Source organism: Paenibacillus sp. EZ-K15 (assembly GCF_002573715.1).
Lineage (GTDB): Bacteria > Bacillota > Bacilli > Paenibacillales > Paenibacillaceae > Paenibacillus_AQ.
On record NZ_PDHM01000012.1, the window covers coordinates 116,711 to 347,396 of the forward strand.

The 230,686-nt window shown below is 50.1% G+C and carries 203 protein-coding genes, 4 tRNA genes, 1 other RNA gene, 1 pseudogene and 2 other annotated features (2 of these 211 cut by a window edge); of the genes and pseudogenes, 183 read left to right on the forward strand and 26 right to left on the reverse strand.

Going from position 1 to position 230,686, the window contains the following annotated elements; genetic code table 11:
* The 7 genes from CRG97_RS08610 to CRG97_RS08640 form a co-directional block, all read left to right on the forward strand.
* On the forward strand, positions 1-119 hold the final stretch of the coding sequence (locus CRG97_RS08610; RefSeq protein WP_098742641.1) for an extracellular solute-binding protein. 1,441 nt of this gene lie to the left of the window's left edge; 119 of the gene's 1,560 nt are visible here — the last part of the coding sequence; its start codon lies off the left edge, out of view; it ends in the stop codon at positions 117-119.
* Between the two features lie 29 nt (positions 120-148).
* Complete coding sequence (locus CRG97_RS08615) at positions 149-1,939, forward strand: sensor histidine kinase (protein WP_098742642.1); 1,791 nt, start codon at positions 149-151, stop codon at positions 1,937-1,939.
* A gap of 37 nt (positions 1,940-1,976) precedes the next feature.
* The gene (locus CRG97_RS08620; RefSeq protein ID WP_098742643.1) at positions 1,977-3,587 is read left to right on the forward strand and encodes a response regulator transcription factor; all 1,611 of its coding nucleotides are present in this window, start codon (positions 1,977-1,979) and stop codon (positions 3,585-3,587) included.
* A gap of 936 nt (positions 3,588-4,523) precedes the next feature.
* Positions 4,524-5,492 carry an ABC transporter permease gene (locus CRG97_RS08625; protein ID WP_202618890.1) on the forward strand — a complete coding sequence of 323 codons (969 nt, stop codon included), beginning with the start codon at positions 4,524-4,526 and terminating at the stop codon, positions 5,490-5,492.
* Positions 5,493-5,508: 16 nt separating this feature from the next.
* Positions 5,509-6,426, forward strand: coding sequence for a carbohydrate ABC transporter permease (locus CRG97_RS08630; protein WP_098742644.1), 918 nt, complete (start codon positions 5,509-5,511; stop codon positions 6,424-6,426).
* Positions 6,427-6,715: 289 nt separating this feature from the next.
* A complete protein-coding gene (locus CRG97_RS08635; protein WP_098742645.1) occupies positions 6,716-8,254 on the forward strand; it encodes an extracellular solute-binding protein in 1,539 nt (512 codons plus the stop codon).
* Between the two features lie 126 nt (positions 8,255-8,380).
* Complete coding sequence (locus CRG97_RS08640) at positions 8,381-13,036, forward strand: S-layer homology domain-containing protein (protein ID WP_098742646.1); 4,656 nt, start codon at positions 8,381-8,383, stop codon at positions 13,034-13,036.
* 48 nt (positions 13,037-13,084) lie between these two features.
* On the opposite strand, the gene CRG97_RS08645 is transcribed toward CRG97_RS08640, so the two are convergent.
* Both CRG97_RS08645 and CRG97_RS34195 read right to left on the reverse strand, forming a co-directional pair.
* The gene (locus CRG97_RS08645; RefSeq protein ID WP_098742647.1) at positions 13,085-13,375 is read right to left on the reverse strand and encodes a phosphatidylinositol kinase; all 291 of its coding nucleotides are present in this window, start codon (positions 13,373-13,375) and stop codon (positions 13,085-13,087) included.
* A gap of 482 nt (positions 13,376-13,857) precedes the next feature.
* Positions 13,858-14,998 (reverse strand): annotated as a pseudogene (locus tag CRG97_RS34195) (site-specific DNA-methyltransferase).
* Between the two features lie 123 nt (positions 14,999-15,121).
* Here CRG97_RS34195 and CRG97_RS08655 point away from each other — a divergent pair.
* The gene (locus CRG97_RS08655) at positions 15,122-15,295 is read left to right on the forward strand and encodes a tryptophan RNA-binding attenuation protein (RefSeq protein ID WP_098742648.1); all 174 of its coding nucleotides are present in this window, start codon (positions 15,122-15,124) and stop codon (positions 15,293-15,295) included.
* A gap of 599 nt (positions 15,296-15,894) precedes the next feature.
* Here the strand turns inward: CRG97_RS08655 and CRG97_RS08665 are convergent.
* Positions 15,895-16,659 carry an aminoglycoside adenylyltransferase domain-containing protein gene (locus CRG97_RS08665; protein WP_098742649.1) on the reverse strand — a complete coding sequence of 255 codons (765 nt, stop codon included), beginning with the start codon at positions 16,657-16,659 and terminating at the stop codon, positions 15,895-15,897.
* A 192-nt stretch (positions 16,660-16,851) separates the two neighbouring features.
* Between CRG97_RS08665 and CRG97_RS08670 the strand changes: the two genes are divergently transcribed.
* Complete coding sequence (locus CRG97_RS08670) at positions 16,852-17,553, forward strand: 4'-phosphopantetheinyl transferase family protein (RefSeq protein ID WP_098742650.1); 702 nt, start codon at positions 16,852-16,854, stop codon at positions 17,551-17,553.
* A gap of 74 nt (positions 17,554-17,627) precedes the next feature.
* Here the strand turns inward: CRG97_RS08670 and CRG97_RS08675 are convergent, their stop codons facing one another.
* Both CRG97_RS08675 and CRG97_RS08680 read right to left on the reverse strand, forming a co-directional pair.
* On the reverse strand, positions 17,628-19,202 hold the full coding sequence (locus tag CRG97_RS08675; RefSeq protein ID WP_098742651.1) for an FAD-dependent oxidoreductase: 1,575 nt from the start codon (positions 19,200-19,202) through the stop codon (positions 17,628-17,630).
* 146 nt (positions 19,203-19,348) lie between these two features.
* Positions 19,349-21,661, reverse strand: a complete 2,313-nt coding sequence (locus CRG97_RS08680; RefSeq protein ID WP_202618891.1) for an AraC family transcriptional regulator — start codon at positions 21,659-21,661, stop codon at positions 19,349-19,351.
* A gap of 198 nt (positions 21,662-21,859) precedes the next feature.
* Here CRG97_RS08680 and CRG97_RS08685 point away from each other — a divergent pair, with 198 nt between their 5' ends.
* From CRG97_RS08685 to CRG97_RS08725, 9 genes are all read left to right on the forward strand, one after another.
* On the forward strand, positions 21,860-23,398 hold the full coding sequence (locus CRG97_RS08685) for an extracellular solute-binding protein (protein WP_098742652.1): 1,539 nt from the start codon (positions 21,860-21,862) through the stop codon (positions 23,396-23,398).
* Between the two features lie 211 nt (positions 23,399-23,609).
* Positions 23,610-25,145 (forward strand): extracellular solute-binding protein, encoded by a 1,536-nt coding sequence (locus CRG97_RS08690; protein WP_098742653.1) that lies wholly within the window; start codon positions 23,610-23,612, stop codon positions 25,143-25,145.
* A gap of 84 nt (positions 25,146-25,229) precedes the next feature.
* A complete protein-coding gene (locus CRG97_RS08695; protein ID WP_098742654.1) occupies positions 25,230-26,189 on the forward strand; it encodes an ABC transporter permease in 960 nt (319 codons plus the stop codon).
* Between the two features lie 20 nt (positions 26,190-26,209).
* Positions 26,210-27,088, forward strand: coding sequence for a carbohydrate ABC transporter permease (locus CRG97_RS08700; protein ID WP_071222846.1), 879 nt, complete (start codon positions 26,210-26,212; stop codon positions 27,086-27,088).
* A 19-nt stretch (positions 27,089-27,107) separates the two neighbouring features.
* The gene (locus tag CRG97_RS08705) at positions 27,108-28,547 is read left to right on the forward strand and encodes a family 43 glycosylhydrolase (RefSeq protein ID WP_098743087.1); all 1,440 of its coding nucleotides are present in this window, start codon (positions 27,108-27,110) and stop codon (positions 28,545-28,547) included.
* A 16-nt stretch (positions 28,548-28,563) separates the two neighbouring features.
* Positions 28,564-29,682, forward strand: a complete 1,119-nt coding sequence (locus CRG97_RS08710) for a hypothetical protein (RefSeq protein WP_098742655.1) — start codon at positions 28,564-28,566, stop codon at positions 29,680-29,682.
* A gap of 177 nt (positions 29,683-29,859) precedes the next feature.
* Positions 29,860-30,177, forward strand: a complete 318-nt coding sequence (locus CRG97_RS08715) for a cupin domain-containing protein (protein WP_098742656.1) — start codon at positions 29,860-29,862, stop codon at positions 30,175-30,177.
* 70 nt (positions 30,178-30,247) lie between these two features.
* Positions 30,248-31,057: an alpha/beta hydrolase gene (locus CRG97_RS08720; RefSeq protein ID WP_098743088.1), complete on the forward strand. Its 810-nt coding sequence runs from the start codon at positions 30,248-30,250 to the stop codon at positions 31,055-31,057.
* A gap of 193 nt (positions 31,058-31,250) precedes the next feature.
* Positions 31,251-32,276 (forward strand): dienelactone hydrolase family protein, encoded by a 1,026-nt coding sequence (locus CRG97_RS08725; protein WP_098742657.1) that lies wholly within the window; start codon positions 31,251-31,253, stop codon positions 32,274-32,276.
* A 180-nt stretch (positions 32,277-32,456) separates the two neighbouring features.
* On the opposite strand, the gene CRG97_RS08730 is transcribed toward CRG97_RS08725, so the two are convergent.
* From CRG97_RS08730 to CRG97_RS08750, 5 genes are all read right to left on the reverse strand, one after another.
* Positions 32,457-35,711: a carbohydrate-binding protein gene (locus tag CRG97_RS08730; RefSeq protein WP_098742658.1), complete on the reverse strand. Its 3,255-nt coding sequence runs from the start codon at positions 35,709-35,711 to the stop codon at positions 32,457-32,459.
* Between the two features lie 81 nt (positions 35,712-35,792).
* A complete protein-coding gene (locus CRG97_RS08735; protein WP_098742659.1) occupies positions 35,793-37,142 on the reverse strand; it encodes an ABC transporter substrate-binding protein in 1,350 nt (449 codons plus the stop codon).
* Positions 37,143-37,242: 100 nt separating this feature from the next.
* Positions 37,243-38,142, reverse strand: a complete 900-nt coding sequence (locus CRG97_RS08740) for a carbohydrate ABC transporter permease (protein ID WP_098742660.1) — start codon at positions 38,140-38,142, stop codon at positions 37,243-37,245.
* Between the two features lie 14 nt (positions 38,143-38,156).
* Positions 38,157-39,047 (reverse strand): carbohydrate ABC transporter permease, encoded by an 891-nt coding sequence (locus CRG97_RS08745; protein ID WP_098742661.1) that lies wholly within the window; start codon positions 39,045-39,047, stop codon positions 38,157-38,159.
* Positions 39,034-40,365 carry a glycoside hydrolase family 125 protein gene (locus tag CRG97_RS08750; protein ID WP_098742662.1) on the reverse strand — a complete coding sequence of 444 codons (1,332 nt, stop codon included), beginning with the start codon at positions 40,363-40,365 and terminating at the stop codon, positions 39,034-39,036. Before CRG97_RS08750 ends, CRG97_RS08745 begins: the two co-directional genes overlap by 14 nt.
* Positions 40,366-40,879: 514 nt before the next feature.
* On the opposite strand from CRG97_RS08750, the gene sigK reads away from it, so the two are divergent.
* Positions 40,880-41,581 (forward strand): RNA polymerase sporulation sigma factor SigK, encoded by a 702-nt coding sequence (gene sigK / locus CRG97_RS08755; RefSeq protein ID WP_006208952.1) that lies wholly within the window; start codon positions 40,880-40,882, stop codon positions 41,579-41,581.
* A 107-nt stretch (positions 41,582-41,688) separates the two neighbouring features.
* On the opposite strand, the gene CRG97_RS08760 is transcribed toward sigK, so the two are convergent.
* From CRG97_RS08760 to CRG97_RS08770, 3 genes are all read right to left on the reverse strand, one after another.
* Positions 41,689-41,961, reverse strand: a complete 273-nt coding sequence (locus tag CRG97_RS08760; protein WP_237566344.1) for a hypothetical protein — start codon at positions 41,959-41,961, stop codon at positions 41,689-41,691.
* Between the two features lie 313 nt (positions 41,962-42,274).
* The gene (locus CRG97_RS08765; protein WP_098742663.1) at positions 42,275-42,553 is read right to left on the reverse strand and encodes a hypothetical protein; all 279 of its coding nucleotides are present in this window, start codon (positions 42,551-42,553) and stop codon (positions 42,275-42,277) included.
* An 87-nt stretch (positions 42,554-42,640) separates the two neighbouring features.
* The gene (locus CRG97_RS08770; protein WP_098742664.1) at positions 42,641-43,477 is read right to left on the reverse strand and encodes a sugar phosphate isomerase/epimerase family protein; all 837 of its coding nucleotides are present in this window, start codon (positions 43,475-43,477) and stop codon (positions 42,641-42,643) included.
* Positions 43,478-43,783: 306 nt separating this feature from the next.
* Between CRG97_RS08770 and CRG97_RS08775 the strand changes: the two genes are divergently transcribed.
* From CRG97_RS08775 to CRG97_RS08805, 7 genes are all read left to right on the forward strand, one after another.
* Positions 43,784-44,749, forward strand: a complete 966-nt coding sequence (locus CRG97_RS08775) for an acetylxylan esterase (protein WP_098742665.1) — start codon at positions 43,784-43,786, stop codon at positions 44,747-44,749.
* 284 nt (positions 44,750-45,033) lie between these two features.
* Positions 45,034-45,408 (forward strand): Na-translocating system protein MpsC family protein, encoded by a 375-nt coding sequence (locus CRG97_RS08780; protein ID WP_098742666.1) that lies wholly within the window; start codon positions 45,034-45,036, stop codon positions 45,406-45,408.
* Between the two features lie 149 nt (positions 45,409-45,557).
* Complete coding sequence (locus CRG97_RS08785; RefSeq protein ID WP_098742667.1) at positions 45,558-46,337, forward strand: ABC transporter ATP-binding protein; 780 nt, start codon at positions 45,558-45,560, stop codon at positions 46,335-46,337.
* 30 nt (positions 46,338-46,367) lie between these two features.
* Positions 46,368-47,249: an ABC transporter permease gene (locus tag CRG97_RS08790; protein WP_098742668.1), complete on the forward strand. Its 882-nt coding sequence runs from the start codon at positions 46,368-46,370 to the stop codon at positions 47,247-47,249.
* A 44-nt stretch (positions 47,250-47,293) separates the two neighbouring features.
* Positions 47,294-48,328: an ABC transporter substrate-binding protein gene (locus tag CRG97_RS08795; RefSeq protein ID WP_098742669.1), complete on the forward strand. Its 1,035-nt coding sequence runs from the start codon at positions 47,294-47,296 to the stop codon at positions 48,326-48,328.
* A 50-nt stretch (positions 48,329-48,378) separates the two neighbouring features.
* Entirely contained in the window at positions 48,379-49,041 is a 663-nt protein-coding gene (locus CRG97_RS08800) for a cysteine hydrolase family protein (protein WP_098742670.1), read from the forward strand.
* A gap of 98 nt (positions 49,042-49,139) precedes the next feature.
* On the forward strand, positions 49,140-50,543 hold the full coding sequence (locus tag CRG97_RS08805; protein WP_098742671.1) for an MFS transporter: 1,404 nt from the start codon (positions 49,140-49,142) through the stop codon (positions 50,541-50,543).
* A gap of 66 nt (positions 50,544-50,609) precedes the next feature.
* Here the strand turns inward: CRG97_RS08805 and CRG97_RS08810 are convergent, their stop codons facing one another.
* Positions 50,610-51,683 (reverse strand): M42 family metallopeptidase, encoded by a 1,074-nt coding sequence (locus CRG97_RS08810; RefSeq protein ID WP_098742672.1) that lies wholly within the window; start codon positions 51,681-51,683, stop codon positions 50,610-50,612.
* A 555-nt stretch (positions 51,684-52,238) separates the two neighbouring features.
* On the opposite strand from CRG97_RS08810, the gene spoVAC reads away from it, so the two are divergent.
* From spoVAC to leuS, 20 genes are all read left to right on the forward strand, one after another.
* Positions 52,239-52,727 carry a stage V sporulation protein AC gene (gene spoVAC, locus CRG97_RS08815; RefSeq protein WP_098742673.1) on the forward strand — a complete coding sequence of 163 codons (489 nt, stop codon included), beginning with the start codon at positions 52,239-52,241 and terminating at the stop codon, positions 52,725-52,727.
* Between the two features lie 6 nt (positions 52,728-52,733).
* The gene (gene spoVAD, locus CRG97_RS08820) at positions 52,734-53,747 is read left to right on the forward strand and encodes a stage V sporulation protein AD (RefSeq protein ID WP_098742674.1); all 1,014 of its coding nucleotides are present in this window, start codon (positions 52,734-52,736) and stop codon (positions 53,745-53,747) included.
* Positions 53,748-53,751: 4 nt separating this feature from the next.
* Entirely contained in the window at positions 53,752-54,102 is a 351-nt protein-coding gene (gene spoVAE / locus CRG97_RS08825; RefSeq protein WP_015734153.1) for a stage V sporulation protein AE, read from the forward strand.
* A 175-nt stretch (positions 54,103-54,277) separates the two neighbouring features.
* Positions 54,278-55,234 carry an AAA family ATPase gene (locus CRG97_RS08830; protein WP_076320542.1) on the forward strand — a complete coding sequence of 319 codons (957 nt, stop codon included), beginning with the start codon at positions 54,278-54,280 and terminating at the stop codon, positions 55,232-55,234.
* A 2-nt stretch (positions 55,235-55,236) separates the two neighbouring features.
* The gene (locus tag CRG97_RS08835; protein WP_098742675.1) at positions 55,237-56,484 is read left to right on the forward strand and encodes a DUF58 domain-containing protein; all 1,248 of its coding nucleotides are present in this window, start codon (positions 55,237-55,239) and stop codon (positions 56,482-56,484) included.
* Complete coding sequence (locus tag CRG97_RS08840; RefSeq protein ID WP_098742676.1) at positions 56,481-58,721, forward strand: DUF4129 domain-containing transglutaminase family protein; 2,241 nt, start codon at positions 56,481-56,483, stop codon at positions 58,719-58,721. The genes CRG97_RS08835 and CRG97_RS08840 overlap by 4 nt, the downstream gene beginning before the upstream one ends.
* A 239-nt stretch (positions 58,722-58,960) precedes the next feature.
* A complete protein-coding gene (locus tag CRG97_RS08845; RefSeq protein WP_098742677.1) occupies positions 58,961-59,491 on the forward strand; it encodes a YqeG family HAD IIIA-type phosphatase in 531 nt (176 codons plus the stop codon).
* Positions 59,488-60,615, forward strand: a complete 1,128-nt coding sequence (gene yqeH / locus CRG97_RS08850; protein ID WP_076320546.1) for a ribosome biogenesis GTPase YqeH — start codon at positions 59,488-59,490, stop codon at positions 60,613-60,615. The genes CRG97_RS08845 and yqeH overlap by 4 nt, the downstream gene beginning before the upstream one ends.
* 55 nt (positions 60,616-60,670) lie before the next feature.
* Positions 60,671-61,525 (forward strand): shikimate dehydrogenase, encoded by an 855-nt coding sequence (locus CRG97_RS08855; RefSeq protein WP_098742678.1) that lies wholly within the window; start codon positions 60,671-60,673, stop codon positions 61,523-61,525.
* A 111-nt stretch (positions 61,526-61,636) separates the two neighbouring features.
* Positions 61,637-61,927, forward strand: coding sequence for a ribosome assembly RNA-binding protein YhbY (yhbY, locus tag CRG97_RS08860; RefSeq protein ID WP_076320548.1), 291 nt, complete (start codon positions 61,637-61,639; stop codon positions 61,925-61,927).
* A 66-nt stretch (positions 61,928-61,993) separates the two neighbouring features.
* Complete coding sequence (locus tag CRG97_RS08865; protein ID WP_098742679.1) at positions 61,994-62,584, forward strand: nicotinate-nucleotide adenylyltransferase; 591 nt, start codon at positions 61,994-61,996, stop codon at positions 62,582-62,584.
* Positions 62,568-63,146, forward strand: a complete 579-nt coding sequence (gene yqeK, locus CRG97_RS08870) for a bis(5'-nucleosyl)-tetraphosphatase (symmetrical) YqeK (protein WP_098742680.1) — start codon at positions 62,568-62,570, stop codon at positions 63,144-63,146. Before CRG97_RS08865 ends, yqeK begins: the two co-directional genes overlap by 17 nt.
* Entirely contained in the window at positions 63,143-63,490 is a 348-nt protein-coding gene (gene rsfS, locus CRG97_RS08875) for a ribosome silencing factor (RefSeq protein ID WP_071222884.1), read from the forward strand. The genes yqeK and rsfS overlap by 4 nt, the downstream gene beginning before the upstream one ends.
* Positions 63,487-64,389: a CvfB family protein gene (locus CRG97_RS08880; RefSeq protein ID WP_076320551.1), complete on the forward strand. Its 903-nt coding sequence runs from the start codon at positions 63,487-63,489 to the stop codon at positions 64,387-64,389. Before rsfS ends, CRG97_RS08880 begins: the two co-directional genes overlap by 4 nt.
* A gap of 42 nt (positions 64,390-64,431) precedes the next feature.
* Positions 64,432-65,202, forward strand: a complete 771-nt coding sequence (locus CRG97_RS08885) for a class I SAM-dependent DNA methyltransferase (protein ID WP_098742681.1) — start codon at positions 64,432-64,434, stop codon at positions 65,200-65,202.
* Positions 65,203-65,527: 325 nt separating this feature from the next.
* Positions 65,528-66,394: a sugar phosphate isomerase/epimerase family protein gene (locus tag CRG97_RS08890; protein ID WP_098742682.1), complete on the forward strand. Its 867-nt coding sequence runs from the start codon at positions 65,528-65,530 to the stop codon at positions 66,392-66,394.
* A gap of 25 nt (positions 66,395-66,419) precedes the next feature.
* Complete coding sequence (locus CRG97_RS08895) at positions 66,420-67,589, forward strand: Gfo/Idh/MocA family protein (RefSeq protein WP_098742683.1); 1,170 nt, start codon at positions 66,420-66,422, stop codon at positions 67,587-67,589.
* A gap of 20 nt (positions 67,590-67,609) precedes the next feature.
* On the forward strand, positions 67,610-68,683 hold the full coding sequence (locus CRG97_RS08900) for a Gfo/Idh/MocA family protein (protein ID WP_098742684.1): 1,074 nt from the start codon (positions 67,610-67,612) through the stop codon (positions 68,681-68,683).
* Positions 68,684-68,767: 84 nt separating this feature from the next.
* The gene (locus tag CRG97_RS08905; protein WP_098742685.1) at positions 68,768-69,649 is read left to right on the forward strand and encodes an AraC family transcriptional regulator; all 882 of its coding nucleotides are present in this window, start codon (positions 68,768-68,770) and stop codon (positions 69,647-69,649) included.
* Positions 69,650-69,689: 40 nt separating this feature from the next.
* Positions 69,690-69,950 (forward strand) — a binding site (T-box leader).
* An 89-nt stretch (positions 69,951-70,039) separates the two neighbouring features.
* On the forward strand, positions 70,040-72,481 hold the full coding sequence (gene leuS, locus CRG97_RS08910) for a leucine--tRNA ligase (RefSeq protein ID WP_098742686.1): 2,442 nt from the start codon (positions 70,040-70,042) through the stop codon (positions 72,479-72,481).
* On the opposite strand, the gene comER is transcribed toward leuS, so the two are convergent.
* Positions 72,462-73,304 (reverse strand): late competence protein ComER, encoded by an 843-nt coding sequence (gene comER / locus CRG97_RS08915; protein ID WP_098742687.1) that lies wholly within the window; start codon positions 73,302-73,304, stop codon positions 72,462-72,464. The two genes, leuS and comER, sit on opposite strands and share 20 nt — an antisense overlap.
* Positions 73,305-73,476: 172 nt before the next feature.
* Between comER and CRG97_RS08920 the strand changes: the two genes are divergently transcribed.
* The 6 genes from CRG97_RS08920 (at position 73,477) to holA (ending at position 80,864) form a co-directional block, all read left to right on the forward strand.
* Positions 73,477-74,145 carry a ComEA family DNA-binding protein gene (locus tag CRG97_RS08920; protein WP_098742688.1) on the forward strand — a complete coding sequence of 223 codons (669 nt, stop codon included), beginning with the start codon at positions 73,477-73,479 and terminating at the stop codon, positions 74,143-74,145.
* Between the two features lie 48 nt (positions 74,146-74,193).
* On the forward strand, positions 74,194-74,712 hold the full coding sequence (locus CRG97_RS08925; RefSeq protein WP_098742689.1) for a deoxycytidylate deaminase: 519 nt from the start codon (positions 74,194-74,196) through the stop codon (positions 74,710-74,712).
* A gap of 118 nt (positions 74,713-74,830) precedes the next feature.
* Entirely contained in the window at positions 74,831-77,554 is a 2,724-nt protein-coding gene (locus CRG97_RS08930; RefSeq protein WP_098742690.1) for a ComEC/Rec2 family competence protein, read from the forward strand.
* 187 nt (positions 77,555-77,741) lie between these two features.
* Positions 77,742-78,290, forward strand: coding sequence for an RNA polymerase sigma factor (locus CRG97_RS08935; RefSeq protein WP_036644490.1), 549 nt, complete (start codon positions 77,742-77,744; stop codon positions 78,288-78,290).
* Positions 78,287-79,558 carry a zf-HC2 domain-containing protein gene (locus CRG97_RS08940; RefSeq protein ID WP_098742691.1) on the forward strand — a complete coding sequence of 424 codons (1,272 nt, stop codon included), beginning with the start codon at positions 78,287-78,289 and terminating at the stop codon, positions 79,556-79,558. Before CRG97_RS08935 ends, CRG97_RS08940 begins: the two co-directional genes overlap by 4 nt.
* Before the next feature lie 286 nt (positions 79,559-79,844).
* Positions 79,845-80,864, forward strand: a complete 1,020-nt coding sequence (gene holA, locus CRG97_RS08945) for a DNA polymerase III subunit delta (protein WP_098742692.1) — start codon at positions 79,845-79,847, stop codon at positions 80,862-80,864.
* Positions 80,865-81,095: 231 nt separating this feature from the next.
* Here holA and rpsT read toward each other — a convergent pair whose 3' ends face one another.
* The gene (gene rpsT, locus CRG97_RS08950) at positions 81,096-81,368 is read right to left on the reverse strand and encodes a 30S ribosomal protein S20 (protein ID WP_009590780.1); all 273 of its coding nucleotides are present in this window, start codon (positions 81,366-81,368) and stop codon (positions 81,096-81,098) included.
* A gap of 162 nt (positions 81,369-81,530) precedes the next feature.
* Here rpsT and gpr point away from each other — a divergent pair, with 162 nt between their 5' ends.
* The 18 genes from gpr to CRG97_RS09040 all read left to right on the forward strand — a co-directional run bounded on the left by gpr (position 81,531) and on the right by CRG97_RS09040 (position 100,667).
* Complete coding sequence (gene gpr / locus CRG97_RS08955) at positions 81,531-82,532, forward strand: GPR endopeptidase (RefSeq protein WP_098742693.1); 1,002 nt, start codon at positions 81,531-81,533, stop codon at positions 82,530-82,532.
* Positions 82,533-82,698: 166 nt separating this feature from the next.
* Positions 82,699-84,075, forward strand: coding sequence for a stage II sporulation protein P (locus CRG97_RS08960; RefSeq protein ID WP_098742694.1), 1,377 nt, complete (start codon positions 82,699-82,701; stop codon positions 84,073-84,075).
* Between the two features lie 58 nt (positions 84,076-84,133).
* Positions 84,134-84,541: a hypothetical protein gene (locus CRG97_RS08965; protein WP_379415744.1), complete on the forward strand. Its 408-nt coding sequence runs from the start codon at positions 84,134-84,136 to the stop codon at positions 84,539-84,541.
* An 88-nt stretch (positions 84,542-84,629) separates the two neighbouring features.
* Entirely contained in the window at positions 84,630-86,447 is a 1,818-nt protein-coding gene (lepA, locus tag CRG97_RS08970) for a translation elongation factor 4 (RefSeq protein ID WP_076320566.1), read from the forward strand.
* A 458-nt stretch (positions 86,448-86,905) separates the two neighbouring features.
* Complete coding sequence (gene hemW / locus CRG97_RS08975; RefSeq protein WP_098742696.1) at positions 86,906-88,072, forward strand: radical SAM family heme chaperone HemW; 1,167 nt, start codon at positions 86,906-86,908, stop codon at positions 88,070-88,072.
* 76 nt (positions 88,073-88,148) lie between these two features.
* Positions 88,149-88,610 (forward strand): N-acetyltransferase, encoded by a 462-nt coding sequence (locus tag CRG97_RS08980; RefSeq protein ID WP_098742697.1) that lies wholly within the window; start codon positions 88,149-88,151, stop codon positions 88,608-88,610.
* 108 nt (positions 88,611-88,718) lie between these two features.
* Positions 88,719-89,753, forward strand: coding sequence for a heat-inducible transcriptional repressor HrcA (gene hrcA, locus CRG97_RS08985; protein ID WP_071222916.1), 1,035 nt, complete (start codon positions 88,719-88,721; stop codon positions 89,751-89,753).
* Between the two features lie 13 nt (positions 89,754-89,766).
* Positions 89,767-91,308 (forward strand): TCP-1/cpn60 chaperonin family protein, encoded by a 1,542-nt coding sequence (locus CRG97_RS08990; RefSeq protein ID WP_098742698.1) that lies wholly within the window; start codon positions 89,767-89,769, stop codon positions 91,306-91,308.
* Between the two features lie 63 nt (positions 91,309-91,371).
* Complete coding sequence (gene grpE, locus CRG97_RS08995; protein WP_098742699.1) at positions 91,372-91,983, forward strand: nucleotide exchange factor GrpE; 612 nt, start codon at positions 91,372-91,374, stop codon at positions 91,981-91,983.
* 85 nt (positions 91,984-92,068) lie between these two features.
* Entirely contained in the window at positions 92,069-93,907 is a 1,839-nt protein-coding gene (dnaK, locus tag CRG97_RS09000; protein ID WP_076320572.1) for a molecular chaperone DnaK, read from the forward strand.
* Positions 93,908-94,000: 93 nt separating this feature from the next.
* Positions 94,001-95,119 carry a molecular chaperone DnaJ gene (gene dnaJ, locus CRG97_RS09005; RefSeq protein WP_098742700.1) on the forward strand — a complete coding sequence of 373 codons (1,119 nt, stop codon included), beginning with the start codon at positions 94,001-94,003 and terminating at the stop codon, positions 95,117-95,119.
* A 224-nt stretch (positions 95,120-95,343) separates the two neighbouring features.
* Positions 95,344-95,715 carry a hypothetical protein gene (locus tag CRG97_RS09010; RefSeq protein WP_098742701.1) on the forward strand — a complete coding sequence of 124 codons (372 nt, stop codon included), beginning with the start codon at positions 95,344-95,346 and terminating at the stop codon, positions 95,713-95,715.
* Positions 95,716-95,764: 49 nt separating this feature from the next.
* The gene (locus CRG97_RS09015) at positions 95,765-95,965 is read left to right on the forward strand and encodes a YfhD family protein (RefSeq protein ID WP_009590798.1); all 201 of its coding nucleotides are present in this window, start codon (positions 95,765-95,767) and stop codon (positions 95,963-95,965) included.
* 299 nt (positions 95,966-96,264) lie between these two features.
* On the forward strand, positions 96,265-97,242 hold the full coding sequence (prmA, locus tag CRG97_RS09020; protein WP_098742702.1) for a 50S ribosomal protein L11 methyltransferase: 978 nt from the start codon (positions 96,265-96,267) through the stop codon (positions 97,240-97,242).
* A gap of 2 nt (positions 97,243-97,244) precedes the next feature.
* Complete coding sequence (locus tag CRG97_RS09025) at positions 97,245-97,928, forward strand: site-2 protease family protein (protein WP_076320576.1); 684 nt, start codon at positions 97,245-97,247, stop codon at positions 97,926-97,928.
* 80 nt (positions 97,929-98,008) lie between these two features.
* Positions 98,009-98,779 (forward strand): 16S rRNA (uracil(1498)-N(3))-methyltransferase, encoded by a 771-nt coding sequence (locus tag CRG97_RS09030; RefSeq protein WP_098742703.1) that lies wholly within the window; start codon positions 98,009-98,011, stop codon positions 98,777-98,779.
* 2 nt (positions 98,780-98,781) lie between these two features.
* A complete protein-coding gene (gene mtaB / locus CRG97_RS09035; protein ID WP_098742704.1) occupies positions 98,782-100,125 on the forward strand; it encodes a tRNA (N(6)-L-threonylcarbamoyladenosine(37)-C(2))-methylthiotransferase MtaB in 1,344 nt (447 codons plus the stop codon).
* 86 nt (positions 100,126-100,211) lie between these two features.
* Positions 100,212-100,667 (forward strand): NUDIX hydrolase, encoded by a 456-nt coding sequence (locus CRG97_RS09040; protein WP_098742705.1) that lies wholly within the window; start codon positions 100,212-100,214, stop codon positions 100,665-100,667.
* Here the strand turns inward: CRG97_RS09040 and CRG97_RS09045 are convergent.
* On the reverse strand, positions 100,664-101,635 hold the full coding sequence (locus CRG97_RS09045; RefSeq protein ID WP_098742706.1) for a Na/Pi cotransporter family protein: 972 nt from the start codon (positions 101,633-101,635) through the stop codon (positions 100,664-100,666). The genes CRG97_RS09040 and CRG97_RS09045 overlap by 4 nt on opposite strands.
* A 390-nt stretch (positions 101,636-102,025) precedes the next feature.
* On the opposite strand from CRG97_RS09045, the gene CRG97_RS09050 reads away from it, so the two are divergent.
* The 31 genes from CRG97_RS09050 to CRG97_RS09195 all read left to right on the forward strand — a co-directional run bounded on the left by CRG97_RS09050 (position 102,026) and on the right by CRG97_RS09195 (position 139,597).
* Positions 102,026-103,399, forward strand: a complete 1,374-nt coding sequence (locus CRG97_RS09050; RefSeq protein WP_098742707.1) for a class I SAM-dependent rRNA methyltransferase — start codon at positions 102,026-102,028, stop codon at positions 103,397-103,399.
* 266 nt (positions 103,400-103,665) lie between these two features.
* Complete coding sequence (locus tag CRG97_RS33990) at positions 103,666-103,794, forward strand: hypothetical protein (RefSeq protein WP_272914357.1); 129 nt, start codon at positions 103,666-103,668, stop codon at positions 103,792-103,794.
* Positions 103,795-103,894: 100 nt separating this feature from the next.
* Positions 103,895-107,425, forward strand: a complete 3,531-nt coding sequence (gene addB / locus CRG97_RS09055) for a helicase-exonuclease AddAB subunit AddB (protein WP_098742708.1) — start codon at positions 103,895-103,897, stop codon at positions 107,423-107,425.
* Positions 107,426-107,430: 5 nt separating this feature from the next.
* The gene (addA, locus tag CRG97_RS09060; RefSeq protein ID WP_098743089.1) at positions 107,431-111,546 is read left to right on the forward strand and encodes a helicase-exonuclease AddAB subunit AddA; all 4,116 of its coding nucleotides are present in this window, start codon (positions 107,431-107,433) and stop codon (positions 111,544-111,546) included.
* Between the two features lie 51 nt (positions 111,547-111,597).
* Positions 111,598-112,776, forward strand: a complete 1,179-nt coding sequence (locus tag CRG97_RS09065) for an exonuclease SbcCD subunit D (protein WP_076320583.1) — start codon at positions 111,598-111,600, stop codon at positions 112,774-112,776.
* 1 nt (position 112,777) lies between these two features.
* Positions 112,778-116,230: an AAA family ATPase gene (locus CRG97_RS09070; protein ID WP_098742709.1), complete on the forward strand. Its 3,453-nt coding sequence runs from the start codon at positions 112,778-112,780 to the stop codon at positions 116,228-116,230.
* Positions 116,231-116,514: 284 nt separating this feature from the next.
* Entirely contained in the window at positions 116,515-116,874 is a 360-nt protein-coding gene (locus CRG97_RS09075) for a histidine triad nucleotide-binding protein (protein ID WP_071222932.1), read from the forward strand.
* A gap of 185 nt (positions 116,875-117,059) precedes the next feature.
* Positions 117,060-117,233 carry a 30S ribosomal protein S21 gene (rpsU, locus tag CRG97_RS09080; RefSeq protein WP_005547957.1) on the forward strand — a complete coding sequence of 58 codons (174 nt, stop codon included), beginning with the start codon at positions 117,060-117,062 and terminating at the stop codon, positions 117,231-117,233.
* Positions 117,234-117,249: 16 nt separating this feature from the next.
* Entirely contained in the window at positions 117,250-117,690 is a 441-nt protein-coding gene (locus tag CRG97_RS09085; RefSeq protein ID WP_053489149.1) for a GatB/YqeY domain-containing protein, read from the forward strand.
* A 314-nt stretch (positions 117,691-118,004) separates the two neighbouring features.
* Positions 118,005-119,309, forward strand: a complete 1,305-nt coding sequence (locus tag CRG97_RS09090; protein ID WP_237566359.1) for an NfeD family protein — start codon at positions 118,005-118,007, stop codon at positions 119,307-119,309.
* A gap of 92 nt (positions 119,310-119,401) precedes the next feature.
* On the forward strand, positions 119,402-120,403 hold the full coding sequence (gene floA / locus CRG97_RS09095) for a flotillin-like protein FloA (RefSeq protein WP_076320586.1): 1,002 nt from the start codon (positions 119,402-119,404) through the stop codon (positions 120,401-120,403).
* An 18-nt stretch (positions 120,404-120,421) separates the two neighbouring features.
* Positions 120,422-121,000: a single stranded DNA-binding domain-containing protein gene (locus CRG97_RS09100; RefSeq protein ID WP_076320587.1), complete on the forward strand. Its 579-nt coding sequence runs from the start codon at positions 120,422-120,424 to the stop codon at positions 120,998-121,000.
* Positions 121,001-121,140: 140 nt separating this feature from the next.
* Positions 121,141-121,434: a sporulation protein YqfC gene (yqfC, locus tag CRG97_RS09105; protein ID WP_098742710.1), complete on the forward strand. Its 294-nt coding sequence runs from the start codon at positions 121,141-121,143 to the stop codon at positions 121,432-121,434.
* The gene (gene yqfD / locus CRG97_RS09110) at positions 121,431-122,624 is read left to right on the forward strand and encodes a sporulation protein YqfD (protein WP_098742711.1); all 1,194 of its coding nucleotides are present in this window, start codon (positions 121,431-121,433) and stop codon (positions 122,622-122,624) included. The genes yqfC and yqfD overlap by 4 nt, the downstream gene beginning before the upstream one ends.
* Before the next feature lie 6 nt (positions 122,625-122,630).
* Positions 122,631-123,602, forward strand: a complete 972-nt coding sequence (locus CRG97_RS09115; protein ID WP_076320589.1) for a PhoH family protein — start codon at positions 122,631-122,633, stop codon at positions 123,600-123,602.
* Between the two features lie 14 nt (positions 123,603-123,616).
* A complete protein-coding gene (locus tag CRG97_RS09120) occupies positions 123,617-125,917 on the forward strand; it encodes an HD family phosphohydrolase (protein ID WP_098742712.1) in 2,301 nt (766 codons plus the stop codon).
* A gap of 2 nt (positions 125,918-125,919) precedes the next feature.
* On the forward strand, positions 125,920-126,417 hold the full coding sequence (ybeY, locus tag CRG97_RS09125) for an rRNA maturation RNase YbeY (RefSeq protein WP_098742713.1): 498 nt from the start codon (positions 125,920-125,922) through the stop codon (positions 126,415-126,417).
* Complete coding sequence (locus CRG97_RS09130) at positions 126,417-126,800, forward strand: diacylglycerol kinase family protein (RefSeq protein ID WP_237566345.1); 384 nt, start codon at positions 126,417-126,419, stop codon at positions 126,798-126,800. Before ybeY ends, CRG97_RS09130 begins: the two co-directional genes overlap by 1 nt.
* 19 nt (positions 126,801-126,819) lie before the next feature.
* Entirely contained in the window at positions 126,820-127,227 is a 408-nt protein-coding gene (gene cdd / locus CRG97_RS09135) for a cytidine deaminase (protein WP_071222942.1), read from the forward strand.
* 72 nt (positions 127,228-127,299) lie between these two features.
* Entirely contained in the window at positions 127,300-128,202 is a 903-nt protein-coding gene (gene era, locus CRG97_RS09140; protein ID WP_076320594.1) for a GTPase Era, read from the forward strand.
* A gap of 134 nt (positions 128,203-128,336) precedes the next feature.
* Positions 128,337-128,477: a YqzL family protein gene (locus CRG97_RS09145; RefSeq protein WP_076320595.1), complete on the forward strand. Its 141-nt coding sequence runs from the start codon at positions 128,337-128,339 to the stop codon at positions 128,475-128,477.
* A 36-nt stretch (positions 128,478-128,513) separates the two neighbouring features.
* Positions 128,514-129,269 carry a DNA repair protein RecO gene (gene recO, locus CRG97_RS09150; protein ID WP_098742714.1) on the forward strand — a complete coding sequence of 252 codons (756 nt, stop codon included), beginning with the start codon at positions 128,514-128,516 and terminating at the stop codon, positions 129,267-129,269.
* Between the two features lie 370 nt (positions 129,270-129,639).
* Positions 129,640-130,527, forward strand: a complete 888-nt coding sequence (gene glyQ, locus CRG97_RS09155; protein WP_071223067.1) for a glycine--tRNA ligase subunit alpha — start codon at positions 129,640-129,642, stop codon at positions 130,525-130,527.
* Positions 130,520-132,595, forward strand: a complete 2,076-nt coding sequence (glyS, locus tag CRG97_RS09160; protein WP_098742715.1) for a glycine--tRNA ligase subunit beta — start codon at positions 130,520-130,522, stop codon at positions 132,593-132,595. Before glyQ ends, glyS begins: the two co-directional genes overlap by 8 nt.
* Positions 132,596-132,921: 326 nt before the next feature.
* A complete protein-coding gene (locus CRG97_RS09165) occupies positions 132,922-133,401 on the forward strand; it encodes a YaiI/YqxD family protein (protein ID WP_098742716.1) in 480 nt (159 codons plus the stop codon).
* Positions 133,402-133,442: 41 nt separating this feature from the next.
* On the forward strand, positions 133,443-135,260 hold the full coding sequence (gene dnaG / locus CRG97_RS09170; protein ID WP_098742717.1) for a DNA primase: 1,818 nt from the start codon (positions 133,443-133,445) through the stop codon (positions 135,258-135,260).
* 42 nt (positions 135,261-135,302) lie between these two features.
* Positions 135,303-136,433 carry an RNA polymerase sigma factor RpoD gene (rpoD, locus tag CRG97_RS09175; RefSeq protein ID WP_076321292.1) on the forward strand — a complete coding sequence of 377 codons (1,131 nt, stop codon included), beginning with the start codon at positions 135,303-135,305 and terminating at the stop codon, positions 136,431-136,433.
* A 266-nt stretch (positions 136,434-136,699) separates the two neighbouring features.
* Positions 136,700-137,458 (forward strand): tRNA (adenine(22)-N(1))-methyltransferase, encoded by a 759-nt coding sequence (locus tag CRG97_RS09180; protein WP_098742718.1) that lies wholly within the window; start codon positions 136,700-136,702, stop codon positions 137,456-137,458.
* Entirely contained in the window at positions 137,434-138,549 is a 1,116-nt protein-coding gene (locus CRG97_RS09185; RefSeq protein WP_098742719.1) for a Nif3-like dinuclear metal center hexameric protein, read from the forward strand. Before CRG97_RS09180 ends, CRG97_RS09185 begins: the two co-directional genes overlap by 25 nt.
* Before the next feature lie 153 nt (positions 138,550-138,702).
* Positions 138,703-139,109, forward strand: an RNA gene (gene rnpB, locus CRG97_RS09190) — RNase P RNA component class A.
* A 209-nt stretch (positions 139,110-139,318) separates the two neighbouring features.
* Entirely contained in the window at positions 139,319-139,597 is a 279-nt protein-coding gene (locus CRG97_RS09195) for a hypothetical protein (protein WP_098742720.1), read from the forward strand.
* Positions 139,598-139,675: 78 nt separating this feature from the next.
* On the opposite strand, the gene CRG97_RS09200 is transcribed toward CRG97_RS09195, so the two are convergent.
* On the reverse strand, positions 139,676-141,601 hold the full coding sequence (locus tag CRG97_RS09200) for a S8 family peptidase (RefSeq protein WP_098742721.1): 1,926 nt from the start codon (positions 141,599-141,601) through the stop codon (positions 139,676-139,678).
* A 253-nt stretch (positions 141,602-141,854) separates the two neighbouring features.
* Here CRG97_RS09200 and CRG97_RS09205 point away from each other — a divergent pair, with 253 nt between their 5' ends.
* From CRG97_RS09205 to thiI, 6 genes are all read left to right on the forward strand, one after another.
* Positions 141,855-142,361 carry a YpuI family protein gene (locus CRG97_RS09205; RefSeq protein WP_006209041.1) on the forward strand — a complete coding sequence of 169 codons (507 nt, stop codon included), beginning with the start codon at positions 141,855-141,857 and terminating at the stop codon, positions 142,359-142,361.
* Between the two features lie 136 nt (positions 142,362-142,497).
* Positions 142,498-142,722: a DUF1540 domain-containing protein gene (locus CRG97_RS09210; RefSeq protein WP_006209042.1), complete on the forward strand. Its 225-nt coding sequence runs from the start codon at positions 142,498-142,500 to the stop codon at positions 142,720-142,722.
* A gap of 68 nt (positions 142,723-142,790) precedes the next feature.
* On the forward strand, positions 142,791-143,153 hold the full coding sequence (locus CRG97_RS09215) for a hypothetical protein (RefSeq protein ID WP_098742722.1): 363 nt from the start codon (positions 142,791-142,793) through the stop codon (positions 143,151-143,153).
* Positions 143,154-143,303: 150 nt separating this feature from the next.
* Positions 143,304-143,990 (forward strand): lytic transglycosylase domain-containing protein, encoded by a 687-nt coding sequence (locus CRG97_RS09220; RefSeq protein ID WP_098742723.1) that lies wholly within the window; start codon positions 143,304-143,306, stop codon positions 143,988-143,990.
* A 170-nt stretch (positions 143,991-144,160) separates the two neighbouring features.
* On the forward strand, positions 144,161-145,321 hold the full coding sequence (locus CRG97_RS09225; RefSeq protein ID WP_098742724.1) for a cysteine desulfurase family protein: 1,161 nt from the start codon (positions 144,161-144,163) through the stop codon (positions 145,319-145,321).
* The gene (gene thiI / locus CRG97_RS09230; protein ID WP_098742725.1) at positions 145,318-146,556 is read left to right on the forward strand and encodes a tRNA uracil 4-sulfurtransferase ThiI; all 1,239 of its coding nucleotides are present in this window, start codon (positions 145,318-145,320) and stop codon (positions 146,554-146,556) included. Before CRG97_RS09225 ends, thiI begins: the two co-directional genes overlap by 4 nt.
* 91 nt (positions 146,557-146,647) lie before the next feature.
* Here the strand turns inward: thiI and CRG97_RS09235 are convergent, their stop codons facing one another.
* Positions 146,648-147,340, reverse strand: coding sequence for a TerC family protein (locus tag CRG97_RS09235; protein ID WP_076320608.1), 693 nt, complete (start codon positions 147,338-147,340; stop codon positions 146,648-146,650).
* Positions 147,341-147,469: 129 nt separating this feature from the next.
* Between CRG97_RS09235 and CRG97_RS09240 the strand changes: the two genes are divergently transcribed.
* The 5 genes from CRG97_RS09240 to CRG97_RS09260 all read left to right on the forward strand — a co-directional run bounded on the left by CRG97_RS09240 (position 147,470) and on the right by CRG97_RS09260 (position 152,493).
* Positions 147,470-148,132, forward strand: coding sequence for a TerC family protein (locus tag CRG97_RS09240; RefSeq protein WP_098742726.1), 663 nt, complete (start codon positions 147,470-147,472; stop codon positions 148,130-148,132).
* A gap of 248 nt (positions 148,133-148,380) precedes the next feature.
* Positions 148,381-148,893 carry a hypothetical protein gene (locus CRG97_RS09245; RefSeq protein ID WP_098742727.1) on the forward strand — a complete coding sequence of 171 codons (513 nt, stop codon included), beginning with the start codon at positions 148,381-148,383 and terminating at the stop codon, positions 148,891-148,893.
* Between the two features lie 152 nt (positions 148,894-149,045).
* Positions 149,046-150,887 (forward strand): translational GTPase TypA, encoded by a 1,842-nt coding sequence (gene typA, locus CRG97_RS09250; RefSeq protein ID WP_098742728.1) that lies wholly within the window; start codon positions 149,046-149,048, stop codon positions 150,885-150,887.
* Positions 150,888-150,926: 39 nt separating this feature from the next.
* Positions 150,927-151,220 carry a YlaH-like family protein gene (locus CRG97_RS09255; RefSeq protein WP_076320612.1) on the forward strand — a complete coding sequence of 98 codons (294 nt, stop codon included), beginning with the start codon at positions 150,927-150,929 and terminating at the stop codon, positions 151,218-151,220.
* Positions 151,221-151,383: 163 nt separating this feature from the next.
* A complete protein-coding gene (locus CRG97_RS09260; protein WP_098742729.1) occupies positions 151,384-152,493 on the forward strand; it encodes an LCP family protein in 1,110 nt (369 codons plus the stop codon).
* 459 nt (positions 152,494-152,952) lie between these two features.
* On the opposite strand, the gene CRG97_RS09270 is transcribed toward CRG97_RS09260, so the two are convergent.
* On the reverse strand, positions 152,953-153,615 hold the full coding sequence (locus CRG97_RS09270; protein WP_098742731.1) for a YhcN/YlaJ family sporulation lipoprotein: 663 nt from the start codon (positions 153,613-153,615) through the stop codon (positions 152,953-152,955).
* Positions 153,616-153,732: 117 nt separating this feature from the next.
* Here CRG97_RS09270 and CRG97_RS09275 point away from each other — a divergent pair, with 117 nt between their 5' ends.
* Both CRG97_RS09275 and CRG97_RS09280 read left to right on the forward strand, forming a co-directional pair.
* Positions 153,733-155,064 (forward strand): PhoH family protein, encoded by a 1,332-nt coding sequence (locus tag CRG97_RS09275; protein ID WP_098742732.1) that lies wholly within the window; start codon positions 153,733-153,735, stop codon positions 155,062-155,064.
* Between the two features lie 198 nt (positions 155,065-155,262).
* Positions 155,263-156,516: an ABC transporter substrate-binding protein gene (locus CRG97_RS09280; protein WP_098742733.1), complete on the forward strand. Its 1,254-nt coding sequence runs from the start codon at positions 155,263-155,265 to the stop codon at positions 156,514-156,516.
* Positions 156,517-156,548: 32 nt separating this feature from the next.
* Here CRG97_RS09280 and CRG97_RS09285 read toward each other — a convergent pair whose 3' ends face one another.
* Together CRG97_RS09285 and CRG97_RS09290 are read right to left on the reverse strand one after the other, a co-directional pair.
* Positions 156,549-157,661, reverse strand: a complete 1,113-nt coding sequence (locus tag CRG97_RS09285) for a coiled-coil domain-containing protein (protein ID WP_098742734.1) — start codon at positions 157,659-157,661, stop codon at positions 156,549-156,551.
* 255 nt (positions 157,662-157,916) lie between these two features.
* Entirely contained in the window at positions 157,917-158,153 is a 237-nt protein-coding gene (locus CRG97_RS09290; RefSeq protein ID WP_006209059.1) for a DUF2626 domain-containing protein, read from the reverse strand.
* Between the two features lie 341 nt (positions 158,154-158,494).
* Between CRG97_RS09290 and CRG97_RS09295 the strand changes: the two genes are divergently transcribed.
* The 38 genes from CRG97_RS09295 (at position 158,495) to CRG97_RS09480 (ending at position 201,127) form a co-directional block, all read left to right on the forward strand.
* Positions 158,495-159,145: an RsfA family transcriptional regulator gene (locus CRG97_RS09295; RefSeq protein ID WP_076320619.1), complete on the forward strand. Its 651-nt coding sequence runs from the start codon at positions 158,495-158,497 to the stop codon at positions 159,143-159,145.
* Between the two features lie 140 nt (positions 159,146-159,285).
* Positions 159,286-160,242 carry a ketopantoate reductase family protein gene (locus CRG97_RS09300; RefSeq protein WP_098742735.1) on the forward strand — a complete coding sequence of 319 codons (957 nt, stop codon included), beginning with the start codon at positions 159,286-159,288 and terminating at the stop codon, positions 160,240-160,242.
* Positions 160,243-160,253: 11 nt separating this feature from the next.
* Positions 160,254-160,640, forward strand: a complete 387-nt coding sequence (locus tag CRG97_RS09305; RefSeq protein ID WP_098742736.1) for a DUF3397 domain-containing protein — start codon at positions 160,254-160,256, stop codon at positions 160,638-160,640.
* Positions 160,641-160,789: 149 nt separating this feature from the next.
* Positions 160,790-162,451: a peptide ABC transporter substrate-binding protein gene (locus CRG97_RS09310; RefSeq protein WP_098742737.1), complete on the forward strand. Its 1,662-nt coding sequence runs from the start codon at positions 160,790-160,792 to the stop codon at positions 162,449-162,451.
* A 208-nt stretch (positions 162,452-162,659) separates the two neighbouring features.
* Positions 162,660-163,592, forward strand: a complete 933-nt coding sequence (locus tag CRG97_RS09315) for an ABC transporter permease (protein WP_098742738.1) — start codon at positions 162,660-162,662, stop codon at positions 163,590-163,592.
* A 2-nt stretch (positions 163,593-163,594) separates the two neighbouring features.
* Positions 163,595-164,545 carry an ABC transporter permease gene (locus tag CRG97_RS09320; protein WP_098742739.1) on the forward strand — a complete coding sequence of 317 codons (951 nt, stop codon included), beginning with the start codon at positions 163,595-163,597 and terminating at the stop codon, positions 164,543-164,545.
* Between the two features lie 13 nt (positions 164,546-164,558).
* Entirely contained in the window at positions 164,559-165,554 is a 996-nt protein-coding gene (locus tag CRG97_RS09325) for an ABC transporter ATP-binding protein (protein ID WP_076320625.1), read from the forward strand.
* Positions 165,551-166,489 carry an ABC transporter ATP-binding protein gene (locus CRG97_RS09330; RefSeq protein WP_098742740.1) on the forward strand — a complete coding sequence of 313 codons (939 nt, stop codon included), beginning with the start codon at positions 165,551-165,553 and terminating at the stop codon, positions 166,487-166,489. The genes CRG97_RS09325 and CRG97_RS09330 overlap by 4 nt, the downstream gene beginning before the upstream one ends.
* A 188-nt stretch (positions 166,490-166,677) precedes the next feature.
* The gene (gene bshC, locus CRG97_RS09335; RefSeq protein ID WP_098742741.1) at positions 166,678-168,309 is read left to right on the forward strand and encodes a bacillithiol biosynthesis cysteine-adding enzyme BshC; all 1,632 of its coding nucleotides are present in this window, start codon (positions 166,678-166,680) and stop codon (positions 168,307-168,309) included.
* Between the two features lie 40 nt (positions 168,310-168,349).
* The gene (locus tag CRG97_RS09340) at positions 168,350-169,618 is read left to right on the forward strand and encodes an adenosylhomocysteinase (protein WP_098742742.1); all 1,269 of its coding nucleotides are present in this window, start codon (positions 168,350-168,352) and stop codon (positions 169,616-169,618) included.
* A 207-nt stretch (positions 169,619-169,825) separates the two neighbouring features.
* Positions 169,826-170,263 carry a division/cell wall cluster transcriptional repressor MraZ gene (gene mraZ, locus CRG97_RS09345; RefSeq protein WP_009590832.1) on the forward strand — a complete coding sequence of 146 codons (438 nt, stop codon included), beginning with the start codon at positions 169,826-169,828 and terminating at the stop codon, positions 170,261-170,263.
* Between the two features lie 77 nt (positions 170,264-170,340).
* Complete coding sequence (gene rsmH / locus CRG97_RS09350; RefSeq protein ID WP_098742743.1) at positions 170,341-171,294, forward strand: 16S rRNA (cytosine(1402)-N(4))-methyltransferase RsmH; 954 nt, start codon at positions 170,341-170,343, stop codon at positions 171,292-171,294.
* Between the two features lie 33 nt (positions 171,295-171,327).
* The gene (locus CRG97_RS09355; protein ID WP_076320630.1) at positions 171,328-171,741 is read left to right on the forward strand and encodes a cell division protein FtsL; all 414 of its coding nucleotides are present in this window, start codon (positions 171,328-171,330) and stop codon (positions 171,739-171,741) included.
* 18 nt (positions 171,742-171,759) lie between these two features.
* Positions 171,760-174,030, forward strand: a complete 2,271-nt coding sequence (locus CRG97_RS09360; protein ID WP_098742744.1) for a penicillin-binding transpeptidase domain-containing protein — start codon at positions 171,760-171,762, stop codon at positions 174,028-174,030.
* An 87-nt stretch (positions 174,031-174,117) separates the two neighbouring features.
* The gene (locus CRG97_RS09365) at positions 174,118-176,061 is read left to right on the forward strand and encodes a stage V sporulation protein D (RefSeq protein WP_098742745.1); all 1,944 of its coding nucleotides are present in this window, start codon (positions 174,118-174,120) and stop codon (positions 176,059-176,061) included.
* A 59-nt stretch (positions 176,062-176,120) separates the two neighbouring features.
* Positions 176,121-177,605, forward strand: coding sequence for a UDP-N-acetylmuramoyl-L-alanyl-D-glutamate--2,6-diaminopimelate ligase (locus tag CRG97_RS09370; RefSeq protein ID WP_098742746.1), 1,485 nt, complete (start codon positions 176,121-176,123; stop codon positions 177,603-177,605).
* Positions 177,605-179,026 carry a UDP-N-acetylmuramoyl-tripeptide--D-alanyl-D-alanine ligase gene (locus CRG97_RS09375; RefSeq protein ID WP_098742747.1) on the forward strand — a complete coding sequence of 474 codons (1,422 nt, stop codon included), beginning with the start codon at positions 177,605-177,607 and terminating at the stop codon, positions 179,024-179,026. The genes CRG97_RS09370 and CRG97_RS09375 overlap by 1 nt, the downstream gene beginning before the upstream one ends.
* A 4-nt stretch (positions 179,027-179,030) precedes the next feature.
* Positions 179,031-179,996 carry a phospho-N-acetylmuramoyl-pentapeptide-transferase gene (mraY, locus tag CRG97_RS09380; protein WP_076320635.1) on the forward strand — a complete coding sequence of 322 codons (966 nt, stop codon included), beginning with the start codon at positions 179,031-179,033 and terminating at the stop codon, positions 179,994-179,996.
* A 3-nt stretch (positions 179,997-179,999) separates the two neighbouring features.
* A complete protein-coding gene (gene murD, locus CRG97_RS09385) occupies positions 180,000-181,433 on the forward strand; it encodes a UDP-N-acetylmuramoyl-L-alanine--D-glutamate ligase (protein ID WP_098742748.1) in 1,434 nt (477 codons plus the stop codon).
* A 49-nt stretch (positions 181,434-181,482) separates the two neighbouring features.
* Positions 181,483-182,580: a stage V sporulation protein E gene (gene spoVE, locus CRG97_RS09390; protein ID WP_076320637.1), complete on the forward strand. Its 1,098-nt coding sequence runs from the start codon at positions 181,483-181,485 to the stop codon at positions 182,578-182,580.
* Between the two features lie 5 nt (positions 182,581-182,585).
* A complete protein-coding gene (murG, locus tag CRG97_RS09395) occupies positions 182,586-183,695 on the forward strand; it encodes an undecaprenyldiphospho-muramoylpentapeptide beta-N-acetylglucosaminyltransferase (RefSeq protein WP_098742749.1) in 1,110 nt (369 codons plus the stop codon).
* A gap of 158 nt (positions 183,696-183,853) precedes the next feature.
* A complete protein-coding gene (murB, locus tag CRG97_RS09400; RefSeq protein WP_076320639.1) occupies positions 183,854-184,759 on the forward strand; it encodes a UDP-N-acetylmuramate dehydrogenase in 906 nt (301 codons plus the stop codon).
* Positions 184,760-184,775: 16 nt separating this feature from the next.
* Positions 184,776-186,059, forward strand: a complete 1,284-nt coding sequence (gene murA, locus CRG97_RS09405; RefSeq protein ID WP_071222989.1) for a UDP-N-acetylglucosamine 1-carboxyvinyltransferase — start codon at positions 184,776-184,778, stop codon at positions 186,057-186,059.
* Positions 186,060-186,119: 60 nt separating this feature from the next.
* On the forward strand, positions 186,120-186,875 hold the full coding sequence (locus CRG97_RS09410; protein WP_098743092.1) for a cell division protein FtsQ/DivIB: 756 nt from the start codon (positions 186,120-186,122) through the stop codon (positions 186,873-186,875).
* 215 nt (positions 186,876-187,090) lie between these two features.
* Positions 187,091-188,374 (forward strand): cell division protein FtsA, encoded by a 1,284-nt coding sequence (gene ftsA, locus CRG97_RS09415; protein WP_076320641.1) that lies wholly within the window; start codon positions 187,091-187,093, stop codon positions 188,372-188,374.
* 57 nt (positions 188,375-188,431) lie between these two features.
* Complete coding sequence (gene ftsZ, locus CRG97_RS09420; protein WP_098742750.1) at positions 188,432-189,565, forward strand: cell division protein FtsZ; 1,134 nt, start codon at positions 188,432-188,434, stop codon at positions 189,563-189,565.
* A 392-nt stretch (positions 189,566-189,957) separates the two neighbouring features.
* Positions 189,958-190,974, forward strand: coding sequence for a sigma-E processing peptidase SpoIIGA (gene spoIIGA, locus CRG97_RS09425; RefSeq protein ID WP_237566360.1), 1,017 nt, complete (start codon positions 189,958-189,960; stop codon positions 190,972-190,974).
* A gap of 171 nt (positions 190,975-191,145) precedes the next feature.
* Positions 191,146-191,868 (forward strand): RNA polymerase sporulation sigma factor SigE, encoded by a 723-nt coding sequence (gene sigE / locus CRG97_RS09430; RefSeq protein ID WP_071222992.1) that lies wholly within the window; start codon positions 191,146-191,148, stop codon positions 191,866-191,868.
* A gap of 77 nt (positions 191,869-191,945) precedes the next feature.
* Positions 191,946-192,728 carry an RNA polymerase sporulation sigma factor SigG gene (gene sigG / locus CRG97_RS09435; RefSeq protein WP_006209087.1) on the forward strand — a complete coding sequence of 261 codons (783 nt, stop codon included), beginning with the start codon at positions 191,946-191,948 and terminating at the stop codon, positions 192,726-192,728.
* Between the two features lie 195 nt (positions 192,729-192,923).
* Positions 192,924-193,223 (forward strand): YlmC/YmxH family sporulation protein, encoded by a 300-nt coding sequence (locus tag CRG97_RS09440; RefSeq protein ID WP_233354800.1) that lies wholly within the window; start codon positions 192,924-192,926, stop codon positions 193,221-193,223.
* Positions 193,224-193,292: 69 nt separating this feature from the next.
* Positions 193,293-194,150, forward strand: a complete 858-nt coding sequence (gene pgeF, locus CRG97_RS09445) for a peptidoglycan editing factor PgeF (protein WP_098742752.1) — start codon at positions 193,293-193,295, stop codon at positions 194,148-194,150.
* Between the two features lie 8 nt (positions 194,151-194,158).
* Positions 194,159-194,848: a YggS family pyridoxal phosphate-dependent enzyme gene (locus CRG97_RS09450; protein ID WP_098742753.1), complete on the forward strand. Its 690-nt coding sequence runs from the start codon at positions 194,159-194,161 to the stop codon at positions 194,846-194,848.
* A 2-nt stretch (positions 194,849-194,850) separates the two neighbouring features.
* Complete coding sequence (locus tag CRG97_RS09455; protein ID WP_009589651.1) at positions 194,851-195,297, forward strand: cell division protein SepF; 447 nt, start codon at positions 194,851-194,853, stop codon at positions 195,295-195,297.
* Positions 195,298-195,305: 8 nt separating this feature from the next.
* Entirely contained in the window at positions 195,306-195,575 is a 270-nt protein-coding gene (locus CRG97_RS09460; protein WP_076320646.1) for a YggT family protein, read from the forward strand.
* 15 nt (positions 195,576-195,590) lie between these two features.
* Positions 195,591-196,373, forward strand: a complete 783-nt coding sequence (locus CRG97_RS09465; RefSeq protein ID WP_098742754.1) for a YlmH family RNA-binding protein — start codon at positions 195,591-195,593, stop codon at positions 196,371-196,373.
* Positions 196,374-196,545: 172 nt separating this feature from the next.
* Positions 196,546-197,040: a DivIVA domain-containing protein gene (locus tag CRG97_RS09470; protein ID WP_076320648.1), complete on the forward strand. Its 495-nt coding sequence runs from the start codon at positions 196,546-196,548 to the stop codon at positions 197,038-197,040.
* 65 nt (positions 197,041-197,105) lie between these two features.
* Positions 197,106-197,387, forward strand: a binding site (T-box leader).
* Positions 197,388-197,447: 60 nt separating this feature from the next.
* Positions 197,448-200,537 carry an isoleucine--tRNA ligase gene (gene ileS / locus CRG97_RS09475; RefSeq protein ID WP_098742755.1) on the forward strand — a complete coding sequence of 1,030 codons (3,090 nt, stop codon included), beginning with the start codon at positions 197,448-197,450 and terminating at the stop codon, positions 200,535-200,537.
* A gap of 242 nt (positions 200,538-200,779) precedes the next feature.
* Positions 200,780-201,127, forward strand: a complete 348-nt coding sequence (locus CRG97_RS09480) for a DUF5665 domain-containing protein (protein WP_098742756.1) — start codon at positions 200,780-200,782, stop codon at positions 201,125-201,127.
* Positions 201,128-201,189: 62 nt separating this feature from the next.
* On the opposite strand, the gene CRG97_RS09485 is transcribed toward CRG97_RS09480, so the two are convergent.
* Positions 201,190-201,930, reverse strand: a complete 741-nt coding sequence (locus tag CRG97_RS09485; protein ID WP_076320651.1) for a TraR/DksA C4-type zinc finger protein — start codon at positions 201,928-201,930, stop codon at positions 201,190-201,192.
* Positions 201,931-202,139: 209 nt separating this feature from the next.
* On the opposite strand from CRG97_RS09485, the gene lspA reads away from it, so the two are divergent.
* The 29 genes from lspA to CRG97_RS09610 all read left to right on the forward strand — a co-directional run bounded on the left by lspA (position 202,140) and on the right by CRG97_RS09610 (position 226,663).
* A complete protein-coding gene (gene lspA / locus CRG97_RS09490) occupies positions 202,140-202,640 on the forward strand; it encodes a signal peptidase II (RefSeq protein WP_098742757.1) in 501 nt (166 codons plus the stop codon).
* Positions 202,640-203,611, forward strand: coding sequence for an RluA family pseudouridine synthase (locus CRG97_RS09495; RefSeq protein ID WP_098742758.1), 972 nt, complete (start codon positions 202,640-202,642; stop codon positions 203,609-203,611). Before lspA ends, CRG97_RS09495 begins: the two co-directional genes overlap by 1 nt.
* 154 nt (positions 203,612-203,765) lie before the next feature.
* Entirely contained in the window at positions 203,766-203,921 is a 156-nt protein-coding gene (locus CRG97_RS33225; RefSeq protein WP_202618892.1) for an RAxF-45 family protein, read from the forward strand.
* 142 nt (positions 203,922-204,063) lie between these two features.
* Positions 204,064-206,028, forward strand: a complete 1,965-nt coding sequence (gene abc-f / locus CRG97_RS09500; protein ID WP_098742759.1) for a ribosomal protection-like ABC-F family protein — start codon at positions 204,064-204,066, stop codon at positions 206,026-206,028.
* 116 nt (positions 206,029-206,144) lie between these two features.
* A complete protein-coding gene (locus tag CRG97_RS09505) occupies positions 206,145-207,398 on the forward strand; it encodes an LL-diaminopimelate aminotransferase (protein ID WP_098742760.1) in 1,254 nt (417 codons plus the stop codon).
* 317 nt (positions 207,399-207,715) lie between these two features.
* Positions 207,716-208,276: a bifunctional pyr operon transcriptional regulator/uracil phosphoribosyltransferase PyrR gene (pyrR, locus tag CRG97_RS09510; RefSeq protein WP_076320656.1), complete on the forward strand. Its 561-nt coding sequence runs from the start codon at positions 207,716-207,718 to the stop codon at positions 208,274-208,276.
* Positions 208,276-209,187, forward strand: a complete 912-nt coding sequence (locus tag CRG97_RS09515; RefSeq protein ID WP_202618902.1) for an aspartate carbamoyltransferase catalytic subunit — start codon at positions 208,276-208,278, stop codon at positions 209,185-209,187. The genes pyrR and CRG97_RS09515 overlap by 1 nt, the downstream gene beginning before the upstream one ends.
* 121 nt (positions 209,188-209,308) lie before the next feature.
* Complete coding sequence (locus CRG97_RS09520) at positions 209,309-210,610, forward strand: dihydroorotase (protein ID WP_098742762.1); 1,302 nt, start codon at positions 209,309-209,311, stop codon at positions 210,608-210,610.
* A 60-nt stretch (positions 210,611-210,670) separates the two neighbouring features.
* Entirely contained in the window at positions 210,671-211,807 is a 1,137-nt protein-coding gene (locus CRG97_RS09525; RefSeq protein WP_098742763.1) for a carbamoyl phosphate synthase small subunit, read from the forward strand.
* A 1-nt stretch (position 211,808) separates the two neighbouring features.
* The gene (gene carB / locus CRG97_RS09530) at positions 211,809-215,015 is read left to right on the forward strand and encodes a carbamoyl-phosphate synthase large subunit (RefSeq protein ID WP_098742764.1); all 3,207 of its coding nucleotides are present in this window, start codon (positions 211,809-211,811) and stop codon (positions 215,013-215,015) included.
* 19 nt (positions 215,016-215,034) lie between these two features.
* Positions 215,035-215,772 carry an orotidine-5'-phosphate decarboxylase gene (pyrF, locus tag CRG97_RS09535; RefSeq protein ID WP_098742765.1) on the forward strand — a complete coding sequence of 246 codons (738 nt, stop codon included), beginning with the start codon at positions 215,035-215,037 and terminating at the stop codon, positions 215,770-215,772.
* Entirely contained in the window at positions 215,769-216,410 is a 642-nt protein-coding gene (gene pyrE, locus CRG97_RS09540) for an orotate phosphoribosyltransferase (protein WP_098742766.1), read from the forward strand. The genes pyrF and pyrE overlap by 4 nt, the downstream gene beginning before the upstream one ends.
* Before the next feature lie 207 nt (positions 216,411-216,617).
* Entirely contained in the window at positions 216,618-217,202 is a 585-nt protein-coding gene (locus CRG97_RS09545) for a TetR/AcrR family transcriptional regulator (RefSeq protein WP_098742767.1), read from the forward strand.
* Positions 217,203-217,419: 217 nt separating this feature from the next.
* The gene (locus CRG97_RS09550; protein ID WP_098742768.1) at positions 217,420-218,205 is read left to right on the forward strand and encodes a hypothetical protein; all 786 of its coding nucleotides are present in this window, start codon (positions 217,420-217,422) and stop codon (positions 218,203-218,205) included.
* A gap of 71 nt (positions 218,206-218,276) precedes the next feature.
* Positions 218,277-219,350, forward strand: a complete 1,074-nt coding sequence (locus CRG97_RS09555; RefSeq protein WP_098742769.1) for a WXG100 family type VII secretion target — start codon at positions 218,277-218,279, stop codon at positions 219,348-219,350.
* Positions 219,351-219,363: 13 nt separating this feature from the next.
* Positions 219,364-220,128, forward strand: a complete 765-nt coding sequence (locus CRG97_RS09560; protein WP_098742770.1) for a hypothetical protein — start codon at positions 219,364-219,366, stop codon at positions 220,126-220,128.
* Between the two features lie 2 nt (positions 220,129-220,130).
* Positions 220,131-220,406: a DUF4176 domain-containing protein gene (locus CRG97_RS09565; protein WP_098742771.1), complete on the forward strand. Its 276-nt coding sequence runs from the start codon at positions 220,131-220,133 to the stop codon at positions 220,404-220,406.
* Positions 220,407-220,450: 44 nt separating this feature from the next.
* Positions 220,451-220,723 carry a WXG100 family type VII secretion target gene (locus tag CRG97_RS09570; protein WP_098742772.1) on the forward strand — a complete coding sequence of 91 codons (273 nt, stop codon included), beginning with the start codon at positions 220,451-220,453 and terminating at the stop codon, positions 220,721-220,723.
* A 180-nt stretch (positions 220,724-220,903) separates the two neighbouring features.
* A complete protein-coding gene (locus CRG97_RS33230; protein WP_164817394.1) occupies positions 220,904-221,068 on the forward strand; it encodes a hypothetical protein in 165 nt (54 codons plus the stop codon).
* 82 nt (positions 221,069-221,150) lie between these two features.
* Positions 221,151-221,227 (forward strand) — tRNA-Met (locus CRG97_RS09575).
* A 55-nt stretch (positions 221,228-221,282) separates the two neighbouring features.
* Positions 221,283-221,356 (forward strand) — tRNA-Ile (locus CRG97_RS09580).
* 587 nt (positions 221,357-221,943) lie between these two features.
* Positions 221,944-222,054, forward strand: a complete 111-nt coding sequence (locus tag CRG97_RS34200; protein WP_372238779.1) for a YjcZ family sporulation protein — start codon at positions 221,944-221,946, stop codon at positions 222,052-222,054.
* 649 nt (positions 222,055-222,703) lie between these two features.
* A complete protein-coding gene (locus CRG97_RS09585) occupies positions 222,704-223,291 on the forward strand; it encodes a hypothetical protein (protein ID WP_098742773.1) in 588 nt (195 codons plus the stop codon).
* A 289-nt stretch (positions 223,292-223,580) separates the two neighbouring features.
* On the forward strand, positions 223,581-223,718 hold the full coding sequence (locus CRG97_RS33235) for a hypothetical protein (RefSeq protein WP_202618910.1): 138 nt from the start codon (positions 223,581-223,583) through the stop codon (positions 223,716-223,718).
* Between the two features lie 97 nt (positions 223,719-223,815).
* On the forward strand, positions 223,816-224,199 hold the full coding sequence (locus CRG97_RS09590) for a YmaF family protein (protein WP_098742774.1): 384 nt from the start codon (positions 223,816-223,818) through the stop codon (positions 224,197-224,199).
* A gap of 141 nt (positions 224,200-224,340) precedes the next feature.
* Positions 224,341-224,409: transfer RNA gene (locus tag CRG97_RS09595), tRNA-Met, on the forward strand.
* 408 nt (positions 224,410-224,817) lie between these two features.
* The gene (locus tag CRG97_RS09600; protein ID WP_098742775.1) at positions 224,818-225,342 is read left to right on the forward strand and encodes a ferritin family protein; all 525 of its coding nucleotides are present in this window, start codon (positions 224,818-224,820) and stop codon (positions 225,340-225,342) included.
* Between the two features lie 169 nt (positions 225,343-225,511).
* On the forward strand, positions 225,512-226,222 hold the full coding sequence (locus CRG97_RS09605) for a DUF421 domain-containing protein (RefSeq protein WP_098742776.1): 711 nt from the start codon (positions 225,512-225,514) through the stop codon (positions 226,220-226,222).
* Positions 226,223-226,474: 252 nt separating this feature from the next.
* Positions 226,475-226,663 (forward strand): hypothetical protein, encoded by a 189-nt coding sequence (locus CRG97_RS09610; RefSeq protein WP_076321296.1) that lies wholly within the window; start codon positions 226,475-226,477, stop codon positions 226,661-226,663.
* 92 nt (positions 226,664-226,755) lie between these two features.
* Here CRG97_RS09610 and CRG97_RS09615 read toward each other — a convergent pair whose 3' ends face one another.
* The 3 genes from CRG97_RS09615 to CRG97_RS09625 all read right to left on the reverse strand — a co-directional run bounded on the left by CRG97_RS09615 (position 226,756) and on the right by CRG97_RS09625 (position 229,730).
* Positions 226,756-227,961, reverse strand: a complete 1,206-nt coding sequence (locus tag CRG97_RS09615) for an MFS transporter (protein ID WP_098742777.1) — start codon at positions 227,959-227,961, stop codon at positions 226,756-226,758.
* Positions 227,962-228,081: 120 nt separating this feature from the next.
* Positions 228,082-228,681, reverse strand: a complete 600-nt coding sequence (locus CRG97_RS09620; protein WP_098742778.1) for a TetR/AcrR family transcriptional regulator — start codon at positions 228,679-228,681, stop codon at positions 228,082-228,084.
* 284 nt (positions 228,682-228,965) lie between these two features.
* Positions 228,966-229,730, reverse strand: a complete 765-nt coding sequence (locus CRG97_RS09625; RefSeq protein WP_098742779.1) for a polysaccharide deacetylase family protein — start codon at positions 229,728-229,730, stop codon at positions 228,966-228,968.
* 344 nt (positions 229,731-230,074) lie between these two features.
* On the opposite strand from CRG97_RS09625, the gene CRG97_RS09630 reads away from it, so the two are divergent.
* Together CRG97_RS09630 and CRG97_RS09635 are read left to right on the forward strand one after the other, a co-directional pair.
* Positions 230,075-230,160, forward strand: a tRNA-Leu gene (locus tag CRG97_RS09630).
* A 207-nt stretch (positions 230,161-230,367) separates the two neighbouring features.
* A protein-coding gene (locus CRG97_RS09635; protein ID WP_098743093.1) for a uracil-DNA glycosylase crosses the window boundary here: on the forward strand, positions 230,368-230,686 show its beginning. 368 nt of this gene lie beyond the right edge of the window; only the first 319 of its 687 coding nucleotides appear in the window; the start codon lies at positions 230,368-230,370; the stop codon falls past the right edge of the window.

Here is a 230,686-nt window from a genome sequence, read left to right on the forward strand (position 1 = left end):
CGAAGATCATTATGGGGCTGGAACCGCTGGATGCCTTCGATGACTATGTGAAGAGGTGGAAGGAAGAAGGAGGAGATGAAATCACGAAGGAAGTGAATGAATGGTACTCCAAACAATGATGTCGGCCGCCAAGAGAGGGGGGACTCGAATGATGGCGTTGACTCGCTGGGTCCGGGATCGGTTTTCGCAAAATATTCAAACCCGCTTGACCGGTTATTTTCTGCTGATCCTGCTGCCATTGGTCATCATCAGCCTGTTTGCGGTGGAACGGTCCCGGGATATTCTATATGAACAGGCGGTTGAGCGGACAGAGATGGCGCTTTCGTCAGCAATGAACCATTTTGATCTGGCGCTGCAAAACGTGGAGGAGATATCCACCTTGATTGCAAGCGACCCTGGAATGAATGAGCTGCTGAACAAAAACAGCACCAACTTCTCCCCTCAATCGATCGTGGATTTCTCGGATATATTGGAACAGTTATTGAATTCCGTTTCGGTGAACCGGTTTGTATCCCAAATTTCGGTGTATCATCAGGCGTCCAATAGGATTATCTCTACCCATTACGGCGGCAAAAAGCTGACGGGCGAGACGCAGCAGGAATGGCTTGTCGAAGCTGCCCGGAGGAACGGAACGGGGATTTCCTACGTCATGTCGGAAGCCTCTGTAGCGGAGGGAATCACGTTTGGACAGATGACGAATACGGACAGCGTCTCCTTGATTCGGGCCATGGACCTGTACAACAGCGAACGGCAGTCGAACCTGCTGGTGGTGTCTATTAACAAGAGCAAGCTGTTAAACATCATCAAGACGCTGCTTCCCTCCGAGAACAGCCGTATCGCCCTGTTGAACGAAAAGGGAGAAGTGGTGGTGGAGACCGGCAGAGTGCATGAGGATAACATTTCTGACAAGGATATGACCGTAACCATTGACTCGGATTACTCCGCATGGCGCCTCGCGTTGGTACAGCCGAAAAGCGAGCTGTACAAAGAGACTGATCAGCTGCGCCTGTTCACGGTTGCGATCATCGGGTTAAGCATCCTGCTGGCCATCATTATTTCATGGGTGGTGTACAGTGGAATTGCCTCACCTGTGTTGAAATTGTCGCGCGGGATGAAGCGGCTCAGCAGCGGGGAGCTGAATATTCATGTCGATACCAAGCGGAAGGACGAGTTCGGTTTTCTCATTCAGTCGTTTAACAAGATGGCCGTCGTACAGAAGCATCTGATCGAGGATCATTACGAGCAGCAGCTGCGATTAACGACGACGGAGCTGAAGTTTCTGCAATCCCAGATCAATCCGCATTTTCTATACAATACACTCGATTCGATATACTGGACGGCCAAAAACTACGATGCGGATGAGATCAGCGAGATGGTAATGAATCTGTCGAAGTTTTTCCGGTTGAGCCTGAACAAGGGCAGGCAGGTGTTTACGATTGAGGAGAGCATCACCCATCTGCACTACTATTTACGAATTCAGCAGCTTCGTTTCATGGACAATTTCACCGTGGATTATCACATTTCGGAAGAGAGCAAGCATGTCCCGCTCCTCAAGCTCCTTCTCCAGCCTTTGGTGGAGAATGCCATCATTCATGGCATGGAGGGTAAATCCTCAGGAGGGAGCCTGGTCATATCCAGCCGGATCGAAAAGGGGCAGACCGTGGTCATCAGCGTACAAGATAACGGGCCGGGGATTAGGGAAGAACGGCTCTGTTATATTCAGCATGAGCTGGAGATGATGGGTTCCCGCAGCGTGCCGGCATCTTCCCAGGATGAGGAGCATGTGAAGGATCTGTTCGGCCTTCGGAACGTGCTGAGCCGAATGAAGCTGTATTATGGCAGGGAAGCCCAGCTCACGGTTCACAGTGTCTCAGGGGAAGGCACAACCGTCACCATTTCCATTCCGCTGGATCGCTGCAAGGAAGTTAGCTTGAAGTAGGTACTCATATATAGATCGTTCGAAAGGGGAAGACCGCATGAATCTCATGATTGTGGAAGACGAACCCCGGCTGCGTAATGCACTAGCTTACAATATCCCGTGGGACAAGTATGGAATTGAAGTGGTTGGTATGGCGTCCAACGGTGTCGAAGCCCTTGAGCTTGTAAGCCGGAAGAAACCGGATATTATGCTGATCGATGTGCAGATGCCTGAAATGGATGGATTGACACTCCTTGGCGAGCTGCGAAGCCGGCAGGACATTAGCCGATTGACGAAAATGATCATTCTGAGCGGACATGATAACTTCGAATTCGCGCAGCTTGCGCTGGAATACGGGGTGTCCAAATATTTATTGAAGCCCGCCGGCGAGGAGGATATCCTCGAAGCGGTGCTTGAAGCGAGGCAGCAGCTTCGGGAAGATCTGGAGCAGTGGCAGCGCAAGGCTGCGTTGGAACAGAAATGGAAAGACAATCTTCCGCACCTGCAAAATCTATTTTTTATCCAATGGGTGAGCGGCAAATATACAAAGCAGGATGTTCTTAGCAAGAGCAAGGAATTATATATTCCGTTGAAGGAGGACGACCGCATCGCGGTAGCCGTGGTGGACCTGGACCCGCTGCCGGAGCATGAGACCCGGTTTCAGCGGGGGGATGTCGAGCTGCTGCAGTTTACGATGCAGTGCCTGGCTAAGGAGCTGTTGTCCCATCCCTCTCTCTGGATCACGTCGGATTCCGGCAGTATGCTACTGATGGTGTTGTTCGTGAAGGAAAATCAAGACGCCAAGGAGGCCATGCTGCGGCTGAATGCGGATGTATCCAAGCTGCTCTCCCAGACGAAGGAAGTGCTGAAGTTGACGGCAAGTGCCGGCATCTGTGCTTCGATCGGGGCGATTGAAGATATGAGCCTGCTGTATACGCAGGCCTGCCGGGCACTTCAGGACCGCGTCGTGTATGGACACGATCTCGCGATCCCTTACCGGGAGCAGCACAAGCGAGATATCCAGGGCGTGATCGTGCAGCAGAATCTGGAGAAGACGCTGGAGATCGCGCTTGAAACCGCGGACGAGATGAAAGCTCTGGAGGCGCTGAAGGGGTTATGGGAAGAAGCCTTCTCCAGATCCGAATCCTCGGATGAATTCCATGAGGCGGTTCTATACATGAACAGCTTCTTTACCCGAATGATCCAGAAGCAGGGCTGGACGGTAAAAAAAGTCGTTGACGAGGATATCGATTTCTTCCAAAACGTCAAGCTGCTGAGCACCAAAATGCAAACCTGGTCGCTCTTGGAGCGCACGGTGAAGCATATCGTTTCCTTTATGAGCGAGCAGCGGAAAACGACAAGCCATCAGGTGGTGAAGGATATTCTGAACCTGCTTGAGGAGGAGATGGATCAGGAAATTACGCTGCATACGGTGGCAGACCGGCTCTATGTCAATTCTTCCTATCTCAGCCGGCTGTTCAAGCAGGAAATGGGGGTTGTCTTCTCGACCTATGTGCTGGAACGCAAAATGGAGCGGGCCAAGTCGCTGCTGCAGGAAGGACTTAAAGTGTACGATGCCGCCCGGCTGGTCGGGTACCGCGATGTCAGTTATTTCACCAAGGTGTTTCGGAAGTATTGGGGGGTGAATCCGGGGGAATTTAAAGGGTGAGCAGTGAGGTCGCCTGGGTTGTGAAGGCTTGAAAACCCATCGTTCTATGCCGCTGCGCGGTCGTATCGTTCCTTCAATCGCTGTTGTCGCCGAAATTCCTGGGAATTATGATTACAGCGGAAGAATTTCGGCTCCAAAGGCGCCCACTATCGTTTTTCCGGAATCGATACGCCCTCTCCGCTGGTCCGTGGGGGTCCAAACCATCCAAAAAGCTCCCCCCATGAGGGTGGGGGAGGGGTGAAAACGCAGCGCAGCATAGCATGCCGCTGTTACTTAAACAAGCAAACGAGCCGTTCGGGTCATACATCCCGAACGGCTCGTTTGCTTTTACCCCCAGCCCCAACCATCGGCAGGGCGGAAGTAATCACCCGCGCAGTGTGGTTAGGGAGTGTATGGAGGCCAAGCTAGGCAGAAAGCAGCGAGGCCTCCCATATGGCGACGAAACACGGCATTGCCGTGCTTCGAATGCCAACTTCATTCTTGAGTAAGCTTCAACGGAGCAGGCGGAAGTGTTCTGTAGAAGCGTGAGCGGTCCCCTTTATCCCCGGATTTCAACATTGTTTCATTCATTCAGAAGAAATTCGGGGGTAACAGGGATCGGAAGAACAATCCGCATGCGGAGTGATGAACAAATCCTCTTTTTTCGATGAAGGTTCAAATGGGGCTAGGGGTTCAAATGGTCCAAGGGGTTTTGAAAGCAAATGGTTTGAATCTCAGTTGTGAATTTCGGTTGGCAGCGATTAGCCGATCGTCACAAGTTAACACCCCATGAAACACCCATCACAGCCTCATGGCACAATTACTGACGTCCATGCCCCAACACAACATCATATTACCATAAATAGTAATGATCCTCGCCTACTCAGTCGCTTCGGCGGGAATTACAATTTGTAGTAACCAAGGAGATTGAATCAATAGAAAGGGGGAGACGAGTCGATGAAACCCACGATAGAACCATCGCCGGCACCGTATAGAGAGATGAAGAAAAAACGAGGGTACTGGGGCCGTTTAGGGTCGGACATATGGAAAGAGTGGGATCTTTATTTGCTGCTCGTACCGGGCATCCTGTTCATTTTACTGTTCAAATACACGCCGATGTACGGGATTACGATCGCATTTAAGGATTTCAACATATTCACCGGATTTGCCGACAGCCCGTGGGTAGGATGGAAGCATTTCGCGAAGCTGTTTACATCGCCGGACTTTGCTCAGGTATTCCAAAATACGGTCATCATCAGCTTCCTGAAAATCGTGATTTTGTTTCCGCTCCCTATCATTATCGCTCTGATGCTCAATGAGCTGAGGAATATGATGTTCAAGCGAACGGTGCAAACCGTCATCTATTTACCGCATTTCCTGTCCTGGGTTATTGTTGGCGGATTGTTTATCGATATCCTTTCAACGAACGGAGGAATCGTTAATAAAGTTTTGGTATCCCTAGGGATGGAGCAGATTGCGTTTTTCCTGGATAACAGCGTGTTCCGAAGCGTACTGATCACCTCGGCAGGCTGGAAGGAAACCGGATGGAGCACGATCGTATATTTGGCAGCGTTTACAATGATCGACCCGATGCTGTATGAAGCGGCGAAGATCGACGGGGCCGGACGATGGAAGCAGTTGTGGCACATCACACTGCCGGGGATCGCCCCGATTATAGTCCTGATGTTTATCCTGCGGCTCGGAAACGTTCTGGAAGCGGGAACGGAACAGATTCTCGTCATGTACAATCCGGTGGTGTACCAGGTATCGGATGTCATTGGAACCTATGTATACCGGCAGGGTCTCGGGAACCAGGATTATAGCTTCTCGACCGCGGTTGGCTTGTTCGAAGCCGTTATATCCTTCACATTGGTCATCATGGGCAATGCCATGAGCAGAAAATACTTACAGCGCGGGATCTGGTAAAGAAAGGGTGGCGCAAATGGATCACAAAAAAGCTTTGGAAGGAACAAACACCACCCGAGGTGTCATCCAAACGTCGTTTTCGGAAAAATGCTTCTCGGTATTTAATTATACGTTCTTCATCGTGATGGGTTTAACGACCCTGCTGCCTTTCATGAACCTGATCGCCAAATCCTTGAGCAGCGAGGGAGCCGTCATTTCGGGCCAGGTTGGACTGCTTCCGGTCGGGGTTCAATTCGATACCTACAAGTATGTGCTTCAGGATTCCATGTTCTTGAATTCGCTCAAGGTTTCCATTTTTCTGACGATCATCGGAACAGCTTGCAGCTTGTTTCTGACCACGCTGACGGCTTATCCGTTGTCCAAATACCGGCTTCGCGGACGGAAAGGACTGCTGTTGATCTTCGTATTCACGATGCTCTTCAGCGGCGGACTGATTCCGACTTACCTGCTCATGCAGAATTTGAATCTGGTGAACTCCTTCCCGGTGTTATTCCTCCCGGCGATGGTAAACGTGTACAACATGCTCATCATTAAAAACTATTTCGAGGGCCTTCCGGATGAGCTGGAGGAGTCCGCCAAGCTGGACGGCGCGGGGAATATCCGCATCCTGGTCTCGGTCATTGTGCCGCTATCGCTTCCGGTCATGGCAACGATTGGACTGTTCTTTGCGGTCGCTTTCTGGAATGACTATTTTGCGGCGATGATCTACATTACCGACCCGGCGATCAAACCGATGCAGCTGTACCTGAAGGAACTGCTGGTTTCGTCCAGCGGGGACTTCCTGAAGGATAATGTCGACGCCGCGATTAACGCGACGCCGCAGTCCATACAAGCATCTTCGATCCTGCTGGCAACGATCCCGATTTTGCTGGTGTATCCGTTCCTGCAAAAATATTTTGTCAAAGGCGTGCTGGTAGGTTCGGTTAAAGGCTAGGTTCATCAGGTTTTATGAAGATATCAGAAAGTATAAACTTTGGAGGATCTGCAGCCTGATATCGCAAGAAAAACTACCGTTAAACGCGGTATGTCTTCTTTGAGAGTACGTCGATAGACGTTTTTCTTAACATTATAGAAGCTATAATGTCCGGGGTCCCCGCAAAGTACCTGAATGGACTTCGGAGCAAGGCCCACTTTGTGGGGTTTTCTGATAAAGGTGGTGATGCGCTTCGTATTGCTCAGATGGCAGAATTCATTGAATTTCTCAATCACAAGGAGGGTTATCCATGATCAAGATTAAAAAATCCGCGGTATTGGCCGGGATTCTCGGATTCACGCTGGCGCTGTCCGGTTGCGGCGGCGGGGGAGGCGGCACGACGGACACGCCGGCTGCTCAACCATCGGATACACCGGCAAGCACCCCGAAAGATGAGGGGAACAAAGACACAACGGCTGAAAAACCGGGGCTGCGCATGATCATGCAATATGGATTGTTTGATCCGAAGACCGAATACGTGGCTAAGTACATCCAGGAAAGAACCGGATTCAATGTGGAGTACGAACTGCTGCCGGCCGAGAACGCGGATGAGAAGCTGAACCTGCTTGTATCCAGCAAAGATAACTATGATTTGGTGAAATTGAATGCACTCCAGTTCTACAATCTGGCCTCTGCGGGAGCGCTCGAGCCGATCGATGAGCTGCTGGAATCCCACGGCAATTATATTAAACAATCCATAAAACAAGAGTCCTTTGGCAGTGCAACGATCGATGGGAAAATCTTTGGTATTCCAGAGACGGGGGCAGGCGTAAGCATCGGCGAAGCGCTCGTCGTCAGACAAGACTGGATGGATGAGTTGGGATTGTCAACGCCTACGAACACTGATGAACTTTACAATGTACTTAAAACGATCAAGGAAAAGAAAAACGTCATTCCGCTCACCATGAGCAAAGAGTCTACTTCCCTTTATGGCGATATTGCCACAACATTTGGCGTTTTGACCGATTGGAAGGAAGTCGATGGCAAGCTGGTTCATCGGGCTGAACAGCCAGAGATGAAAGAATATGTTGCTTATATGAATAAACTGTATAAAGAAGGCTTGCTCGATACGGAAATGCCGATTAATACCGCACAGAAATCGATTGAGAAATTCTCGGGCGGTAAAGCAGCGATGTATAAGCTGGCCTGGTGGAATGCCGGGACGACGATTGCTGCGCTAGAGAAAAACTTTCCAGAAGCTAAGACCTCTGTCATCCCTTATCTGAAAGGCAAGGACGGTAAGGCTATGGTTGGAGTTAAAGCGAATACGACTTGGTATGTTGCTATTCTCAAATCCTCCAAGAATAAGGAAGCCTCTATGGATTTCCTCAACGCAAAAATGGAGCCTGAGACGTTTAAAGGCATCGCGCTGGGTAAAGAAGGCGTCCATCATGAAGTGAAGGACGGAAAGTACTATCCGATTCTGCCGATTTTCAATGACGAATTGAATAATGCGAGCAGTTTCCTTACCGGGGTAGATGAAGAGAAGTATCCGATCTACTGGCAAGCACGTGTACGTAAAGATCCTGTTCTTCAGGCGCACTTCGAAGAGTTCCAGAAAAATGCCGAAGGCATTATGGTTGTAGATCCTATGTCGACAGCTCCACCAATTGATGCCGTATCCAAACACCAGCTGAAATTGTCGTCCATGCTCGATGACAATGTGCTGCAATTCATTTCCGGAGCGAAGCCGATTGATGCTTACGATCAATTCCTGGCTCAGTGGAGAGCTGAAGGCGGAGCTGATATGGTGGCTGCAGCAAACGAATGGTTTCAATCCACGAAGTAAATGATTCAATTTGAAAAAGCAGTCTGCGCTGGCGGCTGCTTTTTTCAAAATTCGTAAAGGGGGTGACCGTTGAATTTATATTCATGTGATCGTTCATTCTGAATAAAAGAAGGGTGGTATTCCTTGATGTATCGTTTATTTCACAGGCGGATCGCACTGTTTCTCAGTCTGTCACTGATCGTTTCCCTCATCGTTCCGGTTGGTTCCTCCGCGTTCGCGGATAACGAAATTTCCCCGGTGCAAAGTACGGGCACAGATCCCGTTACCTTGGTCTCCCAAGGCGGAGAGATTCTGGAGTTCACGGATATCAACGTGGCAGGCGACACAGTGGAAGGGAAAAATGATTATTTGGCGCTGTACACCAGTGGTGCTACGGTTACGGGCTCCGTATATACCAATGAGGTATGGGTGCCTACGCTTCATGTCGCGGTCTCCGTGGATGCGGGCGGCATCGTGCAGAATGTGGTTGGACCGGACGCTGATCCTCCGACTTCTTGGCCTCCGGGCACGCTGCTGCCGATTCCGGCCGGTGGTTACGTTGTAGTGGCTGGCGGCACCAATGCGTGGGATCAATCCGTTTTTCAGAAACCGCTCTTTAATCATAACAAAACGGGAGATTCGGTGAAGCTGATGCGCGCGGGCGAAGAAGTGACTGCGGGTGATTTCCTGCCGGATTCGCCGGGACCGGGTCCGGGGCCCGATCCACTGCCACCCGAGCTGCATCTGATTACGCAAAATGATACGACCGTGGATATACCGGTCATTGAGATTGCGGGTTTTGTGGCGAACTATGCCGCGGATCAGGATTTAAGCGTAACCGTTAATGGCGATGAGACTGCGCTTACGGCGGATGGCGTGTTTCGCACGAATATTTATTTGGAACCGGGTCCGAACGAGGCTGAGGTAAAGCTGTTCAAGGGAGAAGGCGAATTGGCCGTTCAAACGCTGAACATCGTGTACGAACCAATTGAGAATCAGGACTATATTGAAGTCGAAGCGGCGCCGAAGGATATTACGATCGACATTGAAGGCCCGCGTAAGAAGCTGGACTATGTCGACAAGGATGTTACGGGCGTGCCGAACATCGTGGCGATTTTTACAAGGGATTACGGCAGCTCCATCACGATTCCCCAGACCAATGTCGCCGTGCAGGTGGATACCAACAACCGCGTATTACGGGTGATCAATCCTTCGATCAACGGGAAGCCTCCGGTATGGACCGGGCCCACCGAGCTTGAAATCCCCGAAGGCGGTTATGTGCTGATGGCACAGGACAACAGCTACGCAGGTAATAACATCAAGCGCTATTTGGCCGAGAATTTTAAGGTTGGGGACATGATCAAGCTGCGCAAGAACGGGGAAGTGGTACAGGTACGCGACATCATGAGCGGCAATGGCCTCATTGCACGGCTTACGCTGGATAATCAGACGATGTATACCGTAACGGAAGGCAGCACCACGATCACGGGGCGCATCGACAACATGGACGATATTACCGCGATCAAACTTCTTGTGAACGGTAACGAGATTCCTTTTGAAGCGGATGGTACCTTCACCCATAACTACACGTTAGCAAATGGCACCAATTATATCGAAGTCAAAGTGTTGAAAAATGACATTGAGCAGGATGTGCGTCATCTTGCGGTGTTTGCAAGACCTGATTTTTCCCCGGATAAAGAAGTCATTCTCTGGGTGGACCAGGCTTCCAATGCCAGAAAGTTTAAAACGAGCGATGATGTTTTGGCATTCTTGCAAAAAGCCAAGGAATCGGGTGTTACCTCGGTCGCGTTTGATGTGAAAGGCGTTGAAGGTTATGTCTCATATAAGAAGAACGATTTGACTGGCAGACCTTACGTCAGCGAGATCAAGGCACCCGAAAAAGCGGGCGCAAGTCCAGATCTGGACTTATTGCAGGAGTTCATTGACCATGGTCATGCACTGGGATTAGAGATTCATGCGGCGATCAACGTGTTTGCCGAAGGATCGATTGCCCATAACGAGTATGCGGTTCTGAACGATCATCTCGATTGGGAGGAACGTGTATATTTCGCGGAGAACAATGGTGAGATCAAACGTCTGCGTGAAAGCAAAAAGCAGGGCTTGGTAGCCTTCGTCAACCCGTCCAATGACGAGGTCCGGAATTATCAGCTCAGAACATTTGAGGAAATCATCAAGAATTATGATGTGGACGGCGTTGTCCATGACCGGAGCCGGTATGACAACGAAGGGGCTGATTTCAGCGACGAAACGCGCGTGAAGTTCGAGCAGTTTTTGCAGGCACGGAACAAACAGCTAGTCAATTGGCCGAACGATATCTTCTATTATGAAAATAATGTTAGGGTATACGGCCCGCTGATTCAGGACTGGTGGGAATTCCGCTCGGGCACGATTCAGAGCTTCTTTGGCGAAGTGAAGGCGTTGGTGGATTCCTATGAAGTTTCAACAGGCAGGAAGATCGAAGTATCCTCTTATGTTGGATCCTGGTATGAAACGTATTATTTGAACGGCGTGAACTGGGGCAGCAAGAACTTCCGGTTCGATCCCGCACTCAGCATGCCGGATGAATCGGTGTATACGCCGGAATATTATCAAACCGGGTATATCGAGTATTTGGATTTTCTGATGATCGGGGCTTATCAAACCACCAGCCAGGAAATCCAGAAATATATTACGCTAGGCAATATCGTAACGAACGGGGAAATCCCGCTGTATGCAGGCATTGCCATGAACAATGTGCAGGCGCCTGCCGTTCAGCGTGAAGTATTCCAGGCGGGGCTGAAGTCCACGAACGGACTGATGCTGTTTGACGCATCCCAGGTCAACTGGCCGATCGCGGCTGCCGCTCTCCAAGATAAGGAGTGGGTGAAGGATTACCAGCTCGGCATGAGCTTGCCGGGAAGCCCGGATTCGTTCCTTGAAGGCAATTTCTATAATATCAACAGAATCGAGGGCAACGTTAATGTGATGACGGAAGCCTTCGGATACTCTACGGGCACGAACCGCTTTGGAGTGGAAGTGGTGGTGGACAACACGGGTCACGTGACTCGCGTGGTCAACCGGAACCAAGCGATCAACTGGAGCTGGGGAGCGCCGGAAGAGAATAACAGCGTTATTCCGCAGGGAGGTTTTGTCATTTCCACCTTGGACCCGTCAGGCACGAGAACGCTGCGTCAGCTCGTTGCCAATGCCTACAATACCGGGGATCAGGTTCGCTCAGCCGTATTAAGCGGGCTGATGGACGACGAGGGCAAAGAGACACGCGACAGCCAGCTTGCGCTGAAAGGGCTTGTAGAAGTTCTCGGGCCCGGCAAAGCGACCATCAAGGTGAACGGCGCCGATGCGACTCTGTCGGCCAGCGGTGAATTTACAGTTAATGTTCCACTGCAAACAGGCGTCAATTCGATCACTGTGGACGTACTCGTTGGCGAATTTAAAACGAACAGTAAAACGTTCGAGGTTATCCGGACCTCTACCGGAGATGGCGGATCCAATCCGGGAACTCCGGGCGGCGGCTCCGGTTCATCCGGTGGAGGATCGACAACGCCACCTCCTAAACCATCGGAGCCCGAGCGGTTGAGCATCAAGAAAGAGACAGCACCTGGAGGCGGGACGGTCATCGTAGCGGATGCGAACGAGAAGCGTTTGCTCAATGACGTAGAACGGCTCAGCAAGCTGCCCGTGGCTTCACGCGTGCTTACGTATTCGGTGACCGACGCTTCGGATGCTGTCGTTCTTCACTTGCCGGTGCAGGGGCTAAGCGCTGCTGTGAAGGACCTGCCGGGGGGCTCCATCGTGTTGGAATCCTCCCTTGGCCGATTGGAAATTCCGCTGCATTCGCTGACAGAAGCTTTACAACAACGGGGTACAGCGGAAAGTTTGCATATTCGCGTCGGTTCTGCTTCAAAAGAAGAAGAGGATCGGGTGAAGACAGCGTTGGAGGCAGGAGCCTCCAAACTGGATACAGCGCTTGCCATTACCTTGGCCTGGAAACAGGGTGACAAGTTATCGGGACTGCCAGCACTGAAGGGAGCTTATGCGAAGTTTACCAGGTCCCTGTCCAGTATCGTCAGTCCATCCCAAACGACGGTGCTGCGATTGGATTCGGCATCCGGCAAGCTGGTCTTCGTACCGGCGCTCATTCGCACATCGAATGGTAAATCCCAAGCGGAGTTTAAATGGAGGGAGAGCGGGGTTTATTCCGTAGTTTCCCATGCGAAGACGTTTGAGGATTTAAGCAGCCATTGGGCCCGCGAGGACGTTTCGCTGCTGGCCTCGAAACAATTAATCGAGGGGTTAAGCGATACGCGTTTTGGTCCAAACGAGCCGATCACGAGAGCACAGTTCACAGCGATGCTCGTTCGCGCCCTCGGATTGAAGGATCCGGGAGAGCATTCGAGCTTCCAGGATGTGAAGGCAAATGATTGGTATGCAGCCGCTGTTGCTACGGCTGTGGAGCATGGGCTGATCGAAGGCTTCAGCAATGGTACGTTCCGTCCGAACGAGGAGATTACCCGTGAGCAGATGAGTGTCTTGCTGCTTCGTGCACTGAAGCTTGCCGGTACTGATCTGGAGACAGGAGATCCGGATTCCATCTTGGAAGGGTTCAAGGATCGCGACCGCATTGCATCCTGGTCCGAAGAGGCCGTGTCGGCCATCGTCAAATCAGAGTTGATGGAGGGACGTTCTTCTGACCAGTTCGTTCCGGAAGCTCAGTCCACCCGGGCGGAAGGAGCGGTCGTATTAACCAGAATGCTGCAGATGGCAGAATTCATTAACCGTTAAACCGAAAAAGACCCGTTCGTTATTAACGAACGGGTCTTTGCTATTGGATCATATGAAGAATGGAAGCAAGAATATAGCACTAATGGGAAAAGGGATACGGCGATGCAAGAAACGACGACGAGGGAAAAAGCCAGGATGGAAACCGAATTGTCTGTAGGTTGATTCCTGTGCGGGCATCCCACGCATTTCCTCAATCATTTCATCAGTTGGAACAGCAAGGGTGACATACTCATTATCGACATGAGTAATAAATCCATCATAAGAGTGACCATCAGTAGTATTAATTCCAACATATTGATTCATCAATCTCCAACATAATTGTTTATAATCAGTTTCCATAGTTACCTCCTTAGGTAAATGTAATACAACACCAGTCTATGGACTATAACCCGAACTGCTCACGACACTTGCCTAACATCAAATTTATGGGCAAATCCCTAATTGGTATATAAAGAATTGAAAAAAGCTCGTTCTACTAACTCACTAAAAAAATCGTTAACTTTGCAGCCAATCAATAACTCCTAATTGAACATGGTATAAAAAACCTATCTCTTGATGCTATAAGCGAATTAGCAGACGAGGTACTTGAAGAAATGTACTTTAAAAAAGAAGCTAAGTACTACTGTATAATCTTTCAGTTGTGCTAACTATGGGATAAGACGGTCCAGAAGTGTAATATTTAAACGTCTGGAAGCTTGCAAATGCATAGAAACGAGCAGAGGAGGGGCAACGCTTTGGCATATGCTCCTATTTGTCGTGCATCCATGTAGGGAAACCAACTCAACTCAATTATCATAACTTCTGGTATCAAGGTTCATTATTTACACTTCTCGGGTTGAAAATTGCTCATCACCAGGGCGATTACTATTCTTTATCGGAATGGCCAGCAGTGGGAGTGGTTTCTGTGTTGGGTGAACGTATTTCGTCACATCCCTCTTCGAAATTTCCCATACCGTATCAGGCAATGGATCCTCTACTAGCAGTCCAGCCTTCCAGACGGTTGTTTGTGTGCGGTCTCCGTACCAAACAGGCGCCTTCCCCTTTAAGTGAGTATAGAACACAGGTTCATGTTTGAATGAATCGATACTGAGCCCAGCCAAAGGTTGCCGCGTTCTTGACCCATATGCATTGTGTCCGGACTACAATCCCTGATGCGTTCATGGCGTCTTCAAAATCCCGTTGAAAGGAGGAATGATGGAACACATAGATAGCAGCAGTCTTTTCCATCATTGCTGCGTAGTTTTCAAAAATAGCATGCAAAAAACCCGCAAACTCCTCTGCGGACATATCGTCGTTCATTATACTGCTACGACCATCAGCGGCCAGCCGCTCTGAGTCACTCTCAACGGCCACGTTGTACGGTGGGTCAGTTACAACCAACGCCGCTTTAGCTCCATCCATCAACAGAGCAACGTCTTCCTGATCCGTGGCATCCCCGCATACCAAACGATGCTGGCCAAGCTGCCATACATCACCGCGCCGGGTTTCTGGCTCCTTAATATCATCCAAAGCTTGTTGCACATCGAAATCATCCTCAACAACCGGTATATTAATCTCTGGTACATCTAGTAATGAGCTAATCAGGTCCTCAATCTCCCCATCATCAAATCCGGACAGTGAGAGATCCGCACCGCTCTCCTGAAGCTCTTCCAATAACTAGGCAAGCGCTCCTTCATCCCAACGACCAGATACCTTGTTAAGGGCCAAGTTCAGCAACTTCTCTCGATCATCTACCGAGACCTCCAGCTCGGCCAGACCCAGCTCATGAACCATGATCTTATACCGCTGATGACCGCCGACCATGTTGCCGGTACGTTCGTTCCAAACGATCGGCTCCACATAGCCGAATTCTTCGATGCTATGCTTTAACTTTTCATATTCCGGATCTCCCGGCTGTAAATCCACTCTTGGGTTATAGGCTGCTGCATTGATTTGATCGATTGGCACGATTCTGATGTTCATGTTCTCTACCTGCATTGGTTTTATGGCAAGAATAAAAGTGCCCGAAGTTGAATAAGTAATTTACTTTTGATATGTTAAATCAAAACACGAAGAACCTCCTACAAAAATGAAAAGGGGATATTTATGTCAGTAATTATTGCAAAGGACGATTTGGAACTCCCTTGCCCTAACTGCAATGGAGAAAAATATGTTATCGCTAATGATGAAAAAGAACCTTGTTCAAAATGTGATGGAAAAGGTGTCATTCTAACTGCACTTGGGCAAACATTACTCCACTTTTTCAAAAAACATTCTTAGGAAACAGATCCTATAGACCCAGTGTCTGATGTTGTTTTGCAACAAAAAAAGACTGGCTAAACAGCCGGTCCTTTTTTGTTTGTTTTTTTATTTTTGAGTAAATTGTCGATTTCTTCGGGGGCAGCGGATCCACTCTTATGACTTGGATCAACTCTGGCGTATTTGCAGAACCTTAGAGTTGGATCCAGTAATCTGCGACGTCATTATACTGAGTTACCAAAAAGCTACCGGCATTGAGCCGATTCTCTTTTCCAGAGTCGACCTGTTTTTGTACCCGGGGCGACGTGTTCTTCTCTGGACAAGCGTGAAAGAAGGAGTAATGTGTCATTATTGTGGCCGACAGATGAGTGTCAAAAAGAAATTGAAGATATTATCATCCGTGGCGCCCGAACGGCAGCATCACTGAAGGAATTGCACTGTATCGAAAGGCGGCAAGGCTAAACGGTGATCATAGCTGTTATTGTAGACTCTGGCGGAGCGAAAAGTTATGACCACCAGCCATGTCGCTCAGTTATGTGCGCCGGGAGCTGAAGACGATATATTCAATGCAAGCAATGTAGCTTGCCCGATTAAGACGATCAGCCCGCAATTCCCGCCTCCTATTCCAGTTCCTTTCGGATCAACTCCAGCATATCGCCGGCAAATGCGATGAGTTCATCCGGTGCGGAATCCGCAGGATTCTGGGCCCCGCCGCTATATTGATGCAAGGCACGCTTGATAATCGGATGATACTTGGAAGGAAGCGTGCGCAGGCCCCATTCACCGCCTTCTTTTTTGGAAGAAACCACGCCATCCTTCAGATAGTACAGCACTCGGCACAGGTTTAACGTGTAGTACATAGGGGAGTCAGTGATGTCTTGTACCGCACCCTCCACGTCATGGAGGATGGCTTGTATGTAATGCTGCCGGTCAACGGATGTAAAGACCTCGCGAACTGGTTTGCCGTACAGGGCAATGCCCCGATGAAAGATTACGGTATAATGGGCGGCCAGGTCGGCGTCTTGGAATCCGCCGCATAGGTAATTCTCATCGGTCAGGTACTTCTCGCGATGAAAGGCGGAGTAATGGAACTCGAATGGAGGCGGATAGACGAGCTCCTGCAGACTGGATTCCAGGACAAGGCTCAGCTCCAACCCCTGTTGATTGGGCATACCATCGTGGAACGCTATGATTTTTTTGGCCAGTCGCCTCATATGATCCGATGTCAGCTTGTCCGTTACGACAAGCAGCAGATCGATATCGCTTGTGTCCGGATTGAAGCAGCCCATAGCTAACGAACCATGTAAATAAATGCCGACTAGATTGCCGCCAAGCTCTTCCTTAAACAAATCGACCGCTTGATCTAAAACCTTTTGCGTGTTCAATCGAAATCCCTACCTTCACCTGTATGATATTCATCCATTATGTTCGGGGATTCTTTTCTTTGTCAATTAATCGATCCGTTCGTCCGTTTATACTTGGAATTGGGACAGGGAGTCTAATAAAGCAAGCAGGGGATTCGAACGTACATATCGAAGTGAACACGTGACTATGTTTTTTGTTGAAAGGACGGAGTTATGAATACTTTTCATGATGACCAACCAAGCCATATCGAAGTATATGCAATCAAGAATTCGGACCAAATTCGCGATGAGACGTTCCGAGCCTTGTTCCAGACGTTATCACCGGAAAGACAGGACTATGTGTCCAAATTCAAAAGAGCGAGCGATTACCAGCGATCGGTGCTTGGTGATGCCATGGTTCATCGAATCCTTCAGGATAAGCTGGGGCTTGATCCGATGCATATAGAAATCATAAGGAACGCATATGGCAAGCCATCCTTAAAGCATCATGACAATCTGCATTTTAACGTCTCCCATTCCGGGCATTGGATCGTGTGCGCCGTTAGCCACGAGCCGGTTGGGATTGACGTGGAGAAAATGGAAGCCATCGATATGGATATCGCCAAGCGCTTTTTCCATAAAACCGAGTTTAACGCGCTGTTACACTGTGATCCTTCCGTCCGGCTTTCCCGCTTCTTCGATCTATGGACGTTAAAGGAAAGCTATATCAAGGCTGTCGGCAAAGGCCTGCATTTGCCGTTGGATTCTTTTGCATTGGAACTGCTGGGAGGGGAGTGGGCACCTGTGCTTGGCGAGAACGGAGAGACCTACTATTTTAAACAGTATACGGTGGAAGAAGGTTACAAGCTGTCGGTGTGCGGCATTAGCCGTCATTTCCCTAAGAACGTCCAATTCGTAACCGCTGAGGAGTTATGAACGGAACGAGGAAAAACCAGCCTGAGGACGATGCCCTTGAGCTGGTTTTTTGGCATTTCGATTGTAGCTGGTGATCAGACAGGCCGCAGTGCAGGCCATGCCAGCTCGATTCCTTCGCTGACGAGCTTTTGCTGGAAGCTGGCCAGTCTTTCTTCATCATTCCGCACATCCGTCGGCAGAATATCATGGTCCAGGCAATAGCTGACACAATATCCGGCGGCCTCGCCGATGTTCCATTCTACGGGATGCAGCCGGTAGCAGCCGTTGGTAATGTGGGTGACCCCGATGTTCTTGCTGGCTGCCAGCACATTCTTCATCCGTTTCGGAATTAAGCTGCCCAGCGGGATTTGGAACGGCAGGGACGAGATATCAATGTAGGGACGCTCGCCCGTGCTCGGGTGCAGATCGATCCGGTAACAGCCGATGCCGACAGAATCGTGGAACGTTTCGGCAACGCCGTCAGGGCGCGATTCGGTTGCCACATGCTGTTCCAGGACAGTGAACTCGGCCTGAATTCTTCTGGACTCACGGATGTAAGGGTACATGGCCATTCCGTCTTCCGTTCCGACCACATCGGGACGCAGACGCAGCCCGGGATAACCCTGCCCGCCATCCGGCCGGGGCACCTCGGTTTGAAGCCAGTACAGCAAGGACAAGCTGAGCTGTTTGGCCTGATAGATATGATGGTCGGCCTCTTCCTTCGGCACATCGATAATGGAGCCCAGCCAGTAGTCGTTTTGCGGCCAGTTCACAAGCGACACCGAGCTGTCGAACGTACCTTCGGCAAAATGCTTCGGGTCCAGGATTTGCCGGTATTGATAAAGCGCGAACTTGCCGTGTCCCGGAAAAATCCCATACTCGATCGGCTCATTGGTCGAAGGCTTGACGGCGGTCAGGCTTAACAGCTTATCCGGCCAGAAATCGGGTTTATACTCCCGCCAAAAATCGTAAAGCGCGGGCTTCTCAATCGTATGGTCTTCACCCTCCAGATAGTCCACGGCAAAACAATACGTAAAGCCCTGCATGTCCTGCGGCAGCGGATCGCCGTCGACGGCATGCGGTTCCCCTGTCTGGGATTTGGACTCGGCGCCGGTAACATATTCGATGCCCGCCAGCGGGAGCAAATCCCCGAGCTCGGTGGCATCCACGAAGAACGGGGCGTGGAGCGTGATTTGATCCTGCGTTTCAAGATGACGAACGGTTACGCTGTTCACGTTATCCCCTGAAACGTCGGCAGACTCTGCCGCATATTGATACAGGATCGTAAGCCGACCGCTGTGAATGTACGGGGCCAGCATTTGATGCAGCACGGCGAGGGCCGTACGTGGCTCATGGCACAGCCGACTGACGATGCCGCTGCCGGGGTTCAATTGCACATTGGATCTGGCCTTGGGAGTCATGGGGAAAAAATCGCGATAGTACTTACGGACACCTTCGCGGAACTGCCGGTAGTTGCGCGTGCAGCCAAAGGATTCAATCCACGGATGCTCGTCGGGCGGAACCGCCTGGCTGGTTAGCTGTCCCCCGATCCAAGTGGTCTCCTCGGTCATGATGACCGTCTTTCCTGATTTAGCGGCGGCAAGCGCAGCGGCTGTTCCCCCTGTCCCGCCGCCGAGAATGACGATATCGGCCTGCATTTCTCGTATCATTGACAGATTCTCCTTTTGGGATAGTTTCATAAATGATCCACAAGATCAGCACAACAAGTTACTATTCTAATTGTAGATTCTCTCCAGCAGGAATAGTACGGGACACAGGTGACCTTTTTTGGTAATCTGATGCCGTTTTACAAGGTTTATTGTCCGGTTTTGTATTTGCTGCGATATTGCCCAGGCGTCATCCCCTCCAGCTTGCGGAAGGACCGGATAAAGTTCTGCGAATTGTTGTAACTCAGCTTCTCCGCAATATCCTTAATGGGCATATCGGTTTCGACAAGCCATTTCTTGGACATTTTGAAGCGGTACTGGGACAGGTATTCGCTGAAGGACATATTGGTTTCTTTTTTGAACACGCTGCTTAGATAAAAATTGTTGTAATGGAGGCGCGAAGCACATTCCTCGAGCGTAATATTACGGTCAAACTCATTGCGGATGATCTCGATCATCTGCTCGGAGAGATTCTGGTATTGAGAGTCCTGGCGATCCCGGAATACACTGACCATCGGCCGGATGATGCGGGATTTAAACCAGCTTTCAATATCGTGATTGGTGTAGAGCCGAAGAAGCTCCTCCACGAGAGAGCTGTCCCGGATGTCGAGCTGCTCGAGCATGATTCCGTTCTCCTGCATCACGATCATCAGATCATTTAACAGCCGGATGAGCGAGATTTGATAATCATGCGGGGTCCGATCCTTCCGAAACACTTCGTGCAGCCACTGCTTTAGAAGCTCCACTGCCCGATCTTCATCAGCCAGCTTGATGGCATCAATCAGCTCGTTCTCCACCTGCATCGGGTAGAAATAGACCCGGGTGTGCTTGCCCGAGTTCAGGCTGAAATAAGGGATAATGACACCGGTCCCCAGCTTGATGCGGTGTTTAAGGGCTTCGAGCCCTTCCTGGTAAGCGCGTGCCGTTTTGGATAGGTTCTCGTAAGGCAAACTGATGCCGATGCTGACCTCCAGATCGAGAAAATTGCGCGTCGTCTTCTGGATCTCCTCCGATAACGTATAGATATAGTCGTTGAATGCTTCCAGCGTGATACCGCCTCGTCCGATGAGCGTAACCTGCGTGAGATCGATAATGACAGAGGGGAGACGATGGGAGGAGGGGATCATCTCCTCAATGATATTGTTGATGGCAAACAGCAGCAGATCACTATCCTTGCGTTCATAGCGGGTTTCGTCCAGCATATCGATCTGAAGGGTAAATACCGCCAGATGCTCCCAAGCGGATATTTGCTCCTTGAAGCCGAACAGCTCGATCTGCTCCATCACTTCGGGCGGACTGCTCTTGCCCAGAAACAGCTTATGGAGGAAAAAGGTGCGTACCTGCTGGCTGGTCTGCCGAAGCTCGCTGCGGAGCTTGGTGTTCGAATTGAACATGTCCCGGATATGTTCGTCGATGATTTGCAGCTCGCTCTTTTTGTTGGCTTGGATTTCCGGCAAACGCTCCACGATATTTTCAAAAATGTGCCGGATGGGCGTGTACATTTTCCGTGTTCCAAGCCACACCAGCAGAATGCTGAAACCGATCATCAGCATGCAGATATACAGGGTAAACCAGCCGATGGAGCGGGACTCCTTCGTAATGGCGGACATTTCGGTAAAGGAGGCATACAACCAGCCGTTAAAATCGGACCGGACGTACGTAACGGATACCGGCTTGTTGTCGATCCTCGTCTCGAACTGCCCCGATTTATTGTCAAAATGGCCCAGCTCCGCCTCCTCATACCCGGTATCGGTCAGATATTGCCCGAGCTTTCCTTGCTCGGGATGTACGACGATCCGGTAATTGTGGTCCAGAACCATTACCTCCCGGGATTCGGAAGGGGTATCCATCATAGCGGCGAGACTGCAGCTGGGAATGGTGGCGAGCGCGACACCCCGGGCGCTGGAGGAAGAGAGCGGCATTTTCTTCACAAGCGCAATCGTGTAGGGGCAGGCATAACTGAGTGTATCGCTGGACCCGAGGGATTCCGTTTCAAGCATCACCCAATTGGAGTTCCCATGAAGCTCCATGAGCGTCAGCAGCGCATCTCTGGAAGCGTATTCATTAAATTCGTACATGCCCCGGTTATTGATCAGCCAGTTGGTTGTCGTATTCGCAAGGATGACGTCCGTAACCTTCGTTTCGGGAGATTGCAGTAGACTCATCTCTTCTCTCAGCTTGTTATACAATTGGAAGTCATAGTAGGACAGGGGCCGATACAACGCGCTTTGCAGAATATTGGAATTAATGACGTAATTCAGTGTATAATCCACGGTCCGCAGCACCTGTTCGAGATTGCTGTTGGTTTGATTCATAATCTGGATATTGCTGCTGTTGACGTGGTTTTGAACGGAGGTGGATGATTTCATGAACGAGAAGAAGCCGAGGGCCACAAGAGGAATGATGCTGATGATGCAGCCGAACAGGACCATTTTAGAATAATAGCTACTTTTTGGATGCAATAGATACACCTTCCTGTTTAACAAAGTGTATAATCATTGTATGGGCAACCCGGGTTACATTCAATAATCATTTCGAAAAGAATAATCACTGTATTTGATCATCATGACTTGTCATGAAAAAAGATGTACATATGTTATGATCATTTCAAACACATAGGATCCGCGAGAAACATGGGGGAACGGAGGTAGAACGGATTGATGACCCGTCTGTCAAACTATGTCATTCTTACACTCGCTATTCTGATGGTATCGGCTGCATGCATCAGCATGGCCCGATCATCGGGAGCGGATGGCGGAAGTACGCCTTCTGATCGCACAACCAGCATTTCGATTATGGCCAACCTGCACACCGCCGAAGTTCCCTCCGATCGGATCGAGAAATGGATCGAGGAAAAAACGGGCGTTCAGCTGAACATTCAGTGGGTACCCGACGGGAGTTATGATGAGAAGGTATTTGCTTCGCTTGCAACAGGGACTTTGCCGCAAGCACTGTATCTGAAGAATGCCGCATCCTTGTCCTATTTCAGGGATGAGATTCGGAGCGGGCTATTCTGGGAAATCGGCCCGTATCTTAAGGACTATCCGAATTTGCAGAGATTGAAGCCCGAGGTTCTGAAGAATACGGCCATCGATGGTAAACTGTACAGCCTGTATCAGGAACGTGCCTTAGCCCGTTCAGGCATCATCTACCGTAAGGACTGGGCAGATCGACTGGGACTACCGGCACCGGAAACGCTTGATGAATTATATGAAATGTTGAAAGGGTTTACATATGAGGATCCGGACAACAACGGTATCGATGACACCATAGGTTTGACGGACCGAAACGATTTGATCTATGGGGCTTTCAAGACGATTAGCTCCTATTATGGAACTCCGAACAATTGGGGATGGTATAACGATTCATTGCAGCCGGAATTCGTCTTCCCGAAGTATATGGAAACGATGAAATTCTTCAAGAAGCTTCACAGCGAAGGATTGATAAATGAAGACTTCCCGATTACCAGCAAGACCGACCAGCAGGAGCTGTTCGTAACGGGAAAAGCTGGAGTCTATATCGGTGCGATGGGGGACGTACTGTCCCTGGAATCAAGGCTGCTGGCGAATGATCCCAAGGCCGTGCTGGACGTTCAGAATCGGATTCTCGGGCCGGAAGGGTACGGGATATGGGCTTCACAGGGGTACGGGACGGTGATCTTGTTTCCGAAGTCCGCGATTGCTACGGAAGAGGAATTGAAGAGCGTGCTCTCCTTCTTTGACGCACTGATGAGTCCCGAGCTTGCAAACCTGATGTATTGGGGAATCGAAGGGATCCATTATACCGTTCAGGATGGCAAAGCGATGGCGGTGGATGCATTTGAACTAAGGGAAAAGGATGTAAAGCCCTATCAGGCTTTAATGGCCGGAGGCTTCAGCACCATACCGGGCATGCTGCAGCCGGTTACTCTAAATCAGGCGAAGGATAAGGCCGAGCGGCTAATTTACGATAATGAGCGTTTCCTCATCTATGATCCCACCGCACCGCTGGAGTCTCCGATGTATAATGAGATCGGCGTCAGATTGAATGAACGCATGCGGGATGCCACCTATCAATTTATGCTAGGGATGATCGATGAGCAGGGATTTGAGGCTGAGATCGATCGTTGGCTGGAAGAGGGGGGCAGGCGGATTATCGAGGAATATAATGCTTCATACCGAAGCACGGTCGGACCCTATTTACATGAGAAATACCGCTAAGGGATTGATTTCCCCGGCGGTATTTTTTTGTTGTGCCATGGCGCGAGCAATCTCATGGACAACATAATCATTAGATTTGATTCCACTCCATTAAATCCCGGGCGCGACCGAACTTCCCATATCCAATCTGAGGATTATATACGTACCAGACTTCCGTCATCTAAGCTGTTTCTTGTCAGTCCATATTCAAATTTAAAACGGAGGTCAGAAGATGAAGAAGAATAAAGCCAGTACCATCCTGGCAATTGTAACCGCTTTATCCTTGTTGGCGGGCTGTGGCGGCAACTCCGCCCCTGCAGCAACCGGCAGCTCAAATGGCAGTCCAGCGCAGGGCGAGAACAAGGGCGAGCCGGTAACCATCTCGATTATGGCCAACCTCCATACCCCTGAAGTTCCCTCCGACATGATTGAGAAGCTGCTGGAAGAGAAAACAGGTACCAAGCTTGACATTCAGTGGGTGCCGGACGGAACTTATGATGAAAAGGTCAATGCATCCTTTGCAACCGGAACGCTGCCGCAGGTGACGTACCTGAAGAATGCCGCCTCGCTTGTAAATATGCGGGATGCGATCCGCAACGGGCAATTCTGGGAGATTGGGCCATTGCTGGATCAATACCCGAACCTCAGCAAGCTGAAACCTGAAGTGTTAAAGAACACGGCGGTGGACGGCAAAATTTATGCGCTATACCGTGAAGTGCCTTTGTCGCGTCAGGGCATCATTTACCGCAAGGATTGGGCCGATAAGCTTGGACTCAGCGCCCCGACCAATGTGGACGAATTCTATAATATGTTGAAGCAGTTTAAGGAGAAGGACCCTGACGGCAACGGCAAAGACGACACCATTCCGCTGACGGACCGGAATGACCTGATCTACGGCGCATTCAAAACGATAAGCTCGTGGCTCGGCACACCGAATAACTGGGGCGAGAAGGACGGCAAACTGGCTCCCGAGTTTATGTTCCCCGAATATATGGAGACGATGAAATTCTTCAAGAAGCTTCACCAGGAAGGCCTGATCAATCAGGATTTCCCGGTTACCAGCAAAACGGACCAACAAAATCTGTTCATTACTGGCAAGTCGGGTGTATATATCGGAGCGATGGGGGACGTATCCAGCCTGCATCCCAAGGTCGTTGAAGTGAATCCGGATGCGGAACTCGATGTTCAGAATAAAATCGAAGGAGGACCGAATGGCTTCGGAATCTGGTCGGTTCCCGGCTATGGCTCGGTGATTCTCTTTCCGAAAACAGCTATCAAATCAGAAGAGGAACTGAAAGATGTGCTGGCCTTTATGGATCAGTTGATGAGCCCGGAGCTTGGCAACCTCATCTATTGGGGAGTTGAAGGACAGCATCACAAGCTGGAGGAAGGCAAGGTCATCCCTTCGGAGGACACCAAGCTGACCGATCGCGAAGTGAAGCCTTATCAAGCGATGCAGGTTGGGGGGCCTTTAACGATCGAGGGATTTTATGAACCGAAGCATATGCTCCCTGTCAAAGCGAAATCAGAGGAAATGATCATGGAGAACAATGATTATCTTATTGAGGATCCTTCGGCTTCGCTGGATTCCAAGACGTTTAACGAAAAAGGTGTACAGCTGCAGGAGATGATTAAAGACGGCACGTATCAATTTATGCTTGGCGATATCGATGAGGCCGGATTCCAGGCGGTCGTGGATAACTGGCTTAAGAGCGGCGGTCAGCAAATCATCGATGAGTTCAACGTATCCTACGAATCATCCAAATAACGAACATGCCAGCATCCCGAATGGCCGGGGACTGCGATGCTGCAGTCTCCGGCAGGCTTCGGGATAGAAAGGAAGTCTGAGATCATGAGCGAAACCGCAGTGAAGACCGGGATGAGCAAGAGCGCCCCCAAAATACCGGAGTCCGGTCGAATGAGGAGAATCATAAAAAACCGGGCGATCTACCTCATGATTCTTCCGGGATTTTTATACTTCCTGATCTTTAAATATATCCCGATGTCGGGATTGATTATAGCCTTCCAGGATTATCAGGCTTATCTAGGCGTTACGGGCAGCCCCTGGGTGGGGCTCAAGCATTTTGAGCGGCTGTTTACCGAGCCGATGTTCTTCACGATTTTGGGCAACACGCTGCTGCTGTTTTTCTTGAACCTGGCCTTCTATTTTCCCGTGCCGATCATTCTTGCCTTAATGCTCAACGAGGTTCGGCGCGAAGTGTTTAAACGTTTTATCCAGACGCTGGTGTACATTCCCCACTTCATGTCCTGGGTTATCATCGTATCCATTTCGTTTGTCATGCTCTCGATGGATCGCGGAATCATTAATGAATTGCTGGTTATGGCCGGATTCGAAAAAATCAATTTCCTGATGAGCAGCGAATGGTTCAGGCCGATGTATGTCATGCAGATCATCTGGCGGGAGGCAGGCTGGGGGACGATCATCTATTTGGCTGCCATGGCGGCGATTGATCCCGGTTTATACGAAGCGTCCCGGATCGACGGGGCCAGCCGCTTTCGGCAAATGTGGCATATTACGCTCCCTTCGATTCGAAGCGTGATCGTCGTTTTGTTGATTTTGAAAATCGGCGATGTGCTGGAACTTGGGTTCGAACATATCTATCTCCTCTTAAACTCAATGAACCGGAATGTGGCGGAGATATTCGATACGTATGTTTATACCGCAGGTCTGAAGCAAGGTCAGTTCAGCTTCAGCACGGCGGTCGGGTTCTTTAAATCGCTGATCGGTCTTATTCTGGTGATGCTGGCCAATTGGCTGGCCAAAAAAGCGGGAGAAGAAGGCATCTATTAACTACAGAAAGGTGGACCGCTATGGTACAAGATAAAACGATATCGAGCCGAATCTTCGATATCGTGAACTATACGCTGCTGTTGATCATTGGCCTGGTTACCATCCTGCCTTTCCTGCACGTCATCGCCGGATCCTTCACAACCGTGACGGAGCTGGCGCAGAAGCAGTTTGTCCTGTTTCCGACCGTATGGTCGCTTGATGCTTACAAATATGTGTTTTCAACCAATACGGTGTTTCGCTCGCTTGGCGTTTCCGTGGGCGTCACCTTTTTGGGTACCTTGTTCAGCATGCTGTTAACCTGCTTGATGGCATACGGACTGTCGCGCAGGGATCTGGATGGCCGTAATTTCATCATGTTCATGGTTCTGTTCACGATGCTGTTCAGCGGAGGAATGATCCCAACGTTTCTCGTGGTGAAGGAGATGGGGCTGATCGATACGTATGCGGCGCTGATTGTCCCGACGGCGATCAATGCCTTCAATCTCATCATCATGCGTAACTTCTTTCAGAACCTGCCTGAGGGATTGGAGGAATCCGCAAAGATCGACGGGGCCGGCGATTGGGGCATCCTGTTCCGAATCGTGATTCCGCTGTCGATGCCTGCTATTGCGACCATATCGCTCTTTTATGCGGTTACCTACTGGAACACGTATATGTCGGCGATTTTGTACTTGAATGATGCAGCCAAATGGCCCGTGCAGGTCATCCTGCGGCAGATTGTCATCCTTGCCAGCGGTTTGGCGGCAGACACCTCCGGCATGGACGAATTTGTCCGGCCGCCGGAGCAGACGGTGAAGATGGCGGTCATTGTCATTGCCACACTGCCGATTCTGTGCGTATATCCGTTCCTGCAGAAGCATTTTGCGAAGGGTGCGCTGCTGGGTTCAATCAAGGGATAGAGAGGAGCGAGGGATCGTGTTGGAAAAGAAACAGTATGCACCGATCATTGCTGGCAATTATGCCGACCCGTCGATCATCCGGGTTGGCGAGGATTATTACATGACACATTCCTCCTACAAGCTGACGCCAGGTCTCGTCATCTGGCATTCGCGTGATTTGCTAAATTGGAGCCGGGTTGGGGCAGCATTGCCCCAATACGAGGGGGACGTATGGGCGCCGGAATTCGTGGCGTATAACGGCATGTATTATATTTATTATCCGGCAGCGCGAACGAACTGGGTCGTAACGGCATCCAGTCCGACGGGACCGTGGAGCAAACCGATCCATTTGGGGATCAAAGGAATTGATCCGGGGCACACGGTAGGACCGGACGGAAAGCGTTATTTGCATATGTCGGGCGGTGATTTTGTAGAGCTAACGGCGGACGGACTCGCGGTCACAGGCGAAGTGAGGCATGTGTATAACGGCTGGCGGTATCCGGACGATTGGGTCGTGGAGGCTTACAGTCTGGAGGGGCCGAAGATTACCGTTCACGATGGATATTACTATCTGACGGTGGCAGTTGGGGGGACAGCTGGACCGCCCACAAGCCATATGGCCGTGTCGTCAAGATCCAGAACGCCATGGGGACCTTGGGAGCACTCTCCGTTCAACCCGATTGTTCATACGGAATCCAGGGATGAGCCCTGGTGGTCCAAAGGACACGCCTCGTTGATCGACTCCCCGGACGGCCAGTGGTGGATGGTCTACCATGCTTATGCGGGCGGGTTCCATTCGCTGGGCAGGCAGACCTTGCTCGAACCGATCGAATGGACTTCAGACGGATGGTTTCGTGCTGCAGAAGGTCGTGAGGGACTTATTGGCGAGTACGATCGGCCGCATGATGAAGGTGAAATAAATGCTGTGAATCAAGGTGTTACATTCAGGGATACCTTTGCTGGAACTGAGCTGGGTTTGCATTGGCAGTGCGAAGGCGTGGAGCCTTCCGCCCGGTTCCATCCGAGGAATCATGAATTGGTAGCCGAGGCGGCATCCGAGGAGGCAAAAGCTTCTCCGCTGCTCAACATGGCAGGCCATAAGCGTTATTCAGCAGAGGTCGAGATCATCGTGGAGGGCCCGGCAGAAGGACGTCTGCTGCTCTATTATAACGATACGGCATATCTCGGGATGGGAGTCAACGAGCGCGGGGTCCGGCATTTCCGGTCATTTAAGGGCTACGGCACGATGCCGAATGATCAGCGCAGGGCATTTTTGCGTTTGGTTAACGATGCGCATATCGTTTCATTCTATTACAGCTTCGATGGGTTGGAATGGCTCCGGTATGACAAAGTGGCGGATGTTTCAGGATTCCATCACAATACGTTTGGCGGGTTTCAGAGCCTCCGCATCGGACTGGATGCCGTCGGTAAGGGCAGGGTGATTTTTCGGAATTTTTCATATAACGTCATAAGCAGCTGAAAGAAGGGATAGGGCAATGACAAAGAGATTAGAGGACATTCTGACGGATGGCGACGGGTTGTTTGAAGGTTTCTTCGAATGGCTCGAAGGACAATATGACGCTGCTTCCGGCGGCTTTTATTATGCCCGCAGTTCAAGGGATTCCGATGCGTTCACGCCGGACATCGAATCGACGGCGCAAGCATTGGGCATTATCGAGCGCTGCGGGCTTCAGCAAAGGCTGGCCGATGATATTAAGACGGGCATCGTGCGTTTTTTCCAGTCGAAGCAAGACCCTAGGGCGGGGTATTTCTATGATGCCGATCCCAGGATGAAAAAAGACGATGTGATGGTGGGACGTGCACTTGGCTACAGCGTAGGAGCACTCCGAAAGTTGGGTGCAGCCCCTTTGCATCCGCTGCCGGGCAATCGGAATATGGCTCCGGCATACTGCCGTTCTCCTGAGGCTTATGCGGAGTGGCTGCGTTCGATCAGTCTTGCGAACAGCTGGCGCGGCTGCGACCGGCTGTGTAACTCGGCCCCCTATTTAAATCAGATGACGCCTGCGGATCGGGAGCCGTTCTTATCTAAAGCTCTCTCTTATTTTGCGAGTATACAAGACCCCGTGACAGGGTTGTGGGGTGAAGGCACCCCTTATGTGCGAATATCGGGAACTTTCAAGCTGTTGACATTCTATAACCAGTTTCAGGCTCCCCTGCCGCGGACGCCGGAAATATACCGTTCCCTGCTGCACGCTCTGCGGAACGAGAAGGCCGTTGACATGTGTTATATCCGGAACCCGATCAGCCTCCTGACCTCGATGAAGCTGCGCGTCCCGGAAGAGGACGTTCTGGAGATCGCGGAAATCACCTTGCGGAATATGGCGCGGCTCAAGCGGGCGGACGGCGGATTTTCCAGGGAAATCGATCATTCCCCGCCGGCACCGAATGTGGCCCAAGTGAAGCAAGGTGAGTATTATCCTGACATGCCGGAGGCGGTTCCACTGGGCAAAGGAGAGATCGAGGGGGATATGAATGCGGGAACGCAGGCAATTCTTATCCGCTATTCGCTGCATGAGCTCGGGGGGGTGCAGGAACGAAAGCTGAGTATTTCTGATTCTGTGTTCTCATCTCTACGAGCAGGCACGGGTAGATGATATACGAATCAAGACTTCTATATATAGGATCAATCAGTTGAAATGACTCTCTGAATTTTTATGACATCGATAATAGGAATACATAGACCCTTCGGCGAAGAAGTTATGAAGTTTTTTTAATTTAATGAATCGATGAACGCGAAAATTTGGTGCTTGGATTAGCAGAGGAGGAGGATCATGGCGGAAATCGGAGTTTGGGAACAAGCGGAGCCCGGGGTATCAAGGAAGGTGTTTCAACCCGGAACCGGGCTAATGATGATGGAGGTGCATTTTGAAGAAGGGGCGGAAGGTGCATTGCACAGCCATCCCCATGAGCAGATGAGTTACTGTCTGAAGGGCGCCATCGAATTTTATATCAACGGTGAGACAACTCTGGTGCGTCAGGGAGATACCATCGTCATTCCCGGCGGGGCGGAGCATGGGGTAAAAGCACTGGAACCCTCCGCCCTTTTGGATACGTTTACACCGTTGAGACTGGATTTGCTTGGTCTCTGAGTGCATAAAGCTGAAGGAAATGAAGAAATGACTAATAGACTTGATATGAAGACAGAAAGGAATGGATATGATGAAGCTTTGGGAACAGGATATCCCCGGACATGAGTCGGTGGAAGAGAAATTCACACCCTACATGACACCTTATCTATTACAAAAGGACACGCCTCACGGGGCCGTGCTTGTGCTTCCGGGCGGCGGGTACCAGCAGCGCGCGGATCATGAGGGTGATCCGGTTGCCGTGTGGCTGAATTCGATTGGGCTATCGGCCTTTGTCGTTCATTACCGGGTTGCCCCTTATCGCCATCCCTATCCGCTGGGCGATGCCCAGCGTGCAGTGCGGCTTGTAAGGCATCACGCCAAGGAGTGGAATATCGATCCGGACCGTATCGGAATCCTCGGGTTCTCGGCAGGCGGACATCTAGCCGCGAGCGCCAGTACGCATTTCGATGAAGGAAACCCGGAGGCCGTGGATGCTGTGGACCGGCAGAGCTCCCGCCCAAACGCTTCCATCTTGTGTTACCCGGTCATTTCTTTTAAGAATTATTACCATGAGGGCTCCATGTCCAAGCTGCTGGGAGATGACCCGCCGGAAGAGTTGAGAAATGCGTTGTCTCTCGAGCGCGTGGTGAAACCGCAGACCCCGCCATCCTTTCTGTGGCATACCGCGGACGACGGCGCGGTTCCGGTTGAGAACAGCCTCATGTATGCCAAAGCGCTAAGCGAGCAGCGCATCCCGTTTGAGCTTCATGTTTTCCCTGAGGGCCGGCATGGTCTTGGTCTTGCGGAAGAAGATGCCAGTGTTTCGCAATGGACGGGCCTGTGCGCGGGCTGGCTGCAGAAGATCGGATTTCTGTCGCAAGCGAACGTGCAGGGAACGTAGGACAAAGCAGCATACCTTGAGCATTCATGCAAAAAAACAAGCTCATCTGAAAAATTCAGATGAGCTTGTTCGTATAACCTAAAGATCAGGACCGGCCTCTAATCTCCTGTCGGAGGAACAGGACGTAAGAGATGGCGAAGCAGATCAGCGTAGCTATGGTCAGTCTGGTAATTAAGAAGGCGGTGAGTACGGGATGTGGCGCGCAGATGCTTTGCTGGAGTCCATGTATAACGAAGCCATGGGACGAACGAAAGACAGGCAGGTTGCCATGAGTGCCGAAGAGCGCAAAGGGTATTTGAAGCAGACGCTTCGGCAATTGATCGGCGAATTCGAATCCAATGACAGGCATAAGCCTGTGCTGCTCGAACAGGAGCCGTGTGACGGATATATTCGGGAGAGGGTGGAGCTATCCGCCGTACCAGGTGTATCCTTTCCGGCGTATGTATTAATTCCGGAAGGGAATCAGGGGAAGCCGATGCCAGCAGCCGTCGCTGTTCATGGTCATGGCTATGGCAGCAGGGAGATTGTAGGGCTGAAGCAGGACGGCTCAAGCGATCCTGATGCATCTGGTTTACATCGGCATTTCGCTGTCCAGTTGGTACGACGGGGCATGGTGGTGATCGCTCCGGATGTAGCCGGTTTCGGTGAGCGTCGCCTTGCGGCGGATCTCGCGCGGAATCCGGATGCCCCGAACTCCTGCCACCGGCTGTCCACCGGGCTGATGATGCATGGCAAGACACTCGCCGGTCTCCGCGCAGCCGAGACGCTAAAGGCATTGGATTATGTGGCCGAGCGTCCCGAGGTTCAGGCCGACAGAATCGGCATCATGGGCTTTTCGGGAGGCGGGCTTATCTCGTTCCTGTGCGCGGCGCTGGATGAACGGATACGGGCTGCCGTGCTTGCGGGATATCCCAATACTTTTAAGGACAGCATTATGGCGGTGCAGCACTGTGTATGTAATTATATCCCCGGCATGCTGAACCATGCCGAACTGCCGGAATGGATGGGGCTGATCTCTCCTAGACCCTTGTTTCTGGAGTCGGGAACCCATGATCGGATATTTCCGGCTGCCGGCCTTGAAGCCGCGGCTCATGAGCTCAGGGAAATATATCGGCGTACCGGTGCGGAGGAGAAGCTTCGAACCGATCTGTTCCCCGGGTCACATGAAATCAGCGGCCGATATTCTTACGACTGGTTGTTTGATCGGTTAAGCAGCTAAAGACTTGTGACGGGTATATTACTTAGCCGTTTCTTATCAGGTACTACTTGTAACAGGTCATCGCGCTTATGGGCCGCAACAGACAATGGGTGCAGGTGAAATAAAGCAAAAAGTGACTCCTGAATCATCAGGAGTCACTTTTTTACATGTCAGCATGGTTGCCGCTATAGCGCTTTAGGTTTACTCCAAGCCATCCTGCCAATCTTCGAGCAGGGAGTTCGCATCGGTATTTAATACCGTTTTGGCTTGATCGCTGACGTTGCGTCCCATCGGCTCTTTATTCAGGTGCTTAGTGAAATTCTGCATATGCTTGACGGCATGATCCACTCTTCCCAGATCCAATTGATGCTGTACCTGGTTAAGAGCGTTGGTCAGCTGAGGAATGATCGCTCCGCTTACATCTCCTGAATCCGCGAATCGGGCGATTAATTGTTTCATGGAAGGCACGCTGGTGATGACCCGGAACTGGATTGTTTTATGAAGCTTGTTACCGGAGCGATCTTCAGTCGTAACCGTTGCTGTTATGTCGCCCAAATTACCGGCCAGATCGATATCGATGGCGTCCTTGGTCAATGGATCCAGCGCATATGCTTTGCCGTTGATGGTTATTTCGGCAAATTGGATGGCGGAAGTGTCCGTGAATTTGAAGCTGAGGACCATGTAATCCTCCAAAGAATCGCCATCCTCCAAGCTCTTGCCATTGGCGGTCAGAGTGAAGGAAGGAGCATCGGTAACCTCGACGGTGACTCCCTGCGAAACATTTCCGGACCGATCAACGGACCGGATGAAGAGCGAGTAATCCTTGCCCGCCTCGATTCCCTGTATCACCGCTGTTTGAATACCACGATTGACCTCGATGACGTCGCCGACCTGCTGTCCATTGCTCCGCAGCGTAATTTGCACTTTTTGAGCATCGATATCATAAGGACCATCCCAAGACAGCGTTATGTTTCCTTCACCGCGCTTCACCTGCACGTTCTCTACCTCACCCGGGGCAACGTCGTCCTCTTCGGGTATGGTGGGAGGAGCAGGCTCCGTAAATACGGCCGGATCGCCAAAAGTGAATTTATCAAAGTTGTATAACCAGTCTCCACCTTTGAAAGACATGAATACAATGTGTTTTCCCGTTACAGGGGTAGTTACATCCGTCGAGAAAACTTTGAAATTTTGCCAGCCTCCGGTCCCTGAGACGGTGGCTGTTGCAATGACCGGACCGCCCAGACTGTCCAGTCTGACCTCGATCGTCCCGCCAGCCGTGGCGCTGGCTGCGTTGACATGGAATTGGGTAGGGCTTTCGCTGCCAAAATCGACATAATTATACATAGCATAAGGGTTATTCGGACCAAACATCCCGGCTAAGTAAGTTTCCCCGCCGCCGGTTTCTCTGCCGAAGCCTACCCCATTCGTATAGTTTTCGGCTTCCAGCTTCTCGTAAGCATCTCTTGCTTTTCCTTTCATGGTGGTAAAGGTGAACCACTCCAGATTGAGAGGGTAGTCGCTGTCATTCGCTCCCTTGAAAACAAGGTATACATCGTGAACGCCTACAGCGAGGGTGTCATCGATATTCGCCATGATATCGACCCAGTTATCCCAGCTTCCCAGCGCCGGAATTTGAACGACACCTGCGGTAGGTCCATCTAGACTGTCCAATTTAATCTCGATCGTGCCGCCTTGATTGCCGCTTGCCACATGCACAGTGATACCAGCCGCGCCAGTTCCAAAATCAATTCCTTCATAAGAGGCATAGGCATTGTGATGGATTCCGTCCAAATATCCGAACTCGGCATGTTTACTAAGTCCTTCGCTGCTGTCATAATTTCCGGCCTTCAGCTTGGCATAGGCGTCGGTTTCGGTCGGGTCCGTCGTCGTAAATTGAACCCAGTTTAAATTGAATAAATAATCGTCATTTGTCTTGGTGAAGACAAGATACACATCATGGACGCCGGTTATGGTGCTTGGCGCTCCCTGGTCATCTTTAAGGAGGGTGACGGCATCGATATAATGATTCCAATCGCCCGTTCCCTCTACGTTCAAGGTCCCGACTTTGGGGCCATCCTTGGAATCAAGCCGGATCTCAATTTGGCCTCCGCCCGTTCCGCTAGACGCTCTGGCAATGAAGCCGATCGCGCCGTCTGATCCGAAATCCACATTTTTGTAAGCGGCATAAGAGCCATGCTGGATTCCGCCTAATTGCAGTGAACCTTCAAATGAACCCTCCAGCACGAATCCGGCCCCAATGTTGTAGCGTTCCGCTTCGATTTTCTCAAAGGGGTTTTTGACGGCATAACGAAGCTCCGCTTCCATCGGCTTGATAACGTTTAAAGCTTGAACGGCAGCGGCCGAGGACCAGGATTCATAGGTCCCGGACAGCAGCTGTCCTGCCCAGTTTCCATCCACGATATGATCCGGATTGCGGTGGCTCCAGGCCATTTCGACATTGAATGCAAGCCATTCGTCGAATTCAGCGCTGAATTCGGGGTGCTGGCCGGTTTCATCCAGTGTCTTTTGCAGATAGGCCAGATTGCGCATCAGGATCGTTTTGCCGCCTTTCAGATCTCCGTTGGGGCCTTCGTAATTCAATACCCCGTTTGAATCCACCAGGTGATTCTTGGTGAATTTAGCGGCCTTGACCGCGTCATCGAGGTAAACGGCATTTCCGGTCGCTTCATACAATCCGACGGCCGCTCCGATGTATGTACCCTGGTTGTAGTGAGTGGCATCCGGAACCGCGCCATGTTCAACTTCGATACGGTCGAACACTTTTCCGTTTCCGTCCGTAAGCATCGTTTTGCCCCATCTGAATATTTTGGTTGCCGCGTTCAAATAATGCTCATCTTTTGTAATATCGTAAAGATAAAGTGCAGCTTCCGCCGCCGGGAAGTTAATGCACGCATTCTTGGTATTATGGTCGCTGTTCAGCCACCAAATGCCGCCGCTCGCGAACTCTTCATCCCACTGCGTATCGTACACGAAATCGAAATGATCCTTTGCGGCCTTCAAATATCTTGGATTCCCGGTGATTTGATAGGCTCTGGCGCTTCCCATCGCCCACCACATAATATCGTCATTGAAGGGATTATTCGTCCAATCTTGGCCGTACTTGGCGACGGTGCCGTCATATACATCGTCGATCTGCGTTTTAAGCTCGGCTTTCAAGGCAGGATCGGAGGTATGCTGATATGCATCCATGACCAATTCCCACAGCTCTGCCTCCACCCAGAAGTCTTGATGCTTTTCTCGCTTCGAGTCCTTCCAGAACATCTTGGCGTTCGGGTCCCAGAATGTATCGTTAAAAGCTCTCATCGCAGTATCCCCGTCCGATGCGGTATAGGCGTAGGCTTTGGACGATCCGATGCCCGGCATGGAACCGAGCATAAGCGCGATAGCCAGAGGCACCGCCAGAAACCTGAAAAGTTGACCTGATCTAAGTGACATGAATGTTCCTCCTTTATTTTCAAATTCGAAGCCGATCCGTTCCATTCATGATCGGCTTCATGAGCTTCACGGTTCCGGTTACTACTTGCCGGTCGTAATCACTTTGTTGATTTTTTCGGCCATCACATCCAGTTCGGTGATTGGGGCTTTGCCCATCAGAATGTTTTTCCATGATGCTTCTATGAACGGGTACGCTTTGCCTGCCCATGTCGACAGGAAACGAACCGGCTGCGTATTCTGGGATTTCAGAATATGATCAAGGCCTTCGCCCACTTCAGGATGTCCGGCCGCTTTCAGCGCTTCGTAATAAGCTGCGGAAGATGCTTGATAGGCTGCAGGAGCCACCGGGGTTGAAGGGAGGACTTCCTCGTACATTTTGGAATCCAGGTACTTGAGCACTTTCCATACCGCTTCCGGATTTTTGAGCGTTGCCGGACTGGACCAGCCTACAGCGTCATAAATCTCGGTCTGGCTGTTTACCACCGGCATCGGCACGTAGCCCCACTCCAATTCCTTCGGAGCCGTACGGATCAAATCATCGGCTACCCATTGCCCCTGCAGGGTCATCGGGACTTTACCTTGCTTGAACGAACTCATGGCATTCGTTAAGTCAAAGGTAGGGGGATTCATGTAACCGTTTGCAATGGCGGATTTATATTTCTCGACTCCCTCTCTGAACGGGTCACTGATTTCCACCTTCGTTGGATTGATGATGGCATCAGCGAAGGGAGCGCCGCTTGCGGATACCGAATAGAGAGAGACGTGGAAGGGGTCAAGGGGAGCGTAATAACCAAATTGCTGCACGCCGCCCTGATTGCTCGAAAGTTTTTCCATCGCCGTGAAGAATTCATCATAGGTCCAGCCAATCTTCGGTTCCGGAAGGCCTGCATCCTGGAATGATTTTTTATTGTAAAAAATGCCGTATGTGTTCAAGAGGCCCGGCAATCCGACCAACTTGCCTTCATAGTACCAGCTGTCTACCACGCCGTCGTAAAAGCCCTCCATGAACGCTTTGTCCTGTGTTGCAAGCTCCGTCCAGTCATAGAGAAGTCCTTTGCCGGCATTATCGAGCAGCATGTCGTTGCCGGTCATAAAGATGTCGGGTGCTTTCTTCGCCGTGATCATTCCGTTAATCTTGACACCGTAATTGTCCAATGGTGTAGGGATGAGTTTCACTTTGATGTCGGGGTTATCCTCTTCGAATTTTTTCATGGATGCCATGATTTTTTCGTTCATGGCCGCCGACTCCCAAGTAATCATCGTGACTTCGACGGGTTTCTTGGACCCGGCGTTAGCTTCTCCGGAAGGCGTGTTCCCGGGGCTCGCCGAACCGGAGCCTCCGCCGCTGTTGCCGCCGCAAGCGGCTAGCAAACTTGAAAATAACAGTAAAGTGATGATTCCGCTGGCCCACCTTCTAACACCCTGTCTCATTGAAAGACCTCCCAAAAGGTAAATTTAATGAACTGAACATCACATGGTTTTTACTTCAGTCAAGTTAGGATCGGCATCACCTCCCATACGGTTGGAAGCTTTACTTTAAACCCGCGGAATTCATGGAGCCAAGCCCTTGCATAAAAAACTTCTGGCCAAAGAAGAAGAGCAGCAGCATCGGCAGGATATAAATTAAATCCGCGGCCATAAACAGATTCCAGGCTGTCGCATAGGTGCCCGTATAGGTAGCCATCGCCAGTGACAGCGTCCATTTGCTTGGGTCGATAATATAGAGCAGAGGTTCCAAATATTGATTCCATGCCCCTTGGAACGCAAAGATCACCATGGTTATGATGACCGGCATGGACATAGGCACCAGCACCTTGAGCAGCACATAAAGGTCAGATGCTCCGTCTATTTTGGCAGCCTCGTCAAATGAAACGGAGATCGTTCTTATATACTGGACAAACAGGAACGAGAACGTGGCGTTTCCAAAAAAGGCGGGCACGATGATCGGCAGCCAGGAATCATACCATCCAATGCTGGTGTACAGGTTAAACATGGGAATCATGCCTACAAATCCGGGAAGCATAAGGCTTCCTACAAAAAGCGAGAACCACAGCTTTCGTCCCGGGAACTTTAGCCGTGCCAGCCCGTAGCCTACCAGAACCGAGCTTATAATCTGCCCGATCGTGCAGGTAATCGCAATAAACAGGGAGTTGCCAAACGTTTGCCAAAAGTTGATTTCCTTCGTTCCGGTTACAAAATTGGACCAATGAAATTCCCGCGGAAACCATTCGGGCGGAATTTTGAACACGTCATTGTTGCTCTTCAGCGCAATGGTAACCATCCACAAGAGGGGGAACAGCATCGCAATGGCGCCGATAGCCAATATGACAAAACGAAAGGCATCAATCCAGTTAAACCGTACTCTTCGTTTAACGCGTATGTCCGCTGCATTCAGATTTCCTTGTTGTTTGGGCCATACTTCCGTTTGCATCACTTCTTACCCCCTTATTTGTCGCTTTCGTAATAAACGAACCGGTTGGAGTACCGGTAAGAAATTACGGTAAAGATCATGATGATGACGAACAGTACCCACACTTCCGCGATTGCATAACCAAACATTCTTCCATTGAAGGCGTCGGTATAGATTTTGTAATTCAGCAGGGAGGTGGAAAAGTTCGGGCCGCCTCCGGTCAACACCTGAACCTGGTTAAACGCCTGGAATGCGCCGATGATGCCGAGTATAAGCTGCAGGAACAGGATCGGGGTAATCATGGGCAGCGTAATGTTAAGCGACATCCGCCACCTGGAGGCGCCGTCGACTTCCGCCGCTTCATACATTTCCTGGGGAACCGACTGTAGACCGCTCAGAAAAATGATGACACTGGATCCGACCTGCCATAAACCGATTAACACGATCGATGGAAGCGCTGTCGTTTCACTGGTCAACCAAGTGCCCGGTGGCAGTCCGAACTCTCTTAGCAGTGAATTTGCCAGACCGTATTGCGGCTCATAAATAAATTGCCACAACGTGAGCGTGGCGATGGAGGGAACGACAACGGGAAGATAAAAGATCGTGCGGAACCATTTGATGCCTGCCAAGTTTTTGTTCAGCATCATGGCCAATAACAAGCCTAGAATCAGTGATAAAGGAACACTCAGCATCACAAAGTAAAACGTTGCCCGGATCGAAGGCCAAAAAGCCGGATCCTCGGTGAACAGGTATCTAAAGTTCTCAAATCCGACAAAACGGGGAGAATCGTACCCGCTCCATTCTGTCATGGCGTAATACATGGACGACAACAGGGGGTAGGCGACAAAAATGCTGAAGCCGATAATGGACGGTAAAATGAACAGATATCCGATGACCCAGCCGCGAAGCTTCCTATTGGTTCCCATGGTGATCCCGATGACCTCCTCCGATATCATTCGCTTTGACTCGAATGCCGCAGTAATCCATGATCAGCTCGCAAAACATCATGTTAGCCCAGGAAAACCATGGGCGGGTAAAACGGGCAGGATCGTCTACCAGAAATCCTTCATGCATCATGCCGGTGCCTGCATCGGTATCGGCCATCAGCCGCAGCAGTCGAAGTTTCTCTTCCCGATCCGTGGTCGTCAAGCCTTGAATCGCCAGCGCAATCGGCCATATATAACGATCCGGCGTGTGGGGGCTTCCGACGCCTGCGGCGGCAGTGCCTTGATAATAATACGGATTGGCGTGGCTCAGCACGAACCTACGGGTATTCTGATAGACCGGGTCATCAGCGCTTGTATAACCCAAATACGGAATGGACAAAAGGCTGGGGACGTTGGCGTCATCCATCAGCAGATGGTTTCCCATCCCGTCCGTTTCATAGGCATATATTTTGCCATATTCGGGATGATCAAGAACGCCGTACGACTCAATGCCATGACGGATCTCAGCGGCAAGTTTCTCTGCCTCCGCTTCCAACTCGGGATCGTGCAGGACATCACGGCAAATCTTCGCCAGATAACCGAGCACAACGACGGCGAACATATTGGACGGAATGAGGTATCCGTATGCACAGGCGTCGTCGCTCGGGCGGAAGCCGGACCAGGTCATTCCCGTGTAAGCCACTTCAGCCCCTTTTCCACCGCGCGGCAGCGTGTCGCTTGGAGGACAATCGAAGCGTTCGAAGTAATACGGCGAATCGGTTTCGTGATGCTGCTCGGTTCGCCAGATGTCCAGAATGACCCTGGCAGCTGAATGGAACGTGTGATCCAAATGCGAGGTCCTACCGGTTTCTTTCCATAACAGGTAAGCAAGCTGAAAGGGATAGCATAACGAATCGATCTCATATTTGCGCTCCCATAGCCATGGATTCATGGCGGTGCGGTCGTTCTGATGGCCTTGACCGGAAGGCGAATCATTGAATGCATTGGCGTATGGATCGAGCAGGATGAATGCCGTTTGTCTGCGTACGAGCCCCTCGATCAAATCGGCCAGCTTGTCGTCGTGGCCCGCCGGAACGAGGAAGGGCCGGATTTGCGCAGCCGAATCCCTAAGCCACATGGCTGGAATATCGCCGGTAATGACAAAGGTGGTACCGTCGGGCTGTCGTTGAATGGTCGAACTCAGCGTGTTATCCAGCATGCTCTTGAACATATGTCCGAGCTTCGGATAAGCTGAGGTGCCTTCGGTTATCGTGCGGTTCAAATCATGCAATACAGAAAAATAGTCCGATGTGTACATGGTAAGCTTCTCCCTTCCATTCTTCAGGGTGTTAATCGTTTGGTTAGGTCATTATATAAAACGCTTACATTTAATATAATTACATACCAATTTAATGTCAATATATTATATTGATAAAAATTATGGCTGTTATATTATGTTGGTGTAGTGAATGGCTTATCGATCATTCTGTGGGTCCGCTTGTCCTAGTTTAGGAATATACCGTTGCGACAACGCAATTTATTATTTATTACAGCTTGTATTTATAACATGATATATTGGTATGTGGTGAAAGAACGGCCGTTAGTTGCGGTTGTCCATTGCTTGGTTGAGGAATCACTAAAACATCAAATGGTGTATCATTGCGGGCCGTCTTTTATGAATGGTCGGACAGATATCGGGGATTTAACGTTTTTACGAATCACTTTCCCTCGTACAGGCACTTCTGGGCCGTTGCCTACATAGAATGAGAAGACCGAGAGACCGAGCGCGATAAGGGCCGGTTGCATTGTAACTTCGCAGGAGGTGTCCTAAAGTGCCTGGATTGTTTACCGCAATTGCTTTGTTCATAAAAGAGTTGACCCTGCTCGTTTCGTACGTGAAAAACAACGCGTTTCCCCAGCCTCTGACCGAGGAAGAGGAAGCTAAACATCTGCAGCGAATGGCCGAAGGCGATCCTCAATCGCGTAATAAACTAATTGAGCATAATCTTCGGCTGGTTGCACACATCGTCAAAAAGTTCGATAACACCGGCGAGGATTTAGAAGATTTGATTTCCATCGGGACGATAGGACTCATCAAGGCGATTGAAAGCTTCAGGCCGAATAAAGGCACGAAGCTGGCGACATTTGCTGCCCGTTGTATAGAAAATGAGATACTGATGCATCTTCGTTCCTTGAAGAAGACACGAAAAGACGTATCCCTCCATGATCCGATTGGAACGGACAAAGAGGGGAACGAGATTACACTTATCGATATCCTCGGGACGGAAGCGGATGATATCGTGGATGCCGTGCAGTTAAAAATTGAGAAGAGCAAGATCTACCGGAACCTCGATATATTGGACGACCGGGAGAAGGAAGTTGTTATTGGTCGTTTTGGACTGGAAGCCGGCGGAGAAGAACGGACGCAGCGTGAGATCGCCAAGGAACTCGGCATATCGCGCAGCTATGTATCGCGGATAGAGAAGCGGGCGCTGATGAAGCTGTATCATGAGTTTTACAAGCAGAAACGTTAGCCGAAGAAAACTGAAACTGTGTTAACCACTGATGACCGAAACGGGAATGTCGATATAGAGCCGCTAAAGCCACTTCCTGTGATGGAAGTGGCTTTCGCTCGCTTGATTTATGTAGGGTTCAGCTCGCTCGGCTTGTTGAGTGCACGCAACCCAAACCGCATGGGATTCTGGGATTTATACTGCTGCCATTGCAGTACGCGGCGAATGGCCATCGGCGCAATGATGCTGCCAATCATGCCGAGCAGATCGGATTGAAGTGCTTTTTGAGCGATGATGAAACCGCAAGACCCGCCGATAAATTCAATGGACATGTAGCGCTTTAAACTGGATAACGTGACAACATAAATTACGAATTTATCCTGCTCCTTGATGATGGGCATGATGTACTCCCCCACTCCTTCACGTCTCTGTAACTGCCGACAACGGATTTCTACCTTTCTTGGAATCGTACGACTCTCTCGCAAGAAAAACCTCCGCTAAAAGCGGTCTGTCTTCTGAGTGACTACGGCGTGAGACGTTTTTTCATATGCCATCTTATGTATTTTTATAGGCTATTATGCTTTCCAAGCGAGGATACAAGCCCTGTTACGACAAAAACCAACCGTCTTGGCCATAGAAAAACTGCACCTCCAAATGTTAGATGGTGTCTAACAAGTGGGGTGCAGTTCACGACGGTTGGTTTTTAGTTCGGCTCTACTCGGGTTTCCTTTGTCCCGGGTCTGCTTGAATGCTCTCGTCTTCACCGGGATACTCCCGTTCGATGCCCATGTGCAGGTTGCGATCCTCATAGTCAAACCGATTCGGAGACCGCTGATCCTTGCGCCATGGGGTGCTCTTGCCAAGGGAATCGCTGCGGAGATCGGAACCGTAAGGTCCCTCGGGAAATTCCTCGGCCACCAGATCGTTCCGCTGTGACTCAACGGTGGATAGGTCCGTAAAGTTATCCCGTTCTTCCTTCTCAAATCCGTTCATTCCTGAGACCTCCCGAAAAGGTACTTAAGCTACCGTTTCAGTGTTCCCCTGAACAGATGGAATCATTCCGTTATGTGTCCTGGCTTACTATAATCCTGCAGCACCGAATACGCTGTCGAAGGCTCGCCGTGATTTAGCGATCAATTCCTCAGGAGTCCCGGTCGGCGTGGAAGGCGTCAATATTTCTTGTGTAACCGGGCCTGCATAGCCGATATCGTTCAGAGCCTGAAGGAACCCCGGAAGATTAATTACGCCTTCACCCGGATAAAGCCGATCATTATCGAGAACATCCCCCACGGGAATGTCCTTGGCATCGTTAATGTGGACATGAACGATTTGTTCGGCGCGCAGCTGCCGGATATCCGCAACCGTCATCTCATTGGTGTACCAGTGATAGGCATCATACAGTAGCCCGACATTCGGTTCCCCGATGGCATCGATCCAATCCAAAGTCTCTTGTACTGTCCAGATAAACGGGTTCTTCCATTGGGTGCGCAGATGATGCGGTCCTACAAACTCCAAGGCTAATCGAATTCCATATGCTCCCAAAATGTTGGCACAAGCCCGCAGCCTTGTGGTGGCCAGCGCCATGAAATGAGCTGCTGGTGCGTCGGTGGAAGGAAGAATGTATGTACAGCAGCGAGTGCAGCCGAGGCCCTTGGCAGCTGCCGCTGCAGCCGGTAGTTTCTCGAGTCCGCTTAGGAACTGCTCGTCCGATCCTCTCCATTCCACGGGAAGACCGATTGCCCCAACTTCCAGTTGGCGGGATTGCAGCATATCGGTTGCCGCTCCCACGCCTAGGCGGTCTACAAGACCTTTGGCATCGATATCGACGCATTGGAATTCATATTTGGCCGCGAGTTCGATAAACTGTAAATCGCTTTCAAGTTTTCCGAGTCCTGCGCTTGTTAAACCTTGCAGCATATTCATCGTCTCCATTCACTATAAGATGTCGTATTGCTAGAGGCGGGCGCTTCGTTTATATCAACCCTTTGGTTTTTCATAGTTTCTATTATGATATGTTCCACTCTATAAATCTATGATCGCTTTTTAGTTTTTTTAAGAAAGTTTTTCGAGCTTGTAGCCATAATCCGATTCGGTTGTTGATAGAAGGTTGTGGATGAATGCGGATGAATTCCTACTCTTTCGAAGGGGATTACGGACGTTATGCCGAAATAACCATGTTACACGAACGTTCATTTTACTCGCGAAAAGGAGATTTAACTCAGAATGAATACCATTGAGCTGCGTAAAAAAGAGCTTGGCAACGTGTATCCGGAACCCACAATCAACGAGGAGGTTTTGAATCAATTTTGGGAGGAAGTGTTGAAGGCGTATAACGAAAAGCCGCTTCACATCGTTAGTCTACTGGAAGCGACGCCATATCCTTATATGGAAGTATCCAAGGTCACCTATCATGGTTATGATGATACGCCCATCCATGCTTGGTATATAGCTCCAGCTAAACATTCTTCAGACGAAAAAAACCGACCGTGTATCGTAACCTTTCCAGGTTATTCCGGAGACCGTGGATTTCCAGAACGGTATGCTCACTGGCTGATGCTGGGTTATGCGGTGTTTGCCGTGGATGTCAGGGGACAGGGCGGGGAGACGGGGAATCTGCTTCCATTGGACAGCGGCGTGGTTAAGGGCTGGGTGACGCAGGGGATTACGGATATTCGTCGCTCCTATTACATGGCAGTTGTGATGGATGCTGTGAGAGCGGTGGATGCGGCATCGCAGCAGCCAGGAGTGGATCCGAAAAAAATTGCCGTGGTTGGCGGCAGTCAGGGTGGCGGACTGTCTCTGCTTGCAGGGGCCTTGAATCCGAAGGTTGCGGCCATTGTGGCCGACATTCCCAACATGTGCAGGATGGATTACGGGATTCTGCATTCGGTCAGCTCGCTGAACGAAATCGCCCAATACATCAAGCGGTACCCGGAGCAATTGGATAAAATTCTGGAGCATCTCTCGTATTTTGACATGCTGAATCTGGCGCCGCGAATCCAGGTGCCGGTCATGGTATCCGTCGGCTGGAAGGATACGGTCTGCATGCCCGAAACCATATATGCCGCATACAACCGAATGAAATCAGCAAAAGAAATAAGAGACTATCCGTTCTCTGGCCATGAAGTCAATGAGTACCAGAAGCGGGAGGGCGTCTTGTTCCTGGAACGAATTTTTAACGGGGAATAGAACATGGTGACAGATTTAGGGAGGGCGCTGGGCTCGACGGTCGCTAAGGACTGCTCTTTATATAGGAAGAGGACAGAAGTGAACGGAATTACACACGAAAAAGCGTCATGTATATGTTATATAAGGTAACATAAATTAAATATTTGTTATCTTTTTTGACGTAAACGTATTGACAACTACCCGAAATCACCTATAATTATACCCAAGGACAGAAAAAACTCGATAAGCACCCTATACCTGCCCCGGTCAATGTAATATTAATTTACACAAAGGGATGTTGAACCATGATGACAGCAGGCGAACTCAAGCAGGATATTTTGAGGGTTTACAACGCGATAAATAAGAAAATATTTAACGTGGGTGTAAAGCAGCAAAAAGTCGATTTCGTTGGCAACAAAATCATCATTGTGTCGAGGAATAGTAGAGTCCCCGTCCTCAAACTGCTGGATGAGAATTACCCCCTCTCTACCCGGCAGTTGGACCACCTTTTATTCCAGGTGTTCAAGCAAGAGGTTAAAGCTTCCCTGGAACAGCAGTTTCAATTTAAAATCATCTCCATTCTTAAAGACTATGATGCAGAGACCGAGTTTTCAGGTACCATCGTATTCTTGGAGAAGGAGGTAGAAGCATATCTGAACGACATGCCGGAACTCGGGTAGAGAGCGGGCCGATCGTCAGTTTGGTACCAAGGTACACGTTGGTGTGCGGCTTGGGGCTGGACTGGCGGTTTTTTGTTACATCCGCTTTTGAAAATAAATGTTTGTTGTTACTGAAAAAACATGAAACTCAAAGAAGAGGAGGAAGGGCCATGACTCACAAAATCGAAATATCGGGCGTCAGCAAATGGTTTCGCAGAAACAGGGAAGAGATTCCGGCCATGCGGGAGACGAGTCTGGCGATCGAGGAGGGACGTTTTGTCAGCATAATCGGTCCCAGCGGTTGCGGCAAATCCACCCTGTTCAACATTATCGCCGGCCTGATGCCCCCATCCACGGGCAAAGTGATGGCTGACGGAAAGGATATCGTCGGCACGACCGGTTATGTGGGCTATATGCTGCAAAAGGACATGCTTCTGCCATGGCGCACCATCCTCGACAACATCATTCTGGGCATGGAGGTTCGGGGCGTTCCCTACAAGGAAGCCGTAGAGAGGGCGCTGCCCTTGATGGAGAAATACGGTCTGAAGGGCTTTGACAAGCATTATCCGAAGGAACTCTCGGGAGGGATGAAACAGCGTGCCGCGCTGCTGCGGACGCTGCTCTACGACCGGGATATCATTTTGTTGGACGAGCCCTTCGGCGCACTGGATGCCCAGACGAGGTTGACCATGCAGAACTGGCTGCTGCAGATCTGGGAGGATTTTGGGAAGACGGTTCTGTTTGTCACGCATGACATCGACGAAGCGATTTATTTATCGGATGACATCTATGTGTTCTCTTCCAGACCCGGACGGATCAAGTCCAAAATCACCGTAACGATGGAGCGTCCGCGAAAAACGGAAGACATGACGTCCCCGGCCTTCATGGAGCTGAAGCATCATCTCATGGATTTGCTGTCAGCTGGACAAGATGAAGAACAAATCTCTTAGGGAACAAGAAAAAAATGAGGAGGGAAACCGATGGAAACTGCACGCAAAGAGGCTTTTATCGTACATGCCGTAACGCCAGCGGAGCCTGCCACAGGTTCATCAAAACGGCCGGAGATTGTGCCCTACATCTTGGATGAAGAGGCGATGGAGCGTCGCAGGAGCCGGCGGATCGTCTGGGGTCGGACTGCTGTGGCTGTAATTGTTTTTCTGGTATGGGAGGTGTTCACCCGGATCGGCCTGCTGGATTCCTACTATTGGAGCAGCCCGAGCGCGATTCTTCGCACGACCTGGACCCAAATGACCGAAGGAACCCTTCTCCGTGACATTACGTATACTTCCGGCTCGACGATCCTTGGTTTTCTGTTCGGAACCTTGCTTGGCGCACTGCTCGGACTATCGTTTTGGTGGTCAAGATCCTATGCCGGCATCAGCGAGCCGTATCTTATTATTTTGAATGCCATGCCCAAGCTTGCTCTGGCACCTGTACTCGTCATACTGCTGGGAATCGGATTTTTTTCCAAGGTGGCGCTGGCTTTCTCTATGACGGTTGTCGTTTCGGCGCTATCCGCATACAGCGGCGTGAAGAGCGTGGATCCGGATATGGAGAAGCTGATGTATTCCTTGGGCGCTAAGCGGCATCAGGTTTTTACCAAGGTCGTTATCCCATGGTCCATGCCCTGGATTATCAGCAGCTTGCGGATTAACATTGCGCTTGCGCTGGCAGGTGCCATCGTGGGCGAGTTTATTGCTTCAAGTCAGGGCGTCGGCCGCATGATCATGTATGCGGGGACGATACTGGATATCAATCTCGTGTGGGTGGGCGTCGTCGTCCTGTCGCTGCTGTCCATGGTGATGTACTGGGGCGTGGTGGTGCTGGAGAAGTGGTTATCCAAGGGATTGACCAAACAATAGACAGAATAACCGAACTCATTATTTCTATTAAAAGGGGAATTCATATGAACCAAAAAATGAGGAAACGTTCACTGTTGTTCGCACTGCTCATGGTCACCGGTCTGCTTGGAGCCTGCAGCAATGAGAAAAGCAGCAGCACCGCCTCCGGTGATGGGAAGCTGAAGAAAATCGTGATCGCCGAGCCGCTTCACTCCACGGGATATCTGCCTCTGTATGTAGCACAGCGGGAAGGCTTCTTCGAGAAAAGAGGGCTCGACGTCGAGGTCATCCAAGCAGCAGGAGGAGCGCACGTAACCGCCGTGGTCAGCGGAGATGCCTGGGGCGTGATCGGCGGGACGGAGTCCAATGCCTTGGCTAACAACAACAATTCCGATCCGATCATCTCGGTCGTGAATGTCGTCAATCGGGCGAACGTGTATTTAATGGCCAAAAAAGACACCGCGCCTGCGAGCAATTCCCCCGAAGACCTGAAGGCATTTTTGCAAGGGAAAAAGATTAACGCCGGTCGCCACGGCGGCACGCCAAACCTCCTGACCCGCTATCTCCTGATTCAGCTTGGACTCGATCCGGAGAAGGATGTGCAGCTGCTGGAACCGGCAGACGGCTCAACGGTGGTGACGATGGTCCAGCAGGGTGCGGCCGACATTGCGAACGGAGCCGAGCCGCAGATCAGTGACGGAATATCGAAGAACGTATGGGAAGAGCCGTTCTACAAGTTTCATGATCTGGGGGATTTCTCGTATTCGGTTCTCAGCGTGAAGAAGTCTACCATCGAGAAGGATCCGGAAGCTGTCCAAAGCTTTACCGATGCCATTGTCGAAGCGCTAAAAGTTGTGCAGACGGATAAAGAGCTGGCCAAGAAGAACCTGAAAGCCGAATTCCCGACGTTGTCCGATGATGCCATCCAAGCTGCGCTGGACCGGGCCTATGCAGACAATCTCTGGAGCTTGGACGGGCTGATCTCGGAAGAGGCGTTGAAGCATGATATGGATGTCATGATCGAGACCGGAATTTTTAAAGGGGATTATACCTATGAAACGCTGGTGGATATGCAGTTTGTGAACAATTCCAACAAGTAAGAGGCAAGGTTCATTATTACTAATACACGATCTGAAGGAGAGAGAGTTGGATGAAATCTTTATATCAACTGATGCTTGGAAGCAAAGCGGCGGTCATTGTCATTGATGTGCAAAATGATTATTGCCATCCCGAGGGGGCGTTGTCTCAAGCGGGATGCGATGTTATCGGGGTGGCAGAGATGATGCCGCAGCTGCATAGGCTGCTTCATTCAGCCAGGGAGCTGAACGTGCCCGTCATTTTCATTCAGACGCTTCATGAGAAAGCGACGGATTCCGCCGCATGGACCACCAGGTCCTCGGGACGTTCGGCTAACGTATGCCGGTGGGGGAGTTGGGGCGCGGAATTTTATGAGGTATCGCCGGAGGAGGGCGATATCATCGTCAATAAACACCGGTACAGTGCTTTTGTGAATACAAGGCTGGACTCGGTATTGAAGACGCTGAAGATCGAGACCCTAATCATGACGGGAGTCAGCACCAATGTATGCGTGGAATCAACGGCCCGAGACGGGTTTATGTTGGATTATCATATTGTGCTTGTAGCGGATGCTTGCGCATCGTATTCGCAAGCGGCGCATGACATGACGCTCCAGAATATTGAAGGCTATTTCGGGAAAGTTAGTGAAGTGGCGCAGATTATCGATATTTGGATGGATCAAATGCCTGAGGAACGGCTGCGGTCGATGTCGACCGCTCAGCCGGCTATCGGCTAGCTTGTCAGAACTTGGTTCAACCAGGGGAAGCTCTCCGCATGCGGGGGCCTTTTCTATGAACGGCACAGAAATTAATGAATAAAGCGGGTGAGTCCTGCATGAATAACAGATCAAGGATGATCGTCCAATATACCATTTGTTTAGGTGCATTTCTGTCCAATCTGTCGGCCGGCATGTTCCACATTGCGCTTGTTGATATCGCCAGAACGTTCGATTCCACCATCCCTACGGCACAGTGGATTGTCACCGCCTATTTGCTCGTCATCTCCATATTACTTCCGGTCATGGGAAAGCTGGGGGATATGCTGGGTAGGCGGAAAATCCACAATATCGGCTATTTTGTGTTTATGGCAGGGGCGCTCTGCTGCGCCTTGTCACCTTCATTAAACGGACTGATATCTTCGCGAATTCTGCAAGGCGTAGGAGCAGCCATGTATCAAGCCACCAATATGGCGCTGATCGTCTCGGTATTTCCGAAGGAGCAGCGAGGTAAAGCGCTCGGGCTCATCAGTACGTTTGTCGCTGCAGGCTCGATGGTCGGACCGAGCCTTGGCGGAATACTGATTCAGTGGTTTTCGTGGCGGAGCAATTTCTGGCTGCTGACGGCCATTTCTCTTATTGCATGGTTGTTCGCTCAGCGCTTCATTCCGAAGGACGAACCGGAAAAAAGCGTAAGCCGATTGGATGTGCCGGGGGCTGCCTTGTTTGCGATATCCCTAACCGGACTGGTTACGGCCGTGAATATGGGGGCTCAGCGGGGCTGGGGTTCCTGGCAGGTTACGCTGCTGTTCATCGTATTCGGAGCGGGAGCTGCTTCATTCATCGGGTGGTGTCTATCATCGCGGTGGGAACGAGGAGGGAAGGGGAAACTCCCGTTTATGAAGCTGGATCTGTTTCGGGATGCAGGCGTTAGCGTGGGAATCATCATCACCATCATTACCTATATGGCGGCTTTCTCTGCTCAGCTTGTGCTGCCCGTGTTTTTGCTGAGCGAACTGGGCGTTGAACCTGCCACGGCAGGGCTGATCATGATGGGATATCCGTTGTCGCTGATCATATTCTCGCCACTGAGCGGGAGCCTGTCGGACAAGCTGGGGACATTCCCGTTATTGTCAGCCGGGCTGCTGCTCATGACAGCAGCGTTAATTGTGCTTGGTTTTGTATCGCCGGCATATCCGATCTTCTTCCTGATTCTGCTTATCGTCCTGCTCGGCGGTTCCATGGGTATCATTACGCCGCCGAACAATTCCCTGGTGATGGGCAGGACATCCAAAACGGACCTCGGCCTGATCAGCAGCATTTTGGCACTGTCACGAAATCTGGGGATGATGTTTGGTACGGCGGCGGGGGGTGCCATGCTGGCGCTCCCGAGCCAATTGGCAGGGGGACTTTTAGGATTTCGGATGATATTTGTGCTGAATACAGCGCTGGTTGTTATTGTCTATTTAACGATGATCATATCCTTTCGGTTCGCACGGCATAAAGAGACGTTATCTTCATAAGGAAGAAGTAAGAAAAAGGGTATCCGCGGTCTCTTTGAGACCTGCAGGATACCCTTTTCTTATAGATTATGCCCGGTCGAGAACCGTCTGGAGTGTCGTGCGATCCAAACCTTTCACGAGCTTGATCAGAAGTTCTTTAGCAGCTTCGTAGTCGTCCGTGTGGATGATGGAAGAAGAAGTATGGATATAGCGGGAGCAAATGCCGATAATGGTGGACGGAACGCCGATGCCGCTAAGATGCACTTGGCCTGCGTCCGTGCCGCCCGGCGAGACGAAGTATTGGTATTTGATTTTGTTCGTCTCCGCCGTATCTTGAACGTACTCGACCATTCCGCGGTGAGTCAGCATCGTCGGATCGAAGATGCGAAGCAGTGCGCCTTGACCCAATTGGCCAAACTGGCTCTTGTCCCCCATCATGTCGTTTGCCGCGCTGGCATCCAATCCGAAGAAAATATCAGGTTGAATCAGGTTGGCCGAAGTACGTGCTCCACGCAGTCCGAGCTCTTCCTGGACGGTTGCACCGGCGTAAACGGTGTTAGGCAGCTTCTCGCCATGGAGCGCCTGGACTAGCTCGATTGCCAGGCCGACGCCATAGCGGTTATCCCACGCTTTGGCCATGATTTTTTTCGGATTGGCGAGCGGCGTAAAATCACAGATCGGAACCACCTGCAATCCGGGACGAATGCCGAAAGCTTCTGCTTCCGCCTTATTGTCGGCACCGATATCGATATACATGGTCTTGATGTCGACCGGCTTGCTGCGCTGCGCTTCATCCAGCAGGTGCGTCGGAATGGAGCCGACAACCCCGACGACAGGGCCGTTGTCTGTAATAATTTGCAAGCGCTGAGCAAGCACGGCCTGACTCCACCAGCCGCCGAGCGGCTGGAAACGGACCATACCCGCTTCGGTAATGCCGGTTACCATGAATCCGACTTCATCCATGTGACCGGCTACCATGACTTTTGGACCTTCATCGTTACCGCGAAGAACGGCGAACAGACTGCCCAGCCGATCCTGCACGAACTCATCTGTATATGGCGAGAGGGTATTCTTCAACCAGGAACGAAGTTCCCTCTCAAAGCCCGGTGCAGCCGGGAATTCCGTCAAAGTACGAAATAATTCCAGTGTTGATTCATTCATTACGAAATCGCTCCTTTAGAAAAGGTATGTAAGAGTTTTTCCTTTTCTAGTATGCCCCTATATATCTGAAAAGTCTACAAACCCGTGCCGCTGAGGCTACGTGATTTAAAAGCAAATGGAACAAGCACCCTGCATCCGGGAAAGGAATACGATGTAGAAACGAAGTGGAATTTTTGTTGTCCGAGGGAAGGAGCAGAGTATGAAGCACCATGGGATTGAGGTAAACGTCTATCATGCCGAAGTCAGAGAACTTCTGCTCATTATGGTCCTGTTCATTCTCCTCGTCATTTTGCTGAAATACATTCTTATATAATGATCCGCTCCAGCAAAGATGACAGGCGAGTCTTACTTCAGCTTTCAGGGATATTCCTGAAGGCTGATTTTCGTGCGGGAGGACCTTGATGTTGGACAAGCCGTGATTGCCAATTGATAAGGATGATTTTCCAAACATAAAGGCAGTTGATTCAAAGCATAATGATATCGAGTGATATCCATAATGGCTCTTTAGCGTTTATAAAGGATTCCATACTTAAATAAAAGCGGAGGTGTATTGAAATGCCAGGCTCTAACCAAAAGCCTAAGTCTGATATCACCACAATGAGCTCGGGGGAATATCAGGCGATTGCCAAAAAGCATGAACCTCCCCGCCCCATACTTAAAAATTGCCTGCGTGCGTTTTTGGTGGGAGGTCTCATCTGTTTGATCGGCCAATGCATTCAGCGGTTTTTTATGTCCGTGTTCGATATGAGCACCACCGAGGCGAGCAATCCGACGGTCGCCGTGCTGATTATACTCTCCGTCATTCTGACCAGCTTCGGCGTGTATGACAAAATCGCGCAATGGGCGGGAGCAGGCAGCGCCGTGCCGGTCACGGGGTTTGCGAACTCCATGTGCTCCGCAGCGCTTGAGCACCGTGCGGAGGGTTTGGTCCTCGGGGTCGGGGCCAGCATGTTTAAGCTGGCGGGATCTGTCATTGTATTTGGTACCGTGGCTGCGTTTATTATCGGTATCATTTACGCCATTTTTGGCATTGAGGGGAGGTAACGAGAGATGAAGGTAATCGGCCAAACCTGGCAGTTCGAGAACAAACCGGTCATTATTGGCGCGGGGACGATTGTAGGCCCGGAGGAAGGCGAAGGGCCACTCGCCAATGATTTCGACTATGTCTACGACAATATTGAGATTAACGAAAAAACATGGGAAAAGGCGGAGCGGAAACTGCTGGAGGATGCTTCGAGAAAAGCGGTAGAAAAGGCGGGCATCAAGGAAGACCAGCTGCAGTTTTTTGTGGGCGGGGACTTGATGAACCAGATCATTAGCAGTTCGTTTGCCGCTAGACAGTTGGGAGTGCCTTACATTGGCGTATTCGGTGCTTGCTCTACATCGATGGAGAGCCTCGCGATGGCCTCCATGCTCGTGGATTCAGGAGGGGCCAAGTATGTCATGGCCGGCACTGCAAGCCATAACTGTACAGTTGAGAAGCAGTTCCGTTATCCGACGGAATACGGATCGCAGAAGCCGCCGTATGCGCAATATACGATAACGGGAGCAGGCTGCTCCGTCATTTCGGACAAGGGAGACGGTCCGGCTGTCACGTATGCCACCATTGGCAAGGTGGTCGATCTGGGTATCAAGGACCCGTTTAATATGGGAGCGGCGATGGCTCCGGCGGCAGCCGATACGATAACGAAGCACTTTAAAGACACAGGTCGGCAAGCGAAGGATTATGACCTGATCGTGACCGGTGACCTGGCCTCGGTCGGACTTCCGATCGCCAAAGATCTCTTGAAACAAAATGATGTCATCATGGACGGCACAGTATTTGCCGATTGCGGCTTAATGATCTACGACATGGAAAAACAGAAATACGTTAATGCAGGGGGCAGCGGCTGCGGCTGCTCGGCTGTTGTCACTTATGGCCATATTTTGAAGCGGATGCGCAAAGGCGAATTGAAAAAGGTGCTGGTCGTTGCTACCGGCGCCTTGCTGTCGCCTCTTTCTTACCAGCAGGGTGAGAGCATTCCATGCATCGCTCACGCTGTAGCCTTAGAGATGGGAGGATAACACAATGCAGTTTTTATGGGCGTTTATTATTGGTGGTCTGATTTGCGTCATTGGGCAAATTATGATGGACGTTATTAAATTGACACCGGCACATACGATGAGTACGTTAGTGGTCGCCGGAGCCATCGCCGACGGATTCGGATTGTATGAGCCGCTTGTCAAATTCGCGGGAGCCGGAGCCTCCGTGCCGATCACCAGTTTTGGTAATTCGCTTGTGCATGGCGCCTTAACGGAGCTGGGGAGGGACGGCTGGATCGGGGTCGTGACGGGGATATTCGAAGTCACCAGTGCAGGGATATCCTCGGCCATCATTTTCTCGTTCCTGGCCGCTCTGTTTGTTCGTCCGAAAGGATAAAACTAGAATCATCAAGAAGGAGAGGACCCTGGCATTATGCCGGGGTCTTTTCCTGTTTATAGGGACGATAAGAAGGTGAATAGGCAAAATATCTCTTCGAATGTACTCCGGGACCTCGATCATGTACAATAGTACTAAAATAAGTATTTATTCCCTTACAGGAGGTTAGTCATACATGCCCGTAAGCCAAGAATCCATGAAAATCATTACCTCGGTGCGAACCAATCTGGAGTCGTGCCTATTAGGCAAAGAATTTGAGATCCAATTGCTCCTTACGGCGCTGCTCGCTGGCGGACATGTACTGATCGAGGATGTGCCCGGCACAGGAAAGACCCAACTGATCAAAGCATTAGCGAAATCCATGCAGGGAGACTACCGCCGCATTCAGTGTAACCCGGATATTCTCCCGAGTGATATAACGGGCGTTTCGGTATTCCACCCGAGAGACGAAATGTTTTACTTCCGTCCAGGTCCAGTCATGACCAACATTTTGCTGGCGGATGAAATCAATCGAGCGACAACCAAGACGCAATCGGCCCTGCTTGAGGTAATGGAGGAGCGCAGCGTAACAGTGGATGGAGCTACCCACGAGCTTCCGCATCCCTTCATGCTGTGCGCGACCCAGAACCCGATCGATTTTGAAGGCACCTATATGCTCCCGGAAGCACAGCTGGACCGGTTTATGCTGAAGCTGAGCCTGGGTTACCCTGATGCTGCCACGGAGAAGCAGTTGATGTACCGTTCGCGGGACGGACAACTGGCGGACAAGCTTCAGCCTGTGACGCATATGGATACCATTTCGGCTATTCAACGTGAGATTCGCGAGGTATTCATCGGTGACCCCGTCGCCGATTACTTGCTGAATATTACCCGGTCGACCCGCGAACACCCTTCCGTTATGCTGGGCGCAAGTCCCCGGGCAACGCTGTCATTCATGAATGCTGTTAAAGCTTATGCCTTCTTGCAAGAGAGGGATTACGTTCTGCCAGATGATGTGAAGACGCTGGCTCCATACGTACTTTCGCACCGGATCATGCTGCGTCCGGAAGCCAGGCTCGACAATGCGAGTCCCGAATCGGTGCTCGAGTTTATACTGCGTCAGGTCAAAGTGCCTGTTCAGATGGGGAGATAGGCATGCGCCGCGCTGTTTCGTTATTTTTGAATGGCATGCAGCCGTCTAGACTGGCAGCGGTATTGGCGGTATGGTGCCTATGTCTTTTGTATGTATTATTTCAGGGGGGCAAAACCTCGCTCATGCTTTTCTCCATGGTCAGCCTTCTGACGATCTATTTGATCGGTGCAGGCTTTGGTGGGGTCAATCGTGTGAAAGCCCAGCGAAGAGTGCTGGGAGGAACGGAGCAAGAAGGAGAACCTCTTCACGCCGGTGAACAGGTTCGCGTGAAGCTGGAGGTCCATGTTCCGGGATTGCTTCCGATGCCCTATATGATCGTGCGTGAAGTATTGCAAAGGCACAACGGCGACTCCTGGTCTTTTGAAGATAGCGTCATTCCGAACCTTCGCGGTGCGGGCAAACTTGTATTTCAGACCCCTCCGCTTGAACGGGGGCGGTACGCTTTTTCAAAGACGGAATGTATCAGCGAGGATATTTTCGGATTAATGGAGCATAAGGGACGAATTGAAGTTCAGACCGATTTCCGCGTTCTGCCAAGAACAATATATATTCCCAAATGGCAGCGAAACATACGGAATTCAAGATTGGGCGGTACGCATACCACGGTTTCGGCTTCAAGACGGGAAACAACGCAGATTAACGGAGTTCGCGATTATGTATATGGCGACCGGATCTCCCGGATTCACTGGAATGCAACGGCGAAGACGGGCTCGTGGAAGTCGAAGGAATTTGAGCATGAATCGTTTCCCAGAACGATGATCGTGCTGGACTGCACCGCGGACGGATATGATCATGCCCAGCAATTCGAGCTCGCCGTATCGGCAGCTGCATCGCTGATCGAGTATGGGGCCAAGGAGCATGCGGGTACAGGCTTGTTCACGGCTACCCGAGAAGCTCAAATGTTCGCTCCCGCCGATCACGCCGGAGAGCGGATGCGCATGATTCAGCATTTGGTTGACGTGGATTATAACCGTAAAACCAAATTGATTGCTTCCCTGGAGAAATCCTATCGCCATTTCCCAAAAGGAGCCCTGTTCCTGCTGATCAGCCCGATGAGCGGCAAGGACGCTTCAGAGATCATGCGCTGGGTAGAAACCAGGGGAATGAACCCTTGCTTCTTGCAAATTAACAATTCCAATGAAACGAAAAAACGCGATGAATCCATATCGCTTCTGCAATCCCGGGGGATTTCAAGCTATTCGGTTTCTTCCCTTGATGAGCTTCCGGCTGCGCTGGGAGGTGGTGCATGATGAAGTTATGGCTGGACAAACTATCTACTACCTTCTTTAGTACTTTAACGATGCTATGGATCTGGATCATCGGGATGCAGTGGGTCTCCTTTACGGAGACGATATGGCTCTCGGAAACGACAGCCATCGTTATTGCAGCATTAACCATTACGGCGGTTACCGAAGCGCTGCTGCCGATCAAGCAAGGTTACCGGGTGCTTATCCAGTTTGTTTTGATCTTGTATTGTGTGTACAGTTTGCTGAAAACTTACGGTAATCCGGTTCCCGCCTTCGGAGCTGAAGGCGTTCTGACCGAGGAAATCATGTATCTTTTTCCTTATTTGTGGTTTGCTATCGCCGCATGGGCCGCTTTTCTGTTCCTTACGCGGTGGGCCAAAACCAAGGCGCGCGTGCTTTTTGTAGTCGGGATCAACGTCATCGGTTTTGCCGTGCTGGATTCCTTTACGAAAATCGTGCTGTGGGATGAGATCGCCTGGGTGGTCGGAGCAGGGATGGGCTGGCTCGTATCCAGCCATTTTAACCGGTTCCGCAGGCGCTTTCCGCAGGGTTGGGTCAATTTATCGAAGTATCCGTTTAAGATTATCGCCAACATTCTGGTCATCTTCTCTTTGATCATTGTGGCCGGCGTGAATATGCCGCATGTGAAGCCGACATTAACCGATCCTTACACGGCGTGGAGAGAGTGGAACGGAGTGCCGTTATCCGGCAGTAGTACAACCGGGACCGGAACCCTTATCGAGTCACCGTCTGAAAGCATGTCCGGGTATGGACGAGAGGATAATAACCTTGGCGGCGGTTTTAATTTCGACTATTCACCGGTGATGTCGATTACCTCGGATGAACGCAGCTATTGGCGAGGGGAGACCAGAGCCGTATACTCGGGAACAGGTTGGGCGGACGGAGCCAGCAGCCGGCGTTCCGGTACGGGCGTGGGCATCGGTGAGGATTTGCCGGGAGAAGCCAGCGCATCCGTACCTACCAAAACGTTGGAGCAATCGGTAACGATGCTGAGTGATACGGTGTATCCGGTATTGTTCGGTGCCTACACCGTTCGTCAGTTGGAGAATTTGGATGAGGATATCGATCCGGATCGGCTCAGCTGGGTGACCGAAGGCGCGGAAATGCATCTGGACGACGTTCGTAATGCGGACTACCCGAAGAGTTATACCTTAACGTCGCAAGTGCCCGTGATTCCAATCGATGAGCTGAGCACCAGGACTTATGAGGAACTATATTCCAGCTCGATTGACGATGCTTATATCCAGATGCCGAGAAACTTTCCTGACCGCGTTTCCGATCTGGCAGAAGAAATTACCGCGGACGGAGATACGCCGTATGAGAAGGTCATGCTCTTGCAACAATATTTAACGAGCAACTTTACTTATACCAACACACCGGATCTTACGCGCAAGAAGAGCGATGATTTTGTGGATGCGTTTCTGTTTGAAATCCAGGAAGGGTATTGTGATTATTTCTCTACATCCCTGGTGATGATGACACGGTCGCTGGATATCCCCGCGCGCTGGGTCAAAGGCTACGCGCCGGGAAGAATGACGGCTTCGGAGTACGTTCCGGCCGATGGTCAAACCACGATTGAGCCCGGAAACTATACCGTTACGAATGCTGACGCTCATTCCTGGGTTGAAGTATACTTCGGTGAGTACGGCTGGGTTCCTATTGAAGCAACACCAGGCTTCAGCATGCCGATTCTGACGGCCGACACAGACGCTAAGCCTGTAATTGAGGAAGAAGTTGAAGAAGAAGAGAAGGCAGAGGACAAGGCTACGCCAGCCGCAGCCTCTGATCATCAGCAACCTGTCTGGGTTAAAGTTGTTGTCACGGCAGCCGTGGTTGTTATCGTATTGTGGATTCTGTACATCGTGTGGAGAATGCGCATCAGCCTGCGTTTTGCCGGGGCACGCATTCGGGCGGGCAAGCCGCTGACGGCAGCGGATAAAGTCATTGCCGAAACCGAACGATGGATTCGTTCCGTGCAGCGCCGAGGCTTAGTGAGGCAGGAACATGAAACCCTCCGTGAATCGGTTGGCCGCTGGGTAAGTGCACACCCTGAGCTGGGAGCAGAGCTGATACCGCTGCTGCAGCAATTTGAAGCGGCTCGGTACAGTCCGGCTGAAGTGAAGGAGGAGCAATGGCGCTCGGTCCAACATGATGCTCAGAAGCTGAAGAAGTCCATTAAGAAGGTCCGCATTGTATCCGAGAAACGTCTATCAACCTAATCCAAGAAGACAGACCTCGTGATGGTGGTTGTTGTTGCGTGTATCAGGATAACTCGATATGAATACGTTCTGATATCCGGTCATTTCAAGACCGCCCGGTCCGCTTCCAATTAGCCGCCGGGTGGTCTTTTGCTAGTAAAGTCAGCGGTGCGGTATAAGGGAAGAAAAAGGCTCGTGATTATTTTTACTAAGGAACCGGAATATGGTATAGTTTTTCGTATGAAATTGAGGTGACGAACTTGTTTGAAATGTTAATTCCAAAGCTCCGTGTCAATACGGTTTTTGATATTAACCTAGAGGAATTATATGAGCAGGGGTATCGGGGGATCATTACCGATTTGGATAATACTCTTGTAGGGGCGAAGGCACCGGTTGCCACGCCGGAACTGGTTGTTTGGTTCAAAAGGGTGAAGGAGATCGGTTTCCAGCTCATCATCGTCTCGAATAACCAGCTGGAACGCGTGTCTAAATTTGCGACGCCGCTGGATATCCAGTATGTGCATGAAGCCCGTAAACCAAGCAATACCCCGTTTCGCAAAGCGATGAAGATGATGGAGCTTACGCCGGAGAAAACGGTAGTTGTCGGCGACCAGATGCTGACCGACGTATATGGCGGGAATCGGCTGGGTCTGTATACGGTACTGGTTATGCCCATCGCCATCAACGATGAGGGATGGTTTACGCGCCTGGTCAATCGCCGGGTGGAGCGCATCGCATTGACCCGTTTGCGCAAAAAAGGATTATGGATGGAGGAGGAACCGAAATCATGACGTTGCCTACTGGCGGAGAAGACATCAAGAAGTGCAGCGGCTGCGGCATACAGCTTCAGAGTGCAGCACAGGACAAGCCGGGCTATTTGCCGGAGAAGGCTTGGGACCGCGATCCGGTTATTTGCCAACGATGTTTCCGGATTAAGAATTATAATGAAGCGTCCTCGGTTGCCGTAGACCAGGATGAGTTTTTACGGCTGCTGGGACAGATCGGCGGCAAGAATGCGCTTGTCATTCATATCGTGGATCTCTTCGATTTTGAAGGCAGCCTTATTTCGGGGCTGCAGCGGTTTGTCGGCAACAACCCGGTTATTCTGGCCGTTAACAAGACGGATCTTCTGCCGAAGGTCACCAATTGGAATAAGGTTCTCAATTGGGTACAGAAGCAGTGCAAGGAGCATGGCCTGAGAACCGAAGACATCGTGCTCTGCAGCGCGAAGAAGAATCAAGGCTTTGAGCGGTTGCTGGAGACGGTAGCGCATTACCGAGGCGACCGGGACGTCTACGTGGTTGGCGCCACGAATGTGGGTAAATCCAGCTTGATCAATCGCCTGATCCGCGACTACAGCGATTTAGATCAGGAGCTGACCGTTTCCCGTTATCCGGGAACGACGCTGGATATGGTCAATATTCCACTGGACGACGGCCGGTATATTATTGATACGCCGGGCATCGTGTACCCTTGGCGCTACAGCGAGCTTGTGAGCCGTGAGGATTTGGGGACGGTTATGCCGGAAAATCCGCTGAAGCCGATGGTTTACCAGTTGAACGAAGGGCAGACGCTATTCTTCGGAGGTTTCGGCCGTTTTGATTTTCTCCAAGGAGAGCACCAATCCTTTACTTGCTTTATCAGCGGCAGATTAGGGATTCATCGGACCAAGCTGGAGCGAGCGGATTCGTTATTTGCTGAGCATGCCGGAGAGCTGCTCTCACCGCCGACCAAAGAACGGATTGAAGAACTGCCGGAATGGACAAGACATGAAATCCGTATTCCTAAGGGAACCCGCCAAGACGTGTTTATCTCAGGGCTCGGCTGGATCAAGATCAATGGTGAACAGGGAGCGCTCGTGGCGGTTCATGTCCCTAAAGGAATCAAAGTTCTGTCGCGTCCATCCTTGATATAATTGATGAATCGCTTTGGTATACCGCCCGGTTTATCATGGGAGAGATAGGGGAGAAATGAAAGTGAATCCAATGATCGAGCGTGATTATTTGCTCCTTGGCGTAATGGGGGACCCGATCGGTCACTCGAAATCACCGGCCATGCATCATGCGGCGATCACAGCCCTGGGATTGTCAGGGGCCTATGTGCCCCTTCATATACGTCCGGAGGGGCTTCGTGACGCCATCCAGGCTGTCAAAGCGCTGGGATTCCGCGGGGTGAACGTAACGATCCCGCACAAGGTGGAGGTTATGAAGTATCTGGATGTCGTCGATGAAGGGGCGCGGCGCATCGGTGCCGTGAATACCATCGTCAACGACAATGGCCAATTGACGGGTTATAATACGGATGGGATCGGATATGTTCGTTCATTAAAGGATGAAGCCTGTCCCGATCTTAAGGGGAAACGCATCGTCGTCATCGGCGCTGGCGGAGCGGCCAGGGGGATCATCTATGCCCTTACCGGAGAAGGGCCTGAGAAGATATCCATTGTGAACCGGACATCCGCCAAAGCGCTGGCGTTGGCCGAGGAGTGGAGCTCGCTTGCCGACTTGAGGGGATACGGAGAGGATCATGCCAGAGAGGCGTTGTCGGATGCCGATGTTGTGATCAACACCACTTCGGTGGGCATGTTTCCCCGGGTTTCCGAGCTTCCCATTCCAATGGAGTATATACCGGAAGGGATCGTTGTCAGCGATCTGATCTATAATCCGTTGAAGACCGAGCTGTTACGGGAAAGTGAGCTTCGGCAATGCACGGTGCATGGCGGACTTGGGATGTTCATCAACCAAGGGGCGTATGCATTCGAGTATTGGACAGGTCTGACGGCGCCTGTACAGGCGATGAAGGAAGCGGTTCTGACCAGTTTCTAAGTCGAGGTTTAATATCTTGTTTATTGATTAATGCTTATGCAAAAGCTACAATATAGCTTTCGACAAGCAGCAAGCTTTAATAATTGAATATTTAAGGAGTAATGACCAAGCATGTTAACAGGAAAGCAAAAACGACATTTACGTTCGCTTGCGCATCATCTGGATCCGCTGTTCCAGGTAGGCAAGGGAGGCAGCAACGAGCATCTGATCCGGCATATTTCCGAGGCGATTGAGAAACGTGAACTCATGAAAGTATCCGTCCTCAACAACTGTCTTGAAGACCCGCGCGAAATCGCCGAGGAGCTTGCTGAAGGTGCCGGAGCCGAACTGGTACAGGTTATCGGCAAGACGATTGTGCTTTATAAAGAATCGAAAGACCACAAAACCATCGAATTGCCGTAAGGGAGCCCTAATAGCTCCAGTTTAGCGGATATAGAATAACTCTCTTATTAGGGGAGGTGAACCCGAATGAAGGTAGGGATAATGGGCGGAACCTTCGATCCCATTCATATCGGGCATATGCTCGCAGCCGAGTGCGCGCGGGACGCTTACGATCTGGAAGAGATATGGTTTATGCCAAGCCATATCCCCCCGCACAAGGAAGATGCTGGCGTAACCGGCCTGATGAGGCTGGAGATGACCGCTGAGGCAGTAGCCGACCATCCATCTTTTCGTACATTGGATTGGGAAGTGAAGCGCGGCGGCGTATCCTATACGGTAGACACGGTCAGAGAACTGCGGGAAACGTATCCCGAGCATGATTTCTCGTTCATTATCGGAGCGGATATGGTAGCGTATCTTCCCAAGTGGAATCGGATCGGGGAGCTGGCGGACATGCTGACGTTTATTGGGCTTAACCGTCCCGGAACCAAGCTATCGGTGGATGATCTGCCTGATTTCCTGCAAAAGGTGGTAGTGACAGCGGAGATGCCGTTGATCGAAATATCCTCCACCATGATTCGGAGCAGAGCCGCATCAGGTTCGTCCATCCGTTATATGGTGCCGGACCGTGTATACGATTATATTGTTAGGAGCGGTATTTATGGAGTACAGCCGTGATGAACTCATTGAAGTGGTATCCTCCCAGATGCCGGCCAAGCGCTGGGAGCACACAACAGGCGTAATGGAAACCGCGGTCATCCTTGCAAAGAGGTTCGGGGCCGATCCGGTTAAGGCGGAATTAGCCGCTATCCTGCATGATGTGGCCAAATACTGGCCCGTGCAAAAGCTTCATCAAATGATGGTGGAGCATGCGCTCTCCGAAGAGCTGCTCCATTACGATAAGCAGCTTTGGCATGCTGAGGTAGGCGCATTCGTAGCGGAGCACGAATATGGCGTGACGGATGCCGAGGTGCTTGACGCCATCCGCTACCATACGTCTGGGCGCATAGGCATGACGCTGCTTGACAAGGTGGTCTGTCTTGCGGATTATATGGAGCCGGGACGGGATTTCCCCGGCGTGAATAATATTCGCGAACTGGCCAACCATAGCCTTGAAGAGGCGCTTGCAGCCGGTTTTGATTCGACGATCGGACATCTGCTTTCGCGCAGACAAATCATTTTTCCGTTGACGGTACTAGCCCGCAACGATCTAATTAAGCAATTGGAGGCGAATTCATGACGTTGAAACCGAATGAATTATTAAATGTGGCAGTGACTGCCGCTGAAGATAAAAAAGCGATGGATATCGTGGTTCTGGATCTTAGAGGAATTTCCCTGATCGCAGACTATTTTGTCATTTGCCATGGTAACTCGGATACACAAGTGCAAGCGATCGCAACCGAAATTCGTAAACAGGCTCATGATGCAGGAGTAGCTTTGCGCGGACTGGAGGGAATGGATGCAGCCCGCTGGGTGCTGATGGATCTCGGAGACGTGATCGTTCATATCTTCCATCGCGATGAGCGCGAATATTACAACATCGAACGACTGTGGTCGGATGCTAAAGTGGTGGAGAACGTATGAGTCTGATTGCCGGCACATTAACGAAACTCGTCGTTTCCAGAGAAGTGTCCCCTTATGGTTATTTTCTGGATGGCGGAGATCGGGATGTGCTTCTTCATTATTCGGAGCTCACGGGTAAGATTGAGCCGGGGGATACGGTAGAGGTCTTTATATTCTTTGATACGGAAGACCGCCTGGCCGCTACGATGAAGAAGCCTTACCTTACGTTGGGTGAAACCGCTAAGCTTGAGGTGGCGGACGTCCATCCGCGCCTCGGCTGTTTCCTCGAGATGGGGCTTGGCAGGCAGCTTCTGCTTCCAATCCGAGAATTGCCGGAGTTGCGGGAGCTTCACCCCCAAGTGGGAGATCATGTGTTTGTCATCATGGAGCATGATAAGCAAGGACGACTTCGCGCGAAACTCGCCGGAGAACAAGAGCTTGCTCCGCTTGCGTTCCATGCGCCTGAATCGTGGAAGGGCCAATGGTTCACAGCTCTGGTGTACAAGCCGCTCCAGATGGGCACGTTTGTCATCATCGATGGCGGTGTGATCGGTTTCGGCGCGATCGGCATGATCCATTCCTCGGAACGGACGCGTATGCTGCGGCTTGGTGAAGAGGTGAAGGTCCGGGTCAGCCATATCCGGGAAGATGGCAGGGTCAACCTGTCCATGGTTCCGCAAAAAGAGATCGGCCGGACGGATGATGCAGACCGGCTGCTTGCTTTTCTGAAGGAGCGTCCGGGCCATGGGATGCCGTATTCGGATGAAACGCCGCCCGACATCATTAAGCAGCGGTTCGGCATTAGCAAATCCGCCTTTAAACGCGCGCTTGGCAAGCTGATGAAGGACGGTTTGGTTACGCAAAAGGACAGCTGGACGTATATGGTCAATCAAGAGGAGAACTCCGGATCAAACGAATAACCCGGCAAGGTAGGGGAAGCTTCTAAGGAAAGTGGTGTCATCATGTTGTCTTACCGCAAGTTTGCTTACGTATATGATCAACTCATGGAAGACATGCCGTACCCGGATTGGATTCGTTTTGCGAGAACCGCCTGGGATAAGCACGGAATGCCAAAAAGCGTCGTTGAGCTCGGGTGCGGGACAGGCAGCATTACCATTCCGCTCGTGAACTCCGGTTTCGAGGTAACAGGAATTGATCTGTCGGCAGATATGCTCTCAGTTGCCAGACGCAAGCTGGAGGGTACACCCCAGGGGCATCGATTGTTCCGGGAAGGCAGCGTCCGCTGGGTACAACAGGACATGCGTTCGTGGGAGCTGCCCGAGCAGGTGGATTCCGTCATTTCATTTTGTGATTGTGTGAACTACCTGCTGGAGGAAAAGGACATTCGTTCCGCATTTACAAGGACCTACAACGGTCTCAAGGAAGGCGGCACGTTCCTGTTTGATGTGCATCACCCGAACACACTGCTTCGATACGACGAAGAACAGCCCTTTGTGCTGGACGAACGGGAAGTGTCCTACATTTGGACATGCGACCTGGATGAAAGACGGATGGAAATTGAGCATCATCTCTCCATCTTTGCACGTGATGGCCAAGACCCTACGGTCTACCGTCGCTTTGAGGAAACGCATGTGCAGCGGGGATATGACCCCGAATGGATGAAGGTCGAGCTGGTTAAGGCCGGATTCCGGGATGTGAAATGTTATGCCGATTTTGAGTGGATGGAAGCGGGCCAGGATGCATCCCGGCTGTTCTACGTTGCCGTAAAATAAACGAAAAAATCCTTTTATGAGAAGCACTTTCTTTTGTCTGTAGCGACAAAAGAAAGTGCTTCTTTTTCGTTGTGCATGGATTCATTATATTCAAAGACATTTCTTTTCCGCTTTATTTGACTGTAGTTAAGGTTCGGTAGCAGGGATATGGGTTTGCTTCCGAGACTGTGCTACGATGAGGAATAGATAGGATGAACAGAAATGAGAGCGCTATCTCAAGAGATGTTTCTATGCATCCGGCGTGCTCTGAATGACCGTATTTGAGTTCAATGATGATCAAATGATGCATAAGCTAATCTATTGGGTCGAGAGAGGATGAATGAGCATGAAACTGTCTGTATTTACAGTCGCAACTCCTGACTTACAGCCTGAGGAGTTGGCAAAAGCCGCGGCGGATGCCGGTATCGAAGGAATCGAATGGCGTTTCAAGGAGATTCCGGAAGAAGCTGCGGGGGAGAAGCCCTCCTTCTGGAGGCATAACCGCTGCTCCATGGATCCAAACGGCACGCAGGAGGATTGGCTCAGGTTTCAGCAAGCAGCCGACAAGCATGGCCGGCGGAGTCTTGCGGTCGTCCCTTATCTGACATGCGGCGACGTGGAAGCAACGGAGAAGGTCATGCAAGCGGCCAAGCTGATCGGAGCCTCCTTTATTCGCGTGGGTATTCCGGGATATGACCGAAAGCGAAATTACAATGAACTGTACGACCAGGCGGTCCGTTATCTGCATGAGGTACAGGATCTCGCTGCGGCATACGGGGTCAAGGGAGTAGTGGAAACTCATCATCTTACGATCACTCCGAGCGCGGGATTGACGCACCGGCTTGTATCCCGCTTCAATCCGCAGCATATCGGCGTGCTGTATGATCCGGGCAACATGGTCCATGAAGGTTACGAGAACTACCGGATGGGCTTGGAGCTTCTTGGTCCCTACCTGGCCCATGTCCATGTGAAAAACGGGGGTTATCGCAAAACGCCTTCCGAGGATGGCACCTCGGCGACGTGGTCCGGGGAATGGGTCCCGCTTGCCCAGGGGGCCGTCCCATGGAAGCAGGTTATACAGGATCTGCAGTCGGTTGGTTACGAAGGTTATTACGGGATCGAGGATTTTAGCGGAACGTTCCAGTCCAGGGAAATGCTTGTTCGTTTTGCCGAGCAGATGAAGTTGTGGTCAGATCAGAAACAAAACGCGTAGGTCACTTTTGAAGGAGGCTATAGATATGGAGCAGGTAAGAGTAGGGGTAATCGGACTGGGGATGGGTTTTTCGCATGCCAGATCGCTGGCGTCCGGGCGGATCAAAGGCGCGCGGCTTAGCGCAATATGCGATCTGAATCCAGCCAAGCAGGAAGAAGCGAGGGCAACGCTGCCTTCGGACGTAAAAATTTGGAGTGATACGGACGCTATGATCTCATCGGGGGAGATAGATGCGGTAATTATTGCCACGCCCCATTATGCCCATCCTCAAGTAGCGATCGAGTGCCTGAATCATGGACTCCATGTCCTGATCGAGAAACCGGCAGGCGTTTACACGAAGCAGGTACGGGAAATGAATCGCGCGGCAGAAGCCAGTGACAAAGTGTTCTCAATTATGTACAACCAGCGCTGTAATCCGCTATACAAGAAGCTGAGAGAGCTTATTGCTGACGGCGAACTCGGTGAAGTTCGGAGGATGAACTGGATCGTAACGAATTGGTACCGGTCCCAGAGCTATTATGATTCAGGCGGATGGCGAGCTACCTGGGCTGGAGAAGGCGGAGGGGTGCTGATTAACCAGTCCCCGCATCAGCTGGACCTCTGGCAGTGGACGACCGGCATGATGCCAAAGAGAATTCGTGCATTTTGCGCCTTCGGTAAGTACCGGAACATCGAAGTCGAAGATGACGTGACGTCTTATGCGGAATACGAGAATGGTGCTACGGCCGTCTTTATTACGACAACGGGTGAAGCCCCGGGCACTAACCGATATGAAGTGACGGGAGACCGCGGAAAAATCGTTATCGAGGACGGCAAGCTCACCTTCTGGCGCCTCCGTGTGCCAGAGCCGGAATTCAATCGGGAGTATACCGGGGGCTTCGGCGAACCGGAATGCTGGAAATGCGAGGTGCCGATCTCGGGGGATAATCCGCAGCATAGCGGCATTATCCAGAACTTTGCGGATGCTATTTTGCATGGAACGCCATTGATTGCCCCGGGTGAAGAGGGAATTCATGGATTGACGCTGTCCAATGCCATGCATCTGTCCACCTGGACCGACAATTGGGTTGATCTGCCTCTTAACGAAGAGCTGTATTACGAAATGCTGCAGGAACGGATCACACATTCTTCCGCTCAGAAAACGGTCAAGGAGATCGGGCAGGTGGATATGAGCAAAACGTTTGGATCCTACTAAATAATCAGGAGGCATGTGGTATGGACCGCAGTAATGGAATGCTCTATGCGCCGGTGGGCAAGGCCCAGCCGGTGTGCAAGCCCGGAGAGTTTATGTTTGCCGCCATGTCGCTGGAGCATGGGCATATATACGGCATGTGTAACGGATTGATCGAGGCCGGGGCTACGCTGAAGTGGGTGTATGACTCAGACCCCGCGAAGGTTGCGGCTTTTTGCAAAGCTTACCCAAGTGTAACCGTCGCTTCGTCGGAGGCACAGGTGCTTGAGGATGCGGAGGTTCATCTGGTAGCGGCTGCGGCCATTCCTTCGGAAAGATGCGAACTTGGCCTGAAGGTCATGTCGCATGGGAAGGATTATTTTACGGATAAGACGCCTTTCACCACGCTGGAGCAGGTGAACGCTGCTCGCGCGAAGGCGGCGGAGACAGGCAGGAAGTACATGGTCTATTACAGTGAACGGCTGCATGTAGAGAGTGCCGTCCATGCAGGAAGGCTGATCCAGGACGGAGCAATCGGGCGAGTGGTGCAAGTGATGGGAACAGGGCCGCACCGTTTAAATGCGTCTTCCCGTCCAGACTGGTTTTTCCGTCATCAACAGTATGGTGGCATTCTGTGTGATATCGGCTCCCACCAGATTGAACAATTTTTATTTTTTGCCGGCTGCCGCGATGCCAAGGTGCTCAGCAGCAAGGTGGGCAATTATGCGAATCCGGATTACCCGGAGCTGGAGGATTTCGGAGATGCGACGCTTGTGGGAGACAACGGGGCCACGAATTATTTCCGTGTCGATTGGCTGACACCTGGAGGCCTTGGCACCTGGGGCGACGGAAGAACCTTTATTCTGGGTACGGAAGGATACATCGAGCTTCGTAAATACATCGATATCGCAAGGCATCCGCAAGGCGATCATCTGTACCTGGTTAATGGCGAGGGAGAGTTTCATATGGAGCTTCAAGGCAAGGTGGGCTATCCATTCTTCGGGGAGCTTATCCTGGATTGTCTGGAACGTACGGAGCATGCCATGTCCCAGGAGCACGCCTTCAAAGCCGGAGAATTGTGCGTCATCGCCCAAAATGAGGCCGTGCGCATTCCATAAAATCATTTATAATAGAGAAAACCCCGCTTTGTTGAGGGTTGAGGATTAGACAACTCCAAAATCGCTAAAGGGGCGATTCTCTAGATGACCTCATCTGCCGATATGATGCCAGGATTTGACCGCATGCAGCTGCAGGCGCCGTTCGATCTGACCTATTACAATGAACAGCCGTTGTCTGGAGGGCAGTTTCACTCGCATGCCTTTTATGAAATTTATTATTTCCATGAAGGACGCTGCACTTATTTGATCGGCGATTCCGTTTTCACGCTGAAGCCGGGGGATCTGCTCTTGATGAACGGACTTACGCTTCACTGTCCGAATGTAGAGCCTGATTCCAGATATGTCAGAAGTATTCTGCATTTTGATCCGGCCTGGATTTGCAAGGGGCTTTCGGAGACGGCCAGATCGATACTGCTGGACCCCTTCGAAACGCTGCGAAATCATCGCATGACACTGACAGGGGCGAACCGGGGCGAATTTGAAGGCATGCTGGCCGATATGCATCGCCTCTCGGCATCCACGGCCGGTTTTCGTCAGGAACGGATAACTTTGCGTATTCAGGAGATGATGTACGTCATCGCGGACTGGTGCCAGGGTGCTGTGCAGGATCAGGACTCCATCTCCGAGAAAGAACGGCATGTCCAGCATGTCGTGTCGTTTGTCGAGGAAAATTATATGCAGGATCTTACGCTGGAGCGAATCGCCCGCGATATGCATATTACGAAGCACTATTTATCCTCCTTGTTTAAGGAGGTTACTGGAACGACGGTGTTTAAATATTTGTATCACCGGCGGATTAACCAAGCTAAAATTTTGCTCAGGCTCCACCCTCATCTCAGCATCACAGAGATCAGCCAGGCGGCAGGCTTCAAGCATTTGGCTCATTTCAGCAGGATGTTCAAGGCTATGGTCGGGACGACACCGGAATATTATCGCAGAAGCGGAGAAGAGCTTTCGTTGACTTGATCGTACTTTTTGGGTATAATAGCCACATTAAAACGGTAATATGAACGCGATGATGAGGATCAATCGTTCCACTTTCGATCATGCAGAGAGCCGGTGTCTGGTGAAAACCGGTTGACGATAGGAATGAACTCGCCTCGGAGCAATGGTGTTAACCCGGCCGTCGGAGGGCTGTATTCCGGCAGATTCGGCCGCTGAAGCATCGTCGTCTCATCCGCGATAAGGATGCAAAGGGAGTGAAAGGCAAAGCATGCCTTTGGCTAACTAGGGTGGTACCACGGGAATCAAACCTCTCGTCCCTAGCGATCAGCGCTATGGATGATGAGGTTTTTTTGTTTTTTTGGGCAATGGCATAGGCCTTGCCTCTCGACTGCGAAGGAGGAGCAATGAAGTATGACGGACAATCAACCAACGGGCCACGGCTATCAGCCGCAGGCCATCGAACCGAAGTGGCAGCAATACTGGGATGAGAACAAAACCTTTAAAACGGAAGATTCATCATCCAAACCGAAATTTTATGCGCTGGATATGTTTCCGTATCCATCAGGCGCAGGCTTGCACGTAGGGCATCCGGAGGGGTACACGGCGACTGACATCGTGTCACGCTACAAGCGGATGCGCGGATACAACGTGCTTCATCCGATGGGATGGGATGCCTTCGGTCTGCCAGCGGAGCAGTATGCGATGGACACAGGCAAACATCCTCGCGAGTTTACCGTGCAAAACATTGATACATTCCGCCGCCAGATCAAATCTCTCGGCTTCTCGTATGACTGGGACCGCGAGATCAGCACCACCGATCCGGAATATTATAAATGGACCCAGTGGATCTTTATCCAGCTCTATAAGCGCGGCCTTGCCTATGTGGCTGAAGTGCCGGTGAACTGGTGCGAAGCGCTCGGTACCGTGCTTGCGAATGAAGAGGTCATCGACGGCAAGAGCGAACGCGGAGGCCATCCGGTCGTACGTAAGCCGATGCGTCAATGGATTCTGCGTATTACCGAATACGCGGATCGTCTCCTTGAAGATCTGGATGAATTGGACTGGAGCGAGAGCCTGAAGGATATGCAGCGTAACTGGATTGGCAAATCCACAGGCGCTGAGGTTCGTTTTGACATCGAAGGGTACGATGGTCATCTGGAGGTGTTCACAACCCGTCCAGATACGCTGTTCGGGGCAAGCTACTGCGTCCTGGCGCCGGAGCATGACCTCGTGGATAAGATTACGTCAGCCGATCAGCGTGAAGCCGTAAAGGCTTATCAAGATCAAGCGGCTCGTAAAAGCGACCTGGAGCGGACGGATCTGGCCAAGGATAAAACCGGTGTATTTACGGGTGCGTACGCTATCAATCCGGTAAACGGCGCTAAAGTGCCGATCTGGATCGCGGATTACGTGCTTGCTGGCTATGGAACGGGAGCCATTATGGCGGTTCCGGGTCATGACAGCCGCGACTGGGAGTTTGCGAAGCAATTCGGTCTTCCGATTATTGAAGTTGTTCAGGGTGGAAATGTCGAGGAGGAAGCATACAGCGGCAGTGGCGCGCATGTGAATTCCGGCTTCCTGAATGGGTTGGATAATGAAGAGGCTATCCAGGCGATGAATGAATGGCTGGAGCAAGAGGGCAAGGGCAAGAAGAAGGTAACTTACCGTCTGCGCGACTGGCTGTTCAGCCGTCAACGCTACTGGGGTGAGCCGATTCCGATTCTGCATCTGGAAGACGGAACGATGAAGACCGTGCCGGAGGATCAGCTTCCATTGTTGCTGCCGGATGTGGATCAGATTAAACCGTCTGGTACCGGCGAATCGCCGCTGGCTAACGTTACGGAGTGGGTGGAAACGGTAGATCCCGAAACGGGCATGAAAGCCCGCCGCGAGACCAATACGATGCCGCAATGGGCTGGCAGCTGCTGGTACTACCTGCGTTATATCGATCCGCGTAATAATGAGGAATTGTGCTCCAAGGAGAAGCAGAAGGAATGGCTGCCGGTTGACCTGTACATCGGTGGTGTGGAGCATGCGGTGCTTCATTTGCTGTATGCACGCTTCTGGCACAAAGTATTGTATGACCTGGGTGTCGTCGATACGAAGGAGCCTTTCCAGAAGCTGGTCAATCAGGGTATGATCCTGGGCAACAATAATGAAAAAATGAGTAAATCCCGCGGCAATGTCATCAATCCGGATGATATTGTTAACGAATACGGTGCCGACACGCTGCGCGTGTACGAGATGTTCATGGGACCGCTGGAAGCGACCAAGCCATGGAACACCAACGGGGTTGAAGGAACGCATCGTTTCCTCTCCCGCGTATGGCGCCTGTTCATCGGAGACGATGGTCAATTGAACCCTAAAATCGTGGCAGGCGAGGGTACGGACGAATTCAAACGTACGCTGCACAAAACGATTAAGAAAGTAACCGAAGACTTTGAACATATGCGCTTTAACACAGCGATCAGCCAGCTGATGGTATTCATCAACGAGGGATACAAGACGGAAGAGCTTCCGCGCAAAGCGATGGAGAACTTCGTTCAGCTGCTTTCCCCGCTGGCCCCTCACCTGGCTGAAGAGCTGTGGAGCCGTTTAGGCTACACGGAGAGCGTAACCTACGTGCCATGGCCGGAGTATGATGAGGCTTGGACTGTAGAGGCCGAAGTTGAGATTGTTGTTCAAGTTAACGGCAAAATCGTAGAACGTGCCAAAATCTCGAAAGACATGGACCAAGAAGCCATGCAACAACATAGCCTCTCCCTTCCGAATGTCAAGCAGGCGCTGGAAGGAAAGAGTATTCGCAAAATTATTGCCGTACCGGGTAAACTGGTCAATATCGTGGCCGGTTAATCGTAAAACCGAAGGCAGCATCCAGTTTGGTCAAATCCTCCTCATACTTGTCGTGTGTGGTTTTGATCAATTGGTAGAACAATCCGTTCAGGTTTGAATCGAGCAGAGCCAAAGCCTGGGCCGTGATGCCTCCGGGAACCGCAACCCGCTCTTGCAGCTGTTCGGGGGAGAAGCCCTCCTCCGTTAGCAGCTTGCCGGTGCCAAGCAGCATTTCACCGGCTAATGCATTAAGGGTCCTGCGGTCGATTCCGGTCATTTCAACGGCAGCGTCGATCCATTTTTCCATGAATAAACTTAAAAAAGCAGGCCCGCAGCTGGAGAAATCGGAAGTGATTCGCGTGTGCGATTCCAGTATCTCGAGCGGCCTGCTGATATAAGACAGGAGGCTTTCTATAAGCTGCCTGTCTTCTTCTTTTATTCGGGAACCATACATGCATAACGATGCTCCGCCTCCGGTTAAGTTGGTGATGCTCGGTATGATTTTCGCCACCTTGCAGGGCAGCGATGATTCCAGATGGATCAATTGGACCGGACTCGTGATAGATATCGCGATTTGCCGGGCTTCAAGCCTGTCTTTGATTTCGCTGATGACCGATTTGAATTCAAGCGGCTTGATACATAGGAATAGCAGATCGCTCTGAGAAGCCGTCTCCGTGTTACAACTGCATACCGTCAGACCGGGATGACGTTTTGCCAGCTGCAGCGGCTTTTCAGGGCTTCGGTTGCTGACCCGAATCTGCTCAGGCAGGAGTGCGCCCGATTGAATGAAGGCATCGATCAACAGACTACCCATGCTGCCCGTACCGATAAAACCGACCTTCATGTGTATGTTCCCTCCTTTCGCGCTTTACGGCAGAAATGTACCGTCCTTACGTTTAATGTATGCGGGGAAGATGCCGATTCATGACGGTTTTTCATGCGATTTCGGTAGGGAAGCCAAAGAATATTCCTGGGTTTGTACAAAATGAACTTTGATGTTAAGGAGAGGTCAATGGATGAAACGGATATCTATAGGTTGGAGTCTTGCCGCAACCATTGCGGGCTGCGGGTTTATCTTGTTTGCCGGCGGTACGAATCAGGGGATCGATGGCTGGCAGCCGCTGAACGATCAACTGGAGCAGGTGGTTGCCGCCGAAGAGAATGCGGGTGTGAAGACGTCCGGGGCTGATTCCCGGCATAAGGAAATAGAACCGGCTGGAGCATCTACTGAACCCGGAGCGGACTCGAAAAATGCTGCAAAGACCGCTCAGGCTGGGCAGATCGAGCCTGCACATAACGCGAAGGATCCAATGCCAAACCAAGACCAAGGAGCGGCAGGGAGCAGTACAGCAGATCATATCGCTCCATCTTCAACCTCTGGCCAATCTGCTTCGTCCTCGGTTCCGCCTCAGACTGAAGGTGTCGGTCAGCAGTTACAGCAACAAGCCCCTGTTAACACTACGGTACAGCCACCAGCAGCTCCGGATTCATCCGGGTTGATCAACGTCAACACGGCAGATGCTGCAACGCTTATGGAGCTGCCTGGCATTGGTGAGGCGAAGGCCAAGGCGATTATTGATTATCGAAATCAGTTTGGTCCATTTCGAAGTCAGGCCGACTTGATGAACGTAAAGGGCATCGGTCCCAAAATGCTGGAGAAGATGAAGCCTTACGTTGGACTTTAGCTATGTGCTACAATAAAGGGGATATTGATAAGGAACAGGTGACAGATGATGAGTGCAGATCAACGTAAAGATTGGGATACTTATTTCATGGATATTGCCTTTATGGTTTCTACCCGCTCTCAATGCCCGCGGCGTCATGTCGGGGCGGTGCTGGTGCAGGGGAAGAAGCTGCTCGGAACGGCTTATAACGGCGCGCCGATGGGAGTGCCTGATTGCTCGGAAGCGGGCTGTATGATCGCTGAGGATTATGAATTGGTCGTACAGGACGGCAAGGAGATCATGGTGAAGAAACAGCGCTGCATCCGGACGATTCATGCCGAGCAGAATCTGCTGTTATTCACGGACCGGATTGATCGGGAAGGCAGCACGGTGTACGTGACGGATGAGCCCTGCTGGACCTGTGCGAATATGCTTGCCAACAGCGGCATTGTCGAGGTTGTGTTCCACCGTCCTTATCCGAAGGATTCGGGCAAGGTGTCCCGCATGATGGAACAGAAGGGCATTTTGTTCCGGCAGCTTGAAGCGTATGAGCCGCCGCGCGAAACCTTGATGACGGTAGCGGAATGATTCATGAAAATAAGGTTACTGAAGAAAGTAAATAGGAAGACACAGAGGAAGGACCTTTGACTGCGATCTGCAGGCGAAGGTTCTTTTTTTATTTAATGATGAAGGGAATGTTCAAATTATGAGGCGAAGGCCGTTACTTGTGTTCACCGTGTTATGGGTAATCGGCAGCGGTGCTGCATGCCTGTACGATGGATGGAGGCTCGCTTTGATTGCAGCCGGGCTGATTCTCATACTGCTTGCTGTATGTCATTGGGCGGGGGCGGAGCGTCTTTTTACGCTCTGCATGCTGTTCTCCTTGTGCGTGTCGGGTACTTACTGGGAATGGCATGATGGAGCAAATGTAAGTGATTTCGAGTCGCTCCTCTCCGGGGCGACATCGACGGAGACCGTTCCGGTTACTGCGTTTGGTGTAATCACATCCCCTATAAAAGTAGACGGTGACCGCGCGGATTTCAATGTTGCCCTGAAGCAAGCTGATCTGATGCTAGCAAAACCTCCAACGCCGCAAAAACAAGCGAATCCGGATAACGGGACCATGCTGAAGACAGATGATATCGTTAGGGTTCAAGTAAAACTGCTGGATAAAAGGGAGCTGGAGAGGGTTAACCGATGGCAGCGTGGGGATCGGATCCAGCTGACGGGAGAGTTGCAAAAACCTGGAGAAGCCCGTAATTTTGACGGATTTGATTATCTTCAATATTTGCGTACCCAGAAGATTCATTGGATGATCAAAGTGAAAGGCTCTGACCAAGCGAAGGTCACCCCGCCTGACAGCTGGAATTTAAGTCATATTCTAAGATGGACTGATGCCGTTCGCCATAAGCTTGGGGGCAAGCTGGATGAATTGTACGGCGGAATCCACGCGGGTTATATGAAGGGACTTGTCATTGGCAATCAAGATGATCTGGATCCCGATACATTTATGGAGTTCTCACGGCTGGGATTGACTCATATTCTTGCGATATCGGGCATGCATGTGGCTGTGGTCGTAGGATGCCTTTTATTCATATGCACCACCCTTCGAATGACGAGGGAGACCTCGCTGACTGTGGTCATGTGGCTGATTCCCGTCTACGTCCTGCTTACCGGGGCGAGTCCTTCTATCGTCCGTGCCGGCATCATGGGGATGATCGGTTTGTATGCCGCACGGCGTCGGCTTTTGAAGGATGGACTGCATATTCTTAGTGTTGCGGTGCTCGCCATGCTGCTGTGGAACCCGTATTTTCTCGTGAACGTCAGCTTTCAGCTGTCATTCATCGTGACCGCGGGCTTGATGATATTCGTGCCGAAGCTGATGCCGCTGCTGACTTTTTTGCCCCGCTGGCTTGCAGGAACCGTCGGAATCACGGTCGTAGCGCAGCTGATCTCCTTTCCTCTTACCATTTATTATTTCAACCAGGTGTCGCTGATTTCTGTTTTCGCCAATATGATCCTGGTTCCAGTCATTAGCCTTGTCGTTCTTCCGCTAGGAATGGTGTCTTTGCTGATGGGGTGGGTGTGGATGCGAGGAGCCGGCTGGTTGGCAGCTGTAACGGAATGGTTAAACCAAATAACGTTCCAAATCGTTGAATGGATGAATGGTTCATCCGTGTTTATGTCATTGTGGCCATCCCCGTCGATAGCCTGGATTCTGTGTTATTTTGTTGTTTTGTATTCATTGCTGTCCATTCTGAAGAAGAGATCCGAAAATCGCGAAGGAGAGCGAAGCGGGTCCGATGATACAGTTCCGTTGGAAGGACGCGTACCCTTGGATATTGGAGGAAGCTCTTCTAGGGCGACCGGCATGTTTCCGCTCGTGGATCGATGGGCCGGTGCGTTGCGATGGAGAGGTTTTCTTCGCGCCAGTGATTATATCGAACGATATGCAACGAGATCCGCGATTGTCCTGCTGTCCGGGGCTTTGGGTCTTTTACTGTACGGCGGCTATCAAGCTCCGTCCATGCACGGAGCGGGACTGGTGCAATTCCTGGATGTAGGACAAGGGGATTCGATACTGGTAACAACACCTGAGGGCAAGCATATTCTCATTGACGGTGGTGGCACGGTGAATTTTCGTAAGGAAAAGGATACTTGGAAAGAACGAAAGTCTCCGTATGAGGTGGGAGCGAAAGTGGTGGTTCCCTTGTTGAAAAAACGGGGCGTGCACCAGCTTGAGGCTGTGATCATGTCCCATGGAGACCAGGATCATATCGGCGGCTTCCAGGCTGTTTTGCAGGAAATTCCCGTAAAATCGGTTGTATTCAATGGGACCTTGACCGACTCCGCTTCCTTCCGGAAACTGATGTTAACCGCCGTTCAGCAGCGCATTCCCATTTACGAGGCTGGAGTGGATCGGGAAGTATGGAAGCTTGACAGTCATACGGAAATCCAATTTTTAGCACCTATTTTCCCAGAAAGTGGAGAAATCATAAAACCATTACCGTTGATTAAGGAGCAGAATCATGCTTCACTAGTATTTGTCCTTCAGATGAACGGCAGCCGGCTCTTATTTACGGGTGACACGGACCAAGCTGCCGAACATAATATATTGCTGCACCTGGAGGAACGTTCTTCACAAGATGATGTCGTTTCACGTCGTGCTGCTGCCGAAAACCGGATCGATGTCATGAAGGTTGCCCATCATGGAAGCAAAACCTCGACATCCGCGCTATGGCTGAATGCATGGAAGCCGAAGGTAGCGGTTATTTCCGCTGGCGTCAACAATATGTACGGCCACCCTCATCCGGATGTGGTCGGACGGTTGGAACGTTCCTCGACGCTCATCTATCAGACCAACCTTCACGGTGAAATCCAGATGAGGATCAAGGATGGACATATTGAAACGCGTACGAAGCTTCCATGAAAAAACAGCCAGCTGTCCTTAGGACATAGATTCGTAGTATGATCTTTTATAGGAAAATGCAGCGGTGACTATAATCTTTATATTTGGTATAGTTAGATGAAGTTTCCTAAAAAAATAATAGGTTACATACTGCAACATTTTTTTAATTCTATCCGTCTGTATGTATGCAGGGAGAGGGGGATCCACTGTGGTGGAGCAGGGACTCATAAGAGCCGCTCAATCGGGCGATCGCGACGCTCTAATCACCCTATTGCGAGAAATTGAGCAACATGTTTACCGAACTGCTTATTACATTTTAAACAATGAACAGGATGCTATGGATGCAGCCCAGGAAGCACTTATACGTGTATATACGAAGATTAACTCCTACGAGGAGAAGGCACAGTTCAAAACTTGGGTCCAGCGGATTGTCACCAACATATGCATTGATAAATTCCGCAGGACAAAGCCGACGGTTTCCATCGATGAACATGATCTGGTGTTTCGGGATAATCTCGATGTAGAACGGGAAGTGATGTCGGGATATCTGGCTCAGGATATTCAGGAAGCCATTAATCAACTGCCGGATCATCATCGCACGGTCATTGTCTTAAGGTATTTGCAGGATCTATCCTACAACGAAATTGCTGATTGTCTGAACCTCCCGCTCAATACGGTGAAATCCTATTTGTTCAGGGCCAGGCAGCAGCTGCAGAATATGCTCCAAGAGCATCAGAAAGGTGGTGTATCAGGATGAATTGCCAAGAGGTGGTGGAACGTATGCACCGGTATTTGGACCGGGATCTCACTTCGGAGGAGACGGCCGAAATGTATCAGCATATTGCCGTGTGCCCCATGTGTGCGGAGACCTTTAATATATTGAAATCATTGAACAGAGAGCTTGAGGATCTCCCGGCCGTAACCCCGCCTGTCAGTCTGGTAGACGCTATCATGCCTAGACTGGATGCCATTGACCGTGAACGCCAGAACCTTGTCGTACCTCCAGCCGTGAAAAGCCAGGAGCCAGCTGAAATGATGCCGGAAATGCGGCGTCCGCGACGTGCGGGAAGCTGGTGGAGCACGGTTGGCGGGAGAACGGCTATCGGTGCCGCTGCCGCTGTACTTATTTTTAGCGTAGCTATTTTAAATAATGAACCGAAGATGTTATCCGATGCGGAGATTCCATACGAAGAGGCAAGCACGACCAGTGCCGGGGCGAATGACGACTCGGCTGCGACGCAGAGTCAGGAAATCGCTCAGCCGTTTGCAGCCGAAGGCGGCACGGAGACGGGTGGCGCATCGGATGAGGGAAGCAACCCATCCGCAAATCTGCGGAGTTCGCCTTCGGAATCGTCATCGGAAGCCAATTCTAAGTCTGCTCCGAATGATACGAAGGCAACGCCGGAACCATCGGATGCGGCTAACGGCACCAAGAAAGATGTTACAGCACCCGATAATCCAGTTCAGAAGAAGGGTGAAGGGGAACCTCCAACATCAGACCAACCTGCAAAGAGCAACAATGAGGGATCAAAAAACGATACTGTAAGTCCGTCTGACCCTCCGGCCAGTGAACCTGAGCAGCATTCCGAAACCATGGATATCCAGACTTCACCTACGGATTCGTCGGCGGATGCCACGTCAGAGATGCTGCCTCCAATTAGCGATCCTTCCGGTGATGCAGGCACGGGAAGCACCGAATCATCCGACAGGTCAACCGGATCGTACCAAGGACTGGCGATGGTACCGGAACAGTGGTCGTCCCCGGACGGCCTCTACCGAGCTTCGCTGGAGGCCGACCATCTGATTATCTATCGCCTGCCATCGGGAAGCCAAACCTCGCCTGAGGCGGTTGAAACGGTTGAGACGATTCCGCTCGGCGGAAGCTGGGTATCCGGTCAATGGTCAGAGGACGGCTTAACGTTTAAGTACAAAGTGCAGACGAATAACGAATTGGTTGAATCCGTCTATTCCATTGAGAAATCTCAGCCCCCGGCGACTACGGGGCAGAAGCAGCCTAAACAATAGAAATATTCAGAGATATATACAATCGGTGCACCAATGCCGGGAGATATGAATACACTATATATTAGAGAGAGCATTATACCAACTACCGTCGTATGACCGACGGCGAGGTGTTTCTAGAGCATACTTGCCGGCGTTTATATAGATGTGTTGGGACGAAGGGACCTTGCCGCTGCCAAGCCGAGGTCTCTTTGTTTTCGTGTGGGCGGTTTCATTTTTATACTTGTCGTCTATCGCATTCAGGCACTCTTTTTTGGTATAGTGTACAGAGTAGAAAGGGGGGACGCCGATGGATGCCAAAGCGGCGGCCAAGGCGGTTAAGCAGGGAGATGTGTCTGCCGTCTATTTGTTGTATGGCAGCGAGAAATTTCAAATGAAGGAATTCGCCGAATTTCTGGAAGCCCAGCTGATCCCGAAAGAAGACCGTGATTTTGCGCTTGTTCATATGGATTTAGGGGAGGTTCCGATTCAAACCGTCATTGAAGAAGCGGAGACGGTTCCTTTTATGGTTCAGAAAAAATTGATCATGGTCAGGGATACGGCTTTTTTTACCGCAGCAAAAGATAACGGGAAAGTGGATCATCGTCCAGAGGCTTTGCTGGATTATTTGACCAATCCTGCTGATTATAGTGTGATTGTCTTTATGGTTGGACAAGAAAAGCTGGATGAACGCAAAAAGGTAGTCAAGGCAGTCAAGAAATCAGGGGTTGCCTTGTCCTTCATGCCTTTGGGCGGGGAGGATCTGCTTCGCTGGGTGGACAAGCAGGTGAAGAAAGGCAACTGCACGCTGCGAGAAGGTGCGGCGGAGGCGATCGTGCGAAATGCGGGAACCAGTCTTCAGGCATTATCAGGTGAGATCGAAAAGCTGTGTTTATATGCTGGTGCCGGCGGAGCGATTGATGTCGCAACCGTGGATATGCTGGTGGCGCGCAGCACGGAACAGAATGTGTTTGCGCTTGTAGAGGATATTGCGAATCTCCGATTGGACAAGGCGCTCGGAATCTATTATGAACTGCTGAAGCAGCGCGAGGAGCCGATCAAGATTGCGGCGCTGATTACCAGACAGTTCCGGATTATTCTGCAGGTGAAGACTCTATCTACCCAGAGCTACTCGCAGCAGCAAATTGCTTCCCAGATCGGATTGCATCCCTATGCGGTGAAGATTGCGGGCGAGCAAGCCCGCAAGTTTGAGACGACGCGCCTTGAAGGCATACTGAACCATCTGGCGAATCTGGATTACCAGATGAAGACCGGGGCCGTGGATAAGGTGCTCGGCATTGAATTGTTTTTGTTGCGGCTTGGGGCTTAACACACCCGCAACAAGTTAAGAGTGTACGGCCGCGGGAGCAGTCGTACGCTCTTTTTCTTTAGAGATCAGAAAGCATGAACTTCAGAGGCTTTCCCACCTGATCTCACAAGAAAAAAATCCGCTATATGCGGTTGTCTACCGAGAAGAGCACGTCGATCAACGTACCACAAAAAGCCCTGAGCAGCGTGAACTGTTCAGGGCTTTTTCCATGTCGTATTCAACAAACGTTACTTACGCTTGCGACGTAAGAGCGTTCAGTCTTTTCGCCAGACGGGACTTCTTGCGGGCAGCTGCGTTCTTATGGATCAGGCCCTTTGTTACAGCTTTATCAAGCTTCTTGGAAGCAGCCTGGAAAGCAACTTTAGCAGCTTCGATTTCTGTACCGTTCAACGCTACATCAGCAGTTTTAACAGCTGTGCGAAGCGCGGATTTTTGAGAAATGTTAAGCGCGTGGCGTTTGTCATTTGTCTTTACACGTTTAATCGCGGATTTGATGTTTGGCATTACATTCACCTCCTGTAAGGCATTTCAATAGAGCGAAATGATTCACAACTTAAAATATTTTAGCATGGGGGTGGACAAAAAGCAATACTCATTCGGACTTCTGCATAATCTCTCCCATACTCTCGCACACTACTAGCAATATGAGGAGGAGTGTGAATTTCTATGGATCTGGATCTGCAAAAATACTCGGTCCGAACGGACCTGGCGGTGGAATCAAGAGAACTGGCGGGAGGCAAAGGCAGCGCGCCCATTCCTGGTGTGATGGAGGATGTGGTGCAGGAGGACGGAATCAAGATTACAAGGCTGGACGTGGAGAACGATGCAGCCTCTAAGCAAATTGGAAGAGTAAAGGGCCATTACGTCACGTTGGAGGTGCCCGATCTTCGCAAGGGGGATACGGGGCTTCAGGATCAAGTATCTGTTGTCTTCGCTCGTGAGTTTGAGGCATTCATGTCCCGGATCGGGATCGGACCCAAGGCAAGCGTGCTCATTGTCGGGCTCGGCAACTGGAACGTGACGCCGGATTCCCTGGGACCGCTGGTGGTGGAGAACGTGATGGTAACCCGACAGTTTTTCGAGCTTATGCCGGATCGGGTGGCGCCAGGCTATCGACAGGTTAGTGCCGTAGCGCCAGGCGTTCTCGGTCTGACAGGCATTGAATCGAGCGAAACGGTTCAGGGCATCGTGGAACAAACCCGTCCCGAGCTGATCATCGCTATTGACGCTCTGGCTTCGCGTTCGCTGGAACGGGTGAATACGACCATCCAGATTGCGGATATCGGAATCCACCCCGGTTCTGGCGTCGGCAATAAGCGCAAGGGATTGACACAGGAGATTCTCGGGGTCCCCTGCATTGCGATCGGAGTTCCGACCGTCTGCTATGCTTCCACCATCGTTAATAACGCCATTGAGCTCATGAAATCCCATTTTGGCGAAGGTGCGCCGGAGACGGGCAAAATTATGGGCATGCTCCATGATATACCCGAAGGTGATCGCCTCGCACTGGTGAAGGAGGTTCTGGAGCCGCTGGGCCATGACCTTATCGTAACGCCCAAGGAGATTGACGAATTTATAGAGGACATCGCCAATATCGTGGCAACCGGCCTGAACGCAGCGCTGCATGAGGCTGTGGATCCCGGGAACGTAGGTGCGTACACACACTAACCCAGTATAAAAGCTCCGAATCTATTGGAGCTTTTATATTTTTCATGGATCTAGTTCTATCGATTCTCCCCGGTTCATAGATTTGAAATATAAGAGATTACACAAGTCGCGGGAACGGCGGAATGATGGCCGGAATAGCTCCCGGCGAACCGAGGAGGGCATCGTTATGAACAATAGCAAGTTTCGCATCTGGAATATTGCCAGACTGAAACGGAAGGTTATGGAAGGTCTGAGCATGGGTCGAACGCTCATTATACTAATGCTAGGTTCTCTTATATTTTTTATTTTACTAGGGCTCGGAGGGATGGCGGAACAGCGGATGAATTCCTCGCCCGTATCATCAATGAAAGGATTGGCCGCTTCGTTATCCAGCCATTTTTTCATCGATATGATCGGCATGGAGATGCCGCATATGACGGCTTCCAAAGAGACCTCAAGCTTCTCCGGCGAGAAAATGTCGACCTTCGTCTTTGAACTGCTGACGAGCGTGAACCCGAGGGATCCAAAAAGCCTTCTTGCAGGAGAACTGCCTGGCATGAAGGCAAATCAACCGGTACAGCTGTCTCATGGGTCCGGTAACGAGGATGGGGAGGCACCGGCGGATTACCGGCCTGATCCCGCGGAGGGGCAGGCAGAGGGCGATCCTGCTGATGCCGGGGAAGAGCCGCCACAAGGTGGTCGGGGAGATATCGGCAATGAGGATAATGGTGAGGATGTCCCGGATCAGGGCGCGGAGGACGAGCCCGGCAGTAAGAACGATCCTGGAAGCACCTCCAAGGATGGAAAGTCTACGAATGGAAAGAAAGCCGTTCTCATCTATCATTCACACCCGCAGGAAGCATATAACCCGCTGCTGACACATCCTTCCGATAATCCGGGGGCGGTATCCCCGAGCAAGAATGTCATGCTGGTAGGCAGTTTGCTGAGCAAAAGACTTGAAGCCAACGGGATTGGTACCCTGCATGATCAAAGTGACTATCAATCTACCATTGAAGGGTATAATTACAACTTTTCTTATAAATACTCGCGTCAGATGGTCATGGAGGCTATGTCTCAGAACGACGGCATTAACTATCTGATCGATATCCATCGGGATTCGCAGCGGTATAACAAAACGACTGCAACCGTAAACGGCGTCAACTATGCCAAGGTTTACTTCATCATCGGACATGCGAACGAGAACTGGAGACAGAACGAGGCGTTTGCAAGCAAAATCAATGCCAAGCTGGAACAGTCCTATCCCGGGGTGTCTCGGGGGGTGTGGGGTAAATCAGCGGATCAAGGGAACGGAGAATATAATCAATCCCTGTCGCCGAACAGCATCCTGATCGAAATCGGCGGCATCGATAATACGAAGGAAGAATTGCAGCGGACAGCTGAAGCGTTGGCGGACATTATTGCAGATGTGTACTGGCAGGAGCAAGAGGCGGAGAAAGCCAGCGTGAAAAAAGACAATGATCAAACGAAGAAGCAGTCCGTTTCCGCGGAAACCAAGGGCGGAAGCAAAAAAGGCACAGAGGGTGAAGAAGCCAAAGCAGGCTAACAGCGTGGCGGCAACGACGGAGCAAGCGTGAACGGGTAAATCAGGGAGGGACTCAGTGATGTCAAGAATGGGAAAACGGTTTGTGGCTCTTATCATATGGACAGGCATCGGCATATTGGTCGGCATGCAGCTTGGCGGGGCAAAGGCGCCCGTATCGACGGATGGTACAGGCGCCGTGCAAACTGTTCAGCAAGACCATGCTCAGAATCCGCAAGGCGGAGCTGCCCAAGGGAATGGATGGGGAGGGACACGCAAGACCCCCCCCTTATCAGAGTCCGCTGTTCTAGAACAAGATGCTCGTAAGACACTACCTGAATATGAGCCTACGCCTAGCGACATCCTGCTTCCCGAACGCTCGCAACCGCCTGCCGATGTCCTTGCCGACAAGACGGCAGGACTGCTCCAGCAGCTGTCTGACAAAAGCATACGCTGGGTCGTGTCGATGTTCGGATCGATCGCGGAATAAATTCACCTTTATTCTCAGCATTGCTGTGCATCCCCTCAACTGGTATAATAAGTTGATTCAAACATCTGGTGGTTGTTGGGGGTTAGGCATGACAGACGTACAAGCAAGACAACAAAAAATTCGTAATTTCTGTATCATTGCACATATAGACCATGGGAAATCGACGCTTGCTGACCGTATATTGGAATTTACGGGTGCATTAACTTCGCGTGAAATGCAAGAGCAGGTACTGGATCAGATGGATCTGGAGAGAGAGCGCGGGATTACCATCAAGCTGCAGGCGGTTCGCCTGAATTACAAAGCCGATGACGGCGAGGAGTATATATTGAACCTGATTGATACTCCAGGGCACGTCGACTTTACGTATGAGGTATCTCGAAGCCTGGCTGCTTGTGAAGGCGCGCTGCTCGTCGTTGATGCTGCACAGGGAATTGAAGCGCAGACGTTGGCCAACGTATATTTGGCACTGGATAACAATCTTGAAATTCTGCCTGTCATTAACAAAATTGACCTGCCAAGCGCCGATCCCGAGCGGGTGAAGCAGGAAGTTGAGGATGTCATCGGACTGGATGCCAGCGATGCCGTATTAGCTTCCGCCAAGGCGGGTATCGGAATCAAGGAAATTCTGGAGCAGGTGGTTCAGAAAGTACCTGCGCCAACAGGCGATTCGGAAGCACCCCTGAAAGCGCTGATTTTCGACTCCCATTATGATCCTTACAAAGGTGTCATCGTATATGTGCGCGTTCTAGACGGAAGTATCAAAGCCGGTTCCAAGATCAAGATGATGGCTACCGGCAAAACCTTCGAGGTCATTGAGGTGGGAGCGTTTAAGCCGCGCATGTCCATCGTGGACGAGCTTAACGTCGGCGATGTCGGTTTCATCGTGGCTGGCATGAAGAGTGTTGGCGATACGCAGGTCGGTGATACGGTAACGGATGCCAAGCGTCCGACGGCCGAGCCGCTTCCGGGTTACCGCAAAATCAACCCGATGGTATTCTGTGGTCTGTATCCAATCGAGACGTCAGACTACAATGACCTGCGCGAAGCGCTCGAGAAGCTGCAGCTTAATGATGCATCGCTCAGTTTTGAGCCAGAGACATCCAGCGCGCTCGGATTCGGTTTCCGTTGCGGATTCCTGGGCCTGCTGCACATGGATGTCATCCAGGAGCGGATTGAACGCGAGTTTAATATACCGCTGATTACAACGGCGCCGAGCGTTATTTACCGCATTACGCTGACAAACGGGGAGCAGATCCAGATCGATAACCCGTCTCATTATCCTGAGGTCGGCAAGGTCGATTATGTTGAAGAGCCTTATGTTAAAGCAGGCATTATCGTTCCGAACGATTATGTTGGAGCGATCATGGAACTCTGCCAAAATAAACGAGGCGAATTCGTAAATATGGAATACCTGGACACAACGCGCGTCACCATTACCTATGAAATTCCGTTGTCGGAAATCGTGTATGATTTCTTCGACCAGTTGAAATCGAGCACCAAAGGATATGCTTCATTCGATTATGAGCTATCCGGGTACCGTCGATCCAACCTGGTCAAAATGGATATTTTGCTTAATGCCGAGCAAGTGGATGCCTTGTCCTTTATCGTGCACAAGGACCGTGCCTATCACCGCGGACGGTTGATTTGCGAGAAGCTGCGCGAGCTGATTCCTCGTCAAATGTTCGAAGTGCCGATTCAAGCTTCCGTTGGTACCAAGGTTGTGGCCCGTGAAACGGTTAAAGCGATGCGTAAAAACGTTCTTGCCAAGTGTTACGGCGGTGACATCTCCCGTAAACGGAAACTCCTTGAGAAGCAGAAGGAAGGTAAGAAACGGATGAAACAAGTCGGCAGCGTTGAAGTGCCGCAGGAAGCTTTCATGGCGGTATTGAAAATTGACGACAAGTAATTTTGCATAGGAATGGCAGGCCCACGAGTTATTGGGCTGGACTGGTCCTACGTGTACAGCCTTAGTAAATGATGGGAAAGCCGATTCTCGGCTTTCCTTTCTTTCATTCCAAGAGGCATAGCGTTATAGTAGAGAAGGAACTTTCGAGAAGTTACTTAAAGAGGTTGTTCAAAAAGTCATCTTTTGATCACGAAGCAGCACATGAAGCTTAATCGACATCGAATATTGAATTCAGCCGGGCCTTCCGGTGCTCACGTAGGTTTTGCAAGCTTATGCTTCCGAAGCCGTTTTCTCATGAAAACGTTCAGCTCCGCTCCTCAGTCCCTAGCTTCATCCAACTAAAGCGTTTTGAAAAAACGCACATCGGAAGCATAAGCTTCGGTGCTGAAAACCTGACTTTTTGAACTCGCACTTTAAGTAAGTCATGCCAGAGGTGTACATGAGGGGGCAAGAAAAGAATGACGGCAAACGATCAACGGACGGAAGCAGTGTACATTCACATTCCGTTTTGTACCAATAAATGTTTTTACTGCGACTTCAATTCCTATGTGTTGAAGGATCAGCCGGTGATGGATTATCTGCACGCGCTGGATAAGGAGATGGAGCTAACCGTTCAGGCCAACTCGCCGGGACGAATCAAAAGCATTTTTGTAGGCGGCGGGACCCCTACGGTGCTGAAGCCAAATGAAATGGAATACTTCTTGCAAAGCGTAAAGCGCCATTTTCCGGAATGGTCCGATCGTATTGAATTTTCGATGGAAGCGAATCCCGGCACCACGGATTTGGAGAAACTGTCCGTCATGCGCGAAGGCGGCGTGAACCGGATCAGCTTCGGGGTGCAGGCTTTCCAGAACAGCTTGTTGACCGGCATCGGCCGGATTCACGATACGGATGATGTGTATCGAAGTCTTGAGAACGCCAGAACCGCAGGCTTTGATAACATGTCCATCGATTTGATGTTCGGACTTCCGAACCAAACGCTGGACATGCTTGCGGAAAGCGTGGATAAGGCGCTAGAGCTTGGACTTCCGCATTATTCAATCTACAGCTTAAAGGTTGAAGAAAATACGCTGTTCCATACGATGTACCAGCGAAACCAGCTGCCGCTTCCGGATGAGGAGGATGAGCTGAATATGTATCTTCTATTAATGGAGCGGATGAAGGCAGCCGGATATAAACAGTATGAGATCAGTAATTTTGCCAAACCCGGCTTTGAGAGTCGGCATAATATGACGTATTGGCGCAATGAGGATTATTATGGCTTGGGTGCAGGAGCGCACGGATACGTCGGTCGTCAGCGCCATGTGAACATCAAAGGCGTCAACCCATATAATGAAGCAGCGAATCAAGGACTTCCGCGATTGGAAAGCTTTGAGATATCAAGGGAAGAAGCGATGGAGGATTTCCTCATGGTCGGGCTCCGCGTGCTGGATGGCGTTTCGCGCAGCCGGTTCCGGCAGCAATTCGGAACTTCCATGGAAGAAGTATTCGCCGGGCCGCTGAATAAAATGGTGAGTGCGGGACTTCTTGATTCTACGGAGGACGGATATAAACTGAGCAGTAAAGGCATTCTGTTCGGCAACGATGTGTTCGCTGAATTTATAGGCAGTTTGACGGCAAATTAATCTATTGAACTTATATGCGCTCTGTTGTATATTTATTCATAACATGACGGAGCGTGTAAAGGGGAGACGGACAACCATGTCGGCGGTATGCAGAAAGGCGAAGTTAGAAGATGTCGAGCCGCTGTATCAGATGATTCAGGGATATGCGGAAAAGGGGATTATGCTGCCCCGGTCCAAAAAAGTGCTGGAGAAACAAATCGGGGAATTCGTTGTGGCCGAATCCGAAGGGAACGTGATCGGCTGCGGTTCCTTGTGTCAGCTGGGAAATGATTTGGTGGAGATTCGTTCACTCGGCATCTCAGATGGTTATAAAGGGCAAGGGATCGGCTCCATGCTCGTGGATTCCCTTCTAGAGGAAGCGAAACGCCGTGAGCTTCCGAAAGTGATGGCCTTGACGTATGAAGTATCCTTTTTCATCAAAAACGGCTTTGCTGTTGTGGAGAAGGAGATTTTTCCGGAGAAGGTGTGGACCGACTGCGTTCACTGCAAGAAGCAGCATGCTTGTGACGAAATAGCTGTTCTTAAAGTACTGAACTGACTTGACAATCCTCAGGTCGGTTTGGTATTTTTGTTATATCGGTTAGCACTCGATGACGATGAGTGCTAACGAAAGAGAAAATAAGCAGTCAGCAAGGAGGGGAGCGACATGTTAACAGATCGTCAACGCATGATTTTGAATGCCATTGTGGATGACTATATCCGTTCTGCCGAACCGGTTGGTTCGAGAAGCATTTCCAAACGCGGGGATGTCGGATACAGTCCGGCAACCATTCGTAACGAGATGGCTGATCTGGAGGAACTCGGATTTCTGGAGCAGCCTCATACATCAGCTGGACGAATTCCGTCACATAAAGGATATCGTTATTATGTTGATCATCTCACGTCGTCGTTTTCCTTGAACCCTGCGGAACTGCATATGATGAAATCCTTTTTTGCAGAAAAGCTGAACGTGATGGAGCAGATGATACAGCATACAGCGGGCATTCTGTCTCAGATGACTAATTACACTTCCATCCTGCTGGGACCGGAAGTTTTTCATACGTCTTTGCGTCATTTCCAGCTTCTTCCTCTCCATGAGGATCAAGCGGTAGCCATCATCGTCACCAGCACAGGGCAAGTCGAGAACAAAATTGTTTCGATTCCGCAGGGTGTGTCCGTTTCGGATCTGGAGCAAGTGGTAAATCTTCTGAACAAGAAGCTGGTCAATGTGCCTCTATATAAACTCAAGACCCGTTTGTATACGGAGATTGGCGAGGAAATGCAGCGGCATATTTCACATTATGAAGATCTCATGAGTATGCTGGATATCGCCCTTAACAATGAACCTGACCATCGCGGCGTATATCTCAGCGGTACGACCCACATGCTGAATCAGCCGGAGTTCAAGGATGTTGATAAGGTAAGGGAAATCTTCGAGCTTCTGGAGCAGACACCCGCACTGTTGAAACTCATGGCTCCCGCTCCCGGTGAGCATGGTGTCCAAGTGAAGATCGGTACGGAGAATACGCATGAGGCGATTTCCAATTGCAGTTTGATCACAGCGACGTATTCAATAGACGGAAAAGCGCTCGGTTCGATTGGTATTCTCGGTCCTACAAGAATGGAATATGCACGGGTGATCGGCATCTTGAATGTGTTATCCCATGACCTGACGAAGCTGCTGTCACACTGGTACAAATAAAGGAGTGAGACAGATGAGCCAAGGACAACATAGCCAAGTGGACGGAGATGAACGTTATTCTACGCTATTGAACAACAGTAATGCCGTCCGGGCCGTCACGTCCGCTGTTGAAGGCACGCTTGGTCCCAAGGGGCTCGACGTGATGCTGGTGGGTCCCCGCGGCGAAGTGGTTATTACCAATGATGGGGTGACGATTCTGGATAAAATGGATGTCACCCACCCGGCAGCGCGCCTTCTCATTCAGGTGGCAAGAGCGCAGCAGGAGAAAATCGGCGACGGAACCACAACGGCTACCGTGCTTGCAGGCGCACTCGTGCAGGAAGGGGTTTCCCGCATAACCCGCGGGGTACCTGCTTCCAAGGTGGTGGAGGGGCTGCGTCAGGGGATCGAGAAGTCGATGCAGCTCTTAACAAAGCGGGTTCGGCTGATTGACGGACTGGACGATCCGCTTCTGGAACGGACGGTGTACGTTGCTGGGCGTGAACGGAAGGATATCGTGGAGCTGATTATGCAAGCCGCGCGGAAAGCCGGAATCACCCGTCTTCAGGATCCTTCCTACTCGCTCGCAGACAGTATAATTGCTCTGGAGAATGCCGAGAATGAAGTGTTCGAGGGGGTTCTGCTCAGACAGCGGCCGATCTTCGCCCGGGAGTCCAGGTCGTATGACGATGCAAAAGTGTTGGTGCTCTTTGATTCCCTGGAACCAGATGAGATCGATGAAGAGGCGCTCACAACCGAAGCGGGATTTGCCCAATATATGGACCTCCGAAAAGTGTTCGCTTCAGATTTGGAGAGATTGTCCGAACTGTCCGTAAAACTCATCCTGCTTGAAAAAGGCATCCATCCGGATGCAGAGCAGTTTTGCCTGGATCACGGCATGATGGTTGTGCCGCGCGTGTCACGTGCGGATTTGCGCCGGGTAAGCGACATGACGGGAGCTACTCCCATACGCCGGAAGGCGTTACATAAAGACTCGAAGGAGCTTGCAGCCCTTCTGGGTGATACCCCGCGTGTCGCTTACGATGAAGGTATTGAGAAAATCCGGCTGGCCTGCGGCAGCCAGGACCGGGACCGTATTGTGACGGTCATTGTTGGGGCAAGCACTTCGGAAGTCGTAGGCGAGGCGGCCAGAATTGCGGGAGATGCGGCCTCGGCGCTGCAGGCGGCCGTTTCCGGCGGGGTACTTCCAGGCGGCGGGACAAGCGAACTCGCGGTGTCCTACGAATTGGAACGGATCCGGGAGGCTCAGAAAGGCATGGAAGCCTTCGGTATGGAAGCCGTTTCGGCCGCGCTGCGCAAGCCGATGTCGCAGATACTTCTCAATGCCGGTTACAATCCGCTCGAGAAAATGGAAGAAGTGCGTGCTGCGCAAATCCGTGCAGACTCTGATTGCATGGGCATTGATTGCGACAGCGGCCGGGTTGTTGATTACGAGGAGCTGGGCGTGCTGGATCCGGCTCCGGTCAAACTTCATGGCCTGCGGGCAGCCGGCGAAGTTGCTGCAGCCGTGCTGCGGATTCATCACGTCATCAAGATGAAAGAAATAGGCGAATAACCCTTACGGGATAAAAAGAATCACAGACAGTCTGTTTTAGAATATGAAGGAGGTGAAGGCGTCTTGAATAATGAGCATAAGGATGCCGTTCAAGATACAGTTACAGAAGAAACGATGGAAGAAACTTTGGAGAACACGCCAAACTCGGGTGAGAGTGGGTCTGCGGAGGAAGCCGTAAATCCCGAACAGGAGATTCCTGTAACGGATTCGGCGGATGAAGCAGGTTCAGCTGAGCTTGAGAAACTTCAGGCCGAGGTGCTGGAGCACCAGCAGCGTACCCTGCGAGTACAAGCGGATTTCGATAACTTCCGTCGTCGTACACAGAAGGAGAAAGAAGATCTGGGCAAATACGCTTCTTCCAAACTGATTACAGAGCTTCTGCCTGTCATCGATAACTTTGAGCGTGCGCTTCAGGCATCCGAGGAAAACCCGGAGTTTGAATCCTTCTCCAAGGGAGTTAACATGATCTTCCGCCAGTTGGAATCTGTTCTCGCTACCGAAGGTTTAACGGCGATGAAGAGCGTAGGCGAGCCGTTTAATCCGGAGTATCACCAAGCGATCATGCAGGTGGAGAGCGATGAATACGAGGAAGGCATCGTGGTTGAGGAAGTGCAGAAGGGGTATATGCTAAAAGACAAAGTATTGAGACCTGCGATGGTTAAAGTGAGCATGTAAGCGACTTTCGATAGTCGTTTATCATATAAAAATTGATGAAGATCATGCGAGGATTCGTGTGAATGAATAAGGAGGAAAATTTTACATGAGCAAAGTTATTGGTATCGACTTAGGAACAACCAACTCCTGCGTAGCCGTAATGGAGGGTGGGGAAGCAGTAGTTATCCCGAATCCGGAGGGCGCCCGTACGACCCCATCCGTTGTCGGATTTAAGAAAGACGGCGAGCGTGTCGTTGGGGATACAGCAAAACGTCAAGCGATCACAAACCCGGATCGTACCATTATCTCCATCAAGCGTCATATGGGTACGAATCATAAAGAATCCATCGACGGCAAAGATTATACGCCGCAAGAAATCTCCGCCATCATTCTGCAAAAGCTGAAATCCGATGCGGAAGCTTACCTGGGCCAACCTGTAACCCAGGCGGTTATTACGGTTCCTGCATACTTTAATGACAGCCAGCGTCAAGCGACCAAGGATGCCGGTAAAATCGCGGGTCTTGAGGTTCTGCGTATCGTAAACGAGCCGACAGCAGCAGCTTTGGCATACGGTATGGAGAAATCCGAAGACCAGACCATTCTGGTATATGACCTGGGCGGCGGTACATTCGACGTTTCCATTCTGGAACTCGGCGATGGCTTCTTCGAAGTAAAAGCAACCAGCGGTGATAACAAACTCGGCGGTGACGATTTTGACCAGGTCATCATTGACTATATGGTAGCCGAATTCAAAAAAGAGCAAGGCATTGATTTGAGCAAAGACAAAGCAGCGGTTCAACGTCTGAAAGATGCTGCGGAAAAAGCGAAAAAGGAATTGTCCGGCGTACTGACTACCACGATTTCTTTGCCGTTCATCACCGTTGCTGACGGCGTGCCTCAGCATCTTGAGCTCAACTTGACTCGTGCTAAATTCGAAGAATTGTCTGCTTCTCTTGTAGAGCGTACGCTTGGACCGACTCGTCAAGCGCTTAGCGATGCAGGTTTGACAGCTAACGATATTCATAAAATCGTTCTTGTCGGTGGTTCCACTCGTATTCCTGCCGTACAGGAAGCGATTAAGAAATTGACAGGCAAAGAGCCTCATAAAGGCGTAAATCCTGACGAAGTGGTTGCGCTTGGTGCAGCTGTTCAAGCCGGCGTATTGACAGGTGACGTTAAAGACGTCGTATTGCTCGACGTAACTCCGTTGTCCCTCGGTATCGAGACAGCAGGCGGTGTATTCACCAAAATGATCGACCGTAACACCACGATTCCAACAAGCAAATCCCAAGTATTCTCCACGTATGCCGATAACCAGCCGAGCGTTGAAATTCACGTGCTGCAAGGTGAGCGCGAAATGGCTGCCGGCAACAAAACGCTGGGACGCTTCATGCTTGGAGATATTCCTCCAGCACCACGTGGCGTACCGCAAATCGAAGTTACCTTCGATATCGATGCGAACGGGATCGTAAACGTTTCGGCGACAGATAAAGGTACAGGCAAGAGTCAGAAGATCACAATCACGTCCTCCAGCGGCTTGAGCGACGCTGAAGTTGAACAAATGATGAAGGACGCCGAGCTTCATGCCGAAGAAGACCGTAAACGCAAAGAGCTGGTAGAGGCTCGCAACAATGCGGACCAACTCGTATACACAACCGAGAAAACACTCAAGGATCTGGGCGACAAAGTTGATGCTTCCGAAGTGGAAAAAGCGAACGAAGCAAAAGACAAAGTGAAGAAGGCCCTTGAATCCGATAACCTCGAAGAGATTAACGCTTCGGTAGAGGAGCTGACTCAAATCGTACAGCAGCTGTCCGTGAAGCTGTATGAGCAAGCAGCACAAGAGCAGCAGGGTGCTGAAGGTGCCGACTCCGGTGCGGCTAATAAAGACAATGTCGTAGATGCAGATTACGAGGTTGTTGACGAAGATAAAAACAAAGGTTAATCTGAATAGATTGTATGGGAAGGTCAAAGCTGCGCATCTTCGCACTTTGGCTTTCCTTATGTAAAAGAGTAATAAAGAGATTGGGGTGAAACCGTGGCTGATAAGCGTGATTATTATGAGGTGCTCGGTGTCGGCAAGGATGCATCGGACGATGAGATCAAGAAGGCGTACCGTAAAATGGCTCGCCAATATCATCCGGACGTGAACAAAGCGGCTGACGCGGAAGCCAAATTCAAGGAAGTGAAAGAGGCTTACGACGTATTGAGCGATGGTCAGAAACGTTCGACTTATGACCAGTACGGACATATCGATCCGAACCAAGGCATGGGCGGAGGCGGTTTCTCCGGTGATTTCGGCGGTTTTGGAGATATATTTGATATGTTCTTTGGCGGTAATGGACGCCGTGATCCGAATGCGCCTCAGCGGGGGAACGATCTGCAATACACGATGACAGTTGAATTTAAGGAAGCGGTATTCGGTAAAGAAACGGATATTACCATTCCGAGAACGGAGACATGTGATACCTGTCACGGTTCCGGGGCGAAACCGGGCACGCAGCCGCATACATGTTCGGTATGTAACGGCAGTGGGCAGCAAGAAGTCGTGCAGAATACGCCGTTTGGACGGATGGTAAACCGTCGCGCTTGTTCGAACTGTAACGGAACAGGGAAGATTATCAAAGACCGCTGCTCAACCTGTAACGGCAACGGTAAAGTGAAGAAGCAGCGCAAGATTCATGTTCGCGTGCCTGCGGGTGTGGACGACGGAGCTCAACTTCGTATGACAGGTGAAGGCGAAGGCGGCTTCCGCGGCGGCCCGGCCGGTGACTTGTATATCGTAATCCGCGTGAAGCCGCATGACTTCTTCGAACGGGAAGGGGACGACATTTATTGCGAAGTGCCGCTTACCTTTGCTCAGGCTGCGCTTGGCGACGAGATTGAAATCCCGACGTTGACGGAGAGAGTGAAGCTGAAGATCCCGGCCGGCACGCAGACGGGTACCTTCTTCCGCCTGAAAGGCAAAGGAGTGCCTCGACTCCGCGGCATGGGACAGGGTGACCAGCACGTCAAGGTTGTGGTCGTTACGCCAAGCAAGCTGAGTGATGAACAGAAAGAGCTGCTCAGACAGTTTGCTTCACTTGATGGCGAACAAACCCATGAACAGGAACAGTCTTTCTTTGACCGTGTAAAAAAAGCATTCCGCGGTGACTAATACAAACTTATGGGGCTAAACTCCCCTCATAGCATAAAGAACAGCAGTAGGCTAAAGGTGATCAACCTTTGGCCTGCTGTTTTTTTGTTTCTGGGAGCTGCTGGAGTGTCTGCCAGCTTAAACAGGCCCGTTTCTCAAGAATAAAACACTTAATGATGAAGCAACCTAGGGAAGCTCCATCTTTGGAAGATGCAATCTTGAATAGGAAATGCAGGTGAAATGAAGTGGCAGAGAAAAATATTTTGGCGTATTTCAAAAGTCCGGAAGAAGCCCAGCATGCAGCTCGTAAATTGCAGTCGCTGCGCGTTGCCGATATGTCCATCGATCGGTTTAGCGCGGATCCCGGCGGGGAGCTTAACAATCCGATGAATCCGTTGACAGGCAATATTACAAGCTTAACAACGCTGACCTTAAATGCGGATATTTCGGGGCCGGGGGCCGGAATCCTGGGGGCGGCGGACCCATCAGCCAGCGGGATGAGTAGCGGCGGGCAGGACGGAACCGAGGGCCGGGATATTTTGCTGACGGTGGTATTGGACGAAGGCGTATTCCCGCAAGCCATGCGGTTAATCGAAGAATCCGGCGGCATGATTTGAGGTTATAGGCACAGCTCTGATCGTTTATACGGAAAGGAGAATAGCACCCATGATGAGACGCGTAAAAAAAGGGAAAATCTCGAGCAAAACCGAAAAGATGATTGCGCTTCAATCCGCTAAGGCGGAGGATGTCGAGTTTTCGGCTATGGAAGCCGACCACGATGATGTGGAGGCGCTGCGCAGAAGCGAGGCAGCGGATGAACGCCAATTGAAGAAAATTCTCGATGAAACCAGTAAAAATGTAGATTAATCATTATGTTTATCAAGTGATGAAAGAGTCCTCTTACCTTTCTTGTTACGGAGGTGGTAAGCAGGACTTTTTTTGAAGACATAAGAAAGTATAAACTTCGGAGGCTTATCGTTCTTATTTCGCAAGAAAAATTTCTGCCGTATGTGGTCAGTCTTCTGGAGAGAGTACGTTGATAACGTTTTTCGTATTCGAACGACTTGCAAGAAAAGTCATCATGGTATTTTAGTACAAACTTTGTATCCGGGGTCCTCTATATAGTACAATAATATTTATGTATGAATGAGGAGGAACAGTAGCACATGTTATGGCATGAATTAACGATACATACCACGGAGGAAGCCGTGGAGATGATTACGAATTTCCTGCATGAAGCGGGAGCCGGAGGCGTTTCGATTGAAGAATCCGGTACGACGAACAAGAAGCGGGACACATCCCTTGGACAGTGGTTTGATGAGATCGTTCCGTTTAACGATATTCCTGAAGGTCAAGCCGTTATCAAAGGTTATTTTGATGAGACGGTTACCTTAGAAGCGATCCGTGATGAGATTGCGCCACGCGTGAATGAACTGAAGGAATTTGGGATTGATACAGGCGAAGTCAGGTATGAGATGAAGACGGTTGATGAGAATGAATGGGCAACGGCCTGGAAGCAGTATTTCAAACCGATCCGCGTGTCCGAGCGGTTAACGATCAAGCCGACTTGGGAAGAGTACACGCCGGAATCCGATCAAGAATCGATTATTGAGCTGGACCCGGGCATGGCATTCGGCACAGGAACGCATCCGACAACTTCGTTATGCTTGCGCACGCTGGAGATGGTGATCAAAGGCGGAGAGGAAGTCATAGATGTCGGGACAGGCTCAGGTATTCTTTCCATCGGCGCAGCGCATCTGGGAGCTTCACGGATACTGGCTCTTGATCTGGATCCGGTTGCCGTATCCAGTGCAATAGAGAATACCCGTCTTAACGGCTTGGAAGATCGGATTACGGTGAAGGAAAGCGATCTGCTCTCGGTACTCACCCATTCGTCCGATCAATCGGATCTGGGCGTGATGCTGCCGGTACAAGTTGTAGTGGCTAACATTTTGGCTGAGGTCATCCTGTTGTTTGTCGACGATGTATACCAGGCTCTCAAGCCGGGAGGCGCTTATATCGCCTCGGGCATTTACAAGAACAAAGAAGAGATCGTGGAGAAGGCGCTGATTGCCTCCGGTTTCGAAATTGCCGACATCTGCCGCGAGGATGATTGGGTTGCCTTCGTGGCGAGGAAGAACTGATTATGGATTTTTTGGATCGACTGTTATTCTATCCGCTGGAACAACTTCCATTTTATTTGATTGCTTTAATCATTGCCTTTACCGTGCATGAGTTCTCGCATGCTTATTTTGCGAATAAATTCGGAGACCCAACGGCCAAGCTTCTGGGAAGGGTCACGCTGAATCCGGCGGTGCATTTTGATTTTCTGGGGATTATTCTCTTGCTGATAGCGGGTTTCGGCTGGGCACGGCCGGTACCGATCAATCGCGAGAACTTTAGCAACCCCCGCCGAATGAGCATCATTGTGGCGGCGGTTGGTCCGCTGAGTAATCTTATGTTAGGTATACTTGGAACGCTGATTTATGCGGGACTCTATCAGTTCGGTGTGATCGAGCCGATCGGCGTTACCAAAACAGATCAAGCGATACATTTGTTTTTCAATACCTTTATACTGCTCAATTTCTTTCTGTTCCTCTTTAATCTAATTCCGTTGCCACCGCTTGACGGCTACCGGATTCTTGAGAATGTGCTTCCTCCGCGCGTCAGTGCGAGGATTCAGAAGTTCGAGCAGTGGTCGATACTTATTTTCCTGTTGATCATATTGCTGCCAACCTTTCAGAGATATACGATTAAGCCATTATATGATGCAGCGCATGCATTATCCATCGACTTTTTGAATCTGTTCATTAAGATGTTCGGGGGATAATGGCGCGGATTTCTCTGGTCAGTTTGCACGAAAAGTTGTATGATGGGGATTGGCGATTTTGGAGTTAGGTGAGGATAAAGATGCAGCGATATTTTGTCACTCCCGCACAATTCGAGGGAGACCGTGTTGAGATTACGGGCGATGACGCCCGTCATATTACCAAGGTCATGCGAGGCAGACTTGGTGATAAATTGATTGTAAGCGATGGGGAATCCCGCGAAGCCATGGTGGAGATTGAGAGCATCGAAGCGGCCAGTGTCATTGCCGTTGTGATTGAACCCATGGAGATGACGCAGGAACCGCGTCTGCAAGTGAGCATCGCTCAGAGCTTGCCGAAAGGCGATAAGATGGAGACCGTCATCCAAAAGTGCACCGAGATTGGCGCGGTGTCCTTTGTGCCCTTCCTATCGGACAGAACGATTGTTCAGTACGATGCCAAGAAGGAAGGAAAACGGCTGGAACGCTGGCGCAAGATTGCGAAGGAGGCGGCTGAACAGGCGCATCGTAACCGGATACCGTCTGTTGAACAGCCTCTGTCGTGGAAAAATCTGCTTGCAGCATTTTCAGGCTACGATGCCGTATATTTTTGTTATGAAAAAGAGCATGGCTCCCAGCTAAGGGACGTACTGAAGCCTTTTGTAGAGCAGGCGCTGCCGAATTCGGCCGAGAAGGCCAGCTTGCTGCTGGTCGTTGGACCCGAGGGCGGTTTTACGGAAGAGGAATGCCGAGCGGCCGAAGATGCAGGAGCCGTATCCGTTGGGCTTGGAAAGCGGATCCTTCGCTGCGAGACTGCCGGCATGACGGCGCTTGCCTGCGCACTATATGAATCTGGAGAAATGGGGGGCGTTTGAACATGCCATCCGTAGCGTTTTATACGTTGGGTTGCAAAGTCAATTTTTACGATACCGAGGCCATCTGGCAATACTTCAAAAATGAAGGCTACGACCAGGTGGACTTCGAACAAACCGCAGATGTTTATTTGATTAACACCTGTCACGTTACCAATACAGGGGACAAGAAGAGCCGTCAGATGATCAGACGCGCGGTTCGTCGCAATCCCGAGGCCATTGTGGCTGTAACGGGCTGTTACGCGCAAACCTCGCCTGCAGAAATTCTGGATATTCCGGGCGTGGATCTTGTGATCGGGAACCAGGATCGCGATAAAATCATGGATTTCATCCATGATATTGAAAAGACGCGTCAGCCGATTAATGCAGTTCGCAATATCATGAAGACCCGGGTATTTGAGGAAATGGATGTTCCGGATTTTGCGGAACGCACTCGCGCATTTCTAAAAATTCAGGACGGATGCAACAACTTCTGTACGTTCTGCATTATCCCATGGTCCCGCGGTTTGTCACGCAGCCGTGATCCGAAGAGCATCATCAAGCAGGCGCATCAGCTGGTTGGAGCGGGTTATAAGGAAATCGTGCTGACCGGTATTCACACAGGCGGATACGGAGATGATCTTGAAGATTACAGATTGTCCGATTTGCTGTGGGATCTTGACCGGGTAGACGGTTTGGAACGGATCCGCATCAGCTCCATCGAAGCAAGCCAGATCGATGAGAAGATGCTGGATGTGTTGAATCGCTCCAGTAAAATGTGCCGCCATCTTCATATACCGCTGCAAGCGGGGGATGATACGGTACTGAAACGGATGCGCCGTAAATATACAACCGAAGAGTTCTATAACAAGATGGGCTTGATTCGTCAAGCCATGCCCGATGTGGGCATTACGACGGACGTTATCGTTGGCTTCCCTGGCGAAACCGATGAGATGTTCCGTAACGGCTATGACCTGATGAAGGCAATTCAGTTCTCCGAGATGCATGTATTCCCGTATTCGAAGCGTACCGGCACGCCGGCAGCACGGATGGAGGATCAGGTGGACGAGGAAGTGAAGAATGCACGTGTGCATGATTTGATTGACTTGTCGGAGCAGCTGCAGCTTGCTTATGCTGAACGTTTTGTAGGTCAGATTCTGGAAGTGATACCGGAGCGTGAGTACAAGGGTGCTCCTAATGGCGGAAAGATGCAGGGTTATAGCGATAATTATCTGCAGCTTGTATTCAACGGATCGCCTGATCTCGAAGGCAAACTGTGCCGCGTGAAAGTAACCAAAGCCGGTGTAAATGAATGCGAGGGCGAACTCCTCAGCGTCATAGATCATGGACTAAAGGCAGCTGCCCAGTAATTCCAATAGCGGCCATACCAGACAAGGATTTCATTTCCTGGCTACCGGAAGTGGAATCCTTGTTGTACATGAAGGAGGAATAGGACATGGCATATACACAGATTTCCGCAGGCGGCGTGGTATACCGTCATCATGAAGGGGCGCTTCAGATCCAGCTTATTTTGGACCGTTATGGAAAAACCTCGCTTCCCAAGGGCAAGATGGAAGCCGGTGAAACCGTCGAGCAGACTGCACTTCGAGAAATTTGCGAGGAGACAGGTATAGTCGGATCCATCACCTCTCCAGTGGACATTATTGCATATAAATACCATCATCCCGAATTCGGCCAGGTGGACAAGGAAGTCCATTACTATCTGGTTAAAGCAGAAAAAGGTAGCTTAAAACCCCAAATCGAGGAAATTAACGGCGTAGACTGGTTTGAGCCTTTGGCCGCATGGAGGAAGCAGCGCAGCAACGGATATAACAACAATGATATCATCCTGCGTAAAGCTCTAATGCTGCTTGAGGTTAGCATTCCTGCGGATGAAGATATGAAACTTTAGGTCTGTGCCCGCTTGTTCCAGAAGGGCAGATAGCATAGTGGAAGCGCAATAAGCGAGCATACGATATTAAATAAGGTTTGCGCATGGGCGATTTGTCCGGCCGGATCCGCCGCTAACCATCCGGATACGGTGGTTAAGCCCGAGATGAACGGAGTAAAGAGCAGAACTCCGCCGATATTCAGCCCCATATGGGACCAGGCCACGAATCGCCCTGCTCGGGTGCTGCCAATCGCTGCTATAAGTGCTGTTGCGCAGGTGCCGACATTGGAGCCCAGAACGATGGCAACGCCGATCTCCGGAGGCAGCGCACCGCTGGCTGCAAGCCCCATAGCCATAGCGATGACAGCTGCGCTGCTGTGCATCAGAGCAGTCAATATCGTTCCGGCTGCTATACCCCAGAGGACGCTCCGCGAAGCGTGGTCCAGGAACCATTGGAACAAACCGAGGCTTTGAAGGGTCGGGCCGATAGACTGCATGAATTGTATAGCAAGCAGCACCAGCGAGAATCCGGCGACAGCGAGGCATAAAAACTGACTGCGGATCAAATTGTTTTTTACCTTGTCGTAACTCGGAGGCACGCGCTCGCTGACGATTACGGCCCCGATCCATAGCATGAGCGAGAGGACAAGCAGAGGCATGGCGGCTTGTCCGATCTGCAGGCTGATGAGCTCGGTGGTTACCGTTGTGCCGATGTTCGTGCCGAGAATAACGCCCAAGGTACCGGCGAGGCTTAACAATCCGGCATTAGCGAAACCTATTGCCAGCACGGTAACGGCGGTACTGCTTTGCAGCAGGGCCGTGACCGCTGTGCTGGCGATCATACCTTTAAGGGGCGTGGATGTCGCTTTATGGAGCCACTTATGCAACAGCGGACCGGCCCAGCGTTGGAGCGCAACCTCCATGACCTTCATGCCGAACAGGAACAGGACAAGACCGTAACAGATGGGAAACCAGAGTGAGGATAGCATGATGTTCTCCTTTTAGAGGTTGTTCAAAAAGCTCTCTTTTGATAAGAAAACCAATCGAGGCAATCAAGGATGAGCGACCGCGATTCAAAGGTAGGTTTTCTTGCGATATAGAATTTCATCAGCTCTGCTGATAACGAATAAATTCTATATCTAACACGAAGTAAATCAGGAAGTCACTCAGCATCGAATCTTGAATTCAGCCGGGCCTTCTCGGTGCTGAAAACCGACCTTTTTGAACACGCATTTTTAGTGAAATAAAGTGAAGGATATGAAGCATCCGCTACTGAGAGAGTCCGTCGAAAGACTTTTTTTCTTAATTACGTATATGACCCTTGGTGGACATGCATGCCTATTGAAATGGCCAGGGGATAACTTAAGGAGTGAAATACAGTGCCATCGGTAATTTTGGAGCGCAGTCGAAAAAAGAGACTGGAGCAGGGGCATCCCTGGGTTTATAAAAGCGAGATTGCCTCTGTCGAAGGGGAACCCAAGCCGGGTGATATCGTATCGGTATTAACCCATCAAGGCCGTTTTCTCGCCTCCGGTTATTACAACCCGCAATCTCAAATCACCGTACGCACCGTTTCGTATGAGCCGGTTGAGACGATGGACAAGGCCTTTTTCGCCGCCAGGTTTCAGGAATGCCTGAAACATCGGGAACGGTTTATCGGAGATGAGAACGCCTACCGGCTGGTTTATGGCGAGGCGGATTTTCTGCCAGGGCTGATTGTGGACCGTTTTGATGACGTACTGGTTATCCAGCTGCTGACGCTGGGCATGGATCGCTGCCGTGAGGACATCGTGAACGCGCTTGTCGAAGTGGTCCAGCCGAAAGGAATCTATGAACGAAGCGATGTATCCATCCGGGAACTGGAAGGGCTGGAACAGCGCACGGGTATTCTCTACGGGGAGTGTCCTCGCCACGTAACGGTGACGGAGAACGGTTTGAAGATCAAGGTGGATATTGAAGAAGGCCAGAAGACGGGATATTTCTTTGATCAGCGCGAGAACCGGGCATCCATTAAACCGTTAATGAAGGGTTGGGGAGACCGCAGCGGGATCACGCTCCAGACTGTGGAACGGGACGGTGAGATGAAGTCCTTGCCGGTGAACAAAAGCGGAAAAGAAGTCACGTTTCCCTATTGGGACGGTGCTACGGTGCTGGAATGCTTTTCGCATACGGGCAGTTTCACGCTGCACGCGTGCCTTTATGGCGCCAAGAAAGTAACCTGTCTTGACATATCGGAGCATGCCATTGAAAGCGCCAAAGAGAATGTGGTATTGAACGGATTCCAGGATCGCGTGGAGTTTGTAGTGGACGATGCCTTCCAATATTTGCGCAACCAGGTAAAAGGCTTGGAAGAACGTGAGCAGCGTGCGCAAGGGGATCAGAAAGTGGATACCTCCAAACCGCTCACCGCGGGAGGTGGACGTTCCTGGGATGTGGTCATTCTGGACCCGCCGGCGTTTGCCAAAACCAGGTCTGCTGTCAAGGGAGCTTGCCGGGGATATAAGGACATCAACCTTCATGGAATGAAACTGGTGAATGAGGGCGGTTATTTGGTTACGGCAAGCTGCTCGTACCATATGCGGCCGGATTTGTTCCTGGAGACGATTCAGGATGCTGCAAAAGATGCCGGCAAAATTCTAAGACTCGTGGAATGGCGTGCGGCTGGCAAGGATCACCCGCAAATTCTCGGGGTCGACGAGGGGCATTATTTGAAATTTGCCGTGTTTGAAGTGCGCAGCAAATCAAAGCTTTAAACTGCCGCAGCTATAGCGGTTGATGCGAAGGATCTTGCCATGGTGGGTAAACCACGATGGCAGGGTCCTTTTTTGCATGTCCGCAATATTTTGGAATGGGAATGAAATCCAAACGTATGTTCCATCAAACGATACTTATGCTATACTAGTAATCAACATCTTTTTTGATAGACAACGACCCAAAACGTGGATTTCACATGAATTTTGATACATATGGCGAATAGTGCGTGTTCAAAAAGGTCGATTTTCAGCACCGAGAGGGTTGGATGAAGCTAGGGACGTCAGGAGCGGAGCGTACGATTTGGGTACGTGAGCACCGGAAGGCCCGGCTGAATTCAAGATTCGATGCCGAGCTGCTTCCTGATTCGCTTCGTGATCAAAAGCGGACTTTTTGAACAACCTCTAATAGATTCAAGGGCATGATTTCACCGGAAGAGCAGCTTGTTTTGAAGGTGAAGGAGTCCCTTTCGAAAGACGATGTAAAGGGGGCATAGCATGAGCATTCAATTTGTTATCGGCAGGTCGGGCAGCGGCAAGAGCACGTCGATCCGCCAAGAGATGATCGAGCGATTGGAGCAAGATCCCAAGGGGAATCCGATGATACTGATCGTTCCCGAACAAGGGTCCTATGAAGCAGAGCATGCACTCGTTAATGCGGGAGGCATTCGCGGGATAATGCGCGCGCAAGTGCTTAGTTTCCGTCGTCTGGCTTACCGCGTCATGCAGGAAAGCGGCGGGGCCGCAAAGGTGGTGATCAGTGAAGAAGGCAGGCGCATGCTGCTGTACAAAATTTTGCGGAGGCGCAAAGAAGAGCTCCAATTGTTCGGTGCTTCGGGAGAGCAGCATGGTTTTGTCGGTAAGCTGAGCGAGCTGTATACGGAAATGAAGCGCTATTGCATTGACGCATCCTGCGTAGAGGAGCAGCTGGGACAGATGATATCTGGCTCCGGGAATCCACCGATGCTTCGGCGCAAGCTGGAGGACATCGTAACGGTCTTTCGTGATTTTGAGCATGAGATTTCACGGTTCTACATGGATGAGGAAGATACGCTTGCCTCATTAGCAGCGGGCGTGACCCAATCGGACTATATCAAGCGCGCCGACATTTGGATCGATGGTTTCCATGGTTTTACGCCGCAGGAGTACCGGGCGCTCCGGGAAATTATGGCCCATGCCAACCATGTAACGATTGCGTTGACACTGGACAAGCCTTATATGAACGGCAATGTTCCGCATGAGCTGGATCTCTTTCATCCTACCGCAGTGACGTACATAAAGCTTAAAGGCATTGCCGATGAGATGGGGTTGGATATGGAGCATCGTATTCTGCAACCCGATGTTCTTCCACGGTTTCAAGAATCCCCTTTGCTTGCCCACCTCGAGCGCGGTTATGATCGGAAGAAACGTTGGACGGAAGCTGCCCGAGATGGAAATACAGTGAGCAATCCGGACGGCAGCAGGACAGGTCTTCTTCTGCATGCTGCCAGTCACCGCCGGGCTGAAATCGAAGGAGCTTTACGTGAAATGGTGCGTCTCGCCCGGGAAGAAGGAGCACGATACCGGGAAATGGCCGTGTTTGTCCGGAATATGGGAGAATATGAGCACCTGATAGGTCCTTTATTCAAGGAACACGGTGTTCCTTATTTTCTGGATCAGAAGCGGAGCGAGCTGCACCATCCGCTGGTCGAATTTATCCGATCTGCTCTTGATGTCATTGGACGCCGCTGGCGTTATGAGGACGTATTCCGCTGCGTGAAGACGGATCTGCTGCTGCCGCTGGACGGTTCGCTTACCCGTGAGGACATGGATCGTCTGGAGAACCACGTGCTGGCTTCCGGAATCCAGGGCTCGCGCTGGACGGATGGCCGCCCGTGGAAGGGAATTCCAAGCCTCTCATTAGAGGATGGAGAGAGTGAGGTGCGCAATCCGGATGGTTTGCAGGCGATTGAGTATGCCAGAAAGGTGATTACGGAGCCGCTGCATGCGTTTGAGAAGCGGATGAAAAAGGCAACGAGTGCAATGGATCAGAGCACCGCAGTCTATCGGCTTCTGGAGGAAACCGCTGTTCCCGAAAAGCTGGAGCTGTTAAGCCGCGCTGCTCTGGATGCCGGGCGTCCTGAGGAAGCGAGGGAGCATCGCCAGGTATGGGGGGCTGTGCTTGACCTGCTCGACCAGATTGTGGAGATGATGGGTGCGGAGAAGTTGAGTACCGAATTGTTCACGGGCGTGCTGGGTACGGGACTTACGGAGATGAAAATGGCTCTGGTGCCTCCGTCTCTGGATCAAGTGCTGATCGGCAGCATGGATCGGACACGGACGGGCGGGGTGAAATATGCTTTTCTGCTCGGCATTAACGATGGTGTTCTCCCAGCCCAGTTTCAGGACGATGGGATCCTGACAGAACCGGAGCGTGTTCAGCTCGAAGACCGCGGACTGGAGCTTGCTCCAAGCATATCCCGAAGACTGCTGGATGAACGGTTCCTGATTTATAATGCTCTGACTTCCGCCAGCAAGCAGCTGTGGGTCAGCTATCCTGCGGCAGACGATGAAGGCAAGACGTTACTGCCATCCGAGGTCATCCGCCATTTGAAGCTGATGTTTCAGATGGAAGAGGTGCCTTTGTTTCCAAGACCGCATGCCGGGCAATCGGCCTGCGAGCAGGAGCATTATGCGTCACGTCCTGATAAGACGTTGGCTTACTTGACGGGTCGGCTACGGGACTGGAGGAATGGAGAGGAGATCCCGAACATTTGGTGGCATGTGTACAATTGGTACGCGGAACGGCCGGATTTAAGGTCGCGTCTTTCTTCGATGCTCTCGTCCTTGTCTTACCGGAATGAAGCCCGGCCACTTAAGCAGGAAACGAGCAGGCAGTTGTATGGAACGAAGCTGCGAACAAGCGTATCTCGGATGGAGCGCTTTGTTGCGTGCCCGTTTTCCCATTTTGCCTCCCATGGGTTGAAGCTGAGAGAACGGCAGCTGTACCGTCTTCAGGCTCCTGACATCGGGCAGCTATTTCATGCTGCCTTGAGCAGCATGGCCGTGAAGTTTCAATCCCAGCATCGAAGCTGGGGAGACCTGACCGCGGAGGAATGCTTGCGCGAGGCGGAAGCGACCGTCGATCGGCTTGCTCCCATGCTGCAGGGTGAAATCCTGCTTAGCTCCAAGCGATACGGATATATTTCGCGCAAGCTGAAAAATATCGTGGGCAGAGCATCCGTGATTTTGGGTGAACAAGCAAGGCGCGGCAAATTCGAGCCGATCGGCCTTGAGCTTGATTTCGGTCCAGGGAAGCCGCTGCCGCCCCTGACGTTTGAATTGCCGAACGGGGTCAAGATGGAGATTGTCGGGCGCATTGACCGGGTCGACATGGCACGCGGAGAGCATGGGATCATGCTTCGGGTCATCGATTATAAATCCAGCCAGAAGGATCTGCGATTGCATGAGGTCTATTACGGGTTATCCCTGCAGATGCTGACCTATCTGGACGTGTTGCTGACGTTTGCGGAGGACTGGCTCGGTGAACAGGCTTTGCCTGCGGGAACCTTGTATTTCCACGTTCATGATCCAATCTTGCAATCTGCAAACGGCATGACGCCGGAGCAGGCGGCAGAGGAGCTGCTCAAACGTTACAAAATGAAAGGCTTGCTGCTGGCAGACCGCGAAGCGGTTTCCCTCATGGATTCGTTCCTTGAAAAAGGGCACTCGGCCATTCTGCCTGTCGCCGTCAAAACGGACGGCAGCTTCTACAGCAGCGCAGCCGTGGCAACACCTGACCAGTGGGAGACCTTGTTGTCCGCCGTGCGGGAGAACATGCTGAATATCGGCTCCAGAATTACGGGGGGCGATGTCGCGATTGTGCCATACCGGATTCAGCAGGAGACCGCCTGCACGTATTGTTCCTTCCGGCCTGTATGCCAGTTCGACGACGCAATTGAGGGCAGCGAATATCAGCTGCTGGGTAAACCGGGTAAAGATCAGGTTTGGGATATGCTTGGACATCCGAAGGGAGGAGAGAGCCGGTGAGAGAGATGATAGCAAAACCCGAGGGCAGCATGTGGAGTGACGACCAGTGGAAAGCCATCGCGCTGTCGGGCGATGATATGCTGGTTGCAGCCGCAGCAGGTTCAGGGAAGACCGCCGTGCTGGTTGAACGGATCATTCGCAAAATCCTCGACGATTCCGCGGGGTTCAGCGTAGACCGGCTTCTTGTAGCTACGTTTACCAAGGCTGCGGCTGCCGAAATGCGAGGACGGATTCGGGAAGCGCTTGACCGTGAGCTGGACCGGGATCCGGACAATGAGCATATCCGGCGACAGCTTGCTTTGCTTGGTAGGGCGTCAATTACAACGCTGCACTCCTTTTGCATGGAAGTCATTCGGCGATATTATCAGTTAATACCGCTGGATCCGGGATTCCGCATTCTGAATGAACATGAGGCGGATTTAATGCGGCAGGATATGCTGGAGGAGCTGTTTGAAGAGAAATACGGCGAGGCCGAGGGCGACCAGGAAAGTCGGTTTCTTCATTTGGCGGACTGGTTCAGCGGCGAGCGAACGGACGACGCGCTGTACCGTCTCGTTCAGCGCCTCTATGATTTCTCCCGCAGCCATTCCTGGCCGGCACACTGGCTAAGGGAAACGGCTGCCGGCTTCCAGGTACAAGATACGGAGGCTCTCGGACAAACGCCATGGGTTCAAAGCATTTTGGCTGATGCCCGTCTGGCTTTGAACGGAGCGGCTGGCTTGCTGCAGCAAGCAAGGGCGATCGCCATGCAGCCGGGAGGGCCTGCACCGTATGTGGACAATCTCGATGAGGACTTACGATTGGTCGCCTCCCTGCTTGAGGCCATCGATAGTTCGCCGTGGGAATCGTTGTACGGCATTTTTCGCGAGGCGTCTTTCGGCAAGCTCAAATCCGTTCGGAAGGATGAGGTGCTGCCGGAGCTTCAGGAACAGGTTAAGGAACTGCGCGACAACGTGAAGAAAATCGTCAATGAGCTGAAAAGTGCATTGTTTGGCCGTCCGGCATCGGAATTTTTGCAGGAACTTCACACGGCAGCGCCGCTGATGATGGAGCTGGCCGAGACGGTTATCGCTTTTGGCGAGCGATATCGGGAGGCCAAAGCGGCCAAAGGCATGGTCGACTTTAACGACCTTGAGCATTACTGCCTTCATATTCTTCGTCACCCTGATTCCGTGCCGGGGCATATGATGCCTTCCGATGCGGCGATGGAATACCGCGAGCAGTTTGATGAAGTGCTGCTCGACGAATATCAGGATACGAACAGCGTACAGGAAGACATTGTACGATTGATCTCCAGGGAAATGCCGGGCAACCGGTTTATGGTCGGTGACGTGAAGCAGAGTATTTATCGGTTCCGCTTGGCGGAGCCGGGACTGTTTCTCGATAAATATAAGACGTTTTCTTCCGACGCAAGCACGGCCCAAGCCGGCATCCGGATTGATCTGGCCCGTAATTTCCGCAGCAGGATGGAAGTGGTGGATGCCGTCAATTTGTTATTCCGGCAGATCATGAATGAATCCGTAGCCGAAATTGCCTATGATGCTCGAGCGGAGCTTGTATGCGGTGCTTCCTTTCCGGAGCAGGAGGTTCAGGGCGGTACGAACCCTTACACGCCTGAATTGCTCCTGATCGACCGTCTTGGAAAAGGGACGGAGGAGCAGTCCGAGGAATTGGCTTCCGAAGAGGACGGGGTTCGTCTTGAGGTTGAGGCGCTTGAGATGGAAACCGCCCAGCTGGAGGCCCGTGCCATTGCCCGCAGAATTCGTGAGATGACGGGCGAAAACGGGAAGCCGCTCATGGTGTACGATAAAGGACTGAAATCGATGCGGCCCGCGGGGTATGGGGACATGGTTATTTTGCTTCGCTCAGCCATGGTATGGGCACCGTTAATTATAGAGGAACTGCGGCAGGAAGGGATTCCGGCGTTCGGCGAGCAGAACAAAGGGTACTTTCAGGCGACGGAAGTGGAGATCACTTTATCGCTGCTGCAGGTGATTGATAATCCCCGTCAGGATATTCCCCTGGCTTCCGTATTGCGCTCGCCGATACTCGGATTATCCGAGGAAGAGATGGCACAGGTACGCCTGTGTGCCAAAGGGACTTATTACGACGCGCTTAAGGCAGCAGTCGCGATAAGTGTCGCCCCGTCGGTCATGGATTTGGCGCGCCCTGTGGGCTTCGTGGATGGCAAATGGACGCCGGGCGTAGAGCTGGAAGGATTGGCTGAAGCCGCAGCAGGTCATGAGCTCATGGCAGGCAGCCTACTTTCGGATGCTCCGCTATCAGCGGAAGGTCAGAATATCGAAATATCTCCAGAGCTTAGCTCAAAACTTGGATTGTTTATGGATCGGCTTCAGCGCTGGCGACAGGAAGCGCGTCAAGGAAGTTTGAGTGATCTGATCTGGCAAATTTATAGCGAAACTGGTTATTTGGATTGGGTTGGCGGTCTGCCCGGCGGCAAGCAGCGTCAGGGCAATCTGACCGCCTTGTATGACCGGGCCGTGCAGTATGAACAGGATACAGCCTCCAGAGGTCTCTTCCGTTTCCTGACCTTTATCTCCCGACTCCGGGAGCGAGGCGGGGATCTCGGCACTGCCGGCGGTACGGAAAGCCAGGGCAATGCGGTGCGCCTGATGACCATTCACAAGAGCAAGGGGCTGGAATTCCCGGTTGTTTTTGTAGCGGGATTGTCCAAAAATTTCAACCAACAGGATTTGAATTCCCCTTTCCTTATGCATAAGGAGCTTGGCTTTGGACCGAAGTTTGTGGATGAAGGCATGCGTGTTAGCTATCCCACGCTGCCTAACCTGGCGATCCGGCGCAGGTCGCAGCTGGAGTTGTTAGCTGAGGAGATGCGCGTGCTCTACGTTGCCCTTACGCGGCCTAAAGAGAAGATGATTCTGGTCGGCACGGTGAAGGATTTGCCGAAGAAGGTGGCTGCGTGGGCACAAGCCGATGTTAACCCGGAGCTTCTTCTGCCGGATTACGTCCTTGCCCGGGGCCGGAGTTACTTGGATTGGATCGGCCCGGCTGTGATACGCCATCCATCCGCAGGTCTGCTCCGCGAGAAGGCGGGCTTATCCGGGGAGACGAACTCACGCGTGTTGAGAGAAGATCGATCGCAATGGATATTTTCGATCGAGACGCCGGAATCCTTGGCGCAGGGCATGATCGGTATTAAGGATGACGTGCAGGCGGATAGCGATGACCGGATGAATAAGCTGAATGCCCTGCGCAAGCTCGAGCCGGTCGTTCCGGTGGCTAGTATAGCCGAAGCGGAAGATAAGGGTACGGATGATCAACGTGCAAGCATCTATGAGCGCTTGTCTTGGAAATATCGTTATGAAACGGTCAGCCAAATTTCCGCCAAAACGTCCGTAACGGAGATGAAGAAGCTGCTTGCCTTGCAGGACAGCCCCTCCCTGGATCTGCTGGAGGAGCAGGCCGTAAAACGTCAGAGCAAGGAAAATATCGGGGCAGGCACATCCTTCACACTAAGCTTGCGACGGCCGAAATTTATGGAGTCAACGAAGCTGACACCTGCGGAACGGGGAACCGTGTATCATACGATCATGCAGCATGTGCCTCTTCAACGACTGGAGGGAGCCGGGGAACCGACGCCGGAGATCGAAGACACGATCCGCTACCTTGTGGAAAAAGAAATCTTAACCGGTGAGCAGGCCGCCGCGGTGGAAGCCACGGAGATCGGCGGCCTGTTTGCTTGCGAGGTAGGGAAGCAGTTGCTGACTGCAGAGGATGTCTGGCGCGAGATGCCGTTTTCATATGCACTCCCCGCAGCTGAAGCTTATCAAGGGCTCGCTTTCATGGACCAAATCTCGGACCAAGCGGCCGAAGCAGCGCCGGATGTGCAGCTCCTTCAGGACGAAACCGTGCTGATCCAAGGGGTTGTGGACTGCCTGTTCAGGCAGGGCGGTAGACTTGTGCTGCTGGATTATAAAACGGACCGGGTGCTGGAGCATCGCGGCGGCGTTTCGGCCTTAGCAAAGCAGTATCGTTTTCAGCTGGATCTATATGCAAAGGCCTTGGAGGATATTTTAGGCGAGCCCGTACATGAAAAATGGCTGTACTTTTTTGATGGGGGACATGCCGTTCAACTATAGTCATTTCGATTTGTTTGATTGGGAAGTTTGAAGCGGGAGAGGAGATTAGCGATGCGTATTTTGCATACCGGAGACTGGCATCTGGGGCGCGCACTTGAAGGCCGGAGCAGGCTTGCAGAGCAGGAGCGCTTTCTGGATGAGCTGGTTAAGCTGGCAGATGAAGAGCAGGCCGATCTGATCCTCATGGCGGGGGATGTTTATGATTCCGTAAATCCGCCTGCGGCTGCAGAGCAGTTGTTTTATGATGCGGCCGCCAGACTTACGGAGGGGGGCCGCCCTATGGTGGTCATTGCAGGCAACCATGATCAGCCGGAACGGGTTGCATCGGTCACGCCGCTTGTTGCAACCAGGGGCATAACGCTGATTGGGACTCCCGTCGCCGATGCGATCACTGTTGCAGCGGCACGTACCGGAGAAACGGCCAAGATTGCAGCACTGCCTTATCCGTCTGAGGCCAGGCTCAATGAGCTGCTATCGATCGATGGAGATGAGGACCAGCTCCGGCGTGCCTATAGCGAGAGAGTCGGACAACTGATGAGGAAGATGGCAAGGGAATTTTCTCCGCAGACGGTCAATCTGGCCATGAGCCATATTTATGTACTTGGCGGCGTCGAGAGCGATTCCGAGCGGCCGATTCAGGTCGGTGGAGCGTATACGGTTGATCCGTTGGCACTCTCTGTAGGCGCATCTTACACGGCGCTTGGTCACCTGCATCGTTCTCAGGCAGTAAAAGGGGAGGGAATCATCCGCTACAGCGGTTCACCGCTGGCCTACAGCTTCTCGGAAGCGGGACAGGCCAAATCGGTGACCCTGGTTGACGTATCGCCAGGAGGAGCACCCGTGATCGAAGAGTTGTTTCTCAGCAGCGGTCGCCCGCTTGTTCGCTGGAAGGCCAAAGGCGGCTTGGAAGAGGTGTATCGATGGCTTGATGAGGGGCGTGATCCCGAAGCTTTCATAGATCTGGAGGTATCCCTAACGGAGGCCATGGGGCTTGCTGACATTCAGCGACTTCGAAAGAGCAGGGACGGCATTGTTCACATCCGTCCGGTTTACCCGGAGATGGAGGCGCTGGAGTTGGAGAGCGAACGCTCAAGGCTGCCGCTGCCGGACCTGTTCCGAAAGTTCTACCAGCGGCAAACCGGCGGGGCGGAGCCCGAGGATCATCTGGTCGATTTGTTTCTGGAGCTTGTAGAGGAAGAGGAGTCTGACGGTATGGAGGTGAAGCCATAAGATGAAACCGATCTTGTTGAAGTTATCCGGACTGCAGAGTTATCGAGAAACGCAGGAGATTGATTTTGAGACGTTGTGCGAAACCGGACTCTTCGGTATTTTCGGACCGACGGGAAGCGGGAAATCCACGCTGCTGGATGCTATTACTCTAGCCATGTATGGAAAGGTGGAGCGCGCAGTTAACGGAACCCAAGGCATCATGAATCATTCGGAGGACAGCTTGTCCGTCTCCTTTACGTTTGAGTTGTCTTCCGCTGCCGGGCTGGAGCGATACCGGGTAGAGCGCCGATTCAAACGGGTAAACGAGCTCTCCATCAGCAATACGGTGAGTCGATTTATCCACGTTACCCCCGATGGGGATCAGGTGATGGCGGATAAATTGGCCGAAGTCACCCGCTGCGTAGAAGAGAAAATCGGACTTAAAATGGATGATTTTACCCGCGCGGTCGTCCTTCCTCAAGGAAAGTTTGCCGAATTCCTCTCCCTGAAGGGGAGTGAGCGTCGGCAGATGCTTCAGCGGCTGTTTCATTTGGAACGGTACGGAGACCAGCTTGCGATCAAGCTCAGCCGCCGCGTTAAGGATACAGAGGGCTCGCTGAAATCCGTCGAAGCTGAACAGCAAGGGTTGGGCAGTGCAGGCAAAGAAGCTTTGGCGGAAGCGACTACGGCGCTGGAAGATGCCAAGAAACACGCGGCGTCATGCCGGAATCTTCTCCAGGCCGCCATTGAAGCCCATGAAGCCATGGGTAAAATCCGTGAGTTGGATACGGAAAAACGGCGGCTGCAGGGGAAACTGGACGAGCTTGCCCTTCATGAGGAAGAGATGAAGGAGCTGGAACGAAAGCTTGAGCTGACAGGGGCGGCAGCCGCTGTTCTCCCTGCACTTGAGGCATGGCGCGAATCTGGCAAGGCCTGGGATCAGCGGCGGCAAATTGCTGAAGGACTCACCGCCCAAGCTGTATCCGCTCAGAAGGCGGCGGAACAGGCCGTGAAGGCGGATGAAGCTGCCCAAGCAGCCCTTCGGGCCGAGGAGCCGAAGCTGGTGCTTCGGGAGCAGCAGCTGGAGCAAGCTGTTGTATTGCAGCGGGATCGTGATGGATTACGGGAAGAACTGATTAGGCTGGATGCACAGCGAGTGGATGCACGCAAAGAGCATGAAGGGGTAACTGCCCAACTGCAGAAGGAGCAGGAGCTGCTTGAACGAGGGCGAAAGCGGCAGGAGGAGCTGCAAGCCAAGCTGAAAGGGCTTGAGACCCGCTCTGGTGAGCGCCAGGCGCTTCATATGGCGATGCAGAAGGTTCAAGCCCTCGAGTCTGCCGGCAGACAGAAGCAGAAGGCTGAGCTCGATTTAAAGACACAGGAGAGCAAGCTGAAGGAGCAAGAGGCAAGGTTTATTGCCCTGCAGAAGCAGGAGCAAGAATTGCAGCGGCACTACATACAGCTCTCCGTGCAAGCTGACAGCTTGCAGCGTGATGCAGCCGAAGCCTCGTCGTTTGCCGATCGGATGGCAGCCGCGGCAGCTCAGGTAAACCAGGCGATGAGCCAATCGCTTCGAGACAAACAGCTTCATGCCTTGTCCCTTTCGCTGGCCGCCGAGCTTCAGGAAGGAGCGCCTTGTCCGGTTTGCGGGAGCGAACATCATCCTCGCCCTGCTGCCTCATCAGGGCAGTCTGAAGATAATCTTGATGAGAGCATGGATCGGCTGACGCAGATCACGCATCAGATCCAGGAGGCCAGATTAACCCTGCGGGGGCAGCTTAACGAAGCGGAAGCGCTAGCTAGCCAAACGCGCTCGCAGATTGAGGCGTATGCAGATGACGAGTTGCTTGCCGTCAAAAGCGGCGGGCAGGAGCAGGAACGCGGATGGATGGAGGCGGCAGTGTCAGCCATACCTGCTGATGATAGACCGTACGATGTGGAAAGGCTTGCTTCGGATGCAGCATGGCTCCTAAAAGCAGCCGAAACTCAGGCTGCTGCCATCGGACAATGCCGTACGGAAGCCTCCAAGGTACAGCAGAGCCTCTTCACATGCCAGCAGGAGCTTATGAAACAGAGCGCCGCGCTTGAGAATGGTCAAATGACATGTAACCAGCTGCGGGATCAGCTTGCAGGACTGGAAGCAGAAGCTGAGGGCATTCTGAATTCCTGGCAGGAAGTCAAGCCGGATTTTTCTCTGGAAGAGGCGGCCGACCGTTTTAAGCTCATGCAAGAGAAGGATGCGGAATCCGAGTCGATCAAGGAAGGGCTTGAGCGCAGCGTTCCATTTATCGAGGAGAAGAAGCAGGCTGTCCTTCACTTGGAGCAGCAGCTTCGTGAGCTGGAGAAGCAGCTGATTCAATGGGATGCGCAGCGTGAAGGTAAGGCGGAGGGGCTGAAGGATAAAGAAGAGCGTCTTCAGCTATGGATCGGCGACCGGTCGGCTGAGGAGCTGCTGGGCGAATGCCGGACCAGAATGACGATGCTGAAGGAATCAGCGGAACAAGCCAGAAGCGAGTGCAGGAAGGCAGAGGAGAAGGCTCAGCATGCAGCCAAGGAAGCGGCTCTTGCAGAACAGGCAGAGGGAGCCGCGCAGGAGCAGCATCAAGCTGCGAAGCTTGCCTGGGAGAACCAGCTGGCAGGTTCACCGTTCGCTACGGAGCATGCCGTCATGGAAGCCTGTTTAACCCCGGAAGAAATTGAACGATGTGCACAATTAGTGAAAGCCCATCGGGAAGGACAGCGGGAATGGACGTTGAGACTTCGCGACGTCGAACAGAAGCTAGGCGTAAGCCCTTTTCATGAAGAGGAGTGGGAACGGTGCTCAGGCGAGCTTCAGGCGGCCCGTACAGCCGATGAGGAGGCCCTTCAAGCGAGAGCTCGAGCTGAGCGGGACTTGGAAGACCTGAACAAACGTCACATCCGTTTTATGGAATTGGAAGAGCAGCGTCTTCGCCTTCAACGAGAGAGCGAGCGCTTGTCCAAATTGCAGTCCTGCTTGCGCGGAAACGCATTTGTTGAATACATTGCAGAGGAGCAGCTGATGCAGGTGAGTCAGTCGGCTTCCCAGCGCCTTCGCTATTTGACCAAGCAGCGCTACTCACTTGAGGTGGACTCCGGGGGGGGATTCGTCATTCGGGACGATGCCAACGGCGGCGTCCGGCGTCCGGTATCCACACTATCCGGCGGCGAGACATTCCTGACCTCATTGGCCTTGGCTTTGGCACTCTCGGCACAAATTCAGCTGCGCGGGCAATATCCACTGCAGTTCTTTTTCCTCGACGAAGGGTTCGGCACGCTGGATCCAGAGCTGCTGGAGACGGTCATTACCGCGCTTGAGCGCCTCCATACGGATAAGCTGACCGTTGGCATTATCAGTCATGTGCCCGAGCTTCGGGCGCGTCTGCCGCGCAAGCTGGTCGTACGCCCGGCGGAGCAAGCGGGAGCGGGATCGCAGCTTGCGATCGAATCGATGTAATAGGCGAAACATGGATGATGTGATCTAGATCACGGAAACAGCAACATGGCACTGTTATAGTACAGATAAGCCGACATATGTAAGAAGCACCGGGCAGGCGCTTGATCATGAGAGATTCCTATCTTTTTCCTTGCTCTCATGATCAAGCGCCTCCTTACTGGACAGCTGCGTTCCAGGGGTGCTTCTCTTTTTTTTGTGAGTATGCCTTAATTGTCATCTATTGGACGCACTGCCTAATTTCTTATATGATAAAAGCATGTAAACGTATGAAAGGGGTAACCGTAATGGATTGTCTTTTTTGTAAAATCGTAGAGGGTGAGCTTCCTTCCACGAAGGTACTCGAGAATGATAAGGTGCTTGTTTTTCAAAACATTAACCCGGAGGCGCCGGTTCATGTCCTGATCATTCCCAAGAAGCATATCGCATCCATGAACGATATTCAGGATGAAGATTTGCTGCTGATTGGCGAGATGCACAAAGCGGCTAAAGAAGCCGCGGCGAAGCTGGGCATTGCGGAGAGCGGTTATCGATTAATTAACAACTGCGGACCCGATGGCGAACAATCGGTGTTTCATGTGCACTATCACCTGATGGGCGGTCGCCGTTTGGGCGCTTTAACAGGCATTTCACCCGCTCATACATAACATCAGGCCAATGAAGAAATAGATCAGCCTCGCAGCGGGAGTGTCGCAGCGGGGTTGTTCTAATTCTTGCCACTATCGTAAAATAGACGTCTAAGGTTGACACCCTATTTCCGTTTGCCCTATAATGAAGTTTGATGAACCGTGTTAATGCTCTTGGACGGTCTGGTCGGAGGGAGGGAAAACTGGTGTCTGAAACTAAAGTTCGCAAAAACGAGACAATTGATGCTGCACTTCGTCGCTTCAAGCGTTCCATTGCTAAAGATGGCGTATTGGCTGAAGTGAAGAAACGCAAGCATTATGAAAAGCCAAGCGTAAAGCGCAAGAAAAAGTCCGAGGCTGCTCGTAAGAGAAAGTTTTAGGAGGATCTGAACTAGCATGAATCTTAGCGAACGATTGAACGAAGATATGAAGCAAGCGATGAGGAGTAAGGACAAGTTCAAACTCTCAACGATTCGAATGGTTCGTTCGACGATAAAAAATCTTGAAATAGATTTGAAACGAAGTTTGGATGACAACGAAGTGCTTGATATTTTTAGTCGTGAAATCAAACAGCGCAAAGATGCCCTCCAAGAATTTGAAAAAGCGGGACGCGACGATCTTGCCGCCGATGCAAAAGCAGAAATTGAGCTCCTTAGCGCCTACCTCCCGGAACAGCTTACTGAAGAAGAAATTAAAGTCATTGTACAGCAGACCATCCAGGAAACCGGTGCTTCTTCAAAAGCCGAGATGGGTAAAGTAATGAGCGCTCTCATGCCGAAAGTTAAAGGGCGTGCAGATGGAAAGCTTGTCAATCAAGTTGTTCAACAATTTCTGTAACAACATAAGTGAAACACCCCTTGTTTTCTCAAGGGGTGTTTTTTCTTTTTTTGTGGGTATGCTTTCGAGAACCGCCTTTTCGCGATGGTTTTTTTAAGAATGGGAATACTTTTTGAAACGAAATCGTTTCTGATTCGTAATAACTACCATATGAGTGCAATTAGATACATATGCTTATGCAAAAGGCAGGTCGCTGAACCCTTTTTGTCGAAGTAATGGTTCAGATGGCTTAATACGTCGAAAAGGAGGGGAACAGATTGAGCAAATCGTTTTGGATCCGCAAATTACTGACATTCACGGCAGCTGTTGTTATGATGCTGATATCCATCGGAATGTATGTTGGGCCAGTGAAATCCGCAATGGCGGCTAACATCGGCTCGGTTTACGTCATTCCGGTCAAGCAGCAGATCGAGCGCGGCTTAACAAGTTTTATGGAGCGCGGATTTAAGGAAGCCGAGGAGATGTCGGCGGGTCTTATTGTTCTGGAGATCGATACACCCGGCGGTCTTGTGGATCAAGCCGGCAAAATTGCCACCTTGATGAAGGACAGCAAGATTCCGATCGTGGCTTACATTACGGGCGATGCCGCATCAGCCGGCAGCTATATCGCGCTTAATGCAGATAAGATTGCTATGTCGCCTGGCAGCATGATCGGCGCAGCTTATATGGTCGATGCCAGAGGCAACCGGATTGAAGATGCTAAGCTGGTGTCCTGGTGGAAGAGCAAGATGGCTGGCGCTGCTGAAGCGAGCGGTCGAAACAAACAAATCGCGATGGGTATGGCTGATGTCAACCTAAAGGTCGATATGCCTGAAATCGGTTTGACCAAGCAGCCCGGCGAGGTGATATCTTTAACGGCTGATGAGGCACTCAAGACGGGGTACGCGGATACGATTGCAAGCAGCACCGACGAGGTGATAGCTTGGATGGAGTATTCCACCCAGGACGTATTTCGGATGGAGCCCACGTTCTCGGAGAAGCTGGCAACCTTTCTTACGCATCCGGGTGTGATGACACTTCTGTTGTTCATTGGTATTGCAGGCGTTATTATCGAGGTTATTGTTCCAGGATTTGGTGTGCCGGGAATCTTGGGTGTAGCGGCATTCGTACTGTATTTCTTTGGTAACCAGGTGGCCGGATTTGCCGGTTGGGAGACCTGGCTGCTGTTTGTGATCGGTATCGTGATGCTGGCTATGGAGCTGTTTGTGCCAAGCTTTGGCATACTGGGCATCATCGGCTCGGTAAGTTTGATTGCCGGCGTTGTGATGGCGGCCTACAGCACTTCTCATGTTGCCCTGTCCCTGGGCATTGCGGCAGCATCGGCTTTGGTGGCCATTATCGTGGTTGCCCTCGTATTCAAGGAACGAGGAGTATGGCGCAAATTCATTCTCAGTGACAGCTTATCGAGGGAGGAGGGCTATATTCCGAACGAAGACCGGGATGTGCTTATCGGTCTGGTCGGAACTTCGATTACGCCGCTTCGCCCGGCTGGAACGATGGAACTTGAGGGACGCCGACTCGATGTGGTTACGCTTGGAGGATTCATCGATTCCGGTCGACCGGTACGCGTCATTAAGACGGACGGTACAAGAATTGTTGTAGAGGAAGAAAAAGGGTGAACCCTACCACGGAATTGTGTAATATTAAAGAGCTAGTGTTTAAATGTTCCAAGTGATGAAAGCAAATACTCAATAATGGAGGGTAAACGAATATGGATGGTTCATTGGTACCGATTCTTCTGATCGGGGTTGTCGCGATCATCGTACTTAGCGTGTTTTTCAGTTTCTTCCCGTTAATGCTCTGGATCTCGGCGATCGCCTCCGGCGTTCGCGTCGGAATAATTACATTGGTGGCTATGCGCCTGCGGCGCGTAACACCAAGCCGAATCGTGAATCCGCTGATTAAAGCGACAAAGGCAGGCCTTGGTTTAAACATCAATCAGTTGGAAAGTCACTATCTCGCAGGCGGTAACGTAGACCGGGTGGTCAACGCCTTGATTGCAGCCCAACGTGCGAATATTCCGCTTGAATTCGAAAGAGCAGCCGCGATTGACCTTGCGGGACGCGATGTTCTGCAAGCTGTTCAGATGAGCGTTAACCCGCGTGTCATTGAGACACCAACCGTTGCCGCTGTAGCAAAAGACGGTATTGAAGTGAAAGTTAAAGCACGTGTAACCGTACGTGCCAACATTGACCGTTTGGTCGGGGGTGCAGGGGAAGAAACGATCATCGCCCGCGTCGGTGAAGGTATCGTTACCACGGTCGGTTCGAGTAATTCTCATAAAGACGTATTGGAAAATCCGGATTCGATCTCCAGAACGGTTCTCTCCAAGGGATTGGATGCCGGTACTGCATTTGAAATCCTGTCCATCGATATCGCGGACGTGGATGTAGGCAAAAACATCGGCGCGTACTTGCAGACCGAACAGGCGGAAGCCGACAAGCGTATTGCCCAAGCGAAGGCGGAAGAACGCCGCGCGATGGCGGTAGCCCAAGAGCAAGAGATGAAGGCTCGCGTCGTAGAGATGAGAGCACGCGTTGTGGAATCGGAATCCCAAGTTCCGCTGGCTATGGCTGAAGCGCTTCGCAGCGGCCAACTGGGCGTGATGGATTATATGAACCTAAAGAATATCGAAGCCGACACGCAAATGAGGGGTTCCTTCGGTAAGATGGGTGAGAATAATGACAATCCCGGTGACAACAAAACCAAGTAACGATGAGGTGAGCCTATAGTGAGCTGGTTATTCGATAATATTTACATTGTAGCTGTTATAGGCTTCTTCATTATCTCCGCCCTCGGAAGACGCGGCAAGAACCCTGAGGAGGGGAAAAACCCCCGTATGCCGTCCTTTGGCGGCGAAGGGGACCGTCCTGCAAGACCGGGGCAGCAGCGGCCACAGCGGCCTGAAGCAAGACGGGTACAGACGACTCCGCAAGTCTCCCGTCCGGCACCTGTTCAGGAAAGCACCCGGATCGAGCGGATGGATGAAGAAGAAGCGGGTACCGGAAACGGATATTCTCTTGAGCATCAAGAGATAGACCGAATGAAACGTGAGCTTGAAATGAATTCTAGCCACGACAGTATGGATTACCGAATCGAGATGATGCAGAGGGATCTGGACCGGATCCACTCTCATTTGAATCGGATGACCCTGGATATACCGGAAACCGTTGTCGAAATCCACGACGAAGAGCGAGAGCAGAACAAGAATGATCGATCGTTTCTTGCAGAACAAGCTCGAAATGGTATTGTTTGGGCCGAAATTCTGGGAACTCCGCGTGCCAAGCGCCCCATGAATCCTCGGCGTTAAATTGGATCAGTTAATAGATTCATAGAAGCGGGAGACCGCCTCGTCAGATTTTTTGACGGGGCGGTCTTTTTACTTTTCATCTCATAAAACAGCTTCATGGGGCATAAGGTGTACAGTACAGGAAGGGGGAAAGTCTCCATATGTCCCGCATCAGCCGCAAGCTGCAGAAATGGACCCAAGAAATGCTTGATTTGCCACAGGACCTGTTATTTGATTTGCCGCGGTTGACCCTGATTGGCAATAAAGAGCTGCATATCGAAAATCATCGCGGAGTCCGGCATTTTTCCGAGGAGCGACTTGTGTTGTCTTTAACGCAAGGTTCTTTGGAGATTTCGGGAACCGGACTTGCGATTCAGGCTATTCAAAGCCATGAAGTGACCATCATTGGCACCATTCATCATATTCAATACATAGGAATGGGGGAGAAACCGTGAAGATTCCGACGATGATCCATCTTCGAGGATATTTGAAGCTCGCTGTCCGCGGTGAGCATGTGGAAGCATTCATCAATTCATTGGCGGAGGCGGGGATTCCGGTTTGGGATGTAACACCGACAGGGGCTCACTCAGCAGAGCTTAAGCTGCTGCTGAAGGATTTCAGAGGGCTCCGTCCGCTGTTAAAACGGACAGGCTGCCGTACGCGCATTAAGGGGCGCTACGGATCCCCCTTCAAAGCTCGCCGCTTGCTGAAACGCAAAGCGTTTGTTATCGGCGTTGTTGCGTTTTTTATGATCCTGCTCACGCTTTCCTCGATGGTGTGGAACGTGGAAGTAGAGGGGAATGAAACCATCGCTTCAGAAGATGTGCTAGATGCGGCCAAGTTGGAAGGGATCTACCCGTTTCAATGGATATTCAAGCTGCAATCGCTGGACAAGCTGTCCGTGAATATGACGGCCCGCCTCCAGGGAACTTCATGGGTAGGGGTGGAACGCAACGGGACGCGCATACGCATACAGATTGTTGAGGCGGCTGTACCGGAGAAACCGCCGCTTCAGAGCCCAAGGCATCTGATCAGTACGCAGGACGCTGTCATCACCCATATTTACGCCGAGAAGGGGATCCCTAAAGTAGGGATTAACAGCCGGGTAAAGAAGGGCGACGTTCTGATCTCCGGTGTCCTTGGCGATGAAGAAAACTCGGAACGAATTGTAGCCAAAGGGGAAGTGAAAGGTCTTGTATGGCATGAATACGATATCGAGATTCCATTGGTGAAGACTCATAAAGTTTATACGGGGGAAGGGAAGAAGCGCTCCTATATCGTATTTGGCGATCGGGCCGTCCAGTTGTGGGGCTACGGGGATATTCCGTTTTCGCAGCAGGAGACCTTGACTTTCTATGATCCGCTTACTTGGAGGACGCGCGTGCTGCCGCTCGGCTGGATGACGGAAAAGATCATGGAGGTTACCGAGGTCCAGCGGACCATAAGCGAGGATGAAGCCAAGAAAGAGGGAATCGAGGGGGCACGCCGGGATATTTTGGCGAAATATGGGGCGGATTCCAAATTCGTGAGCCAAAAAATTTTGCATGATAAGAAAGAGAATGGTAAAGTTTATATGAAAGTGCTTTTTGAGGTGGAAGAGACCATCGCGAAAGAACTTCCCATAGTATATGATCAAGGAGAATGAGTCTATTTGTCACAGCAAACGACCAGCATTCAAATTTTACTTCAAAGCGCGTCAGAAGGTCTGTCCTTATTCGGACCACAAGATACATTTCTTAAATTAATCGAAAAAGAAATTCCTGCGACGATTGATTCACGGGAAGCAGTCATCACCATTCGGGGACAACATCGAAATGTGGAGAGTCTTCAGCAGCTGTTTGAAGTGCTGCTCCAGCTTGTGCGCAACGGCTACATTTTGACCGAGCGTGATATTCTTTATGCAGTAGAACTTGCCAAGGATCTGAGAGCGGATCAGCTGCTGGATCTGTACAAGGGCGAAATCACGACAACCTTCAAGGGTAAGCCTATTCGTGTGAAAACCATCGGTCAAAAGCACTATGTGACCACCATCAAGAAACGGGATATTGTATTCGGTATCGGTCCTGCCGGAACAGGGAAAACCTACTTGGCCGTTGTTCTGGCTGTTGCCGCACTGAAGGAAGGATCCGTCAAACGGATCATTCTGACAAGGCCGGCAGTCGAGGCTGGAGAGAGCCTGGGCTTCTTGCCGGGAGATCTGCAGGAGAAGGTTGACCCTTATCTCAGACCGTTGTACGATGCCTTATACGACGTCATGGGCCCGGATCAAACGGCCAAGGCACTAGAGCGTGGGTTGATTGAAATCGCGCCGCTTGCTTACATGCGCGGGCGGACGCTGGATGATTCATTTATTATTTTGGATGAAGCACAGAATACCACACCGGAACAGATGAAGATGTTTCTGACACGGCTTGGATTCGGCTCGAAGATGGTCATAACAGGGGATGTAACCCAGATTGACCTGCCGCGAGGCAAGAAATCAGGACTTATCGAAGCTAAAAGGATATTAAGCGAAATTGAGGAAGTCGGATTCGTCTATTTTGCCGAACAGGATGTCGTACGTCACTCTTTAGTACAAAAAATCATCGTCGCTTATGATAAAGCAGCAGAAAACCAAGATTAAAGGGGATTGTCGCAATGGCCTCCAAAGAACCATCGACGGACAAGTCCATATGGGGTAAAAACAGCGGATGGAAATATAGCGTGGCAACACGCTATATTCTGTTTTTGCTGCTTGCTTTACTCTTTTATATCAGTCTAGCATCCAAGCTTTTACCGGAACGGTATGACATACAGGTCAATACGAAAAGCGAAAAAAATATCGTGGCGCCCGTGCAAATTGAGGATAGCAAGGCAACGCTGAAGGCACAGGAGGCGGCGGCGGAGAACGTCCAGCCGATTTACCCTCTCGTTCCTCTGCGGAATGACGTTCTCGTTACGCAAATCCTTGATCGCATTGAACGTGTAAATCAGGACGTGGATATAAGCTCTGCGGAAAAGGTGGAAGTTTATCGCAGAGAAATTCCGAGGATGGCCCGAGAATTCGTGCAAAACTTCGTGTCGGCCAACAGCACGAATGAAGCTTATTCCAAAGAGCTGCTTCAGGAAATGCAGCGGGTCATCGAAGAACAAACCTATCGGATCCCTGAGGAAACGTTCATTAAGATACCGAGGTTGAATTCGGAAGATATTATACAGATGAAGCCTGTAGCTCGCGAGATTGTATCCAGGCTGATGCTGAACGAAATCGTGGATGCCGATACGGCCCGTACCCGCGTGGCGGAGAGAGTGAACACAAGCTCGTTGAATGATCGGACCGCCAGGGAAGTCGTTCAGGAATTGGCGAGTTTAACGATTACGGCCAACAAGTTCTATGATGAGGTTGCCACGAAGAATGCGAAGGTTGAGGCCAGAGAGAATACCCCGCCCGTATTTATCAAACAAGGGGATATCCTCGTAGCGAAGGGCCAGCTAATTACACCGGAGCTTTACGAGCTGCTTGGTAAAAATGGCCTGCTGAAGGACGATATTAATTACTGGCCGGAGCTGGGCGTTCTGCTTCTGTCCGTCTTGCTGTCTCTTGGCATACTCAATTTCATCCGGCAGTCGGAACCCGGTAAATTCAAATATAACAACTCGCAGCTGCTAATGCTGGTCCTGGTGTATGTGATCACGCTGATCCCCATGCATTTGACCGCATTTCTGCAAAGCGATTCCCAGATGTATGTGGGATATCTTGCACCTGTCGCGATTGGCGCGATCCTGATTACCCTGCTGCTGGAAACCTCGCTGGCCTATTTCAGCGTTATCATTTTCAGCATCATGGCAAGTGTTATATTGAACGTCCAAGGCGAATTGTTTGACTTCAAGTTCGGGTTATTCGCAGCCGTGACTTCTTGCGTGGCGATCTTCTCGATTCACCGCGCGAGCCAGCGGTCGACGATGCTGAAGGGCGGTATTATGGCTTCTCTCTTCGGCTCATTGATCGTGTTTATCATGCTGCTGCTCAATAACGATACATGGACTACGAGCGAAACGCTGTATTCGATCGGGTTTGCCATCGCGGGCGGCTTATTAACGGCCATCCTGGTTATCGGGTTAATGCCGTTCTTCGAAGTAACCTTCGGTATTCTGTCGGCGCTGAAGCTGGTGGAATTATCGAACCCGAACCATCCGCTGCTCCGCAAATTGTTGACGGAGACGCCGGGCACTTATCATCACAGTGTCATGGTCGGAAATTTGTCCGAAGCTGCGGCGGAAGCGATTGGCGCCAACGGACTGCTGTGCCGCGTCGGTTCCTATTATCATGATATCGGAAAAACTAAGCGTCCGATCTATTTCATTGAGAACCAGAACAATATGGAGAACCCGCATGATTCCATTGAACCGAAGCTGAGCAAATCCATTATCGTTGCTCACGCAAGGGATGGCGTAGAAATGCTCAAGGAGTACAAGCTGCCTAAACCGATACGGGATATCGCAGAGCAGCACCATGGCACAACGTTTTTACACTATTTTTATCATAAAGCGGTTCGTCAGGCTGAAGAGCAGGGCATCGAACCGGATTTCACCGAAGATGATTTCCGTTATCCAGGACCGAAGGCTCAATCCAAGGAGTCTGCGATTGTCGGCATAGCCGACAGCGTGGAAGCGGCTGTCCGTTCATTGCGTAAACCGACGGTGGAACAGGTTGAATCGATGATCGAGAAGATTATCAAAGGTCGCCTGGATGACCATCAGTTTAATGATTGTGATTTAACGATGAAGGAACTGGATATTATCGCCAAGACATTAAAGGAAACGGTGATGGGGATTTTCCATTCCCGGATCGAATATCCGGAAGATGTGAAGCGTCCCAAGCCGTCCGCACCAAATGGCGATATCTCGACTGCTTCCGAGACATCCGCAACGAGTGAGGAACAGAGAAGGAGCGTATAAGAATGAGCCTGCAGCTGGCATGGAATAATGAACAAGAGGATTTTCAGATTAGCGAGGAATTGATCGCCCTGCTTGAAGTGATTCTTCAGAAGGCCGGAGAGGCTGAAGGCGTAACCGATGGAGAGGTGGATCTGACCTTTGTCGATGATGAGCAGATCCATGAATTGAACCGGGAGTATCGGGGAATCGATCGTCCGACCGACGTTCTCTCCTTTGCAATGAATGAGATTACGAACGATGAGCTCGAGATCATTTATGAGATCGAAGAGGGAGAAGAACTGGAGAGCGTGCCGGATGTTCTGGGTGATATCATTATCTCGGTCCCTCGGGCGAAGCTGCAAAGTGAAGAATATGGTCATTCCTTGGAACGGGAGCTTGGTTTTCTGTTTGTTCATGGATTTCTGCATTTGCTCGGATATGATCATCAAGATGAGGCGAGCGAAGCGGAAATGATGGGCAAGCAGGAGGCTGTACTTGCAGAAGTAGGATTGACAAGATAGTGAAGCCGCACAGACAATCGTTATACAGGGCATTTGGGTGCGCGATGCGCGGCATCTTGACGGCTGTACAAACGGAACGCAATATGAAAATCCACATTGCTGCTGCCTTGATTGTATTCATCGCAGCAGCTTTGCTGCAATTGGATCGAATGAGCTGGTTATTTTTGTTATTGGCGATTGCCCTCGTATTTATCGCGGAGCTGGTGAATACTGCAGTAGAGGCCATTATCGATCTGATCTCGCCGGAAGAACATGTTTTAGCTCGGGTGGCTAAGGATACAGCAGCCGGTGCAGCGTTAGTTGCAGCGGTGTTTGCCGTCGTAATTGGCATTCTGGTCTTCTATGGACCGGTATGGGAATGGATACAATCAATGACAAGTTGAACAATAGGAGGAACTGGATATGGATGCAGGATTGTTAATGCAGGAAGCGATTAAAGCACGTACACGGGCTTACATACCCTATTCGACATTTGGGGTGGGGGCAGCCCTGCTCGATTCGCGCGGAGAGGTACATCTTGGCTGTAATGTAGAGAATGCCGCATACGGTCCTACCAATTGCGCGGAACGCACAGCATTGTTCCGTGCGATTGCTGATGGTCATGAAGCAGGGAGCTTCCAGGCGATTGCCATTGTTGCCGATACGGATGGCCCGTGCACGCCATGCGGTGTATGCCGGCAAGTGCTGGTGGAGCTGTGCAAGCCGGATATGAAGGTGATCATGGGGAATATGAAGGGTGACATCAAGGAGACGACCGTCAGTGAACTGCTGCCGGGAGCGTTTGGTCCTTGGGATTTAAACAAGCAGTAAGTTTGCAAATGAACAGGATCATATCAAGGTTTACACAACATGTAGATACAGGAACAGTAGCGGAGGAATGGTATGCAAAAAAAACAATTTAAGTCCGGGTTTGTGGCTATAATCGGAAGACCAAACGTAGGGAAATCAACGCTGATGAACCAGGTGATCGGTCAGAAGATTGCTATCATGTCGGACAAACCGCAAACAACACGGAATAAAATTCATGGGGTTTATACGACCAACGATTCCCAAGTGGTGTTTCTGGATACGCCGGGAATTCATAAACGTCAATCCAAGCTCGGGGATTACATGAATCAGACCGCTTTGAGCACGCTGGGCGAAGTTGAAGCCGCCTTGTTTCTGGTAGACGCTTCCGAGGGAATCGGCGGGGGAGACCGTTATATCGCCGAGCAGCTGCAGAAGATCAAGACTCCGATCATCCTGGTAATGAACAAAATCGACAAGATTGAGCCGCCCGCTCTGCTGCCTCTGATTGAGCAATATCGGAAGCTGCATGATTTTGCAGAGATCGTCCCGATTTCCGCGAAGCTCGGCAATAATGTCGACACGCTGCTTGAACAGATACAGAAGTATTTGCCTCCTGGCCCGCAGTATTATCCTGAAGACCAGGTGACGGATCATCCGGAGCAGTTCGTGTGCGCAGAGCTGATTCGCGAGAAAATTTTGCATATGACAAGAGAGGAAATTCCTCATTCCATTGCGGTTACCATCGAGGATATGCGGGTGGAGGAGAACGGAACCGTATATATTTCAGCCGTGATTTTTGTAGAACGCGACTCCCAAAAGGGCATCATTATCGGCAAGCAGGGTGCTCTGCTAAAAGAAGTTGGCAGACAAGCTCGTCAGGATATTCAAAGGCTGCTCGGGTCCAAGATTTTCTTGGAACTCTGGGTGAAGGTTAAAAAAGATTGGCGCAACCAAGAACGCGTTCTTCGCGATCTCGGATTTCACCGCGGGGAATAAAGCCGTAGTGCAAATCGGAGCCAAATCATACACGGCGCCGCCTGCCAACAATTGCATTTCATAAATCTGCTCTAGGCGCACATCCTAATTTTCGTAGATGCGAAACGTCATTTCCGAAGAGAGGATGAATACGAATGCGAGATTTTTCGTGGAAGTATTTTGCGATGACTGGAGATGTCGATGCGTATTTGCTGTATAAGCAAACCGAGGGTGAGTCGGTTCTTACAGCTGCATCCGTTGAAGATGAGGCGGCCCCGCATGAAGAAGACGAGTAATTATTGGTTGTTCCAGGAATGGTTGGGGGAAAGCGCATGCTATATCGGGCGGAAGGGATTGTCATCCGCAGCATGGACTACGGTGAAGGGAACAAAATCATTACACTTTGCACCAAAGAATCGGGCAAGGTAGGCGTGCTGGTCAGAGGAGCAAAAAAGGTGAAAAGCCGACATGCTGCTCTGACACAGCTATTTACCTATGGAGAGTATGTTTTCTTCCGAAATGGTACGGGGCTCGGCAACTTGAATGCCGGTGAGATCATGGAGTCTCATCACGGGCTCAGGGAGGATCTTGTGAAAGCCGCCTATGCTTCTTATGCTTGCGAGCTCTTGGATCGGGTGCTGCAGGATGAGGAGACGGGCGCTTTTTGGTTTCATCAGCTCAAAGCTTGTCTGGAGGCTCTTCAGGAGGATAAGGATCCTCAAATTATCATCAATCTGTACGAGATGAAAATTCTGCAGGCCGCAGGGTACGGGCCGGAGCTAGATGTGTGCATATCGTGCAATCAGCCGAGAAAAGACGAGGATATGCTGGTGAGCCCCCGTCTTGGCGGCGTCCTGTGCCGTTACTGCAAACATCTGGATCCGCCGGCGATGGCGATCTCGCCTAGAACGTTGAAGCTGCTCCGCCTGTTTGGACGGCTGGATTTAAGACGGCTCGGCAATGTGGACGTAAAGGACGAAACGAAGGCCGAGCTCAAAAAAATCATGCGGGACTTGATGGATATGCAGCTTGGGCTGCGTCTGAAATCGCAAAACTTTTTGGATCAAATGGACAAGTACAATATTTGACGTAAGATATAGAATGAGGTATTATATTTATCAGTTTATTAGTTTTTTGAATACTGACATGCATTGAACGGGAAAGTAGTGAATGATCGATCCGCGAAATAGCGAGCCGGGGGCGGTGGAAGCCTGGTGGGAGATATTCATGAACAGGGCACCCGGGAGCATGATGAAACGATAAAGTGGGTTTTGTTGATCGCTGAAGACTAAGATTGTGTAGGCGACGCAGCAGGGCCAAGTAGGGTGGAACCGCGGGAAGCTACAGCTCTCGTCCCTATGTCTGTACAACAGGCGTAGGGCGAGAGCTTTTTGTTGTACAGAGAATGGATACGTATGACGGAATGAATTAGAAAAAGAATGTAAAGGAGCTAAAATCATGAATTTTCAGCAGATGATTTTGACGCTGCAGCAATTTTGGGCAGAACAGAATTGCATCATCGTGCAGCCGTACGACACGGAAAAGGGTGCCGGTACGATGAACCCGATGACATATTTGCGTTCGATCGGACCCGAGCCTTGGAATGTGGCTTATGTAGAGCCTTCCCGTCGCCCTGCTGACGGCCGCTATGGAGAGAACCCGAACCGTCTGTATCAGCATCACCAATTTCAGGTCATTTTGAAACCTTCGCCGGACAATATTCAAGAGCTGTATTTGGAGAGCTTGAAGCGTCTTGGCATCAACCCGCTTGATCATGACATCCGTTTTGTTGAGGATAATTGGGAAGCGCCGACGCTTGGTGCATGGGGCCTTGGCTGGGAAGTATGGCTGGATGGTATGGAAATTACGCAGTTTACGTACTTCCAGCAGGTTGGTGGCATTGATGCTAGCCCAGTAGCTGTAGAGATTACCTATGGTATGGAGCGTCTTGCATCCTACATCCAGGATAAAGAGAACGTTTTTGATCTGGAATGGGTAGACGGCATCACCTATGGAGACGTATTCCATCAGCCGGAATTCGAGCATTCGAAGTACACCTTTGAAGTGTCCGACGTGAAGATGCTGTTTACGCTGTTTAACATGTATGAAGAAGAAGCGAACAAAGCAATGAACCAAAATTTAGTATTCCCGGCTTATGATTATGTTCTAAAATGCTCCCACACGTTTAACCTGCTGGATGCTAGAGGAGCAATCAGTGTAACGGAGAGAACGGGATATATTATGCGAGTGCGAAACCTGGCTCGTCAGGTTGCAGCCACGTATTTGGAGGAGCGCGAGAAGCTGGGCTTCCCGCTGATTAAGAAAGGGGGCGCAGACCATGTCTAAGGATTTATTGTTTGAAATCGGTCTGGAAGAAGTCCCGGCGAGATTTCTGCGCGCCGCGATGGAACAGCTTCAGGACAAATTGGTCAAATGGCTGGATGCTTCCAGAATCGGACATGGCGAAGTAACGGCATATGCTACGCCGCGCCGCTTGGCGGTATGGGTACAGAACGTTGCGGACAAACAAGAGGACGTCAGCGAAGAAGTGAAAGGGCCTTCCCGCAAGATCGCATTGGATGATAGCGGACAGTGGAGCAAGGCAGCGCTTGGCTTTGCAAAAAGCCAGGGCGTTGATCCCGAGAGTTTTACGTTTAAGGAGCTCAGCGGGGTAGAGTATATCTATGTGACAAAGAACAGCGTCGGCGTGGATACGAGGTCGATCCTGTCAGAAGGACTTCTTGGCATTTTGACTTCGATGACATTCCCGAAAAATATGCGCTGGGGGGCGCACGAATTTAAATTCGTCCGTCCGATTAAGTGGATGGTCGCTTTGCTCGGCAGTGAGACGATTGATCTGGAAATTACGGGCGTGAAGGCGGGCAACGTGACCCGTGGTCACCGTTTCCTTGGCGGAGAAGCCGTTATTCCTGAGGCATCCGCTTACCGCGACGTATTGCGCGAACAGCATGTCATCGTAGACGTGAATGAACGCCAAGAGATGATTGTGTCGCAGATCCAGGCATTGGCCCAAGAGAAAGATTGGAATATCGCCATCAAGGATGATTTGCTCGAAGAGGTATTGTTCCTGGTTGAGACTCCAACTGTGCTGTATGGATCATTCGACTCCTCATTTCTCCATATTCCGCAGGAAGTATTAATTACTTCAATGCGTGAGCATCAGCGGTATTTCCCTGTGCTGGATAAGCAGGGGCAATTGCTTCCGTTCTTCGTAACGGTGCGCAGCGGGGACAGCCGTTCCCTGGACGTTATCGCAAGAGGGAATGAGAAGGTGTTGCGGGCTCGTTTATCGGACGCGAAATTCTTCTATGAGGAAGATCAGAAGCTTCAGATCAAAGATGCCTTATCGAAGCTGGAGAGCATCGTTTTCCATGAGGAACTGGGGACCATCGGCGATAAAGTCCGCAGAATCCGCCGGATTTCCGATCAGTTGTCCGCGAAGCTTAGCATTTCGGCTGACGAAGCCGATTCAGTGAGCCGTGCAGCCGATATTTGCAAATTCGATCTGGTGACCCAGATGGTTTATGAATTCCCTGAACTGCAGGGGGTTATGGGAGAGGATTATGCAAGAAAAGCCGGTGAGAAGGAGCAGGTCGCCAAAGCGGTGTTTGAGCATTACCAGCCTCGCTTCGCCGGTGACGCGGTGCCTTCCACCTCGGTGGGATCCATCGTAAGTATCGCGGATAAAATCGACACGATTGTGGGATGCTTCTCCATCGGCATCATTCCGACAGGGTCCCAGGATCCTTACGCACTTCGCCGTCAGGCGGCGGGCATCGTTCAGATCATCTTGGAGCACAAATTCCCGGTGACATTATCGGACGTCTTCGGTGTGGCTCTGGAGGTTCATGAGAACATTCGTGTTTTGAAGCGCTCGACGGATGAAATCCGAAAGGACCTTAAAGAGTTCTTCGGGCTTCGCGTGAAGAAGCTGCTGTCCGAAGATCAGCGTTATGATGTGGTGGATGCCGTGATTACCGCCGGATTTGATCATGTGGTGTCGGTTGTATCCCGCGGTCACGCGCTGATGAATGCTGTGGATCATGTCCAGGACTTCAAGACAACGGTGGAATCCTTCAACCGGGTCAGCAATTTGGCTGCCAAGGCCGGCAAGGCTGCTGTCAATCCTGAACTGTTTACGGAAACGGAAGAAGGCAAGCTTTATGAAGCTTGGAACGCGATTCGCGAAGATTACCATGCCGTGCTGCAAGCTGCTGACGGTGAACGTTCATTGTCCTTGCTGGGTGGACTCAAAGAACCGATAACCGGGTTCTTCGACTCCGTTATGGTCATGGCTGAGGACGAAGCGGTTCGGGCCAATCGTCTTGCACTGCTCTCCGGTATTGATGGAGATTTGAAGCGTTATGCCGATTTCACAAAATTAGTGTGGTAGTAGTGACAGCATGATTTTACTAATGTTATAATGCATTGTTCAGTGAAAGCGACAGCCCGTGGTTATGTACGGGATGGCGCTTTCGCTATGAACGGACGGAATCAAGCAAGTGAGGGTCATTGTTTATTTGAAGAGATAAGAAAGTATAAGCTTCAGAGGCTTACCATCCTTATCTCGCAAGAAAAACTTCCGCTATACGCGGTCTGTCTTCTGTGAAAGTACGTCGATAGACGTTTTTCTTATAAGCAGGATTTTAATCGGCCAAAGACGTATATAATAATATACAGCATAAAGATGAATCCCAAGATTAACGATAAGAGCCGGTGATGCGAATGAACGAAAGCAACTCCATATCGATCGTGGTTGACGGTGATGCATGTCCAGTCAAGAAGGAAATCGCAGAGACTGCTCGTACATTTCGTGTGCCGGTACTGCTTGTTTCTTCCTATGATCATCTGCAGCAGGCAGAAGAAGGGGTTACGACGATCCAGGTGGATCGGAGTGATCAAAGTGCGGATCTATACATCGCTAACCACATATCCAGGGGGGATATCGTGGTGACGCAGGATTATGGACTGGCTGCACTTGCGCTTGCCAAATCATGCCATGTGATATCCTTTCGTGGTCGTATTTTCCATAATGCGGATATCGATTTCATGCTGGATTCCCGTCACCATCAGGCGAAGGCGAGGAAGCAAGGAAAGTATGGCAAAGGGCCCAAAAAACTGCTTGACGAAGACCGGAGTTTTTTTCAACATAAACTGACAAAACTTTTGCATGAATTGCAGGAGAATGTCCACCCGTAGCGAATACTATTTACGTGCCAAAAGAGATGAAGGTGGTTTGGATGAGTACCGGACAAGGTAATATTCCGGATGATGTCATTGAGGAAGTACTGGCCAAAAGCGATATTGTGGACACGGTCAGCAAATACGTGCATCTTACCAAACAAGGGAAATACCTGAAGGGCTTGTGCCCGTTTCACTCAGAGAAGACTCCTTCCTTTACGGTTACACCGGAACGCCAAATCTTTTACTGCTATGGCTGCGGTAAGGGCGGAAACGCCATTAAATTTAGAATGGAAATCGAAGGATTTTCTTTCCCCGAAGCCGTAAAGACAATGGCAGAAGAGAATGATATCTCGTTGCCGGAAGGTCAAGGAGTTCCCGTAATTCCTCGTAATCCGGAAAAAGAACGTTTGATTGAAGCCTATGAGCTTAGCGCCAAGCTGTACCATTTCCTGTTGAAGAATACGGAGCATGGTACGGAAGCCATGAAGTATTTACGATCCCGTGGAATGAGCGACAAAATGATTGACCAGTTCCAAATCGGTTATGCGCCAGATCGTTGGGACACGCTGGTTCAGTTCCTGACGAAGCGAGCCTTTGACTTGAAAGAGATGGAAAAGGGCGGTTTATTATCCGCAAGAAATGAACAAGAAGGCTATCTCGACCGTTTTCGCGGACGAATCATGTTTCCGATACATGACCGCAGCGGCAAGGTCATTGCGTTTGCTGGCAGAATACTGGGGGACGGTCAACCGAAGTATCTGAATTCCCCGGAGACACTTCTATTTAATAAGAGCCGCACATTGTACAACCTGCACCAGGCAAAGACATCCATACGCAAATTGCGTCAAATTCTGTTATTCGAAGGTTACGGTGATGTCATTTCGTCATGGGAAGCAGGACTTCACAATGGTGTGGCAACGATGGGGACCTCTCTAACGGAAAACCAAGTAGCAATCATGAAATCGGTGGCTGAAGAAGTTGTTGTTGTCTATGACGGTGATAAAGCCGGTATGGCTGCTGCGTTAAAAGTCATTCCAATGCTGGAAGGCGTTGGTCTCAGAGTACGAATCGCTTTGGTGAACGAAGGAATGGATCCTGATGATTACATCCGCAAATTCGGTGCCGAGCGTTTCAGGCATGTAGTAGAAACAGCTGTTTCAACAACAAAATTTAAACTTATATATCTGAAGAAAAACCATATACTGCTAGAAGAAGATGGTAAGATTGCGTACGCCAAAGAGGCATTGCCCATTATCGCAGTACTGAATTCCTCAACTGAACGAGAAGTTTACTTGAGGGAATTGTCCTCCGAGCTTCATCTTTCCTACGAGAGTCTTAAGCAGGATTGCAATCTGCTTCGGCAATCGATGCAAAAAAAGATGGGCGATGGGGATAATAAGGAAAAAAGGTGGAATAATGGTAGGCATAAAAAAGGGCGCCAGCCCGCCCCGGTACTTCTGCCTGCTTACCATGCTGCAGAGCGGCGGCTGCTGTCGCTGATGCTGCAGGATGCGGAGGCCGCGCGATACGTTGGCGATCGCCTGGGAGAAGCGTTTAATATTGAAGATCATGCGGCAATTGCTGCTTATCTATATGCTTTTTACGCACAGGGTAAATCTCCGGATATCAGCCGTTTCATGTCATCGCTGCACGACGATCGTTTGGAAATGACGGTCAGCTCGATCATGATGATGGAAGCACCAGCCGAGTGGAATGTTCAAGTGCTCGATGATTGCATACGTGAGGTGCTGAAATTTCCGCAGCAGAGAGAGATCGACCAGAAAAAAGAAGAGATGATAAAAGCGGAGCGCTCAGGTGATTTTTTGCGAGCCGCACAAATTGCAAGTGAGATTATCGCCCTAGAAAGACAATGAAGCCCCGCACATTGCTGTTTCTAGGGAGGAGGGAGTCGAATGATGGCGAATGATCAGCATACTGAACTAGAAACGGAATTTACGCTGGATCAAGTCAAGGATCAGTTGATTGAACAGGGTAAAAAGAGATCCGTATTGAGCTATAAAGATATTATGGAGAAATTATCGCCATTTGATCAGGACACGGAGCAGATGGAAGAGTTCTATGAGCAGCTGGCCGACCTGGGTATCGATGTAGTAAATGAGAATGATGAAGAGGGTACTCACCGGCAATCGGGAGATTCCGAATCCCATGATAATGAGGATTTTGGGTTTGACGACGATCTTTCACTGCCTCCGGGGATCAAGATTAACGACCCGGTACGGATGTACCTGAAGGAAATTGGACGGGTTCCGCTCTTGTCAGCTGATGATGAGATTGAACTTGCCAACCGGATTGAACAGGGGGATGAGGAAGCCAAGCGCCGTCTGGCCGAAGCCAACCTGCGTCTCGTTGTAAGTATCGCGAAGCGTTATGTCGGACGAGGAATGCTGTTCCTGGATTTGATTCAGGAGGGCAACATGGGTTTGATCAAAGCCGTGGAGAAGTTCGATTACAAAAAGGGTTTCAAATTCAGTACGTATGCAACCTGGTGGATTCGCCAAGCGATCACCCGTGCTATTGCTGACCAGGCCCGTACCATCCGAATTCCTGTGCATATGGTGGAGACCATCAACAAACTGATTCGTGTATCCAGACAGCTTCTGCAGGAGCTCGGACGTGAGCCTTCGCCGGAGGAAATTGCTGCAGAGATGGAACTCAGTGTTGAGAAAGTTCGGGAGATTATGAAGATTGCCCAGGAGCCGGTTTCGCTGGAAACGCCGATCGGTGAAGAAGACGATTCCCATCTTGGCGATTTCATCGAGGATCAGGAAGCCCTTGCTCCTGCGGACGCGGCTGCTTACGAGCTTCTAAAGGAACAGCTCGAAGATGTGCTGGATACGCTGACAGAGCGCGAGGAGAATGTGCTTCGTCTTCGTTTCGGACTCGATGATGGGCGCACGAGAACACTGGAAGAGGTCGGCAAAGTGTTCGGTGTTACACGCGAACGGATTCGGCAGATCGAAGCGAAAGCGCTCCGTAAGCTTCGTCACCCAAGCCGCAGCAAGCGGTTAAAGGATTTTCTCGAATAGCTTAATCCACGGACCTTCTGCAGTAACGGCAGCAGGTCCTTTTTTTCGAATTTATGCATCGCATGTATAAGTTTCTTGGTTATGGAATTTCTTCCTGCATTTGTTTTATTGGTCTTTATTTTAGCTCTTTTTCAGACCCATTGCAAATGACCTGGCACAACTTATTTTAACCGGCTTTGCCGGTTTGCAGTTTGGTATCGTCTCTGTTAGGGTAAGGAATAGATCGTGATTTGGACGAAAATATGGAATGGTAAGGTGTGTCAACCGTGAAATTATCAAGAAGATTAACGCAAATACTGGAGAAGATTCCACGCGGCAGCCGACTTGCAGATATCGGTTCCGATCATGCCCTGCTGCCTGTGGCTGCCGTAGAGAGCGGAGCTGCAATTCAAGCGATCGCCGGTGAAGTTAATCCCGGCCCTTATGATGCTGCTGTCAAACAGGTCATCGAATCAGGGATGACGGATGTCATCAGCGTGCGAAGAGGAGACGGTTTGAACGTACTCTCAGCCGGTGAGGCTGACGTCATTACGATTGCCGGTATGGGCGGCAGCTTAATTGCAGCGATTTTGGACCGCGGCATCGATAAGCTGGAAGGCGTCCGCAGGCTGGTTCTGCAGCCAAATGTAGGAGAAGATATCTTGCGCAAATGGCTGTACTCCCATGACTGGGTGCTGATCGAGGAGTTGATCCTGGAGGAAGACGGCAAAATTTATGAAGTGCTGATCGCCGAGCCTTCGCATACAACAGACCTGACGAATGAGCAGGTTTACACGGAAAGGACGATTGGAGACGGTGTCCGGTTATCCACGGACTGGCTTTTCCGTATGGGACCTTGGCTGACGAAGTCCCCGAATCCGGTGTTCTACGATAAATGGAAGTCGGAGATGGAGAAGCTGGGGCATATTCTTCAATCGCTTTCCCGTTCAGATCTCACCACGGCAGCCGATAAGGCGAGTGAGATGCGATCGGATATCGAGTTTATTCAGGAGGTGCTGGCATGCTTGCCAAAGGACAAACGGTAATTCAATACATGGAGCAATTAGCCCCAAAGCACGTGGCCGAACCCGATGACCGAATCGGACTCCAGCTTGGAACATTGCAAAAGGACATTCGCACGGTGCTGATTGCACTGGATGTCAATGATGAAGTGGTGGATGAAGCCATTGAGCTTGGAGCTGACCTGATTATCGCGCATCATGCAATTATATACCGTCCGCTGAAACAACTGCAGACGGATACGCCAATGGGCAAGGTATACGAGAAGCTGATCAAACACGACATTGCGGTATATATAAGTCATACTAATTTGGACGTAACCGAAGGCGGGATGAACGATTGGATGGCGGAAGCCTTGGGAATCGAGAATACGTCGCCTATTCATGACATGCATAATGAACAGTTGTCCAAGCTGGTGGTATTTGTGCCGAAGAGCCATCATCAAGAGGTGCTGGATGCTGTGCTCGGCGCTGGTGCAGGCTGGATCGGAAATTACAGCCACTGTAGCTTCAACATCGAAGGCTTTGGCACCTATGTCCCACGAGAAGGCAGTAATCCTTTTCTAGGTCAGGAAGGCAAGATGGAACGTGCAAATGAGGTTCGGATCGAGACGATTGTTCCTCATGCCATCAGAAATAAAGTGATCCAGGCGATGCTGAAGGCGCATCCTTATGAAGAGGTTGCCTATGATCTGTATGCGATGGACCTTAAGGGTAGATCCCTTGGTCTTGGCCGGGTCGGTAAGCTAAAGGAGCCTAAGACGTTGGCTGAGCTGGTAGACGTGGTAAAAGAGAAGCTGGAAGTCCCTCATGTTCGTGTCGTAGGAGAACTCGACCGCACCATCCGCAAGGCGGCCGTCATAGGGGGCTCCGGAGGACGCTACATGATGAAAGCACTGTTCCGAGGAGCTGATGTGCTGGTAACGGGAGATGTGGATTATCATACGGCACAGGATGCGCTCGCAGCGGGACTTACGATCATTGATCCGGGTCATAATGCCGAGAAGATCATGAAGGTCAAAGTGGCCGAGTGGATGGAACAGAAACTGCAGGAACATAAGTACGAAACCCGGGTTGTCGCTTCCCGCATCAATACAGAGCCGTTCCAGTTCGTTTAAAGAACAGAATTGTAAGACATGGAAAAGTGTTATCTTTTTGACACGTGACCATGAACATTACTTCGTCCAAGCTGGGAAATTAATCAGCTGTTGTTAATGTTTAATGGGTTGTGTACCGCTTCAAATCACTGTATAATATATAATGTTGTCCGGAAAGTTTGACAGACAATCGCTGGCGGCGTCAAAGCCGCGAGAGGAAAGTCCGGGCTCCATAGGGCAGGGTGCTGGATAACGTCCAGTCAGCGCGAGTTGAAGGATAGTGCCACAGAAATGGACCGCCGATGGCCGCCTTAGGGTGGCACAGGCAAGGATGGAACCGAGGTGTAAGAGACCCCGAGGAACGCTGGTGACTTCGTTCCTGGTAAACCCCACCTGGAGCAAGACCTAATGGGACGCAGTCTCCTTCGAGGAGACAGCCTTAGCCCGAGGCGCGTCCGGGTTGGTCGCTGGAGCCGATTAGTAATGATCGGCCTAGATAGATGATTGTCGCTCATGGTGGCAGGGTAGTTCCCGCTATGACCACGAAGAGCACAGAACCCGGCTTACGGAAAGCTTTCCCAACTGAACAACATATTGCTTTACGGATATCGTAACGGTAATAACGCGCATTTTCTTTACATTCCTCATCAGGTGTGTAAAGGAAATGCGCGTTTTTTCATGGGCCTATGAAAATATTGGGAGTTCATCCGCCCTTTAAGGATAATCGTCCATACCAAATAGCCCCTTGGATAATAAGCTATAATCATCAGCGGAAAGGAGATGCAAAAACATGTCTTGTTATAACGAAAATCCATGTCCTCCTGTGTCACCGATAGTGTGCGAACCGATCGTTGTCGTTAGAGACCACTATGTACCGCAAATCGTACCGGTTATTCATCCGATTAAAGTGGTGGATAAGATTCACTGTGTACCTGTAGAAAAACATCTATACACGTATAGCGAAGAAGAGGTTGTTAGCGACAATGTAGGCTATGGCGGAGTTACCGTATCCGGCAAGCGTTCGAAGAAAGCTGCAGTACGTACTAGCCGTTCGCGTCGCAAGAAATAAATGTGATGTCGCTTTGCCTCTGATTATGAATAAAGCAGCTAACGCTATCGAGGCGGAAGCTGCTTTATTTCGTGTATTTTATTCGTTTGAGCTGTTTAATTTGCGAAGCTCCTGCTCCAGATTCCGAAGCGTTTGACCTGGCCACATTTGGAGAGGGACTTCGGGCGCGCCAACCGCTTTCAAGGATTGGAAAATATCAATCTGACCATGACCGTAATATTTATCTTTTCCTTTATCGCCAAGATCGACCGCTTGGTTTATCATGACGTCCATGACTTCCTGATTGGTCAGTTCAGGGTTCAGGGAACGAATGAGACCCGCCATGGCAGCTGCGTGGGGACTGGCCATGGAAGTTCCGGATAGAGCCGCGTATTGATTCCCTGGAAAGGTGCTTGCAATATTGGTCCCTGGAGCAGCCACGTCGATATAATCGCCGTAGTTGGAATATTCCGCCCGTTTCTGATTGGAATCCGTTGCGGCGACGGCCAGCACTTCCGGATAGGCGGCAGGATAACCAGGGCGCTCCGTGTTGTCATTGCCTGAGGCGGCAACAAGGACAACGTCACGGTCATAAGCATATTTCACGGCATCATGCAGGAACTGGGAATCCGCATAGTTGCCTAGACTCATATTGATCACCTTGGCTCCGTGATCCGTGGCCCAAATAATCCCTTCTGCGACGGCATAGGTTGTTCCTGATCCGGATCCGTCAAGCGCTTTGACCGGCATGATTTTGTTGTACCAGCTTACCCCGGCAACACCTTCACCGTTATTGACCAGGGCGCCGATGATCCCGGCCACATGCGTACCATGACCAACATCATCCAAGGGTTGCTTGTCCTTATCTACGATGTTGTACCCTTCCACCAACTGCCCATTCAAATCGGAATGCTGAAGATCCACTCCTGTATCAACGACTGCAATGATCACATCTTCACTGCCTCTGGATAAATCCCAGCCCCGGTTCGTCTCAATGACGGGCAAATTCCACTGATACTGAGAAAACAGCAAATCATTCGGGATATTGACCTGCGCGTTCGCTCCATCCGGTAAGGAATCCGCGTTTACCCTGGATTGATGGGGGCGATCATTGGTTAAATAGATGTAGTGAGGCTCGGTATATTTGGGTTTCCACTTCTGCTCGAAATAGGAGCGGAGTTTAAGGTAGTCCATATCCTTGGAACGAAAAACATAAGCATACCCAAGTTTCCTCGGAATTTCACACGATATTTCCTTAGAGATATCGAGGAGCTGCTGCTGTGACGGCTCATTTTGAAAGGACACTACAATTTCATTTTCGTAAAAGTGACTGGCCTTTTCATTATCATGTCCGGTTTTGACGGTAATGTCGGAGAGGGTATCCGCATGAATGGATTCGACCTTGAATTTTCCTTCCTTCGGGTACGGAATTAAACGCAGATTCCGCTTCTGGTGATTGCTTACTTCATGCAGTATGCCTTGATTAACCAAGGCGGCAGCGCCATATTTGCCATCCTTGGACGGCTCGGCAACAACAAAATAAGGCTGCCCCGCGACATTGAACTTGGGTGAATCATAAGTTTCTCCCCGTTTAAGCTTCTGCTGCGCCATTTGGAAATGATGAGTAATCAAATTTTTATCTTTTTTGCTCATTTTGGGAAGCAGACCCTGTATATCTGTCATTTTGTTTTGCTTAAGGTTATACCACCGTACTTGCTGAAAATGTTTGTGAAACTTTTGTTCTTTTTGCGTATAGGCTTTTATTTGACCTGGGCTGCGCAAAGCGTTATTGTTCAGCATCCTGCGCAGATGACCTTTTGCATCAATACGGTTTAGTTGATCCGTTGCCTGGATATCGCTTTGCATGGTAAAGTGTTTGGCCTTGTTCTCCTCTTGGGGCCTTAAAGGCTGTGCCGGTTCAGCTGTTGGAGCCGGCTGTTTCGAACCGGGGATGAACAGTAAGATCAGAAGCGCGCCAAGAACTGACGCTGCACCTAGGATGCCCCACAGGGTACGAGATTTCACAAGTTTTCCTCCTCGCCGCATTTCATGATTTAAGTAGTCTTAGCGTGGGAAGAGTGAATCCTTTTTATGCGTTCCATTTCGTGATAAAACGGATGTGAGTTCGCAAAATGAAATGTACTAAAAATAACCGTGTAAGTGTATTCATGATAGGGATTTCGTTATCCCGAAATTTGTGTTAGGATAGTACATATTATAACGACCGCCAGGTTATATGACCTGTAGGGTCACGACCATTTAAGGGGGATCTATCGTAATGCCAGCAGACAATCTTCAGAAATTATGCTCAGAGTCCAGAGAAAAGTTGAAATCTGCTATTTCGATTATGGAAACGTTTTTGAATGAACATGCTTTATCCCAATTGGTAACGGAACAGGACGAGGAAACCGTTCATTTTTACAAAGGATTTCTGTCGGATGTTCGCCATTTGCTTGTGTTTTCTGAAGTTTCCTATGAGAAGCTAGGTGTTGTACAGCGTCGCCCTAATTTTGATATCGATTTTGCCGAGAAGGCTTTGTATAATTTGTATCACCGCTGTGTCAACAGTTTCTTCTATCCCAAAAATGAAAGCTATTCTGAAGATGGTCGTTACGCCTATACCGGACAGGATGCGATTCGTTTCCGGAAGAAGCCGGTTCGTCCTGCCCGTGATGTCATTATGAACATTACCAAGATTTATGAAGAGCTACGTGATGATCTTGCTTACTACGAAAGCGATTATTTGACGGAGCGCCGTATGCAATCAGAGAAAAGTCACGCTTAGCATATTAAGGAATACTCAAGAGATGCCAACCATTGGCATCTCTTTTTGCGTTTCGCTGCTTAGGCACCAACTGACAATCGTTCTTGTGCATACCGGCAGTAAACTAAGGAAAAAATGTTGACGAGGTGATGCTAAAATGGCCAACGAAGCCAAACCATTAGTGAAGTGCAGTGTCAGCAATTGCCATTACTGGGGAGAACAAAACTTATGTCATGCCGAGATGATTATGATTGAAATTGACCGTCATGCGAATGTGAAACTCAATGAAGAGTATGGAGCAGAGCCTTATGTAGACGACCATCAGGATGTTGCTGACAAGTCTTCCGAGACCTGCTGTTTGACCTTTAAGCCAAAGGGCTGACGGGAAAAAGCCGGATAAGGTCCTGGTGCTGGGCACTTTAGGATGATGGAAATGGAGGAAGCAAGTTTATGGATAAAAAACATCGTAAGCATAAAATGAAGGTTGTTGAAGGAAAGCGGAACAGGGTAGACTTCCCGCGCAAAGATCACCGTGAAGAATATGCAGCTGAGGTTGCTCCCCCTATGGATGCCTCGGCACGAAGAGCAGACGACGATAAGGCAGACGTCTCTACCGGACGTACTGTCGGATATGTGGGCTTGGTATTGGGCATCGCCTCCTTGTTCATGTGGTCGGTTATCCTGGGGCCCATCGCAGCGGTTGTTGGATATTACGCGTACAGCAAAGGCAGCAGAACGACAGGCGCGTGGTCAATCGGACTCGGCATATTGGCAACGCTCAGTTATTTTATCTTGATTCCTTTCAGTAGATAATTCTTTTTGTAATGATGTGAATATGGGCGAGTCAACCAGAGAGTGGTTGATTCGCTTATTTTTTTGCCGAATAGGTCTAGCAGATTGTTCCAGTTCCATGATAAAATAAAGGACAAGTTTGAAATTTTGCTGCAGAAAGTGAGTTAAACGATGCAAATAGATCCGATATCATGGAAGCAAATGACGGATATACCACAGATGAATACGAATTCCACCGAGTCGGCAACCGGATTTGTCAATGTGCTAAGCAGCTTGCTTACCGAAGATTCCACCTCCAAGCCGGTTGAACGTTCCATGACACAGCTTGCGCCTGGCGTAACCTTTAAGGATGGACTGTTGTGGCAGCAGCTAGGAGCTGTAGATGAATCCGTCTCGTCTATACCAATGGAGGGGGTCGTGCATGACACGGGGGCTACAAAGCCAACAACCTTTGAGGATTTAATTACAGCAGCAGGGGAACGGTATGGAGTGCCGGTATCGCTGATTAAAGCGGTCATCGATGCGGAATCCTCCTTTAATCCGAATGCGGTGTCCTCTGCGGGAGCCAAGGGCCTGATGCAGCTGATGGACGGCACAGCAAGGGGACTTGGGGTAAACAACCCATTTGATCCGGCTCAGAACATCGAAGGTGGTACTAAATATCTGTCCAATCTGATTCAGCGGTTTGGCGGAGAAAAGGCTATGGTACTCGCAGCGTATAATGCAGGTCCAACCCGTATCGCGAATTTGGGTGTATCCAGTGATGAAGAGCTGATGTCTGTTGCTCATGAATTACCTGAGGAAACGCAGGCATACATTAGTAAAGTCATGAACGCTCAATCAAAATACACTTTATAAACCCGCTTGGGGATAAATAGTAACCTGATAGAGGATCAAACGATAAGCGCCACTTTGTCCGATCTAAGATGGAGTGCGGCTTTACCGTTTGGTCTTTTTGTGTAAATATAAAGGTCTGGAATAATAAGTTCTACAACGTGCGATGCGTAAGATGGAAAGGGGAATTTACCTTGATATATTGGGATCACGCTGCAACGACCCCTCCCTATGATGAAGTAGTGGACACGATGGCTGAAATCATGAAAATGCATTATGCTAATCCGTCAGCACTTCATCGTTCAGGCGAGGCTGCCGCTAAACTGCTGAAGAAGGCAAGAGAGGTGTGTGCAGCCGCGCTGAACGTTCAGCCGACGGAGATCGTATTCACATCCGGGGCAACCGAAGGCAATAACATGGCGATTAAAGGGGCTGCGATGCAGTACAGCAGCCGGGGCCGGCATATCATCACGACGGGAACAGAGCATCCTTCCGTATATGAATGCTGCAAACAGCTGGAAACGCTGGGATGGGAAGTGACCTATCTCCCGGTGGATGCCGCCGGCGTGGTGGATCTGGCTGCTTTGACGGAAGCTGTGCGCAAAGATACGGTGCTCGTCAGCATCATGCATGTCAACAATGAGACGGGGGCCGTCCAGCCGCTGGCTGAAGTGGGGCGTATCGTCAAGGAGCGAAATTCACGAACGCTGCTGCATATCGATGGCGTACAGGGATTTGGCAAGCTGCCGGTGACTCTTTCCCAGTGGCAGGCTGACTTATACAGTCTGTCTGCACATAAATTCAACGGCCCGAGAGGAATGGGCGTGCTGTACATTAAGCAAGGCGTGCAGTTGTTCCCGTTGGTATCGGGCGGATCACAAGAGAATGGGCACCGGGCAGGAACGGAGAATGTTGCTGGAGCCGTAGCGATGTCGAAGGCCATGCGGTTATCCAGAGAACGCCAGCCCGAGTTTTATGCAAGGATGACGGAATTAAGGGAGCTTCTGCTCCAGGGCATCGACAAAATTCCGGGATTGGTGTTAAACAGCAGTCAGCAGAGTGCGCCACATATCCTTCATTTTTCGTATCCGGGATTAAAACCCGAGGTGATGGTCCATGCTCTGGAAGAGATGGGCATGCTCGTATCAACCAAATCCGCTTGCTCCTCTAAATTAAGCGAGCCCAGCCGGGTCCTGTTAGCTATGGGGAAGGACATGAACGTTGCTTCCTCCGGAATTCGTATCAGTCTTGGCAAAGAGCACCAGCTGGGCGATGCAGCGCGACTAATCGAAGTCTTGGCAAGAGTTTGCGGGAACCTGCGTCCCATTATAGAAAGAGAGGGTAACCGAAGATGACTTACGATAAACTGCTGCTTCGCTTTGGCGAATTTACCCTAAAAGGCAAAAACCGCAACCGATTCGAGAGATCGGTATTGAATCATATTCGAAGCGTGCTCAAACCGTTTCCGGGAGCAAAAATCGTTAAGGAATACGGCCGCTTGTACGTTGAGCTTAACGGGGAGTCACCCGAGGCTCTGATCCAAGTTCTTAAAAAAGTATTTGGTCTTGTTTCCATCAGTCCGGTTCGCGTATGTCCTTCCGAGCTTGACCGCATTATCGAAACAGCGGTTGATTTTGTGGGACAGAAGGAACTAGCTGACCCGTCGACCTTCAAAGTCAATGCGAGAAGGGTGTGGAAACAATTCCCCCACTCCTCGCAAGAGATGAACCATTTAGTCGGATCGCCTTTGCTGCGGACCTATCCCCAGCTTAAAGTAAAGGTAAAGCAGCCCGATATGGAGCTTCGCGTGGAAATTCGGGAGAACGAGACATATTTGTATTATGAAGTAATCCCCGGCGCCGGCGGGTACCCGATTGGCACGAATGGGAAGGCCATGCTGCTCCTCTCGGGCGGGATAGACAGCCCTGTAGCGGGCTGGTCGGCCATGCGCAGAGGCCTTGAAATTGAATGTGTACACTTCTACAGCTTCCCTTACACGAGCCAACTGGCGAAGGAAAAGGTGATGGAGCTAACCAGGCTGTTATCGGGTTTCACTGGCAAAATCAAGCTGCACCTGGTTCCGTTTACCGATGTGCAGACTTCATTTGTAGGTATCGGCCAGGATAATCTGATCATTACGTTTATGCGAAGAGCGATGTTACGGATTGCTTCCTCGCTTGCGGAGCGGGAAGGGGCATTGGCAATCGTGACCGGGGACAGTCTCGGACAAGTCGCCAGTCAGACGCTGCCGAGTATGAATGTGATCGGCAGAGCCACCGAGCTGCCGCTGCTGCGGCCGCTCGTTATGATGGATAAGAACGATATCATTAATATCGCGATGGACATCGGCACATTCGAGACATCGATTTTGCCGTATGAGGATTGCTGTACGTTGTTTGTGCCCAAATCGCCCACCACCAATCCGAATTTGAAGATCATCGAGAAGGTGGAGGCTTCCATTACCGAGCTACCCGCACGGATCCAAGCAGCGATTGAAGGTACGGAGACTGTGATCATAACCCCGGACAGTAAAATCGGCGAGCTAGGCGAGAAGCATGCGGAGCCCGTGGTAAACGAAGACTGGTTCTAATCGAGTATCAAGCGAACGTCAACATAAACAACACCCCAAAGCTTCTTGGAAGCCTTGGGGTGTTGTTTATATCGCGCGTATTGAGTTTCAATTATGACTGGGTAGAAGACTTGCGGCGCCCGGCAGATCTCTTTCTCAGATGTCCTGCAGTCAGCACACCGATAATGATGGCAGCTATGAAGAGATATTTTATAAGTTGATGCGCTTCGAAATATCCCAGAAAATGCTTCTCCTCGGTAATCATGGAAGACGCCGTGTACGCAAGCACCGCAGAGCCTACATAGATAATCCATGGGAAACGGTTGATCAGTTTGATAAACAGGGTGCTGCCCCATACCACAATAGGTACGCTGATGAGCAGGCCTAGCGTTACAAGGATCACATTGTGTTTAGCTGCGCCTGCAACAGCAATGACATTGTCCAGACCCATAGCAGCGTCAGCTACAATGATGGTACGAATGGCAGCGCCAAGGCTTTTGCCGGCTTTTATATTGTCGTGGTCATTATTGTCGTCGGTCATCAGCTTGTAGGCAATGCCAATCAGGAGTACACCTCCCACAAGCAGCAACCAAGGGATGTTAAGCAGCCAGACAACGAGGATGGTGGCAATGATACGAAGAATAACAGCTCCGGCAGTGCCGTAGATAATTGCTTTTTTCTGGGTTTCCTTCGGAAGATTACGTGCTGCAAGACCGATCACAATGGCATTGTCCCCGGCCAAGATCAGATCCAAAAAGACAATGTTGATTAATGCAAGAAAAAATTCAGCGGCTGTGGTTTCCATGAATGTCACTCCTCTTAGAATACGGTTCCACCATTAAACAAAGTGGATTAATTATAGGCCTATTTTTCCGGTTGTGCAAGCATAGCCTGGACCATTACCACATATGTGTAGAGTGGGGGTGTTGTTCTAGTGGAGACGATTTTTTTGTTGGGACAGATATTGATGATCAACCTTGTACTCAGTGGCGACAATGCCCTGGTTATCGCGATGGCCAGCAAAGACCTTCCCGAAATACATCGCAGACGGGCGGTCTGGATCGGGACTGCAGGGGCTGTTCTCTTACGGTGTATTCTAACTTTTTTGGCGGTGTTGCTGCTGAAAATCCCATTTTTGCAGGCTGGCGGCGCATTACTGTTGATCTGGATCGCAGTCAAACTCATGATGCAAAAGGAACATGATCATGCAAGCTTGGCCAAAGCTTCAACGATATGGGCCGCTGTCAATACAATTTTGGTTGCCGATTTCGTGATGAGCCTGGATAATGTCTTGGCCATTGCGGGGCTTGCAAAAGGCGATCTTGCCTTGATTGTCATCGGAATATTATTAAGCATTCCCATCGTTGTATGGGGAAGCGGGATGATCTCAAGCCTGCTTCACAAGTTTCCCGTGCTGCTTTACATAGGTGCCGGTATTCTAGCTTTTACAGCAGGCGAAATGCTCATACAGGATTCCCGTGTAGGGCTGATTCTGGCTTACTGGATGCCTTATGCCCACAGTCTGCTGCCAATTGTTATTGCAGGTGCTGTCGTTCTCATTGGCGGATTACAGACGGTAAGACGGCCCGGTATGTAAACGGGATTTTACTTCAACAGCCTATTCGCGTAAGCGGGAGTGTTAAATCAAAAAAATGGACGACTGTCTTGTGCAGTCGTCCATTTTTTGTTAGCTTCATGCAGGTATATGGGACTGGTCTAGGTTATTTCAAGTGGAACAAGCTCGGGATATGGTTTTTTTTGTCGGTTTGGGCTAAAATTAACGTAACTGCTTCTTTTAGAAATCGCTATTTTTGGTGATACATATATTGAAGAGAGGGTGATCAAATGTCCTCCAGAAAAGATTTGGCGTTGGGTATATTCATCGTTGTTGCTGGAGTCGTTATTTTGCTCGGTAAGCTTGGTGTGTTTGGATTTCTGGGAAGAACGTTATGGCCGCTCGTCCTGCTGCTACCGGGTATTTTTTTGCATATCATGTTTTTTGGTCGCCGTGCCTCTGCCGCAATTCTAATTCCAGGCGGTATTCTGACGGTATATGGCCTTCTGTTCTTCATATGTAATATCGGGGGATGGGGACTGATGGCTTCATTATGGCCTGTGCTAATTCTCGGTGTGGCTGTCGGCTTGTATGAATATTATCTGTACGAGAGCCCGCGACCTGGTGCAGCGCTGCCGGTTGCGCTTGGACTGACGGTGCTTTCCGTTTTGATATTCATCTTCACCTGGCTTGAGACAGGGGCGTTCTACATTATTGCCCTGATCTTAATCGCAGCGGGCATTTGGATCATCTTTGGCCGCAATCGTTCCGGGCGCAATAATAAATGGAGCAGAGGCTGGTAATTGGTAAGAGGTAAAAGTTGCTGGAAGTTTTCTGAAAAGACTTGATTTTCCCGCTCGTTTACCTATATTATAGGATGTATGTTGAAGCGTCGGCATGTCGTCCGGCGCTTTCTTTGTGGCTCATTCGAACAGAAGGGATTTGAGATATATTTATGCAATCAAGAGATCAGATTCGCAACATTGCCATTATTGCTCACGTTGACCATGGCAAAACAACACTTGTAGACCAACTGCTGCAGCAGTCCGGTATTTTCCGGGAGCATGAGACGCTGCAGGAACGCGCGATGGACTCCAATGATTTGGAGCGCGAACGCGGAATTACCATCCTAGCCAAGAATACGGCTATTACGTATAAAGATTTCTTGATTAACATTGTGGATACACCTGGACACGCCGATTTCGGTGGTGAAGTTGAGCGTATTATGAAAATGGTCGACGGCGTTCTGCTCGTTGTTGACGCTTATGAAGGATGTATGCCTCAGACCAAGTTTGTGCTAGGTAAAGCTCTTGCACATAACTTGACTCCAATCGTCGTTGTGAACAAGATTGACCGTCCGGCCGCCCGCCCAGCAGAAGTGATCGATGAAGTGCTTGATCTGTTCATTGAGCTTGGTGCGAATGACGACCAACTGGACTTCCCCGTTGTATATGCATCAGCCCTAAACGGTACTTCAAGTATGGATCCAGAGAAGCAAGATGATAACATGCTTGCTCTTTACGAGACCATTATTGACCATATCCCATCCCCTACTGAGAAAGTGGACGAGCCTCTTCAGTTCCTCGTTACCTTGATGGATTACAATGAATATCTGGGCCGTATTGCCGTCGGCCGTGTGAACCGCGGTATCATTAAGCAAGGCCAACCGGTTACCGTTATGCTTCGTGATGGTTCCACCAAGAGTGCCCGTATCGAGAAGCTGTTCGGCTTCCAAGGATTGAAGCGGATCGAGGTTGCTGAAGCAGGTGGCGGCGACATCGTGGCGATCGCAGGTATCAAAGACATTAACATTGGAGAGACCATTGCGGATCCACAGAATCCGGAGGCATTGCCTGTCCTTAAAATTGATGAACCAACCCTGCAAATGACGTTCCTTGTTAACAACAGTCCTTTTGCCGGACGCGAAGGCAAATGGGTAACATCCCGTAAGCTGCGTGACCGCCTCTTCAAAGAACTGGAAACGGACGTAAGTTTGAGAGTGGATGAGACGGAGAGCCCTGATGCCTATATCGTATCGGGACGCGGTGAACTTCACCTCAGTATTTTGATTGAGAATATGCGTCGTGAAGGTTATGAGCTTCAGGTATCCAAACCAGAAGTTATCGTTAGAGAAATTGATGGCGTCAAAATGGAGCCGATCGAACGTCTTATGATCGATGTACCAGAAGAAAGCATGGGTTCTGTTATGGAAAGTCTCGGAACACGCAAGGCTGAAATGGTGAACATGGTGAATAACGGAAATGGTCAAGTGCGTTTGGAATTCCTGATTCCCGCTCGCGGACTTATCGGTTACCGTACCCATTTCCTGACCTTGACACGCGGTTATGGCATTATGAACCACGCATTCGACAGCTACGGTCCGCTTATTGGCGGTCAAGTGGGTGGACGTCACCAAGGCGTGCTGGTTTCCACGGAGAACGGATCTTCAACGTTCTATGGCATGATGTCGGTGGAAGACCGCGGTACCCTGTTCCTGGAACCGGGAACTGAGATTTATGAAGGTATGATTGTCGGGGAGCATACCCGCGATAACGATATCGTCGTTAATATTTGTAAAGAGAAGCAATTGACCAACGTTCGTTCGGCAACGAAGGACGACACGGTTAAATTGAAAACACCGATTATTTTCTCACTGGAACAAGCGCTTGAATACTTGAACGATGACGAGTATTGCGAGATTACGCCGAAGTCCGTTCGTCTTCGCAAGAAGATCTTGAACAAGAGTGAGCGCGAACGTGCAGAAAAACATCGTAAAATGGCGCAAGCAAATCTATAATAGATAGAGATCTACTTGTCCAAAAGGAGTGAACCTATCATGCAAGAATGGTTTGCCTCGCACCCACTCATCTCTTATATCGTGATTTTTGTGCTGATCACCTACGTTTATAACAAGGTATTCCGGGTGAAGCAGAAGCTCCCTCTGTTGAAGGAGATTCTCCTGTATATCTTGATGGCCTTGGGCTCGGCGATACTGCTTGTGTTTCAGATTGATAAGCTGCCGATTATCCAGTGCTTGTTAGTAGCTGTGGCATTGATGCTGATGGTGCGTATTCGATATTTTGTTGAAGATCGTCAGAAGAAGAAGGCTCAAACCGAGCCGAAGTCATAAGCTTTGTAGAAATTTAGCAACTCAGGTAACAACCATACGGCAACTTTTTGTCAGTCCCCATCGTTTATAAGAGAGAGAAGTCAACCAAGGTCCGGTAAATGCTTCGAAATTTGAAGCGTTTATCGGACATTCATCTAATTTGAATGAAATAAGGTGTTATGATATGAATCCTACTCATACCAATCTCCCTCCGAGAGCCAAAAGTGGGGGGAAGGGCAAGAAACAGCCAGTTCCAAAAAAGAAAAAAAGCGCATGGAAATCATTTTTTAAATTCATTCTTATCGTCTTGTTAATCGCAGTAATCTCTGCAGCAGGTTATGCCGGGTACTTGCTCTTCAAGGGCAATGAGATCATTGAGAAAAGCGGGATTGATAAACCTGTAGCTCCAGGACAATCTGCAAAAGAAAAACCGATTACGGTGCTTCTCTTGGGAACGGATCATCGCCCGGAGACGGGGACTTACTTGACGGATGTGGTCATGGTTGCCACCATGCATCCGGAAACTAATACGTCGACGCTGGTTTCTCTGCCGCGGGACACGCTGATTGAACTCGAAGGATACAAAGCGAGTAAACTGAACGCTTATTATCCAAGGTTTAAAGCGGCCTACAACGCTGCGGAGAAAAAGGCACCGGGCAGCGGCATTCCAGCTGAAGAAGAAATGAAAGTCATGATGAGCAAGTATCTTGGCGTTAATATCGACTATGTAACGGTTATTGATTTCCAGGGATTCCGTGATGTGGTGGACACCTTTGGCGGCGTAGATGTTAACGTTCAATACAATATGTGTTACCGCGATACGGCCGACGGGACCGACATTAACCTCACTGTGGGTCCTCAGAAGCTGGATGGCAAGAAGGCGCTGGATTATGTTCGTTACCGTAAATCGAGTAAAAGCTGTTCGCCGAAAACGAAGGAGTCAAGCGATTTTGAACGTAATGCTCGCCAAAGCGAAGTATTGCATTCCCTGCTCGATAAGATGAAGACGCTTGGAGGCGTTGCAAAGGTGGGCAATGCTCTGGATGCGGTCAGCGATAACATGACCACTGATTTCGAGCAGGAGCAGATTCGAAATTTGATTGCGACTTATTATGATATCGGAAAAGATGATGTGAAATTCATGCCGGTTACAGGCAATTGGAAGAGCCCTTATGTATATATAAGCAGCAGCGAGCTGGATGCAGCCAGACAAGCGCTGCAAGACGAGCTTGCCGGCAAGCATAACGCTGGCGAGCAGCAGGGGACAGAAGCGGATTCTGCAACAACTCCGTGACAATTGAAGGCAAGTTTTATTGTATGCTATAATACAATGTATCAGATGGAGATCATTGTACAGGAGGCCGAAGGCATGTCCTACCTTATGATGCATACGACACAACCATTGATCTGTAATCGGCAGACTGATTACTCTGCCCATGCATTTGTGCGAGCAGATTCCATTTGGGGATGGGAGCCTTTCAGATGTCATCCTTCTGATTCCATGTCTTCTCAGGCGTGTTCATTCGACATGGGTGTCAATTTCACACCGAACAGGCTACAGAACTCTGAATATGATACGGGTCATGTCACTGGCGAAGCAGAAATGCTCGTTAGTGGCGTTGTTATGACCTTAAAAAAAGCCCAGTGAGCTTCACTGGGCTTTTTTGTATGAAATTTGGAACTAGGTGACGGACAAACTCGGGTAATGACAGGATTTGTCTTCTGCTGATTAGCGAGTTCACCCTCAAGTTGCCTATTTATTATGGTGTGGATTGGCTGGTACATGGCCTCGGTTATTCGGTTTTACCGTTTGAGTACCGTTTTGCTGTACATTCCCGTCTCGCGGCGTTACATCTTTAGGCAACTGAGGAATGATGCGGCCTACGATGTCAGCGAGTTCACTGGCAAGTCCTGAAACAGGATGACCCTCCTGAATATGCCGGCCAAGATCGGCAATCCGGTTTGCAACGTCCAAATCAGCGGTAACAAGTGCATTGGCACCTGCCGGATCAGATTGAAGGGCTTCCGCGACTGTGTATTTAATGGTTCCGACTTCCGCACGATCTAAATTTCCATCTACATTCAGCCCGACGACAGCCGTTTTGCCCATGACAACACAGTTCGCGTTTTTAACGCCGGGCACCCTCTCGGCAAGTGATTTCAGGTGATTCGCGGTTGTAGCGTCGACTTGTCCGTTGTTATCATTTATGTTGCCGACTCGTCCCGTATTCGTGTTATCCGGAGTTGTGCCCTCTACATTGTTAGGGGTATAACCTCTGTTTCCATTCATGTTGCGGACACTGTTAGCAGTAGTTCCATTGGTTTTACCACGAGGAGAGGGTGATGCATTGTGATTGGCGGTCCCGCAGCCTGCGAGCAACAACACCGTTAGCATTATGGATAGAGCAGCTCTCATAGATTGATCTGTCCTTTCGTAGTATAGTTCACTAAATGACTCCAGTCGCTACGCTTATTATGTCCGGGACGGAAAGGTTTATGTGTGTACCTGATGAAGAAGCAGTGGAGGGATAAGATGAAAAAAATATTTGTGCTGGATACGAACGTATTACTTCATGATCCTCAGTCGATTTATGCATTCGATGAGCATGAAGTCATCATTCCTGCGGTGGTTCTTGAAGAGATTGACTCGAAGAAGCGAAATGCGGATGAAATCGGCCGCAACGCCCGTACGGTCTCCCGATTGCTTGATGGGATAAGAGAACAAGGTCATCTTCATGACGGGGTTCTTCTGGAGAATGGCGGGACATTGAAGGTTGAGCTTAATCATCGCAGCTTCGTCAAGGTACAGGAGTTATTTAGCGAAGCATCCAACGACAACCGGATATTGGCTGTCGCGTTAAATTATAAATTGGAGGAGGAGCCGAAGGAGGACGGAAGACTCGTCGTTCTGGTCAGCAAGGATGTGCTTGTTCGAATTAAGGCCGATGTGCTCGGATTAACGGCAGAGGATTATCTATCGGACCGTACAGCCGATCCCAGTGAATTGTATCCTGGATTCTCTACCCTAAAGGTTCACCCTTCGGTGATTGATGAATTCTACAGCTATCGTTATTTGCCGATTAAACCTCTTCAATTGTCTTATCCGCTTTATCCGCATGAATTTGTTATTCTGAAGGATGAGATGGGGTCAGGAAAGTCTGCCCTCCTTCATGTGAATGAGGATGCAACTAGATTGGAGCCCCTCCATTTAAGCAATGAACCTGTTTGGGGCATCAGCGCCCGAAATGCCCAACAGCGTATGGCGATTGAGCTTCTTCTGAATGACGATATTCCGCTAGTCACCATTACCGGGAAAGCCGGAACGGGAAAAACCTTGTTGGCTTTGGCAGCAGGCCTTTCCAAGGTGGAGGATGAGCATAAATACAAAAAACTGCTGATTGCGCGTCCGGTCGTTCCGATGGGGAAGGATATCGGTTATTTGCCTGGGGAAAAGGAAGAGAAATTAAGACCATGGATGCAGCCGATATATGACAATCTGGAATATTTGTTCGACACCAAAAAATCGGGTGATATTGATAAAATATTGATGGGACTCGGCAGCATCCAGGTGGAAGCCCTGACTTATATCCGGGGCCGCTCGATACCCGGTCAGTTCATCATTGTGGATGAGGCTCAAAACTTATCCCGTCATGAGGTCAAGACGATTGTTTCCCGGGCGGGAGAAGGGAGTAAGGTGATCCTGATGGGAGATCCGGAGCAGATTGATCATCCTTACCTGGATGCTGTAAGTAATGGGCTGACCTATGTGGTTGAACGCTTCAAGCAAGAAAATCTGAGCGGGCATATTACGCTGACAAAAGGGGAACGATCCAAGCTGGCTCAGCTGGCTGCCGACTTGTTGTAATCATATATTTCCCGAGAAATGATACCGCAAAGTAACTTGTATGATAAAGACTGTTCAAGACTCATAGGACAGTCTTTTTTCCTTCCCATCGTTAATTAGTAAAATCTGGACTAGATAATTAACAAAAAAGATAGGACAAGAGCACTAGAAGTTTGGTAAAATAAGGGCATGCGACTATTGAAGGAGTGAAGATGGGATATGAAGCGGAAGAAATATTGGTTCTTATTTGCCATTTTACTGTTGTCTTTATCCAGTTTATCTCCCAGCTTTGACTTCACTCACCATACTAGACGAGAGCCCCCGGGGGATGAACCGAATCCTCCGCAGCAAAGACCGGAGGTACCGGAGACTGATCTGGGCCCGATCAAGGTCGGTGTTCAGTTAAACACGGATGAACTGAGACAACTTAAAGCTCTTAATGAGCGTTTTATGGAAGAGACCGGTGCTGAGATTGAAATCACGCCTCTGGAAACGAGTGAAACACAGAAAGAGTCGTTTCTGCTCGAGATGTCCCTTGGTGAAGGACCTGATATTGTATTAACGGATTCATACTTTATTAAAGCGCTTGCAATGAGTGGCTGCTTACTGCCTGTTGATGCTTCTCAAGGCACAATGCCAGGCGAAGATATCTTGAATGGTCTTCTGCCGTCGCTGCAGTGGAACGGGTATCAATGGGGAATGCCGTTTGATATAGACCCCTATATTATGACTTGGCAGACCAAGGGAAAGGGCGGCGAACCATTTAAAGTGCCAGAGAGCCGTCAGGCGTGGCAGGAATATTTGGAGCGGCATAAGGTAAGCCCTGTCCTCTCATTTGACTGGAATGATCCTTATGCTTTCGGTGCGGCGGTTCATTTGCTCGAAGGTGATCCCTCCAAGCCGGATCAAGAGGTCCTCGATATGCTGATTCGCAATCATGGAAGAGTGACAGAATCAGCGCAAGGATCGACAGAGGCAGACGTTAATGGCCAAGAGTCGACCATCTCCGGTAAGGTGGAAGCAGCCGTGTTCATCCAGCCGTATTCAAGCTTTTCAGATCAAGAGGCCGATGGAGTGTCGCTTGCATTGGCGATGGGGAAGGCGCATCTTGATACGCCGGTTGTCCGAACTCGAAGTTTTGCGGTTGCCGCACACACGGAATCATCGGCGCTTGCCATGAAATGGATTACGTATATGACTGGCAAAGCGATGCAGCGTGAATGGAGCAGAGCGGCAGGAACGCTGCCCGTTATTTCCGAGTTGTATGTCATGGGTACAAACCTAAGTGATCGGGGCATTTGGCAAAAAGCGGCCGTTCCAGCCCAGGTGCTGCTCTCTCGAAATGAGCCGGCCGCTTTGAATTTTGGTGATTCGGAAGGTTTTCAAACATATGGCCAAGCAGCAAATCGATTGCTGCTTGGCGAAATCACGATCCAACAATATATGGAATTGTACTCGTCTCCTCAACCTTAAAAAAGCTGCCCAAGTGAAGGGCAGCTTTTTTTCTATAAATCCAGCTCCATCTTGACCACTAATCTTTGATCTTGGCTGGATACCTGCGTTGCTTTTAAGAAAGACACCAACTGTTTAGGATAAAAATTCATGTCGAATTCGTCCTGCAGGGCTTTGCGCGTGGTGTCAGGCAATTCCAGCCGATTGAACACGAGTTTGTCGACTTGAAACATGATGGCATTCTCCGGTTCGTTGATCACGGTGTATTTTCCTTCAATCAGCAGCGACAGATTTCCACTCTCACCGGAAGCTATTACTTTTCCGTCGTCAAAGTGGAAAGCAAAACTGTTAAAGATTTCATCTTCGGATCTTAAAAATGCGTTGAGATCGTCTTCATGGATATCGATGGTGTACTCCTTGCCGTTTGTTTTCAGCATATTCTTACTTCCTTGGACGAATTGCGGCAAGTTTTCCATGGCGTTAGCCAGAGCCTGGAAGTGCCGCTTTACTTCGTACAGCCCCACGTTCTCCCAATAAAGGGTGAACTCCTCAATCAACTTCTTCATGGCATCCGGGTTGCCGCTGGCTGTCAGTGCTCCGTCAACCCGCTGTTCAAGCGCCAGCACTCGTTCACGCTGTTTGACAAGGCTGTCCTTTACTTCGGCGAGCTGAGTTGTATTGCGTGCCGCTTCAGCCTGGGCGGAGGCAAGGGAGCGGTACTGATTCTTATATACCGCAAGTGTATCCCGGTCATTTTGAATGATCATATCGTAAAAGTCCATGATCCGGAATAAACCGGCTAAGTCTTTTGCAGACAACAGCATAAAGAATAAATGATCCCGTTCACCCATGTAATAAGACCGAAGAACAGCACCTGCCCGATCGCGCCGGTCTTCGATACGCAAGCCCATATCCTGAATTTTGATTTGCAGTTCGCTCTGAAGTAGCTGCAATTCGGCGATGCGTTTGGTTATCCGTTCGATTTCATGGTCGATCTCCACGATGGAGAGGCTGTCCTCCAGAAGTTTGCGCGCCTCGTCCGAATCAGGCATAACCGGGCTTACATCCTGCTCGGAATATACCAGAGCGGGAGTCCCTATGAAGCAGAATAACAGGGTTATACACAGCATGACCGGGAGGAGAGTTTTTTTTACTCGTACATTCAAACGGGAGTCCTCCTTGAATGGTTGTTAGTCGAAAGGAATCCAACCACTGTCTGTCCCTTCATTTTAACCAATATATGACGTATACGACTTAATTATCAACCTTCAGGCACTAAAAAAGCGATCCGGTCGCTAAAGCACCTGATCGCTCTTTTAAGTACTCTCGTTCTCTAATTGCAAGGAAAATCCACCAGCGGGCCTCTGTTTGTCCAGGTTGAGCGCCGGTGGATTTCAAGCATCGCTTGCATCATTTACCTATTAGAGTGGTTTGCCCATAATGAAGACCGTCCAATAGCTAAAGCCTGTGAAGGTCACGATCATATAAGCCCAGAAGAGAAGAATATAGGTTCTCTCCGTGAATTTCAAATATCCCAGGATCACGAAAAATGCAGTCTGCAGGAAGAAAAGCAGTGCCATTTCAATATGATCTCCGGCAAAGGCCATCAACCCGATAGTGAGGGTGAAAAAGCCAAGGACTCGAAACATCCGTGCCACGATTATATCCTCCTCTCGTATGTACGCACATAATGCTGCTATCAACATTATAGCGTTATGGCAAAAACGTGTAAACGCCTAACTCAAGAAAACCCTTTATTTTTTATTATTAACCAGAAGTAAGACATTGAATTCGTGAATAATTTGGACGAATCTCCCCTTTTCCCTTCGTAAGAGTATGATCTGTCTTCAAAATGGAAATACATTTTAGTATCAAATAGATTCTATGAACTCTATGAGAGGCATAGAAATGAATTAAGCAGTTTTTATACCCTATTCAGCAGCCGATTTACGGTATTGAAGACGGTTATTTTAGGATGTCGTTAGGAGGGTTTTATGGTATGTCAGCAGTGAGACAGGATGCATGGAGTGCAGAGGACGACCTAATTTTGGCGGAGGTGACTCTTCGTCATATTCGTGAGGGCAGCACTCAATTGGCTGCCTTTGAGGAAGTGGGAGAAAGAATCGGCCGGACATCGGCAGCTTGTGGATTTCGTTGGAATAGCTGCGTTCGCAAGAAATATGAGGATGCTATTAGCTTGGCGAAATCTCAGCGTCAAAAGAGAAGTTATTATAAAAAACAGCCTTCGGTAAGTGGACCGCAGGTTGCCGGCTTGGCTGCTCCGGAACTGGAGCACGATGTCTATAAGAATGATGGTGCAAGTGAAGAAACACTGTCCATCGATGCCGTTATCCGTTTCCTTCGTCAGTGGAAGGGCGGGCTTCAGGAAAGTTCACGTCAGTATAAATTGCTTGAGAAGAACTTGCGTGAAAAAGAAGATGAGCTTTCAAGACTCCGCAGTGAGAATCAAAGGTTATTGAAGGAAGTCAGCGAAGTGAAAACAGACTATCATGTGGTCAATGACGATTATAAGGCACTGATTCAGATCATGGATCGGGCACGCAGACTTGCTTTCTTAAATGAAGAAGACGAGGAGCTTAAAACACGCTTCAAAATGGACGCAAACGGTAATCTGGAACGAATCGAATAGGTAAAGGTTATCTTGCTCTAGCCGTAACCCGCATTAGTGCATTCCATGCGCTTTGGCGGGTTATTTGTGCGTATCGAGGATTATTCTGATATATACTAGGACTAGTACTTCGTGGTTGATTACAATAATGGGGGATTATTATGAATATCCATATTATCGGAGCTGGCTCATTGGGGCTATTATATGCGGGTAAACTTGCGAATTCAGGGTGCCGTGTCACGTTATGGTGCCGAAGCGAGGAGCAGGCGGACAAGCTTCGGGCTTCCGGCATAACCATCGAGGAGAAGGGTGAGCACCAGGTCGTTGACGCCCATGCGTTCTCGGTCTGTTCATGGTCATCCTTTGCGCAGTCGGGTGGCGCTGCCGATGCGGATTATCTGTTCCTCATGTTGAAGCAGCAAGGGATCGAAGAGATGGCAACGGAGATACTGGCTCAATATGGTCAAGAACATCGCAGACTAATATGTTTTCAGAACGGTACAGGCCATTTGGAGCGGCTTCAGGACCTGCTGCCGGTATGGACGATCTACGCTGCCATTACTACGGAAGGAGCCAAGCGTTCAAGCATCGTCTCTGTTTTGCATGCCGGTCATGGAACGACGACAATCGGCAAAATGATGCCCGCTGGGAGCCCATTAGATCCTTTCGCTCAAGAAAATCATGAAATTGAACTGGTTAAACAGCTGAATAGAGCAGGATTTGAAGCTTTTTTGTCGAATCAAATGGATGAGATGATTTATCGCAAGCTGCTGGTGAACGCAGTCATTAATCCATTGACTGCATTGTGGCGGATTCCTAACGGAGAGCTGTTATCTTCCCCTGAACGAGTCAGGCTTATGAAGCGGTTATATCATGAAGGGATCGCCGTATATGAAGCGGGTGGAATTCCTTACGGAAGCGGGCTGTGGGAATGGATTGTATCCGTCTGCCAATCGACTTCAGGTAACACGTCCTCCATGCTTAAGGATGTAATGGACGGCAGAACGACGGAAGTTGCCTGGATTAACGGAAGTATTGTCCGTTTGGGCCAAAAATATGGCATTTCTGTGCCAACACACGAGCTGGTCTCGCAGCTCATCGAGGGGATGAATACATAGGGGGTCTTAGCATGGGTTTCTTGCAGGGGCTGTTTCAAACATTAAGTTCTTTTCCGTTCATTCCGTTTTTACTGGTTTATTTCGTTGTCTTGCAAAGAAATAAAAATCGAAAGCAAGCGCTGGAGCTGGCCATGGATGTCACCACATTTTTTATGCTGTTTTCGGTCTCCGCCTTGTTTAATAATACATTCCAGTCCAAATTCGGTTTCTATCTCATTCTCCTCATGCTGCTCGTTGCAGCGGGGTTGATCGGTAGTGCGCAGAACCGCTGGAAAGGCAAGGTTAACGGTAAAAGGCTGCTGCGCGCCGTGTGGCGTCTCGGGTTTGTCAGCATGAGTTTCGGGTACATCATATTCACATTTTTTGGCGTCCTCTCCTACATAATTAAGATGATGTAAGAACAATCTAATAACTAGAATTTTATGATAAATCTGTTTGATCTTTGGGTCAGGCAGATTTTTCAATTTATTGATTTCTGGATTTTTTTGACCACTGGTTGTATAATCGATAAGCATATACCTAAAATCTATGAGGGGGATACCGCAAGATGAAGAAACAAAAGAAATTAATGCTTCTTATGACGTTAATTCTTGCTTTCAGCTCAGTTTTAGCAGCATGTGGAGCTGACAAGAACGATGGCGCCAATAAAGGCGGAACGGCGGACAAGCCTAAAGAGCAAGTCTTCCGTATGAACCTTGCTTCCGACCCTCCTACATTGGATCCGGGCTTGGCTCAGGATAACACGTCGAATACAGTAATCAGTGCTGTGTTTGAAGGTTTGGTTCGGAAGGGTGCAGATGGCTCAGAAGAGCCTGGCGTAGCCGAAAAATGGGATGTTTCTGAAGATGGATTGAAATATGTCTTCACCCTTCGCAAAGATGCCAAATGGAGTAACGGCGATTCAGTAACGGCAAAAGATTTTGAGTATGCATGGAAACGCGTACTTGATCCGAACTTTACTCCAGCATCACCATATGCGTATCAGCTCTATTACATTAAGAACGCTGAAGCTTACAATCTTGGAGAGATCAAAGACGCCAATGAAGTCGGCGTAAAAGCAACCGATGATTATACGCTCGAAGTTACGCTGGCAAACCCAACGCCATACTTCCTCAGCTTGATGTCATTCCAAACCTACTTCCCGATTCACAACTCCGTTGAAGGTAATGCTTCTTGGGCAACCAAACCGGAAACATTGATTGGTAATGGTCCGTTCAAAGTTTCACAAATGACCAAAGGTCAAAAGATCGAGCTTGTGAAGAACGACCAATATTGGGACAAGGATGCAATCAAACTAGAAAAAGTTCAAATGAGTATCGTGAACAGCTCTGCAACTGAACTTTCAAGCTATCGTAACGATGAATTGGATTATGCAGGACATCCAACAGGAAATATTCCGACGGATCAGCTGAATGCGATCAAGAAGGAATTGGGCGATGAACTGATGATCAAAGGTATTTCATCGACGTATTTCTATATCTTTAACACAACAGAAGAACCTTTTGACAATGTGAACATCCGTAAAGCTTTCGCAATGGCGATTGATCGTCAGGCGATCGTAGAGAAAATCACGCAAGGTGGACAACTTCCTGCACATGGTTTTGTTCCTCCTGGTATCAAGGGTGAGTCCGACGAGTACCGTAAAGAGGTACCTGATACTTACTTCGATGAAAATCTTGAAGAAGCTAAGAAACTGCTCGAGCAAGGTATGAAGGAAAAAGGCTATACCACATTACCGGAAGTTACTTTAATCCATAACTCCGATGACAACCACAAGAAAATTGCGCTTGCTATTGCAGATATGTGGAAGAACAATCTCGGCGTTACTGTGAAGGTACAAAACCAAGAGTGGGGCGTATTCCTGAAGAACCGTACGGATTTGAACTATCAAATTGCCCGTTCCGGTTGGGGAGCAGACTATAACGACCCGATGACTTATATCGATATGTGGACATCCAAAGGCGGTAACAACGATACTGGCTTCAAGAGCGAAGAATATGACCAACTTGTGAAGGATGCTTATGCAACTAGCGATAACGCTAAACGCATGGAGCTGATGTCCAAAGCTGAGAAAATTCTCGTTGAAGACAACCAAGTTGTTATGCCGATCTACTACTACTCCAGCGTGTCCCTGGTTAAACCATGGGTGAAGAATCTTCATCTGGATTATAAGGGTGATATCGATTTCACACGTGCATATATCGAGTAGTCTTTTGTAATCCATTTATAAAAGACTACGGTTCGGGATATATATGTGGGGCTTTTAAACCTCATATATATCCCGATTTTTTTGTATGAGCACAAGGTTTCCAAATCTTGTGTCCGTTGGTGAAAGTTAAGGGGTGCCAGGTCCGTTCTAGAATAATACAATTATATAGACGGCTTGGTTTAGAACAACTGATCAGGAGGCTAGCGAAATGCTGAGGTATGTGGCGAGTAAGTTTTTTTATATGCTTGTATCGTTGCTCATACTGATCTCAGCCACTTTTTTTCTTATGAAAGCCATACCGGGCGATCCGTTTATGGGAGAGAAAAAGCCATCGCCTGAAATTTTGGCGAGGCTGATGGAGCAGTATGATTTAGATAAACCGGTATTTCAGCAATATACGAAATACTTGGGCAATATCGTTCAAGGTGACTTTGGTTTGTCTATGAAAAAACAGGGGCAATCCGTCACTGATATTATTGTTGATACATTTGGCCCTTCACTTCGATTGGGTCTTATCGCGATCGTAGTATCCGTTATTGTGGGTGTCCTGCTGGGGATGCTTGCAGCTCTGTATCACCGCAAGCTGATTGACAACATCGCCATGATTATCTCGGTTCTCGGGATCGCGGTACCGAGTTTCGTACTCGCGTCATTGTTGCAATACGTTCTCGCAGAGAAAGCGGGCATTTTCAACGTTATGGGCTTTGAAGGACCGCTCGACTACGTGCTTCCTGTTATGGCCCTATCTGCTCAACCGATTGCATTTATCGCGCGATTAACGCGATCCAGCATGCTGGAAGTACTGCATTCGGATTATATCAAGACGGCGAAGGCCAAGGGTCTTAACTGGTTCGCCATTATGTTCCGTCACGTAATCCGAAACGGGATATTGCCGGTCGTAACTTACGTCGGCCCAATGACAGCGAACATCATTACCGGTTCGGTTGTTATTGAACAGATCTTCGGTATTGGCGGCATTGGCAAGCAGTTTGTGGAAAGTATCACAAACCGCGATTATACAGTCATTATGGGGATTACCATATTCTACGGCATCTTGCTGATGCTGGCGCGTTTCGTTACAGATATCGTATATGTATTTGTGGATCCACGCATTAAATTGACCGGCGGGAAGGAGAGGTAGACATGGAGAAAGAACAAAGTATGCCTCATCCTGCGGCACTAGACTTGAAGCCTGAAGATTTTCAGAAGATTGGTCCTGATGAGAAACAATCCGAGGTAATACAGCGTGAAAGTTTGTCCTCCTGGAGAGATTCCTGGGAAAGATTGCGCAAGAACAAGCTTGCTATGTCCGGCTTGATTATTATGATCCTGATTGTCATCATGGCCATTATCGGCCCGATGATCTCTAACTATGATTATGAAACGAATGATTTGATGAATACGAATATGCCGCCTTCATCAGAACATTGGTTTGGAACCGACGATCTGGGCCGCGACGTTTTTGTTCGTACTTGGATGGGTGCTCGGATTTCCTTGACCGTTGGTCTTGCAGCAGCTGCGATTGACTTGATGATTGGTGTAATATATGGCGGCATCATGGGTTATTTCGGTGGCCGTATCGATGAGTTCATGAATAAGTTTGCCGAAATTTTGTATTCCATTCCGTACCTGCTCGTTACGATTTTGCTGTTGGTTGTATTTGAACCAAGTTTAGGAACGATCATACTCGCCTTAACCATCACCGGTTGGATTAACATGTCCTGGATTGTGCGGGGCGAGATTATGCAGCTTAAGAACAGAGAATATGTCCTCGCTTCACGTTCGATGGGTGCGGGAACCGCGCGCCTGTTGTTCCGGCATTTGATTCCGAATGCGATGGGTCCGATTATCGTTACCTTGACCCTGTCGGTTCCAAGTGCGATCTTTGCCGAGGCTTTCCTGAGCTTCCTTGGTCTTGGAGTTCAAGCACCGGTTGCTTCATGGGGCTCCATGATTAATGATGCCCTGTCCGGATGGATGTACTATCCATGGCGGATGTTGTTCCCTGCTCTATTTATCAGCTTGACGATGTTAGCATTTAACATTTTCGGTGATGGATTGCGTGATGCGCTGGATCCGAAATTGAAAAAATAGGAGGTGGGAAGGTATGGAACCGATCTTGCAGGTAAAGGACCTCAACGTATCGTTTCGTGTTCGCGGCGGTGAAGTAAAGGCAGTCCGCGGCATGAATTTTGAAGTCGGCAAGGGGGAGACGGTTGCCATCGTCGGTGAGTCCGGAAGCGGTAAAAGTGTTACCGCCCAGACCATTATGCGATTGATTCCGTCCCCGCCCTCAGAAATAAAAAAGGGTGAGGTCATTTTCCAAGGACAAGACCTTCTCAAAAAAACGAATAAACAGATGGAAGCGATTCGCGGCAAGGATATCGGAATGATCTTCCAGGATCCGATGACGTCGCTAAACCCGACCATTCGAATAGGTAAGCAAATTACGGAGGTGCTGATCAAGCACCAGGGGATGTCTTTCTCCGAAGCCAAAAAACACGCCATAGAAATGCTGAAGCTGGTGGGTATCAAAAATGCGGAGGAGCGCTTCAATCAGTATCCGCATGAGTTCTCCGGCGGTATGCGGCAGCGTGCGATGATCGCGATTGCGCTTGCATGTAAGCCGACCCTGCTGATTGCGGACGAACCGACGACGGCACTCGACGTGACCATTCAGGCACAGATTATGGACGTTATGAAGGAAATGCAGGAACGCTTGGGCACATCGATCATTCTGATCACGCATGACCTCGGCGTTGTTGCCGGCATGTGTGACCGTGTCATCGTAATGTATGCAGGTGAAGTGGTGGAAACGGGAACGAAATGGGAGATTTTCAAAAATCCGCAGCATCCTTACACCAAAGGTTTGCTTCGCTCCATGCCGCGTCTGGATCAGAAGAAAGACGAACCGCTTATTCCGATTATCGGAACACCACCGGATCTGATCAAACCGCCTGTAGGCTGTCCGTTCGCCGCTCGCTGTGATGAAGCTATGCGAATTTGTGAACGGGTGGATCCGGGCGCAACGGAATTTAGCGACACGCATATGGCGCGCTGCTGGAATCTGCATCCGATGGCGAAGGAGGCGCAGGGTTCATGAAGGATAACCACTTGATTGAGGTAAAGGGCCTGAAGAAGTATTTTAACGTGGGCAAAGGCCAGATTCTTAAAGCGGTTGACGACCTGAACTTCTATATCCGTGAAGGCGAAACGCTTGGCATGGTGGGAGAGTCGGGTTGTGGTAAATCAACAGCAGGACGGACGATTCTTCGTCTCTATGAACCTACGGCCGGCAGCGTTAATTTTAACGGAACGGATATTTACAAGCTGTCTCCGGGCAAGATGAAGGCGATGCGCCGCGATATGCAGATGATCTTCCAGGATCCGTATGCCTCGCTAAATCCAAGATTCACGGTGTCGGATATTATCGGAGAAGCATTGGATATTCACGGTATGGCCGGCAGCCGCGCCGAACGCAAGAAGCGGATTGAGGAGCTGCTGGATATGGTCGGCTTGAATAGTGACCACTCGACGCGTTACCCTCATGAATTCTCCGGCGGTCAGCGTCAACGGATCGGGATTGCTCGTGCTCTTGCGGTAAACCCTAAATTCATCATATGCGACGAACCGATCTCGGCGCTTGACGTTTCGATTCAGGCGCAGGTTGTCAACCTGCTCAAGGATTTGCAGGACCGTTTGGGCTTGACCTATCTCTTCATTGCGCATGACCTGTCCATGGTCAAGCATATCAGTGATCGGGTAGCGGTTATGTATTTGGGTAAAATGGTGGAGCTAGCAGACAGTGAAGAGCTGTATGCAAATCCGATCCATCCTTATACTAAGACCTTGTTGTCCGCAATTCCGATTCCGGATCCAGAAATTGAGGCAAACAAAAAGCGTCTCAAGCTGGAAGACGATATGCAGGGGCCGATTTCAGCTGCCAAAGGCGAAGACGGAACGGTTCAACTGGACGTCAAGGATTCGGAATTGGTCGAAGTGTCCAAAGGACACTGGGTTGCAAAAGCCTACGCTTGAACAAGCGGACCTGAATATGAGAAAGCTGCTTCAAGAATAGCCGCTGGCATCGTGCCGGCGGCTATTCTTTTCCTTTGACGCAGAATGCCAACATTCGGTACAATCAAGAAAGGCAAAATGTTATAGAATAAATTAAATTTCATGCACAATCTAGATTTGGTTGCGACGTAGAATAGGAGGAATACCTCATGAATATCGTTCCGGAACCATTATCCCTCGCTTCGCGTCTCGCTCAGGATTATATTCATCACTTCGACCGGGTAAGCGGGTTCTACGGTGAAGATTACCGCGGCGAGCACAGCTATGCAGAGCGGGTACAATGGCTGGATCTTTCGGAAGACAAACGAATTCAGCGTAAAGCGCTGGCAGATTGTCTTCGGACGTACAATCAGAAACACAATGATCATCCCGCTGTACATAAATCACTCCAACTTCTGGAGCAGCCAGGAACAGTTACCATGGTTGGTGGACAACAAAGCGGTTTGTTCACTGGACCTCTGCTTGTCATATATAAAGCAATTACCGTCATTCAAGCGGCCCGCGAAGCGGAAGAGCGCTTGAATCGTCCTGTCGTGCCTGTATTTTGGATCGCCGGGGAGGATCATGATTGGGATGAAGTGAATCATACGTACTTCCTGAGTCAGGATCAGCAGCTTTCCAAGATCAAGCTTGATGCCAAGGACGGACTCAGGACGTCGGTTAGTTATACTGACGTTGCTGAGGAAGATTGGAATGCGATGCTGGCAGAGCTCCAGATTCAATTGGCAGACAGCGAAAATAAGGCAGATCTGCTGAAGATGGCGAGGGAATCGTTTGACGGTTCGGCTGGACTCAGCGAGGGATTCGCTAAACTCATCAGCTGTATGTTCGGCAAATATGGGCTAATACTCCTGGATTCTGCAGATCCGGGACTGCGGGCGTTGGAAGTGCCCATATTCGAATCTTTGATTACCCGCAACGAAACAATGGGACTTTCGTACCAGCAAGCTGCAAGGGATATCGCGGGTTTGGGTTATGAAGTGCAGGCTGATGTATCCGAGAATGGGGCCAACTTGTTCTATTTGCATGAAGGCAGACGCTTGCTGCTTTACCGAGAAGGACGTGTATTCTCGGACCGGAAAGGCATCATTACGCTCACGGAGGAAGAACTGCTTCGGGATTTGCATCAGCATCCTGAACGCTTCAGCAACAATGTGCTGACCCGTCCAATTATGCAGGATTCGCTGCTGCCCGTGCTCGGAACGATACTCGGTCCAGGCGAGATTTCTTATTGGGCGATTACGCGCTATGCATTTTCCGACTTAGGTTTGCAGATGCCGCTGATCATCCCGAGAATGTCATTCTCCATCGTGGATGGAACCGTCCATAAGCTTATGGAGAAATATGGATTGTCCTTCGAGGATGTTCACCTCCGTTTGTCTGAGAAGCGTGAGGCTTGGCTTGCCAGCAAGGATGAGTTGAATCTGGAAGAACGATTCAGTCAAACCCGGGAACAATTTGAAGCATTATATCAGCCTTTAATAGAAGATCTTGGCAAAATGCAAAGCGGACTGTTAAAATTAGGTCTAACCAATAAAGAAAAAATATTGGAGCAGATGGATTACCTGTTAAGTAAATCCCGGAATGCCTTGGAACAGCAGCATGAGGCCGCATTGGCACAGTGGAAACGCATTGAACAGACACTGATGCCGGAAGGGAAACCTCAGGAGAGGGTGTATAACATCCTGGAATACATGAATCGTTATGGATTGAATCTGGTGGATCGCCTGATGGAAATCCCATACGTTGCTTCGGGCATTCACAGGGTCGTTTACGTATAATGATCAGGAATTCAATCATCAGATCATAGGAGGCCGTTAAATGAGCTCATCATCAATACAAACCAGCAATATTACCGACTTGAAACTGGCACCGGAAGGTCATTTGAAAATTGATTGGGTGAAGGCGCATATGCCGGTATTGAACCGGGTGCGTGAACAATTCGAGAAAGAACAGCCGTTCAAAGGGTTGAAAGTCGCCATCTCCTTGCATCTGGAAGCCAAGACCGCTTATCTGGCGAAAGTCGTTCAGGCTGGCGGAGCTGAAGTGACAATTACGGGCAGTAATCCGTTGTCTACTCAAGATGATGTGTGTGCCGCATTGGTAGAAGACGGGATCACGGTGTTTGCCAAGTATAACCCGGATCCTGCAGAATACAAGCAGCACCTCATTTCAACACTGGAGACCAGACCGGATCTGATCATCGACGATGGCGGGGATCTCGTAACGATCCTTCACTCCGAGCGTACGGATCTGCTTGAAGGAATTCGAGGCGGAGCGGAAGAGACAACGACAGGCATCCTGCGCCTGAAATCTTTGGAGAAGGAAGGCTCTCTGAAGTTCCCGATGGTTGCCGTGAATGATGCATACTGCAAATACTTATTCGATAACCGTTATGGTACTGGACAATCGGTCTGGGACGGAATTAACCGCACGACCAACCTGGTGGTTGCAGGCAAGACCGTCGTTGTGGTAGGGTATGGCTGGTGCGGGAAGGGCGTCGCCATGCGCGCCAAAGGTCTGGGTGCCAACGTCATTGTGACCGAGATTGATGCGATTAAGGCCGTTGAAGCTTATATGGACGGCTTCCGCGTCATGCCAATGCGCGAAGCAGCCAAATTAGGAGACTTCTTTGTCACCGTCACGGGTAACCGCGATGTCATTAGTGGGGAAGACTTTGATGTCATGAAGGACGGTGCCATTTTATCCAATGCCGGTCACTTCGATGTGGAAGTCAATAAACCGGATTTGTCAGAACGATCTCAATCGGTTCGGACGGTTCGGCGCAATATTGAAGAATATCATCTGAAAGATGGTCGTAAGATTTATTTGCTTGCCGAAGGCCGTTTGGTGAATCTGGCGGCAGGTGACGGACATCCGGCAGAAATTATGGATATGACGTTTGCGCTTCAAGCTTTGTCTCTCAAACACGTGAATGATCAGTACAAGAACATCGGTAACCACGTAGTAAATGTTCCTTACGAATTGGATGAACAGGTTGCCTTATATAAACTGGAAAGTCTAGGTATTACAATCGACAGCCTGAGCGCTGAGCAAAAGTCTTACTTGGACAGCTGGGCTCAGCACTAAACAGCAGCAGCTTTAGATCATTTGCAAACCTCCTTTCCATCCCCGAGTGGGATGAAAGGAGGTTTTTTGTGCGAATGTCCTGAGAGAAAGTTCCAAAAAAACAAATGCTCGTTAGAAGGTATTTGATTCTTGACGCCGAATCTATTATCCTAAAGTGGTGGAAAGTGGTGCAAAGTGGGGAATCGGGGTTAAGGGGTGGAGTGCCTGATGTTCATGGGGGAGTTTCAACATAGCATCGACGATAAGGGGAGGATCATCATCCCTGCTAAATTTCGTGACCTCCTGGGCACCTCATTTATCGTAACCCGCGGATTGGACAATTGCCTCTTTGTATACCCCAAAGATGAATGGGCCATCATGGAGCAGAAGCTCAAATCCCTGCCACTCATGAAGTCGGATGCACGTGCATTCACCCGGTTTTTTTTCTCCGGGGCGACGGAATGTGAATGGGATAAACAGGGAAGGGTAAATTTGCCGGGCAATTTGCGCGAGTTCGCCAAGCTCGAGAAGGAATGCGTTGTCATCGGCGTATCGAGCCGAGTGGAGATCTGGAGCAAGGAGCAGTGGCAGAATTACTATCAGCAATCGGAGGAAGCATTCAACGACATTGCTGAGAAGCTGGTAGACTTTGATTTTGATTTATAACCAGCTAGGAACATCGTATTGAAATGGACAAGTTACACTTAAAAATCATGAATGAGACACAATGGAGGGCTGCAGCTTTGTTCCATCACATCACAGTGCTTAAGCAAGAAGCAACAGAGGGGCTGCGCATCAAACCAGACGGCATATATGTTGACTGTACGCTCGGGGGAGCAGGGCACAGCTCGCTTATTGCTTCCCAACTAAGTTCGAAGGGCCGGTTAATCGCATTGGATCAGGACGATTGGGCATTGAATAATGCCCGGGAAGTCATGAAGCCTTATGTGGACCGGATCACTCTAGTCAAAACCAATTTTCGTGATTTGGAGGAGGTGCTCCGAAACGAAGTGGAGGTTGACGAGAACGGGCAGCCGCAAGTTGACGGTATACTGTTCGATTTGGGCGTATCCTCTCCGCAGTTCGATGAAGGGGAGAGAGGCTTTAGTTACAACCATGATGCCCCGCTGGATATGCGGATGGATCAATCCGCTGAGCTTACCGCAGCCAGGATTGTAAACGAATGGCCAGAACAGGAAATCGCACGAATATTGTATGAATACGGCGAAGAGAAATTTTCAAGGCGAATTGCCAAGGTCATTGTTGAAAGAAGGGCGCAGAGTCCTATTCAGACAACGGGTGAGCTTGTCGAAATGATTAAGGAAGGGATTCCGGCCGCAGCTCGGAGAACGGGCGGCCATCCGGCGAAACGAAGCTTTCAAGCGTTTCGGATTGCGGTAAATGATGAGCTTGGCGCATTCAAAGATGCGCTTCACCAAGCCGTGAGATGTCTTGCACCAGGAGGAAGAGTCTCAGTAATCACTTTTCACTCGCTCGAAGACCGGATATGCAAACAGATTTTTAACAGCTACATTCCCAAGTGTACGTGCCCTCCAGACTTTCCGATGTGTGTGTGCGGAGGTGGCCAAGGTGATCTGAAACTGGTGAACCGCAAACCGCTTATGCCCTCTGCGGAAGAGATTGAGAGTAATCCAAGGGCACGATCGGCGAAGCTGCGGATTGCGGAGAAACTGTAGAAACATTAAATCCCTGAAGAAGGAGAATCAGCCATGGCCTACACGCGCGGCAATTTAGCCGTACAGGAGAGACAGAAGGAAACGCAGCAGTCCGCTTATCTCGAGAAGACAAAAGTCGTCAAACGTCGTTCCCAGCTTCCGCAAAAAGAAAAGCTGCTATATATGTTGTCCGTGGTGTTTGTGGTTGCCGTCATGGGCGTCATTGGTATGAGTCATGTTCATTCCTATGACTTAAACCGGCAAATTCATGATACCGACAATAATATACTCAAAGCGAAACGAGATATTGATCAGCTTCAGGTTGAAAAGCAAACACTGGAGACGCAAATATTGGACAAGGCAAAAGAGTTGGGTTATGTGCCTATTGAGGATAAAAATACGATCCATCTATCACCCGTCTCGGGTTCATCCGGGACACAGAATTCGGACTCGGGACAAAATGATTGAAGTGTGAGGTTTTGACCGATGATAAAAAAAATCAAACTGCGTACCGTGCTAATAGGGGGATGTATAACCCTCTTTTTTGCTTTATTGATTGGTCGGGTCTTTTGGCTGCAGGTGATCGATAACGACTTCTGGAAGGAACAAGCTTTATCGAAATGGTCGCGTAAACAGGTTCTTCCGGCCACGCGAGGGACGATTATGGATCGGGACGGCGATATTCTTGCCATGGATGCGCCTGCCTTTACGGTCATTGTGAACCCTGCGGTCATTCAGGCTAACGGCATGGAGAATGAGGTCGTTAAAGGGCTGCATGAGATTCTCGACAAGGATGAGGGCGAACTTCGTGAGCTGGTTAAAGCTAAAGACGATAAAGGGGAATACCTCAAAGGCCGTGAAGTCCGCAGTGAAGGATGGAAGATTGACCAGGAGAAGATGGAAGAGGTTAAAGAGTTTAGTGAAAGCTTGAATCAAAAATTAAAGGCTGCCGGTAAGGTTCCCGATTCGGGCATCGGCTTTCAGCGAGAGTCAAAACGATTCTATCCTAAAGAGACATTGGCTGCCCATATCTTGGGCTATACCGATCGTCAGGGTAACGGTATCGGAGGCATTGAGCAGTATTATGACGACAGGCTGAAGGGAACCGACGGATTCGCTTCTTATAAGAGTGACAAGAAGGGGGTCAAGCTGCCGAGTGAGAACGATTTATATCAGCCTGCAATAAATGGGAAAAATTTAGTACTGACGACCGACGATACAATCCAGTATTATATCGAGGAAGCGATGCGCGACACGTATGCCCAATATAAACCAATCAGTATGACGGTAATCGCAGCGGATCCGAACACGATGGAAATACTGGGGATGGCCAATATGCCGACTTTTGATCCCAATACATATTCGGAATGGAATCAAAAGAATTTTAACAATCATGCCGTGCGGTCCACCTATGAGCCGGGATCGACTTTCAAAATTGTAACGCTGGCCAGTGCAGTTCAGGAGAAGCTGTTTAACCCGGGTGCTATTTATCAATCCGGATCCATAAGAGCGGGTGGAAGAACTCACCGGGACATTAACAGCGTAGGCTGGGGCCCTATCACCTACTTGGAAGGCGTGAAGAAGTCGAGTAACGTTGCTTTTGTAAAATTGGGATTCGAAATGCTTGGCAAGGAACGATTTACCAACTATATTCGGGAATTTGGGTTTACTCAGAGAACGGGGATCGACCTCCCAGTCGAAGTATTGGGTACCTTGAATATGACTTATGATTCCGATATTTCAACCATGACCTACGGTTACGCTGTATCCGTAACGCCTATTCAACAGATTGCTGCTATTTCGGCAGTGGCCAACGGAGGCAAGCTCATGAAGCCTCATATGGTGAAGCAGATCGAGGACCCTAACACGGGTAAGGTTGAGAAAATCGAGCCGGAAGTCGTGCGTCAGGTTATATCTCCTAAGGCCGCAAGAGAAACAGGGACTTACCTTGAGCAGGTCGTAGCCGACCAATCCATTGGTACAGGTAGGCTTGCGTATATTGAAGGCTACCGGGTTGCGGGCAAAACGGGTACCGCAATAAAATCCGGCGGCGGATATAAAGACCGTTCGAAACAAGTGGTTTCGTTCATCGGGTACGCTCCCGTCGAGAATCCGAAGATTGCCGTGCTGGTCATTATCGACGAACCGAACGTGGAACAGGGCGGCGGTAAGCTGGCAGCACCGATATTCAAAGAAATCGTCTCCAAGACATTGAATTATTGGGGCGTTCCCAAATCGAATGCAACTCAGGATAAAGAAAAATCGAATGCAGGCACGACGCTGAAGGATTCCCTAAAAGCACCAGACTTTACGGGGATGAAGCTGAGCGACGTAAAAGCCAAGCTGCTGAAGGATGGAGTAGCGTTTGAGACCTTAGGCAACGGAAGCACGGTGAAGGAGCAATATCCGCCTGCAAATGCGATCATTAGTGCAGGTCAACGAATCTATCTTCTTACAGAGGATAGCCCAACAATGAAAATCCCGAATTTAGAGGGTGAATCGCTCAGGGACGCCATGGAAGTACTCACGTTGATGAAAGTAAAGGTTAATGTTCAGGGTGAGGGCTACGTTGTTTCGCAATTGGAAGCTAAGGAGAATGGCCAGCGAATCGTGCAGTTAACCCTGAAATCGGCTCAAGAGTTAATAACGGGAAGCAGCAGCTCTGATGAAACATCATCCGCTGGCAATGAAGATCCTAACGGGGAAGAATCCACCGATGAAGAAACTGAAACAACAGGCAGCGTAGGAGGGGAATAGCTTGTTCTAACCCGGGTTTGTCCCGAATACTCATGTGAAGAACGCATAATCATGAGCTTTCGGGTTCAAACAGGGAGGGAAGCTTAGGTGAAAGTATCCAAGGTATCGCAGCGGAGAAGACTGCTCTGGAGCCTGCTGCTGCTGCTCTTGCTGTTCTCTGCACTGATTATCAGACTGGCTTATGTGCAGATTGGGAAAGGCGCGGAGCTGTCGGCGAAAGCGGAGGATCTCTGGCGCCGCGACATTCCGTTTGCGGCACAGCGTGGTGAAATTTTGGATCGTAACGGAACCGCATTGGTTACGAATATAACGACACCGACCATTTGGGCGATTCCTGTACAAATCAAAGATCCGGACCATACGGCCGAGACCTTGGCTGCGCTTATCAGCATGGACAAAGCCGATATCAAGAAAATCATTACGAAACGTTCGAGGTTGGAACGGATAAATCCCGGTGGACGAAAAATTACGATGGAGCTGGCTCAGGAAATTCGTGATTTGAAGCTGCCGGGTATCGTTGTTGCTGAGGATAACAAACGGTATTATCCCTATGGCGATCTCGCAGCCCATATTTTGGGGTTCACGGGGGCCTACAGTCAGGGACTTACCGGCTTGGAAGCCATGCATGACGACAAGCTGAAGGGCTTTGAAGGCGGAATATCCTATCTGTCCGATGCAGGCGGAAGAATCATGCCGGGCTCCTCGGAGAAGTATGTCGAGCCTCGTGATGGTCTGAATCTGGAGCTAACGATCGATAAATCGATCCAGTCCATTATGGAGCGGGAGCTTGACCAAGCCATGGTGAAGTATCAGGCGAATGGGGCTTGGTCGATTGCCATGAATCCCAAGACGGGCGAGATTTTGGCGATGGCCAGCAGGCCGGGTTATTCTCCTGCCAATTACCAGCAGTTTTCAGCCGAGACGTATAATCGCAACCTGCCGATCTGGATGACCTATGAACCGGGCTCGACGTTCAAGATTATTACGCTTGCCGCTGCCCTTGAAGAGGACAAGGTCAATCTGAAGAACGATCACTTCTTTGACAGTGGGGCGGTAGAGGTCGGTGGAGCAAGACTGCGCTGCTGGAAAAAAGGCGGACATGGCAGCCAGACTTTCATGGAGGTTGTCCAGAACTCCTGCAACCCGGGCTTTGTGGCGTTAGGTCAGAAGCTGGGCAAGGAAAGCCTGTTCCAGTATATCCGCGATTTTGGCTTTGGGGCCAAGACGGGCATCGATTTGAATGGGGAAGAGAATGGCATCCTGTTCAAACTCGCTAACGTCGGTCCGGTTGAGTTAGCCACAACGGCATTTGGGCAGGGAGTATCAGTTACGCCGATCCAGCAGGTTGCGGCAGTGTCCGCTGCCATTAACGGCGGCAAATTGTTTAAGCCGCATGTGGCCAAGGCGTGGGTCAATCCGGAGACGGGAGAGACGGTCGAGGAAATCAAGCCGGAGCTCGTCAGACAAGTGATCTCGGAAGAAACATCCAAGCAAGTGCGCGAGGCGCTCGAGAGCGTTGTCGCCAAAGGGACCGGACGTCCGGCCTTCATTGACGGTTATCGCGTCGGAGGGAAGACGGGAACCGCCCAGAAGGTTATTAACGGCCGGTACTCGTCGACCGAGCATATTGTATCGTTTATCGGATTCGCACCTGCCGATGATCCTGAGATTGTGGTGTACACTGCGGTAGATAATCCGAAGGGCATTCAGTTCGGTGGTGTCGTAGCTGCTCCAATCGTACAGAACATCCTGGAGGATGCGCTGCATTATATGAAGGTTCCACCGCGTAAAGATCAGCTTGCCCGCGAGTATAAATATGGCGAGACGCCAACCGTGACTGTGCCGAATCTGGTCGGAGCGACCATTCAGGATCTGTATGAGGATCTGAATATGAATTTCATGCTGGCCAAGTCCGGGACCGGCAACACGGTGATTTCCCAGGCCCCGAAGCCGGGAAGCCGGGTGGAACGGGGGGCTACCATTCGGATTTATATGGGTGAAGACCCGGAGGAATCCAAGCACGAACATTAAGGCATCATCCGGTTCACGAGCGGGACGGATGATGCAGATATATAGAGAGAGGGATAACAATGAAATTGAAGCAATTATCATCCGTATTGGCTGCTGCTGTTATCGAAGGATCCGGAGATGTTGAAATAACGGGGATTGAAACAGACTCGAGACAAGTGAAAGCGGGGGATTTGTTCATTTGTCTGCCGGGTCATACGGTAGATGGACACCAGTTTGCAGCCCAGGCCGCCGACCAAGGCGCTGCGGCATTGGTCGTAGAGCGTAAGCTTGAGGTAGACCTTCCGCAAGTCATCGTGAAGGACAGCCGCTTTGCGATGGCGGGTTTGGCAAATGCCTTTTTTAATCAGCCAAGCTCCCGCATGAAGATGATCGGTGTAACCGGAACGAACGGCAAGACCACGACAACGTATTTGATCGAGTCGATCATGAACGATTACGGTCTGAAGACCGGACTCATCGGCACGATTCAGATGAAATACGATGGCCGGTCGTTCCCGATGCCGAGAACAACGCCCGAGGCGTTGGAGCTTCAGCGTTGCTTGAACGATATGGCGAACGCAGGTACTGAGTGCTGCGTGATGGAGGTATCCTCGCATGCGCTCGAACAGGGGCGGGTGAAGGGAACGGATTTCCGGACGGCCATATTCACAAACCTGACGCAGGATCATCTGGACTATCATCATACGATGGAAGAATACCGCGGGGCAAAAGGGTTGTTTTTCTCCCGGCTGGGCAACGCTTTTGCCAAGGATGAATCATCGCGCAAATATGCTGTCCTGAATGCGGATGATGAGGCTTCAGCTTATTTTGCCAAGCAGACGGCAGCGGAAGTGATTACCTATGGTTTGGGAGACGATGCGGATATACGAGCAAGCAACATCTCGATCACCGCTCAAGGGACCTCGTTCCATGTGGATACATTCCGCGGCAGTGCGGATATTTCAATTCGAATGGTAGGGAAATTCAACGTGTATAACGCCATGGCCGCGATTGCTGCCGCGCTTCTTGAGGGAATCCCGCTCGAGGATATCAAGAACAGCCTGGAGTCCGTACCCGGAGTCGACGGCCGCGTTGAGGTCGTGGATGAGGGTCAGCCGTACGCCGTGATTGTGGATTATGCACATACGCCGGACGGACTCGAAAATGTGCTGCGTACCGTTAATGAATTCGCTGAAGGCCGGGTGCTCACGGTATTCGGCTGCGGCGGCGACCGGGATCGGACCAAACGGCCGATCATGGGTAAAATTGCCGCGAAATATAGCGATGTTGTATTGGTGACTTCCGATAATCCCCGTACCGAAGACCCGGATTTGATCCTGAAGGATATCGAAGCCGGCTTGATTGAGGACGGAGTGGCAACAGAAAGCTACAAGCTCATCGTCGATCGCCGGAAAGCGATCGAAAAGGCTATTGAAATGGCAAGCCCGGGCGATGTAGTATTGATTGCGGGGAAAGGTCATGAGACCTACCAGCTGATTGCGGGCGAAGTGCTAGATTTTGACGACCGCATCGTAGCCAAAGACGCGATAAGGGGCAGACAATAGTGATCCATAAATCATTAAAGAGCATCGCCGAAATGTGCGGCGGGACGCTCTCACGTAACCAAGATGACAGCATTATCATTCAAGGGGTCGGTACCGACTCCCGAACCATACAGCCGGGGAATCTGTTTGTTCCGATTGTCGGCGAGAAATTTGACGGGCATGCGTTCGCCGAGAGCGTGCTTGCCAGCGGAGCGGGCGCAGTGCTCTGGCAGAGAGATCATCAACCGATTCCCGACGACCTGCCGCTCATTCTCGTTGAGGATACGTTAACGGCACTCCAGTCACTTGCTGCGGCCTATTTGTCCGAGAGCCGTGCAAAGGTGATCGGCATTACCGGCAGCAACGGGAAAACGACAGTGAAGGACATGGTGTCCGCACTGCTTGAAACCACGTTTAAGGTTCACAAGACGCAAGGCAATTACAACAATCATATCGGTCTTCCGTTAACCGTACTCGCGATGAAGGAAGATACCGATGTGATCGTGCTTGAGATGGGCATGAGCGGACGTCGCGAGATTGAACTGCTTTCGACGATTGCGCGTCCGGATATGACGGTGATTACTAACGTAGGGGAAGCGCATATGCTTCAGCTAGGTTCGCGCGAAGAAATCGCCCGCGCCAAGCTTGAAATCATCAGCGGCATGAAGCCAGGCGGCTTGCTGATTTATCACGGGGACGAACCGTTGATCCGTCAGGTGCTTGCTGAAGAAGCTACGGTGAAGCCTGAGGGACTGCGAACGTTTACGTTCGGCAATCAAGAAACCAATGATGATTATCCGACGGGACTCATGTTCCATGCAAGAGGCATCATATTCACTTCGAACCGGCATGCGGGCGAAGGCTTCAGCTTGCCGCTTCTCGGTCGTCATAATGTAGTCAACGCGCTGGCGGCGATGGCTGTAGCGGCCCATTTGGGAATCGGCGATGAAGCCATTCGCAGCGGCTTTGCCAATCTGAAGCTGTCGAGTATGCGGATCGAAGCCGTGGAGACTGCGTTCGGGGTCACCGTGCTGAATGATGCTTACAATTCCAGTCCTACCGCGGTTAAGGCGGCAGTGGACGTGCTTGGAGATATGAAAGGCTACCACAGACGGATTGCCGTTCTCGGGGACATGCTGGAACTTGGTCAGCGGGAAGAGGAATTCCATGCCGAGATTGGAGATTATTTATCTCCGGACAATGCGGATCTTGTGTTCACCTTCGGCCCATTGTCGCTTCACACGGCGAAGAAAGCGAAAGATCGCTTCCCTGAAGGGGCTGTGCTTCCGTTTACGGATAAAGAGCAGCTGATCGAGGCCTTGCTGGAGCGGGTAACGGAGAAGGATATCGTATTGGTGAAAGCTTCACGCGGCATGAGGCTGGAACACGTGGTTGACGCCTTGAAGGCCCTGCCTGGCGGCAACAATGGAGTGAGGGGGTGAGCTGATGGACTTTCAATTGCTGTTATTGACAATCGGTGTAGCGTTTGTGCTTGCGGTGATATCGGCTCCGCTGCTCATTCCGCTGCTGCGGCGGATGAAGTTCGGCCAGCAGGTTAGAAGCGACGGTCCGCAGAGCCACTTGAAAAAAGCCGGGACGCCCACGATGGGCGGCGTTGTGATTTTGCTTGCTTTTACACTGACTTATATTAAATTTTCACCTGTCGATACTGATTTCTATGTAATGATCGTAGCCACGCTCGGTTTCGGTTTGATCGGCTTTCTTGACGACTATATTAAGATCGTATTTCGCAGATCATTAGGACTCACGGCTAGACAGAAGTTGTTTGGACAGCTTCTGTTTTCCGGTATTATGTGCTGGTTGTTGATCTCCAACGGCCATAGCACGGCAATAAGCGTTCCAGGAATGGATTGGTCCTTTGATTGGGGGCCGTGGTTCTATTATCCGTTCATCGTGGTCATGATGCTTGCGATCAGCAACGCGGTCAATTTCACCGATGGATTGGATGGTCTTCTGTCCGGTGTGAGTGCAATTGCCTTTGGTGCTTATGCCATTGTGGCGATCCAGTCTACCTCGTTCGCGGCGGCATTCTGTGCAGCAGCGATGATCGGCGCGGTTCTCGGTTTTCTGGTATTTAACGCTCACCCTGCCAAGGTGTTCATGGGAGACACGGGCTCTTTAGGAATCGGCGGTGCCATTGGCGCCATTGCCATCGTAACCAAGAGCGAGCTGCTGTTCCTGATCATTGGCGGAGTCTTCGTCATCGAGATGTTATCTGTTGTGCTTCAGGTGATCTCCTTCAAAACCCGAGGCAAACGAATATTCAAAATGAGCCCGATCCATCACCATTACGAATTATCCGGGTGGTCGGAGTGGCGCGTCGTCTTTACATTTTGGGCCGTGGGACTGATACTTGCGGGACTCGGACTTTATATCAACAAGGGGTTGTAACATATGAAGCAGCTAGATGATTATCGGGATAAGCATATCGTAGTATTGGGCCTTGCCAAAAGCGGAGTACAGGTAGCTAAAGTGCTGCATCAAGCTGGGGCCTTCGTCATTGTAAATGATAGAAAGGAAAGAGAACAGTGTCCTGAAGCTTCGGAGCTCGAGGCTTTGGGTATTTCTGTTATTTGCGGTGGACATCCCGATGATCTTATTCATCCCGGTGTGACGCTTCTTGTCAAAAATCCCGGAATTCCGTATTCCGTCCCGCCTGTTCAAAAAGCGCTTGAGCTTGAGATTCCTGTCGTGACCGAAGTTGAAATCGCCTATCACCTGTGTGAAGCTCCGATAATCGGCATTACGGGCTCGAATGGCAAAACAACGACGACAACCTGGGTGGGCAAGCTGCTGGAAAACGCAGGTCTTTCCCCGATTGTAGCCGGTAATATCGGCACGCCTCTATCTGAGGCTGCAGCAGAAGCAACTGAAAACGACTGGATGGTCGTTGAGCTGAGCAGCTTTCAGTTAAAAGGAACACAGGCGTTCAGACCGCGTATTGCCTGCCTTCTCAACGTTGCGGAAACGCATCTTGATTACCATGGCGGAATGGATGATTATATTGCATCCAAAGCCAAGCTGTTCGCCAACCAGACTGCGGATGATACCGCTGTGCTCAATTGGGATGATCCCGTGTGCAGAAACCTTGTTCCGTATATCAAGGCGCGCATCGTGCCTTTTTCGATGAGTGAGAGCCTTCGTGAAGGGGTTCACGTCATGCCGCCGTATGCTGCCGGTGCCCAGGACTCGGACGAAGACGATCAAGGGCGTACCGTGATTTATACAGATGGCGAAGGGTTTACGCATGAGATCATCCGTGTGGAGAACATCGGACTGCCCGGAAGATTTAATGTAGCGAATGCATTGGCAGCCTGTGCAATTGCCATAGCGGCCGGCGTTGGCCCCGATAAGCTGGAAGAAGCTTTGTCCAGCTTCCGCAGCGTTGAGCACCGCCTGGAATACGTTGCCGAGCTTAAGGGCGTATCCTATTACAATAACTCGAAGGCAACGAACTCCAAGGCGACGCATATGGCGTTGACTTCGTTTAAGGAGCCTATCGTATTAATCGCTGGCGGGCTTGATCGTGGCTCGGATTACGAGGATTTGATTCCTTCTATGCAAGGAAGGGTGAAAGCCATCGTGCTTCTTGGCGAAACCAAGGAGAAAATCGCGAATGCTGCTGCCAAAGCCGGATTAAAGGACATCTTCCTCGTCGATAATGGAAAGGACGCCGCCGCGACTTTGACCTCGGCTGTCCAGAAGGCTGCCGGGCTGGCAGAGAGCGGGGATATTGTTCTACTATCTCCCGCATGTGCGAGCTGGGACATGTTTCCTTCCTTTGAGGTACGAGGACGCATTTTTAAAGAGGCGGTGCATAACCTTTAAGTAGGGGGGTGGATAAGCCCCTACTTAGGATGTACGAGGTGGCCTTTCCATGAACAAGAACCGCCAGGCGCCCGATCTGTGGCTGCTTATCTGTATTTTGGCCCTGCTGGCCATCGGAATCGTCATGGTATACAGTGCAGGATCCGTCCTAGCATTTCATGACTATGGCGATAAGTTTTATTTTGTGAAGCGTCAGCTGTTTTTTGCCTGTCTGGGGCTTGCCGCAATGTATTTCACATCGAAGACCGACTATCGGGTTTGGAAGAAATACAGCAAGCTTGCACTGCTGGTCTGCTTTTTTATGCTGATTATCGTACTTATTCCAGGGGTTGGCGTTGTTCGCGGCGGGGCCAGAAGCTGGCTCGGCATCAGCTCGTTCGGTATTCAGCCCTCCGAGTTTATGAAGCTGGGGATGATTCTGTTTCTATCACGCTGGCTTAGTAAGCAAGATTATGATATTACGTCTTTTACTAGGGGGCTTTTGCCGCCGCTTGGTTTGATCGGACTGGCATTCGGATTAATTATGCTGCAGCCTGATTTGGGTACGGGTGCCGTTATGCTGGGTGCTGCGATGATGATCGTTTTTACCGCAGGGGCACAGATGAAGCATCTGGGCTTTCTCGCATTAGGCGGGGTAGCCGGTTTCATTGGTTTGATTCTAACAGCCCCCTACCGGCTGAAGCGGATAACTGGATTTCTCGATCCGTGGTCCGACCCGCTTGGCGCAGGCTATCAGATCATCCAATCCCTCTATGCCATAGGGCCGGGGGGACTTGGCGGACTCGGACTTGGCATGAGCCGTCAGAAGTACGCTTATGTACCTGAACCGCAGACAGATTTTATTTTTTCGATCTTGGCCGAAGAACTTGGGTTTATTGGCGGTTTGATTGTCCTGCTCTTGTTCGCTGCCTTGGTGTGGCGGGGCATGAGGGTGGCCATGACCGTATCCGATGGCTTTGGAAGTCTGCTGGCTGTTGGTATCGTAGGCATGGTCGCCATACAGGTCGTTATCAATATCGGTGTCGTTATCGGTTTAATGCCGGTGACAGGGATTACGCTGCCGCTCATCAGTTACGGAGGCAGCTCACTGACGCTGATGCTGACGGCGCTGGGCATTCTATTAAATATTTCCCGTTATGCGAGGTGAAGGGTATGCGTGTCGTATTAACCGGCGGCGGAACGGGGGGGCATATTTACCCCGCCGTTGCCATTGCAAGACAATGTGAAAAAGAAGATCCGAAAACGGAGTTTTTATATATCGGAGGCCAGCGAGGTCTCGAAAGCAAGCTAGTACCCCAAGAGAAGCTGCCGTTTGAGAGCATCGATATCACGGGGTTCCGGCGCAAGCTGTCGCTGGATAACGTGAAGACGATCATGCGTTTTTTTAAAGGCGTGAAGCGATCGAAGGCCCTCCTGAAGGAGTTTAAACCCGATGTCGTGATCGGTACCGGAGGTTATGTGTGTGGTCCGGTGGTTTATGCAGCGGCCAAGCTCGGAATACCGACCATGATTCATGAACAGAATGCGATCCCGGGCCTCACCAACCAGTTCCTTAGCCGATATGCGGATACGGTTGCCGTCAGCTTTGAGGGATCGGAATCCTCTTTTCCTAAAGCCAAAAGAACGGTATATACAGGAAATCCACGTGCGACAACGGTATTATCCGCCAATCGTGAACGTGGATTTGCTACGCTCGGCATTCCGATGGACAGCCAGGTCGTGCTGATCGTCGGCGGAAGCCGGGGAGCCAAGGCGATCAATAACGCGATGATCGGGATGGCACCGTTCATACAGAAGCTGTCAGGCGTACATTTTGTGTTTGTTACGGGCGATACGTATTTTGAGAACACACGGGAATCCATCCTGTCGCAGCTCGGTACTATGCCGAATCATCTTCATATCGTGCCTTACGTTCATAATATGCCGGAAGTGCTTGCGGCTACTTCGTTGATTGTAAATCGTGCTGGAGCTTCATTCCTGGCGGAGATTACATCGCTGGGCATTCCATCCGTACTTATACCTTCACCTAACGTCACCAATAACCATCAGGAGGCGAATGCGAGGCAATTGGAGGAAGCGGGTGCATCCAGCATGATTCTTGAAAAGGATTTGACGGCTGAAACGCTGTTTCGAAAGCTTGAGGAGATCATGACCAGTCGCTCTACCAGAGAGGCGATGTCCGCGGCTTCGAAAAAGCTCGGCAAACCGGATTCGGCTACCGTCATGGTTCAAGAAATCCGCCGGTTAACCGGTAAACGCTAAAACGGCTGGGCGATTGTCACACACCTATGGAGCCTGACATAAGATACTCTATAATCGTGACACACCCATGAGGCCGGCATTACTGACAGCGGCCATCTCTTCATCTAGTTGAAGGAATGGCCTTTTGGTTTTGAAAGTCAAGGGGAGGTTTATTTAAAATGCAGCAGTGGAAATCGCTACTATCAGAGGCCAATGTCGGAACCGTATTATGGAATGAACCGCTGGCAAAATACACGACGTGGAAAATAGGCGGACCAGCCGATTGCCTGATTATTCCTGAGAACAAGGAACAGCTCAGGGAACTGGTCACTCTTCTCCATGCCCATCACATACCTTGGACACAACTGGGCCGCGGTTCAAACATGTTGGTTGCCGATAAAGGCATTCGGGGAGCGGTCATCAAGCTGGGCCAGGGATTTGAGGAGCTTCATTTTGAGGGAGAGACGGTAACTGCAGGCGGCAGTCTGTCTTTTGTCAAGCTCAGTGTTCTGGCCGGAAAAGAAGGATTATCCGGTCTTGAATTTGCCGGAGGCATTCCTGGATCGGTCGGAGGGGCCGTCTACATGAATGCAGGTGCCCATGGGTCAGATGTGTCACGCATATTCAAGTCCGCTGACATTGTACTGGAAACAGGGGAATTGGTTACGTATGCTGCGAAAGATATGGCGTTTGATTACCGACACTCCATTCTGCATGAACGAAAAGGGATTGTGACTGAAGCGGTATTTGGGCTCCGACAAGGAGACCGCAAAGAAATTTCAGCTGTTATGGCCTCCTACAAGGACCGTCGCCGGCGTACACAGCCGCTCCAATCCGCAACGGCAGGCAGTGTATTTCGCAACCCGCCCGGCGACCATGCCGCGAGGTTGATCGAGGCTGCCGGTCTTAAGGGCCTACGGATCGGGGGAGCAGAAGTTTCTTTACAGCATGCCAATTTCATTGAGAACACCGGTCAAGCGACAGCAGAGGACGTGCTCGCTTTGATGGAACGCATCAAGGAAACCATCTCGGAAAAGAACGGAATTCATATGGTGCCTGAGGTGTACGTTCTGGGCGAGCGGTAAACTCGGAGGTGATACATTGGACAAATTGGTGATTGAGGGTGGAAGGCCCCTATCAGGAACCATTCGTATCCATGGCGCAAAAAATGCAGCTTTACCTATTCTAGCAGCAAGTCTTCTGGCAGAAGGGACGGTAAGATTAAGCAATGTCCCGCATCTGCTGGATATTGAAGTGATGCTCAGCATTCTCAGCCGTCTTGGCTCCAAATGCAAGCATGAGCTGGAGACGGTTACCGTGGATACCTCGTCTGCCAATTCGTTTCATGTCCCGGAAGATTTAATGAAGCAGATGCGATCCTCCATCTTTTTGATGGGACCTCTGCTGGCCCGTTTTGGTGAAGTGACGATCTATCAGCCCGGAGGCTGCGCGATCGGAGAACGTAAGATCGACCTCCATCTTCAGGGATTGCAGGCGCTTGGTGCGGAAATCGAGGAGAGTAACGATAAGATCCATTGCAGGGCAAGCCGGCTGGTCGGAACGGATATTCATCTGGATTTTGCCAGCGTAGGGGCAACGGAGAATATCATGATGGCAGCAGCAACGGCGCTTGGCACAACGGTGCTCACCAATGCCGCCAGAGAGCCTGAAATTCAGGACCTTCAGCATTTCCTGAACAAGATGGGAGCGAACATTATCGGCGCAGGAACGGATACCATCACGATCCATGGCGTGGAGCGTCTGGAGCCTTGCGAGTATGAGATCATACCGGACCGGATCGTAGCCGGCACCGTCATGATCGCAGCGGCCGTCACCCGCGGTAGTGTAACGCTTACAAAGACCAATCCATCTCATTTAACTTCCCTTATACATGTGCTAAAGCGCGCCGGTGTTCAAACCAGTATCTGCAATGATATAATAAACATAAGCTGTATGAGCCGACCTAAAGCGGTGGAACGTATTGTGACTTCACCGTATCCTTCGTTCCCGACTGATTTGCAATCCCAGGTCATGGTCTTGTTGTCCTTGGCGGACGGATTTAGCGTAATGAAAGAGACGGTATTCGAAGGACGGTTCAAGCATGTGGAGGAACTCTCCCGTATGGGGGCGGACATTTCCACGGATCTGAACTATGCGTTTATACGCGGTGTTCAGAGAATTTATGGAGCTACGGTGGAGGCAACCGATCTTCGGGCTGGAGCGGCGCTCGTCATTGCCGGTTTGGCCGCGCAGGGAACAACCGTGGTGGAGCAAGTTCACCATATTGATCGCGGTTATGATCGTATTGAAAACATGTTCCAAGGTTTAGGCGCACGGATCTATCGTCAATCTCCGGTGCCAAAACCGCTTGATTTAGCCAATTGAGGTCCTGTGCTTCCCCTCCGCAAAAGGAGGGGATAACAGGTCTTTATGGAGAGAGTGGATATGTCCAAGACACATATGCCTGTCCTTAAGCAGGACAAGCCCAAACCGAAAACAGCCAAAAAAATCATAGGGATACTTTTGCTGCTATTCGTAGCCCTGCTGACGATTCTATTTTTCCGGTCGTCAGTCAGCCAAGTTACCGAGATTCATTTTACAGGCAATACGTTTAATACAAATGAGCAGCTTATCAAGCAAAGCGGACTCCACATCGGAGACCAGTACTTTGGCGTTGAGCCGAAAGATGTGCAGGAACGCCTAATGAGGCTGGGAACGATTAAGTCGGCTGAAGTGGTCAAGAGCTTTCCGGGCGAAGTCAGCATCGTGGTGACGGAGCATCCTACGGTGGCCTACGAGTTGTCCGAAAGCGGGGAACTACAAGCCATATTGGCCAGCGGCACCTCAGTTCCTGTTACAGCGAGCGGTATTGCCGTTGAGAAGCCGATTTTGACCAATTGGGCTCCGGACGATCCCAACAAGACCGAGCTTAGCGAGGTGCTTGCGGAGATTTCGGGCAGCCTGACCTCCGATATCTCGGAAATCATGCCGTCACCGACGCTATCTTTTCCGGATCGGATCAAGATGTATACACGTTCCAAGTTCGAAGTCATCACTTCGGTTTCCTTGCTCCGTGACAAAGTAGAGTACCTGAACCAGGTGACCGAAATGGAGCGGCCGGGTGTGATTACGATGCTGGAAGCGGACTCTTATGTGCCGTTTGTAGAAGAAGTTGGAGAAGACGCGGAAGAAGGGCAATAACCCCCTACTCAGGGATTGGAATAAATGGTACAATTGAATGTATTGACAACTTGTTTCGGCTCTTCTTTTTTGAATGACTTTTACGGCCTGTTATAGCAAATGTTGGCAGTAAAAAAAATGTTGAAAAAAGAGGGAAAGACCTGCGAGTGTTGAATAAGTAGAAATGTATTCTTTATTATCAAAATTAATTTGCTAAAAACAGGAGGTGCCAGGGCTTGAGCAACAATGACATCATTGTTAGTTTGGACATCGGTACATCCAAAGTTCGTGCTATTATTGGGGAAGTTAATAATGGAACCTTTAATATTATTGGAGTTGGATCTGCCGACTCGGAGGGAATTCGCAAAGGTGCAATTGTAGATATCGACCAGACCGTACAATCCATTCGCAGCGCTGTTGATCATGCGGAGCGTATGGTCGGTATTCAAATATCCGAAGTATATGTCGGCATTTCTGGAAATCATATCGGACTTCAATCCAGCCATGGAGTTGTGGCAGTATCGAACGAGGATCGCGAAATTGGTGAAGAGGACATCGACCGCGTGCTGAAAGCAGCGGAAGTCGTGGCGCTTCCTCCGGATCGTGAAATTATCGATGTGGTTGCTAAACAGTTTGTAGTTGACGGTTTGGAAGGAATCTCGGATCCGCGAGGAATGATCGGCGTGAGGCTAGAAGTTGAAGCGACGATTATTACTGGCGCCAAAACGGCAATACATAACCTGTTACGTTGTGTGGAGAAATCAGGCCTGAAAGTAAAGGATCTGGTGCTGATTCCGCTTGGTGCCGGACAGCTATCCTTGTCCAAGGACGAGAAAACGATGGGTTCGGTGCTGGTTGACGTCGGGGCGGGCTCAACCACGTTGGCTGTGTTCGAGGGAGGCAGTATTGCCGCAACTTCGACGCTCCCGGTTGGTGGAGATTTCGTTACGAATGATATCGCTTATGGCCTGCGAACGCTAACGGATCAAGCAGAGAAGGTTAAGCTGAAGTACGGATGCGCGCTGATCGAGAGTGCCGCACACGAAGTAACGTTTAAAGTAACGAGAATTGGAAGCAATGTGGACAAGGAGTTCACCCAAGAAGATCTGGCAGCTATCATTGAACCTCGCGTTCAGGAAATTTTCCAATTGGTGCGCCAAGAAATTAAGCGCTTGGGTTACAGTGAGCTTCCTGGTGGTTATATACTTACTGGGGGCACTATGTCCATGCCTGGTGTGCTGCAGGTGGCACAAAATGAGCTGGCGACTTCCGTACGGATTGCGGTTCCCGATTTCATCGGTGTTCGTGATCCGGGATACTGCAGCGGAGTCGGCATCCTCCATAATGCAATCCGGAATGTACGTGTACGCAATACAGGAGGAAGCAATAACAGCAGCGGAAATAGCAAGAAACCGGTGAACCGCGCTAAGCAGCAAAATCCTGTCGCAGCAACTCAGGAGACCAGCCAGAAGCCGGGATTTATTGAACGCTTGAAAAAGATGTTCAGCGAGTTTATATAGCGGATTCATTCGACTGTGGACGTGCCATCCACGCACATTGAGGGGGAGATGGATTAGATGTTGGAATTTGATTTTGAAATGGAGAGCTTAGCTCAAATAAAAGTAATCGGAGTAGGTGGCGGCGGAAGCAACGCCGTTAACCGAATGATTGAGAATGGTGTGCAGGGTGTTGAATTTATTACAGTCAATACGGATGCTCAGGCACTCCACCTTGCCAAATCCGAACATAAACTGCAAATCGGGGACAAGCTGACTCGCGGTCTTGGTGCCGGCGCCAATCCTGACGTAGGCAAGAAGGCTGCGGAAGAATCCCGCGATTTGATCATGAACACCCTGAAGGGTGCCGATATGGTATTCGTTACGGCCGGTATGGGTGGCGGTACAGGTACTGGAGCTGCGCCTGTCATCGCTGAAATTGCTAAGGAGTGCGGGGCATTAACGGTTGGGGTTGTCACTCGTCCGTTTACGTTCGAAGGACGCAAGCGTGCTTCCCAAGCGGAGCTTGGCATTGAAGCATTGAAAGAGAAAGTGGACACACTCATCGTCATTCCGAATGATCGCTTGCTGGAGATCGTGGATAAGAAGACACCGATGCTGGAAGCGTTCCGAGAAGCTGATAACGTATTGCGTCAGGCCGTTCAGGGCATTTCTGATCTGATCCAAGTGCCGGGTCTGATCAACCTTGACTTTGCGGACGTGAAGACGATTATGACCGAGCGCGGTTCGGCATTGATGGGCATTGGACTCGCCACCGGGGAGAATCGTGCATCCGAGGCTGCTCGCAAGGCGATTATGAGCCCGCTGCTCGAAACTTCCATCGAGGGTGCGCGCGGGGTTATCATGAACATTACGGGAGGAACCAATCTCTCCTTGTATGAAGTGAATGAAGCGGCCGAGATCGTAACTTCAGCTTCCGATCCGGAAGTGAACATGATTTTCGGTGCGATTATTGAGGAAAACATGAAGGATGAAATCAAAGTAACGGTTATCGCTACCGGCTTTGAGAGCAAGCCTGCTCCAATCCCTCCTGGACGTCGTCCTGTGCCTCAAGGGGAACAGCAGCAGCAACAACAACAGCAGTCGGCAACGGACAAGAGTAATGTGAATCTGAAGCCATTTGGCAATCAGAACAGCAATGATCAGCTTGATATTCCTACTTTCCTTCGCAATCGTTCCCGCAATAATGATTAATATAAATAAGCCTGGGCTTCGTCATCATGATGAAGACAGGCTTATTTTTGTATTCAAACCTCGTTATCTTCCTTTTGCTTCATTTGTAGGATCATACAGCTAATGCTGTCACACTTTCACGAATAAGAGTCCGCCAATGTGTAAATACCGTGGAATTCAAGGATATTCCCCAAGCTTTCCTTCCAAGATAGAGATTACTGATAACGCCAAGTGGCTGCTCTTGGTTCGGGTCTTTTAAAAACTGCCCTTCATCGACAAAAAAAGTCTATAAACCGCCCACAGGTTTAGACAGACTTTGAATTCTATTCTTCTTATACTAGTAACATCTCCCATTGCCCAGCAAACAACAGAAGGATAACCGAAGTGATTCTTCGACTAGGCAGGTGAACAACCTGGTTGTTTATATTGATCTCATATTTTTGGCAAACCTCGTCATTGACGGCATTTTGCTGGCTTTGACCGCCTGGATGCGCAGAGTTAGGCCAAGGTGGTGGAGACTTGCATTATCCTCTGTGGTAGGCGCACTGTATGTCGTCATGATGTTTGTCCCGCAGCTGTCATTTTTGTTTACCTTTCTCATCAAATTTGGACTTTCGTTGATCATGTTATGGATAGCTTTCGGCTTTGCAAGTTTACAGAGTTATCTGCGGAATTTGGGAGCATTTTATATGGTGAATTTTGCCGCGGCCGGAGGCATTATCGGTGTTCATTACTTGGTCCAAAATTCGGGAGAATTGTTCAGCGGGATATGGTATACGACGTCGGGAGGGCTATCGTTTGAATTGAAGGTGGGATTCTGGTTTGCGTGCATTACCTTTTTTGTAGTTGTATTCGCGTTTAAAGCCGTTCAGACCACGAAACGTAAAACCGAGAACCGGGAAGCCTTATTGGGCGAGGTGTCCGTATGGATCGGCAGCGCCAAAATATCCTGTGTGGGGCTCCTGGATACAGGTAACCAATTGAGTGATCCCTTAACGCGCACACCGGTTATGGTGATGGAAGCAGCACTGTGGGAAACCCACCTGCCCCAGGGATGGAGTAAACAGTTGATGGAGGGGGAGCCGGACAAATTAATCATGGGGCTGGCAGCAGAGGAATTTGAATGGCAAGACCGTCTGCGGCTTGTTCCGTATCGCGGTGTTAACCGGGGGGCTGCCTTCATGCTCGCGCTAAAGCCCGACATGGTACGGATCGAACTAGGAGGATTTGAATATTCGGCATCCAAAGTGTTGATTGGTCTTGATGGCGGGACGCTCTCGGGTGACAGGGCATACAGGGCCATCATTCATCCGGCGTTGACGGAAGGAGAAGGTACCCCGAAGATGAATGGACATTCTACCGAAATGGGCGCTTCATTGCTCAATGGAGGAACCGGTCCGGAATCAGGTGAAGCCGAGAATGCAGGATGATAACGGTGAAGCCATTTTCATAGTGCTCGCGTGCTGTCGTCCTTGCGGCGAACCGCATGGATAAGTCTTTGAAAACCCTTATGACATTTCCAATGCATGCCGAACTAGAAAAATGAAAACTATGCTATGAAGTCAGTTATCCCTACGGGAAAACGTTTAGGAGGATAAGAGATGCCCGTTAAATGGAGATTAGCATTGCAGCTGCAGTATTATCGCGTACTTTTTTTGCTAGGCCTGAAGAGTCAGGAAATCTACTATATCGGAGGAAGCGAGGCGCTCCCGCCGCCGCTTACGAAAGAGGAAGAGGAGTTCTTGCTCAAGAAGCTGCCTACAGGCGATGCGGCCACCCGTGCCATGCTTATCGAACGTAACCTGCGTCTGGTTGTTTACATTGCCCGCAAGTTCGAGAACACCGGCATTAACATCGAGGATTTGGTATCGATTGGTGCCATCGGTTTGATTAAGGCGGTGAATACCTTTGACCCGGAGAAAAAAATCAAGCTGGCTACATACGCCTCGCGCTGTATTGAAAACGAAATATTGATGTATTTGCGCCGGAATAACAAAACCCGCAGCGAGGTTTCTTTTGACGAGCCGCTGAATATCGATTGGGACGGCAATGAATTGCTCTTGTCCGACGTATTGGGTACTGAGAATGACACCATCTACCGTAACATCGAGGAGCAGGTCGACCGGAAGCTGCTGCAAAAAGCACTCGATAAATTAAGCGACCGGGAACGCATGATTATGGAGCTTCGTTTTGGCCTTCAGGACGGCGAGGAGAAGACGCAAAAAGACGTGGCAGATCTGCTTGGAATCTCACAATCCTACATTTCCCGATTGGAGAAGAGAATTATAAAGAGGCTCCGCAAAGAATTCAACAAGATGGTGTAACTGGAAATCGTAAGGAATAAAATAGCCCCCCTCGGAGATAATGTACAGTAATGTTTCTCCTTGGGAGGTTAGTCATCATGACGCGAAACAAAGTTGAAATTTGTGGTGTGGATACGTCAAAACTGCCTGTTCTGACGAATGTGGAAATGAGGGAACTGTTTCATAATCTGCAGCAGAACAATGAACGATCGGCTCGAGAAAAACTGGTGAACGGCAACCTGAGACTGGTGCTCAGCGTCATCCAAAGGTTTAACAATCGGGGAGAGTTTGTTGATGATCTGTTTCAGGTAGGCTGCATCGGATTGATGAAAGCCATCGACAATTTTGATTTATCGCAAAATGTTAAATTTTCCACTTATGCCGTACCGATGATTATCGGAGAAATACGTCGATACTTAAGGGACAATAACCCGATTCGCGTCTCCCGATCACTGCGTGATATTGCTTACAAGGCACTTCAGGTCAGGGATCAGCTGACAAATGCGAACTCGCGTGAACCGACGATTTTTGAAATTTCCGAAGCGCTGAACGTGCCCAAGGAAGACGTTGTTTTTGCACTTGATGCTATTCAAGATCCCGTTTCGCTGTTTGAGCCGATTTATCATGACGGTGGCGATCCGATTTATGTGATGGATCAAATCAGTGATGATAAGAACAAAGATGTGTCCTGGATTGAGGAGATTGCGCTCCGGGAAGCGATGCACAAGCTCGGACAACGCGAGAAAATGATTTTATCCATGCGGTTTTATGAAGGCAAGACCCAGATGGAAGTTGCGGATGAAATCGGCATCTCCCAAGCTCAAGTGTCCCGCCTGGAGAAGTCAGCGATCAAGCAGATGCAGAAGCACGTCAAAACGTAAGAAGACCAGCCATCAATCGAACAGATAACGATCCCGTTTATGGGATCGTTTTTTTATTTTAAATAAGCTATTTTACCCAATCGGCTCATATATTGAACAGAGGGATATGGATTGAAAACGGATGGACGGTCAACCTTCAAATACATCTAAGGTGTGATGTGCATGATACCTGATAATCAAATGGTGGGGAAAAAGATGAAAATTTCCGATTTTCAAACGAAAGATGTTATTAATATCATTGATGGCAAGCGGCTCGGACAGATCAGCGATCTGGAGCTGGACTTGCGGCAGGGCCGGATTGAAGCGATTGTGGTGCCGAGCTACGGCAAATTTATGGGGCTGTTCGGCGGCGGGAGCGACCTGATTATTCCGTGGCGGAATATCGTCAAGATTGGCTCGGATGTCGTCCTTGTCAAAATGGAGGAATTGCGAAGAACGCCCGATGATCAGGAATCGGTGGAATACCTGGACAGACCGGACCGACGATCCTTCTAAGCAGACGGAAGGGTTAATGTGTCTCCGGCGTAGGTTTTCTGTTACACTGGTCATAGAGGTGGGATGCGCATGGAACCGTTTGTTAGGCAGAATCAGCAGACACCGAGTCTGTTTGTGCTCGAAAAATGGAGAGGGGAATCGGGAAGCGTCGCACTCACGGCCGGTTTCACAGGCCGAGATGGCGGCGTCAGCCAGGCCCCCTATGACAGTTTGAATTTAGCCTTTCATGTCGGAGACGAGCCGGGTGACATTGTAGAGAACCGGAAACGGACCGCTGCGGCGCTTGGCTTTTCTCTGGAAGACTGGACTTGCGGTGAACAGGTCCATGATGTTCAGATTGGCGTGGTTCATGATAAGGACAGGGGCAGAGGGAGCTTGGACCGGGCCTCTGCTTTTCAAGATACGGACGGACTTGTAACCAATGTTCCCGGCGTTTTATTGACGTCCTTCTACGCGGACTGCGTGCCGCTTTATTTTTGGGATCCGGTTACGGGTGCTGTCGGTTTGGCACACGCTGGCTGGAAGGGGACCGTGGGAAGCATCGCTGAAAAAATGGTCGACAGGATGGCTGTGGAATACGGAAGCTTGCCTCAGCACATTCACGCAGCGATTGGTCCATCCATAGGCGAGTGCTGTTACGAGGTAGATGATCGGGTCATGGACCGTGTCCGCGATATTGGAATCGGGGAGTTTATATCCGAGGAAGTTACAAATTCAGCTGTTTATATCGACAAGGGACACGGGAAATACATGCTGAACTTGAAAGAAATAAACAGACACATTATGATTAAAGCAGGAATATTGGCGGAACATATCGAATGTACATCATGGTGTACAAGCTGCAATCACGATCTGTTCTTCTCCTATCGTAAAGATGGAGGGACTACGGGTCGTATGGCAAGTTGGATCGGGATGAGAAAGAGGTGAGTCGTCCCTTGAGTTTGAAGGAACGTATCGATCAAGTGGAACAGCGAATAACGGAGGCTTGCGCAAGAAGTGGCAGGGACCGGAATGATGTAAATATCATTGCGGTTACTAAATATGTCTCCTTGGATATGACAGCTTCGGTATTAGATCAGGGACTGCAGCATATCGGCGAGAATCGCTGGCAGGATGCCCAGGCGAAGTGGGAAGCTCTTGGAGATCGCGGCACATGGCATTTCATCGGCCATCTTCAGACTAATAAGGTCCGGGATGTCATTGATAAATTTCAATATATTCATTCGCTCGACCGCTTGTCCTTGGCCCATGAGCTGGAGAAGAGGGCTGCTGCGCTGAATCTGCAGGTATCCGCCTTTATGCAGGTCAATATCTCGGGCGAGGAATCCAAGTATGGCTTGCCTCCTGAGCAAGCAGCCGAGTTCTTGAAGGAAATCAACAGTCTTTCACACGTAAAGGTGACCGGACTCATGACCATGGCTCCATACGAATCGTCGGCGGAGCAGACGCGTCCTGTATTTCGTGATTTAAGACAACTAAGAGATGAGCTGAATGCACAGGCGCTTACGGCGGAGCCATTGACCGAATTGTCCATGGGCATGTCTAATGACTTTGAAGTAGCCATAGAGGAAGGGGCGACCTGGGTGCGTCTCGGCTCGATTTTAGTAGGGAAAGAGGAGGATTGACGATGGGCGTGATGAACCGGTTTATGAATTTCTTGGGACTGCAAGAGGAAGAAGAAGTTGTGGAACGCGAGGTTTTGGCCTCGCAGGAAGAGCCGGTGGAGGCAACGCCGTTTGATCATCGGAAGAACCAAAAGAGTGGCAATATCGTTAGCATTCATTCACAGAAGAACGTTAAGGTGGTATTAGTGGAGCCTCGTTCATATGATGAAGCACAGGAGATTGCAGATCATCTGCGCTCCTTCCGAACCGTTGTGGTCAACCTGCAGCGTGTTAGGAATGATCAAGCGCTGCGCATTATTGATTTTCTAAGCGGAACCGTGTATGCGCTTAGCGGCGGAATCTCAAAGGTGGGCGGGAACATCTTCCTATGCACGCCGGACACCGTGGAGATCCAAGGTTCGATCTCGGAGATTCTAGCAGACGAGCATGAATATAACAGAATGAGGTGATTTAGGCTTTGACCTACGAAATTTACAGTATCGTCGGAACGCTGTTCCAAATTTATTTTTATATGATCTTGGTCTACGTTTTAATGTCATGGCTTCCGAACGTGAGAGAAAGCTTTATCGGTGAACTGCTTGGCAAGTTAGTGGAGCCGTATCTATCACCTTTTCGCCGCTTCATTCCGCCGATCATGGGTATGATCGATATTTCCCCGATCGTCGCACTTTTTGTGCTTCAACTCGCACAGCGCGGCGTGTACGCTATTCTCGGATATTTCCTGTAAGCAGGTGAATCAGCGATGAAACTGGACATCTACGATCATTTTCACAAGGATGAACGGGAATTTGTGGACCGGGCTTGGGAGTGGGTTGTCAATGCCGGACAATATCATGAAGCAAAACTGACGGATTTCCTGGATCCTCGGCAGCGATTCATTCTGGAATCGCTCGTGAATCGTCATCCGGATGTGCATGCCATGTTTGATGGTGGACATGCTGATGCAGAACGCGTGCGGGCGTTGATCGCTCCGGATTACCGAGCGCTTGAAGGCGAGGATTTCAAGATGAAGGTGCTCAGCATCGCTTCCGGAGATCAGAAGTTTCTGGAGCTGGAGCATGGCGATTATATGGGTTCGATATTGGGTCTTGGCATTAAGAGATCGAAGATCGGTGACATCCATGTGCTCGCGGACGGCTGCCATGCTGTCGTTGCTGACGATATTAGCGCGTTCCTCCATCTGAATCTCAGCCAGGTCCACCGGGTGCATGTGATGACGGAACTGCTACCGCTGGACAAGCTTCAAGTTGCTCACACGAATTTTGAAACGATGGATATAACGGTATCTTCCATGAGACTCGACGGAATCGCCAGTGATGCATACCGAATCAGCCGTACGAAAATCGTGGTGCCAATCAAGGCTGGACGATGCCGCGTGAACTGGAAAGTAGAAGAGGATCCTTCCACGAATTTAAAAGAAGGCGATGTCGTTTCCATCCAAGGATTTGGGCGGTTTAAAGTTTTGGAGACAGGAAGCCTGACGAAAAAAGGGCGGTACCGTATCAAGGTTGGGAAATATGCCTGACCTTTGAAGGAATTGCCGTTTTTTTGTCGAATGAGTACAAAGTAACATTCAAAATTACAATGGATTTACCGATAAATCGTAAATGACCGCTATTGTCTTCACGGACGGGTGGTTTGGCTAACACAGCGGATGAACCGTCCTGTAAGGCCCATATATTTAGGAGGTGCACACCATGCCATTGACGCCGCTTGATATACATAACAAGGAATTTGCCCGTCGAATTCGGGGTTATGATGAGGACGAGGTCAACGAGTTTTTGGATCAGATTATTAAGGATTATGAAAGTGTGATCCGGGAGAATAAAGAGTTGGGTAACCAGCTTATGACGATGCAAGAAAGACTGGATCATTTTTCGAATATTGAGGAAACCTTGTCTAAGACCATCATTGTCGCTCAGGAGGCGGCGGATGAGCTGAAGAACAACGCGAAGAAGGAAGCTCAGCTGATCATTAAGGAATCCGAGAAGAATGCGGACCGGATCATTAACGATGCGCTAGGTAAATCCCGCAAAATCGCGCTTGAGGTTGAAGAGCTGAAGAAGCAGGCTTCCATCTACCGCACCCGCTTCCGTTCCTTGGTGGAGGCTCAGCTGGAGCTGTTGAAACAAGAAGGCTGGGAGACGCTGGAGAACCGTGAACCGAGTCTTGAACCAAAAGAGGTATACTAGGCGGGTATCCGGTTGACTTTTCTCGCGAAAGAGTCTATAACTAATAACATATTGTTGATTCATACAAGAATTCGTTGATGGGAATAGTACGCGAAGGATCTGTCCCTCAGAGAGCCGGCAGTTGCTGAAAGCCCGGTGTTCAGACCAAGCAGAAGATCATCCCGGAGAAGTGAAGCTGAAGCGTGTAACCGCGTGCGTAAGCTGAACCGTCAGCCGAACGTTACATCGGACCTTGCCTATTTACATACAGGCATGGACATTGAGGTGTCGCTTATGCAGGCTTTTTAGCGAAAGGTCGGTTAAGCGAAATTAGGGTGGTAACGCGAGAACAGGTTCTCGTCCCTTGGGGGATGAGGCCTTTTTTTATTTTCACAGAACTTTACGAAAAGAGTGAAAGGAAGATCTGCATGAACAGAGTAGACGTTAAGGAGAAGGCGCGGGCAAGAGAGCTGCGCATCTTGAACAAATGGAACCAGGAGGACACGTTCAAGAAATCAATCGAGCTGCGAGCTGGCAAGCCGAACTATGTATTCTACGAAGGTCCCCCAACCGCAAACGGCGCGCCCCATATCGGTCACGTGCTCGGCCGGGTTATCAAGGATTTTGTGGGCCGTTATCAGACGATGAAAGGCTTCCATGTCGTTCGGAAAGCAGGCTGGGATACACACGGACTTCCGGTAGAGCTTGGCGTAGAGAAGCAGCTCGGCATCTCCGGCAAGCAGGAGATCGAGAATTATGGGGTTGAAGCTTTTATCAAAAAGTGTAAATCCAGCGTATTTGAATATGAGCATAAATGGCGCGAACTGACTGAGGCGATCGCTTATTGGACCGATCTTGATCATCCGTACATCACGCTCGAGAACAACTATATCGAGAGCGTATGGAACATTTTGGCGACGATTCATGATAAAGGCCTTCTGTATCGTGGTCATCGTGTCAGCCCATACTGCCCTTGCTGTCAGACCACGCTCAGCTCCCACGAAGTGGCTCAGGGTTATGAGGATGTTAAAGACCTGAGCGCAACGGCGAAGTTTAAGCTGCATGACAGCGGAGAGTATGTACTGGCATGGACGACGACGCCTTGGACGCTTCCATCCCACGTGGCGCTGGCCGTTAATCCGGATATGGATTATGCCCGCGTCGAGCAGGAGGATGGCATCTATATCGTGGCTAAGAATCTGGTAGAGGATGTCATGAAGGGCGACTTTACCGTTCTATCGACGCTGAAAGGTTCTGAACTGGTCGGCAAGACTTACGTTCCTCCGTTCCCTTATGTACAAGCGGAGAAAGCGAATCTCATCGTCGGCGCATCCTTTGTTACCGATGCAAGCGGTACGGGGATTGTACACATGGCGCCTGCGCACGGTGAAGACGACTATCGCGTGTGCCGCGAGAATGGCATCAGCTTTGTGAGTGTCGTGAACGGCCAAGGCCGTTATACTGATGAAGTGACGGATTTTGCCGGACGCTTTGTCAAGGATTGCGATCTGGACATTGTGAAGGCATTGTCTGAAAAAGGACTGCTGTACAGCAAGGAGAAATACGAGCACAGCTATCCATTCTGCTGGCGCTGTAAATCCCCGCTGCTCTATTATGCAATGGAGAGCTGGTTTATCGAAACGACAGCGGTTAAGGATCAACTAATTGCGAACAACAATGAGGTAACCTGGTATCCGGGCCATGTGCGCGACGGCCGCTTCGGCAAATTCCTTGAAGATCTGGTCGATTGGAACATCAGCCGGAACCGTTATTGGGGAACGCCGCTCAATGTATGGGTCTGCGATTCTTGTGAAGGACAATTCTCGCCGCACAGCATTGCGGAGCTTCGCGCCAACGCGGTAGGTGAGGTAGCGGAGGATCTGGAGCTGCATAAACCTTATGTGGATGAAGTGAAAGTGAAATGCCCTCACTGTGAAGGCGGCGTGATGGAACGGACCTCGGAAGTCATCGACGTATGGTTTGACAGCGGATCGATGCCGTATGCGCAATACCATTATCCATTCGAGGACAAGGAGAAATTCGAACAGCAGTATCCTGCCGATATGATCTGCGAAGGGATCGACCAGACGCGCGGCTGGTTCTACAGCTTGCTGGCCGTATCAACGCTCTTCACGGGCAAAGCACCTTATAAAGCGGTTATGGCCACAGGTCATATTCTTGATGAGAATGGACAGAAGATGTCCAAATCCAAAGGTAATGTCATCGATCCTTGGGAAATCATCGAAGAGTACGGCACGGATGCGTTCCGTTGGGCGCTGCTGGCTGACAGTGCGCCATGGAACAGCAAACGCTTCTCGAAGGGAATTGTAGGCGAAGCCAAATCCAAGGTTGTGGATACGCTGGTCAATACTCATGCATTCCTGACGCTGTATGCCGGTATTGACGGCTATGATCCGAAGAAGCATGAGTTCAAGGGATCGGACCATAAGCTGGACCGCTGGATTCTATCCCGCCTGAACAGCTTGATTCAAGTGGTTGACAAGGGATTGGCCGTGAATGATTTCCTGAATGCGGCAAAAGCAATCGAAGCTTATGTGGATGAGCTGAGCAACTGGTATATCCGCCGTTCGCGTGACCGTTTCTGGGGCAGCGGGCTCGGGGAAGATAAGCTGGCGGCTTACGGAACGCTTACACATGTGCTGCTGACCCTCTCCAAGCTGATGGCTCCATTCACGCCGATGCTGTCTGAAGACATTTTCGTGAATTTGGGCGGAGGAGAAAGCGTGCATCTGGCCGACTTCCCGCAAGCCGACGAAGCATTGATCGACAAGGCGCTTGAGCAGGACATGGAGACGGCAAGACAGATCGTAGAGCTCGCGCGCAACGTCCGCAACGAGACAGGGATCAAAACGCGTCAGCCGCTGTCTGAGCTGATTGTGTCCATGGATCGCGAGTTTGATCTCTCCGGTTATCAAGACATCATCAAGGATGAGATCAACGTTAAAGTGATCGAGGTAGAGACCAGCGATAGTGGTTTCGTCGATTTTACACTGAAAATGAACCTGAAGGTCGCAGGCAAGAAATACGGTAAAAATATCGGCTTCCTGCAAGGTTTCCTGAAGGGAATGAGCAGTGACGAGACCCGCAAGGTGGTGCAAACGGGCGGGGTGAACGTTACTTCGCCGGAAGGTGAAGAATTACAGATCACGTCCGAAGAGCTGCTGGTGGAGAAGAAGGCGAAGGAAGGCTTCGCATCTGCTTCAGGTTATGGTTTAACCGTGGCGCTCAATACGGATATCACGCCAGAGCTGGAGCAAGAAGGCTGGGTTCGCGAAGTCGTGCGTGCCGTACAGGATACGCGGAAGAAGCTGGACCTTCCGATTGAGAAGCGGGTCGATCTGACCCTGGATACAGATGATGAGCTTAAAGTTGCGATCACTGCATTTGAAGATGTGCTGCGCGAGAATGTCCTGGTTAACGATTTGCAATTCGGACAAAGCGAAGGCATGGAGCGGGTTGAGCTTGGTGGCAAAACCATTGGCATCCAAATCGCATAAGTAATAAATTGGTTATACAACACTGCCCTTATCTACAAGGGGCAGTGTTTTTTTTCGTATTCCAAAAAAGTATCGGCTTTCGTCAGGGGATTCTCACGAACGAATGGGATTCTTCCAATTGATGCATAATAATCAGCGAAATCAAAAGTAATGATAAACAGGCTGCGAGCACACATGGTGATGGAGCTGCTCTTGATCTCATTTATTTGATGTCGATTAGTTTAGGCAAAGGGGCGGTGGACATGGCGGAGAAGCCGGATGCTGGGGTGTCAACTGAACAAAAAAAGCCGTTGGAGGATGAGCGGGACCAATTGAGCGCCATACACCGCATGACCACGGACATTGCAGAGCAGCTGGAGAAGGCCCGAATCGCTGAATACACCCAGTTGCTGAACCGCCCATGGAAATTGATATGGACCAATCTGCTGGCCGGGTCGGCCCGGGGTGTGGGAATCGCGATTGGCTTTACCTTTTTTGCGGCGACCATTATATACGTCCTGCAGGCGCTTGGCGCGTTGAACTTGCCAATTATCGGCGACTACATTGCGGATATTGTTCGGATCGTTCAGCGTCAGCTTGAACTAACGTGAGTTTGTATGTAATGCCCGGCAGCACTACATCCAATTTTATGCTGCCGGTCGTAAAGACTTACTTAACTTAAAGATTCATCATCAGGGTCGGCATGGGGATCAAGCAGGTAACTTCCTTCGCCCCGGTTTAGGTAATCGACATATTGCGGACTTCGAACGATAAACACTTCGGAGCCATCGATATTGGTTGCAACGAAATTTTCATACACTTCAACAAATCCGCCTTGATCATCGCCATTCTCGATATCCATCTCGTTATAGCTGTCAATTTCGTTACCTTCCGCCAGAGCAGGGGAATTGGAGCTACCCCAGCTTTCAACGATCTGCCAGGCGTCCTCGCCGTCAAACGCAGCATACTCGTGCTCATCCATACTGGATTTTCCAAAAGCGGGAGCAAGGACTTCCTCCTCAACCGGACGATCACGGGAGACTCGTTCACGAGGCGTGTCTTTTATACAATATTGCGTATCCGGGAGAACCTCCAACCGCTCGTACGGAATCGGCTGGCCGCAGGTAAGGCACACGCCGTAACGGCCGTGATGAATCGCTTCAAGCGAAAAAATAACTCGCTGCAGCTCCTGATCCACCCTATCCTGAAGGGCGAGGTCTTTTCCTCTTTCAAACATCTCGCTTGCCAAGTCCCCAGGGTGATTATCAATATGGGACAGCTCGCCGGTCATATCTCGCTCCGATTCCCCCAGCCCATGTTGGTCGTTATATACCATGCGCCGTTCAAGCTCAACCTTTCGATCCATCAGCTTTTGTTGCAAATTATTGAGTTGCTCCTGAGTTAGATGCGACATGTCAGGCTCCTTTCATGGTCCGAAATTGACCTTCTGGTTCATATGTATAGAGTGCACCCATTGAGATGGTTTTACTGACGGAAAATGTTCTCGCCACTGGACAGGAATGGACGGTTTCTGAGCCGCTGTGCTACAATAAGACGAGTTACTGACCGATCAGCGAAGTGATCGCAAGATTGGAGAAGACAAGAACGGAGTGACATAAACAAGTGGTGTATTATTTGATTGCATTTGTTTTATTTCTTATCGATCAGGGAACGAAGTACTTGATTGCCTCGAAGCTGGAGCTTTATGAACAGATCCCTGTGATCGGAGACTTCTTCCTGATTACCTCGAGCCGAAACCGGGGAGCCGCGTTTGGCATACTGCAGGATCAATTATGGTTCTTCATAGTGGTGACGCTAATCGTTGTGGGCGGGATTGTCTGGTACCTGCGGAAGGTATCGAAAGAAGGACGTAAGCTGCTGCCTACGGCTCTTGCGCTTGTACTTGGCGGGGCAGTTGGAAACTTCATCGATCGCTTGTTGATGGGAGAGGTTGTCGATTTCCTGCAATTTAATTTTGGCAGCTACACATTCCCGATTTTTAATATTGCCGATTCTTGTATCGTCATCGGTGTGGGATTGATCATATTGGACACGCTTCTGGAAGGAAGACGCGAGAAGATACAGACAACAAGTGAAGTTTCTGGCACAGAAGGGAATGAATAATGTTGCAAGAAGGCATGGATACAGATACGGAATGGACAGGCGAAACGGGGCACGATTCCGAAACCTATGAGTGGACGGTGGATGCAGAATCCGCCAAAACCCGTATAGATAAATACATAACAGAGAACCTCGGTGAGGATGTTTCCCGCTCCCAGGTGCAGTTATGGATTACCGATGGACATGTCATCGTTAATGAAGGTCCGGTTAAGTCAAATTACAAAGTAAGTCAGGGTGACCGCATCCTGCTGAAGGTTCCTGAGCCATCGGCAGTAGAGATTATTCCGGAGGACATCCCGTTAGAGATCGCGTTTGAAGATGCAGACGTCATTGTTGTGAATAAGCCAAGAGGGATGGTTGTTCATCCGGCTCCTGGTCATTCTTCGGGCACTCTTGTGAACGCATTAATGTTTCACTGCAAGGATTTGTCAGGCATCAACGGTGAACTCCGTCCCGGCATCGTCCATCGGATTGACAAGGATACAACCGGTCTGATCATGGCAGCGAAGAATGATAAAGCTCATGCTTCACTTGCCGCCCAGCTGAAGGATCACAGCGTGAACCGTCGTTATCTGGCTTTGGTTCATGGCAATATGAGTCATGATCAAGGAACCGTTGACGCGCCAATCGGGCGGGATGCGCATGATCGTAAATTGTATACGGTCACGGATCGGAACAGCAAGCATGCGGTAACCCATTTTACCGTTATAGAACGTTTCGGCGATTACACTCTTCTTGAGCTGAAGCTGGAGACTGGGCGTACGCATCAAATCCGCGTGCATATGAAGTATATCGGCCATCCTCTCGTGGGGGATCCCGTATACGGCAAGAGCAAGGGGATAAAATTGGACGGCCAAGCCCTTCACGCAGCCGTTTTGGGTTTTGTCCATCCTTCGAGTGGTGAGTATATGGAGTATTCGGCGCCGATGCCGAATGATATGGAAGAATTATTGACGATTCTAAGGGGCCGCTAGCGGTTCCTTTCTGCATTTATATGTTTTGGGGTCACCGCAAAGTATTTGGAGTAAGCATCGAAGCATAGGCTCCACTTTGTGGGGCTATTTTTCTTGCCATTCCATCCCGGGATATGTTATAGTGACGATAACTTTGATGAAGGAGGTGAGCAGGATGAATATCGAGATGGTTAACAACCGTATTAGCCAGCTGCCTTTAGCTATGGCTGGCATTGTTCATGCATTTCTCTACAACGGGAGAGGTCTGTCCAATTTTAACAATACGGTTTGTACCATCGCGAGAAGTCACCTGCCTGCCTGCACGGATTAAGCCTATTTTGGCTTACCATTCTTGAAGGGTCCGCGGAGCTTGCTCTGTGGGCCCTTTTTGCGTTTGCAGTCCGGGTCTTCTCCCTAATCTATACGCTCTTCGAACAGGTTGAATGTTCGCAGCATACAGGAGGAAACCTAGAATGAATATAATCAATGTACAGAAACTGACGCAATACCACGGTGCTCAACTGGTACTGGACCAGATATCGTTTGAAATACAGGAAGGCGAGAAGGTTGCGCTTATCGGAAGGAACGGCAGCGGGAAGTCGACGCTGATGCGCCTGCTTGCCGGTTTGGATCAGCCAAATGAAGGGCAGCTGGCTATAAAGAAGGGGGCGAAAATCGGATATTTAGAGCAGATTCCGAGCCATATGGATACCTGGACGGTACTGGATGTATTGTCACAGGGGTTGAGTCACTTGAAGGATTACCGAGCGGAAATGACGGAGCTTGAGGAAAAAATGAGTGACCCGGACATCGCTGGAAATCCGGAACTGCTCGATCGAGTACTGCGGAAATACTCAGCGCTTCAGGAGCGGTTTGAAACAGAGGGTGGTTATGAGCTGGAAGCGAGCATCGACAAAATCGCTTCCGGGCTGCAGATACCCAAGAGCGAGTACGGACTGGCCTTTGGCTCGTTGTCCGGTGGAGAACAAACCCGTGTCGCGCTGGCATCGCAGCTGATCGTACAGCCGGATTTGCTCTTGCTTGACGAACCGACCAACCATCTGGATTTGGCACGTACGGAATGGCTGGAGGAATTCTTACGCGAATATCCGGGAACCTGCGTCATAATCTCTCACGACCGATATTTTCTGGATCAGGTCGTGTCCAAAACGATTGAGCTTGAAGATGGCGAAGCTTTTACTGCCCATGGTGGCTACACCGCGTTCATGAAAGATAAGGAAGAGCGTTTGCTGCAGCAGTTTGCAGACTATCAGGAGCAGCAGAAAGTAATCAAGAAGATGAAGGAATCCATCAAGCAGCTTGAAGAGTTCGGCCGGATTGGCGGCAATGAGAAGTTTTTCAAGCGCGCGGCTTCCATGAGGCGGGCGCTGGAGCGAATGGAGCGAGTAAAGAGACCCGTGCTGGAACGAAGACAGGCTGATTTTGAACTGAATCCTCAGGATCGTTCCGGTCGCCGCGTGGCATACTTTGAGCAAGTTGAGGTTTCCTATGGGAATCAGGCAGTGCTGAGGGGAGCATCCGGTCTAATCGAATTTGGCGAGAAAATTGCACTGATGGGCTCGAACGGCAGCGGGAAAACAACGCTATTCAAAGTGCTTTTGCGCGAGCTTACGCCTGATTCCGGTTCGCTTGAATGGGGTTCGCGTGTCGATGTAGGCTACCTCGCTCAGCAGGAGGGACCGGACAATCCGAAGGAAACGGTGCTTCAATATTTCCGGGAAAAGGCTGGAATAGAAGAGGGAGAAGCTCGAGGAATATTGGCAAGGTATCTGTTCTATGGTGCGGCCGTGTTCAGATCGGTGGGGCAGTTGTCCGGAGGGGAATGGACACGATTGAGACTAGCGCTGCTAATCCATCAGAAGCCGAACCTGCTGCTTCTGGATGAACCCACGAACCATCTGGATATTGCCTCCCGTGAAGCATTGGAGGATGCACTGCAGGATTATGCGGGGACCGTTCTTGCCATTTCCCATGACCGTTATTTCGTGAATCAAGTGTCTCGCAAATTGTGGGATTTGAATCAAGGGAAGCTGACCGTCTATCATGGCAATTATGACGAATTCCGGGATAAGAAAGACCGGCTTGAAGCGGCATTGCAGGCAGGGGAGCTATCGGCGGGCGTTGATGTTATTCCGAAACAGAAGATGGCCCAGCAGCCCCAAGCGAAGGATAGCCCTGCTCCGCTTTCCAAACGCGTAAACGCGGATCGCTCTTCCGCCGTAAGGTCCAAATGGTTGGAGGAGGAAATTGCTCGTATAGAGTCCCGTATCCGGCAGCTTGACGGCTGGCTTGAGACGGAAGGCGATGATTTACACGAGGATACGGATCTGTCGATGCTCGAGCAGCGCTGGAACGAGCGGGAGTCGCTATCCGCGAGTCGTGACGAGCTCCTTGCGGAATGGCTGGAGCTGACTTAAGCTCCGCCCAGCCGAAAAAGTACAAATCATTTGATATATAATGCATGGCTCCAGTTGTGATTTTCCTGCATATTTAGGATGAGTATGAAAGCTAGAGTAGGAGATGAATACAAATCATGAGCATGGATAAATATCAGGAAACGTACATTCAACAGAGCTTCGCCAACCGGATCGGCGGTGCTAATTATGGCAAAGATACAGCCATTTATAAATTCGAGAAGATCAAAAGAGCGAAGGCAGCTGCGAAGCAGGAACACCCTGGCACGGAGCTGATCGATATGGGAGTTGGCGAGCCGGATGAGATGGCGGATGCAGGCATCGTGGCGAAGCTGGCAGAAGAAGCGGCAAAGCGGGAAAACCGCGGCTATGCGGATAACGGAATTCCGGAGTTCAAGGAAGCGGCTGTTCGCTACTTGAAGAATGTATTTGGTGTCGAAGGCATTGATGCCGCTACAGAAGTTCTGCACTCCATCGGTTCCAAGCCGGCACTGGCCATGCTGCCGTCCTGCTTCATTAACCCTGGGGACATCACCATCATGACGGTTCCCGGATATCCTGTACTCGGTACGCATACCAAGTACTTGGGCGGCGAAGTTTACAATGTAGAGCTGAAAAAAGAGAATGGATTTCTGCCGGATCTCAGCTCGATCCCTGAGGACATTGCGCGCCGTGCCAAACTGCTCTACCTGAACTATCCGAACAACCCGACGGGTGCCAGCGCAACGGCCGAGTTTTTCACCGAGGTTGTCGAGTGGGCCCGCAAGTATGGCGTTGTTGTTGTCCATGACGCTCCTTATGCAGCGCTCACTTACGATGGTTTGAAGCCGCTCAGCTTTCTCTCCGTCCCCGGCGCGAAAGATGTTGGCGTAGAGCTTCACTCCCTGTCCAAATCTTATAACATGACAGGATGGCGCATTGGTTTCATCGCCGGTAACCCGCTAGTGGTTAAAGCCTTTGGTGATGTGAAGGACAACAACGATTCCGGACAATTCATAGCCATTCAAAAAGCTGCCGCATACGGTCTGGACAATCCGCAAATTACGGAGAAGATTGCTGAGAAGTATTCCCGTCGCCACAACATGCTGGTAGACGTGTTGAACGGACTTGGTTTTACGGCCGAGAAGCCGAAGGGTTCCTTCTTCCTCTACGTTGAGGCTCCGAAAGGCGTTAAAGGCGGACGCCGCTTTGAATCCGGCGAAGATTTCTCTCAATATCTGATTCGCGAGAAATTGATCTCCACCGTACCTTGGGATGATGCGGGACACTTCGTACGCTTCTCCGTAACCTTTATTGCTGACGGCGAGGAAGAAGAGAAACGCGTCATTTCCGAAATTCGCAGAAGACTTAGCGATGTAGAATTTGAATTCTAATGAACACCATATAAACTCCGCTTGGCACATGACATTATTCGACATGATTGCTGTTGACATCTCCTGTAGGGTCTGTCATAATGGGATCAATCGAATAGCACCTTTAAATCAGTCCCGTGAGGCTGGCAAGGTAACGTGAACCGAGGTTCATTAACAGGAGGCATGGCTCTGTCTGCGGATAGATGCTGCGCTTTCGACACTATCTCTATGAGATCAACTCCTTGTCCAGCCGGGCAAGGAGTTTTTTTGTGTGTAATGAACTCACGGATCGTCTGAACTACAAAGGGCTAATCAAACGTTTAAAGGAGGATTTAAGGATGAGCAACGAACAGCATGTGATTATGGACGAGACGGCCATCCGCCGCGCACTAACGAGAATTGCCCATGAAATATTGGAAAAGAATAAAGGGATTGAGGACTGTGTCCTGGTCGGCATTCGCACACGCGGCGTGTTCCTGGCTCAGCGAATCGCTGAGCGAATGAGTGAGATTGAAGGTACGCCGATTCCATGGGGAGAGATCGACGTGACTTCCTACCGCGATGACCGAGACAGTAAGGAAGCCACTGCAGAACGGGTAGAAGGAGCCAAGCGCAGCCTGGAACACCTGAATATTCATGACAAGAAAGTCATTTTATTCGATGACGTGCTGTACACCGGACGAACGATTCGGGCTGCGATGGATGCCCTGATGGACTGCGGGCGGCCTAGAATGATACAGCTTGCGGTTCTGGCAGATCGCGGACATCGCGAACTGCCCATCCGGCCGGATTATATCGGTAAGAACGTTCCTACCTCCAAACATGAGGAGATTACGGTTGCATTAACCGAATTCGACGGCAAGGACGAAGTGACCATTAGCCAAAGAGAGGAACGATAATCATGACAACAGCCATTTCATTGAAAGAACGTAGCCTCTTAGGTTTGAAGGATATTAGCAGAGACGAGATTGGATCGATCCTGAGTCGGGCGTCATATTGGGAAGCACAGTCCGAGAAAGTGGTGCCGGTACTTAAATCGAAATTTGCGGTTAATATGTTCTTCGAGAACAGCACCAGAACGAGATTTTCGTTTGAAATGGCTGAGAAAAGACTCGGCGCCGAGGTCATGAACTTTGCAGCGGCAGCCTCCAGCGTCGAGAAGGGCGAGTCCATCTACGATACCGTAAGAACACTGGAATCCATGGGGATCGATGCCGGCGTCATCCGGCTGAAACCCTCCGGAGTACTTCAGGAGCTTGGGGAGCGGATCTCGATCCCGCTAGTCAATGCGGGTGACGGCAACAACGAGCATCCGACCCAGGCGCTGCTCGATCTGTATACGATGAAGAAAAGCTTCGGAGAGCTTAAAGGATTGACGGTATCCATTATCGGAGACATCAAGCATAGCCGGGTTGCGCGTTCGGACCTGTGGGCACTGCAGAAGTTCGGAGCCCATGTGCAATTCTGCGCACCGGAAACGATGCAGGCTCCGGAGCTAGCTCAGTATGCACCCTATGTATCGATGGAGAAGGCACTGAAGGCAGATGTGGTGATGATGCTGAGGGTTCAGCTGGAACGCCATAACGAAGGTGCATTCAAATCCAGCGTGGAATACCGGCAGCAGTATGGTTTGACGGAAGAACGGGCGGCCAAGCTGTCAGAGCACACGATCATTATGCACCCGGCACCGGTGAACCGCAATGTTGAAATCGACGATGCGGTCGTGGAAAGTCCTAAATCGATGATATTCAAGCAGATGGCGAACGGAGTGCCCATTCGCATGGCGGTTATGGAACGGGCGATGGGCTGATTCGAAAACGTGATATACGGTGTATAGAATGAATATGCGCTAATATTTATACACAAAAGTGAATTTTTATTATACAATATACAAAGAAGCGAATGGTGCTTCTGCTGCGGAGGGAATCAAGATGCAAATGCAAGTGATAAAGAATGCCAAAGTGATCAATGAACGAGGACAGCTCGAAGATAAACATATCGTCATTGCAGACGGATTGATTCAGTCGGTTGCAAGTGATATCGCTGCTTTGCCGGAAATGGACGATAACGTTCAACTAATCGATGCCGAGGGCAAACTGGTCACACCGGGATTCATCGATATGCATGTGCACTTGAGAGAGCCGGGTTATGAGCACAAGGAAACGATCGAGAGCGGCAGCCGCTCGGCAGTGAAAGGCGGCTTTACAACCATTGCCTGCATGCCCAACACAAGACCAGTGACCGATTCGCCGGAAACGGTGAAGCTTGTACTGGATAAGGCTAGCGAAGCGGGTCTGGCCAAGGTGCTGCCTTACGCAGCCATTACCAAAAACGAGCTGGGCCGCGAACTGACGGATTTTGAGGCCTTGAAGGCAGCGGGTGCGATCGGGTTTACGGATGACGGCGTTGGTGTGCAGAACGCACAGATGATGAAAGATGCCATGAACAAAGCGAAGGCGCTGGGCATGCCGGTCATTGCTCACTGTGAAGATGACTCGCTGGTAAAAGGGGCTTGCGTGACGGAAGGAAAGTTCGCTCAGAAGCACGGCCTGAAAGGTATACCCAATGAGTCGGAAGCGATCCATGTCGGACGGGACATACTGCTTACAGAAGCTACCGGCGTACATTACCATGTATGCCATGTGAGCACAGAGCAGTCCGTACGCTTGATTCGCCAGGCAAAAGCGATTGGCATCTCGGTAACGGCCGAGGTATGCCCGCACCATCTGGTTCTCTCTGACGAAGATATTCCCGGCCTGGATGCCAACTGGAAGATGAACCCGCCGCTGCGCACGCCGCGTGATGTGGAGGCTTGTATAGAAGGCTTGCTGGATGGAACGCTCGATATGATCGTATCGGATCATGCGCCGCACAGCGCGGAAGAGAAGGCAAAAGGCATGGAGCTTGCACCATTCGGTATTGTAGGATTCGAAACAGCGTTTCCACTGCTCTATACCCAATTTGTCGCCACAGGCAAATGGGATCTTGGCTTGCTGGTGAAGCGGATGACCAGCGACCCGGCAAGAGTATTTGGTCTTGCAACGGGTGTGCTGGAAGCTGGTAAAGCAGCAGATCTGACCATGATTGACCTCGAAGCAGAGAAAGAAGTGAATCCGGAAGAGTTCGCAACGAAAGGCCGGAACACGCCATTTACAGGCTGGAAGCTGAAAGGCTGGCCTGTGATGACTTGGGTGGACGGCGAAGTGAAATGGTCGGAGCAGCACGGATTTTAAGTAACACTTAGGCAAAAGACTTATAAAATAAATTACACATAGATGACAGGAGTGATCGGGATGCAGGCAAGATTGTTACTGGAGGACGGAACGCTGTTCAGCGGAAAATCCTTTGGCGCGGATGCTGAAATGACCGGAGAGGTTGTATTCAATACAGGGATTACAGGATATCAAGAGGTGCTGAGCGACCCGTCTTACTGTGGACAGATCGTGACCATGACGTATCCTTTGATCGGAAACTACGGCATCACGCGGGATGACTTTGAATCCATTCGGCCGTTCGTCCACGGATTCGTTGTTCGTCGTCATGAGCCTGTTCCTAGCAATTGGCGTGCAGAATATAGCGTTGACAGCTTATTGAAGGAATACGGTATTCCAGGGATCAGCGAGATTGATACCCGGATGTTGACCCGGATCATTCGTCACTACGGTACGATGAAGGGGATTCTGACCACTTCCAACAAGCCAGTGGAAGAGCTTAAGGAGATGCTCGGTGATACGACGATCGCCGAACTCCGCAACCAGGTGGCAAAAACCTCAACGCCGCAAATGTTTACAAGCCCAGGCTCCAAGGAGCGGATCGTTCTGGTTGACTTCGGTGCAAAAAGCGGGATTCTGCGCGAACTGACTTCCCGCGGCTGCGACGTGATGGTCGTTCCGCATGACACGACGGCCGATGAAATCCGCAGACTTCACCCGGACGGCATTCAGTTGTCCAACGGCCCTGGGGACCCGAAAGACGTTCCGTATGCGGTCGATATGGTCAAAGAACTCCTTGGCGAATATCCGATCTTCGGCATCTGCCTTGGCCACCAATTGTTTGCACTGGCTGCGGGCGCTGATACCGAGAAGCTGAAATTCGGCCATCGCGGCGGGAATCACCCGGTAAAAGAGCTTGCCAGCGGACGCTGTTACATCACTTCCCAGAATCATGGCTATACGGTAAATGAAGATTCCGTCAAAGGGACGGATCTGGAAGTTACACATATCAACAATAACGATAAAACGATTGAAGGCTTGAAGCACTCGAATTTCCCGGCCTTCTCCGTGCAATATCATCCTGAAGCTGCACCTGGTCCGCAAGACAGCAGCTATCTGTTCGATCAATTTCTTGAGATGATAAGAGACCATAAACAGAATGAAATCCGGAAACCGCGCCAAGCGGTTCTGGCCGCAGCCGTGAAAGGAGCTCATTAATATGCCTAAAAATGATACATTGAAAAAAATTCTCGTCATCGGCTCCGGTCCGATTGTCATCGGGCAAGCAGCGGAATTTGACTACGCTGGAACCCAAGCCTGCCAAGCATTGAAAGAAGAGGGTATCGAGGTAGTGCTGATTAACAGCAACCCGGCGACCATCATGACGGACACGAACATGGCGGATAAAGTATATATCGAGCCAATTACGCTCGAATTTGTTACACAGATCATCCGTCAAGAGCGTCCGGACGGATTGCTCCCGACGCTTGGAGGGCAAACGGGTCTGAATATGGCCGTTGAGCTTGCGCGCGCAGGTATTTTGGAGCAGGAGAATGTGAAGCTGCTCGGAACGCAGCTGGAGTCCATCGAGAAAGCGGAAGACCGTGACTTGTTCCGTGAGCTGATGCGTGAACTCGATCAGCCCGTACCGGAAAGCACGATTGTAACGACTCTGGAAGAGGCGCTTGACTTCGCAAATGAGATTGGTTATCCGCTGATCGTGCGCCCGGCATACACTTTGGGCGGCACCGGCGGCGGTATCTGCGCAACCGAAGAGGAACTGCGTGAAACGGTCAGCTCCGGACTTCGTTACAGCCCGATCACGCAATGTTTGGTCGAGAAGAGCATCGCAGGGATGAAAGAAGTCGAGTATGAGGTTATGCGCGACGCGAACGACAACTGCATCGTGGTATGTAACATGGAGAACTTTGATCCGGTCGGCGTTCATACCGGCGACAGCATCGTCGTGGCACCAAGCCAGACTCTGTCCGATCGCGAGTATCAAATGCTCAGATCCGCATCGCTGAAAATCATCCGCGCCCTGAACATTGAGGGCGGTTGTAACGTGCAATTCGCGCTGGATCCAAACAGCTATCAATATTATGTCATCGAGGTAAACCCTCGGGTCAGCCGCTCTTCTGCCCTTGCTTCCAAGGCAACGGGCTACCCGATCGCGAAGATGGCAGCAAAAATCGCGATGGGTTACACCCTGGACGAGATCGTCAACCCGGTAACGGGACAGACTTATGCTTGCTTTGAGCCTACACTGGACTATATCGTCAGCAAAATTCCACGCTGGCCATTCGACAAGTTCATCCACGCAAACCGGAAGCTGGGAACTCAGATGAAAGCAACCGGCGAAGTGATGGCGATTGGCCGCACCTTCGAAGAGTCGATCCATAAAGCGGTTCGTTCTCTGGAGATCGGCGTGCACCGCCTTTACTTGAAGGGCGCTAATGAGCTGAGCGATGAAGTGCTCCAGGAGCGTCTGATCAAAGCCGACGATGAGCGGATGTTCCTGATTGCAGAAGCGTTCCGCCGGGGGTATGGACTCCAGCAGATTCAGGACCTGACGAAGATCGACTGGTGGTTCCTGGACAAGATCGAGCGCCTGATCCAATACGAAGATCATATTCGCAATGAAGCGTCTCTGACTTACGAAACGCTCTACGAAGCGAAGCGACTCGGCTTTACGGATCGTGCGATAGCCGAACTTCGCGCAGAAGGCAATGCCAGCACGCATACAACCGAGGAGTCGATCGGATTCCTGCGTCGCGAGCATGGATTGCGCCCGGTTTACAAAATGGTGGATACTTGCGCAGCGGAGTTTGAAGCAACGACGCCGTATTACTACTCGACGTACGAAACGGAGAATGAAGTCATCGAATCCGCCAAGGAGAAGGTCATCGTACTGGGCTCCGGACCGATCCGGATCGGTCAAGGGATCGAGTTCGACTACTCCACGGTGCACGCTGTATGGGCGATCCAGAAGGCGGGATACGAAGCGGTTATCATTAACAACAACCCGGAGACCGTCTCCACTGACTTTAATACGTCGGACCGACTCTACTTCGAACCGCTCTTCCTCGAAGATGTCATGAACGTCATCGAGCAGGAGAAACCGATCGGTGTCATCGTACAGTTTGGCGGGCAGACAGCAATTAACCTCGCTGAGCCGCTCAGCAAAGCGGGCGTGAAGATTCTGGGTACGAGCTTGGAAAGCATTGACGAAGCCGAGGACCGTAAAAAATTCGAAGCGCTTCTGTCCAGACTTGAGATTGCCCAACCGAAAGGAAAAACTGTAATTTCGGTTGATGATGCTGTAGAAACTGCGCAATCACTGGGTTATCCTGTTCTGGTAAGACCATCTTATGTACTCGGTGGACGCGCGATGGAGATTGTATACTCCGACAGCGAGCTGCTGAGCTACATGAAAGAGGCGGTTAAGATCAACCCGGACCATCCGGTTCTGATCGACCGTTACATGATGGGTAAAGAAGTGGAAGTAGACGCGATCTGCGATGGCGATACGGTGCTGATTCCAGGCATCATGGAACATGTAGAGCGCGCGGGCGTTCACTCCGGTGACTCGATTGCGGTATATCCTCCACAGTACTTGTCCCAGGACCTGAAAGACAAGATTGCCGAAATTACGATCAAAATTGCCAAAGAGCTGAATACACGCGGACTTGTTAACATCCAGTTCGTTATCTATAAAAATGAAGTGTACGTGATCGAAGTGAATCCGCGTTCTTCCCGGACGGTTCCGTTCCTGAGCAAGGTAACAGGCATCCCGATGGCGAACCTGGCAACACAGGCGATCATGGGCAGTAAGCTGAAGGATCTTGGATACGAGGAAGGCATGTGGCCGGAAAGCGAACATGTATCGGTTAAAGTACCGGTCTTCTCCTTTGCTAAACTTCGCCGCGTTGAGCCTACACTTGGACCGGAAATGAAATCCACCGGTGAGGTTATGGGCCGTGACGTGAAGTATGCCAAAGCGCTGTACAAAGGTCTGATCGGTGCAGGCATGAAAATTCCTTCAACGGGTGCGATCATCGCTACCATCGCAGATAAAGATAAAGCTGAAGCTACAGCACTGCTGAAAGGCTTCCATAAGCTTGGTTATAAAATCATCGCCACAGGCGGCACGGCTGCAGCATTGAAAGAGGCGGGTCTTAACGTGACCACCATTAATAAGCTGTCCGAGGGAACGCCGAACATCCTGGATATGATCCGCACAGGCGAAGCGAATTTCGTCTTCAACACATTGACCAAGGGTAAAACGCCGCAGCGTGACGGATTCCGAATTCGCCGTGAAGCGGTAGAAAACGGTGTGGTATGTATGACCTCGCTCGATACGGTTCGTGAGCTTCTGACGATGCTGGAGACCATCAACTTCTCCTCTGAAGCGATGCCGGTTTAATCGAGAAGGAGGGATATAGATGAACGCCAGCTACAATGAAATGGCGGGCCGCCTGATGGTGGCCCTGGATTACCCCGATGCCGAGCGCGCGAAAGCATTAGTGCAGCAGTTGGAGGGAATCCCGTGTTATATGAAGGTCGGTATGCAGCTGTTCTACGCTGCCGGTCCCGATTTTGTTAAAGAATTGAAAGCAAAAGGCTATTCCGTGTTCCTGGATGTGAAGATGCATGATATTCCAAACACGGTAAAAGGCGGGTCGGACAGCGTAACGCGGCTGGGTGTGGACATGTTTAATGTTCATGCCAGCGGCGGCGCTCTCATGATGCAGGCGGCAAAAGCCGGGGCGGAGGCCGCAGTGGCGGACACCCCGGGTCTTGCCATGCCTACGATCATTGCGGTAACCCAGTTGACTAGTACGAGTCAGAATGTCATGAATAACGAAATTGGTATCCCGGGTTTGGTAGAGGATGCGGTCGTACGTTATGCGAAGCTGGCTCAGCAAGCGGGACTGCATGGCGTCGTCGCTTCATCGCTTGAAGTGGAGGCCATTGCATCCGCATGCGGCCAAGCGTTTAAGACCGTTATACCGGGTATCCGTCCAGCCGGTGCGGATATCGGAGACCAGGCTCGGGTCCTTACACCAGGGGAAGCCATCCGCAAGGGCAGTCATTATCTGGTTGTCGGCCGTCCCATTACGGAATCCCCGAGCCCGAGACAAGCTGCAGAACAGATTATTGAGGAGATGATTCAAGCATGAGTACACTCGCGAATATTCCACATCAGATCGCATCTTATTTGCTGAAGATTGAGGCCGTTTCCCTTAGACCTCATCAGCCGTTTACATGGACGTCGGGAATTAAGTCCCCGATCTACTGTGATAATCGCTTGACGATGTCCTATCCCGAGATTCGCGACTACATTGCTGAATCGTTCGCGGCCGTCATCCGGGAGCAATATCCGGAAGCCGAAGCCATTGCCGGTACGGCCACAGCCGGGATTCCACACGCGGCCTTTGTATCCCAGAAGATGAACCTGCCCATGTCCTATATTCGGGACAAAGCAAAGGGTCATGGCAAGGAAAACCTAATCGAAGGCTTGATCAAGCCCGGTCAGAAGGTGGTTGTGATCGAGGATTTGATCTCCACGGGCGGCAGCTCGCTCAAAGCGGCGCAAGCGGTCAAGGATGCAGGGGCAGAGCCGCTGGCGGTACTGGCCATATTCAGCTATCAGCTGGATAAAGCGGTACAAGCCTTCGCCGAAGCTGGGATTCCGCTGCAAAGCTTGTCCAACTACGGTGCGCTGATTGATGTAGCGCTATCCGAGAATCGGATTCAGGAACAGGATGTGGAGCTTCTTCAATCCTGGAGATCGAATCCAACTTCCTTTGGCATGTAAACAACTTATACCAGCTAAGATTATCAGGCTGTCGTCTTTGTGAGTTATCGCAGAGCGACAGCTTTTTTTATTATAATGAGGCGAAGACAATCCATGGTGGGTGCCGGGTTGACAGCGGCAGGCTGGATCGTTACATTAGGACTGTACGCGGCTGGTAGCCAGCCATCGCTGTCCTTATGCTGATATAGAAGGGATATAGTCTAACAGATGAATGCTAAGAAAGAAGCAGTGCTTGAAGCCGGGAAGCGGTTGTTCTTGGAGCAAGGGATTTTACAGACGAGTATGGAGCAGATTGCCGAAGCGGTCCCCGTTTCCAAGATGACGATTTATAACTACTATCAGAGCAAAGAGGGCTTACTGGATCATGTCGTGGACCGGATGGTCGACGAGCTCATGGCGATTTACCGCGATATGATGGACCAGGCAAAAGATCCGCTTGAGGCGTTAACCGTCTTCTACAGGGATCAGCACAAATTTTCGGCGTTTGTATCGCAGAAATTTGTGGCGGATCTGGCCAAATTCCCGGAGCAGATGGACAAGCTGCTTCAATTCAACCAGAAATTCGTTGTTCCGGAATTTGAAATGCTGATCTTTAAAGGCCAGCAGCTTGGACAGATACGGAAAGACATCTCTCCGCAGGTATTGGTCGCGTTCCTTACTTTTATCAAGGAATTTACAGCCCGGAACGAATGGTACCATGGTCTGGGGAGCCTGAACGCGGTCAGTGAGCAGCTGATGACGATTCTTTATCACGGTATTATCCAGCAGGAAGATCCCTCTAATCTAACATGAGTACAAGAACATTCCAGAGGTGATTTCGACCCGGGAATGTTTTTTTATGAAATTTTACTGTTGAGCGGTTTGAAAATCGGCTGATTTGGGTATATGTTCCTATAAATTTAGGGCCACGACTTGGTAGAGGGCAAGGAGATGTCTCACCTATAATAGTAATGATAACCTCAGATTTTAAAACAAAATAGGCGGGGCTGACCGTAAGGAGGAGAGATCTTTGGAAATTCCGTCCAGGATCAAACTGACTGGCAAACAATTCTTTGTACTAACTGGCATTGTCGGAGCGCGGGCTGTTATTGGGTTAGAGGACCCTTTTCGTGGAACGCTGACCGAGGAGATGCCCTTAGAAGTGGCCAAGATTGAGCAGGAGCTGTTGGAGAAAGGCTTGATTGATACGGGCGATAGCGAGCCGGTTCTTGTGCAGGAACTGCTGGAATACATAGAAGTATGCAGTCGGACTCTGTTAACGATACATATGAGGGTGTCCGGTTCCGACGAAGGGCAGAAGGAGTGTTTCATTTATTACAGTTCAAGTCTGGTGGTTAAGGCCGACATTGAAAGCGGGCCTGATGGTGCGAGATTTTATGTGCTGGAAGCGCTGGGAACCCCTTCGGAAGCCTGGCTGAAAATCATCAATCATCTGCAGCTGGAGGATAGGAAGAACCGTGATACAGCTCCATTGGCTATGCCTAAAGACTGGTTCCAGCAATGGATGAGTGCCGAGCAAGGGGAGCAGGAGCCTCGGAAGTACTTGCTTGCCCAAGGCTACCCGGAATCGGTTGTCTCCGCCTTGGCCGATTGTGTCAGCCATCCGGAGAGATATGCTACCTTTACGGCGTACTATTGTCCGGATCTGAACTGCCGAATACAGGGAATCGAATTGTTGAGAGGACAGCATTCCAATTGGCTGATTCGCAATGAAGGCGAACAGGATCAAATTTGGGACGCTACGGTAACGGAAATCATTCGGGAGCTTGGCGCGGTCATTGAGCGCATTAAGTGAGAAAGGGCGGCATCATGCCCCTGAGTTCTCATGTTATGCCTTCCGATTAACGACATGGAGGATGGTTAGATATGACCAAAATACGTGTAGTACCTGAAATGCTGAACCAGCAAGGAGCAGCGGTATCTGATATTGCACGGGAAGTCCAGCAGCTTCAGGAACGCATGCAGCAGCGCATCCAGAGCATGTCCTGGGAGTCGCGCCATCGTGCCCAGGTTGAGCAGCGCCTGGCCCAATGCAGGGCCGCTTGCCAGTCGGTGGTAGGTCGTCTGGAGCAGAATCGAGGGCAGCTGGTGAAAAAGGCGGGCGATTTTTCGCAGACCGATCAATCGCTCGGGAACAATCTAACCTTCGGCAAACAATCGATAGCCCAGATTAGTCCGCATCTGCTGCTTCAGGCGAGTCTGGCGCAGAAGGGGAACAAGAAAACCGACCTGCCCGTGACGGCGGCGGGATTCGAATTTAATGCGCTTGCGCCTTTTGGCGGAACGGCGGATCAATGGAAGAGCAATCCACTGGCGGCCACAGGGGTATTGTTCGGAACGGTAACGGCATCGGGCACGATGTATAAATACTGGGATATGTACCGGAACGGCTTCGGCGTCTGGCTTGAGAAAGACAGGCGCGGCAATATGCGAGCCAATGTGACGAACGGGATGCTGGCCAATATCCGCAAAAAATCCTATGCCGAATACAACTGGCGGAATCACCCCCGAATACCGAAATACGTCCTACCCGGCGCGGCCGTTAAAGACTCGCTCAGCTGGAAGGGCGGTAAGCTTGGCTATGCAGGCATTGCCATGCAAACGGTGGGGAATCTGGTCACGAATATCAACGAGAACAAGAGCGGGGCAAAAATAGCCGGAGATGCTGTGGTGGATGTGGGTGTCGGGGTGGGTACCGTCGTTGCATCCGCAGCGGCCGGCGCCAAGGCAGGAGCCCTCATTGGGACAGCCGTAGGTGGTCCCATCGGCACGCTTGCGGGTGCGGCCATCGGTTTCGGTGTATCGGTGGGTGCTTCCTACGTCATGGATGGCATCAAGTTTGCGGATTTTGACGGGGACGGGAAGAAAGATACCGTCACCGAAGGATTGAAAATGGGGGTTGAGAAGGTAGGTTCTACGATAGCCGGATGGTTCAAATAAGGGGAGTGTCAAGATGAGCACAAAGATTTCAGAGGAAGAACAGTTTCATTTCCGGCTAATCCCTGCCGAGCAGATTCGGGGCGGCATTGTATGTTTTTTATTCATTATGCTGATCCCTGCACTGGTCACGCTGGCGGAGCCGATGATGTCGGTATATATGTATGTGGCTGCGGCGGTGTGGGTGGTTATGCTGCTGTGGGGGCTTGGCCTGAGTGTAAATCCGTACCGGTCTGAGGTCCGTTTTGTGCTGTATTTGGGGATATACGGATTGGGGCTGGCGGTTACTTGTGAGATCGCTATACTCAAAATGATGTATGACATGGCCGGAGTTGAATCCATCGGGTATGGCCTTAGCTCGGTCGCGGTGATGCTTCTGATCCTCCTCGTTTTTTATGTGTTGCATTTTAGAGCACTGCAGCAAGGGACCTACCAGTCCATGGAGCGCAAAGGAGGCGTCGGAAAAGCGGGCAAAGCGGCCTTGCTGTTTGCGGCTATTGGTTATACAGGTTATTACGTCGTGGTGGCGGTAACCGGCGATCTTGGCGGATTTGTGATGGGTATGGCGGCTTTTTCCGTTCTGTTAGTTCTCGGTCTGTACATGGCCGTTGTTTTCATTCATCGGTATATGTTCATCCAGAACAATATGGATAAGCTGAAAGCTCATTATCCCGTACTGGGATTGCCGAAGGAGCAGCGGAACGCCGCGTTTCTGAACAAAATGAACCAGGGCCATACGCCCGCGGCACCGCACCGGAGGAGCAAGAAAAGGAGAGGATAATTATGACGCAACAACAGCAGCTGCTGCCAAACGGATCGATTGTCATTTTGAAAGAAGGCGAGAAGAAGCTGGTGATCTACGGTCGCAAGCAAATTCTGGCGCTTGAGCAGCCGCAATTGTTCGACTATTTGGCTTGTCCGTATCCGGAAGGGTATGTTAGCCCGGAGTTTGCCTACGTCTTTAATCATGAGGATATCCAGGAGATTATATTTACCGGATACCAGGATGAAGAGGAAGAACAGTTTCAGGCCGTATTAGCTGAGACGAAGCCTACATAACATGCGAGAGCATATCCATTAAGGGAGGAGCGTGAGGTAGACCCATGTCAGGACGTATAGAGGTATCCCCTGAGGAGCTGCGCCGCGCTGCGGCAGATATTCGAAGCGGGAGTGATTACGGCGGAGAATTGGTCGCCCGATTGTCCCAGGTCATTGAAACGTTAAATGCCGAATGGGAAGGTGTTTCCCAGCAGCGGTTTCGTACGGAGGCGGAGGAGACGAAGGTGGAGCTGATGAATTTTATCCAGATGATGAATTCGATGGAGCAGGAGCTGATGAGCATTGCCGCCCGGTTTGCGGAGGCTGACGGCCAATAGGAGCGGCTTATACCTAATGTGACAATCAATCGTATCCGTATTACGATGTGGTACGGGGTATGGCTGATTGTTTTTTTATCGGGAGATCGTAAAGAAGTTTGTTGGATTTCGGTTTTTTTGTGGAAGTTTGGATATAATATGACAGCATTACATTATCATTCGGTTAAGGAGTCGCATAGGATGAACTGGGTATATTACGGAAAGCTGTATACAAGCAAATTTCAGGCGGGCTGCTTCGCTAAACGTTTGGAGCAGGATGGCTGGCTGTTCGGGTACCATGATCCGCGGATGGTAGAGGTTTACCGTTCCAAAAAGGGTCGCTATGGCGTGCGGTTTATGCCTTGAGAAAATTCCATTAAAACAGCACTTGACTTGTTGTAGGGAAATGGTGTATATTTATTCTTGTCGCTGTTTGATACAGCATTGACGCGGGGTGGAGCAGTTCGGTAGCTCGTCGGGCTCATAACCCGAAGGCCGCAGGTTCAAATCCTGCCCCCGCAACCAATTTTTAAACGATGTATGTATGACGTCCTTATGTTTATGTGTACATGTATGTTCAGGGCCCTTAGCTCAGTTGGTTAGAGCGGTCGGCTCATAACCGACTGGTCGGGGGTTCGAGTCCCTCAGGGCCCACTTTATCGAAAACCCTTGCGAATGCAAGGGTTTTTTGCTGTTTATAGGGCTGTTTAGTTGATTGAAAATACTATGGTGAAAAACGCATTTGCTAACGGCAGCTATTGATCCACAGTATCGTTCATTGAACATTGCTGTGGTCATTCCAAGGCGTTCAACTGCGACTTTCAAAGTGGTGATGATGATGGATCATAGGATGGCCTGATGGGTAACTATATGGATGTTTTGTTGACTTATCGATTTTCTCCTTTTCGTCTTGAGATAATTTCATACTATGCCTATGAATGATTAGTGACACTTGACCTAAATAAATTGAGCTTCCAAGATAAATGTTGAAAATAGCGCTCAATTAATCGTTTAACAGAGCATCGCGGAGTGATGAATATTCATAACTTACTTTTGGTACTTTGACATCGTTTTTGGTGATCGTTAGAATGGTCCTTGTTCTTCAAGTAGACCGCGATGTAAAGAACCCCTCCCAATCCTATTTATGGTACATTAGCACATTCTGATCATGATTGCCGAAATGTCCAGACTAAGTCCGTCTATGTACATAAACTGTACCATTCCACAAAGCAAGGAGGTAAATATCGGTGAGTTACGAAAAATCTTGTTACGGCGGATACGGGAATCCAGTAGGTACTGTTCTGGTTTTATTTATTCTCTTGGTTATTATCTTGGGAACTTTTTGGATTTAACGAAGCACCTGAATGAAGCATTCATTGATTTAATTTAATTTAATTCAATTCACCAATTACGATACTGCACCCATGCGGTATCCCCAATTCGGTAAACGGGGACGGCTACTTTCCGTCCCCGTTTTTGATTAAGTTCATTGTACATAAACCGAACATCAAACAACGAGGAGATCAGTGCTGTCGTCAAAGGAACTGAAAAAGATTTTTCTGAAGAAGGCGCCCGATCAGGTATTTATTTCAAATGACAAAATTTAAGACGTCTAAGGCGTGTCTATTTGTCTGCGAACAAGATATCGTGACAAGGGCAGAAAATAGCAGAGAAGGGGTACAGCGTTGGCGTGTGCCCCTTATTTGTCGTGCATCCATATATAGAAACCAACAGGGCATCAACGGTATAAGATCATGGTTCATGAGCTGGGCTATCAGAGCTGGAGGTGTCAGTTGCTGACCTGGACGATCGGCAAGAACTCTATGTAGCAGGTTTGATTCTATGGTCACCAAGCAAAATGTGAGACCGATCTCCGTTTTTACGGGGGGCTATTTTCATTTGAGGAAATTGAGCGATTTGACTAATCATTTGTCCAGATCCATTAAATCCATGGATTCATATATATGTTAAAGATTCGTTGATAAAAAAGGAGGAAGCAAAATGCACAAAAGAACAGTACGAGGAAAGGCAAATAATACGGTCAAACAACTACAAGCGCCTAGAAGACATAACGGAATCCGGGCGAGTAGCGTTGCAAAGGTAATGAGGACGATGATTGCCGCACAAAGATCATTGAATGCACAAAATCCGGTGGTTATTAGTCAAAGAACTAGGAGAATAAGTACGAATCGAAATTGGGTAAACGCACTTGAAATCGAGCGAAATCCGGCATGGGTAGCGCCGCAATCTGGTGAATCGTACGTTTGGGGAAGAAATGACCCTAACGGTCCTGCTGCTGTGGTCGCCAGAAGATTTACGATTAGAGACGATATTGAGAGAGCTAGCTTATTCCTGTCCGTTGATAACTTTGCCATCGTTTTAATAAATGGACGGCCGGTAGTTATCGACAATCCGCAGGGCAATGTTTCATTCTTTAATCCGGGAAGATCGTTTAATATTAGGCGTTTCCTTCGGAGAGGTACAAATGATATTGTGATCGCCGCTTTTAACTTCCCGTCAAATGCAAACAGAAGCGGAGATAATCCAGCAGGTGTCCTTGCACGTATCGAAATTGAACTAGAAGATTAGTCCGGTAGTAGCTCTAAGTTCAATCGGTTGCGAACGCTATATCGTTGCCGATGTCGTAATCATCGCCATGTTCTAGAACAAACCGCCTAATGATTGGGCGGTTTTTTTTATGCCAAGACATATTATAAGGAGGACGCTGACACGTCCTCCCCTTAGTCCAGGGTATCCCCCGGCTGAGATAGCGGCCCGCCGAGCGCGGCAATTTAGCTGACATCCGCTATCTCGCATTCCATCATAACGGAAGGCCGAGAGGAACGACAATGGGAACACTTCAGAGTAAGAATTTGCTATGCTGCACGAGCTCTTCAAAGCCGGAATAGCTAAATGGGTAAAGGATTTTCAGGACGGCTGGATCGAGATTAAGACAGTGGATGATCTTAAGAAGCTGATTGAAATAGGTATCGAATTGCAGAAGGATGAACTATAAAAACTATTAGAGTAGTCCTAATAATGGCCTTGCACATAACCATGTATGTCTAAATAGGATGTTGTAAGTCGTTTAAATTTAAGGAGGCATACAACGGATGCAGAAGAAACGGCCAACAGTAAAGAAGGTTAGAATAACATCTACAAAACAGGTGAAGAGACGCGTAAAGGTACAGAGACACGTACATGAATTTGAAGGTAGTACCAAGCTGGCTGAAGAAGGAGCAGATCGACACAATCATCGGTTTGCTGGTGTTACAGGGCAAGCGATTCGAGTAGGGAATAGTCATGTCCACGAAATTGAATTAGAAAAAACTGATTTCGTGAACCATTTTCATAATCTGAAAAAGATTAGAACTGGACCGGCTATTCCAGTAGGAAATGGCAAACACGTACATTTTGTAACTGGTCAGACTACATTAAACGATGGTCACGTACACCAATTCAATTTTGCGACATTGATTCAATCACCTCTCGTATAAAAATTATAAAACAATAAACTTTGACGGCTAGTGGTCTAACGCAATTGCTGACAAAAACATAAAAACACACGAAAACATTTGCAGATCTAAACCTATATATAATGAAGTAACTCAACTGGCTGTACCCCGCAAAAACGTTTTCCTTAGTCAGTTGGTTAGAGCGGTCAGCTCATAACCGACTGGTCGAGGGTTCGAGTCCCTCAGGGCCCACTTTATCGAAAACCCTTGCGATGCAAGGGTCTTTTGCTGTTCATAGGGCTGTTTCGTTGAGTAAAAATACTATGGTGGAAATTTAAATGTAGGGTTCTTTTTTGCATTTTAAAAAACGACTATTTTTCGTCCTCGTTTCTCATCAACCGTGTTTCGCCAAAATCAAATAGTATATGCCCAATGATGTATAAAGCTAACAGAACAATAACGCGAGCATATTATGAAAAGAAACCCCTTGTCGGCTTGAAGCGACAGGTGTTTCTTTGTTTTGTTCAATGTTTGCGTCAAGACAGGGAGGTGCCATGTACGACTTATGTTCTTGTTCCATGCGTGTTAATCGTGGACATGATTCCTAATGTCAAAACATGAATACAATGATATGAAATTATTTAGGGGGTAAAATAACCTATGTATAACATACCGAGTTATTATCCGTTTAGATCAATACAACCTTGTTATCCATATCATCGCAGTGTTTCGCAAGAAACCTCTTATAAATCTTTAGAAGAGGCACTAGTATTAATTGAACAAGCCGTTTCGGGTGAGCGAGAAGACGAGTTGTTTTATGATTACTTAGTTTCTGTGGCGCCGACGCAGGAGATAAAAGATATTATTATTAGTATCCGGGATGATGAACGCAAACATAATCGGATGTTTCGTATGATTTATGAGGCATTTACCGGGAAAACGATCCAATCTCCGACGGAAGTACAATTCCAAAAACCCAACTCATTTATTGAGGGAATTGAGAAGGCTTTAATGGGTGAGTTAAGGGCTGTGGAAAAATACCGTAATATCAGAGCCGGAATGCCAAACAGGTATTACAGGGACATGATATTTGAGATTATAACGGATGAACTTAAACATGCAAGTAAGTATAATTTCATTATGAACTTAGAGCTCAAAAGAAAATTAAAAGATGTTACTGATTAGCGTTACGTCTAACTAGAACATGATAATGTTAGCGTGAGTGATTTAATCGAAGCGTATATTTTACGGTAAGGGTAGAATATTCTTCAAACATTGCTATCCTTATCGGTTTATTTTTGCGAAAATTGCCCATATATATGTTATACGATGAAAATGGGGTGTATGGGCTCTCATGGTTGAACATATGATAATTCTACTTCGTAGTATATCTGCATTTGTGATTTTGTTGATTATTACGCGGTTCTTGGGAAAACAAACGTTATCTAACATGAATTTTCATGAGTTTGTTACCGCCGTTATTTTGGGTGCAATTGCTGCAAATTTTGCTTTCAATGAAAAATTGCAGGTTATACAACTACTCATCTCGCTTGCCGTGTTTACATTTACATCCTATTTTTTATCAAAGCTCGTTGTGAAGAACCGTAAATTCCGTATGTGGGCTGAAGGGACACCGAGTATACTTATAGAGGGTGGGAAGATTCTTGAAGAGAATCTAAAGAAAAATAAATTAACATTAGATACAATAAATCAGATGTTACGACAAAAGGACATTTTTGACATCTCGGAAGTTGAGTACGGTGTATTAGAGATCAATGGAATGATATCTGTGATGAAGAAAAAGGAATACCAGAATGTAACTTTAAAAGATATGAAAAAGGGAATGAAAGGGAGTCAACAGTTCCCGATTGAGCTTATCATGGATGGACAACTTCTAGAAAAAAATCTAAAGGTAAATGATCTTTCCCCCGATTGGGTTCATGATAAATTAAAAGACCGGAACAAAAATATTGAAGATGTTTTTTATGCAGTTAAGGGAACGGACGGTCAATTGTATGTCGATTTTTATAAGGATAAGATACAACATCCAATTGACGTAGAGTAATGCTGAGCGACATGATCAGGACCTTAGTGAAACCATACATGACCGAACGAAAAAAACCTCCCCGCGGTTCACTTTAACTGTAAGACTCCACCAACAATGCCGGTGGAGTCTTTTTCGGTATATATTTAAGCGAGATTTGTAATCGGGGGCGACATACGGTACATTTTAATAGAATCATTGGGGGATACGCTTATTTATACAACTGCTGCTGGTTGGTTGCAGCTCATTTTAGATATAGGATGGGGGATTAAGGTGTCAGAGTGGGTGTTAAATCAGTCGTGGGGATTGCCTGTGTTGCTTGCCTTCTTGATGGTCGTATTCGTATTTGAGTCACGGAAAGCCTTTAAGGCATATAAAGAAAAAAGACGTTTTGAATTGGGATGGGCTCTTTTGTTTGCGCTTGTGGCTTTATTGGCGATGATCGTCCTGGTGGCATATTAATACATAACCAAAAACAAGACACCGCCAGAAGCTTCCGGCGGTGTCTTGTTTAATGATTGGCTATAAACGTTGAGTAAATCCGTTATCCTTCGTTACCGTTCATTCATGACGGCCTCTGTTGCGGCCCAGGCTCTGCCGGCACGCATGGCCAGGAAGAAGCAGAGGATGAGGACGATGGACGCGGAGATGTAGGGAAAGTTGATGTTGACATCAAACAGATACCCTGCCACCAGCGGTCCAGCAATATTCCCCAGACTGGTGTAAGCCGAGTTCAGGCCGGCCACGTAGCCTTGTTGATCCTTCGCCAGCTTGGACATTTGCGTACCGATCGCGGGACGCAAGATGTCAATCGACAGGAAGACCAGGAAGGTAACAAGGAATATCAGCCAGTATTTATGCACAAACAGGGTTAACAGGATACAGATCCCTGCGGTAAGCAAACTGAGCGTAATAACTCTTTTCTCACCGAACCGGTTCAAGATCCAACCGAATATCGTCGCTTGGACGACGGCACCCGCAATCGATCCAAACGTGATGATCATGGCAATGTCTTTAGGGGTGAACCCGAATTTGTGATCCACAAACAGGCCGAACACCGTTTCATAATTGGCAAGACCGAACGAGAGTACAAATACAATGATCAAACTTAGGAAGTAAGGTTCCTTGAAAGAACGCACCAGTTGGACAGCCAGGCTCTCCTTCTTCCGTCCCAGCACGGTAGGTGCTTCCTGCTTGGCAGAGGATTCCGGAAGCAGCAGCAACGTTACCAGCGCGGCAATTCCTCCTGCAACGGCTGCGGCGTAGAAAGGAACGCGAATGCCAAACTCGGCGATAAATCCACCGATGCCCGGTCCGATGATGAAGCCTGTCGTAATCGCAGCATTAATGAATCCCATGCCCCTGGCACGTTCCTCATTCGAAGTCACGTCAGCCGTGTAGGCCATAACAGCGGGCATAATGAGTGCAGCGCCGATACCACCCAGCATTCTCGATGCGAACAGGAGTGGCGGTGTGCTGGCAGCTCCGAACAACCATTCCGATACGGCGAACACAATCATACCGCAGATGATGATTTTTTTACGTCCGATGGTGTCGGACAATCTTCCCGCAAGGGGCGAGAATAACAGCTGTGTTAATGAAAAAGCGGCAACGAGCATGCCTACCGTGCTTCCGCTGATATGCAGTTCCGTCATATAGGTTGGCATAATAGGTATGACGAGCCCGATCCCGGTGAAGACTAGAAATATATTGAACATGAGGAGCAGAATGGCTCCATTGTTTCGCGTCAGTAATGACATGATGATTCCTCCAAAAATAAAAGACGATTTAATAAAGATATGATGAAAATGATTGTAATTCGATTAACTATATACTGAACGTTCGGTTTGTAATGGAGTATGAAAAAAGGGTCTGGTTTTTCATGATTTCTTTTCAATGCCATGCAGAAATACTTTGATGGCGGCATGATAAAGGGAAAGCGCATTTTCCACCTTGGTTATACGGGACATCTGGCTTAGGCCAACAATGAGGCTCTCAAAGATGACGGACAGCTGCTCCACATTATGATTCTCAAACTCCCCGCGATCAATCCCTTGCTGCAGCAATTTCTGATCGAATTCCAAATGGCTCCGAATAATCTGGACGATTCGTTGCTCTACTTCCTCGGTAACATCTCCATTGCTGTTCATAAATTCATCAAGCGCCTTGGAGAAGGGGTGGTTCAGATCATCAAACACCAATTGATCGGCTATTCCGTACAGCTTGTCAACGGTCGTGGTGTAATGCTGCTCTTTACTGTTCCATTTCTGTTCCCACTCGAGGTCCCATTCCTCGATCAGATACAGAAACAGCCCTTCCTTGCTCTTGAAATGATAATAGATATTCCCTTTGCTGCTGCCCGTGGCTTCAACGATTTCCTCAATGGACGTGGATTTGTAACCCTTCTGCATAAAAAGCGCCTTGGCGGCTTCGGCTATGCGTCGCTTGGTATCTTCCGTTTGTTGTTGTTTTTTATTCACGCATGCACCCCCTTATGATCCTGGGTCATTCAAAATTTATATACTGAACGTTCGTTCTGTATCTTACCAAATACAATTAATTTATTCAAGACCTCTTGCTGGAGACCTCCATAGGGTGCGTTTGCAGAGGAGTTCCATATTGCTCAGCCGGCGCTCAGCAAGACCATTTCCAGACTCGAGGAGGATCCGAAATTGGACTCTGTGTTATCGGATCCAATCGGTTTCCCAAAAATAACCGTTACCATCAATAGGTAGCGGTTATTGTAGAACGTGATTCATTCCCTTTAATGGTTTACTTCAATGAACTTACGCGATTTCTCATGATAGGACAGCAGCTCTGAAACGGTTACAAATTCGTAGCCTCTCTTTTGCAGCTCCGGCAGAATCACTTTGAGGGCTTCAACTGTCTGTGTACTACTCGGCACAAAGTCGTGCATCAGTACAATGTCTCCATTATGGGCATTATCCAGCACTTTTTTGGCAATCCGATTAACGCCGGGCTTTCGCCAGTCCAGCGTATCCTGGTGCCATGACCATAATACGGTCAGCATACCGAAATCCTTGCTCGTGCGGACAATCGCTTCATTATAACTGCCTCCGGGTGGACGAAACAGAACGGTTCGAATGCCGGTTGCATGAAAAATCGCATCCTGCGTCTGATTCAGCTCGCTCGTTAACTTACTGACGTTAATATTGTGAAAGGGAGGATGGGAGTATGAGTGATTGCCAATCTCATGTCCTTCCTGCAGCTCTCGCGCTACGATCTCGGGGTGTTTCTCCACCCGGCTGCCAACAACGAAGAAGGTAGCCTTTGCGTCATATTGCTTTAGCAGATCCAGAATTTGAACGGTATTCTGCTCGTCTGGACCATCATCAAAGGTAAGGGCAATTACTTTGTTGTGTGTGGGGACTTCCCATACAATCTCGCCGCGTTCCTCATAATAATCCCTGCCTTTGGAAGCGGATGGTGCATGCTCGGCGTTAACAACATTCGGATAGCAAAGGGAAATGGAGAGAGCGATTAATACGACGGTTGAGAGTTTTTTCATGGTGAGGGGTATCCTTTTCTCGGCTGTTCTAGTCTTCGCATATAACAATGCAAGCCTATTTATCATTTGGTGATAACGGTAAAATTATTCTTTATGGCACACGGAAGCATTTGAATCGATGAATTAAAGCGGTGGCTCAAGCTATTAAGTAAGGTGATGCCAAAAAATATGAGTTTCATATATTGACATCATATGGTTGGACATGGTATTATCAATTTTGTCGCTAAGACGAAATGTGCACACCTAGATATCGGAATGAGATCGCAATATATTGCGATTCCCACGCGTACCTTCGGCTATGTAAGTGAACGTGAACGACGCTAGGAACATGCGCGGATAAATATGCCGGGGTGGCGGAATTGGCAGACGCACAGGACTTAAAATCCTGCGGTAGGTGACTACCGTACGGGTTCGACCCCCGTCCTCGGCATTATAACAGCGTCTGGTAAGATGCAAAATAAGTCGGCCCCCGTATGGGTGCCGGCTTATTTTTTAAATCGACACAAGGTCAATTCATGATAAGCGTTGTTATTTGATTCAAATTGAACGGAAGATGTTATGGTGTTCCGATTATAGAAATCGCATTCTTTTATGATTCCATGCTGGCCTGTGTGAGGAGGAGAGAGGAGACATGCGGATGTTTAACAATGATTGGGACCTTATTCTGCAGGGAGAAATGGATAAGCCTTATTTTCAAGCGTTGATGGAGCGGGTGGACGAGGAATACCGGCACAGCACGGTGTATCCCCCCAAGGAAGATATATTTCGGGCTCTTCAGCAAACATCGTACCAATCGACAAAAGTCGTTATTTTGGGACAAGACCCTTATCACGGTCGTGGGCAGGCGCAGGGACTGAGCTTTTCCGTTTCGCCCGGGGTTACGATTCCTCCGTCTCTACGAAATATACATAAGGAGCTTGCTTCGGATCTGGGAATCTCGATTCCCCGTCACGGTT

Coding starts and splice junctions, on each gene's coding strand:
- CRG97_RS08615 (WP_098742642.1), top strand. CDS start 149: ATGATGGCGTTGACTCGCTGGGTCCGGGATCGGTTTTCGCAAAATATT.
- CRG97_RS08620 (WP_098742643.1), top strand. CDS start 1,977: ATGAATCTCATGATTGTGGAAGACGAACCCCGGCTGCGTAATGCACTA.
- CRG97_RS08625 (WP_202618890.1), top strand. CDS start 4,524: ATGAAACCCACGATAGAACCATCGCCGGCACCGTATAGAGAGATGAAG.
- CRG97_RS08630 (WP_098742644.1), top strand. CDS start 5,509: ATGGATCACAAAAAAGCTTTGGAAGGAACAAACACCACCCGAGGTGTC.
- CRG97_RS08635 (WP_098742645.1), top strand. CDS start 6,716: ATGATCAAGATTAAAAAATCCGCGGTATTGGCCGGGATTCTCGGATTC.
- CRG97_RS08640 (WP_098742646.1), top strand. CDS start 8,381: ATGTATCGTTTATTTCACAGGCGGATCGCACTGTTTCTCAGTCTGTCA.
- CRG97_RS08645 (WP_098742647.1), bottom strand. CDS start 13,375: ATGGAAACTGATTATAAACAATTATGTTGGAGATTGATGAATCAATAT.
- CRG97_RS08655 (WP_098742648.1), top strand. CDS start 15,122: ATGTCAGTAATTATTGCAAAGGACGATTTGGAACTCCCTTGCCCTAAC.
- CRG97_RS08670 (WP_098742650.1), top strand. CDS start 16,852: ATGAATACTTTTCATGATGACCAACCAAGCCATATCGAAGTATATGCA.
- CRG97_RS08675 (WP_098742651.1), bottom strand. CDS start 19,202: ATGATACGAGAAATGCAGGCCGATATCGTCATTCTCGGCGGCGGGACA.
- CRG97_RS08685 (WP_098742652.1), top strand. CDS start 21,860: ATGACCCGTCTGTCAAACTATGTCATTCTTACACTCGCTATTCTGATG.
- CRG97_RS08690 (WP_098742653.1), top strand. CDS start 23,610: ATGAAGAAGAATAAAGCCAGTACCATCCTGGCAATTGTAACCGCTTTA.
- CRG97_RS08695 (WP_098742654.1), top strand. CDS start 25,230: ATGAGCGAAACCGCAGTGAAGACCGGGATGAGCAAGAGCGCCCCCAAA.
- CRG97_RS08700 (WP_071222846.1), top strand. CDS start 26,210: ATGGTACAAGATAAAACGATATCGAGCCGAATCTTCGATATCGTGAAC.
- CRG97_RS08710 (WP_098742655.1), top strand. CDS start 28,564: ATGACAAAGAGATTAGAGGACATTCTGACGGATGGCGACGGGTTGTTT.
- CRG97_RS08715 (WP_098742656.1), top strand. CDS start 29,860: ATGGCGGAAATCGGAGTTTGGGAACAAGCGGAGCCCGGGGTATCAAGG.
- CRG97_RS08720 (WP_098743088.1), top strand. CDS start 30,248: ATGAAGCTTTGGGAACAGGATATCCCCGGACATGAGTCGGTGGAAGAG.
- CRG97_RS08725 (WP_098742657.1), top strand. CDS start 31,251: ATGTGGCGCGCAGATGCTTTGCTGGAGTCCATGTATAACGAAGCCATG.
- CRG97_RS08730 (WP_098742658.1), bottom strand. CDS start 35,711: ATGTCACTTAGATCAGGTCAACTTTTCAGGTTTCTGGCGGTGCCTCTG.
- CRG97_RS08735 (WP_098742659.1), bottom strand. CDS start 37,142: ATGAGACAGGGTGTTAGAAGGTGGGCCAGCGGAATCATCACTTTACTG.
- CRG97_RS08740 (WP_098742660.1), bottom strand. CDS start 38,142: ATGCAAACGGAAGTATGGCCCAAACAACAAGGAAATCTGAATGCAGCG.
- CRG97_RS08745 (WP_098742661.1), bottom strand. CDS start 39,047: ATGGGAACCAATAGGAAGCTTCGCGGCTGGGTCATCGGATATCTGTTC.
- CRG97_RS08750 (WP_098742662.1), bottom strand. CDS start 40,365: ATGTACACATCGGACTATTTTTCTGTATTGCATGATTTGAACCGCACG.
- CRG97_RS08760 (WP_237566344.1), bottom strand. CDS start 41,961: ATGCCCATCATCAAGGAGCAGGATAAATTCGTAATTTATGTTGTCACG.
- CRG97_RS08765 (WP_098742663.1), bottom strand. CDS start 42,553: ATGAACGGATTTGAGAAGGAAGAACGGGATAACTTTACGGACCTATCC.
- CRG97_RS08770 (WP_098742664.1), bottom strand. CDS start 43,477: ATGCTGCAAGGTTTAACAAGCGCAGGACTCGGAAAACTTGAAAGCGAT.
- CRG97_RS08775 (WP_098742665.1), top strand. CDS start 43,784: ATGAATACCATTGAGCTGCGTAAAAAAGAGCTTGGCAACGTGTATCCG.
- CRG97_RS08780 (WP_098742666.1), top strand. CDS start 45,034: ATGATGACAGCAGGCGAACTCAAGCAGGATATTTTGAGGGTTTACAAC.
- CRG97_RS08785 (WP_098742667.1), top strand. CDS start 45,558: ATGACTCACAAAATCGAAATATCGGGCGTCAGCAAATGGTTTCGCAGA.
- CRG97_RS08790 (WP_098742668.1), top strand. CDS start 46,368: ATGGAAACTGCACGCAAAGAGGCTTTTATCGTACATGCCGTAACGCCA.
- CRG97_RS08795 (WP_098742669.1), top strand. CDS start 47,294: ATGAACCAAAAAATGAGGAAACGTTCACTGTTGTTCGCACTGCTCATG.
- CRG97_RS08800 (WP_098742670.1), top strand. CDS start 48,379: ATGAAATCTTTATATCAACTGATGCTTGGAAGCAAAGCGGCGGTCATT.
- CRG97_RS08805 (WP_098742671.1), top strand. CDS start 49,140: ATGAATAACAGATCAAGGATGATCGTCCAATATACCATTTGTTTAGGT.
- CRG97_RS08810 (WP_098742672.1), bottom strand. CDS start 51,683: ATGAATGAATCAACACTGGAATTATTTCGTACTTTGACGGAATTCCCG.
- spoVAC (WP_098742673.1), top strand. CDS start 52,239: ATGCCAGGCTCTAACCAAAAGCCTAAGTCTGATATCACCACAATGAGC.
- spoVAD (WP_098742674.1), top strand. CDS start 52,734: ATGAAGGTAATCGGCCAAACCTGGCAGTTCGAGAACAAACCGGTCATT.
- spoVAE (WP_015734153.1), top strand. CDS start 53,752: ATGCAGTTTTTATGGGCGTTTATTATTGGTGGTCTGATTTGCGTCATT.
- CRG97_RS08830 (WP_076320542.1), top strand. CDS start 54,278: ATGCCCGTAAGCCAAGAATCCATGAAAATCATTACCTCGGTGCGAACC.
- CRG97_RS08835 (WP_098742675.1), top strand. CDS start 55,237: ATGCGCCGCGCTGTTTCGTTATTTTTGAATGGCATGCAGCCGTCTAGA.
- CRG97_RS08840 (WP_098742676.1), top strand. CDS start 56,481: ATGATGAAGTTATGGCTGGACAAACTATCTACTACCTTCTTTAGTACT.
- yqeH (WP_076320546.1), top strand. CDS start 59,488: ATGACGTTGCCTACTGGCGGAGAAGACATCAAGAAGTGCAGCGGCTGC.
- CRG97_RS08855 (WP_098742678.1), top strand. CDS start 60,671: ATGAAAGTGAATCCAATGATCGAGCGTGATTATTTGCTCCTTGGCGTA.
- yhbY (WP_076320548.1), top strand. CDS start 61,637: ATGTTAACAGGAAAGCAAAAACGACATTTACGTTCGCTTGCGCATCAT.
- CRG97_RS08865 (WP_098742679.1), top strand. CDS start 61,994: ATGAAGGTAGGGATAATGGGCGGAACCTTCGATCCCATTCATATCGGG.
- yqeK (WP_098742680.1), top strand. CDS start 62,568: ATGGAGTACAGCCGTGATGAACTCATTGAAGTGGTATCCTCCCAGATG.
- rsfS (WP_071222884.1), top strand. CDS start 63,143: ATGACGTTGAAACCGAATGAATTATTAAATGTGGCAGTGACTGCCGCT.
- CRG97_RS08880 (WP_076320551.1), top strand. CDS start 63,487: ATGAGTCTGATTGCCGGCACATTAACGAAACTCGTCGTTTCCAGAGAA.
- CRG97_RS08885 (WP_098742681.1), top strand. CDS start 64,432: ATGTTGTCTTACCGCAAGTTTGCTTACGTATATGATCAACTCATGGAA.
- CRG97_RS08890 (WP_098742682.1), top strand. CDS start 65,528: ATGAAACTGTCTGTATTTACAGTCGCAACTCCTGACTTACAGCCTGAG.
- CRG97_RS08895 (WP_098742683.1), top strand. CDS start 66,420: ATGGAGCAGGTAAGAGTAGGGGTAATCGGACTGGGGATGGGTTTTTCG.
- CRG97_RS08900 (WP_098742684.1), top strand. CDS start 67,610: ATGGACCGCAGTAATGGAATGCTCTATGCGCCGGTGGGCAAGGCCCAG.
- CRG97_RS08905 (WP_098742685.1), top strand. CDS start 68,768: ATGACCTCATCTGCCGATATGATGCCAGGATTTGACCGCATGCAGCTG.
- leuS (WP_098742686.1), top strand. CDS start 70,040: ATGACGGACAATCAACCAACGGGCCACGGCTATCAGCCGCAGGCCATC.
- comER (WP_098742687.1), bottom strand. CDS start 73,304: ATGAAGGTCGGTTTTATCGGTACGGGCAGCATGGGTAGTCTGTTGATC.
- CRG97_RS08920 (WP_098742688.1), top strand. CDS start 73,477: ATGAAACGGATATCTATAGGTTGGAGTCTTGCCGCAACCATTGCGGGC.
- CRG97_RS08925 (WP_098742689.1), top strand. CDS start 74,194: ATGAGTGCAGATCAACGTAAAGATTGGGATACTTATTTCATGGATATT.
- CRG97_RS08930 (WP_098742690.1), top strand. CDS start 74,831: ATGAGGCGAAGGCCGTTACTTGTGTTCACCGTGTTATGGGTAATCGGC.
- CRG97_RS08940 (WP_098742691.1), top strand. CDS start 78,287: ATGAATTGCCAAGAGGTGGTGGAACGTATGCACCGGTATTTGGACCGG.
- holA (WP_098742692.1), top strand. CDS start 79,845: ATGGATGCCAAAGCGGCGGCCAAGGCGGTTAAGCAGGGAGATGTGTCT.
- rpsT (WP_009590780.1), bottom strand. CDS start 81,368: ATGCCAAACATCAAATCCGCGATTAAACGTGTAAAGACAAATGACAAA.
- gpr (WP_098742693.1), top strand. CDS start 81,531: ATGGATCTGGATCTGCAAAAATACTCGGTCCGAACGGACCTGGCGGTG.
- CRG97_RS08960 (WP_098742694.1), top strand. CDS start 82,699: ATGAACAATAGCAAGTTTCGCATCTGGAATATTGCCAGACTGAAACGG.
- CRG97_RS08965 (WP_379415744.1), top strand. CDS start 84,134: ATGTCAAGAATGGGAAAACGGTTTGTGGCTCTTATCATATGGACAGGC.
- lepA (WP_076320566.1), top strand. CDS start 84,630: ATGACAGACGTACAAGCAAGACAACAAAAAATTCGTAATTTCTGTATC.
- hemW (WP_098742696.1), top strand. CDS start 86,906: ATGACGGCAAACGATCAACGGACGGAAGCAGTGTACATTCACATTCCG.
- CRG97_RS08980 (WP_098742697.1), top strand. CDS start 88,149: ATGTCGGCGGTATGCAGAAAGGCGAAGTTAGAAGATGTCGAGCCGCTG.
- hrcA (WP_071222916.1), top strand. CDS start 88,719: ATGTTAACAGATCGTCAACGCATGATTTTGAATGCCATTGTGGATGAC.
- CRG97_RS08990 (WP_098742698.1), top strand. CDS start 89,767: ATGAGCCAAGGACAACATAGCCAAGTGGACGGAGATGAACGTTATTCT.
- dnaK (WP_076320572.1), top strand. CDS start 92,069: ATGAGCAAAGTTATTGGTATCGACTTAGGAACAACCAACTCCTGCGTA.
- CRG97_RS09015 (WP_009590798.1), top strand. CDS start 95,765: ATGATGAGACGCGTAAAAAAAGGGAAAATCTCGAGCAAAACCGAAAAG.
- prmA (WP_098742702.1), top strand. CDS start 96,265: ATGTTATGGCATGAATTAACGATACATACCACGGAGGAAGCCGTGGAG.
- CRG97_RS09025 (WP_076320576.1), top strand. CDS start 97,245: ATGGATTTTTTGGATCGACTGTTATTCTATCCGCTGGAACAACTTCCA.
- CRG97_RS09030 (WP_098742703.1), top strand. CDS start 98,009: ATGCAGCGATATTTTGTCACTCCCGCACAATTCGAGGGAGACCGTGTT.
- mtaB (WP_098742704.1), top strand. CDS start 98,782: ATGCCATCCGTAGCGTTTTATACGTTGGGTTGCAAAGTCAATTTTTAC.
- CRG97_RS09040 (WP_098742705.1), top strand. CDS start 100,212: ATGGCATATACACAGATTTCCGCAGGCGGCGTGGTATACCGTCATCAT.
- CRG97_RS09045 (WP_098742706.1), bottom strand. CDS start 101,635: ATGCTATCCTCACTCTGGTTTCCCATCTGTTACGGTCTTGTCCTGTTC.
- CRG97_RS33990 (WP_272914357.1), top strand. CDS start 103,666: ATGAAGCTAGGGACGTCAGGAGCGGAGCGTACGATTTGGGTACGTGAG.
- addB (WP_098742708.1), top strand. CDS start 103,895: ATGAGCATTCAATTTGTTATCGGCAGGTCGGGCAGCGGCAAGAGCACG.
- addA (WP_098743089.1), top strand. CDS start 107,431: ATGATAGCAAAACCCGAGGGCAGCATGTGGAGTGACGACCAGTGGAAA.
- CRG97_RS09065 (WP_076320583.1), top strand. CDS start 111,598: ATGCGTATTTTGCATACCGGAGACTGGCATCTGGGGCGCGCACTTGAA.
- CRG97_RS09070 (WP_098742709.1), top strand. CDS start 112,778: ATGAAACCGATCTTGTTGAAGTTATCCGGACTGCAGAGTTATCGAGAA.
- CRG97_RS09075 (WP_071222932.1), top strand. CDS start 116,515: ATGGATTGTCTTTTTTGTAAAATCGTAGAGGGTGAGCTTCCTTCCACG.
- CRG97_RS09085 (WP_053489149.1), top strand. CDS start 117,250: ATGAATCTTAGCGAACGATTGAACGAAGATATGAAGCAAGCGATGAGG.
- CRG97_RS09090 (WP_237566359.1), top strand. CDS start 118,005: ATGCTGATATCCATCGGAATGTATGTTGGGCCAGTGAAATCCGCAATG.
- floA (WP_076320586.1), top strand. CDS start 119,402: ATGGATGGTTCATTGGTACCGATTCTTCTGATCGGGGTTGTCGCGATC.
- yqfC (WP_098742710.1), top strand. CDS start 121,141: ATGTCCCGCATCAGCCGCAAGCTGCAGAAATGGACCCAAGAAATGCTT.
- CRG97_RS09120 (WP_098742712.1), top strand. CDS start 123,617: ATGGCCTCCAAAGAACCATCGACGGACAAGTCCATATGGGGTAAAAAC.
- ybeY (WP_098742713.1), top strand. CDS start 125,920: ATGAGCCTGCAGCTGGCATGGAATAATGAACAAGAGGATTTTCAGATT.
- cdd (WP_071222942.1), top strand. CDS start 126,820: ATGGATGCAGGATTGTTAATGCAGGAAGCGATTAAAGCACGTACACGG.
- era (WP_076320594.1), top strand. CDS start 127,300: ATGCAAAAAAAACAATTTAAGTCCGGGTTTGTGGCTATAATCGGAAGA.
- CRG97_RS09145 (WP_076320595.1), top strand. CDS start 128,337: ATGCGAGATTTTTCGTGGAAGTATTTTGCGATGACTGGAGATGTCGAT.
- recO (WP_098742714.1), top strand. CDS start 128,514: ATGCTATATCGGGCGGAAGGGATTGTCATCCGCAGCATGGACTACGGT.
- glyQ (WP_071223067.1), top strand. CDS start 129,640: ATGAATTTTCAGCAGATGATTTTGACGCTGCAGCAATTTTGGGCAGAA.
- glyS (WP_098742715.1), top strand. CDS start 130,520: ATGTCTAAGGATTTATTGTTTGAAATCGGTCTGGAAGAAGTCCCGGCG.
- CRG97_RS09165 (WP_098742716.1), top strand. CDS start 132,922: ATGCGAATGAACGAAAGCAACTCCATATCGATCGTGGTTGACGGTGAT.
- dnaG (WP_098742717.1), top strand. CDS start 133,443: ATGAGTACCGGACAAGGTAATATTCCGGATGATGTCATTGAGGAAGTA.
- rpoD (WP_076321292.1), top strand. CDS start 135,303: ATGGCGAATGATCAGCATACTGAACTAGAAACGGAATTTACGCTGGAT.
- CRG97_RS09185 (WP_098742719.1), top strand. CDS start 137,434: ATGCTTGCCAAAGGACAAACGGTAATTCAATACATGGAGCAATTAGCC.
- CRG97_RS09195 (WP_098742720.1), top strand. CDS start 139,319: ATGTCTTGTTATAACGAAAATCCATGTCCTCCTGTGTCACCGATAGTG.
- CRG97_RS09205 (WP_006209041.1), top strand. CDS start 141,855: ATGCCAGCAGACAATCTTCAGAAATTATGCTCAGAGTCCAGAGAAAAG.
- CRG97_RS09210 (WP_006209042.1), top strand. CDS start 142,498: ATGGCCAACGAAGCCAAACCATTAGTGAAGTGCAGTGTCAGCAATTGC.
- CRG97_RS09215 (WP_098742722.1), top strand. CDS start 142,791: ATGGATAAAAAACATCGTAAGCATAAAATGAAGGTTGTTGAAGGAAAG.
- CRG97_RS09220 (WP_098742723.1), top strand. CDS start 143,304: ATGCAAATAGATCCGATATCATGGAAGCAAATGACGGATATACCACAG.
- thiI (WP_098742725.1), top strand. CDS start 145,318: ATGACTTACGATAAACTGCTGCTTCGCTTTGGCGAATTTACCCTAAAA.
- CRG97_RS09235 (WP_076320608.1), bottom strand. CDS start 147,340: ATGGAAACCACAGCCGCTGAATTTTTTCTTGCATTAATCAACATTGTC.
- CRG97_RS09245 (WP_098742727.1), top strand. CDS start 148,381: ATGTCCTCCAGAAAAGATTTGGCGTTGGGTATATTCATCGTTGTTGCT.
- typA (WP_098742728.1), top strand. CDS start 149,046: ATGCAATCAAGAGATCAGATTCGCAACATTGCCATTATTGCTCACGTT.
- CRG97_RS09255 (WP_076320612.1), top strand. CDS start 150,927: ATGCAAGAATGGTTTGCCTCGCACCCACTCATCTCTTATATCGTGATT.
- CRG97_RS09260 (WP_098742729.1), top strand. CDS start 151,384: ATGAATCCTACTCATACCAATCTCCCTCCGAGAGCCAAAAGTGGGGGG.
- CRG97_RS09270 (WP_098742731.1), bottom strand. CDS start 153,615: ATGAGAGCTGCTCTATCCATAATGCTAACGGTGTTGTTGCTCGCAGGC.
- CRG97_RS09275 (WP_098742732.1), top strand. CDS start 153,733: ATGAAAAAAATATTTGTGCTGGATACGAACGTATTACTTCATGATCCT.
- CRG97_RS09280 (WP_098742733.1), top strand. CDS start 155,263: ATGAAGCGGAAGAAATATTGGTTCTTATTTGCCATTTTACTGTTGTCT.
- CRG97_RS09295 (WP_076320619.1), top strand. CDS start 158,495: ATGTCAGCAGTGAGACAGGATGCATGGAGTGCAGAGGACGACCTAATT.
- CRG97_RS09300 (WP_098742735.1), top strand. CDS start 159,286: ATGAATATCCATATTATCGGAGCTGGCTCATTGGGGCTATTATATGCG.
- CRG97_RS09305 (WP_098742736.1), top strand. CDS start 160,254: ATGGGTTTCTTGCAGGGGCTGTTTCAAACATTAAGTTCTTTTCCGTTC.
- CRG97_RS09310 (WP_098742737.1), top strand. CDS start 160,790: ATGAAGAAACAAAAGAAATTAATGCTTCTTATGACGTTAATTCTTGCT.
- CRG97_RS09315 (WP_098742738.1), top strand. CDS start 162,660: ATGCTGAGGTATGTGGCGAGTAAGTTTTTTTATATGCTTGTATCGTTG.
- CRG97_RS09320 (WP_098742739.1), top strand. CDS start 163,595: ATGGAGAAAGAACAAAGTATGCCTCATCCTGCGGCACTAGACTTGAAG.
- CRG97_RS09325 (WP_076320625.1), top strand. CDS start 164,559: ATGGAACCGATCTTGCAGGTAAAGGACCTCAACGTATCGTTTCGTGTT.
- CRG97_RS09330 (WP_098742740.1), top strand. CDS start 165,551: ATGAAGGATAACCACTTGATTGAGGTAAAGGGCCTGAAGAAGTATTTT.
- bshC (WP_098742741.1), top strand. CDS start 166,678: ATGAATATCGTTCCGGAACCATTATCCCTCGCTTCGCGTCTCGCTCAG.
- CRG97_RS09340 (WP_098742742.1), top strand. CDS start 168,350: ATGAGCTCATCATCAATACAAACCAGCAATATTACCGACTTGAAACTG.
- mraZ (WP_009590832.1), top strand. CDS start 169,826: ATGTTCATGGGGGAGTTTCAACATAGCATCGACGATAAGGGGAGGATC.
- CRG97_RS09355 (WP_076320630.1), top strand. CDS start 171,328: ATGGCCTACACGCGCGGCAATTTAGCCGTACAGGAGAGACAGAAGGAA.
- CRG97_RS09360 (WP_098742744.1), top strand. CDS start 171,760: ATGATAAAAAAAATCAAACTGCGTACCGTGCTAATAGGGGGATGTATA.
- CRG97_RS09370 (WP_098742746.1), top strand. CDS start 176,121: ATGAAATTGAAGCAATTATCATCCGTATTGGCTGCTGCTGTTATCGAA.
- mraY (WP_076320635.1), top strand. CDS start 179,031: ATGGACTTTCAATTGCTGTTATTGACAATCGGTGTAGCGTTTGTGCTT.
- murD (WP_098742748.1), top strand. CDS start 180,000: ATGAAGCAGCTAGATGATTATCGGGATAAGCATATCGTAGTATTGGGC.
- spoVE (WP_076320637.1), top strand. CDS start 181,483: ATGAACAAGAACCGCCAGGCGCCCGATCTGTGGCTGCTTATCTGTATT.
- murG (WP_098742749.1), top strand. CDS start 182,586: ATGCGTGTCGTATTAACCGGCGGCGGAACGGGGGGGCATATTTACCCC.
- murB (WP_076320639.1), top strand. CDS start 183,854: ATGCAGCAGTGGAAATCGCTACTATCAGAGGCCAATGTCGGAACCGTA.
- CRG97_RS09410 (WP_098743092.1), top strand. CDS start 186,120: ATGTCCAAGACACATATGCCTGTCCTTAAGCAGGACAAGCCCAAACCG.
- ftsZ (WP_098742750.1), top strand. CDS start 188,432: ATGTTGGAATTTGATTTTGAAATGGAGAGCTTAGCTCAAATAAAAGTA.
- sigE (WP_071222992.1), top strand. CDS start 191,146: ATGCCCGTTAAATGGAGATTAGCATTGCAGCTGCAGTATTATCGCGTA.
- sigG (WP_006209087.1), top strand. CDS start 191,946: ATGACGCGAAACAAAGTTGAAATTTGTGGTGTGGATACGTCAAAACTG.
- CRG97_RS09440 (WP_233354800.1), top strand. CDS start 192,924: ATGAAAATTTCCGATTTTCAAACGAAAGATGTTATTAATATCATTGAT.
- pgeF (WP_098742752.1), top strand. CDS start 193,293: ATGGAACCGTTTGTTAGGCAGAATCAGCAGACACCGAGTCTGTTTGTG.
- CRG97_RS09455 (WP_009589651.1), top strand. CDS start 194,851: ATGGGCGTGATGAACCGGTTTATGAATTTCTTGGGACTGCAAGAGGAA.
- CRG97_RS09465 (WP_098742754.1), top strand. CDS start 195,591: ATGAAACTGGACATCTACGATCATTTTCACAAGGATGAACGGGAATTT.
- CRG97_RS09470 (WP_076320648.1), top strand. CDS start 196,546: ATGCCATTGACGCCGCTTGATATACATAACAAGGAATTTGCCCGTCGA.
- ileS (WP_098742755.1), top strand. CDS start 197,448: ATGAACAGAGTAGACGTTAAGGAGAAGGCGCGGGCAAGAGAGCTGCGC.
- CRG97_RS09480 (WP_098742756.1), top strand. CDS start 200,780: ATGGCGGAGAAGCCGGATGCTGGGGTGTCAACTGAACAAAAAAAGCCG.
- CRG97_RS09485 (WP_076320651.1), bottom strand. CDS start 201,930: ATGTCGCATCTAACTCAGGAGCAACTCAATAATTTGCAACAAAAGCTG.
- CRG97_RS09495 (WP_098742758.1), top strand. CDS start 202,640: ATGTTGCAAGAAGGCATGGATACAGATACGGAATGGACAGGCGAAACG.
- CRG97_RS33225 (WP_202618892.1), top strand. CDS start 203,766: ATGAATATCGAGATGGTTAACAACCGTATTAGCCAGCTGCCTTTAGCT.
- abc-f (WP_098742759.1), top strand. CDS start 204,064: ATGAATATAATCAATGTACAGAAACTGACGCAATACCACGGTGCTCAA.
- CRG97_RS09505 (WP_098742760.1), top strand. CDS start 206,145: ATGAGCATGGATAAATATCAGGAAACGTACATTCAACAGAGCTTCGCC.
- pyrR (WP_076320656.1), top strand. CDS start 207,716: ATGAGCAACGAACAGCATGTGATTATGGACGAGACGGCCATCCGCCGC.
- CRG97_RS09520 (WP_098742762.1), top strand. CDS start 209,309: ATGCAAATGCAAGTGATAAAGAATGCCAAAGTGATCAATGAACGAGGA.
- CRG97_RS09525 (WP_098742763.1), top strand. CDS start 210,671: ATGCAGGCAAGATTGTTACTGGAGGACGGAACGCTGTTCAGCGGAAAA.
- carB (WP_098742764.1), top strand. CDS start 211,809: ATGCCTAAAAATGATACATTGAAAAAAATTCTCGTCATCGGCTCCGGT.
- pyrF (WP_098742765.1), top strand. CDS start 215,035: ATGAACGCCAGCTACAATGAAATGGCGGGCCGCCTGATGGTGGCCCTG.
- pyrE (WP_098742766.1), top strand. CDS start 215,769: ATGAGTACACTCGCGAATATTCCACATCAGATCGCATCTTATTTGCTG.
- CRG97_RS09545 (WP_098742767.1), top strand. CDS start 216,618: ATGAATGCTAAGAAAGAAGCAGTGCTTGAAGCCGGGAAGCGGTTGTTC.
- CRG97_RS09555 (WP_098742769.1), top strand. CDS start 218,277: ATGACCAAAATACGTGTAGTACCTGAAATGCTGAACCAGCAAGGAGCA.
- CRG97_RS09560 (WP_098742770.1), top strand. CDS start 219,364: ATGAGCACAAAGATTTCAGAGGAAGAACAGTTTCATTTCCGGCTAATC.
- CRG97_RS09565 (WP_098742771.1), top strand. CDS start 220,131: ATGACGCAACAACAGCAGCTGCTGCCAAACGGATCGATTGTCATTTTG.
- CRG97_RS09570 (WP_098742772.1), top strand. CDS start 220,451: ATGTCAGGACGTATAGAGGTATCCCCTGAGGAGCTGCGCCGCGCTGCG.
- CRG97_RS33230 (WP_164817394.1), top strand. CDS start 220,904: ATGAACTGGGTATATTACGGAAAGCTGTATACAAGCAAATTTCAGGCG.
- CRG97_RS09585 (WP_098742773.1), top strand. CDS start 222,704: ATGCACAAAAGAACAGTACGAGGAAAGGCAAATAATACGGTCAAACAA.
- CRG97_RS33235 (WP_202618910.1), top strand. CDS start 223,581: ATGCTGCACGAGCTCTTCAAAGCCGGAATAGCTAAATGGGTAAAGGAT.
- CRG97_RS09590 (WP_098742774.1), top strand. CDS start 223,816: ATGCAGAAGAAACGGCCAACAGTAAAGAAGGTTAGAATAACATCTACA.
- CRG97_RS09600 (WP_098742775.1), top strand. CDS start 224,818: ATGTATAACATACCGAGTTATTATCCGTTTAGATCAATACAACCTTGT.
- CRG97_RS09605 (WP_098742776.1), top strand. CDS start 225,512: ATGGTTGAACATATGATAATTCTACTTCGTAGTATATCTGCATTTGTG.
- CRG97_RS09615 (WP_098742777.1), bottom strand. CDS start 227,961: ATGTCATTACTGACGCGAAACAATGGAGCCATTCTGCTCCTCATGTTC.
- CRG97_RS09625 (WP_098742779.1), bottom strand. CDS start 229,730: ATGAAAAAACTCTCAACCGTCGTATTAATCGCTCTCTCCATTTCCCTT.